Consider the following 230686-nt stretch of genomic DNA (forward strand, 5'->3'; position numbering starts at 1 on the left):
TTGGTTGTCCTTATGAAGGTGAGATTGACCCCAGCCAAGTAGCGTATGTCACCAAGCGATTGATTGAGATCGGTTCAGAGCAAATTGGCATTGCCGATACGATCGGTGTGGGTACACCGCTCAAAGTACAGCGAGCGTTGCAAGCTGCACTCGAGTATGCTGATATCTCTATGCTATCGGGTCATTTTCATGATACTTATGGCCAAGCGCTCAGCAATACTTTGGCTGCATTACAAATGGGTGTCAGTGAGTTTGATACCTCCGTCGCTGGCTTAGGTGGTTGTCCTTATGCCAAAGGCGCAACGGGCAATGTCGCCACCGAAGATGTAGTATATATGCTGCATGGTATGGGGATCAGCACGGGTATCGATTTGGATAAATTAGTCGTGGCGGGCGAACGTATCAGCGAGTTCTTAAGGCGTCCGAATGGCTCAAACGTAGCACGTGCCATCATTAATAAACGCCATTAATAAACGTCAGTCTTAATGAGTATAGTCAATCCACTATAAAAGTATGACAGCGTTAACCTCGCTTGAGGTATTCGATATACATCAACACTCGGTTGCCTTGCCATACTTTCACATTGAATGGACTATGACATCAAAGATGACATCGAAAATAATATGGCTTTAAAAAACAGATCAAAATTCGAAAACTAAATATTAAAATACAAGGAATGGTTATGAGTTTACCTGGATTAAATTTTCAACTTGGCGAAGATATTGACGCGCTACGTGATGTCGTACAGCAGTTTGCGGCAAACGAGATCGCTCCACGTGCTGCTGAGATTGATAGCAGCGATGAATTCCCAATGGATCTGTGGCAAAAGATGGGTGACCTCGGTCTACATGGTATTACTGTTCCTGAAGAATACGGTGGCTCTAATATGGGCTACGTCGCCCATATGGTCGCGATGGAAGAGATTAGCCGAGCTTCGGCATCGGTAGCACTGAGTTATGGCGCACACTCTAATTTGTGTATCAACCAAATCAAACGTAACGGCTCTGAGGCACAAAAGCAGAAATATCTGCCAAAGCTAATCAGCGGTGAATTCATCGGTGCATTGGCAATGAGTGAGACAGGGGCTGGCTCAGACGTCGTTAGTATGAAACTAAAAGCAGAAGAAAAAGACGGCAGCTATATTTTAAACGGTAGCAAAATGTGGATCACCAATGGTCCTGATGCTGACGTGATGGTGGTCTATGCCAAGACCAATCCTGAATTGGGTGCAAAAGGCATGACGGCCTTTATCGTTGAAAAAGGCATGGAAGGTTTCGGCACAGCGCAAAAGCTAGACAAGCTCGGCATGCGTGGTAGCCATACTGGTGAGATGACTTTTAATAATGTAAAAGTACCAAGCGAAAATATCTTGGGTGGTCTTAATGAAGGCGTTAAGGTATTGATGAGTGGCCTAGATTACGAGCGTGCCGTATTGGCCGCAGGTCCTATCGGTATCATGCAAGCGGTGATGGACAATGTCGTGCCTTATATCCATGACCGTAAACAGTTTGGTCAAGCGATCGGTGAGTTTCAGCTTATCCAAGGTAAAGTTGCGGACATGTATACCATACTACAAGCCGGTCGTAGTTTCTTATATACCGTTGGCAAGAATTTGGACATGTTGGACGCGCGCGGTGCTGGTCATAGTCGAGAAGTACGTAAAGATTGCGCCAGTGTGATTCTATGGTGTGCCGAAAAAGCGACGTGGATGGCAGGCGAAGGCATTCAGATATTTGGCGGTAATGGCTACACCAATGAGTATCCACTAGGTCGCTATTGGCGCGATGCTAAGCTGTACGAGATTGGCGCAGGTACCAGTGAAATCCGCCGTATGCTAGTCGGTCGTGAGCTGTTTAACGAGACCAAATAATAAGGTATGGGGGTAATAGCTAGCAATACGTTAGCTATTTTTTGATAATAAAATAAAAAAGCAGCACGCTTAAAACGTGCTGCTTTTTTATGTCGACGTCGAACCGAATTATCTATAAGCGGTTAAGACTTATTGCGATAATCAAAGTATCTTGCCAAACCATTTAGTAATAAATCATCACGTAAGCGCACTGGGCGATTGACATGCTGCGAGATAATGGCTGCATCACCACCTGTCATAATCAATTCAAAATTAGGGTGACGATGGCTAATCTCATTAATCGCGCCGACGATAGAGAGTAAAATACCGCGATGTACCGCGTCTTGAGTGGTTAAGCCTTGACTGACGCTATCAAAAGTACCGTTCGAGATGGTAATCTGCTTAGTACCAGAGAACAGTGACTCACGCTGTAGATAGATGCTAGGGAAAATATAACCGCCCAAATGCTCAGCATGATCAATCAAATCAATAGTCACCGCTGTACCGCAACCAATCACACATTGACGTTTTTTCTTATCGACCGCGCCCAGCATCTGTAGCCAGCGATCACAGCCGAGCTGCTGATCATTGTAAGCACTTTTCATCAGAGTATGTGCTGCATCGACATGGACAAACTCAAACGGAATATTCAAACGACTGAGTGTCTCTGATACTTTGGCATTGAGATTGTCACCCAATACCGATGAGATACCAATAAAGTCAGGCGCATAACGCTCAAAACGATCGGTCAGACCCATAAGTAGTTCGGCAGGCGCTTGCAAATGCTGCTTGGCATCATGTGCGACTATTTGTCCGATATCATCGGTTAGCCAGTATTTTAGGCGGGTATTTCCAAGATCAAGCCAGAGCATAAAAGTCCCTTTATATAGTGCTCGTTAATGATGGGGTTCATCAATATAGTTGTCTAAGCCTAGGGCATGTCCCTAATTCAAACGTTTGCCACTAAATGGGTCAAAAATAGCTAAATCTTTGACAAACGGCGTCAAATAGCTGGTCAATATCTCGATATTGTCTGCACTACTTTCCTTGTTTGCCTGCGATTTATCTCATTTTTATCACCATTTTTAAAATAGGGACACGCCCTAATAAATAACGTCGATGCGTCCAGTAAAAAGCGTAGAAATCTTACCGCTATCTTGGCGCAATTGCAAACAGCCATGTGTGTCGACACCGCAAGCGATTCCCGTCACGACTTTTTCTTCGTTATTATAGTCTTGCGTGACGCGTAAGCGCAGACCTGATAGCGCATCCATCATCGCAAACTGCTCCAAAAACTATCCAAATAATAAGTATGACCCGTTGGCTGCTCTATGCCCAAATGCTCAAAGCGTGTCATCGCCGCCATCAATGCTTTGCACATCTGCTGATAGAGCATTGGTAGGTCTGGTAGGCTCGCAGATCGTGACTCTAAAGGTAGCATCTCATTAATGTCTTGTAAGCTAATCGCTTGGTAACTCATACCCTCAGACGTTTGTGTGGTGAGCTTTGGTGCTGCCTGCACGTTTAAGCCAATGCCTAGCACCACACCGACCAACCTGCTAGCTTTCGTCACTGGCTCTATCAAAATCCCAGCCAGTTTATTAAAGGGTAGGGTACGCTGATTTGCTACATCACTATCCAATACTGAGTCTAATACTGAGCTGTCCGTTATGGATTGTTCTTTAGATAGCTCTTTAGATTGGCTCTGAGCTTGCTGATAAAAACCCAAGTCATTTGCCCATTTCACACCGATTGGTGTCAGTCCCTGCGCTTGCAGTTGCTCGTTCAGCGTTTGAATGACGGGCATTTTTGCCAGTTCAAGACCAATGATGAGCGATAGCAAACCACTAATTGGCATATGTACAGGATGGTATAGCGACAGATAGACATTACCACGCGGTGATTGCCACGAGCGTCCGTGCTGTCCACGACCTGCGCTTTGGGTTTCCGCGGTCAAAACGTGTACGGTGGCGACATCTAACGCCCCGTTTTGCAAGGCTTCTATCAGCTCGCTATTGGTCGAGGCGCTACTAGCCACATGACGGTGATTGAGCTCGGATAAATAGGTAGAAAAACTAGTGAGTGGCGGCATAAGTTTAGTCGATGTGGTTAAAGGAAACTTTGATATACTGAGCGATTGTTGCGGTCAGACAGTACCGAGTAAACAGCATAAAGGTCACGCTGAGATTTGGCAAATACAATTAAGCACGCCTAAGCGCTAGTGAGTACTATAGCGCCAGTCAGTATTATAAAAGGTTCGTTCTATGATGTTATATGTGTGGTTTGTGATTGCAGGCGCGTTTGCTGGTGTCAGCGCGGGCTTGTTTGGCGTCGGCGGTGGCATGATTATCGTGCCTGCATTGGTCTGGATTTTTACCGCTTATGACTTTTCGCCAGAAGTAATCACCCATCTGGCCATTGGTACGTCATTAGCGACCATCGTTGTAACTTCAATCAGCTCACTGACGGCACATAACAAGCGCGGCGGCGTGCGCTGGGAAGTATGGCGCAAGATGGCGCTTGGATTGGTCATCGGTAGTTTGGTCGGTGCGGGTATCGCGGATATGATTGATGGACAAGCACTACAGGCTATCATTGGTTTCGGTGCGCTATTGGTCGCCTTAAAAATGCTGTTCTTTTCAAATAAAGAACAAGTGGGTAAACCGCTACCATCGGCCGGTGTCCAGTTTGGTGCAGGTACTGGCATTGGGATGGCGTCCTCTATTTTTGGCATTGGCGGCGGCAGTTTGACCGTACCGTTTTTGAACTGGGCAGGGCTTCCGATGAAACAGTCGGTCGGCACATCAGCAGCATGCGGTCTACCAATTGCCTTGGCTGGGGCAGCAGGGTTTGCTTGGTTCGGTCAAGACGTGGTCAACCTGCCTGAGGGTACGATAGGGTTTGTCCATGTCACAGGATTTTTGTTTATTTCAGTCGCCAGCTTTGCGATGGCAAAAGTTGGCGCCAAGCTTGCCCATGTCTTACCTGCACTGATGCTTAAGCGCGCATTTGGTATGTTGTTAATATTTGCTGGAGGGCAGTTGTTATTGAGTGGATTAGGTGTTTTATAGCAATAATGAGTTTTTATAAAATTAGTATGCAAACCGTGAGATATTATTAGTATGAAAGCTGCAGAAAAATACCGCCGTGTTTTCGGCTCAATGAATCATCTAAAAGACCAGTTATCATGGACGACGGGTCTCTCTAATATGGTAGAGTTTTTGGCATGGGAGCCGCAGCGTATTTTAGGTATTACTAAAAAGCAATATGTACGCCAAATCATTGAGTGGGCATCTCACCCAGATTTGAAAGGTAAAAATATAGAAGAAATTGAGCAATCAGTCATCAAAAAGCTCAATACAAAAATGAATGAAACTGAGCAGCTAGAGACGTATTCAACGCAAACGATGGGTATCTGTAATGCGAGAGAAGCCGTGCGCCGCGTAACGTTCTTTTCTGAGGATTACCTAAATAAAGAGTTCGATATCTTTTGAGTTTGTGCAGTGATGTTTATCTGAACTTATTTTATCAGCAATTTATTAGCTTTGAGCCGAGTGAATCATGGTCGACACATGGTAATAGCGGTATGTTTGAAAACAGTACAGAGCTAAAAGCAATGTATATGGACAACCTAGCCTATAACCATCAGGCGAATGTGCTGATAGCGAATGAGTTAAAGCTCGCTGGTCGGAAAAACCCAGACCCAATCCTAAAGTATTGTTTGATGTATGAGCACTTATTAGAAAAAGGCTTTATCGAAAAAGGGGCAAAGTTTTTGCTGTTATTTATCGGTGGTGACGCGCTAAAGCAAAACAAGCAAACGCTCGTAGATCGGGAGCTGGCTCTATGTCATAAACGGCCAAGAAAGTATCAGCATTTGCTAAGACCAGAGCTGTTAGAGATAGTCGATCATTTAGAGGTGGCAAGTATCTCTTGGGCAGCCTTTATCGAGTTTAATAATCACTACTTAGCAGAAAATAGCGTCTGCCAAGTGGAGCAAAAACTGTTACGAGGGTTCCATCAAAGCCTTGAATCAAAATCGTTTATGCAGTTAGCAGTTTAACCCTAAAAACCCACTACAATTTCAGGTAGAATAGCCGCCTGTTTTTGCTAAGTTTATTGACTCTTCATGCGTTTAAAATCTCTAAAGCTGGCAGGCTTCAAATCCTTTGCCAATCCAACAACATTTACTTTTCGTCATGGTATCACTGCCATCGTCGGGCCGAACGGCTGTGGCAAATCCAATGTGATTGATGCCATCCGTTGGGTACTGGGCGAAACCTCTGCCAAGCAGTTACGCGGCGGGGCGATGAGCGATGTTATCTTTGCCGGTACGCAGGATAAAACAGCCAAAAGCGTCGCCAGTGTTGAGCTAACCTTTGAGCATACCCAAGATGAGCAGACTGGTATTCGCCACGAGTTTAACTTGTACCAAGAGCTATCGGTTCGCCGTCAGGTAAATAAAGATGGCCGCTCAGATTATTTTATCAATGGTACGCGTTGTCGTCGCCGTGATGTGGTCGATGTGTTTTTAGGTACAGGGCTGGGTGCACGTAGCTATGCAGTGATTGAGCAAGGCATGATTGGGCGCATCGTTGAGTCTAGCCCCGTGCAGCTGCGTGAGTTTATCGAAGAGGCGGCAGGTGTCTCGCGCTATCAGGCTCGCCGTGAAGAAACGCAAAAGAAGTTAGAGAAAACAAAAGACAATTTAGCGCGCCTACACGATATGCAAAGCGAATTACTACGCCAACAGAAAACACTGTCTAAACAGGCAGCGAGCGCGCAGCGTTACGAAGAGTTGGCATTAACACTAGCTGATATCGAGCAGCAGCTCGCTATCCAGCAGCTGTATCAAGCCAAGCAAACGCATCAACAGCAGAAAGTAGCGCATGAGCGTATTGCTGCTGAAGTATCGACACTTCAAGCTGACTACGACACGCTCAAAGCTCAGCAAGATAAGCTCACTGCGCGTATCAATCAAGAGCAATGGCTCAAAGACGATGCCCAAAGCGCTCACTATCAGCAGCAGCTCAGCTATCAGCAAGCGGAACATCAGCTAAGTGATGCCAAGGCACAGCTGACCGCTATTGAACAGCAACTGTCTGGCTTGGCTCAGCAGCGTGACCAATCACTGGCTGATATCGAACGCCTAAAAGCTGAGCAAGCTGAACAGAGTCAAGCGTTAGAAACGTTACGCCCGCAGCTGACTGAGCTAACAGACAAACGTGATAACTATAAGCGCAATGAGCAACCATTACAGCGCGCGTGGCATGAAGCGCAAAACAATCTGTCACGCTTGCAAGATAAAGCCCGTTCGCTTGAGCAGCAGCAAGCCATTAACGCTCAAGCACAGAAACGCCATCAGCAAAGTCATGATAAATGGCAGCGCCGCGAGCAAAACTGGCAAAACCTATGGCTGCAATTACAGCAGTCTATAACGCCATCTGCATCTGACAGTACTGATGTGAGTAAGACGGATGATGAGCAAGATCTCAGTCATGCGCTAGAACAGCAAGTCACTGAGCTAAACACACAGTTGCAGCAGGTTGAGCGTCAACGCGAAGCCGTCGATGAACGCTTGTCCGAGATACAACCGCAAGCGCATAGTTTGCAGCAGAGACTAAACGCACAACAGAGCGAGTTGAGCGACAATGAAAAGCGTCATGCGCTACTGGCAGGCGAATACGATACTCTGCATCAGATATTGCATCCAAAACCTACACAACAGCAATCAGTAAAGTCGAAAGTTACTGCGAAAGATAAGACGGATAACAATGGCATACATCATCAGCCGTTAGCCATTGCAACGCTACGTGAACAGATTGAGCTAAGTGCCAAGGGGCAGGAATATGCGCCGCTACTCGATAGTATCCTAGCATTATGGCTAGATAGCCATGTGCTGGTTGCTAACCAACAAGCTGATCAAACCAAGAAAACAAGCGTTGATAATGATACTGGCATTTCTCAACAAGCGAATAGCTTATGGCAAGCGCTTGAGCATGACGTTGAAGACTTACTGACTTATCAAACGGCAGAAAACGCGACTACCAGCGAAAAAAATAAAACTCTAGTAGAAACGGGTCATAGCTTATGGTTGCCCGCGGCGCAAAGTAATATTAGTAACCAAGAGTTTGTCAGCGAATTGCCAGACAATTTGATTGATAAAGTATTGCCATTATCGCAGTTGATTAAACAGCCTACATTAGCGCTTTGGCAGCAATGTTATATATATACAGCGCAGCTTGAGACCAATAAGCAGCATGAGGTTGATACACTTACCGATGTTCTAAAATTATTACCATCGTCCGCTATCCTACTTACCGCAGATGGTTGGCTGATCAGTCGTCATGGGACGATTAATTTAAGCAAATTCGCTGGTGCACAGGATGATAGCAATAGCCAATTCCTCACGCAGCGTCTGCAACAGCGTACGCGTTTGCAAGCATTAGAAGACTCACTTGATGAGTTTGAAACCAAAATACAAGATCAGCAAAAGTCTATTGCAAAAGACCAGCGCGATTATGATGCACTGTTAGTTAGCTTAGAAGAAACGCGCGCGCAAGCTGAGCAGTTAACCCGTGATAAGCATAAATATCAGCAGCAACTGACGACCGAGCGAGCCAATGCCGAGCGTTTACAAGCGGATAGCCAGCGTCTGAACGCTGATAAAGCAACGCTTGAGCAGGAAAAGCAAGAACTGACGCAAGAGCAACAAACGCTTGAACAAGAACAACAGCATATTGAAAGCGAGATTGCTACGCTAACGCCGCAAATAGCAGAAGCACGAGCGACAACTCAGCAACTGCAAGCTGAGCGCAGTGAGCTAAACCGCGCACGTCAAGCTGATGATGACGCGTGGCAAGCACTGCAGCTGCGTATTCAGCAGTATGAGATGCGCTTGGAGCATAGTGTTAGTAGTCTGGCTCGTACGACTGAGCAACACGACAAGTCGTTAGAGAATGAGCAAAGTTTACAGACGCGTCACGATCAGCAGCAGGCCAAATTGCCAGAGCTACAAGCAGCTTTGCAGTCTGCACAGGTAACGCGCGATGAGCAGCAAGTGCTATTGAACGAGCGCGATACTGCGCTAATGGCATTAAAACAAACGTACGCTGAGCAGCAGACAGCATTTGATACATTGCAAAATACGTTACAAACGCAGCAAAGCGAGCTTGCCCGTCATGCTACTGAGCTGGCACTGAGTGCGGCGCGGTTAGAGGATGCTAGCGCGCATACGCAAAGCGCTCTAGGTGCCTACTATCGTGTAAGTCATAAATATAAAGCGCAAGCAGAGCAACCGCAACAAAGCATGAGCGTCTCAAACTTGCTAGCAGATTTTATCGCTCATGATCGCCGTGTCCGTCCAGACAAAATCGCTGAGCTTGAATATGAGCGCGCCAAGTTGACCCAGCAATTGAGCAAGATTGGGCCAGTCAATTTGGCAGCAGTCGCAGAGTTGGATGAGGTAAACGAACGCCTAGAGCCACTCGCGCAGCAGACAGCAGATATCGCCGCTAGTATGCAGACGTTGACGGAAGCGATTGCTTCTATTGATGAGACGACCAAGACACTGTTTATGCAGACGCTTGATGCGGTCAATAATGAGCTGGCCAATTTATTTGCCAAAGTCTTTGGCGGTGGACAAGCCAGCCTGACGTTGAACACCGACGAGATGCCAGCCAATACGCCAAAGTCAGAGCAGTGGCGGGCAGGGCTTACCTTAATGGCGCAGCCGAAGGGCAAACGTAATAGTCGCTTAGCGGTACTATCGGGCGGTGAAAAACCCTTACCGCGCTGAGCTTGATTTTTGCGATATTTAAGCAGCACCCTGCACCGTTCTGTGTCCTTGACGAGGTCGATGCACCGCTTGATGATGCCAACGTCGCGCGCTTTACTAGTCTCATTCATGAGCTAGCAGACGATTTGCAGTTTATCTTTATCAGTCATAATAAACTGACGATGCAAATTGCTGATGAGCTAAAAGGTATTACCATGCCAAGTGCAGGCATTTCTACACTAGTCAGTGTGTCACTCGATGAAGCTGCGCGTTACGTAGAGAGCTAAGTGTGAAATAGCCGACATTAAAAGTGCTATGAGAATCAGCGCGATGCAAATATAATCAATCAATTGGCATAAATGCAAATAAGCTTGACCTCAGTCCAGCATACTGGTTATAAAGTACACAATGTGGTGACGATATAGGTCAGCCATGCTAGAATATTGCCATTTATGCTCGTTTGTGTATTCCCTTTTGTTATATATACTAGGATGTATTTATCATGACCGTTATTCAGTTTATATTGATTGCCATTGCCGCGTTTATCGTGCTCGCAGGGCTGTTTATGGTCATTCGTAGCTTTAAGCGCCGCGGTGCTACCGAAGCTGCTGCGGTCAATTATGATAAAAATGGTATTCCGATCATACCGCGTCACGAGCGCAACATCGTCGATCAGCCAGACCTTGATGATACGGTTGCAGGCGAGACGAGCATCGGTCCTGACCGTAGTTACTTAGATGCTGTGGTTGAAGAAGAGCCATTGACGCAAGCGCATACCAACGTTGACGCTCAACTAACGGCTGAGCGTGACCATATAGCAACTGACGACCATGACGTCATCGATGAAGCGGACTACGCTCGCTGGCAAGAAGAGCAACGCCGTGCCGATAGTGCTGAGTTTGTCGAAGTTGCCGATCAGATGCATATCGAGCAAGAGCCTGATGCGTTCTCTAGCCTAATGTCAGCGACCGATAGCCTGATGCCAACCATTGATACGGCAGAAGAGCCAAGCTTCGATGATAATAGCCCGATACTGGATCAGCATCTATCAGAGTCAGGCGATGATGCGCAAAACGGCCCATTGATTAATGCCAAAGACAATATCAATATCACCATCTTGCCACACCAATATCGTGACCGCCCAGCGGCGATTATCCGTGGTCGTGATCTGTTAGCGTTGATTGATAAATACGGCCTACGCTATGGCGCGATGAATATGTTCCATCGCTACGAGCAAAAAGACGGCACGGGTATGTTGTGGTTTAGCATGATGGGCATCACTGATAGTGGTATCGCGCCATTTGATCCGCATAGTGTCGCGACCAATACCTATAACGGTGTCGTCGTGTTCTTATCATTGCCGCATCCACAAGCCGTGCGTAGCTTTGATAGCATGATGAGCATTGCTTACATGATGGCAAGCGACCTTGATGCGATTATGCTTGATGAAGAGAACGAACCAATCACGCCTGAATACAAGCAGCAGCTACGTAACCAGGTCCGTGATTATGAGGGCTAGAAGGTTAAAATCTGCTTAATATCAGAAATTATAAAAAGGGCAAATAGCGATTAACGTTATTTGCCTTTTTTAATGGGCTATAGTTTCTGCAAAATGCTAACCATAGTAGACTGATCGAGCCTGACACAGTATCTGATTTATATAGGATTGACTATACCGAGCTTCCTACAAACTTGTTATCATATCGACATCTTGAATTGCAAAAAAGACGCCGACTATGACTGACTCTACCTCATCAAATAATTCTAAAAACCTATCTGCTCAAGTAGAAAACCAAGCACCTGCCACATCTAATACATCCAGTCCGACCGATGGCAGTACGGATAACAGTACAGAGATTATTTCAAAAATGCGTGCGCTTATTGAAGCGATTAAGACGCATAACTATGCCTATTACGTGCTCGACAATCCAATTCTAGAAGACAGCGAATACGACCAATTACGTCGCTCGTTGCTTGAAATCGAAGAAGAATATCCAGATTTGGTACAGCCAGACAGTCCGATCAATCAAGTCGGTGATATGCCGCTATCGGCCTTTACCCAAGTCACGCATGATATTCCGATGCTGTCGCTAGGCAATGTCTTTGAATATGATGATTTGCGCGATTTTATGCGCCGTGTCAATGATCGTCTCAGCGACTCACAGCAAAACCCTGAATACGAGATGGAGCTAAAGCTCGATGGACTGGCCGTCTCACTGAAATATGAGCATGGCAAATTTGTCCAAGCGGTCACGCGAGGTGATGGGCAGACGGGTGAAGATATTACCCAAAATGCCAAAACCATTCGTAACTTGCCACTATGGATAGCTGATGCTGCTGATATTGAGTTGTTAGAAGTGCGCGGTGAAGTATTAATGCCCAAGGCGGGATTTGAGCGTCTCAATCGACTGGCAGAAGAAAACGAAGGTAAAACCTTTGCTAATCCGCGTAATGCCGCTGCTGGTAGCTTACGTCAACTAGATCCAGCCATTGCTGCTAGTCGTCCATTGGCATTCTATGGCTATTCGGTCAATCAAGGTTTGCCAGATACTATCGACACGCAGTCAGGGGCGCTAGCATGGCTTACCGAGCTTGGATTTACGGTCAGCGCCGTAGAAGTGGTGGCAAACCACGCGCCGCGCAGACCTATTATGAGTCAGTGATTGAGAGCCGTGCCAGTTTGCCTTTTGAAATCGATGGCATGGTGATCAAGGTCAATAGCCTTGCTCTACAGCAGCAGCTTGGCTACCTATCACGCGAGCCACGCTGGGCAACGGCCTATAAATTCCCTGCCGAAACGGTAATGACGCGTCTCAACGATATCGAGTGGCAAGTCGGCCGTACGGGTCAAATCACACCAGTCGGTAAGCTTGAACCTGTCAAAGTCGGCGGCGTTACTGTCAGCAATGTCACCTTGCATAACTTTGGCGAGATTCAGCGTTTAGATGTGCGCGCAGGCGACACGGTCAGCGTCCATCGGGCGGGCGATGTCATCCCTAAAGTCACTCGTGTCTGGCACGATCAGCGCCCGGCCAATAGCGAGCCGGTCACACTACCTTCGACTTGTCCTGTCTGCGACTCTCCTGTGGTGCTGCCTGAAGACGAAGCATTGGCGCGCTGTACGGGTGGATTGTTTTGCCCAGCACAGCAGCAAGAAGCACTTATTCACTTTGTCTCACGCCGTGCGATGGATATCGATGGGCTTGGTGCCAGTTGGCTGATTAGCTTCTTTGAGCACGGTCTGGTCAAAACCGTCGCTGATATCTATCAGTTGCATAACCATGCAGATGAGATGGTCACTTTTGAAAAACTGGGTGAAAAATCGGTACAAAATATCATCAACGCTATTGAAGCCAGCAAGCATACGACATTGGCTCGCTTTATCTATGCACTCGGCATCCGCGGTGTCGGTGAAGGTACGGCGCAGAACTTTGCTCAGCAATTTAAGGATCTCGATAGCCTAATGTCGGCCAGTATTGAGACCTTGATAAAAACGCCAGATGTCGGAGAAATAACTGCCGAGCTGACCTACAAATTCTTCCGTGCACCGCATAATATCGAAGTCATCACCGCACTACGTGAAGCTGGCGTGCACTGGGATAAGGTCGAGCAGGTTGCATCAGAAGGTCTACCACTCGATGGGCAAACGTGGGTCATCACGGGTGCGCTTGATAGCATGGCACGTGATGAAGCCAAAGCCAAACTACAAGCGCTGGGTGCAAAAGTCTCGGGCAGCATCTCGGCAAAAACCACAGCGCTACTAGCAGGGGATAAGGCTGGCTCTAAACTGACCAAAGCAGAAAAATTGGGTGTGAAAGTGGTGGGTGAAGATGAGTTTTTAGAGTTGGTTAGGGAGTAAATGATGAATATTGATGAATTAAATGGTCTCGATGAAGTGACTCAAAAAGAAGTTGAGAAGTTACTGAAAATGACGCGTGAGAAGAATGGAGATGAAGAATATATAAGTGCTCAGTTTGAGCTAGAAGACTACATGGATAAGAATAAAAAATATGAATTAGGTGTGAAGTATTTAAAGAATATAAGAGAAGATGATGGTGCTATTTACTATAAAGCATTAATACTTATATTTGCTAATCAATACTTTTTATGAATGATTTAGATGCTTCTTATGACTCTATAGTTGAGTTCTTAGAAGGTAGTGAATATGCTTTTAATGGTGTGAAAGAGGACACTTTTGATAGTATAAGAGGCGATGCTTTTGGGGTTGCAAAAAATATTTTTACCAAGAAAACTATATAAAATCTCTAAATTTATTTAAATTAATTGGAGGTTCTTACTCATATCAGTCCAGTTGCTACGAAAAAATATGTAAATTAAAAATGAATATTGAGACTAAGAAAATAGGAGAGATGAGTAACGATTTGAAAGGCAAGGTAGAGAAAATTATAGACATCTTAAAACTAGATTTTCTTCCTTTATCAGAAGACGAGCAAGCTCCTGAAAGAAAACTGGCACACTATACAAGTACATATACAACCAATAAGCTGCTTTCTAAAGAAAAAAATAAAGACAAGCCAAGCGCTTTTCGTTTAAATACCATCAATAATGTTAATGATCCTAGCGAAGGTAAGTTGCTTACAAACTACCTTGAGTCCGTGAAAGAGAACTCTTTTTATAAGCCTGATTTTGATGAAAGGTTACATGCGTTTATCAGCTGTTTCACTTTCAACCATGACAGTTTAAATCAGTTTCGATTATATGGAAAAGAAGATAACAAAGAAGCTTCTGGTGTTAGCTTGGTTTTTAATAAAGATTTCTTTAAAGAGAATGACTCCCAGTCCTGTATGAACAATATATTTATTAATAGAACGATAAAAAATGTAAAAAATAATTCAGATGAAGGTGATAGTTCAGCTAAGAGAATAGAAAAGCAATCAGTCATGAGATGCGTTTATATTGATCCTACCTCCGACTATATCCATCTAGCTCAACGCAACCGGTTAACATTTTTCCGTGAGTTTGGTCGTGAAAATTTGGAAGGAGGTAGTATCCCTAAAGCTGAAATTGAGTGCATTGAATATGAGAATTATATAGACAAGAAAACCGAAGATTTTAGAGAGGCGTTTATAGAGTTAAAAAGTATTTATAACGATGCTATAGATAAGAAGAAATCTTTAAAAAAACTAAGTAAAGAAGATTCAGATAAAATAGATAGCTTACTGGATATGATAATCTTACCTCTAAAATATCTAGTCAAACATTCAGCTTTTCAAGAAGAGCAAGAATGCCGTATGGTATATATCACCTCACTTGATGACCCTAAAGTTAAAATGGATTTTGGCAAGTTTCTATACGTAGAGTACGAACCAGAGGTAAAAGCGAATTTAGACAAAATTTACATCGCACCAGCTGCAACGCAATATCAGCCTTACTTAGCGAAGCTATTATGTGGTACGAATAGTTTAGGAAAAAAATAAAAATCGAACTCTCAAACAATCCTTACCGCCATACTTCGTAATAAAATAGTAGCGTGTGTCATATAAGTCAAAACACACGCTATTAATCTTTACTCACTCATTTCCCCATGCGCCTTCACATCACCTTTCTTACCATCTGGCTGAATCACGATAGGTAGCACCAGTCCTTTGGCAAAGTCATCAGACAGCACATAATCATAGCGACTGGCAGCGACATCGGGCGTGGTATGAATGATAAGCGTCATTTCATTACCATCGGTTAGCTCGTGTGAGACATAGGTTTCGCTGAGTTGATCTAATGCTTTCGATAGTGCTTCATTACTTGCCATGCTCACCGTCAGATTATGCTGAGCGGTTGCAGCGTCCACTTTGAAGTAATCTGCATAGTCTCGGACATTTTGACTGTCGATGGCAAACGGATACTTATAATTGGTAGGGTCAGCAGGCTTTTCACCGCTATCTACCAGTGACCAGTCGATGGTATCAGCTGCCGATGCAGTTGGATCTGTTGCTGTCTCCGTAGTTTGCTCAGTGGCATCGACAGAGTCGGTAGCGTTATCGCAGCCTGTTAGCGCCCACATGCTTGCCGTTGCAATTACCATCATACTTATCAGACGCTTCGCCATCGAGTTACCCTTTTGATTGTTGGTCATGATTGATTTGCTTTACCTGCTATTTTGACAGCTTTCTTGGTGCTTCTCTAGCGAAATACATCAGATGGTAAGTTTTGATAGAGTCAATCCTCTATAAAAGAATGACAGCGTTAACCTCGCTTAAAGTATCACAGTTACAACTGCACTCGGCTGCCTTGTACTACTTTTAAATTGAATCAACTATATAGTCAAGTCTATATAAATCCACTATAACGTCATCATCGGTAAGCATACTAATGTATAACTTACACTCGGTTTCCTTATCTCGAAATTATATTGAACTGACTATACAGCCGTCTACTTGGAACTGTTTTTTATAGCCATCTTTATACACGTATCAAACTAACACGCATAAAAAAGCAGCCACTATTTAATGACTGCTTATTATCTATTACGACTATTTGTCTATTACGATATGAACTTATCTTTAACTCATTAGATTTGGCAATTTACTTGGTATTCTTTACCGTCAGCCCACTTCATCGCAAAGATACCTTTGTCACCTTTCATGTGCCATGCATAGACGACCTCTGGGTTTGAGTCGTTTACATAGCTTGCGACTTCGCCTTTCACTTTACCATTTAGGATGATTGGCTGCTCAGCCCATTTTACTTTTGGCAAGGTAGCGTTGAGCATCACTTGTTCTTTATTGATAGATTGCTTGGCCATGATTTTGCTGTCATCGGTACAGGTGTATGGTGCTGGTGCCATACGATCATAGGCGGCGGTTACTTTTTCTGGAACTGGTGTATCAGTTGCATCTGGGGTAGTTGGTGCGGTAGTCGCACAAGCGCTCAGTAGGGCAAGGACTGGTAGGGTAGTCGCAATTTTAGTTATCATTTTCATAGTGCTCTCCAAAGCTTTTTACTAATGTCATTTACTTGTTTTTAATGATGCGTTTAGCATATGAGGGTTATAGTAGCGAAAACGAACCATTTCAGTGTTAGAAATTGTTCATTACCTGTTAGCTTCGTTACCCAACCGCTGTCTAATGTAACTTGTAATCTGAGACAGGATGAAAAGTAAGCAGGATTAGCTATGAAGTGCGCGTCTATAAACTTGGTGCATAAAAAAGCGCCTATCAACGAGTGGCTGATAGGCGCTTTTTTGTTTTACTTAACACGCTCTAGATTGAGCATGTATTTTTATACTATGAACATTACTTGCTATGAACACTACTTGGTTTTACGCGGTGGCAGACCAGTATGCTGAGTCTGGAAATTGCCTTTGCTGACTTTTTTCTTACTGTTTTTACCGACAGCGTTTTTACCTGCTGCACCTTTAGCTGACGCATTGCTGTTTGACGAGCCATTACTGCGCTTCACTGAGTCATTGCCAACACGGCTATTCTTTTTGCGCGCTGACTGATAAGTATCTTGCGCCGCATCACGCCCTTCTAAACTGGCGTTAAATGGTGGAATCAAACAACCACGGTTTTTACCAATTAAGTCACTACGACCCATGTCTTGTAGGGCTTTACGTAGTAGTACCCAGTTTTTTGGATCATGATAGCGCAAGAACGCTTTATGCAGTTTGCGCTGCTTGCCAGACTTGACGATATCCATGTCACCTTCATCACGGCTGACCTTATGTAGCGGATCTTTGTGCGTATGATACATGGTAGTCGCGGTCGCCATTGGGCTTGGATAAAACGCCTGTACTTGGTCAGCGCGGTAGCCATTACTTTTGAGCCAAAGCGCAAGGTTCATCATATCTTCATCTTTGGTTCCCGGATGGGCGGCGATGAAGTAAGGAATCAGATATTGCTCTTTACCCGCTTCTTGGCTGAATTGCTCAAACATGGCTTTGAACTGATCATAGCTGCCCATGCCCGGCTTCATCATCTTTGATAGCACGCCTTCTTCAGAGTGCTCAGGCGCAATCTTGAGGTAACCACCGACGTGATGACTGACCAACTCTTTCACATATTCAGGATCTTTTACTGCCAAGTCATAACGCAAGCCTGAAGCAATCAGGATTTTTTCACGCCTTTGATATCACGCGCTTTGCGGTATAGCTTGGTTAAGTTACTGTGATCGGTGATTAGGTTTTCGCAGACGTCAGGATAGACACAAGACGGCTTACGACAGTTCTTCTCAATTGTCTCGTCTTTACAGCTGAGGCGATACATATTGGCTGTTGGGCCACCAAGATCAGATATCACACCAGTAAAGTTCGGTGCAGTATCACGAATCGCTTCTACTTCACGCAAGATTGAATCTTCTGAACGGCTCTGGATAATGCGGCCTTCGTGCTCAGTGATCGAGCAGAAGGTACAACCACCAAAACAGCCGCGCATGATATTGACCGAAAATTTGATCATGTCATAAGCAGGGATACGTGCATCGCCGTAGCTTGGATGCGGCAGGCGTGCATACGGCAAGTCAAACACATAATCCATCTCTTCTGTCGAGAGTGGCACTGGTGGTGGATTGAGCCAAACATCAATAGAGGTATGCGAGTTACCAGCACCGCTGCTATGACGCTGCACGAGCGCACGGGCATTACCTGGATTGGTCTCTAAATGCAGGATACGACTTGCATGAGCATAAAGCACAGGGTCAGATTTGACATGCTCATAATCAGGCAGACGAATCACCGTTTGCTCACGTGGTGGCATCTTGATTTTGTGCTTACGGGCGGTTTTTGGCTTATCAAAGCCGCGCATTTGTACCACTTGCGTCTCTTCGTCGACTTGTTCAGCGTTGATAATTTTATTAGCAACTGGTTCAGCGACAAAACCCTGATATTGCGATGACATAGATGAAGGCATGGCTTGGCCAACAGGCGAGTCCGATGGTTTGTTCTGCTCAATTGAACAGCTATCAACGTCTTCGGTCATCACGTAAGGGTTGATGATTGGATCGACACGGCCAACGGTATCGACATCGTTACTCGCGACCTCAGTCATATCTTCTTGCCAGTGACGACGGGTCGGGGTCAATAAGTAAGCAGTACCACGCAGTTTACTCATTTGCTCAAAGCTATAGCCTTTAGACAGACCATGTACCACATCGACGATCGCACGCTCAGCATTGCCATACAGTAAGACATCAGCACGCGCATCTAGCAAGATACTACGGCGGACTTTATCTGACCAATAATCATAATGAGCGATACGGCGTAGACTGCCTTCGATACCGCCTAAGATAATTGGCACATCAGGATAGGCTTCACGGCAGCGTTGGCTATAGACAATAGCCGCGCGGTCAGGGCGTTTGTTTGCCACGTTGCCCGGAGAGTAAGCATCATCGCTACGGATTTTGCGATCAGCGGTATAGCGGTTGATCATGCTGTCCATGTTGCCCGCGGTCACGCCGTACGCATAGACAGGTTTGCCGAGTTCCATAAAGGCGTCTTTGCTCTTCCAATCTGGCTGAGCGATGATACCAACACGGAAACCTTGTGACTCAAGCAAGCGACCGATAATCGCCATACCAAAGCTTGGATGATCGACATAAGCATCACCTGAGATGATGATGACGTCACAAGCATCCCAGCCTAGATCGTCCATCTCTTTGCGGCTCATCGGTAGATAAGGCGCCGGCTCGTAGCAGCTCGCCCAGTGTTTGTCATAATCATAAAGTGGCTTGGTGCCTTGTTTAAAGGCAGTGCGGGCGATGGTATCGGCAGACATGGGCGGACCTGTTAATTAGAAAAATGGCACTAAAAATACAGCCCTTATTACCCAATGATAATAAAGGCGAATTTAAAAGCGCTCATTTTAACATGAATCGCCTTCACTATGCGACCTATTCTATAAGGGGCGATTGCCGATAAGTTATTGATAGCGTGAGATAAACTGCTCATGCAAAGTAAGCTATCCGCACAGCAAAATAATGGCAAAAACAGTCTAGACAGAACAGTCACATTATCAGTTCAATCAAACTTACTTCCAACAATCATTCTTTATCTTAGTTCAACTTATAGCTACATTCTCGCAAACGTAATTATCAAAATACCGACTTGGCTGATACTGGTCATTTGTTTTCTCATATTTATAAGTTTCTTTAATTTCTAATAATAGGTTTTGGCACAGGTTTTGCTCCACCCTTATTAGGGCTTATTTGTGTGCATTAATGAGTAAAAATAGTGCACCGATAAAATTTGAACGGCTAGATAAGTGTTTGGAGATAAAATGAGAACATCATCTGTTGGACTGGACACGATAAAGACATTATTAAAACTATCGCTAAGTAATAGGCTGGTGCTAAGTACATTATTGTTTGCAACAATGGGTAGCGCCCAAGCTGCTGAGGCCGACACATTGACCGTGGCACAGTTGCTCGAATATCAAAACATCGCTTGGATTATCTGGGGCGGGGTATTGGTGTTCTTTATGCAGGCAGGTTTTGCTCTACTTGAAAGCGGTTCAGTGCGAGCGAAAAACGCGGTAAACGTGATGATGAAAAATTACACTGACATGTGTATTGGCGGTCTGGCGTTCTACTTGGTTGGTTTTGGGCTGATGATGGGTACCAATCACTCCGGATTCGTCGGTACGGATCATTTTATGCCAGTCGCGTTGTCCAATATGGACTGGGCATTGATGTTTTTTCAGATGATGTTTGCAGCGACAGCGGTGACGATTGCTAGTGGTGCAATGGCAGAGCGTGTCTCCTTTATTGGCTATGCGGTTGCCGCCTGTTTAATTTGTTTGTTTATCTATCCTGTGTTTGCCAGCTGGGTATGGGGTGGTTACTTTGGCGGGACGGGCTGGCTAGCTGAGCTTGGCTTTATCGATTTTGCTGGGTCTACCGTCGTGCATTCTATCGGTGGCTGGTTGGCATTGGCAGGTATCTTAGTCATCGGGCCAAGGCTAGGCCGCTTTGCACCTGATGGTACACCAAGACTCATCGCAGGGCATAACATGACGTTGCTGGCGCTTGGCGGATTTATCTTATGGTTTGGTTGGTTCGGCTTCAATGCTGGATCGACATTGTCTATCACTGGCAATATTGGTCTAATTGCAGTCAATACTTTTGTCGCTGCAGTCAGTGCGGTGGTGAGCTATATGCTTATCTCCCGATCGCTCAACAAAGCCATTTTGCTGAGCGATAGTGTCAATGCCAGTTTGATTGGTCTGGTATCGATTACCGCAGGCTGTGCGACCACAACGCCTGTATTTGCCATTATTATCGGTGCGGTCGCTTCCGTGGTGTATATCTTATCATCGCAAGCATTATTAAAATTCAAAGTAGACGATGTGGTCTCGGCAGTGGCAGTACATGGCTTTGGCGGTGCATGGGGTACGCTCGCTGCAGGATTGTTTTATACAGGAGATTTGTTTAACTTATCGCGTCTTGGTGTACAAGCGTTGGGCGTCGGCGTAGCGTTAGGCTGGGGACTGGGATTGGGTCTGGTGATGTATAAGATGATTGATCTAAGCTTTGGGTTAAAAGCAAGCCGCTTACATGAGCAGCGAGGCCTTGATTATACTGAGCATGCAGAGCTTGGTTACCCTGAGTTCCAGAAGCAAATGTTTGATTCCAAGAGTTTAACCGAGCGGCATTTATAGGAGAGAGCTGATGAATATTGATACTCAATCCGTAGACCAAGCCGTGACTGCAATGGCAGAAGTGCTTGCCGATTATCTACATCCTGAAGAGGTGCGACTGCTTAAATCACAGTGGCAGCGATACTCGACTGTCTCTGTAAAAATGATGCAACAGTGCGTCTTGGATGCGACAAGGCGCTATCCTGAGCTGCAAGCTCATAAGTCTGATATTAGGAAAGGATTTTGGGCTACGTTGCAAGCGGACAGTCAGCAGACAGTAGAGGCTGATAATCACAATGGTTATAATAGCCATAATGGCCATAATAAAGCAATCAAAGTGCCAGTTCCTGTCTCTGAGTTGGTTTTGGCGTTTTATACTGTCATAGAAGCGCTGCGTAGCCAGCTATCAGAAACAGAAAGTCGCAATCTATTTCTGACCATGCACCAAACTGTTTCGCAAGAACGCACCTTCAAAGGGCATGGTCTTAACATCAGTCAGTTTTTAGAAGGCAATCGCCCGTCTGTACCTGATAACGAGCACCTATTAAATAATTTGATGCAGCTGGCTTATGTATGCTTATGCGATGTTGCAGGCCCTGTCGAAGCAGATGAGATGATGTTTCGAGCGGCAGAGAAGGCGAAACAAAACTACCCGAAGATATTGGTCGAAAAGTTATTCTAAAATATTAAGTTGGCACGTTATGGTCGGGTACGGAATACCTTTCGATAACGTGCCTTATATAAAGGGACTTTTATAACGTAGCTTTCATGACGTAGTTTCATTATGTAGCTTTCATAACGCACCTTGAAGCTTGATACTAGACGATGAGTAGTCTAATAGTTAACTATTTAATCTAATAACTGAAGCGGGAAAGTAACCACGTCAAAGGCGAGGGCAAAGGGTAGCAATACTAGCTTTTGTGCGCCATTTGGACCGCTACGAGTGACGACATCTTGCTGAGTTTGTGTATAAAAACTCACCGTATATGGTTTAGTCAGTGCGCGATAGTTTGACTGAATTAACCCTAAATTACTAACTTGCGGATAGATAGCGCCTTTGACAGGAACGCTAAAACAAAAGCGCTGAGCATTGATACGTTGATCGCTCGCTGAGGTGCACTCTTTACCATTATTTTGCAAAAAGAACTGATAGTCTGAGCGCCCAAACTCATCTTTTAATTTGGCATAAGACAGTTTCATCTCACCTTGAAAGTACCCATCATTATTGGGTACATGAAAGCTCATGTCGTTATCTACTTGAATGTTTTCTTGCGTGAGATTACTCAGTAAGTTCACCATTTCTGTCCCACCTTGGGTGAGAACGTAGCTGTTCTTCTCTCCTACGATAACCATTGAGGCGTTTGGCATTTTTGGTAACGCCTGCGCAGGACGACCAAAGGCAACAATTTGATCTTCAGACAGTATCTGCTTTGTTGTGTTTGTGGTGACATGTCCGCTATTGTCTAACAATGAGCTGGTCGCACAGCCTGAGCTGGCTAGTACCGTAGCAAACAGAGCACCTGCTATTACCTTTTTTGAATTTAATGGGTTTAACGGTTTTAATGACGATTGATTATTCTTATTATCAGCGTTTGTATGGTCAGTCATGATTAGGCTTCCTTGTCTAAAAAATAGGCTCATGAATCAGTTATTAGAATTTAATTTCCATCGAATATTTGGTGATATCGTACAGGGTTTAGAGGTAATTTAGCTACTTATCATCCATTGTCATATGATAGGTAACTTCAGCTGAGACGGATTAATTATAATTAATCTAGGGTAATTTTAGTTCCACTCTTAGTAAAGTTCATCACAAATTGGCTTTTAAAATTGCGCACATTATTTTCGTAAGTCAGTAAGCTGCGGGTGAACTGATGATAGTCACTCATGTTTTTTGCATTGACCATCAGCATAAAATCAAAATCACCTGATACTTCATAACAGCTCATGATTCGCGATTGCGCATCCATCAAGCGCTCAAACCGATGTTGCATTGAGGTATTAGAGCGCTCCATTTCTATCATCACTACGGCTGTCAGGCCATAACCCACTTTGTCAGGATTGACGATGGCGACTTGTTTGGTAATCACGTCACTATCTATTAGCGCTTGTATGCGCCGCTGCGCCGTCGCAATAGATACGTGCACCCGCTCTGCGACAGTTTTAAGCGGTAATGTCGCATCATCTTGCAGCAAATTTAAAATAGCTTTATCAATATTATCTAAAGTATGGCTCATATCAAGACATCCTTAATAGCGAAGTTTTTTGTATTTTATAAATATTATCACTAAATATTTTAATATAAGAAAATAATGATTTATACGACACCTATTTGAGATATTTATTCATCAATGAACTTATATAGAGATAATATATCAAAGCACCCTAGTAAAATAGACTATATCAATTAGAGTCGCTTCAAAAAAGAGCTACCTATTGGTTTTCTACCATCTATTAATATCTACGGTGCTTATCATGTCTATCTCAATGCTCTCCAATGTATTCGCTAATACGCTAGCAACGACTGCTGCACGTTTGCCACTACCTGCGATTTGGACGACAGGTAGCGCACAACAACGCACTCTGATATTAGGGGTGTCTTTTGCCATATTGTCCAACGTGCTATTTGGCGTCCTCTATGCGTATAGCAGTTTTTTGTCGCCATTATCAGGGACGCAAGTTTTTATTTGGCGTATGCTCGCGATGTGGGCAGCGTTGGTCGGATACTTAATGGTAAGTGGGCGTCTGGGATTGCACATTGATAAGTTAAAACTGCTCAAAGGCGCTAAGCAGTGGGCTTGGTTGCTATTACCTACGCCGATATTTCTCAGCCAGTTTTGGTTATTTATGTGGGCGCCAGTTAATGGCCAAGGTGTGCAAACCGCGATGGGGTACTTCTTATTCCCGTTAATGATGGTAGTGTTTGGTTGTGTCCTCTTTGGCGAAAAACTAAGCCGTTTGCAATGGTTGGCAGTGGCCCTTGCCGCATTAGGCGTGAGTAGTGAAGTTATCCGTACGCAAAGTGTTTCTTGGGCGACGCTATGGGTATGTGGTACGTATCCTGTTTACTATATTTTACGCCGACTGCAGGGAATCGGAGCTGTGACTGGGTTATTGGTTGATTTAACGATATTTGCGCCCTTTGCGCTGGCTTACTTGTTCTTCTTTGCCCCAAGCAGTTTGGCATTGGTTAGTGGCTCGGGTTTCTTTATTATGATGCTAATAGGTTTAGGTGTGCTCAGTGTCTTGGCGATGAAGACCAATATTGATGCCAGTCAAATGCTACCAGTCAATGTCTATGGCATGATGAGCTATCTAGAGCCTGCGTTGCTATTTATTTTGGCAGTAACTGTACTAGGTAACCCATTTGAATCAGCGATGATCTATAGCTATGGTCTGATTTGGTTAGGTATTGCGTGTTTGATTGCTCATGGTGTTAAGCAATTGCGTCAGGCTAGTAGAAAGACAGCATTATCTCTAGAAGAGCAAATGGCATAGTAGAATGGATTGCTAAATGCTTGTATGAGCCGTTATTGGTAGCTAAAGCTAGGCGATAATATTTATAGATATCGTAGATAACAAAAAAGGACGCCTCAGTAAATATTGAGTCGTCCTTTTTTATATAGATTAAATAATACTTAATCTAAATGCTGTTTGAAACCGCGCTGCTTATCACGTTCCCAGTCACGATCTTTTAGCGTTTTACGTTTGTCATGCTGCTTTTTACCCAAGGCTAGGCCAATTTGGCATTTCACCAGTGAGTTTTTCCAGTAGCAAGATAGCGGTACACAAGCGTAGCCTTTCTGGTTGATCGCCCCAGATAACTTTTCGATCTCACGACGGTTCAGCAGCAGTTTACGGGTACGAATACTGTCTGGACTAACGTGCGTTGAGCTCGATAGTAATGGTTGAATGTGCGACCCAAACAAGAAAGCTTCGTTATTGCGGAATATGACGTACGCTTCAGTAATCGTCATTTTTCCTGCACGAATGGCTTTGACTTCCCAACCTTGTAATGCCAGTCCTGCCTCAAAGGTTTCTTCGATAAAATACTCATGACGCGCCTTTTTATTGGCGCAAATCTGATTATCTGGCTTTTTTGATTTTTTTGACATAATTTCTCCATAAGGATGACCTAAGATACAGGCTCCTTATTTAATCAGTCCCACTAATTCCTCATCCTAATCCAATAACTAGTCTTGTTTTTTATTTCAATTATGAGATGGATGAGTCGAACTGCCTATTGTATCAAAGCCTCTGATGAAAAGGTAAATCAGCTGTTAGGACAAATGTAGCAGATAAGTATTAAGTTTGAGCAAAATTTGCTAGCATATGGCCTAATATCACCGATTATATCAGTCATGCTATGAGCCACTCTATTTCTCCCAATTCCTCAAAGCTACATACCAAAATTCTATACCCTGGTACCTTTGATCCGATTACCAACGGTCATGTAGATTTGGTCACACGCGCCGTTAAGCTATTTGATGAGGTCGTTATCGCGGTTGCCTCAGGCCATCATAAAAAACCCTTGTTCAATTTTGAAGAGCGCGTGGCTTTGGTCGAAACCGTATTTGCAGATTTACCGCAGGTATCTGTGATTGGTTTTGAAGGTCTGCTTGTTGATTTCATGCGTGAAAAAAACGCCACGGCAGTTTTGCGTGGCTTGCGTGCAATGTCAGATTTTGAGTATGAGTTTCAGCTAGCCAATATGAATCGTGAGCTTGATGAAAACTTTGAGGCGGTATTCTTGACCCCCTCTCAAAATTACTCCTTTATCTCATCTACAATGATTCGTGAAATTGCCAAGCTCGGCGGTGACGTCAACAAATTCGTTCCTCCCTGCGTTTTGCAAGCATTCGATAAAAAGCTAAATATTAAATAAAAGATGCTGCATTAAAGATATGCTGCTAGCACTTGCTAAAATAGTAAGGAGCAGTCATATAGGAGTAGGGCATGTCCCTATTTTAAAAATAGTGATAAAAATTAGATAAATCGTAGGCAAACAAGAAAAATAGTGCAGATAATATCGAGATATTGACCAGTTATTTGACGCCGTTTGCCAAAGATTTAGCCATTTTTAGCCCATTTAGTGATAAACGTTTGAATTAGGGACAAGCCCTAATACAAGCAAAAATATAAGGAACAGTTCATGGCACTATTAATCACTGATGAGTGCATCAACTGTGATGTGTGCGAGCCTGCTTGCCCCAATGAAGCCATCTCAGAAGGGGATGATATCTATGTCATCGACCCTGATCTATGTACAGAATGTGTCGGACATTTTGACGAGCCGCAATGCGTTGTGATTTGCCCAGTCGACTGTATTCCTCACGATCCCAATCATGTTGAGACTGAAAGCGACCTGCTATCTAAATACAAACGTATTACGGGTCAATAAAGTATTTATAAACGATTGATGGCGTTTGGGTTTACAACGTTTTAGGGACAACACGATGACTATGGAAATAATAACCACGCAAACAACAACCACGCAATCCATCCAAGTCACAAACGACTTTGATCAGCAACACCTTTGGCATCCTTATGCTAGCCTGCCACCCACTTATCCTAATATCGTAATTGATCGTGCCGAAGGTATTTATATCATCACCGAAGATGGCACACACCTGATCGATGGTATGTCATCATGGTGGGCGAGCGTTCATGGTTATAACCATCCAAAACTGAATGAAGCACTAACTAAGCAGTTGGGTAAAATGGCGCATGTCATGTTTGGTGGGTTAACCCATCAGCCAGCGATAGATTTGGGCAAAAAACTGCTCGACATTGTACCTGCTGGACTTGATGCAATTTTTATGCGGACAGTGGTAGTATCGCGGTAGAAGTAGCACTAAAAATGGCGTTGCAGTATCAAGTGGCTGCCAAGCGCCCAAATAAGCAACAATTTGCATCAACCCACTCAGGGTATTACGGAGATACGTGGCATGCGATGAGTGTCTGTGATCCGGTCAATGGTATGCACAGCTTATATGGCAAGCAGTTACCGATGCAGCATTTTGTTCCTGCACCGCCCATTGGCTTTAATCGCGCATTGACAGTAGATGAGCGTGAATCATTAACTCAGTTTTTTGTAGAGCATGGCGAACAGCTGGCGGGTTTTATCATTGAGCCAATTATTCAGGGCGCAGGCGGGATGCGTTTTTATAATCCTGAATATCTACAATTGCTGCGTCAACTGTGTGATGAGCATGATGTACTACTGATTGCGGATGAAATCGCTACTGGGTTTGGGCGTAGTGGTAAATTATTTGCGTGTGAACATGCAGCTATTAGCCCTGATATCATGACCATTGGCAAGGCGCTAACGGGTGGCTATATGACTTTTGCCGCCACGCTATGTACCCGAAAAATTGCCGATACCATTCATAATAGTGACTATCCAGCGCTGATGCATGGCCCAACCTTTATGGGCAATCCACTGGCTTGTGCAGTTGCGTGCGCATCGATTGATTTGATTATGTCTTATGATATTGAAGCGCGTACCGCAAATATGCAACGCATTATGGAGCAACAACTAGCGCCTGCTGCGTTATTAGAAGGTGTTGCCAAGGTACGTTGTTTGGGTGCAGTCGCCGTCATTGAGTTGCATGAAGCGGTCGATATGCCTATATTTCAATCTTTATTGATTGATAACGGTATCTGGGTCAGACCATTTGGTAAGCTGGTGTATATTATGCCACCCTACGTGATTACTGATGATGAGCTGATTACCTTATGCCAATCACTGCTGAGAGTAGTGCGTACGTATTTAGAAAATAGAGGTCAATCATGAGTGTTCTATTTGTTTCTGGTATCGATACCGATATCGGTAAAACTTATGCTACTGGGCTGCTTGCTAAAGCCCTTATGCAGCAAGGCTTAAATGTCATCACTCAGAAGCTAGTACAAACGGGCGTATCGATAAATCCAGATAATGGTGAGATGAATATTGCTGATGATATTATTACGCATCGTCAACTTATGGACATTCCTTTACAGCAATGTGACCTCGATTTTACGACTTGTGCTCATCGTTATAAGAAGCCAGCATCCCCCATCTGGCTACTAAACTATCAGGGGAAACACTTGATCCTGATATGATTACTAACGCTACCAAGCGTTTGCAGGTACAGTATGATGCGGTTCTACTAGAAGGTGCAGGTGGCTTACTTGTGCCAATTACAGAGAATCTACTCACGTTAGACTATATTGCTGAGCAAGGCTATCCAGTTATTTTGGTCACCTCTGGTCGATTGGGCAGCATCAATCATACGTTGCTGAGTTTAGAAGCTATAAAATCGCGTGGATTAATGGTACATAGCGTAATTTATAATCATATTCATGATGATGCTGAACAAACGGATACTGAGATCGCAAATAGTACCATTGATTTCTTGCAAACGTATTTGGCTCATAATTATCCCAAAGCGCATTGGCTACAAATACCGTATCTAAAAGATAATCTGGTCGGTAATATTGAAACACTGCCAGAAAATTTTGTTTAGCCCATTTTTACTGTCCTCAAAAATAAATTCAAAAGACATTCGCAGGCAGTCATAAGTTTGCTATAATAGCGCGCTTGGTAGACTAGGCGATCGCCGCTGCACACTGGCAACAGATGAGCAGGGGAGGAAAGTCCGGGCTACATAGGGCAGCGTGCCAGCTAACGGCTGGGCAGGGTAACTTGACGACCAGTGCAGCAGAGAGTAGACCGCCTTTAGTATCTTAGGGTATTATCGGTAAGGGTGAAAGGGTGTGGTAAGAGCGCACCGCGTGAATGGCAACATCTCACGGCATGGTAAACTCCACGCGTAGCAAGACCAAATAGGCATCGGCATGGCGCGGCCCGCGTTCGATGCGGGTAGGTTGCTTGAGCGTATTAGCGATGATACGCCTAGAGGAATGATCGTCCACGACAGAACCCGGCTTATCGGTTTACCAAACCTTTTTTATTGTTTGATGTAGTAATAGTTGCAATTAATCTGAATTAAATTCGTTTTTTTGCAAAAAATGCTTATTAGGGGTTGACGGCAGTCAGCAGCTTGGGCATAATGTGCAGCCTAAAACGGCGATGTAGCTCAGCTGGTTAGAGCGCATGACTCATAATCGTGAGGTCAAGAGTTCAAGTCTCTTCATCGCCACCATATATAGCAGTACTAAAAAAACCAATCTATCGAGATTGGTTTTTTTTGCCTAGAATAAATGATCTTCTCAAGATTTCCTATCAGTTCTTAATATACTAGACATTCTCTATAAGTATTAAGTTTTTTCATTTCATCTGTAAGTCACATCTCTTCTAACAAAATCGCCTTACTTTGCAGTGGAAAACTGCTAGAATACTCTTTTATGTCTACGCATAAGAGTTAATGTGCTTGGCTATAGGTTTTAGACGGTGGTATTAGCCAAATTGGCTTGTTATAACGGTTAACCTTGAAAGAAGTACAAGCACGTTATCAATTGCATCTGACAATATTTATTTTTTAGTTTTATTATTCTATCACCCTTAATTTAGTAGGCGCTTTGTGACTGCATTAGCCAATATTCGTAACTTTTCAATCATTGCCCACATTGATCATGGTAAGTCGACCCTTGCCGATCGTTTTATTCAGATGTGCGGTGCCTTGCAAGATCGCGAGATGCAGGCGCAGGTACTCGACTCAATGGATATTGAGCGTGAGCGCGGTATCACTATCAAAGCACAGTCAGTAACACTGTTTTATGATCATCCAAATGGTGAGCGCTATCAGCTTAACTTTATTGATACCCCGGGTCACGTCGACTTTTCATATGAAGTGTCGCGTTCATTAGCAGCTTGTGAAGGTGCGCTATTGGTTGTTGATGCCGCTCAAGGCGTAGAAGCGCAGTCAGTAGCCAATTGCTATACAGCCGTTGATCAAGGCTTAGAAGTCATGGCGGTGTTAAATAAGATTGATTTGCCGCAAGTTGAGCCTGAGCGCGTCATTCAAGAAATTGAAGATATTATCGGTATCGATGCCGTTGACGCACCGCGAGTGTCAGCCAAATCTGGTCTTGGTGTTGATAAGCTGCTAGAAGCGCTAGTAGAGTTTATTCCGGCACCAACTGGTGATCGTGAAGCGCCACTCCAAGCACTAATTATTGACTCTTGGTTCGATAATTATTTGGGCGTGGTCTCATTGGTACGGGTGCGTGAAGGTACTATACGTAAAGGTGACAAATTATATATCAAATCGACTCAAGAGGCACATCTGGTTGGCTCGATTGGTGTCTTTACGCCTAAGCCTGTAGATACGGGTGTTTTAGAAGCAGGGGAAGTCGGCTTTGTAATTGCGGGTATTAAGGATATTGCCGGAGCACCAGTAGGCGACACTATCACTCATGCTAAGACCCCTGATGTGGATCGTATCCCAGGCTTTAAACAAGTCACACCACAAGTCTATTCTGGTATGTTCCCAGTGGATTCTAGTGATTTCGAAAAATTCCGTGAAGCTTTGCAAAAACTGCAAATCAACGATGCTTCGCTGTTTTTTGAGCCAGATACGTCGGATGCGCTTGGCTTTGGTTTCCGTTGTGGCTTCTTGGGTATGCTGCATATGGAGATTATCCAAGAGCGTCTAGAGCGTGAATATGATCTGGATTTGATTACTACGGCGCCTTCAGTTATTTACGAAATTGAGAAAAAGAACGGTGATGTAATCTATGTAGATAATCCATCACATCTACCTGAGCCAAACAACATTGAAGAATTCCGTGAGCCAATTGCCCGCTGTCAGATTTTAGTACCGCAAGAATTCTTAGGTAATGTAATGACGCTATGTATTGAGCGTCGCGGCGTTCAGGTTGATATGCGTTTTATGGGTCGACAAGTACAGCTGATATTTGATATTCCAATGGGCGAAGTTGTCATGGATTTCTTTGATCGTCTGAAGTCGGTTTCACGTGGTTTTGCATCGCTAGATTATAACTTTGAACGTTATCAAGCCGATAAGTTGGTGAGAGTTGATGTACTAATCAATGGCGATAAAGTTGATGCCTTAGCGATGATTGTGCACGAAACCCAGTCACGTTATCGTGGTAATGCTCTAGTTACTAAGATGAAAGAGTTGATTCCACGTCAAATGTTTGATGTCGCAATTCAAGCGGCTATTGGTAGCCAAATCATTGGTCGTAGTACGGTAAAAGCCATGCGTAAAGACGTATTAGCAAAATGCTATGGTGGCGATGTGTCACGTAAGAAAAAGCTATTGTCCAAGCAAAAAGCTGGTAAAAAACGTATGAAGCAAGTAGGTAACGTGGAAATTCCACAAGAAGCCTTCTTAGCTGTGTTGCAAGTCGATAGCTAATCGCTAAACGTAACCTAAGATAGTCATTGTAGATAACAGTCAAATGTAGTGAGTCTTATCGTAAAGGTGTTAGATAAGCCGCTTGTTAATAGGCAATTTGGTATGGATTTTGATTTTAATTTAATTTTAGTGCCGTTAACTATAGTCCTAGGTATTGTTTGGCTGTTAGATAAGCTAGCGCTCAAACAGCGCAAAACTCGTGGTCGAGGTCAAGAAGGCTTACTGGTCCGCTGGGCTTATGACTTTTTCCTGTGTTAGCAGTGGTATTGATAGTACGCTCATTTTTAATTGAGCCATTTAATATCCCATCATCGTCTATGGTGCCGACGCTATATACGGGTGACTTTATTGCTGTTAATAAGTATGCATATGGCGTGCGCCTGCCGTTAACCTATAATAAGGTGCTAGATACTGGTGAACCTGAGCATGGTGATGTGGCAGTGTTTCGCTATCCTGAAAACCCGAGCATTTATTATATTAAACGCGTTATCGGTTTGCCTGGTGACACCGTAAGCTATAGTCAAGGCACGTTATCTATCAATGATGTACCTGTTGAGACTAAGTCTGTAGATTTCGCGGCAAATGCTGAATTGACTTCACAGCTATACTTACCAGGCCAGGTTGGTCCAGGTCAAGTACTGACTGAGGAGAGTGCTTCTGCAATGGGCCAGCAAGAAGAAGATGCGGCACAATATTTTGAAGAAGTACAAGGTGACAACAAACACCTCGTGCGCTATTTGGATGGCATGAACAGTTCACAGTACGCGCCATTTTTACAGCAACAATCACCAGAAGTGGTTGAGTCAGAGGGTACTGAGTGGCGCATTAGAGTGCCAGAAGATCAGTATTTTGTGATGGGTGATAACCGAGATCGCAGCGCAGACGGTAGATTTTGGGGCTTCGTTCCGGATGAAAACCTAGCAGGTAAGGCAGTTTATATTTGGATGCATAAACCTCCTGGTCTTAACCTACCAACCTTTGAACGTAATGGTAATATCAATTAAGGCAATGTGATTGCTTAGCGATTGATTTATCTATAATAGTTTTATGCTAATATCATTGCTATCTAATAAATAGCTATTTATTATTTATACACTTGTTCAAAATAGTCGTTTATCTTTAGAAGGATCTTATAATGCAGCAATTATCTGGTTTGGCTACGCAGCGCGGTGCCAGTGTGACAAACATTGTTCTCATTATTATGCTCTTGGGTATTGCGACTAAATTGACAGTAGCTATCGTACCAGCTCAAATTGGTGACTACCAATTGACAAAGCTTTTGAGTGCACAGCTAAAAGAAGCCAATAGTAACAACGAGACAGCTAAGCAATTCGTTGAGCGTGTTGATAAGCAGTTATCAATTAACGCAGATTACGATACTAAAGCCGAAGAGGTATTTACTTTTACCGATAAAAAAACAGGTCAATTGGCTATTCATAAAGAATATGCAATAACTAACAACTTTTTAGCAATGTTGATATTATTAACCGTTTCGAAGGTGACGTCGAAATGGCAACAGCAGAGTAAGTCGCAATAGTACGACATAGCACCTTCATTATTTCATAAGATATATCAAATAATATTATTAAACTAAATCTGTCAAGCAGAAGGGATAACCACAAACCTCGCATGAAACCAACTTTGCACCATTCCCAAGCGGCTTCTACTTCCCAAAAAATAGTACGTCTGTTGACACGCTTGTTGTTAGCTCGGAATTTATTCAGCGGTTAGCAGTATTAACGCGTAAGTTAGGCTATGAGTTCAATGACTTGAGCCTTCCTAAACTTGCGCTAACGCATCGCTCATTTGATAGCAAAAAAACTATGAGCGCCTAGAGTTTTTAGGTGATGCACTGTTAGGGATGATTGTGGGTGAAGCTTTATATCATCGTTATCCTAGTCAAAACGAAGGGCGCTTGACGCGTATGCGTGCAACACTGGTGCGCCAAGAGTCGTTGGTAATTATCGCTCAAAACCTAGAGCTGTCTAACCATCTTATATTAGGAGTAGGTGAGCGCAAAGGTGGGGGTCGCAATCGTGCCTCTATACTGGCGGATGCTGTAGAATCTCTGATTGGTGCTATCTATTTAGACAGTAAAGATATGGATATTACTCGTAAATGTGTTCTCTCTTGGTATGGTGATCTGATTGATAATGTCAATGACCAAAAAGCGCTAAAGGACGCCAAGAGTCGGTTACAAGAGTGGCTACAATCTAAACAATTTGACTTGCCTAATTACGAGCTCATGGAAACGCGTGGTAATGCACCGCATCAAATTTTTGTTGTGCGTTGCCATGTTAATATCAATAACTGCCCTGATATTACTGAATCTGGTGAGAGCCGCCGTATCGCTGAACAGAAAGCAGCAGAGCTTATGATTAACCAATTGCATAAATTGCCAGGATCTGCCAAAAGACGTGTATAGCCGATATTTATTAATGCATTTTTAGATGCATAGTATCGGTTTAGGTTGGTTTATAACTTGGTAAACATACATTAAAACTACCTCACATATTATTTATTTTAAAACTTTAAGTGTTTCTAGCCCGTTTTTAATGGTGACTAAATAAATTTACCATCAAAGACTGTTCGGCTAGACACAAACCCTATAGGATTAACTTATGAGCAATCATACTGATTTGCCATCAAACAATGAAGACAGCACCCAAAATTTGGGTGAAAATACAGATATTGATTTAAGCCAAAATAATATCGAAGTTACTGAAGATACTCATGGTATTGATGCAGAAGGTATTGCATTAGACAATGATATGGCTATTGAAGAATTTTTTGCGCCAAGTGGTAATGCTCGTATGGCTGATGATTTTAGAGCAGGTTATGTGGCCATTGTTGGACGTCCAAATGTGGGCAAGTCAACTTTGATGAATCACTTATTAGGACAAAAGCTGTCTATCACTTCACGCAAACCGCAAACCACCCGTCATCGTATCCATGGCATTTTGTCAAACCATGAAATGCAAGCAGTGTTTGTTGATACACCAGGTATTCACCGCAACGAAGTACGTGCTATCAATGAACGTATGAATAAAGCGGCGGTATCGGCGTTAGTAGATGTAGATTTAGTACTGTTTGTTGTCGATTCAGATCAATGGCGTGACGATGATTTATTGACCTTGCAAAAGCTCGGTGAGACCAATCTAACAGTCGTATTGGTTATTAATAAGTCAGATACTCTAAAAGATAAAGGCAGCGTGCTACCACTTATCGAAACTTTCAACGATAGTTTCGATTTTGCTGATATCGTTCCTGTGTCTGCACTAAAAAATCAAAACTTAGATCGTTTGCAAGAAGTGATTGCCTCGCATTTACCAGTCGCTGCGCCTATTTACGATACAGAGCAAATCACTGATCGCTCTGAGCGATTTTTAGCCAGTGAAATTATTCGCGAAAAAATCATGCGTAGTGCAGGCGATGAAGTACCCTATGATTTAACGGTACAGATTGATGAGTTTAAAGACGAACCTGCACATACTGATCCAAAAACAGGGCGTCCACGCAAAGCTTGTACTTTTATCGATGCAACTATCTATGTTGAGCGTGGTGGTCAAAAAGCCATCGTTATCGGTGACAAAGGCCAGCGTATCAAACAAGTTGGTATGGATGCTCGTAAAGATATGGAGCAGTTGTTTGGTAAAAAAATCATGTTAACTTTGTGGGTCAAAGTGAAACGTGGTTGGTCTGATGATGAGCGTGCGTTGACCAGTTTGGGCTATTGATAGCGGTTAAGAACGAACGCTTCAAAAGCACTGTCTGCCTTTTAACTATTTAGGTAATAACAAATGCGTAATGAAGCGCTCGTCGGGTATTTATTGCATCAGCGTCCTTATCAGGAAAAGCGCGCTTTGTATTATCTTTTTCTCAACAACACGGTGTGATACATGGTGTTGGGAAAAAGGCGCGCCATTATTTATGCCGTTACAGCTTTTTGCTACTGGCAAACGCGATCTAAAAACCTTTAGTCAAATTAATATTGCTTCGCAAGATACAACTCAAGCTGATAGCGTTCAAAAAGACGGTGTTCAAAAAGATAGTAAATCTGCTGTCTTAGAAGCCGTACCTTACGCCAATATCAGCGGTCAACATCAATATGCTGCACTATATATAAATGAGATTCTGTGGCGGCTGTTACCTACTGAAGACCCAATTCCTGTATTGTGGCAGCATTATCAAATCAGTCTACAACAACTCAAACAGCCCTTAAGTAATAGCGAGCTTCGTCTCTGTCTACGTCAGTTTGAGCAGTATCTATTTACCGAGTTAGGATTCACTTTAACGTTAACGCATGACAACGTTGAAGATCCCATCGAGTATGATTGTACTTACCGCTTTTTACCGGATGTAGGTTTGCTCCCTGTATTAGTACATAATGAAGAGTCTGAGCATTTAGCCAGTGAGTCTGGACAGACTGTTTTTAAGGGTGCGGATATCATAGAAATGGCACGTTTAGGTATTACTGAACAGACGCTGAGCCATTGGTCAAAACTACATCGACATCTTATTGATCATTTGCTTGATTATCAGCCGCTACAAAGCCGTCTGTTGTGGCAGCAGCAGCAACGTTATCAATAACTGCATTCTCAAATATTATCGTAGTATCAACTATATAAGTTAGGCTTAATTGCCCAAAGGATTTTTTATGAGTATCTCTATGTCTACCTCATCTGAAAACAATTCAAAAAAACCTTTGTTAGGCGTGAATATTGATCACGTGGCAACATTGCGTCAAGCGCGCGGTGTGAATTATCCGAGTCCTCTAGCTGCTGCATTACTGTGCGAAAAGGCAGGAGCAGATGGTATCACTATACATTTACGTGAAGATCGCCGTCATATACAAGATGCTGATGTTTATGAAATGGCAGGGCAGTTGTCGACGAGAATGAACCTAGAGATGGCAGCAACGGATGAGATGCTTGCAATTGCCTGCGAAGTTAAACCTTTTTGGGTATGTCTAGTACCTGAAAAGCGGGCAGAGTTAACGACAGAAGGTGGTCTTGATGTTGCAGGGCAAGTCACGTCTCTAAAAGAGTATGTTTATAAACTGCAAGATTATAATATTAAGGTTTCTTTGTTTATTGATCCTGATGACAAGCAGATTGCAGCCGCAATAGAATGTGGTGCAGACGCAATAGAATTGCATACTGGTGCTTATGCCGAAGCAGGATTAGCAAATGATACTGCCGCACAGTTGGCTGAGCTTCAAAGAATTGAACAAGCAGTAGCTACAGCACAGAGCCTAGATGATAAATTGCTTATTAACGCAGGTCATGGCTTAACGTGTGACAATGTTAATGCCATTGCAAAGATTGATGGTATATATGAATTAAATATCGGTCATGCACTTATTGCAGATGCGGTGTTTATAGGGTTAGAAAGCGCTGTGACAATGATGAAAGAGGCCATGTATAAATAGGTTTGCATATATGGCTTCTATTACCCATTACATTTCGTAGGGTGGTCTGCATTAAGTTTATGTTTGACGATGCCAGATTGGTTAAAAGAGATTTGGTACATTGACTTGTTATAAGAAGAGGTAGGGCAGTATTTTATATGACCGAAGTGTCCTCGAGGTCTGCCGCTATCGCCCCAAAATTTAGTATAGTGACGCCTACCGCCAACTCTTAATTTCACTGTACTATATCTTAGGTTTAAGGATTGCTGAGTTAATAAGGTATCTACTTGAGAATCAAAATGCTTATTATTGTTTTTATCTACGAATAGCAGAAGCGTCTTATCACTGTTCCTATGGCATTGCTGTGCATCATTTGATAAACAAACTAAGACATCTTGCCGACTTATATAACTTTCGGCCTTTGCTAAAGATAAAGTGTTCTCTAACTGATGCTTGACCCGTTGGGCTTCCATTCGTGCTAAGTGCGTTAAGATGCTTGGCGCTGCAATAGCTGCGATAATTCCCAATACCATTGTCGTCACAGTTAGCTCAACGAGAGTAAAGCCGTTTGATTGCTTAGCACTGAGAATATTATTGTTCTGAAGAGTTGATTTTCTATAACTGACTAACTTCAATAGTTTATTGAATAACCTAGATGCAATAGCTAAGAAATTATCAATTCCATACCCGCCTTTTCTGCAAATAGGTAAACAAAAGGTAAAAATGACTATTCTTTTATAATGGGCCAGTACCTTACTAAGTAAGTTCATAATGCGCTACATCCTATAGCTATTTGTCATTCAAGTAGAAAACAACGTCTCACACATCCTTGTGTTGACTATCTTTCGAGCACACCAATTGTCCAGATTCTTTAAGTTTTTTCTGACTTAACTGTATATAAGACAGATGTAATTGCTAATTACTTGATTTTCAGAAGAATATTGGTTTTTTACAATATATATGTAATATATAGCGACTGTCAAAAAATGTTTCAATTAGTGAAAGAACGATATTAGCAATAGAGAAAAAATTCTAATTGTAATAAAATGCTTCAAGAAAATAGCTATCAATGGACTACTCATCTATCGCAAACTGATGTGTAAAAGATAAGAAGCGTAAGGTGTGTTAGTTCTGGGTAACTTAGACTGTTTACTGTGTTTTAGTTACAACATTATCGTGTAATAATGTGTAGCTCGTTAACGAAAAAAGTTGTAAACTGAATTAATAATCGCTAAGCTACTCCTTAATTGGTTTTGCTTTGTAACTTAAAATGCGTAAGAGATGTCTATCTTAGTACGTCTTGAGAATCGGTTTTGCTTAATGCATCACTAAAATTATCCTTTGGAGGAAGTCCATGAAATTGAATAAAATCGCTCTAGCTCTGTTCGCTGTAACAGCGGCTCCTTTAGCAGCTAATGCTGGTGTTACTATCAGTCCATTATTACTAGGTTATCATTACAGCGAAGGTGCTGATGACGATCAAGCTGACTTGTTAAAAGATTATAGCGGCAATGGTGATAGCTATTACAAAGAAGATGGTCTTTATACTGGTGCAGCACTAGGTATCGAACTTACTCCTTCTACTCAGTTTCAAGTAGAGTACGGCGTGTCAGATACTGACGCTATTCGCCAAGATGGTTCTGATAACTTTGATGCAGAACAAGAAACTATCTCTGGTAACTTCTTAATCGGTACTGAAGAGTTTACTGGTTATACAGATAATGCATTTAAACCTTATGTATTAGTTGGTGCTGGTCAATCTAAACTTGAGATTAAAGACTCATCAGGTGATAAAGTTAGTGGAACTAAAGACACTATCGGTAACCTAGGTTTAGGTGCTATGTATCGCATCAATGACGCGCTAAGCCTACGTGGTGAAGCTCGTGCGATTCATAACTTTGACAACAACTGGTGGGAAGGCATGGCTTTGGCCGGTCTAGAAGTAGTACTAGGTGGCCATCTAGCACCTACAGTAGCAGTACCACCTATGCAAGAGCCAGTAGTTGACAACACTCCAGTAGTTGTTGTTGAAGCTGATCTTGATTCTGACGGTGATGGCGTACCTGATAGCATCGATGCATGCCCAGGCACTCCAATGAACGTTGTAGTTGATGAGCGCGGTTGCCCAGTACCAGTAGACATTACTGACGAACTGAAAATGGAACTACGTGTATTCTTTGATAACGACAAGTCAGCTATCAAAAACCAGTACAAGCCAGAAATCGCTAAAGTAGCAGAGAAGATGCGTGAGTATCCTAACTCTACAGCTCGTGTAGAAGGTCATGCTTCTAAGACTGGTCCTTCAGCACGTTATAACCAACGTCTATCTGAAGCTCGTGCCGTTGCTGTTAAATCTATGCTAACTAACGAATTCGGTATCGCTCCAAACCGTCTATCAACTGTAGGCTATGGTTACAACAACCCAATCGCTTCAAACGACACTGAAGAAGGTCGTGCTATGAACCGTCGTGTTTATGCCATCATCACTGGTGACAAAACAATGACTGTTGAACAAACTAAAGATATGGTTGTTCAGTAAGTATTAGCAAAATAACCGTATAGTTAAATATACAGTTACAAAAAAGCCACCCAATGGGTGGCTTTTTTTATTTATGTATTGAGAAAAGTGAGTTATTACATAAATTTATGAATCAATAATGTTATACTAGCCACCCAAACATTCTGTAAATTAACAGTATGTACAATAGCATAGCAATCTGTATGATGAATTCGTCAGTATAGATATTTGATTGTATTGAACTTTTTTATTTGATAGCATTCTTTTCTGCGTCATCTTAGATTCAATATCTATCTGATTGATGATGAAAGTTTATTCAGCAGCGCTTACTGCTACTGCATTTTTTTAAGACGAAACGAGCATTTTATATGGCGAACGATATCAAACACCTGCGTAACATTGCAATTATTGCCCACGTTGACCACGGTAAGACAACTTTGGTTGATAAGTTATTACATCAGTCTGGTACTTTTGGCGACCGTGCAAACATTGCTGAGCGTGCAATGGACTCAGGTGATATTGAGCAAGAACGTGGTATTACCATTTTGGCTAAAAACACAGCCATCCGCTGGACAGATAAAACTTCAGAAACTGAATACCGTATCAACATTGTTGATACCCCAGGTCACGCCGATTTCGGTGGTGAAGTTGAGCGTGTAATGTCTATGGTTGACTGCGTACTTTTGGTTGTTGACGCTGTTGATGGCCCAATGCCTCAGACTCGTTTTGTGACGCAAAAAGCATTCGAACAAGGTCTAAAGCCGATCGTTGTTATTAACAAAATCGATCGTCCTGGCTCACGTCCTGATTGGGTAATGGATCAAATCTTTGACTTGTTTGACAACCTAGGTGCAAACGATGAGCAGCTTGATTTCCCAGTTGTTTATGCTTCAGCATTGAACGGTATTGCAGGTCTAGAAGCAGATGATTTAGCTGATGACATGACGCCATTGTTCAAAACTATCGTTGACGTTGTTCAGCCTCCACAGGTTGATGCTGACGCTCCGTTCCGTATGCAAATCTCAAGCCTTGATTACAACAGTTTCGTTGGCGTAATTGGTATTGGCCGTATTCAGCGTGGTAAAGTTAAACTTAACACGCCAGTAACTGTCATTGATAAGCATGGCAAAACGCGTAACGGCCGTATCCTAAAAATCATGGGTTACCATGGCCTTGATCGTATTGACGTTGAAGATGCACAAGCAGGTGATATCGTTTGTATTACAGGTATCGATGCGTTAAACATCTCTGATACTATTTGTGATCCTAACAACGTTGAAGCACTACCAGCACTAACGGTAGATCAACCTACAGTATCTATGAACTTCCAAGTAAATAATTCACCATTTGCTGGTCGTGAAGGTAAGTTTGTGACTTCACGTAACATTCGTGAGCGTCTTGAGCGTGAGTTGATTCATAACGTAGCATTGCGTGTAGAAGACACAGAGTCTCCTGACAAATTTAAAGTTTCAGGCCGTGGTGAGCTTCATTTATCAGTACTTATCGAAAACATGCGCCGTGAAGGTTTTGAGCTAGGTGTTTCTGGTCCAGAAGTTATCGTTAAAGAAGTTGATGGTAAGCTACAAGAGCCGTATGAAAACGTTGTCTTCGATATCGAAGAAGAGCATCAAGGTTCTATCATGGAGCAAGTTGGTCTACGCAAAGGCGAGATGACTAACATGGAGCTGGACGGTAAAGGCCGTATGCGTATCGAGGCAACCATACCAGCGCGTGGCTTGATCGGTTTCCGTTCTGAGTTCCTAACCCTGACTTCAGGTAGTGGTATCATGACCTCGAGCTTCTCACATTACGGTCCACAGAAGATCGGTGATGTTGGTGGTCGTTCTAACGGTGTATTGGTTTCTATGGCAAATGGTACTTGCCTAGGTTTTGCTCTATTTAACCTACAGAAACGCGGTAAGTTGTTTGCTGAGCCACAGCTTGAAGTTTATGAAGGTATGATTGTTGGTCTTAACTCTCGTAACGATGATATGACTGTTAACCCAACGACTGCTAAACAGTTAACCAACGTACGTGCTAGTGGTACTGACGAAGCATTGACGTTGACGCCAGCAGTGAAATTCACTCTTGAGCAAGCTCTTGAATTTATTCAAGACGATGAGCTAGTCGAAGTAACGCCAAAAGCGGTACGTATTCGTAAGCGCTACTTGACTGAAAGTGAGCGTAAACGTCACGGCCGTGGTAAAAAGGTGCTTAATATCAATAAGTGAGTTACTTAGTAATTCATAGTATTGATGTTTGACGCAACCACTTAGTGTCAGTAGTTTCTACGGGCAGTGAGTGATTCAAAAATGAGCAGTATAAGGTGAGCTATTAGTGGTTCACTTTATACTGCTTTTTTTATGTTGTAATCTTGGAAAAATACAGACAGAATGAATAGTGGTATTAATGTATTCAATTATTAACATGAAAGCTAGATGTGATACTAACTATATAAATATCTATTGGTTTATAGATAAATTTTGAGGAAAAAACAATGAGTATAGTTTCAGAGTTCAAAGAGTTTGCTGTTAAGGGTAATGTGATGGATTTGGCAGTCGGTGTTATTATCGGCGGGGCTTTTGCTACCATCACAAAATCTTTGGTAGATGATATTATTATGCCTATTGTCGCTTTTATCTTTGGCGGCGAGATTAATTTTGAGAACATGTTCTTAGTTTTAGGCGATACACCTGATGGTATTGCTATGACTTATGATGCGCTCAAAGAGGCAGGTGTACCTGTATTGGCTTACGGTAGTTTTATTACCGTACTTATTAACTTCCTAATCTTAGCTTTCATCATCTTTATGATGGTTAGAGGTGTCAATAAAATGCGCCGTGCTGAAGAGGTAGAGGAAATTATAGAAGAAGCAATAGAAGAGCCATCAGAAGAAGTGAAGTTGCTGCGTGAAATCAGTGCCAAATTAAGTAATACCAGTATTACGAAATAAATTATCGATTCGTTGACAATAAAAAAGGCTAACTTCTCGTTAGCCTTTTTTTCTATAAAGTATTTACTATCATCATTTATAGAATATAGAATATAGAATATAGAATATAGAATATAGAATATAGAATATAGAATATAGAATATAGAATATAGAATATTTTTACTAAAAGAGTGTTTTTATGGAGTGACCACTACATAGTCATTGGTATTAATTAAAATTTCTGACGGTTGATCGACAACGATACGTACCACGTTATTATCAACGACTTGAGATTTGTAATAATTGTCTTCTGCAACTGTGCAGCCTAAACAACGTCCCATCGCATTCCAAGGTTCAACAAATAGTTTCTGTTGTGCTTGATCTGCATTACCACCAATAAGTGAAAAAGGTAGGCTTACGATGTAAGCTGCCGTACCAGCTACAGCATTTACGAGTTGCAATGGTTTGCCAACAATCGTATCGACTACCATCGTCTCGTATGAAGGACCGAAATCAGTTTCATCAATTTCTATAGCTGCAAAAGTAGGCTGAATAGTTGCAGCTAGCAATCCTAGAGTTGCCAATACAGTAAAAAATCTCTGCTTAACTGTGCGTTGAGTTTTTGCTTTAACAGTCATAACGATATCCTGAAACTCATAGTAGTATGATTAATGGCTGCTGCTATCTTCACGCAGGAATCTTGCGGCAACAATAGGTAGGCTAAATATTACAGAAAAATAAATGATACGCACTATTTATGTAAGCGCTAGCACTATTAAAGCAAGATGCGCGCTAATAAGCAACAAAAATGAGAATAATCTAGTTATAGCTTTGGCAGTATTTGATACTTTTAAAAATAGATACTCTGCCCAGATATTAGCTTCATTTAATCTAAATATACCATAAGCAGATAGATATCATTTATTAGCTATTTTAACGGCTGACAATTTGGACAATAAACACTGGCTCTACCAGTAAGCTTGATGTTTTCTAGCGTCGTACTACAATGCAGACAGCTCTCTCCTTGTCTACCATACACATTTAAGGTTTGCTGAAAGTAACCAGTTTGACCACTTGCTACTGTGAAATCCCGTAGTGTCGAACCGCCTAATTTTATCGCTTTCTTTAAAATTTCTTTAATATGACTCACTAAAATGACAATCTGATCGTATGAAATTTGATTGGCTGGTGTAGCAGGGTGGATGCCGGACAAGTACAGACTTTCAGTCGCATAGATATTGCCAACCCCAACCACGACTTCTTGTTCCATGATGACAGATTTAATCGCTCGGGAGATGGGTTTTAGTCGTTTGTTTGCTTTAGTATTATCTGTCGATGACCCATTGCCATCTTGGCTAGATAAATCTATACGCTGGATTAAATTGTACAAATAGTCTGCGGTAAAATCTTTTGAAAGCGGCTCAGGACCTAGATGATCTAGTAGTTTATTGCCGTAATCTTTATGCCATAGTACTGAACCAAAACGTCTCGGATCATAGTAGTGTAGCTGAGACTTTTCATTATCAGCATCATTAAAGATGACAACCAGATGATCATGTTTACGCTTATCAGTACCATAGCTATGTTGCTGTAAGCTACCTGACATTCCTAAGTGAATAAGAAGCTGACGTGGTTCAACTTTGCTGGCTGATATGGGAGCGTTATTCTGTGAATCTACTGGCAGAAAATTAAGAATCAGATACTTTGCTCGGCGCTCGACACTCTCTAATGTGTAATTAGCTAGCTCGTCCAAGTTATCTGGCATCATCCATCGCAGCTTTGGTTGAAATACTTTAACATCAACTACCTGTTGCCCCAACAATGGAGCAAGACTGGCTTTAGTGGTTTCTACTTCAGGTAATTCAGGCATAGTATTTTTTGACAACTCTATTGTGGAATAAACAACGACTGGCTTAAGGTTTTATTTACACGACTGCACGGCGCGCGTGCAAAATACCATGTTGCTGTTCTAATTTTGCGAGCAACTTAGATAGATGCGCTAAGCCTGAGACTTCAATATGGAACTTTAAAAAAGCAATATTGTCGTCATTGCTTAACGTTTGAACTTGGCGAATATTGACATTTTCTTTATCAATTATCTGTGTCAAATCACGTAGCAAACCGCGTCGGTCATATGCTTCGACATGAATATCAACGGGCTGATAACGCCCCGTCTGCACTTGCCAAGCGGCTTCTATCTTGCGCTCAGGGTCACGCTCGACCAGACGTAAGTACTCTGGGCAGCCTCGATTATGTACGCTGACGCCGCGCGATAAAGTGATGTAGCCAGCAATCGGTTCGCCATGCACAGGATGACAACAACCTGCCAAATTGATTTCAATATTATCCAAACCATCGATATGGATTTTATACGCATCGAGCTTACCTGTATCTCGGTTATCTACATGCGGTACAAAGCTCTCTGGTGGAATCTCAGGTTCAAGGTGTAGCTGACGAGAGATATGACTGGTTAACTGATTCAGGCCAATATCACCTGTCACCAGCCCTACAATAATATCATCGGTCGTATTGACATGAAAATGCTGAATATAGTCGTTCAGATCAATACTATTAGGATGAACAGATAGGCGCTCAAGCTCTTTGCTAAGCATTTGGCGACCTATTTCAATATTCTTATCACGGTCTTGCTTATTAAACCATTGACGCAGTTTTGAACGGGCCCGATTGGTATGAATATAACCTAATGATGCTACTAACCAATCACGATTGGGCTCACGCGACGCCTTAGTGATAATCTCAACTTGCTCACCTGTTTTCAACTGATACGTCAGTGGCACATAGCGTTGATTGACGCGGGCCGCCTGCGCGCGGTTGCCAACTTGAGTATGCACATAGTAGGCAAAATCGAGAACGGTCGCGCCTTTTGGTAGCTCAGTAATATCACCATCACGGCTAAAGATATAAATACGTTCTAGCTCATCAAAATCAACGAGTTGCTCTTCTTCGTCAAACTCGATATCGTCTATCTCTTCGCCCGCTACAACAGCTGAGCGTGTCTCATTATTGATAGATAATAATTGGCGTAATGAGCTGATTCTTTGATTCAGATAATTGTCTTTCTTGTTCTTTAGACCTTCTTTGTAATTAACGTGCGCACACATGCCAAGCTCGGCCTCAAAATGCATCTCATGAGTACGAATTTGGACTTCAAGTGATTTATTTTCTGCAATTACAGCAGTATGTAGCGAGCGATAACCATTAGACTTAGGGTTAGTAATATAGTCATCAAACTGTTCAGGAATGTAACGCCATAAGCCGTGTACTAGGCCTAAAACGTGATAACAGTCAGAAGAGCTATTGACCAAGACGCGCAAGGCACGAATGTCATAAAGCTGATCGAAAGATAAGCCTTTGAGCTTCATTTTTCGATAGATAGAGTAGATATGTTTGACGCGCCCAGATACCTCGCCTTCAATACTGGCATCTGCTAGTGATTCATTTAATTTGTCTTGTACGCGCTGAATATAGGACTCGCGTTCGCTACGTTTTTCTGACAGCAGCTTAGCAATTTCTTTATAGCGATCAGGCGCGAGATAACGGAAAGCTAAATCTTCGAGCTCCCATTTTAACTGTGCAATACCTAAACGATGGGCTAATGGCGCATAAATAGTCATGACTTCACGTGCGACACGCGTTTGACGCTCTGGCCTAGAAAAAGTCAATTCACGCATGGCGAACGTACGTTCAGCCAGTTTTATAAGTACCACGCGCACGTCGTTGGTGACAGAGATGAGCATGCTATAAATATTTGATAGCTGATCACGTTGATTATTGACGAAATGATCTTCTAAGCGTTTATTGCTCTCAATAATCTCCGACAGCTTACCCATTGCAAGGGTATCTTTAACAAGCGTCAAAATATCTGGACCAAAGTTTTTTCCACTTCAGCGAGACTAATAATTGATTTGCGCGCACTGCGATACAGCATGGCCGCGACCAATGCGTCTTCATCTTGATAAAGATAGGTCAAAATATCAGTCATACCAATACCGGTCACATAAGCACCTGAACGCTCAGATTCACTGGTATTCATATGACTGCGAATAAACTCGCAAGCTGCACTTAGGTTGGGTACTGACTCTTGTCCAATACGCTTGGCCACATTATCTAGCCAAGTAGGTACGTCGATGTTGGCGTGGTGGTCTAAGTCGACCGCCTCAAGCTCATCGTTTGATAGCGCATTGGTATCATCCAAATACTCGTCTTCAGTGTGAGGGTCATGCAAATGATAAGTGTGTGCAGCTGAGCGATCAAAAGTAGTATGTAGCTTGTGGGTTGCCAACTGGTATTTGATGTCGAGGGGAATTTGGGCATAGCTATTGGCTGACTGGTGAGAGCGTTGGCTCGCCACCAGTTGTGCCGCAAGTGTTGCACTATCGGCCTGAGTGGTCTGTCCATCCACCAGCGGTAATCCTTCACGAATTTTTACCATAGCCGACTCCTCTTAGCTATTTTGAATTGATTATAACCTCATCTACTATGCACACACTCTGAATTAACGATCCATAAAGCGTCAGCTATAAACCAATACAACTGCTAAAAATGTTATTTTTAGCAGCTATAAAATGCGCGTAAAATATATAAAGCTATGAGTGCAAATGCTTGCTATGTAGCGATTGGAAACATCATCAAAAACATAGGAAGATTGTTTACTATTATCTCATTTTAAAGTGACAAATCAAGCGAGCCTCTGTACGGCTGTGGTCAATTACGCTAAATAATGACTATTTATTAGCACAAACTTATCAAAGCTTTGAGTTATCTTAGATAATTGTAATAACGCTTAAATGTCTCTTTAATCAGGTTCAACTATCAGTCATTTCTAGCTATCAATCATTTTTGAAAATTAATAACGTTAAACTGCTACTTTTTCAAAGCGAGCGATAGATTCAACATGACCCGTATGGCAGAACATATCCATCACGCCAGCATGAGTCAGACGATAGCCTTGTTCTAACAATGCTTTTGTATCACGAGCAAGGGTCGCTGGATTACAAGAGACGTAAACAATGCGCTCAGCATTAAATTTTGGCAAATATTGCATAATCTCCCAAGCACCAGAGCGCGGTGGATCAATCAACAGTGCATCAAAGCCTTGGTTGGCCCATGGCTTATCAGTACAGTCTTGAGTCAAATCTTGACTATAAAACTCAGTATTGTTGATACCGTTGCGACGAGCGTTGTCAGCAGCACGTTCGGTCATGGCTTCACTGCCTTCGACACCGACTACTGAGCCTGTCTCGCCAACGAGGCGCGCTAGTGGTAAGCTAAAGTTACCCAAGCCACTGAATAAATCTAATACGCGTTCGCCTGCTTTTAGATCCAACAAGTCACAAGCAAGCTTGGTCATCTGACGGTTCACAGATAGATTTACTTGAGTAAAGTCAGTAGGGATAAATTCAAAAGTCAGATCATACTCTGGCAATTGATAATATAAACGCCCAAATTGCTTGCTCAAATCATCAGCGTCTGTCAAAGCAATACGTTGGATGCTATCAACGCCTTTCGACTGCAAATATAGCTGCCAATTACGCGCCGCGAAAAAGACTTTTAGTTTGTCTATATCAGCGTCTGACAACGGTTCTAAATTACGTACGATGAGCGCAACTGGCTGATTACCATCAGGCAGCTCTGGCAGTTGCTCACCCATTGCAAGCTCAAGCTGGGCAATTTTGTCACGGCTCTCTAAAGTGCTAATAAGCGTTTTGAGGTTTTCAATCTCGAAACCAATACGCGGATCCAAGATATGACATTCATTTAGCTCTGCCAAGAAGTTACTTGAACGCTCGCGGAAGCCGACAAGCGCGGTTTCTTTTTTGACAACATAACGCACGCCCAAACGTGCTTTGGTACGATAACCAAGACGATCGCCGACCACAGGTGGGAGCCAATTGTCAGGTTCCGCGTTGGCTTGGTGCATTAGCATTTCAGCCAGTACTGACTGCTTGAAGTTTATTTGACCATCTGGCTGCCAGTGCTGCAAGTTACAACCGCCGCAGGTACCGAAATGCGGGCAGGGTGGTACAGCACGTTCAGGGTTTGGGTTAGCAGTAATGCTAATGGCATCGCCTTCTTCAAAGCTAGCACGGCTGTTAGTTATTTTTACTAAGGCGCTCTCACCGGGTAGGGCAAAGCTAACAAAGATCTTTTTGCCATGCTTGTCTTCAGCATGACCTTGAGCAACGTCAAAACCATTACCATACACAGCAACACCGCGACCATCATGTGATAAGCCATCTATATTGAATGGAATTGGCTCTGCATCTTTTAGACGACGACGTGTCTTTGATGATGGCTTTGATTTTTTCTTACTCGGCGGAATGACAATCGTTTGGGTGTCGTTTGTTTGAGCTTCATTCGCTTGAGTGTTACTATTTTGCGCTGCCATATCAGATGCTGTAGATGTTTTTGAATCGGTGGGTTGCATAAACCTGCCTTAATAATAAATAACTAGAAGAGGGGAATAAAAAACTACTAATAATGCGAATTCTATAATTCGGGTGCCGATGACCAGTCAGCGATAAACTCTTGATGTCGTGGACTACCGTCAGCTTGGGTATACTTTGCCAGATAATCATAGCTCTGCTGCTGCCAAGCATCAAAATCTTGTGAAGACAACTGTCCTGTTAGACGTAACCAGCGTAAATAAATAAGCCAAGTGTTCATAACATCAGACTCACAGTATATAGATAGGGTCTGCCAGTCACCGCTACTAACAAGCGCGCCGACCATGCTACCATCTACATCAGTTTTACCAGGTAATCCGTACAGACTTGCGACGATATCCATGGCTTCGCGGCGGCTAGCACCGTACTGGCTAAACCGATCCATCAAGTCTAAATGACGCGTATGAAAGCGATTGACATAATTGTCAAAGCGCATGTTTTTAATTCGCTCGCCTTCTTCGAACAGCCATGGCGCTGACAAATCATATTGCATGGCACGATATATCAGTACAGGTATGTCAAAGCCCGAGCCATTCCAGCTAATAAGTTGCGGCAATGTTTCAATGTCGTTAAAGGCTCTAAAGAATTTGGCTAGGATTTCCTTCTCACTAAATTTATCGGCAGTCAAAGAAAATAGCGATAACTTACCATCTTTGATATACAGAGCTGAGATACAGACGATACGCTGTAGTGGCAAGCGCATAAAGTCGTGCCCTGCCTCTTGTGTACGTATCGCTGTCAGCGCGCTTAACGCATCCGCATCGTTAAGATCGGCCAATTGCGGATAGATACGGCGTGCTGCATCGACATCGGCGACAGTCTCGATATCAAAAACCAATATAGGGTCGGATGGTAGCGCTTGTGACATAGATAATCCTGACTATTTATGAGCTTATAGTTAATTCATTATAAAAGAATAACAGCGTTAGCATTGCTTGAAGTATTACATCTGCACTTGGCCGCTTTGCACTTCTTTAAAATTAACGATACTAAATGGTATTGCTTATGCATTAATTAACTTCTGCGCTGTTATCCGTATTGCTATCGTCAACGTTATATAAACCCGTTGATAAATAACGATCGCCACGATCGCAGACAATAAAAGCAATAACAGCATTAGGGTTTGCTTTTGCCACTTGGGTCGCTGCCCATGCAGCTGCGCCCGAAGATACACCAGCAAAGATACCTTCAGTCTTCGCCAATTTACGCATATAGACTTCGGCAATACGCTGATCGATATCCATCACTTCATCAATCAAGTCTGCATCAAAAATACCTGGCATATAAGCCGCTGGCCAACGGCGAATACCAGCAATAGAGGCTTCTTCGTCAGGCTGTAGGCCGATAATTTTGATGTCTGGGTTTTGCTCTTTTAGATAGCGTGATACACCGGTAATCGTACCTGTCGTGCCCATTGAGCTAATAAAGTGCGTAATTTTACGGTCGGTCTGTGCCCATAGCTCAGGGCCTGTAGTCAGGTAATGTGCTTGACTATTGTCATGATTATTAAACTGATCCAATACAATCCCTTTGCCATCTGCTTGCATTTGTAATGCCAAATCGCGCGCAGCTTCCATACCTTCATCTACTTCAATCAGCGTTGCGCCATAAGCAATCATGGCATCTTTACGCTCTTGGGTAGAGTTGGTTGGCATCAGCAACGTTATCGGGTAGCCACGCATCGCAGCGACCATGGCCAATGCAATACCAGTATTGCCACTAGTGGCTTCAATCAACATATCGCCAGGCTTGATATCACCGCGTTGTTCTGCTTGATAAATCATATTAAAAGCAGGACGATCCTTTACAGAGCCCGCTGGATTATTGCCTTCAAGCTTAGCTAATACTGTGGCACCATTGGCAATGTGCTCTTGCTCAGGCAGACGTTGAAGTTTCACCAATGGCGTTTGACCAACGCAATCAGCGAGGGTGGTGATTTGAGTAATAAAGTTAGCATTTGACATGGCCGTAGTGGACATAAAGTATCCTTTTATATTTTTTAGATATGTTTTTAATGGCTTATTTTTGATGGAAGCGCTGTTCTTATTGTTTGATCATAATTTTAGATAGTCGCTGTGTATATAGGTTTACAGTGATAAGCGAGCTAAAAACGAAAGGCATTAGAGTGCGCTCTCATATGTTATGACTATGAGCGATATATTGTGGTAAATAAAAAGTGGCTTTATTATATCATTTTGTTTTCAGCTGCGCTTATCGCATCAAAGATTAATAGTCACTGTATCAGGTCAATGTCAATGTTACGTTGAGGATTGCAAAAGTAGAACTGTTCGCTTAAAGCCATTTTTTCTTTGATACAGAGTGGTTGGTACTCTAATTATAACGTTATTCATCATATGGAATGCCTAACCAGAACTTATAGAATCCTGTTAAGATAATCTTGAACTATTTATCAATTGTCTTATCAAAATTAGTGAACTTATTAATGATTAATAGCTTCATTAAGAGTAGCCCCTTACCCAAATACTCTGATACGACATGCTACAAGTATCACGAATACTGACATTATTACGAAAATTCACGGCAAGAACCTTAGTAGAGAGTAGACCTAGCATGGCATATAAAAAACGTTTCGATACTAGTAGTGCTTATGGTCAGCTGATCATACTGGTGTTTTTGCCTATCTGTGTGTTGGCAGCAGTAGGCGGCATCTTGGTATTTCACGAAACCATGCGTGCAAGTGACTCGGAGCAAGAAGTATTGGCCGAAGCGGTACTTATTCGCTATACACCAGTCATAGCTGAACTGATTCCTGAGCTGCTAGAACAAGAGCGCCAGCAAGTAGGGAGTAGTGCTGAAGGTACTCAGCGAGCGGCGATGACGACGCTAGAAGGTATCCAAGATAAGCTTGGACGTATGCAGTCCGAGCAGCATGTACAGCGTATTGCTATTATTAATGAAGGCAATCAAATACTGGCAACAGTCGGTTATGGCCTCAATGAAGAGTGGCCATTAATCAGTGATTCCGCAAGCTTTTTGTCACAACGACCAACGCCTGTAGGCACGGCGTATGGCAGTGTATTGGGAGAGTTTGAAGGGCAGACGTTGTGGTTACTTGTCGATATGGATAATGAGCCGCTCTACATTGCACGCTACCGTATTGCGATGGCGTTAGTGATTACTGGTTTATTTACTATCCTGATTCTACTACTGAGTTTAAATATCTATTCGAAACGTTGGATTGCCCCCATTTATGAGCTGCGGTTGCAGTTGCAACGTACCCATGTTGATAATTTATACCAACCTGTACCCGTTGAGTCAGATGGCGAGCTGAATTTGTTACAGCAAGATCTAGTCAGAACATTGCGCCGCTTACATAGAAGCTTTCAAGAGCTCAAAGACCATGCCGAGCAAACTGAGGATGATTTACGGTTGGCATTTGATGAGATGGAGATGCAAAACATTTCTATTCGAAATGCACGTGATGCAGCTATTTCAACCAGCCAAGCAAAGTCTGCATTTTTAGCCAATATCAGTCATGAACTGCGTACACCATTGAACAGTATCGATGGTTTTATTAACTTGCTGGCACGTCATGGCGAGCTCAATCCTGAGCAGGACTTGTATGTACAGACCATACGTAAGTCCTCAGCACATTTACTCGCTTTGGTAAATGATGTCTTAGATTTTTCTAAAATTGAGGCAGGCAAGCTAGTACTGGATCGTCATGAATTTGATCTTTATGACACTATTTATGATGTGGTCGATATGCTATCTCCGGTCTCTGCGGAGAAGGGTTTACGCATGGCAGTGCTGTTTTACAATGATGTGCCGATGCGCATCAACGGCGATGCGTTACGTCTTAAGCAAGTATTGACCAATATCGTTGGTAATGCCATTAAATTTACGGATAGTGGTGATGTGGTGGTGCGTGTGAGCTTAGATGACCACCGTGATAACTATCTGATGATTAGCGTGCAAGATAGCGGAAAAGGCATTTCTCTAGCAGATCAAAAAATGCTGTTCCAAAGCTTTAGCCAAGGCGATCCATCAATCACGCGTCAGTATGGCGGTACAGGGTTGGGTCTAGTCATCTCCAAACAGTTAACTCGCTTGATGGGCGGAGATATTGGATTTCATGATAATGCGCAAGAAAATATTGCCAATCAAGGCGCGACATTTTGGTTTCGCATGCCAGCCCATGTCGACGTGCTAGAGGCGGCCACAGGGCAGACGATTGAATTACCAGTATTAGCGCCACTGGCGAGTGAGACCGATGAATTTAATGTGTTGGTTTGGATCAATCATACCGCTTCGATACAAGTGCTCAAAGCCAGCTTGCAGTATTTACCAATTAAGTTGACTCAAGCCAACTCATTACCGGGTGTACTGGAGTCGTTGAAAGAGCACGGTAATTATTGGGATTGGGTCATTGTTGATGATGACACCCAAGACGATATGATGGCGCTCCTCAAGCAAATTCGTCTGCATTATCAAGGCAAGCTTGCTGTATTCGGCTATCAAGTGGCGGCCGATCAAGCGCTACTCAACCGCTATCATGCCAACATACTTTATGAACCATTAGACAAAAGACAGCTGTACGCGATGCTCGATACCCAAAGCCGTAGTACGCCGCAAAGCCTGCAGGAACCACGCTGGAAAGGGGTCACGGTGCTGGCAGTTGATGACCATTTGCCTAATTTACTAGTGCTTGATGCTCTATTGAGTGAGTTAGGGATTCAGGTAGTCACGGCGAGCAGTGGGTTTGATGCTATCGAGATTATCAGTAAACAGCAAACCAAAAACATCAAAACTGCCAAGAGCGATAAGCAAAGCCTATCGAATAAAACGCAACTTTCTAAAGCAGAAACGCGTGATGAGATAAACAAGAAAACAAACAGCGCGCTCTATCATGAGGACACGAGCGCTGATGATAAAGCGGCTACGCAAGACAAAGATAATATTGATTTGATATTTATGGATATTCAAATGCCGCGTATGTCAGGTCATGAGGCGGCTAAGCAGATTCGAAATATCGAAAATGCGGATAGTCGTATCCCTATTATCGCTCTGACAGCTCATGGGTTGGCAGATGAACGTGACAAACTTATAGCCAGCGGTATCAATGACTATGTCGGCAAACCTATTAGTCAACCTCAGTTATTACAGGTGCTACAGAAATGGCTTGGTCGCAAGAGTACCACACCACAATTGACCGCATTGCCCGATACAGATTTGCAGAGCTTTGGCTTACAGCACCCTGATTTGCAGGATGATAATTTGCAGGATGATAATTTACAAGATGCTAATGTACAAGGTGCTAACGTAAAGGGTACCGACCCAGCAGGGGCTGAGTTAACTCCTATTGACTCGCTGCGCGGTTACTCAATTAACGATAATGATTTATCAAATGATTTACTCTCTAACAATGTAAATGGGCAAGAGACTCAAGCCAGCTCAGGTATGTCTTCAGATGACTCAACCGCTACTTATCCAATAATAAGAGGAGACGGGGTAGATCGTAACAGCACTTCTGTCAGTAGCGAGCCAAAAATTACCCGTCCACTATCCCTGAAAAAATCCGTGATGACTATCTGCGCGATAGCCAGCCTCGTGAAGGCTATAGACGAGATACTGCGCGTGATATTCAGCCGCGCTATGAAAGCTTACGTCTACAAAAAGGTCAATCGCCACTACTACAATCAACAACAAAATCTATCGACAACTCTCCAGATAGAAGCATTCAAGACAGTAGTTCTCAAGATGGGACAGCTAACGCTAACTCAGCTTTACACGAGCAAATCAATAATGACCTTAGTAACAACAATATAAGCAAAAGTGATACTTCAAACATTTTAGATTGGCAAGATGCGCTCACTCGTTCAGCGAACAAACCTGAATTGGCGGCCAAGCTGATTATCATGATGATCGATACTATCAATGATGAAAAACAAGCGCTTATTCAGGCATGGGAAGCGCATGACCGCAATATGTTGGCACAAATTGCCCATCGTATATTGGGTGGGAGTCGATATACAGGTGTACCACAACTGCGTCAGGCTAGCCAAGATTTGGAAGATAAGTGCCTGCTGAATGTACAGCATACAACACCTGTGCAATTTGCAATGATTGAGCCATATTATGAGGCATTATTAACGGCGCTAGACAACCTGCAAAAGGTAGATTTATCATCTTATCCGCAGCTTAATTATCATCGCTTAAGCGAAAATGACATGACGTGGAAAATGATATAAGTTGAGGGTAAGGTAAAGCAGATAAAATCATTCAGGTTCAGAAAGCGATAGGTAGTCTTGTTAGATTTGCTTATCGTTATCAACTAAACACTCTATATCTGCTGTATATGAAACTCACTATAGTATCGTGGCAGTCAGTTATTACTACGGTACAACAAAGACAAGCCTGCTAATATTGTGAATATCAGCACCATATTTATTTTATTCATTAATAAGGATTGTTATGAACGCGATTGCAAGTTACCAGTATGAGACCTTACAAGTTAGTATTACAGACAACATACTGACGGTTACCTTAAATCGTCCACATAAAAAAATGCTATGAGCTTTCAGGTAATCAATGAGCTGATTAAGCTGGCAGGTCGTATTAGCAAAGACAGAACCATACGCGCAGTCATTCTAAATGGGGCAGAGGAGACGTTTTGTGCAGGTATTGATTTAGGAGACTTAAATCATCCAAAAAACACAGCATTTGCGCTTTGGGAATTGATTAAACCATGGCAAAGTGCGTTCCAACGAGTATGCTTGGTATGGCGTGATCTGCCAGTACCTGTCATAGCGGTATTGGAAGGGTATTGTATCGGCGCTGGACTACAGTTGGCATTGGCTTGTGACGTACGTGTCAGTCACCCTGACTGTCAACTATCTATTATGGAAGCTAAATGGGGGTTAGTGCCAGACATGGGACTGACCCAGTCAGCATTTGGAGTTCTAAGAGAAGACACTTTAAAAGAGCTCGCCATGAGCGCTCGTATCATCGATGCTAATGAAGGCAAAGAATTAGGCTTGATTAGCCATTGTAGTGAAGCACCTCTTGAACAGGCACAAAAGCTTGCTGCCGAGTTTGCAGAGCGCTCTCCTGATGCGGTGCTAGCAAGCAAACGCGTGATAAATGCGATGTATGATCAACCTGCTAAGACTTTATATAAAGAAAAAGCATGGCAGCTTAAAATGATGCTTGGTCGTAATCGTAAGCTTGCCCTCAGAAAAGCAAAGCAGGCCAGCACCTTTTTTGGCAAACGTCAATTCCGCTAAATTTTTGCTATCAGTAAATTTTCTAGTGTTATTTTCGTTTGATTCATTCTAATAAAAGAAATTGCTACCTAAGAAAACCAGACATATTTTGATAAATTATTTTGACGATCTTTAATTGTTAGCGGTTGTTTCGCCATTATCTTATAGCCATTGAAATGCAAGCAGATAGCACGATATAGCATTGTCTGCTTGCACCGATGTGGGTAAAGATGCACTATTGTTGTTAAAGGTATCTATTTTGATTACTGGATAAGCCAGTAAAATGACGAAAGCCTACCTAACAACACGTGCAAGCAATTAAACGTCGAAAAATAAAATATCAAAAATAATAGCCACTATATAAAACGGTCTAAATATGTCTGCTTCAAAACCCTCCCTTCCAAACAAACCTATCGCTTCTGAGCGAGTGCGCTCTGCTGATTTGCCTGTTGCATGGATTATGATGCTTGGGCTGATGGTTGCGGTGGGCCCATTATCCATTGATATGTATCTGCCAGCGCTACCATCGATGGCCGATGATTTCAGTGTTTCAACGGCCTTTATGGCCAACTCTGTCCCTGCATACTTTTTAGGTTTGGTATTTGGGCAGCTATTTTACGGACCTTTTAGTGATCGTGTTGGCCGTGTCAAACCTTTATATATAGGTATGACGTTATACGTTATCGCTTCTATCCTTTGTGCGACCACTGATAATGAGTACGTACTGTTTGCAGGCCGTACTTTACAAGCGTTGGGCGCGTGCGTCGGTGCAGTAGTTACTCGTGCCGCAATTCGAGATCGCCTCACTGCCAAACAAACGGCGAAAGCTTTTTCCATCATGATTTTAGTAATGGGCTTAGCACCCATATTGGCACCATCGCTTGGCGCGCTATTCTTACAGTTTTTTGATTGGCACTCTATCTTTTGGTTCTTAGCTGCATTTGGCGCTCTAAACTTGCTACTTACTAAGTTTTTCTTTTTGAAACTTTGACAGAAGAAAATCGCAACGTACGCCCTGCAAGAGAAGTGGTCAGTCAATATTGGGACTTATTAAAAGACCCGACTTTTAACTATCCAGCAATTGGTGGTGGATTGTTAATGGGAGCGATGTTTGTCTATATCAGCTCGGCTTCAGAGTTAATTATGGATACCTATGGCGTCTCAGCGACACATTTTGGTTGGTTATTTGGAATGAATGCGGCAGGTTTTGTAGGTTTGACTCAGCTGAACCAGTGGCTTACCAATCGCTTTCGAATACTAAGTATTTTGCGATTTGGGGCGATGATGCAGGTTATCTCTGCGGGTGTGCTATTCGTGATTGGCTTGCTTTTAGGGACGGATGCTTGGCTACCACTAGTGCTGGCTTGTATTTTCTTTTGTATCGCAGGACTGGGTCTGACTCAGCCTAATGCTTCTGCAATTGCGCTTGCTTTTCAGAAACGCCGTGCTGGTATGGCAAGTGCATTACAAGGCTCGCTAATGTTTTCAGTCGGTATCTTTGGCGGTTTATTATTGAACCTGTTTCCAGTCAACCCAGTCCTCAAGGTCGGTATTGCTCTGTTCTCACTAATGAGTTTCGGTTCTTTCCTGATTTGGAAGATTGATCGTAATCTCAATTTGGACGACGCAGAGTAACAGCATCTCTATTTTAAGTTAACTGTATTTAAAAAAAGCATTTATACGTTCACAGCGTATGAGTGCTTTTTTGTACGCTTTATTTATTTTTATTCAAAGCCAAATTAAATTTTATAGGCGTTTTATATGATGGAATTTATTGATTATAAACGAGTATATGTTTTTTATGGTTATATGCAGCCTTTGCTATATATGGCTTACCTTAAATAATGACCAAACATAATTATTGCAATCGTGAAATTAGGCAAGTACTATCTAGCGTAACTTTCTGTAAGTGAATATGTATAGACATTGCTTAACCTTGCTAGATTGTCAATTAATTAAAATGTAAAACAACGTTAGGTTTCAAGGATAGATTATGAAGCAGTTATATCGAGCGTTACCGATTTTGTTGAGTGTTGGCCTATTTGGCTGTGGTAATTCTGCTACTCAAGAAAGTGCAAATACACCAGTAAAGGAAAATACAGATAGCTTTGTGAGTAAGCTACCTGATACAGCGCCAACATTGAAAGTTGCCATGACTGGTGATTTGCCGCCTTTTTCATTCCAGGATGACTATGGCAATATGCAGGGCACTGATGTTGATTCAATTCGTGCTATTGGTGAAGAGCAGGGGTTCAAAGTCGAGTTTTATAAGGAAACTTGGCAAGACATGTTCGATAGCGTCGAAACAGGAAAGCGTGATCTAGCGATTTCTGGTATTTCTTACAAAGACGATCGGGCAGTGAGATATGGTCTATCAACACCATACTTTTTCAACCCAGCTACTATCATGTATTTGGAAGGTAAGTTCGATATAAAAGGCTTAAACGATATAAAAGGTCTAAAAGCAGGTACGTTAGAAGGCTCTAAAGAAGAAGACACGCTAAAAGAGATGGGCAGTTCAGTTGAGCTAATTTCAAGACCTACAGCATTTTTGGCGTATCAGGATTTGGTTCAAGGTAATACGGATGTCTTCTTGTATGATATGCCAGTCTTGCAATATATCGTCAAAGGCTATCCTGAGCATAAAGTGAAAATTGTACCTTATGAAGCTGCAGATGCACCTTCAGCCCAGCAAGTGGTGCTCATGGCAAAAGAAAATACCCAGCTTATCAAAACGGTTAATGAAGGTATTGCCAAACTAAAAGAAAAAGGGACATTTAAAGAAATTGAGGCGCGCTGGTTGGGTGAAGCTGACCCTGCTGAAAAGAGCGACTCTGACACCAATACTAAGCAATTGAACTAAGGAATTCTGAAGATGGCAACCGTACCTAATGTTGACAATAAGCGCTATCAAGGTCTGATTATTTCAATTGCACTATTTTTATCTCTAATCGGTGCTTTGCTGGCGTTTACGTTTTATACCTCAAACTTATTAGAAAGAAACACCGCTTTAATTGACCAAACTAACCAAGTGGCAAACAGTGCACAGGCAGTAATTAAAGATCTTTTCGATTTAGACAGTAGTTATGGTGAGGATACTAACTCTCCACACATACAACGAGTGCTAAGCCGTTTAGAACAAAATACTGCGCTAATCACTAGCTCGATTGCTGCTATTGAGCAAGGCAGTACAATCACAGATGCAGAAGGTAATAGCTATGACTTGCCAAAAATTGATAGTCAAGCACAAACCAATATTGCTGCGGCCAATGAGCAATGGAAAGCGCTAGAGCCTAAGATTCAAACATATCTAAAAGATGCTGATAATATCATGGTAACGTCTGCTGATGAATTGACGCAGGCCGTTGAACAGGCGAAAACATCAAGTTTGTTTATTAACGATTCTTTGGATAATTTGACAAAAGACGTGTTCGATAGTGCACAACGTCAAGCAACTACCATTCGTCTTATTCAGGTACTTGGTGTTGCCGCTATCTTTACCTACTTCCTAATTTTCGTATTCTTCTTTGTACGTCGTCTACGTGAGACGGATGCTGAAGCATCTGCCGCTCGCCAAGAAACGCAAGAGATTATGGAAACGGTAAATACGGGTCTTTTCCTACTGGATAAAGACTTGAATATTGGTCAACAGCATTCTCGCGCGCTGAACAATATCATCGGCTCTGATAGCTTAGCAGGGGAAAACTTTACCAATGTCTTGCGCGGTCGTATCTCTGATAAAGACCTCAAGACCACACAGCAATTCATTGAGCAGCTCTATAACCCTCGCGTTAAAGAAAAGCTGGTAGATTCACTTAACCCATTAAATAAAGTCATGCTGCATAATTTGTCTGAAGACAAAAATCTTGATAACCGCTTCTTAGATTTTAAATTCTCACGTGTTTATGATAATAAAGACATTGCCCGTATTTTGGTCAACGTGAATGATGTATCAGATGCAGTCTACTTAGAACAGCGCCTAGAAAAAGAGCGTTCGCAAAACGATATGCAAATTGAGATGTTAACGACTATCTTGAATGTGAATCCAAAGATTATTAATGAGTTTATTGGTAATACCCAAGCGCATATCGAGAAGATGAATAACATCTTGAAAAATCCTGGTAGCTCACAATACGAGCTTGAAGGTAAATTAAAAGCTATTTATCGTGAAATGCACAGTTTAAAAGGTGAAGCATCAGCACTAAAACTACATAGCTTTACGAAGATTGCTTCTGATGCTGAAGACAAATTGCATGCATTGCAAAACCAAGGTCAGTTATCTGGTAATGACTTCTTACCATTGGCAGTACATTTGGATGACTTGCTCAGCTTATCGAACACGATTGCGACGTTGGGTGAGCGTATCAACCGCTCAGCACCGACAGCAGCTAAGACGTCAACCGTACAAGTACCAGTCGCTACTCAAAATCCAGTAGCAGACCATACAGCTAGCAATGCTGACTTTGATGGTGGGTTAGATATCGACTTAGACAATGAAGCAGATGACGATTTATTGTCTTTTTACAATGAATTTACAAAAGAGATTGCTGCAAGACAGGGCAAGCAAGTACAGCTAAAAAGTACGACGCTAACCCAAACCAGTATTCCAGTGCATCTTGCAAAGCCAATCAAAGAAATCAGTATTCAGTTGCTACGTAATGCGGTAGTACATGGTATTGAGTCACCAAGTGTGCGTCATACTACTGGCAAAACTGACGTTGGGACCATTGATTTGGAAGTGCAGGACAACGGTTCAAACTTTATGTTGGTTGTGCAAGACGACGGACAAGGCATCAACTACGACAGCATCCGTAATAAGCTGATTAAAGAAGGTCGTTTCGGTACGGAAGAGGCAAATCAGCTTAGTAAAGGCGACTTGCTCAAACAGCTGTTCTCTTCTGGATTCTCTACCAAAGAGCACGCAGATGAAGATGGTGGTCGCGGTGTTGGACTTGATATCATCAAAGCAAAAGTAAAAGAGTATGATGGCAAGCTTAACGTAAATAGCGAGCTGGGTCAGATGACACGGTTTGTCATTACTTTACCTAAAGCTTAATCAAAATAGTAATTATATTGTCAGGGACGACAAGCACTTCATTAAAGGTAGTAGATAAGTTATGCATAAGTTAATGATTGTTGATGATTCAAATATTATTAGAAACCGTATTCAGCGCGCATACGATTCAGGAAAGTTCATGTTGGTTGCGACAGCGACCAGCGGTGTTCAAGCCATCGAAAAGTTCAATGTCCATCGTCCTGATGTGATCACCATGGATCTAACCATGCCACAAATGGATGGGCTAGAATGTATTGAAAAAATCATCGCGATTGATCCTGAAGTACGCATTTTAGTGGTATCAGCGTTATCGGATAAAGCCACCGGCATTGAGGCATTATCATTGGGTGCCAGCGGCTTTTTGTGCAAGCCCTTCTCAGAAGAGGAGCTTGTCGAGTCTTTGTATGAGCTGATGCAAGACTAACACCATTCATCGACCAAAGCAGATGTCATTATGAAAGAGCAAAAGCTACAGATTTTTTAAGTATTATTAGTAATTATTTTGACCAGTTTGGTGGAGAAGAGCTTATTGCCGATACCCCTTACTTACTAGAAAACAAACAGCCAAAAGTCCACGATTATACGGGCGTGATTGGTATATCTGGTGGCCAAAAAGGCGTGGTATATTTTTCGGCGACGCGTGACTTGCTGTCTTCAATCTTAGACAGTATGGGCGAAACCGATAAAAGTGAAGAGAACTATGTAGATCTGGCTGGGGAAGTGGCCAATACCATCGCAGGCAATGCACGCAAAGAGTTTGGCTCAGAGTTTCATATCTCTGTACCATTTGTGTTTAAAGGTGCGCCGCAAAGTATTGTGTTGCCGAACGATGAGCGTTCTTTTATCATCCCCATCACTTGGCATTCTCAAGTAGGCGAGATTGTGGTTTGCTTGCAAGATTAATGCTGCCACGTAATACAGATGGATATTAATATATTATGGTTAAAGTAGAAAAATTGGGTGTATTTCTAAGCTCGATCAATGCGTTTTTTGCGCAAATCGATGGCTCGGAAGTGTCAATTGATACCCCTTATTTGAACAACAACAAAAGCGCGATTGGCTTTGATTATAGCGGTGTCATTAAGATATCAGGGCCTTTAGAAGGTTGCGTCTATGTCAGTGCACCAAGCGCGATGTTGCGAGAAGTCATCAAAGTGATGGGCGAGCCTGACTCTTCAATCACTATGATGAAAGATTTGTTGGGTGAAATGGCCAATACAATCTCAGGTAACGCTCGGACAGAGTTTGGTTCAGAGTTTATTATCTCTCCGCCGCACATTGTAGAGAGTGCGCCAAGCGTGTCTTATTTACCTAAAGACCGTCAAAGCTATATCACACCATTTACGTGGCGTGGTTACAAGGCGGTCATCGGTATTTGCATTGCATAAGTTATAGTCAATCCTCTATAAACGAGTGATAACTATAAAAGAGCGACAGCATTAACCTTGCTTGAAAATAGCTATTAAAAAGATAATTATGAAAAAAGCGATGCAAATGTGTCGCTTTTTTTGTTTTATTATCGCCATATTTTGTTTTTATCTTATTGATACGCTACAAACAAACTGCTGGAGATTCTGAGGCGTTATGTGATAAAATACAGCGCAGCTATTTTTTATAATTCACTTTATAGTTTAGATTCGGGCATTTGCTTCAATCTAGCGATAGCTTCTTTTTTAAACCAACCAATGACACACACATCATGGCAAAAAATTGCTGGGTGTTTGGCGACTTGATTAATTTGTGATCTGTTAGTGCTTTACTAATGAAAACTAACCGGTAGCAGATGCGTGTCGCTAAATAGGCTGTTTTTGTGATGTGGAGGCATAACCCAACCAATAGGATATATTCTCATGGCTACAAAGAATCCAACCAAAATCGAAATGCGCGACTTACTACAAGCAGGCGCTCACTTTGGTCACCAAACACGTTTTTGGAACCCAAAAATGGGTCCATACATCTTTGGCGCACGTAACAAAATCCATATCATCAACTTAGAGCACACCGTAAAAGCGTTCAACGAAGCGTTAACTTACGTAAACGGCCTAGCTGCTAAGAAAAACAAAGTATTATTTGTTGGTACTAAACGCGCTGCAAGCGGTATCGTACGTGAGCAAGCAGCTCGCGCTGGTATGCCATACGTTGACCATCGCTGGTTAGGTGGTATGTTGACTAACTGGAAAACTCTACGTCAGTCAATCAACCGTCTAAAAGAGCTAGAAAAGCAAGCAGAAGACGGTACTTTCGCTAAGCTAACTAAGCGTGAAGCGCTAGAGCGTACTCGCGATATGGAAAAACTTGAGCGTTCACTAGGTGGTATCAAAGACATGGGCGGCCTACCTGACGCTATCTTCGTAGTAGACGTAGATCACGAAGCTATCGCTATCAAAGAAGCCAAGAATTTGGGTATCCCAGTTATCGGTATCGTTGATACTAACTCTAGCCCAGACAACGTTGATTACATCATCCCAGCTAACGATGATGCTATCCGTGCTGTGACTTTGTACGTAACTTCTATGGCTGATGCTATCATCGCTGGTAAAGAATACGCACAAACTCAAGCTGGTGGTAAAGCTGAGCAAGCACCTGCTGCAACTGAAGAAGCGCCAGCTGCAGAAGAAGCTGCTGCAACTCCAGCAGAATAAGTATCTAACTTAAAAAGTTTAACTTTGTAAGGATGTCTTGATAGTGTATCTATCAGCATCCATATAATGTTTTGAACAGCGTATAAGCTCATAATAGGCATGATGTAGTTTTACTCGTCATGCCTTGTTATTGAATAAAGCCTTATTAATAACGCCATGCATATAAGCGAGCAGCTATTGGGCGAGTATTATCGCTCCTACTGGTTATATCGCTGTACTGTATAGATGTTATTTGTTTGACATCATTTATGGCTATATTAGTAATCGTTCAAAACGAGCTGTCTGCTAGATTTTAAGTAATACGAAGATATCGAATAGAAATACAGCATTTAGAAATACAGCACTCCTATACATAACTATACTAAGGTGACTCTTATGACAGAAGTAAAAGTATCTGCCAAAATGGTAAAAGAATTGCGTGACCGTACTGGTCTTGGCATGATGGAATGTAAAAAAGCGTTAGAAGAATCAAACGGTGATGTTGAAGTTGCCATTGATAACCTACGTAAATCTGGTCAAGCTAAAGCAGCTAAAAAAGCGGGTAACATCGCAGCTGACGGCGCTATCATCATCGCTCAAGGCGAAAACAAAGCATTCTTGTTAGAAGTTAACTGCCAGACTGATTTCGTTGCAAAAGATGACAGCTTCACTGCATTTGCAGAAAAAGTTGCTAACCTTGCACTAGAAAACAACGTAACTGACGTTGCTGCTATCTCTGAATTGTCTTATGGCGAAGGTCAGACTGTTGAAGAAGCACGTGTATCTCTAGTACAAAAAATCGGTGAAAATATCCAGATTCGCCGTGTTGAAACACTTGAAGGTGCTAACATCGCTGCATACCGTCATGGTCTGCGTATCGGTGTAGTTGTATCTTTTGAAGGTGGCGACGCTGACACTGGTAAAAACCTTGCTATGCATATCGCTGCATTCAACCCTGTTGCTGTAGATGACGAAGATGTTGCTGCTGACGTATTGGCACGCGAAAAGACATCATCGAAGCGAAAGCTCGTGAGTCTGGCAAGCCTGACAACATCGTTGAAAAAATGATCGAAGGTGGCCTACGTAAGTACCTAGACGAAGTAACTTTACTACGTCAGCCATACGTTATGGACAACGACAAGAAAGTTGGCGAAGTCCTAAAAGCTGAAGGCGTAAAAGTACTTGGCTTCAAACGTCTAGAAGTTGGTGAAGGCATCGAGAAGAAGCAAGAAGACTTCGCTGCTGAAGTTGCTGCAACTCAGGCTGCTAACAAGTAAGTATCAAATAGTGTTGGATAAGGCTGTGAGTCCTTAATTGTGGCTCACAGTTTGGCTTTATCACTCTTAATGCATCAAGATATAAAGCATCATGACATAAAGCGTCCAGACATAAAAAAGCCCATTAATTCGTTAATGGGCTTTTTTATGTCTGGCTTTCAGATAACTGGCTTAGCGTAAAGCCGCATAGGCTGAGTTGGCATAGCTGGCACTATTCACATTGCTGCTAGTAGCATAACTTACATTTTGTAAGCCATTACTTGTACTGGTGCTACTAGTTTGATTGTTAGCACTGATACTTGCACCAAACAGTCCTGCATCGTTCTTATACAAGCTATGATAACGGCTCATCACTCTTTGAACATAGTTACGTGTTTCTTTGAATGGAGGGATGCCACCATATTTATCGACATTGCCTTCGCCCGCATTGTAGCCTGCGACAGCATGTTCGACATTGTTATTGAAGCGGCGCATGAGCCACGCGATATATTTGGCTGATCCTTCGATATTATCTGCAGGGTTCCAAGGGTTGCTCACATTGAAGCGGCGCGCAGTTGCTGGCATCAACTGCATCAGACCTTGTGCGCCTACTGGTGAACGTGCATTTGGATTGAAAGCTGATTCAGTATGCATCATCGCTTTCATTAGGGCAGGGTCCACACCGTTGCGCTCAGCGGACGCACGAATGTAGCTGTCGTAAGAGTTGCGACTTCCGCTGTTGCTAGCGGCACTGCTATCATAGCTATCGCTGCTTCCGTCATACATCTTAGAGTCTTTATAATAAGTTACTTTTACTTTTTTCGTGAACTTATCAAAATTTCCACTAGGATTGACGTTGGTCAACAGTACTTGTCCACCTTTGTCTTTGTAGATATACATGTTACCTGCATTGGCAGCGACAGAAAAGGTCGAAAGAGCAATGGCACTTAGTAAAAGGGGAGATAAGCAGCGAGTCATCAAAGTAGCCGTATTTATCATAGTAAAATCACTTTTTATCGAATAACAGCAAATTGTTTTGCCTATATATGCGTTGATTTAGGCGCTTAAGCGGTTACTGATTTTGCAGAATTATTTAGCCCACTGTGAGGACAGCAGCTGAGCAATTATCACTTTCAATAAGGAACCACTTGCAATAGATACAAAAAATAATAGTTGCTTACTATAACATATAATAACTTTTTGGCGCATCAGATTGACAAACTAAGTTGTAAAATCAGATTTCTATTATTAAATAACCTTAGATAAATCAATGTACTAACTTTTCTAAGTGACTTAATGAGCCATTTGCAGTCGGTTTTTTCGTTTATGAATTCAGACAAATAAAGTGTCTCAATTTTTTAAGAAATAATAATGACATTTGAGTAGTCGAGGTAATATTCAATCTGAAATTAATAATAGGTAAGCCTATTAATGGTTAGGTTCTTAAAAATATAAGAATAGTTTAGGTAGGGTTCTAGTGACGACTAGATACCGATAGCACTGATAAAGATAGGCACCCAAACCGCGGTAACCAACCCGTTCACTGCCAAACCAAATGCAGCATAACGTCCTGCTGTATGACTGATCTGCCATGCCTCTACTGTACCAAATGCGTGGGCCGCTAACCCCAGTGCTAGACCTTTAGCACGGTCATCATTGATACCACGGAACAAAAAGCGCGCGACCGTACCACCTATCAATCCTGAAACGATGATAATTAGGTTAGCCATTGCCAGTGGTGCTTTGATTAAATCTGCGACACTCAAGCCAATAGGCGTCGTAACAGAACGGGTAGCGAAAGCCAATAGGGTCTCATGACTGAGCGAAAATAAATAGGCCAGTGACATAGGCAATAATGCGCCAACGACACTAGCAATAGCGACAATTAGAGTGAGTTTTTGACTGGTAAGCCTTTAAAATTCATCGCCGCCAATGGCACAGCCAGAAGTACTGTCACATATCCCAACAGATGGTCAAATACAGGTTTTGCCGCGCTGTAATAGTTGTTGTAATCCCACTGCAGTACAAATAGGAAAACAAGTACTAGGACAAGTGCGGTAATGACCATCGGTAGCCATGATAATTTACGTGCCAATACACGTGCAATTACGTGTGCTGCTAATGTCAATAATATTGCGGCTAGGGTTGCCATAAATACGCTGTCAAAAGTCATAATATTTCTCCGCAGCTCACGGCTGTCCCTTTTGCTCAGTGGTAGTCGTACTATCAGTGTTTGCAGCATGGTTAAGCCAACGATTGGCCAATAATGCCAGTCCCCACAGCGGTATGAGCGTACTAACGATCATCGTTATCATCACACCCAATAGCTCATCTCCTAGAGCAAATAGCAACAAGCCTGCACCAGCAGAAACTGGTAAGAAGGCAAAACCACTATCGACTAGCAATGTATTACTGGCCTGTGTGAGCCAGCTCGGTAACCCCTTGAGCAGTCGCCACGCCATCAAAATGACAAACATCGCAACCAAACCGACAATATTGGCCGCTTTTTCGATGCCTGCCATTTGACAGAGAACAACCGCCGTTTCTCGGACAACGATAACCATGGTCAACGTTAGAATTAACGCAAGCCATAGTGGGAGATGGGGAGAGTGAGCAGGCTTCATAAGCAATTCTGGCCAAGTCAGATATAAATGGATGGTGTACCAAACAAAGTATGTGATCACACCAAGAACACAACGTAGAAAATGATGCTATGCATACTGATAGTAGCAATGATTCACTTTTAAAGTATTAGCGCTATCTATCAATATTTATTGAATGTATAACAGGCGATTATATAGAGAGTGGGGCAACTAATAAAGCCTATGCACCGTGACTGGTCATATCCAAAAAAATAGACGATATCAATGGATATCGTCTATTCTATTTTAACGTACTATATAAGGGTTTGTGATCTAACAGTATGAATCAAACGTTCATTCAACTACTGTCGCAAATGACTCACTTTAACAATAGTTCTTATTTTGCAGAAATGATCATTATTTTTCTGAATCAGCTGTTTCTGAGTGTAATGCATCAAACTCGTCAAATGCTTTTTCCTCAGCCTCTGTCATGGTTGGCTCTTCAACGTCGTCAACCTTCTCAAACTCTTCGAGTACCGGCATCAGTAGTGTTGCTTGTGCAAGCGGCAATACATCGATAGGTTTCAAATTGGCTTGACCCAGTAGCTGTCTTAGACGGTCACTTGGCAAACGAATCGTCAGACATTCACGACCCGTATCGTCATAGCTTTCTTCTTCAATAACACCCAGTTCATATAGAGTGTTTTTGAATTGTCCGGCATCATACGGCAAGGTCAAATCAAACGTCGTCAGTTTACCTGTCAGCAGTTGCTGTACGGCAAGCGTTAGCTCTTCCATGCCTAGGTTCTGTCTAGAAGAGACATAGACGCGGTTTGGCTGACCTTCGCTAGCATAGCCGATATGAGCAGGCTCATCAGTCAAATCAATCTTGTTGTATACATTGAGCACAGGTACATCGTTATCGATTTCTGCCAATACCTCTTTGACCGCCTGAATCTGCTCGTGCATGTCTTCGCTAGAAGAATCAATGACGTGCAATAACAAATCTGCTTCTAGCGTTTCTTCTAGGGTTGCATGAAAAGACTCAACCAGCTCATGCGGCAGATGACGGACAAAACCAACTGTATCGACCAAGACGACACGACCAACCCCCTGCCAGTCTAAACGGCGTAGAGTAGGGTCTAGCGTCGCAAATAGTTTGTCAGCAGCGTAGATATTTTCATCGACCAAACGGTTGAACAAAGTAGATTTGCCCGCATTGGTATAGCCGACCAATGAGATGGTCGGTACGTCTGATTTTTGGCGACGGGCTCGACCTTGCGCACGGGTCTGACGGACTTTTTCTAGCTTGCTCTTTAACTGATTGACGCGAGTCTGTAGTAGACGACGATCGGTCTCAAGCTGGGTCTCACCAGGTCCACGCAGACCAATACCACCTTTTTGACGTTCCAAATGCGTCCAACCACGTACCAGACGCGTTGATAGATGGTTAAGCTGAGCCAACTCTACTTGCAGCTTACCTTCGTAGGTACGAGCACGCTGCGCAAAAATATCCAAAATTAAACCAGTACGATCCAACACGCGGCACTTCACTAGCGCTTCGATATTACGCTCTTGTGATGGCGACAAGCTGTGGTTAAACAGTACGATATCGGCTTCGTATTCGCGCACTAGTTCTGCGATTTCTTCTGCTTTTCCGCTACCAACGAAGTATTTGGCGTCAGGGCGTGAGCGTGATCCAGTGACTAATGCCAAACGATCGGCACCTGCTGAATCAGCCAACAGCTCAAATTCACTAAGATCGTCAGGATCTTGAATTTGGCGGATGTCTAAATGTACTAAAATGGCGCGTTCGCCACCTTCATGTCTTTCAAAATAATCCAAAGAGTATCACCTATTTAATAAAGTAAATGTCTCGCTATAATCAGCTCAATAAGCTTTGACATAGCGTTCATATGATTATCTATATATGGTCTTATCACTTGATATTAAAGCGTATTAGCATAATTAGCGATGGTTTTATGTTACAGCGTTTGCTGAGGATAATTTTTACAAATCTGCTTTATTACCTGTTTGTATAAAAGTCGGCACTCACTGAGTGAACAAGCTATCACTGAGTGTGTGAACTTTGTTATACTGGGCTCGTTTTTTGACTATTAAACACCCGTTATTTAATCATGAGGGCGAAGATGAGCCAAGCTAAATCAAGCTTTTCACTCAGACGACAGTTGAGCCGAGGCCGTCAGGTTGCTGGTATGACCACGACCATGGTCGGCGGCATACGCGCGGCAAAGCGTATTGGTGCATTTAAGCAGCCACCACGCGAAACCCTACCACGTTATATCCAGACATTCTGCCGCAAGATGGCAGGCTCTTTTGGGGTAAAAGTGGTAGAAGTGGAACCTGTAGAGCAGTTCCATGGCTTGTGGGTATCGAATCACGTGTCATGGATGGATATCCCTGTCGTTGGCACTGTGAGCCCAGCGTTCTTTTTATCCAAGGCTGAGATCGGTGAATGGCCTGTATTTGGCAAACTTGCCCATGCCGCAGGGACGCTTTTCATTGAGCGTGGTTCCGGTGATGCAAGCTCAGTATCGGCGCAGATTGCTGACTTTTTAGCCAAAGGATTTTCGATTATTTTCTTCCCTGAGGCGACCACCACCAGTGGTAAAAAGTAAAGCGCATTCATGGAACATTGCTACAAGCAGCCATTGATGCTGATGTGCCTATCAGACCGATCATCATCGCTTATGTCAATAAAGACGGCACACTAAGCGACGCATTGCCATACTATGGTAAGCTGACAATGAAAGAAAGCATGAAGAAAGTGCTTGATAGCAAAAACGTGACCGCTTACGTATTGCCACTCGCGCCTATAGATCCAGAAGGTCGTAATAAAAGCGAGCTGACCAATTTATTGCAAGCACGCATGAACGAAGGATTGGCTGAGCTGCACTCAAGAGTCCTTAGTGCACCAGTTGAAGACTGATTATTTACAGTTGAACTAGTTAGAGTTGAGCTAGTGTAGCTAATCTTAGCCAGTCAATAAAAGGGCGCAAATCGAAACGATTTGCGCCCTTTTTATAAGAGATTTAATATAGCACGCATAATATTATTTATTCAGCAGGCTCTATTAATATCCAATCTTTATAAAAGACCAACTATGGCGATGGATTCGGCTGCTGTGTATGCACCGCTTCAATCGCTTCTAATACATCTGCTGTTAGCTCCACATTGACACTGTCGATGTTTGATTTGAGCTGTTCGGTCGTTGTTGCGCCAATGATGTTGCTGGTGACAAAGTGGCGAGAGTTCACAAAGGCTAACGACATCTGCGCCATGTCCAAACCTGCATCAGCAGCTATCTTGGCATATTGTTCAGTGGCTGATTTGGCCTGCTCATTCACATAACGACCGAAACGATCATACATAGTCAGACGTGCACCAGTTGGACGTTTACCATCAAGATATTTACCAGACAACACACCAAAACCAAGCGGTGAATATGCAAGTAGACCAACGTTTTCACGATGGGCAATCTCTGCCATACCGACTTCGTATAAGCGGTTTAATAGGCTATATGGGTTTTGCACGGTAAGTGGTGGAATTAGACCGTTTTTATCTGCTTCCCATAGGTAGCGCATGAGTCCCCACGCGGTATCATTCGATAAACCATAAGCACGAATACGACCTTTTTTGATCTCATCATTCAGGGCCTGAATAGTCTCTAGAAATGGCGTTAAATCGTCTAATGACTGTGAAGCCATCTCTTCATCATAGCCACGCTGACCAAAAAAGTTGGCTTGACGCTCTGGCCAATGCAGTTGGTAAATATCGATATAGTCTGTTTGCAAGCGGGCAAGATTGCCGTCAATAGCGCTGCTGATATGCTGCGCGTTAAAGCGTGTTTGACCATCGCGCAAAAAATCCATTGGTGATATTTTGCTGGCAAGGATGACTTTGTCACGCTGTTTGGTTTTATCAAACCAAGTACCCATGAATCGTTCGGTATCACCCTGTTTGTCTTTGTCTGGTGGTGATGGGTACATCTCGGCAGTATCCCAAAAGTTCACACCCTCAGAGAGTGCCATGTCCATTTGCTCATGTGCTTGAGCTTTATTATTTTGCTGTCCCCAAGTCATCGTACCTAGACAGATCTTAGATACTTTTTCATCGAGCTGCGGTAGCGTTGTATATTGCATTCGATTGTCCTTTCTCGTTTTTTATTGTGGATTGTGCGTTTGGGCAACTACATAAGTTGTATACCAGTGACGCCAGGTGGTGTGACCTTAAAGATTTTTACTTTAAATAATACGTCTTGCCCAGCCAGAGGATGATTGAAGTCCACTTCGACTTGGTCAACATCAATGGCGCTGATCGTACCGGGCAAGGTGTTTTTACCTTTGTCTTCGAACTCAACCATCATGCCAATTTCTGGATTGTCAGCGACTAGCGCAAACTGAGTACGGCTAAAATGTTGGATGTTTTCAGGATTCCACTCGCCAAAAGCTTGCTCTGGCTCAAGGTGTGCGGTACGAGTGTCACCGGCGCGTAGATTCATCAGTACCTGCTCAAAACCAGGTAACAAGCTTTCATCACCAATGGTCAAAGTCACAGGTGCATCACGATTAAAGGTTGAGTCGATGATAGTGCCGTTTTCTAGTGAAACTTCAAAGTGCAACTTCACAAGGCTACCATGAGCGATACGAGTGTCTTCGTTTGGGTTAATAAATTGAGATTGAGTCATAATAAAAAGCCATCGGTTGCTAGAATAAAAGAATAGAAAATAATGCGTTTGATTACAGTCTCTTTAATTGCAGTATTATAGTGTAAGAAATAATAAGCCATCTAAGGTCAGATGTAAGCGTCAATAATGTAACGCAGATAATGTACTATAATTAGCAATTCTAAAAGATATGAGGTGTCGGTAGTGAATAAACAACAAGGCACTGTCAAAAAATGGCAGGACGATAAAGGGTTTGGCTTTATTGAAACTGAAGCGGGCGAGTCTGTCTTCTTTCATGTAAGTGAGTTTAAGGCTCAGCGCCGTCCTAATATCGGTGAGGCGGTGGTCTTTAGCGTTGGACAAGATGCGGAGGGACGCAAGCGAGCCACGCAAGTACAAGAACTTGGGTTCGTAAAACAAAAAATGGCACAAAAAAATCAGCAGATCCGTCAGCGCAATCAGAAACGTAGCCATCAGGCAGAGTTTGAAGCAGGTCAAAAGAAACGTTCGTTTCTTGGACTGGCTTTTTATGGCGTCTTAGCTTTATTAGCAGCGACAGATAAACTGAGCTGGCTAGTGGTCGGCTGGTACGCCGTGCTAGGGATTATTACTTATGGCATGTATGCCAAAGACAAAGCTGCTGCGCAAAGTGGCGACTGGCGTACGCCTGAGTCTACATTACATATATTAAGCGCGCTTGGCGGTTGGGTAGGTGCGCTATTGGCTCAGACGTATCTGCGTCACAAATCACAAAAACCCGAGTTTCGAGTGACTTATTATTTGACCGTCGTTGTGAACATGGCAGGATTACTGTTTTTATTGGCAGGTGGTGTCTTAGAGACTTTGACTGATTTACTATCAGAGTTGCTATAAATGAGAACTAAGACACACATATGGATAATGTGATTATGAATACGTCAGGCTTCGTTGGTGGCACATTAGTACATACTGAAAAAGGTTTAGTACCAATAGAACAACTAAAAATTGGCGATAAAGTGTTGTCTAAGGCAGCTGATGGCTTAGGTGAGCTAGTTTATAAAGCAGTAACGAATACTATGGTTACTCAAAGCGTGTTGGTGAATTTGTTAGAATTATCGATTGCAATTGATTCTTCATTACCAATGAAGGAACAAATTGAACTTCAGAGGTTAGTCGATGATCAACCTTCAACTCGATTATTGATAACAAAAAACCACCCGCTATGGACTGAAGGCTCAAAGTGGACTCAAGCGAAGGAGGTAAAATCTCAAGATATTTTAATTAACAAAGACTTGATTAAATATTCGGCTGAGTCTGGCAATAATCCCTATGACACTACATCATTAAGACAAATTTATAGAACGGATAGATCCAATATTGGTTTCGTACCAAAATTCGATGAAGACGTTCCTGCTCAATATGGCAGTCTAATTGATTTAACAACAGGCGAGGAGCTTCAGAATAGCGTCACTTATCAAGCAGTGACAGACAAGTTATATGAGCATGATGAGGAGTGGGAGCAACGCCTATTAGAACAAACACCTGAAGACGAACGTGAACATGCTGAGTTCTTTGGCTTCCGCCAAGGCGAATGGAAAGATCCTGATACTATAGATTGGGAAGAGGGCGAAGGTTCTCTTACTATGACGGTATATAACATTGAGGTAGCAGATACTCATACTTACTTTGTCGGTGAGGCTGGTATTTGGGTGCATGAATAGAAATTGTGCAGATAGGTCAAATTAGCATACATATTCAATCGTCAGAAATAGTAAATAAAAAAGGTGGATTACGACTGCGTAACCCACCTTTTTATTTATAAGCTGAACGATATTAATAATAGTATTTAGAATTATTACTGCGGCATTTCACGCTTTTTTCCAAAAATAGCATATCAATGACAATCAATAGTACACCGATAGATATACCGATATCCGCGATATTAAAAATCGGATAATGCCAGACATCAGCATAATGCACATGGATAAAATCAATAACATGACCATGTAGTAAGCGGTCGATTAAATTACCAACTGCACCGCCCAATACTAAGGCTAGACCGAAAGATAACAGCGTGGCTTTGCGCGGTGCTTTAATCAGATAAATGATTAGAAACAACGACATGAGTAAAGCCAGTCCTGAAAAAAACCACTTCTGCCAACCACCAGCATCCGCCAAAAAGCTAAATGCCGCGCCGTAGTTATAAGCCAATGTCCAATTGAGAAATGGCTCAATTACCGGCACTGGATCATGAAAGGTCAGTTTGGTTTCTGCCAACCACTTGGTCCACTGATCGATAATGACAATAACCAATGCCAATATATACCATACAAGCGCACGACTGCCATTGGCCACCAGCTTTGGTGTCCTATTTGTTGACTTGGTCAGGCGACTTCTAGGCGTAGTCGAGCTACCTGTGGTTGCATGAGCAGGCTTAGGCGAATGGTCAATCTCAACCTGCGGCTGCTGGTCACGCTGGCTTTCAGGCGAATCAGTTGGGTTAGGCATAGTGACGCACCTCGCCATCGCCACTAACATTGGTCACGCAGCGCGCGCATAGTTCAGGGTGTGCGCTATCTGTACCGATGTCATCACGAATGTGCCAGCAGCGTACGCACTTAGTACCAGTAGCTGCGCTTACTTGCACCACTAAGTCTACAGCTTCTTCGGTATTGGTGTCGGTCACTTCTTTTGTCTGTGCGATGCTATCAGTAGGTGCTTCGCTCATTGGCTTTAGTGCAGCGTTACTAGTAATTAGTACAAAACGTAGCTCTTCATCAAGCTTAGCTAAGCTCTCATGCATAGCACCGTCAGCGTATAGACTCACGTCGGCAGACAAGTTGGCATTGATGATTTTTTCGCCACGTGCAGTCTCGATATGTTTGTTCACCATGTCTTTGGCGAACATGATGCGCTGCCAGTCATCATTGCTAATAGCACTTAGCTCAAACGCTGGGAACTCGTACCACTCTTGAGTGAATACATAGCCGCCTTTATCCGCCTCACGTTGGTTCAGTACTTCCCATGCCTCTTGCGCCGTGAATGATAAGATCGGTGTGATCCAGCGAATCAGCGCATGAGTAATATGGTAGATAGCCGTCTGTGCAGAGCGACGAGGCTGACCATCTGCCTGCGTGGTGTACTGGCGATCCTTGATAATATCTAGATAGAAGCTACCCAAGTCTTGCGAGCAAAACGCCGTCACGTGCTGAGTGACTTGGTGGAAGTCCATTGCATCATAAGCGCTAATGATTTGCGCTTGTACGGTTTGTGAGCGCTCAATGATGAATTTATCAAGGCTAACCAATTCATTGATATCAATACTGTCGGTCGCTGGATTGAAGTCATCGGTATTGGCAAGCAAGAAACGTAAGGTATTACGGATACGGCGATACATATCGATCGCACCTTTAAAGACCGTCTTACCCGCGCTCATCTCATAACGATAGTCACTTGAGGCAATCCACAGACGCAGCATATCTGCGCCTGTCTTATTGATCTCTTCTTGCGGGGTGATGATGTTGCCCAGTGACTTACTCATCTTGCGACCGTTTTCATCGACCACGAAACCATGGGTCAATACTTGCTTAAACGGTGGGCGCTCATACATTGCTTCTGACGTTAGTAGTGAGGTCTGGAACCAGCCGCGATGTTGGTCAGAGCCTTCTAGATACATATCAGCTGGATTGGTCAATTCATCACGCTGATCAAGTACCGCAAAATGCGTGGTGCCTGAGTCAAACCAAACGTCCAATGTGTCAGTTGCTTTGTCATAGTCAGCGGCTTCACTGCCTAAGAAATCTTCACAGCTAGCATCGAACCACGCTTCTACGCCGCCTTCATTGATTTTTGCGCTGCAGTTTCCATCAGCTCAAGCGTATTTGGATGCAGCTCGCCTGTTTCTTTGTGCGTAAAGAAAGTAATCGGTACGCCCCATGTACGCTGACGTGAGATACACCAATCAGGACGACCCGTCATCATTGATTCGATACGGTTTTGTCCCCACGCTGGCGTCCAGTTGACTGTAGGAATATCAGCAAGCGCGCGAGCACGTAAGCCTTTGGTTTCCATGTTGATAAACCACTGAGGCGTAGCACGGAAAATGATTGGCGACTTATGACGCCAGCAATGCGGATAGCTATGCTCAATTTTGGTATGGCTGATTAAGTGACCGTTCTCATGCAGGGCAGCGATGATTTTTGGATTGGCTTTATAGATGTGCTCGCCTGCAAATACAGCAGCGCTATCTAAATAAACGCCTGTACCGCTTACTGGGTTTTCCACTGGTAAGTTGTATTTTAGACCAACAATATAATCGTCTAAACCGTGACCAGGTGCCGTATGTACCAGACCAGTACCACTATCAGTAGTCACATGATCGCCCAAGATGAGCGGTACTTGACGGTCTTCAATCAGTGGATGCTGGGCATGTAAGCCTTCAAGCTCGCTGCCTGATACAGTTGCTAGGATGCCGTTATTTTCTAGTTTAAGTTCGTTCAACGCAGTTTCGACAAGATCCGCTGCGAGTAACAGGTTGCCTTTTTCGGTAGCGACCACGCTATAGTTATGCTCTGGATGTACTGAGATAGCTTGGTTGGCAGGTAACGTCCATGGCGTGGTGGTCCAAATAACAGCAGCGATGTTGTCTGCGATATCTGCCAATGCGGCTACTTTGTCCGTACCGAGCACATCAAAGCTGACATAGATCGCGTCAGAGACTTTGTCTTGATATTCTACTTCTGCTTCTGCTAGGGCAGAGCTACAGTCCAAGCACCAGTTAACTGGCTTCATACCGCGAGTCACATGACCATTGTCATAGATTTTGGCAAGCGCACGTACGATGTTGGCTTCTTGATGAAAGTTCATGGTCAGATAAGGATTGTCCCAATCACCAAACACACCCAAACGCTTGAAGTCTGCCTTTTGCAGTTCAATCTGAGTACTCGCATATTCTCGGCATAGACCACGGAATTCGGTCGCAGACACTTTTTGACCGACTTTACCGACCTTGGCTTCGACTTTTTGTTCGATTGGCAGACCATGACAATCCCAACCAGGGACATAAGGCGCATCAAATCCTGATAAGGTTTTTGATTTTACAATAATGTCTTTTAGTACTTTATTGACCGCATGACCCAAGTGAATCTGACCGTTGGCGTATGGAGGGCCATCGTGCAAAATATATTTGGTTGCACCAGCACGCGCCTGACGAATTTTACCGTAGACGTCATCCGCTTCCCAAGCAGCCAACCAATCTGGCTCGCGTTTGGCAAGGTTTGCGCGCATCGCAAATGGCGTATCCGCAAGGTTCAGCGTGTCTTTGTAATCTTGGCTTGGTGTGTCAGTGCTTTTATCAGTCATAGAAGGTATCTTTTTAAAAGGTAGGTTTGTGTGTCGGTTCAAAACCGGATACAAGGCTCGATGTTCAATGTAGTTCAATATAGTACTGAGGGTCACGCGGTATTGATAATGCTTAATTACTAATAGTAGGTATATTGCTCATCATAGTCGGTTTATCAACCATCATGTCAATAAATACCCATTGTCGCTCATTAGTCGGTAAATAGTTACGTCAATAATAAATGGTAACGAGACGATTGCAACATAAAATATGCTAGTAAAAATAATTCAAAAAAATATTTAGATCGGCAGCTATTATATGACAAAAAGGGTAGGGTAAAAAGAGCTGTGCGAGGTCGACCCAATTTTGTCCAATATCAATCGTTTATCTGTGTCATATATCCTTAGCAAAGATGCAGCTATAAGCTCCTTAAATGCTTATTTATTGAAACATACAGTACGGCTCAAGTACTAAAAAACAGACGCCAACCATAAGCGCAGTTTCAATGACCATAATGGCTGAATCCCTGTTAGCCCTTGTGTCATCTCGCCATTCTCTAATACCACATAGGACGGTGTGACTTGTCCTTGCCAATCTGCAAAGATATTGCCTTGTTGATCGTTTATGGTGGTGAAGTCAAAATGATGTTGATCGAGGTAGCTGCGTAGCTCTTGGTTTGAGCCTGACTGTACGGCAACAGTGACAACAGGATAGTTATCTGCTGCTAGTTTATTGATGGTTGGCGAAGTAAAACTACAGACTGAACACCACGTACCCCAAAAGTATACCAGCGTAGGCCGCTCGTTACTCATCGCTGCTAGATCGATAGTTTGCCCTTGATAGTCGGTCAGTTGCAACTGAGGATTGGCGGGCATGACAGGCTGTCGCCACCAATTGACCACGCTATAGATCACGACAAACATAAGACCATATAACATTATCGTTTTAAGTATCGAAATGATCTTTCGCTTCGGCTGCTTCTTTGGCTTTATTTCTGTCTTCTCAATATCAGTCGTCATGACGTCCGTTTCTTAGTTTACAAGTTATTTTCAAATGATGGCTTATCGTGATTGCCTATATGGTCATTGCACGAAGAGTAGGCAGTAGATAAAAATAAACGGCTGAAAATCAGCCGTATTATTTATAAAGTCTACTATAAGTGTGCGACGTCAACCTATTATGGCTTTTGTGCTCGGTTTTGTAATGGATCACCAATAAGCACGCTACCTGAATTTTCACGGCGTTCTGCATCACTTAACTTGCTAGCTGGCACTTTGGCCTTGCGCTTCCACTTTAAGCTGAACAAATCATCACGGCGGTCAATCAGGTTATGTACTGAGCCTTCATGACGAACGTGAGTAAGCTTGTCTAAGTTTACATCAGAGAAGAACACCATCTCCGTGTTGGCAGTGGTCTCTGCCATAATCGCATCATGTGGGAATGCAAAATCTGACGGTGAAAAGATCGACGATTGAGCGTACTGAATATCCAAACTCTCAACTTGCGGTAAGTTACCCACTGAACCGCAAATCATCACATAGCATTCGTTTTCGATAGCACGGGCTTGTGCACAGTGGCGGACACGTAGATAGCCGTTTTTGGTGTCGGTCCAGAAGGGCACAAACAAGATATCCATGTCATCAAGTGCCATTAGACGTGCAAGCTCAGGGAACTCAACATCGTAGCAGACCAAGATACCGATACGACCCGCATCTGTATCAAACACTTTGACTTCATCGCCACCTTCGATTACCCAAGCGCTGCGCTCATGCGGGGTAATATGAATTTTGCGTTGCTCTTCAACGGTACCATCGCGGCGGCATAAATAGCTGACGTTATACAAGGTATCGTCTTCATCTAGTAACGGCATCGAACCGGTAATGACGTTGACGTTATAACTGACGGCTAAATGCGAGATTTCGTTTTTGAACCACTCGGTATAACCCGCCAAAAATCGAATGGCAATATTTTGATCGGTTTCTTCGCATAGACCCATCAATGGCGCATTGAAAAACTCTGGTAAGCAGGCAAAGTCTGAGTTGTAGTCAGCCATGATGTCGACAAAGAACTCAACCTGTTGCAGTAATTCTTCAGGTGATTCGACTTCACGCATCTGCCACTGAATACCACCAATACGCACCTCAGACTTGCGAGTATTAGGCTTATAGTCTTTAGGCTCGTAGTAGATATTTGCCCACTCAAGCAAGGTAGCAAAGCCTTTTGACTGCTTATCATCTGGCAGATAAGCGGTCAAGATACGCTTAACGATAAAGCCATTAGACAACTGGAACGACAAAGCTGAATCGTGAATTTCACGGCTTTCAACGGCATCAATATATTCGCCCGGAGTCAGATCTTTGTGGTTATGATAGTTAGGTATACGTCCGCCAGCTAATATAGCGCGGAAATTCAACTGACGACACAACTCTTTGCGAGCGTCATAGAGGCGGCGACCGAGACGGTAGCCGCGATAATCAGGGTCGATGAGCGCATCTAAACCATAGATTGCATCACCTTCTGGATTGTCTCTGATGATTTCTTTTGTCCAATCAAATCATCATAGGTATGCGGGTTTGAAAACTTGGCATAGTCAACGCGCATAGAGAGCACGATACCAATCAGCTGATCGTGATCAAACAAGGCAATCTGACCTTCAGGGAACGCGTCAATCAAAGTATGAATGGTTGTCTTTGACCATGCGCCACCCAAGTTTACATAGACACGATCCATCAAGGCTTTTAATTGTGGGTAATCTTTTTCTTAATCTCAGCAATCGTGAGGTGAAAATCATCTAATTTTTCCATCTTACTCATAAGTTTCCTGTTTTAAATAGCTATTGAATGTAGGGGTATCAAATAATGGGGTCATAGCACATTGATGTGCCGATTTTTGTGCAAAAAAGTAATAAAAACATTCCAATAGGAAGATATTGTCGTTACAATAATTTATTGCCATATTTACAATAGGTTATGTTGATATCTTAGACTGTTTTACTCATTATGTTTGGTGCTTGTTTCGATTAACGTAGAGGGCTAAAGGATAGCGACTGCCACAATCTACATCACTCTATACCTATAGGGTTAGTAAACATCGATAAGCGCACAACTCTGCATTATCATTGTACCTGCGACTTTCTTGTTATTTACTATCTCAATATAGAATCTAAATAATATCTAATCAGCACCTTTTGTTTTGCTTGTTATCATAGCAAGCTGTAACGGTAATAACAGTCTCACGTAGTAAATATTTGCTACGTTTTTGTGAGTCAATTTTTTGGTTCAACTCAGGCATAGTATTGTGTTGCTTGTTTCGTTTAGCCGTATCTCATCGGCTTCTTAGGATTATTTTATTATGCCTTTAAATCATACCAATAGAATCATGAAGTGGGATGACATAGATGACTCCGCTTTGGTTCAGTTGGTTTATGTCAGTACGCTGACTCTTGGCTCGCGTTTGAGCACCTCTATCTTTGATGAAGTAGAAGGTCATGCACGTAACTACAATCAGCAGAATAACATCACAGGCACACTATGCTACGGCAATGGTCATTTTCTGCAATGTATTGAAGGCAAAAAGTCAGACGTATTTAATCTGCAAGAGCGTATCTTTGTCGATAGTCGTCATAAGAATGTAGAAGTGTTGCTATTACAAGTCATCAATCATCGCAGCTTTGCCGACTGGCGTATGCGCTTGCTGTTTTTAGAGCGTTGGTTGTGGTCCCCGCGACCAAGAAACAGGCCGTACAATTATCTCCGTTTTTACCATTTGCGCCGCACGGCTGGTCGTCTGATCGGACTGAGCAGTTTTTGCAAATTATCAAAACTTTCGATAGTCCACCCCATATTAAGGCGGCAGGTATTACTTATAATGCATTGGGTAATATGGTGCGTCATATCGCGGCACCGCATCAGGCGTTTCTGATTATTCAAGGGTTTTTGAGCATACTACTGGTCGTCGCACTGATACTGTTATATTTATAAATCGTAGTTTTTGCGAATTATAAAGTAATAAAAAGACGCTAGCTTCTCGGGTTAGCGTCTTTTTATTTGGGTTAAGCGTTTAGCGTTCACAACCTAATCACATATCAAAAATCTTACCGCGGTTCATAATGTTGTTTGGATCGAATACTTTTTTGACTTCTTTTAAGTACTCAATCTCAGTCTCACTGCGGCTATAGTGCAGATACGGCTTCTTTGTCATACCAACCCCATGCTCAGCAGACACTGAACCACCATATTTCTGCACTGTCTCAAACACATATTTATTGACAATCTGACACTCAGCAAAGAAATCATCTTTGCTCATGTTTTCTGGTTTTAGAATATTGAGATGCAAATTGCCATCACCGATATGACCAAACCAACAGACTTCAAAGTCAGGATAGTTGCTACTGACGATATGATCAATCTCAGTGATAAACTCTGGCACATGACTAATTAGGACAGATACATCGTTTTTATAAGGGGTAAAGACTGAGATGGTCTCAGAGATATACTCACGTAGTTTCCACAGCTCTTCGGCCTGTGCCAAGCTCTGACTCATGACACCATCGACGACCCAACCTTGCTCCATACAATGCTCAAATATGGCCATGGCTTTGTCCATGATTGGCTCATAAGGCGCTTCAAACTCTAATAGCGTATAGAATTTGGTACGTGACTCAAACGGCTCTTGTACTTGACCATGTGCCATCAGCTTATCAATCGCTACATCGTCAAAGAACTCAAAAGCGGTCAAATCAATTTGTGCTTGAAAGGCAGAGAGTACGTTCATTACATCGTTAAAGCTGTCCATGCCAAGCACCATGACGTTTAAGTCTTGGGGCTGACGCTCAAGCTTTATTTGCGCATGAGTGACAAGGCCAAGTGTGCCTTCACTACCGATGAATAATTGGCGCAAGTCATAACCGGTGGCATTCTTTACCATGCCGCGATTCAGTTGTAAGATATCACCTTTACCCGTGACGACAGTCAGACCCATGATCCATTGACGAGTCATACCATAGCGAATGACTTTGATACCGCCTGCGTTGGTGCCGATGTTGCCGCCTATCTGACTAGAGCCTGCTGAGGCAAAGTCGACAGGGTAATATAGGTCTTTTGATTCAGCGAATTCTTGCAACTGCTGGGTGACGACACCGGCTTCGACTTCAACTATTCGATCGGCAGGATAGAACTGTCCAATCTGGTTCATTTTATCCATGCTAACAACGATTTCACCGTTGGCTGCGACAGCACCAGCAGACAGGCCTGTACGACCACCGCTTGGGGTGAGGACGACGTTGTGCTCATTGGCCAGCAGTACGATAGTCTGTACTTGTTCGGTGGTCTTTGGAAAAACGATGGCAGCAGCAGCAGGAGCAAAGTGCTTGGTCCAGTCTTTGCCCCAATGCTCTAAGCTCTCAGCATCGGTTTTGATTTGGGTCGGGTCAAAATCATGGGTATCAGTAAGCGTGCTCAAGATGGTTTGCACGGCATTGGTTTCGGATGTGTTCTGAGCGGTAGTTGGCGTCATGGTCAAATCTCAATATTGGCGTAAGCACGATGCTGGGACTGCTTATTATATAGCGAAATAACTATAAATTCAGTGGTGAGTCAGCTCGTAGAGGTAATAAGTGGATGATAATTTTTACCTATAAGAAGAGGTAAGTAATAAATAATTGATTCGAGCGGTTTCAAACAGAATAATTCACTATAGCATAAAAATTTTTCAGGCTTGATAACCAATAATTCATCTAATCTGCTAACATCGACCTCAAATTTTGTGTAAGATATCGGGACTGTTTTCGTTTCCTCCATCATAGATTATCCAACAGGTAATCTTATAAAACAATTATAGGACAGTTCTCATATGGCGTTATCACTACAAAAAGACAAAATCCGGTTTTTATTGCTTGAAGGTCTACATGACAATGCCCTAAAAGTATTGGAAGGAGCTGGTTACCATAACATCGAGAATATCAGTCACGCCTTAGATCAAGACGAGCTGATCGAAAAGATCAAAGATGCTCACTTTATCGGTATTCGTTCGCGCACTCAGCTGACGCGTGAAGTACTTGAGCACGCACACAAGCTTATCGGCATTGGTTGCTTTTGCATTGGTACTAACCAAGTAGATCTAGACGCCGCTCGTGATCTTGGTATCCCTGTCTTTAACGCGCCATTCTCGAACACCCGTTCGGTAGCTGAGCTAGTATTGGCCGAAGCCATTATGCTGTACCGCGGTATTCCTGAAAAGAATGCAACCGTACATCGCGGCGGCTGGGGCAAGTCTGCGACTAACTCACACGAAGTGCGCGGCAAGACTATCGGTATCGTCGGTTATGGTTCTATCGGCTCGCAGCTGTCTGTCTTGGCAGAAAGCTTTGGTATGAAAGTCATCTATCATGATGCCGTGACCAAGTTGCCACTAGGCAATGCGGTACAAGTTGGTAGCTTAGAAGAGCTATTATCAACGGCTGATATCGTGACATTGCATGTACCTGATGTACCAAGCACTCGCTATATGATGAAAGCTGAGCAGTTCGCTCAGATGAAAGAAGGCAGCTACTTTATCAATGCGGCTCGCGGTACGTGTGTTGAGATTGATGATCTGGCAGATGCGCTTGAGTCTGGTAAAATCTTAGGCGCGGCTATCGATGTGTTCCCAAAAGAGCCAAAATCAGCTGACGAAGAGTTTGAGTCACCACTACGTAAGTTTGATAATGTGATTTTGACGCCGCATATCGGTGGTTCAACACAAGAAGCACAGGCCAATATCGGACTGGAAGTAGCAGATAAGTTTGTTAGATACTCTGACCAAGGTGATACAGCGACTGCGGTGAACTTCCCAGAAGTTTCTATTCCGTTCAAAGAAAACTCGCATCGTCTACTACACATTCACAAAAACGTGCCAGGTGTACTGTCTCAGATTAACCGCCTATTTGCTGAAGCTGGCATTAACATCCTAGCGCAGAGCCTGATGACAGAAGGTGATGTTGGTTATCTAGTGATGGATGTCGATTACAATGATTCGACTGCTGCACTAGATCAGTTAAAAGATGTAGAAGAGACTATCCGCGTACGTATCTTATTTTAATATAGTCAATCCACTATAAAGTTGGATTAACTATATCAGTGCTATTAGTTTTGATAGGTACTGAAGATTTACCATAAAAAAGAGAGGCTCTATTGATTAGAACCTCTCTTTTTTATTTCACTTCTTTTTTATTGTACTAATGCTAAGTTTAGTTGGCTTTAGCGTTGTTTGCAGCTTCTGCTTGTAGACGAGCTTCCGTCTTAGCGGCTTTACGTTTTTCGATTACATCCATCACGTCGCTACCGATATGGGCTTCACCACGCTTTTTCGCCAATTGCATCTGATGCTCACGCTCACGGAAACGGGCTTTTTGCTCGTCGGTTGCCTTGTCGATACAGTGTGGACATGACTCGCCTTTGATATAGGCAGGGCTTTGCATCTCTTCGACAGTGATCGGCATACGGCAAGCAAAACACTGCTCGTAGCTGCCTTTTTCTAAGTTGTGATTGACCGAAACGCGATTATCAAAAACAAAGCAATCGCCTTGCCACATGGAGTCACTAGCAGGGACTTCTTCAAGGTATTTTAGGATGCCACCTTCTAAATGATAGACCTCTTCAAACCCTTGCTCGCGTAAATAGGCAGTAGATTTTTCGCAGCGGATACCACCTGTACAGAACATCGCCACTTTTTTATGCTTGGTTGGATCAAGCTCTTTTGAAACGTATTCTGGAAACTCGCGGAACGTTTCAGTATTTGGATTGACTGCGTTTTGGAAAGTACCAATTTGCACTTCATAGTCGTTACGCGTGTCGATCAAAGTGACTTCAGGATCTGAGATTAACGCGTTCCACTCACTAGGTTTGACATAGCGACCAACGGATTCCAATGGGTCGATATTCTCGACACCCATAGTGACGATTTCTTTTTTCAGCTTCACCTTAGTGCGATAAAAAGGTTGTGCGTCAGTATAGGATTCTTTGAAGGTAAACGTACCAATCGCCTCGATACTACGCAGGTAGTCAAGAACAGTATCGATAGCTTGACGCGTACCAGAAATCGTACCGTTAATGCCTTCGCTTGCAAGCAACAACGTACCTTTCACATCGTTATCGAGCATAGTGTTTAGTATGGGCTCACGATACTGTTCAAAATCAGCAAAGCGTGTGAACTTATATAGTGCAGCAACGACGATATTATTAGTTACACTATCGTATACAGGGGCTGAATTGTTGTCAGTTATCACAGTTTCTTTGTTGGTGCTCATGTCTTTCTCCTGCTGGCTAGGCCGCAAACCTAGTGCGTTGGGTTAACAGTCTGGTTCAAACGAACACGTTATTGTGTCATCCTCGCTTGATGTACTTTGGGTACAATCTGCGCTCGGCTTTCTTATATCGCATTCATTTGAAATAGACTTTGTCAGTTCGAAATGGGTTATAACACTAGTCTAATTGTGGAATTGGCCAATGCGCGCGTAGTGTAGCAAATTTTAGATGGGTTTTGAATATTTTAAAAGTTAATAGCATCGTTAAGCGTATACATAACTCATTAAGTGATCTGCTCTAAGCTGTAATAGCTTTTAGGCGTTTATCCTATGAGTAGGGCTTGCTATAGTAGACATTTATCATTATCTGTTCTGTTTATTTCATGATAAAGGCAACTAATTATATTTATTTTAGCCATCACCATCGAAAATATATTAACAAGATCCATAGTTCCTTATAGAGCTATAAATCGTGCAAAATTTGTGACGAGTAGAAAATAAGAGATTGCATGCCAAAAACAAAACCTAATAAAGTTTTAAACCTAACTTGTCCTCATGAAAGTTGTCATGAGTCGTTTGCTGTCCCTTTAATCGAAAAAGGAATACTATTTTGTCCACATTGTAATCACAGTCTTTTGACGGAGAAACCAGTTGATGTAGATCAAATCAACAAAGTAAGTATCGTTGAAAATAGAAAATCTAAATCATTTTTACATCACTGGCCCTATTTCGCATGGCTGTCGCTATACGCAATTCTTTTAATTATGGCAAAAATATATAGTTGGACGGATATCATGGACTTATATCTGATTGCGATATTTCTTGTAGGTTCCATAATATTTGAGAGGTATAAATCTCATTATAACAGTGTGTTATACCGCCTAAAACATAATGAAGTTGAGTTCAAGGCTGGTGTTGATACCTTATCTAACATTAAAAGGTTTTCTGAAATTAATACTGATTATGTAAATAATGAGGGTGTATTAAACCATAGTAAGTGCCGATTCAATAAAGTAGAAATGCCAGTTCTAAAAAACTGTCCCCATTGTAAGTCGCAAATGGTTGTAAAATTGCAGCAGATGGTTGATTGGCAGAAAAACCTTTACTCTAAATACGATATTTATCGCCCAAAAGGAGTTCCAGATAGTGAGTACTGCAGTGTCACAAGGCGTTATGTATCGAGGGATACCACACTGTCTAATATATTCCTATGCTTAAATTGTCACACTCATTATAGTTGGCTATATATTTCAAATGAGCATTCAACCATAGATGAGGAAGATGCACGACAATTATGCAAAATGTAGGCGTAAAATCCAAGATTTAAAGGTAGCTATCAAATAGACGTTATCGTTCTTCATTATTGTGGAATGTAGAATAGTAAGTCTTGTCCTAATCTACTTTCCGAGCGGTATAAGCAGAGAGGTCGAATATATCGATAAGACCAAAGCCAGCATACCGATCATACTAATAATGAGTGTTAAAGTTGATAAGAGCTTTGATGGGCGTTGTAGTGTAATAGCCGAAAGTGTTAAACACACAACAGGAACTATCGACCACCATTCAATGGTACTAAAAACAAACTTAGTATAAGCTGTTTGTTCTACGCCAAAGCTTATCCAAAGTGAGATAAAACGTTCAATGAATTGTGGTTGTGCTATGAAATAAATGAAGAATGACTGTATTGTGATACAAGTCATGATAAAAATCCAAAAAATTACTTTTTCATAATATGGTTCAGTACTGTTGAGAAGTAATATTAAAGGGTGTAATGCCTTAAATATAAAAAATCCAGCTCAAAGGCTGGATTTTTTATTGCTAAAATAAATAGCTATAGATTTACTTACTCTGGAACCAAGTATCCGCTTTGCTACGGGCACTAGCAATGTCTGAGCTTGATAAGTTCAATGCCAACTGACCAATTTTGCCGCGAGCTTTGTTGCGTACTTTTTCATCTAGCATGCCATCACGGGCGGCCAAGTCATACCATTTATAAGCATCGACCAAATTCTTTTGCTTTTCATCTAACAATGCAAGCGTATAGCTGGCACGGTTATCACCACGCATTGCAGCTTTTTCTAACCACAGACGTGCTTGTTGCAAGTTAGGCTGTACGCCTTCGCCGCGCAAATACATGATGGCAAGATTTAACTGAGCAGGGGCAACGCCTTGCTGAGCGGCTTTGGTGTACCACTGGATTGCTTGTTGGGTATTTTGCGCAATACCTTCACCTTTTGCAAACGCTTGGCCAAATAGAACTGAGCGTGATCGTTACCTTGGGCGGCACGACTAGACAACTCGCTCACAGGCATAAGCTCAAAACGTGAGGTATCAAGCGGTACGTTTGATATTAACTCAGCATTGGCTAAACCAGCACAAGAAAATAATGCAGTAAACAACGCAGCTTTTAATAATTTCATAGCAGCTCCAAAATTAGGCAGTTAATAAGCAAAAAAAATTGTACCGCTAAACATTGTCTCGCTAAAGACAGTCAGACGGCGATAACAATTAGGTGGAATCTTGCGATATGAACTTACCTAATCATTAGCAAAAGGGGTTGTCATCTCTAAATCAGAGATTTCACCCTAACTGATTAGACAAACGGTCGTAATAGTGGGGTGGCTGACAATATTTTGCTAGCTTAACACCCAAACTTACGAAACTCAAATACTAATTACAAGGTCACATAGACGTTTGTACCTGATTGTCCTTAACAAAATCAGACAGTTACTAAAAAATTATATTAAGTTAACAATCCATTAAGGTTAATACTAGCTCGTAAAGCACTGTTTAGCAGTCGATAAAACATCAAGACAGCTGATAATTTAACGGTTATTTTTTGGTCACTCGGTAGATAGCGACGTCTGCTAATAAGTTAGGGGCTTGTCTTATTAAAGCTTTCATTAGCGGTGTGTGACCTTTTTCAGAATCACTAACCGCAAAACGGTTAATAATATGAATATCATGCTGCGCACATAACAGTTCAAAATCTTTAAAGGTACATAGATGAATGTTTGGCGTGTTGTACCATTCGTAAGGTAGCGCTTCAGAGACAGGCATCATACCTTTTAGCCCTAAATGAATGCGGTTTTGCCAATGCGCAAAGTTAGGGAAGGTGATGACTGCTTCACGGGCGACTCTCAGCATATCAAGCAACAACTCATCAGGTGCTTTTACTGCTTGTAGGGCACGTGCCATGACGACCGTGTCAAAGCTGTTATCAGCAAAACGCGCTAGACCATCGTTGAGATCCTGCTCGACAATTGATAAGCCATTACCAATCGCCTCATTGATTTTGTCTTCATCAATCTCTAGTCCGTAACCTGTCACGCCTAGTTTCTGCTGTAAGTGGGCAAGCAGCTCGCCATTGCCACAACCTAAGTCCAATACATGTGCTTGCGGCGCAATCCAGCGCTCTGCCAGTTGGTGATCCATTCTCATGAGCGTTCTCCTGTGGCTGAGCGGCTAGGGGTAATAAATGGCGCAGTCAAAAATCCTTTGACCGCACCCATGTAGCGAGGAATATCAAACAAGAATGAGTCATGTCCGTGCGGCGCGTCAATATTGATATAGCTGACTGGTTTACCAGTGGCCATCAGCGCATCGACAATCTCTTGCGAGCGCTCAGGTGCAAAGCGCCAGTCAGTGGTGAATGAAACGACTAGATACTGGCATTGTGTATGGGCAAAGGCGGTTTTGAGCGCAGAAAGCTCTTGCTGACGATCAGATTCAATATCCTCAATCGTCGTTACCGCATCTTCTAACTCACTCTGTGCATTCGCCTTGCTAGATTCGACTGACGCCGCGATTGATTCTTCTATTTGTACTGCTGACTCTGTAGTATCTTTTGCTACGGTTGATGGGTAGTCGCGTATTGGATAGTCGCGCGTCGGATCAAAGTAATCTAAGGCTTTGGTCATAAGCAGATAGGTATTAGCATCGAAGTTTTCACTAAAGCGCTCGCCTTGATAGCGTAGGTAGCTTTCGACCTGAAACTCGACATCGTAGCCATACATGAATTTGCCAGATTTTAAATCACGGCCAAATTTGGCTTTCATCGCGTCATCAGTTAAATAGGTAATATGCCCAACCATACGCGCCAATATCAATCCGCGACGAGGATAAGTGCCTTCTTGTATATAGCGTCCGTCTTTAAAGTCAGGATCGGATAATATAGATTGGCGCGCCACTTCGTTAAAGGCGATATTTTGAGCAGATAGCTTTGGCGTACTGGCGATGACCACACAGCGCTTTAACCGCTCTGGATAATCAACAGACCATTGTAGCGCTTGCATACCGCCCATTGAGCCGCCGACAATGGCGTGCCAAACGTCGATGCCTAGACGATCTGAGAGCATTGCTTGGGTTTTTACCCAGTCTTTGATAGTGATCAGCGGAAAATCAGGGCCATACACTTGCGGCTCATCGCTGCTATTTGCATCAAGGTTGTCCGAACTAACACTATCCGAATCAACGCTATCTGGATTAATAGTGGTAGGCCCTGTTGAACCAAAACAGCTGCCGATATTGTTGACACAGACCACATAAAACTGATTGGTATCGATGGCTTTGTTCGGACCAATCATATTGTCCCACCAGCCTGCTTTTTTGTCATCAGCACTATGGAAGCCAGCTGCATGATGATTGCCCGACAACGCGTGGCAAATCAGAATTGCATTTGATTTATCGCGATTGAGTGTACCGTAAGTCTCTACCATCAAGTCAAACGAGGGCAGGGTACGGTTGCATTCTAACGTTAAGGGCTCAGCAAAATGAAAATTCTGGGGCGTAACGACACCCACAGACCCTACAGCACTGTCGGTATTGGCTGAGCTACTAGGGTGAGGTTGTGAATTAGGATGCTGGTCACTGGTATTATCAGAGCGTGCGTTCAAAGCTACCTCGCAAGACTACAATCATCAATAAAATAAAAGCAAAATGGCACGTTGCTAACAGGCTATTTTACTTACACGGTTTTTATAAACTGGGCCTGCCTATTGTATGGTGATGCGCGTTGGAGTACAACCTTTGGGCAGACCTTTCGACCGCCATTTCTATAGCAAATAGACCATAGGTGAATAATGAATAAGTGCTAAATATAGTGAATAAGGGAAGAATAAAGGACAACTGCGTATCAAATTGTATAAGGGTGCTTTTGCAATGCGCTATTCATGGATAAAATGCTACACTAATGACGTCTATACTCCATAGTGTCTACACAATCCTGCGTTCTCTCATTGTGATAGTTGTGACATTACTCCCAATAACTTACTGCTGATAAATAGTGCTGCTATGAAACCTGAATTGCCTCCACGTATTGCCGTCCTGTTAGTCAACCTCGGTACACCAGATGAGCCAACGGCACCTGCCGTACGTCGCTATCTCAAACAGTTCTTGTCAGACCCGCGAGTGATTGAGATTCCCAAGTTTTTATGGGCAATCATCTTGAATCTGTTTGTATTGCCCAGTCGTCCTAAGCGTGTGGCAAAAGCTTATGCCAGCATTTGGGAAGGTGACTCGCCGATTCGTAAGATACTCAACAGTCAAGTTGAGCTATTGGAACCACGTCTGGCAAACAGCGTGGCGCCATTTCGTGTCTCTGTGCATTCTGCGATGAGCTATGGCAATCCTGGACTGCCTGATGTTATGGATGCACTACGCGGAGAAGGGGTGGATCACTTTGTCATTCTGCCATTGTTTCCACAGTACTCGGCCTCATCTGGTGGCGCAGTATACGATGCACTGACGAAGTGGACACTCAAGCAGCGTAACCTACCAAACTATACGATTGTCAAAGACTACTTTGCCCATCCGCTATACATTCAAGCATTGGCCAACTCGATTCGCCGCTTCCAAGACAAGCACGGCAAGCCTGAAAAGTTGATGTTTAGTTTTCATGGTATCCCGCAGCCTTATGCTGATAAAGGCGATCCGTATCCTAAACGCTGTAAATGTACCGCTGCACAAGTGGCGCATGAACTTGGCCTGACAGAAGATGAATGGATTATTAGTTTCCAGTCACGCTTTGGTAAGCAAGAGTGGGTCAAGCCGTATACCGATGTGGTGTTGGAAGATTGGGGTCAGTCAGGTGTGCGCTCGGTACAGGTGATTAGTCCGGCGTTCTCGGCAGACTGCCTAGAAACATTAGAAGAGTTGGCCATTGAAAACCGTGACAACTTCCTCAATGCTGGCGGGCAAGAGTATCATTATATCCCTGCACTAAACCTTGATGAAACACATATTGAATTGCTTGAAGCGTTGAGCTTGCCATTGGTAAAAGGTTGGGCTGGCACGCTTGATGGCTGGGTTTAGAGAGTCGAAAGTCGCTGTTTTAGTAAGTTGAATAGTAGAATGAAAAAGCACGCTTAATATAGTTAAGCGTGCTTTTTTGGTTTAGAGGGGTAGGTCAACAATCGTATTAAGTGCTAAAAATCATCATCGTTGCTACGTTCGGCCGCTTCTCTATCAACAATATCCATGGCATCTGGATAATCGCTGTCATCAAGGTTGTCCTGAACCAAAATCTCATCGACACGTGACTCATCGATATTTTGACGATGCGCAGGTGTCAGCCCTTGGGTCGCATCACTACCGACTTCTGAGTTATTAAATCCCGCACTATTATCAATCACATCATCGTTATCAATAGTATGCAGCATAGGATTGTCCAAATCGACCAATTGGTTGTCTTGTTCATCCTGATTATTGTTATTCAAATTATCTGAGTTATCGAAATTGTCATTATTGTTACGACGATTACCGTCAATATGATCCATCTCTTCTGGTAGTGGGTTTTTGAGTTTTCCATGAATAATTCCTTATTGTAGTTATTAAATGTCGCCATCATTACAAGTAAAAATATCGCGCTAGCTTGTTAAAGCATCGCTCATTGCAATATAGATAATATGCTTCTCAGTTTGTACGCTTAATCAACTTTTCACTAGTAGTAAGGTGTGACAGGATGTTCAAAAAATGTAAGACGTTGATTAGAACGCAAAACGACTACTCAAAATGAGCAGCCGTAATTGTTTATGAAATTTCTACTAAGTCTTTGTAAGATAGCAAAGTCGTTAAATAAGAAATCAAACTTATAGTTTTAATTATTGGCGTGGTCGAACTTGTAATTTAACTTCTGTACTAGACATGACTCATAGTTAGCCAGTTTAAATTGCCATAAATAGGTCAAGGCAATACCGTAGATTGCAGTCTCAGCCAGCTCTTCGACAATTTCACCAAATGTATGCGGGAACATAATAGCGTTCTCGCCCATGTACTGAATGACAGCCAGTACAGTAACGCTAAGATAGAGCGAAACTGGCACGTTTTTTAGCACTGCCCATAGGTAATGCCTCGAATAGACCAGCAAACCAAGCGCGACGAGATAGATAACGGTAAGGACGCTGTCCTCCCACCAGTCATAAGATTGACCAAGCATCGAAAAGTCGCTTGGAACCAGTAAGTCTGGTAGATAGTTCAACTCTCGACGAATGACAGAAACAAATATAAGTACGGCTGCCAGCCAAAAGCCTTAATTTGTTTGACATGACTTTTCATAACATATTGTAAAATACGCAACAGGCATGCTATCAAAAGTATAATGCCAGGGACTTCAATGATGCCATCTGAGCTCAAAATAAATGACTCCTGCGTATCAAAAAGAATGTGTTAAAAACAAAAAGTGAGCCCAAAGGCTCACTTTAAAGCGAAAATATCGAATAGTTAGGGTTTAACAGATGCCCTATTATAAACCCCATACTTAGATATTACTGTTATGAAATATTACTAACTGGTCATAAGTGATTGTTAATATAAACAATATATAATGACTTATTGTAGTGTCAGTTATTAAAAGCTGTCATATCTGCAAGGTACATCGATAATCATACCTTACATACTTGATTAAATGGCAGTGAATGATTAATGCGCCTCATCCCAGTTTTGACCACTATCGGTTTCGACTAATAAAGGCACTGCAAAGTCGACATTCCAGCCTTTTTCTACTGCTGTAGTCGTCAATACATCTTGCATAGCATCAGTAATCAGCTGGCTAACTTCGTCTACTTTATCGGCATCCACTTCAAACACCAGTTCATCGTGAACCTGTAGCAGCATTTTGGCTTGCTCCTTTGGCAGCACTTTATCAACGGCAATCATAGCAAGCTTGATTAAATCGGCAGCAGAGCCTTGTAGTGGGGCGTTAATCGCCGCGCGCTCAGCACCTTGCTTGACCATACGATTACTATGATTGATATCAGGCGTATAGAGCTTACGGCCCAATATCGTCTCGACATAGCCTTGTTCATAAGCACTTGCACGCGTATTGATCATATAGTTTTTGACACCCGGATAGCGCTCAAAGTACATATCGATATAGTCTTGTGCTTCGCCGCGACTCATCTGTAGCTGCTTGGCAAGTCCAAAGGCACTCATCCCGTATAGCAAACCAAAGTTGATGGCTTTAGCATTACGACGTTCGGTTGAGGTGACGTCTGCAACATCTTTACCAAGTACTTCGGCAGCGGTAGCCGCGTGAATATCTAACCCTTCGTTAAAGGCATGAGTTAGGTTCTTATCACCTGAGAAATGTGCCATTAAACGCAATTCAATTTGTGAATAATCGGCGGCCAAAATAACGCGACCTTCTGGGGCGATAAAGGCTTGACGAATTAAGCGACCAGTCGCCGTACGAATTGGGATATTTTGCAAGTTAGGATCTGTCGATGACAAACGCCCAGTGCTCGTTAATGCCTGATGGTAACTAGTGTGTACACGATCGGTTTCGCTATCTGCGACATTATCCAGCGCATCAGTATAAGTGCTTTTGAGCTTAGATAATCCACGATACTCTAGCGTAATATCGACCAATGGATGATCGATTTTTGATAGTACCGCCTCACCAGTTGAGTATTGACCAGACTTGGTTTTTTTGCCACCAGCAACGCCTAGCTTTTCAAACAGCATCTCACCAAGCTGCTTAGGAGAGCCTAAGTTAAACTCTTCACCTGCTACTTCATAGGCGCGCTTCTCTAGGGCGATAATTTCTTCATCAAAGCGTTTTGACAGCTCGTTTAAGAAGGAGCGTTTAATCAAAATACCATGCGCTTCCATTTGGCAAAGTATCTCTGCCGTTGGAATCTCTAGCTCGTGTAGCAATTTGGCATTATTGGCATCGTTAGCCAGCTCAACGCTGAACACGTCAAATAATTGATAGGTGATATCGGCATCTTCACACGCATAGTCGCTCGCGATATCGATGGCCACTTGGTCAAAGGTAACTTGCTTAGCGCCTTTACCTGCCACATCTTCAAAGCTGATGGTTTGCGTTTGTAGATAATGACGTGCCAAATCGTCCATACCGTGGCGAGTGGCTGCTGCATTGATGACATAGCTGGCAAGCATGGTGTCCATTGCCCAGTTATTTGGCTGCTCATGTATGGCGCCGACTAGATCGATATCATAGTGAGCGAGGATATGCGCATCGTACTTTAGATGCTGACCGATTTTACCGATATTAGGATTCTCTAGTACAGGTTTTAAGCGAGCTAATACTGTATCACGATCAAGCTGCTTGGCTATCAGCTCATCACCTTCTAGGCTATGCGTAAGCGGAATGTAATAGGCTTCATGTGCTTGCACCGCGAAAGATAAACCAACGATTTGTGCATCACGCCAATGAACGCTAGTGGTTTCGGTATCAATGACAAAATGCCGAGCAGCTTCTAACAATTCGACCAAGCTATCAAACGCTGGCTCGTCGAGTACAGTGTGCCACGCTTTATCATGGTTAGTACTGTCTTTGATGCTGTCGATCTTGGTGGATTGGAGCGATTTTGCCACCTGTGCCTGTGACTCAATATTCGCTTGGCTATCAGCAACACTTTTAGAGCCATTGGCAGGGTGATTTGGATGATCAAGCGATGCCAGCTCATTTCTAAACTCAAGCTCATTATATAAGTCGCGCAATTCATCTATATGCGCACAAGGATCGGTATTGATTTTTAGATCATTCCAATCTTGACCGATGGCTAAGTTAGTGACGATAGTAGCAAGCTTTCTGTTAAAAGGAATATCGTCAGCATGCTCAATCAGACCTTTTGCCCCGCGACCTTTGATAAAGCCAATGTGCTTGAGCATATTTTCGATATCACCATACTCAACGAGCAGGTCTTTAGCAGTCTTTTTACCGATACCAGGTACGCCTTTAATACCATCAGAGGCATCACCCATTAGCGTTAAGAAATCGATCATTTGATTTGGATTGATACCAAACTTATCGATTACTGCTGGCGTATCCGTGACTTTACCTGTAAAGCTGTCTTCTAGTATCACGCAGTCATTGACCAGCTGCATCATGTCTTTATCACCTGTTGAGATGACCACATGATGGCCTTGCTCGACAGCACGATGGGCAAGTGTACCGATGATATCATCTGCTTCTGCACCCTCGATACGCAACAGTGGAATACCTAAGGCGGTGACTAAACGATGAATATAAGGAATTTGCTCTACCAGCTCGACATCGATGGGCGGACGAGCGGCCTTGTAATCAGCAGACATATGATGGCGAAAAGTTGGTGATTTGGTGTCAAAGCAGACAGCCATGTGGGTAGGGTGATAGCGACGCATCAGCTTTAGTAGTGCGTTAAGTGTGCCACGTATCGCATTGGTGATTAAGCCCTGCGAGTTTTGCATAGTTTTTGGCAAGGCGTGATAAGTGCGGAACAGATAATAGGATCCATCAACCAAAATAAAAGGCGGCTGATCTTTGTCTACATGACTGGTATCCATCAGCGCCACGTTAGGCATGCTATCGAAGTTCGGTAATGCTTTGGGGTCAAGCGCTTGGTGAGAGTTGTGGTCGTTATCGGTGGTATTGTCAGCTATGTCATCAGTCATAAAAGTCACTTATCAGCTATTAGATAAAAATATATACGCTTATTATAACGATAAAATCAGCGCGTGCCGAACTGCTTAACCGTTACGAGATGTTGTAGCGATAATCTTTTTCACCAAGATTTCAAACAAAAAAAGAACCCAGACTAACTGGGTTCTTTTATAATTAATATATTTTTCATTATTAGTTGATAATGGATCTCATAATACGTTATCTTACTTCTGAAGAGACTTCGACATCGATGTTACCGCTGGTTGCTTTCGAATATGGGCATACTTCATGCGCTTTTTCGACCAATTTTTGGATCTCGTCAGCAGATAGGTCTGTATTATCAGCGATGACGTGGATTTTTACGGCAAGCTTATATTCATGATTATCACCTTGTAATAGGTCTACAGAGGTCTCAACAGTTGAGCCAAATGTAGCGCTTTCCATTTTTTTGACTACGCCCAAAGCGCCATCAAAACAAGCGCCATAACCCATCGCGAGTAATTGCTCAGGGTTATTACCTTTTTCATTACCGCCTGGTGGTACCATATTGATTTCAAGGTCACTATCGCTTAAGGTTGCTGTACCATGCGGCCGCCAGTAACAGTAGATTTGGTAGAGTATAAAGATTTCATGACACATCCTTTGTTGTGAGTTTTTATGTTTATATTTAAGTGGTAAATCTTAATATGAAACCTAGCATAACAAATCGCTCACGCAGCTCAGTGCATAGAGAGTAAATATATACTGCTAGTTTGTAAATGAGATTTCGGGCTCAGTTTTATTCGTTTTTAGATTTACAATCTTATCGTACAGTTGTCAAAGAGGTACAATAGCGGTAATGAGCCATATATACGTTATCAGTAAGGATAATAGAAATCTAAATCATAAGGACATTGTTCGATGAATAGAGTGGTTGCGATATCTGGTGTTTTCTTCTGGACAATGCTTGCTTTGATAGGCTGCGAAGTAGATGACGGCAGTTATGGTTCTGACAGCGACAATATTACGTTGACGAGCTTTGCCAATAGTTACGATAGTAAGGCCAACGATACCGCTATTGCACGCATCGATGAAACCTATCGTACTGGTGCGCGCGAGATCAAAACAGCCAATCTCATCAACAGTTATAGCAACCAAAGCCTGAATGATTTAGACAGAACCGTACTGGCAGATGATTTCGAGGGTCGACTTGAAAATAAAGACATCGAGGTTAATAATCGGACGGTCAAACGCCCCATATATGAAAAAAACACCAACAATCAGCTAGACTATCAAACTACTTATAAGACGCTCAATTTGTCGGGTTTGCGTGCGAACAGCTATGTTGCTAGTACAAATGTGAACAATAGATACGGTATTATTACCGACTTAAACAACTATTCTAAAATTCCGACCAATGTTGCCTTTCCTGAAGGGTCGGTTTGTTATATCCCTGTGGTAACTAGTGAGCGCTGGTTTTTGGCTTTTAATGATAAAAACAAGACTGGATACGCCTCCATAGAGAGGTGGATTGAAGTGGCCAAAACCCGCTTTAGTGCTGATAGAGATCATAGAACTTCTCAGTTCGGAGTGGGCGTAGGCAATCAGCAGCAAGCCGCGCAAGTCATGTTTTTTGAGTACGATGACCAGCCTGCTTATGAATATAGCGGTGTTGAGTACGGAAAGGACGTCTATGAGGCAAACTATGTCGCCAAAGGTAGCACCGATCCGAACACAGACAGTCGTTTTGACGTAGTCGATTGTACAATTGTTAATGAGGTGGCTGGCGACTTCTTAGCTGAGCAAATCGAACGCTACTATTGAGATAAATTGATGGCTATTAGTCATGCTACTTAAGTATGATGATCGCAATTTAAAAGCCCAAAAACACGCTTCGTTGAAATAACGGGGCGTGTTTTTTATACGCTAATTCTGCACCCTGATGCTAAATCCGCTACAATACGCCCATTATTTATTTTATTTATTTAGAGTCACTTCTAAATCACATAACTGTTGAAGCTGAAAATTATGAGCGTAGATCCAAAGAAATTAAACAAAGAAGTTGCTAAGCGCCGCACCTTGCCATCATCTCGCATCCCGATGCTGGTAAGACCACCATGACCGAAAAACTCCTGTTGTGGGGTCAAGCGATTCAGGTAGTGGGCGAAGTAAAAGGCCGTAAGACAGATCGTCATGCCACCTCAGATTGGATGAGCATGGAACAAGAGCGTGGTATCTCAATCACGACGTCTGTCATGCAGTTTCCGTATAAAGACCATATGGTCAACCTACTAGATACCCCAGGTCACGCCGACTTTAGTGAAGATACCTATCGTACCTTGACCGCAGTGGATAGCGCACTGATGATGGTCGATGGCGCAAAAGGTGTCGAAGAACGAACCATCAAGCTAATGGAAGTTTGTCGCATGCGCGATACGCCAATCATTTCGTTCGTCAACAAGCTCGATCGCCAGATTCGTGAGCCGCTTGAGCTACTAAGTGAAATCGAAGCGGTACTAAAAATTAAATGTATCCCAGTGACTTGGCCTATCGGTATGGGTCAAGACTTCATCGGTGTCTATCATCTGACTGAAAATAAAACTTACTTTTATGAAAAAGGTAATGGCGGCAAGATGACGGTCTCTGAGACCCGAGAAGGCTACGATTATCCAGATATCCGTGAGCGTCTAGGACAGTTGATGTTTGACGCTTTCGAAGAGTCGCTTGAGCTGGTACAGATGGCGTTAGAAGAGTTCAGTGTTGAAGCGTTTTTGGCTGGCGAGATGACGCCAGTATTGTTTGGTACGGCATTGGGTAACTTTGGGGTAAACATGGTACTTGATACCTTAGTCAAGTATGCACCGCCGCCAAAAGCTCATCCAACGACTGAGCGTGAAGTATCAGCCACCGAGACAGATTTTACAGGCTTCGTCTTCAAGATTCAGGCCAATATGGATCCGCGTCACCGTGACCGCATTGCGTTCTTGCGAGTGTGCTCTGGTAAGTACGAGAAGGGCATGAAAATGAAACATGTGCGTCTGGGTAAAGACGTACGTATTGCTGATGCTCTGACCTTTTTAGCAGGTGACCGCGAGGCGCTAGAAGAAGCCTATCCGGGTGATATCATTGGTTTGCATAACCATGGCACCATCTCTATTGGTGACAGTTTCACTGAAGGCGAGGAGTTGAGCTTTACCGGTATTCCGCATTTTGCTCCTGAATTGTTCCGCCGTGTGGTACTAAAAGATCCGCTTAAATCAAAAGCTCTGCAAAAAGGTCTTCAACAATTAAGTGAAGAGGGCGCAACGCAGGTGTTTATGCCGCAGATTAATAATGATTTGGTTTTGGGTGCGGTCGGTGTCCTACAGTTTGAGGTGGTCGCGCATCGTCTCAAAGAAGAGTACAAGGTTCAATGTACCTTTGAGCCAGTATCGATAGCTACGGTACGCTGGATTCATTGCGATGATGAAGTAGCATTGGCAAAGTTCAAGAAAAAGCCCATGACCAGTTATCAATCGATGGTGGTGGTTATCTGACTTATCTTGCGCCATCACGGGTCAACTTACAATTGATGCAAGATCGTTATCCAGAGATCACCTTTAGCAGCACGCGTGAGCATTAAAACGACTGTTATCAAATCAACCGTATCACTGTATTGTTCATTGATTAAGACACGCTAGCCGTGTCTTTTTTATTGTCTGTTATTTATGTGATAAATGCGAGGAGATAAGCATTTAATTGTCAACAGAACCTTAAAAACACAAACAGTGTTCCTACAATACAGTGCAATTGTTACGGTAGAATGATAAACAACATTTTATATTTATAAAAGAGGACATATGCACACTACGACTCAAACTGATGATAAATCTATATCGGCTGATCTATTTTCGATAAAGGTAAGCCAGAGACGTTCAATTGCTATGTTGACTGGCAGCCTATTATTAAGTGCCGTTAGTATGTCGGTAAATGCAGGAAGCTTTCTTAGTAGCACTGAATATCTACCGTATCAACTACCCAGTAATATACAAGAGACATGTGACAAGCGTGATAACTGTCCAGAGATTGAAGTTAAATATCTCAAAAGTAGTCAAAACTGGATAGATGAGATTGCCAATGCCCGTATCGATAACTTAGTCGTCAATAGTCAGATGACAGAGTCAGCACCTATCAAGGGTGAAAGCAGCGAAAAAGAAGTTACGGATGCTCTTGATAGCTTTGTGAGCTCGCAATTCCGAGATATGCCTGATGATGTGTCGTGGGGTTATAATCTGATGGTAACGCCCAATTATCTAGGTCATGTCGATGAGTTTGAACTGTTTGAGATTAGTTCCTATGTCTATACGGGCGGTGCACACGGCATGCCTTATAGCGAGTACCTAGTGTTTGACCCAAGTACCAAAAAGCAAGTCACGCTTGACGATATGCTTATCTCAGGTAAAAAACCTCGTTTTGAGGCGCTTGCCTATGATGCGTATAAAGGATGGGTTAAAACGGTTGCCGAAGATGTGAGCAGTTATGAGAAAAACTGGCCATTTACGTTAAGCGATAATGTGACCTTGACTGATACAGGCGTTAGCATTCGTTACCAGCATTATTCTATCGGTCCATACGCTTACGGTATGCCTGTCCTTAATATACCGTATAGCAAGCTTGATAAAGTTATAAAACCTCGCTTTATACCAAAGTAAATGCTGTATGGTGTTTGAGGAAAGTACTTAATAAACCGTGCTAGGCAAATATTATTAAAAAAATAGCGACAATACTTATCATAAATTGGCAGTAATATTTTAGAGTTATTATTTTTAGCATCATTGGATATTCAATAGAAAAATAAGGAGTTATAACATGACAAACGAGACAGATAGTATGAATACGGCAGCAAGTACAACTTGGCAGCTAAATGCATTGACGGAAGCGTTAGGTGATCTAACACTGACGGTTAGTGATAGCTTATCTATAGGTCGTGGTAGTGATAACGACGTAGTACTAGGTAGCAAGCAGGTCTCTCGCAACCATGCAGTGCTCAGTGTGCTAGATGGTCAGTTGTACGTGAAGGACTTAGACTCTTCTAATGGCACGTTTATCAATGAGCAACGTATTGCAAATAATGAATCTAGTCATCTAAAGGCAGACGATACGCTTGGCTTTGCAAGTTTTAGCTTTCAAGTACAGGAATCTACTGCACCTGTGACGACGTCAGAGAGTAAAACGCTAGCGCCAGTGACCACAGAAGAGCCAGTAGCAGATACACATGAGAATGCTGACACGGCTACTGTGCTAGAAACTCCTGCCAGTGAGCCTGTGACCGAAGAGCAAGTAGTTGAGGAAAGCGTTCTTGAAGAAGATCCAATCAAAGAGCAAACAATTAATGAGCCCGTGATTAAAGAAACTGGTATCGAAGAAATGTTACCTGCTACAGATGATACTGTACCTGTAGAACCTTTATCTGTAGATGCCGGCTCAGATATGACCGAAGACTCAGTAACTTCTACGCATGAAACCGTTGAACCAGTTATTGAAGAGCTAACTACTGAAGAAGCCGTTGCTACAGAGCCAGTTGTCAAAGAAACAGGGATTAATGAAGTACTGTCTGACGCGGAAGCAGCATCGCCTAAGCCAGTAGAAGAAACGCCAGTTGCCACAGAAGGGGTGAATGACACATCTGTACCAACAGCAACCCAAACAGAAGCTGTGTCGTCTACAGAGCCATCACAGGCAGCATCTACTGATAGCGCGCCAGTGGTAGAAAAGCAGCCAGCAGTGCATGAAGAGCCAGCAGTGCATGAAGAGCCAGCAGTGCATGAAGAGCCAGCAGTCCAAGACGAACACGACAAAACAACAAAAACAGAGTTACAAGAAGAAGCTGACCCTGAAGTTTTAAAAGCCAAACAAGCAGCTAGTGCACAGTTTTCAGGCACGGCTAATTTAGGGCAGCCGCGCGATCTTGGTACCGAAGGCAATAATGCGATGGATCAAGAAATCAGCAACCCTGCTCATGCAGGTCATGTAGAGAAAAAGCGAGCGGCGGCTGGTTTATATGGGTATTTGTGACCATTCTAATTATCGGTTTGGCCTTATGGTTGTTTAATATGGGCGGTGCATAATTCAACTCTACACTCGGTCTTTGTCGTGATTTTTGATAGAGAGCCTTATTGTGCTTACCGTTTTTTAAACAAATGACTCATTATAGCGTCGATATTTTAGCGAATATTGGCGCTATATTTTATAGAGCAGCTTATAGTTTTGTTATTGCCTGTAAGGTGCTAAGAGAGCGCTATTATGATGACTTTTGAAGAATACCAAGCTTTTAGAGATAGAGGCTTTAGTCACGCACCGCTAGTAAAAAAGCGTCTGATGGATGCGCAGACTCCCGTATCTGTATTCTCCAAAGTGCGTGATCTAAACGGCTCTGCCTATCTATTTGAGTCTGTAGTAGGTGGTGAGCGTTGGGCACGATATTCGATGATTGGCTTGGGCAGTGATTTGATTTTGCAATATGCAGACGGGAATATGACCGTCAAAAAAACCGACCATATCGATGTCGAGGTAGTCGAGGATCCGTTTGACTATATTCGCAAGCTGATGGCGCAGTATAAGATGCCAACGGTAGAAGATGTCGCTGCGTTACCGAGCTTTAGCGGTGGGTTAGTAGGTTACTTTGGTTATGATATGGTGCGGGTCATTGAGCCGAGTGTGGGCTTGTCCGATGCACCCAACCCCATGACCATGCCAGATATGTGGCTGATGTTATCAATGAGCGTCATCGTCTTTGATACTCTAGAAAACACGCTGTCAATTATTGTCTATGCTGATTGCAATAATGAGGATGGTTACAGTAATGCCATTCGTGAACTAGAAAAAATAGAAGACAAACTGGCAGAAATGCCAAATTTGACTGCACCAGTGATGCCGACACCAAAGTTTGTCTCACAAACAGGTGCAGATAAATACTGCAACGACGTCAATAAAATAAAGGATTATATTGCCGCAGGTGACGTCATGCAGGTAGTGCCAGCGCAGCGATTGACAGCAGACTATACAGGCGACTCTCTAGCCGTCTATCGTGCGCTTCGCTACCTAAACCCATCCCCATATCTGTTTTTGGTGCATGGTTATACACTCGACGATCACAAACGCTTTGATATTATCGGCGCTTCTCCTGAAATTCTATCTCGTATCGAAAATGGAAAAGTGACGGTAAGGCCGCTGGCAGGGACACGGCAACGTGGCCAAGATGAGGCTGAAGACCTCGCGCTTGAGCAAGAGCTGTTAAATGATGAGAAGGAAGCAGCCGAGCATTTAATGCTTATTGATTTGGGTCGCAATGATATTGGCCGTGTTTGCGAGTATGGCAGTGTCAAAGTCACAGAAAAGATGTTTATAGAGCGCTACTCACAAGTGATGCATATCGCATCTAATGTTGAGGGTACGATACGAGCTGACAAAGATGCACTAGATGTATTTTGCGCTACTTTCCCAGCTGGGACGCTATCGGGTGCACCCAAAATCCGCGCTATGCAAATTATCGATGAAATAGAGCCAGTACGCCGTACCGTCTTTGGTGGCGCGGTAGGTTATCTAGGTTGGAATGGTAATATGGACACGGCCATTGCTATCCGTACTGCAGTGATGCGCCGCGGTGAGATACATATTCAAGCCGGAGCAGGGGTCGTTGCTGATTCTATTCCAGAAAAAGAATGGGATGAAACCAATAAAAAAGCATTGGCATTAATAAAAGCGGTAGAAATGGCCTGTAATGGCTTGCGTATTCGCTAATTAAAGAGCTAGTGATATGGCAAAAATAAAGGCTGCAAGTAAAAAGCCAATTTATCGTCATATTTTTATTTATAAAAAAACTAGCTTAATCAGTGACTTAAATATTTATATCAAATTAATTTAAAAAATATGAAAAAGTGCTTGCGCATCTCAAAAAATTTGATAGAATAGCCACCACTTTAAGAGAACAAGCCGACTTAGCTCAGTTGGTAGAGCAACTGACTTGTAATCAGTAGGTCGCCAGTTCGATCCCGGCAGTCGGCACCATCTCTCTTAAAGTAGCTTTTTATGAATTTGCCTTAAATGTAAGTCATTTTTGTTCAAAGCAACCTAAGGTGGGGTTGGGGAGCGGTCAAACCCAGCAGACTGTAAATCTGTCGCGAAAGCTTCGAAGGTTCGAATCCTTCCCCCACCACCATATTTTCTAAAGTTTGTCATAGCGCCAAGCATACTCTCTATATCTCATAACTCTCGATTAGAGTTATCCTGAATAAGAGTAAATGCGGGTGTGGTATAATGGTAACACCTTAGCCTTCCAAGCTAATGACGCGGGTTCGATTCCCGCCACCCGCTCCATATATACACCATCGCAAAGCATAACAATAAATCATCACGAGAGTCAGTAATTATTGCTGCATCGTGATATTTTTTTAGTGCAACTCAAAGGTTTCAATATACGCTCATATAGCTCAGCGGTAGAGCACTCCCTTGGTAAGGGAGAGGTCTCGAGTTCAATTCTCGATATGAGCTCCATTTATTGTTTACACCTTTTATGCTTGTTTTGCTATTTATATAACTTTGCGTCGATATCGAAATTATAGAATATTGAAATATATAACAGTAGTGCGGTAGACAATGATTCAAAGGTGACACTGAGGTGTTGCCTTTTAGTGCTGTCAGTATATTAATAAATATTGGTTTTGATGGTCTTATATAGAGAAGACTAAAACTAATAGGTCAGTATGCAGACATTAATACATTATTTTTTGCATTTTGGTTTTCCTCTTTTTATTGCGATTGCGTTTTTTAGAAAAGAGTGGAAAAAAACATATCTGATTTTGCTTGCGACCATGCTGGTTGATATAGATCATCTGGTAGCAAACCCAATATTTCAGGCAAATAGATGTAGCATTAATTTTCATCCGTTACATACTTATTATGCGATGCTAGTGTATTTTGTTTTACTCTTTCTTCGTAAGCCTCTTAATATCATTGGAATTGGATTGCTGTTCCATATGTTAACGGATTTTACGGATTGTTTGATGATGTCGGTCAGCTAATATCGCGACCTTGCATATCAAGATAATTATACGGTTATAAGAAAGGTTATAATCAATCGAGCTTTATATCTACTAGTTAGAGAGAAGTTGATTTCGATTGAGAGATGTATGACTATTTAAGACAAGTCAGCGTATAATAACGGATACAAGAATTAGTTCGGAGCATTGTTTAAGCAGTGGTTCGTGCGGTTGATAGCTAGGTTTATGATGATTTAATTCTATTATGAGCCATTAAACAGCTTTTTATTGATCATTCACCAAAAAAGAGGAAATACCCATGGCAAAGGCCAAGTTTGAACGTAACAAGCCACACGTCAACGTCGGTACAATCGGACACGTTGACCATGGTAAAACAACCCTTACCGCTGCAATCGCAACCGTAGCTGCAATCACCTCTGGCGGCGAAGCCAAAGACTACGCGTCTATTGACTCAGCACCAGAAGAAAAAGCACGTGGTATCACAATCAACACCTCACACGTAGAATATGACACAGACAGCCGTCACTACGCTCACGTAGATTGCCCAGGTCACGCCGATTATGTTAAAAACATGATCACTGGTGCGGCACAGATGGACGGCGCAATCCTAGTAGTATCTGCAACTGACGGCCCTATGCCACAGACTCGTGAGCACATCTTGCTTTCACGTCAGGTTGGCGTACCGTACATCATCGTATTCATGAACAAATGTGACATGGTAGATGACGAAGAATTGTTAGAGCTAGTAGAAATGGAAGTTCGTGAATTATTGAACGACTATGACTTCCCAGGCGATGACACGCCAATCGTTAAAGGTTCTGCTACTGAAGCCCTAAAAGGCTCACAAGAAAAATACGGCCAACCAGCTGTTGTAGAACTACTAAACGTACTAGACACCTACATCCCAGAGCCAGAGCGTGACATCGACAAAGCATTCCTAATGCCAATCGAAGACGTATTCTCAATCTCAGGTCGTGGTACCGTAGTAACAGGCCGTGTTGAATCTGGTATCGTTAAAGTTGGCGACGAGATCGAAATCGTTGGTATCCGTGACACTCAAAAAACCACATGTACTGGTGTAGAGATGTTCCGTAAACTGCTTGACGAAGGTCGTGCAGGCGAAAACTGTGGCGTACTACTACGTGGTACTAAGCGTGAAGACGTACAACGTGGCCAAGTACTAGCTAAGCCAGGTTCAATCACTCCTCACACCAAGTTTGACGCTGAAGTATATGTATTGTCAAAAGAAGAGGGTGGTCGTCACACACCATTCCTAAACGGCTATCGTCCACAGTTCTACTTCCGTACTACTGACGTAACTGGCGCAATCCAATTACAAGACGGTACTGAAATGGTAATGCCTGGTGATAACGTTGAGATGGGCGTAGAGCTTATCCACCCAATCGCTATGGACAAAGGTCTTCGCTTCGCAATTCGTGAAGGCGGCCGTACTGTAGGCGCTGGTGTTGTTGCTAACGTATTGAACTAAGACTTAAGTCTCAGCAATGAGCTTATGAATTAGTCATAGAAAAGGCCATCCTATTTAGGGTGGCCTTTTTTTGATAAAAAATAAATAATGTAGTTACTTACTCATATAATTTAAGTACAACCAAATGATGAGACTAATTAAATGAAAGGAACGTCATGTTTGTGATAGAAGCATTACCAACGAATGCAGTAGAACACGAAAACGTCATTCAAACTGTTGCCGATATAGAAACGATGGTGCAGCCGGATGATGCTTGGAACCAGAAAACATTGGCTGAATTGCTTGAACAAGACAGTATTCGTCTGCTGATTGCTTACGATCAAGCCAAAGAAGATAGTACTTCTTACCGTGAGATAGTTGGCTATTGCTTATATCAAACAACTTTTGAGCAAGCAGAGGTGTTACGTATCGGAACTGATCCAAAGTACCAACGCCAAGGTATCGCTTCGCAGGTATTGAATAAACTGCATGAGCTGTTACAGATTAATCAGGTAGAGAGTCTTTTGTTAGAAGTACGTGCAGACAATACAGCGGCGATAGCGTTATACGAGCAACAAGCATTTAGCATCATTCATAGACGCAAAGGCTATTATAAAGTGCCACATAAACCAGCAGTCGATGCATTAATCATGCAGCATACTTATATTTAATGAAGTGAGTAAAGCTTAGGGCGTGTCCTCAATTCAAACGAGTGTCCTCTAAATGGGCTAAAAACAGCTAAATTTTGCCAAACATCGTCAAATAGTTGGTCAATATCTCGATATTATCTGCACTATTTTCCTCGTTTGACGGCAATTTATCTCATTTTTATCACCATTTTTAAAATGAGGACACACCCTAATAAAAAATAAGCAGTGATAATAAAAGTGGCTATAACCGCTATGATATAAAAGCAGGGTTAGCTAAGATTTAAACTTTATTGCAAAGGAATTTTCTTTTTACAGACTTCCACATCAAGCTGATAATCACTATCGGCTTTCATTCGACCTAAAATATCCAAGCGTTCGCTCAGTAACTCCACCATTATGCTGATATTGGCTTGCTGTTTTTTAACCTGTTCTAGTTTTTGCTGTGTTAGTACAAGCTGCGAATCAATATCCAAGTGACCATCGTAATAGTCGTTTAAGCTGTTTTTGATTTCGGTAAGCGTAAAGCCAATAGCTTGCGCGCTTTTGATCAGCTCTATGCGTTCGATACATTCTGGATGAAATTCGGTATATAGACGTGAGCCTGCCTGACGCTTGCGAGATTTTAGTAGGCCTAATTGCTCGTAATGGCGAACCGTATCTTTGGTCGTATTGGCTTTTGCTGCTAGCTCTCCAATCAATAGAAACGATGTATCAAGTGCCATAATAACCTCTTATTTTTTCGCTATGACAATCATAACTCTAGTTGCCACGGCGATTCGCTATCTAGTAACGATACCGCTAACGGTTTATGAGAGTGCTTTTGCCATGGCACAGACTGGCTGCCAATCAGGTTGTCTAACTGAGCTAGGAAATCAGCACGCGGTAAAGTAGTCGCACCTAAACTCATTAAATGATCGTTCGGTAGCTGACAGTCAACGAGTGCGACATCACTTTGCTCACACAGGCGCATCAGACCCCAAAACGCTAGCTTTGATGCATTAGATGTTCGATGAAACATTGATTCACCAAAATAGATGCCGTTTATTTTTAACCCGTATAATCCGCCAATCAGTTGACCTGCCTCGTCCCAAATTTCAACGCTATGAGCAAAGCCTTGCGCATGCAATTTGGTATAAGCTTCGATCATCTCATCATGAATCCAAGTATGCTCACCTTCGGGATGATTGTCATTAAGGCCATCACTGCGCGGTAAGCTACAGGCATGTATGACATCGTCAAAAGCTTTATTAAGCGTCAATTGCCAACGTTCGCGATTTGCTTGCTTACGTAGAGACTTACTCGGTTGATAAGCCGAGGGGGCGATCACACAACGCGGCTCGGGACACCACCAAGCAATAGGCTCATCTTCGTTAAACCAAGGAAATAGTCCCTGAGCGTAAGCTGATATCAGCGTTTCAGGTGCTAGGTCACCGCCCATAGCGACGATGCCAATACCATCAGGATCGATAGAAATGGGATCAGGAAAGTCATAACGCCCAAGACTTTTTAAAGTCTCAGGCGTAATGTGTTTATCGTGCTGTTGAGTAAAGTTGCCCATTTAGGCTTCTTTATCTGCAGTTAGTGTTGAATCATAAGTGTGGTCACGAGCGACGGTTTCGCCCAGTGCATCCAAGTACTTTTCAGCATCCAGCGCAGCCATACAGCCTGTACCAGCAGAAGTGATGGCTTGACGGTAAACGTGATCTGCTACGTCACCTGCAGCAAACACACCTTCAATACTGGTCTGAGTAGCATTACCATTCAAACCACTATTAACGATCAGATAGCCATCTTTCATATCCAATTGATCTTTGAACAAGTCAGTGTTTGGCTTATGACCAATAGCGACAAACATACCCATTGTATCTAGTTGTTTGGTGCTGCCATCAATCATAGATTCGATAACGACGCCATTGACGCCCATGTCATCACCGACCACTTCTTTCACTTGATGGTTCCATTCGATTTTGACATTGCCATTTTTGGCTTTTTCAAACAGCTTGTCTTGCAGAATTTTTTCAGAGCGTAAGCTGTCACGGCGATGAACTAAGGTCACTTCAGACGCAATATTAGATAAGTACAAAGCTTCTTCAACCGCTGTATTACCACCACCAATTACCGCAACTTTTTGGTTTTTATAAAAGAAACCATCACAAGTGGCGCAGGCTGATACACCAAGCCCTCTGAATTTAGTCTCTGATTCTAGTCCCAAGTACTGTGCAGAGGCGCCAGTTGAGATAATGAGCGCGTCACAAGTATAGCTACCGTTGTTACCTGTTAATTGAAAAGGACGCTCGTTTAGGTTTACTTCGTTGATATGATCGTAGACCAATTCAGTACCGAAACGTTCCGCATGCGCTTTCATACGTTCCATCAATGCAGGACCTGTCAAATCATGCGCATCGCCTGGCCAGTTGTCGACCTCAGTAGTGGTGGTTAATTGTCCACCGACTTCCATACCAGTAACCATAACTGGCTTAAGGTTAGCGCGTGCTGCATAGACTGCGGCAGAGTAGCCAGCAGGGCCTGAGCCTAAAATAATGAGCTTTTCGTGACGTGGAGCAGTAGTGTCAGTTGCCATGAGTTGTTCCTTGCTAAATATACGAATTAAAAATGTAAGTTATAAATATAATAAAAGAGGAATATCAAAAATGACTACGAATATGCTTCTTCTAATTGCTGTGTGATAATAACATAAGGGCACAGCGCACAAAGTGCAAGTTTGCTAAAACAAACACAGGTATCATTAGAATCAAAGAATAAATAGCTTTGGAATATAAGTGCGAAAACGGAGACTATTTTATAGAATCTAGGCAATACAGTTAGCCATATTTTTCCACTATTGTTTCGCTAACCAGCTGTTTTCTTGGACAAAGTGTTTACTGATTTACTTTCTTACACGCTTTCTTGATAAGACTGTCGCCACTGCACCTATGTATTTGTTATTATAAGAAGTTATGCCAAGTGTAGTAGGAGCCACGCGATAACGGTTGTTGCAGGGTTCTATAATTGGTATATGCCAAACAAACACTTCGCTGGGTACATTTATGTCAACACTTTATGTCAGCATGATTAGGCTTAGTCATGCATTGGCGACCATTTAGTATTAATAACAAGGCAGATCTTACGTGATATCAGCACCGCTTATTGAGTATTTAAAAAGGGAATGTTTACCCTCCTTGGGTTAATACTGGCCGTTTATCTGTTTGTCATTTTGATGACTTATACAGGCAACGATCCTAGCTGGTCGCACATCAGTAGTGATATGACCACGATTAATAATATGGGCGGCGAGGCAGGCGCATGGTTGTCCGATTTGCTTTATAGCTTTTTTGGGTTTGGTGCTTGGTGGTTTTTGGCATTTGTGGTTTACGAATCTATCCTAATTTGGTGGGAAAACAAGCCAACGTTTTGGCTCATGCGATTGGTCGCTTATGTGTTTTTACTATTAAGTGCTAGCGCATTATTTGCACAATTGGTCTCTTTAGTTCAGCAAGTCACGAACCCTGACGCCATCGGTCTCGAAGGTGTCGCTGGTGGTATCATTGGGCTAGAGTTACAGGCGCGTTTGGCACAGCTGCTATCGCAGTGGGGGAGTGTGGTTTTCTTAGCAGTATTCGTTGTGATTACCGCTACGTTTGCCTTTAACATCCATTGGATGACGATATATCAAAAGGTTCGTGCGCTGTCGTGGCTTGGTTCAGGTGTAAAAAGTCAGGATGCTATCGACGCTACTGAACCGAGCATTGCATCACAAGATGATAGCCAAAACTTAGATGAGTCGGTAGATAAAAAGTAGAGCATGAGCAACTGCCACTTGAGTTGCAGTCTGCGGAAAATAATAGCGGTGCTCAAGACGTCAGCAGTAGTGGACGTTTCGGTAGTGTATTGTCAGACTTTTTGGCAACATCAGGATTGGCAGATAGTGTCAAAGCCTCTGTCATCGCAGCAAAAGCAGCGGCGACACTTAATAGCTCAAAAAGTGATCAGGCAAATACCGATACAGAAAAGTTTAAAGCTGCTACTGATAATACAGCCAACAATGCAGTCCAGCCATTAGTTTCAAACTTGACTGCACCTGTTACTCGCAAAGTTGAGCCGAGCTTTGCGTGGAATGATGCCAGTACGGTCGATGACTTACTAGCAAGTGAGCAGATGGCTTACAGTGCTAGCGGCATGAGCAGCTCCGCTATGCCTGTACCCAACTATTCCCAAACGGTCACTAGTACCACGGCATCGTTAGAGAAAGCAGTGCCTGCTACTGTGACCACTACAATGATGGAAGCAGTTACTCAACCAGATATAAATGATAAAGAACCACTAACTCAGCCATCAGTTAATGAGTCAGTGAGTAGTAATTTAGCCAGTCAACCAGTCATTGAACCTGCTGAGTCTAAAATCTCTACGACATATGAGACTGCAGAAGTAGATAAGTTGGCAGAAGCATGGTTGGCAGAGCATGCTGATATACCAGAACCTACAGAATCTATCGTAGAAACGCTAGTAGACTCTAAGCCTGTTCAGGAAACCGTAGCAGCTGAGCCAATAGTACCAGAGAAGACTCTAGAATCTGTCGTAGAAGAGCCTATTAGTTTTGCCCAGGATTTAACCAATCAACTGTCTGATACGCCTGTAGAGCTGCCACAGATTAACAGTGCATCAATAGTCTCTGAGCCTGAAGTCGCTCCGGTAACAGTAGAGACTGAGCCTGCGTTGCCAGATGTGTCAGACATGACACCAACCAATACGCCTCCTGCCAATCCAAAAGCAGCGCCAACGGTGGAAGTGACTAGCCCAGTCTCAAATGTACAGCCTGATCAGAAAGCGCCTGTGCAACCATCTGTTAGTTTTGCTGTTCCAGAGGGCGATAGCAGCAACCATATCACTGATATGATGCCAGATGACGATAGTGATGACGATACTAATGTACCGGTCATGCCGCATATTAGTGATGACGCAGCCTTCAGTCAAAAGTCGCGCTCGATGCAAACGGCAGCTTATCGCAGCAGTCTAACGCCCATTCCAGAAGTCTCTATATTGGATAAGCCCGATCCCGACCGCAAGCCTAGCTATACTGTGGCTGAGCTTGAAAAGCTGTCTGAATTGCTAGAAATTAAGCTACAAGAATTCAATGTAAAGGCCTCTGTGGTTAATGCTATCCCTGGCCCTGTCGTCACCCGTTTCGAAGTAGAGTTGGCTGCTGGTGTGAAGGCTAGTAAAGTCACAGGTATCTCGCGTGATTTAGCGCGCTCACTATCGATGGCTTCTTTGCGTGTGGTAGAAGTGATTCCGGGCAAACCCTACATCGGTATCGAAGTGCCTAACAAGAAACGTGAAATGGTACGCTTGATTGAACTGCTCAATACCGAAACGTTCAAAGACCCTAAAGCGCAGATTAGCATGGCGATGGGTAAAGACATCGGTGGTAACCCAATCATTACTGACCTTGCACGTGCGCCGCATATGCTGGTCGCTGGTACCACAGGCTCTGGTAAATCAGTATTGGTCAACTCGATGCTGTTATCGATGCTACTCAAATATACGCCCAATGAGCTGCGTCTTATCTTGATTGATCCAAAGCAGTTAGAGCTTGCCAATTACAATGATATTCCGCATTTGCTAACGCCAGTAGTCACCGATATGACGGAAGCGGCTAGTAGCTTGTCATGGTGTGTGGCCGAGATGGAACGTCGCTATCAGTTGATGAGTTTGCTAAAGGTTCGTAAGCTCAATGAGTTTAATAAGAAAGTCATCGCGGCGGAGAAATCAGGCAATCCAATGCTCGACCCTCTATGGCGTCCAAATGACAGCGTAAGTATTAGCCAAGCGCCTAAGCTAAAAACACTACCTATGATTGTTATTGTCGCGGATGAGTTTGCCGATATGATTATGCAAGTTGGTAAACAAGCCGAAGAGCTCATCACACGTTTGGCGCAGAAATCGCGTGCTGCAGGTATTCATTTAATGCTAGCGACTCAGCGTCCATCAGTCGATGTCATTACAGGTCTGATTAAAGCCAACATCCCAGTGCGTGCGGCATTACGAGTCAACTCAAAAGTCGATTCACGTACGATTTTGGATAGTGGCGGTGCTGAGGATATGCTAGGTAACGGCGATATGTTGTTCTTAGGGCCAGGGCAAATCGAGCCAGATCGTGTGCATGGTGCTTATGTCAGTGACGAAGAAGTTAACCGTGTCTGTGACGCTTGGCGTGAGCGCGGCGCGCCTGATTATATTGATAATATGGCAGGCAACTTTGAATTGTCTAGCCCAGGCGGTGGTAGTACAGCCAATGCTTCTGGTGAAGATGATGATTTATATAATGATGCCGTGGCCTTTATCATGGAAACACGTAAAGTGTCTGCCTCAAGCATTCAGCGTAAATTCAGCATCGGCTACAACCGTGCAGCGCGTATTGTCGATTCTATGGAAGAAGCTGGATTGGTTAGCTCGATGGGCAAAAGTGGTAAGCGTGAACTATTGATGTAGATAAATACTATCCTTAAAAACTGGTTTTAATTAGTTATCTTTAATTGTTCATATTAGAATAAGTATCAAAAGTATTAACTGCACCTGCTGAATATATAGGAAGGTTTTATGAAGAAATTGGTATCCATTATTATCATTATGTCTTTAGGTATCTACGATATAGCGTTTGCTGATACGTTCCAAAAGCATATGTACTGCTCTAAGCCTAGTAAGCCCTACAATTTTACATCCGAAGCCCAGTACAATAGGTTTGTCGATGACGTTAATAAATATCAAATTTGTATTAACGACTTTGTTGAAGAACAAAACCAGGGAATTAAAAATCATCAAAAATCTATAAACAATGCAATTGAAGAGTGGAATAGGTTTGTTCAGTTCGAATTGAAATAAATTTTTGAATAATAGAAAAGTCGAGCAAAGTTGTTTGACTTTTTTTATGTGTAACTATAATTAAGAATGTAAAATTTAATCTTATTAAACACTATCAAACTAGGGAAGGTTAGTTATGTTTAAAGAATATACTCAGTATGATGGTCTCGCCTTAGCAGCATTGGTCAACTCAGGTGAGGTCAGTGCAAAGGAATTGCTAGACGCTGCTGTCCATCAAGCCAATCAAATCAACCCTAAGCTAAATGCTATCGTGCATCGATTTGATGAGCGTGCTTATAATGCTGCGCAGGCGGGTTTACCTTCAGGTATATTTACTGGCGTGCCGTATTTACTAAAAGATTTGTCATTTAGTTTCGCCGACGAGCCGATTACGATGGGCAGTCGCAGTGTCAATATCATTTCGGAAAAAGACAGCGAAATCGTCAAACGGATGAAGGCGACAGGTGTTAATACCTTTGGCAAGACTAACACGCCTGAGTTTGGTTTGATTATCACCACTGAGCCAAAAGCGCATGGCGCTACTCACAATCCTTTTAAAAAGGCTACAGCTCTGGCGGCTCGTCAGGGGGCAGTGCAGCAGCAGTTGCGAGCGGTATTGTACCGATGGCAGGCGGCGGTGATGGTGGCGGCTCGATACGTTTTCCATCTGCTTGGTGCGGTACGTTTGGGTTAAAGCCAAGCCGCGGACGTAATCCAATGGGCCCTAATCTTGGTGAAGGCTGGGAGGGGGCCGTGGCTGACCATGTGATTACGCGTTCAGTGCGCGATAGTGCGGCGATGCTAGATGCCACTAGCGGAGCAGAGATTGGTGCCCCTTACGTTATAGCTCCGCCAGACGGTACTTTTTGCAAGCGGCAATGCGTGCACCGCGAAAGCTAAAAATTGCTTTGCATCAGCAGCCTTTGATAGCCAATACGACAGTGGACAAAGAGGTGTTGGCGGTACTTGTGCAAACGGCTAAGCAACTAGAGTCTATGGGTCATGAAGTAGTACCAGCCGAGCCAAACATCAATATCGAGCAGTTTTGGCATGACTTTATCGTTGTGGTCTGCGCGCATACGGCTTTTACGATTGATAATATCGAGCGTGAGTTTGGGGCTAACCATATCAAAAACCTAGAGCCACAAACCTACAATATGGCGCTGCTTGGGCGTTCGCTATCAGCGGTTGATTTGGCACACGCCAAACATGGTTGGCATCATAGCCAGTATCAGACAGGTCTATTACTAGAAGACTACGATATGATTTTATGCCCGACTGTGCCCACGCCTGCGGTAAAGCATGGTGTACTACCGCCTAGCCGTATGGATGAGATGATGATGCGTAGCGCCGAGGTGCTTAATAAAGGTTTTAATATGGGTAAATATGCCTTTAGCTCAGGTATGATTGAAAAGCTCAGTGCCCCTGTATTAGGTAAAATGGGTTTTACGTTATTGGGTAATGTTACGGGGTTACCCGCGATGTCAGTACCCGTTGGTATGAGCAAAAAGGGTCTGCCAATTGGTATGCAGTTAATCGGGCGTATGAATGATGAAGCGACATTATTCAGTGTGGCGGGCGAGATGGAGCGTGCAGGTTTATTTACCAAACACGCTTTTGAGAAGTAGGGTTAAACTTTAGTGTTCGCATTAGTCGCATTCAATCAAAGCGATAGATGTCCATACCCAAACTATGATGGGCCATACTTTGATGAACGACAGAGACGCGCTGACCAGTACCTAATGCAAAAAACAGCGGTAGCAAGTGCTCATCACTTGGATGAATGTCCTTGTAGTCTGGGTATTGCTGCCAATCGAGTGCCGTGGGAATGTCTATTTTGAGCTGCTGTAACAACCATTGCTTAAACGTTTTGGCTGCTTGATCGATGCTGTCAGCTTCCCAGCGCAATGCTTGCAAATTGTGCGTAATGTTACCTGAACCAATGACGAGAATTTGCTCATCACGTAGATGTGCCAACTGCGCGCCTAACTGATAGCAGGCGATACTGTCATAATGCTGCGGCAGTGATATCTGTACGATAGGCACATTGGCTTCTGGATACAGATGTCTGAGCGGCGCCCATACACCATGATCACAGGCACGCACTGGATTAACACTACAAGTAATACCACGTGCGGTCAGCTGCTGAGCAAGTGCCTCAGCCAGTGCAGGCTGGCCTGTAGCAGGATACTGAATGTCGTAAAGTTCAGGCGAAAATCCTGAAAAGTCATGCCACGTCTTTGGCTGTGGATTACTGCTAATCTCTAGCTTTGCTGACTGCCAATGCGCTGACATAATGACGATGGCACGTGGCTTAGGTAGGTTTTGACCAATACGTGCCAGTGCGCTGGTCGTCGCAGACTGCTCAATTGCAAGCGTAGGCGCGCCATGCGAGATAAAGAGCGCTGGTAGCTTAGATGTATTCGTCGCTACATCAGACGTATTTTCCATGCGGCAGCCGCTGTGATAGGCGTCTGCACATTATGATGATCATCACGTTGATGAGAGGACTTAGAGGCGTTGGGTGTCGCACGTTTTGGATATTTCATGTTGCATTTATTAGGGCGTGCGTCAGTTTTTCAATCTATTTTAGGGTTGATGTTTTAAATCAAACAAATAGCTTAAGGCGTGTTCCCATTTTTAAAATGAGGACATACCCTAGTATTTTGTTTAATTACCACGGTGATAAGGGTGGTTATTATTGATACTCATCGCGCGATACAATTGCTCCATAAGTACGACGCGTACTAGCGGATGCGGCAATGTCAGTGCTGATAGTGATAATTTTGCATCGGCCTTTGCCAATACTTCTGGCGACACTCCATCTGCACCGCCGATGACCAAGGCGATATCATCGCCTTGTAGCATGCCATCAGAGAGCTTATCAGCCAGTCCTTCGGTCGAAATCATCTTGCCTTTAACATCTAATACCCACAATTGCTCGCGGCTTGATGCATTATGAGCGGCCAGTATGGCCTGACCTTCTTGCTCACGGTACTGTGCCAAATTAGCATCTGAAGGGTTTTTGCCCGCTTGGCTGCCGCAATTTCGACAATTTCTGTGCTTAGCATCGGTTGAATGCGTTTGTAATATTCGTCAAAACCTGTCTGTACCCAGCTAGGCATTTTATTGCCAACGGTCAAAATCCTTACTTTCATAATACTTACCATCTCGATAATTGAATTCAAACTTACTAAGGCGTGTTCTTAATATTTTGTATCGTTCGTTCTTTATTGTCTACAATTTACATCAGAGGGTTAATCGTCTCTGATACGTTGCTACTTGCGCTTTGATCGTCCGCTTGGCTTGGCTTTGGAATGACAGTCAGCTTTGCATCAGACTCAAAAACAATGGCTTCGACATCATCAAAGCTATTAATCCCTTCAGAACGCATGGCACATTCGATTTCTTGACGCGTCAAACGCTCATCGCGCATGGCGTCTGGCAAAAACTGTCCTTGATAAAAAACGATACGCGGCTCTGATAAAATAAAGTTACTAAATTGCGGTGAAATAGCCGCATATTTGGTCACCACAAATTGCAATAGGTACAATACTAAAATAGACGAAACTCCTTCCACAAAGGGGATGTCTTTGAGCAAAATTGTACTGGCACCCAACGAGCCGATCATGACCGTCACGATCCAATCGAAGTTATTGAGCTGTGACGTTGAGCGTTTGCCAGAGACTTTGGTGACTGTCACGATCAACACATAAACCATAACAGTCGTCAAAACAATACGACCAAGCTTGTCTATGTTGTCAAAAAAGATCATGTCCATAATGTTCGCTCCTATTATAAAGGTAAAACAAGTCATCACTAAAATACTACTTACTAGGGCGCGCCTTACTTTGTCTCATTTTTAGTACTATTCTTAAAATAATGACACGCCTTAAACTTAGCCTAACGGATTTTACGCATTAGCAGGGGAAAACTTTGTAGCACCTTGTAGATGATGGTTTGTACTTACGTTGATTTGCGTATAGGGTCTAATAATCGATTGATAGACCATAGACTGATTCGCGCACTGACTAGAGTAAGGACCAGCATCAGCATTAGTGATGAAAGTAGGGGCAGTGGACGCTGCATCGCCATCTCAAACAGTACCTCACGGCTTATCGTATCAAACAGCCAAAACCAGATAGCTGAAAAATAAATGACCGTCAGCATCCAGACAATCACAACCCCACCAAACATCAATTTATTAATCTCATCTCGCGCTAATGCTCGCTTCTGATGTTTGATAAATTTACTGACAGCGATATAGGCCCCTACGATAATAGAAACCACCATGACCAGTTGTGGATTGAGCGCAAGCTTGGTCTGTATCATCATAAATATGGTACTGGCAAGCGTGTATCCAATCGCAAAAAAACCGACATATCGAGCCAGTTTGGGCTGCACTTGTACAAGCGTCTGGGGTTTGTTAAGACTGGTTGTCTGGCGTGACATAAGCTAACCTTTATAAAGGTAAAAAATAGAGTATTGATAATAAGTCGACTTAAAGCATTAATTAAATATCAACGCTGTGCCGTCCAGTCGAGCATGGCATCTAGCACAGGCCTTGCTGCATAAGGATTTAATGCTTGCTCAGTATTGATTATACCGACGACAACGTAATCCTGTCCTGACAGCCCTTTGACGTAACCTGCCATTGAAGTGACGTTATTTAACGTGCCAGTTTTTATCCATGCGCGACCAGTGGCTGCAGATTCAGGCAAGCGATCGCTGTGGGCGGCAATAGTGCCACTAACCCCAGCGACACCTAACGAGTCGACATAGGCTTCAAAATTTGGTCGACTGTAAGCATAAGTCAGTAGCTCGCTTAGGTTGGCGGCGGTGATAGTACACTCGCGGCAAAGTCCTGAGCCATTGGTCAAATGAGGCGGTGGTGTACTGAGATTGGTTTGCCACCATTGATTGATGGTTTGTAAGGCTGCTGGATAGTCTGTCGTAGCAGGTTTACCAAACTGATATAAGCTATCAGACTTTTTGCCATTAGATTTAACAGCCGCTACCTTATTATCCATCTCATTACTAGCTTTGACTTCATGACTGCTTGGACTAATCGCAGTTATGCTAGCAGGTATTGAATGAGTCAGCCTTTCTTTATCGTAAGCGCCTATAGATAACGCCACTTGCTCAGCCATGACATTGTTTGAGAAGTGGTTAATGTCATGAATCTGCTCGGTTAAATTCAACGACGGATAGCTGACCATAGGTAGAGGAGACATCGCGATAGCTGTAAGGCCGTGCGCTCGTTTTGTCGTCTTGGTCATATCGTAAGGGGTTTCTTGCGAGATCACCTGTCCACTCAAAGTATTCCCCAGCGCTTGCCATTTGGCAGCGATGACGTGTACAGCAAACTCTTTGGCATTGGGATATGCCACGTAAAAGACATGCTCGCCGCAGCTCTCTGGCAGACTGGCATTTAATACGAGCCGTGTTTTTTGCCACTGCGGCGCTAGGCTATAGCTGGCTTGCCCACAACTGGCTGCACGAGTATTGATTGTAGCAGGCAGCTGATAGTTGGCTAACCGCGGCTTATAGGTCACACTTGCTTGGCCGTTATCTTGAGGGTAAGTTTTGATACCAATGGTGCTAAAGTTAACCAGAAACCCATCAGGGCTAGCGTTATAGGGGCGTAGCGGTGAGTTATCAAAGGCGGCAGGATCTTTACTAACATTATTAAAAACTGCGCTGTCGATGATGATGTCACCATCGATGTGACGAATACCGGATGCTTGTACTTTATACAGCAACTGCTTCAGACGTTCGTGGGTCATTTTCGGGTCGCCACTTCCTTGAATAATCAAGTCACCATGTAGACGGTTGCCGATGATAAGGCCAGTATGATAAACCCGTGTATGCCACACAAAATCGGCCCCTAAAGTGTCCAAAGCGATAAAGCTAGGCACGAGTTTCATGGTGCTGGCAGGCGTCCGAGGAATATCGGACTGGTGATCGAGCAAAGGCGAAAATGAAATCTTTATAGAGGTTTTATTATTGCTCGCAGTATCTTGTTCTTTGGCGTTCTGATCAAGCGTATGCTGAGGTTCGTCAGGGATCACCGTTGGAATGCTCTCTACGCTCTGATAAGTATAAGGGTCATCGGTATAAGCATGTATCTTTCGCTCGTGCTTCTCAATAGTGCGCTGCTCTATGGTAACTAACGCGCTCTGATGGCTCGGGTCGCTGCTAATTGTATCCGTAGAGGCGTTTGTAACTGGATGCTCAGATACTATAGTAGTTGCAGATTGGCTGTCAGGTTCATCACTATCAATGACTTGAATAGGAGTGGGCAGACGGCTAGCAGCCTTGTCACCCACAGGGGTAATCACGATGCTGATATCCGCTTCTGTCAAGTCGGCACGCGCCAAGGCTTTTTGAATAGCTGCTGGCAACACGGCTTGTGCATGTATCGGTGCGACTATAACTGCTGCCAATAACGCTAACCTAGATAGACGTTTATTAGGCCAGTCTAGCGGTCGCAAATGACGACAAAGCGTGGTGATTTTGGTTGCAGCGGTAGAGTAATGACGGCGTTTAGAAGGGTATCGCATGAGCATCTTTCATCAGGTGGCAAAAACAGCCTATGGTAACATGAGTTGCTGTTTTCGCACACGATGTCAGGAGCACAATTTTAAGGCGTGTCATCAATATGAATAGTAAACTGTAAATAGGCTAAAAATGGCTAAATCTTTGCCAAACTGCGTCAAGTAGTTGGCTAATATCTCGATATTATCTGTACTCCTTTGCTTGTTTGGCTGCTATTTACCTCATTTTTACCACCATTTTCAAAATGAGGGCACGCCCTAGCGATGATAACGACGCCCTTATTTAGATAACTATCTATTGAATTGCGAGCATGACTTGCTGCTAACGCACATGCAAAAAGCCATCGCCGTCATGACCGCATCGTTATAAGCATCATGCGCGCCCAGTTCAGGAATATTGTAATGGGCTAATATGCGATTCAGATGTTGAGCTTGGTTAGAGAGCCCTTGTGTATGTCCGCTGATACGCCGACTGTACAGGTGCCGCAAGTCTATGACTTCGTTTGGTAGCGAGGTTCCCATATAGCGTTTTACCAACGGATTCAAAAAGCCATGTCTAGCTGTGTGCAGAATCCAACGATTGGTCGATTACCTATGAATGGTAGCAGCAGTGCCAACATGTCATCGTAACTCATGCCATGTTCAACATCGGCGGTACGTAGGCCATGGATGACAATAGTGTCGCGGTCTGGCATCACAGGAGGTCTGCAAACCAAATGCATGCCATTACCTGTGTCGATGGTATTACCATTAATATGTATCGCTGCTACAGACAGCAGGTGATGCTTCTTGGGGTTCAATCCTGTCATCTCGCAGTCAATCGCCACCCACTGCTCAGCCGAAGGTGTCGTAAACATTGAGGCCAACTCTGGACGCTGCAATTGCGTCTTTTGCCAAGCGCAAGATAACTGCTGTAACCAGCTCATATTGATTGCTCATCCATCTATGTTGTTTTTGTACTTACAAAATTTCTGTATTTATGAAGCCTCTATATTAAGACTGCCACACTTATGCGATTTCTAGTTGATAGTGTTGACGCAATTGGTTTTTGAAGCTTTTGACTACGGCCAGACACTCTTTGAGTAGGTCACGTTCAAGCGCAGTCAAAGTTGTAGGATCTACTTGCCGTGCATGCTTATCGTCGGTTGAGAGCGCCACAGATAAGCGCTGCGCCATAAAAAACTCTAGCGCTTCAAGCAAAGTATCGGCGCGTTCTTGAGTCATAGCATTAATCTGTACCAAGCCCTTTAAACGCGCCTTGGTACTAGGCACATCGAGCACATTGTTTTCTAATGCTAAGGTACGGATACCATGAACTAAGGGAAAGATACCGGCTTTTTCAGGTCGATATCGGACGATGCTGATTTGCCACCTAGTAAAGGTACAAATTTTTGCCACCATTGATTAACATCGCCAAACTGTAGCGCTGCCCGCGCAAACTGCCTGACAAACATAGGATCTGCTTGTTGATGAGCAAGTTCTAAGTGCTGACGTACTTGTGTGAGCAGTGACTCATCGCCGCAGACGTATTCACCATCTAGTATCGCAGACAAGTAAATACCATGCATCGGGTCAGAGTTCCTAAACCATAGGTTAATTTGTGCAGTGAATTGCTTGAGCGGTTGTCGCCACATAGGATTGGTCATCATGATATTACCATCACACAGTGGGTAGCCAAGCGTTGCTAAATAGCTATTAAAAGTATCAGCGAACTGTGCTAGGTCAGGGTGTGTATAGCCATCACGAATGATGAGCGCATTGTCTTGATCGGTACGCATGATTTGCTCACCGCGCCCTTCTGAACCCATAACGATTAGGCAAGTATTGGCCATCACTTCATCAGGTACGATTAGCTGCCATAGTTTGGTAAATACCTGCGCATTTAGCGTCTGTACCATACGACTGATATTGCCGATTTTGACACCATTATGATGCTGTGCTCGAATATAGCGACCGATCAGCTCAACAGCGGTATCTAGGCTAGATAAGTCCTGTGCTTGCTCGATTTGAATACTAATGAGCTGTGAATGATGGCCAATATGAGCGAGCATATCGCTTTGCCCAAGTACTCCGACGACATCGCCACTCTTATCAATGACTGGCAGTCTATGAATACGATAGCGAGTCATGGTCAGTAGCGCATCGCCAATCTCATCACTGGCTTTGATCGTGCGTAGATTAAAATTGGCATAGCGCTGGCAAGGAGTAGTAGCTGGATCTTGTCTGTCACTCACCGCGCGACAAATATCAGTATCGGTCAGAATCCCTAAGAGTAATCTTGTCTCATGTTGCGCTGTTTGTGAGCCATCTAAATCATCTAGTTGTAAGTCACCTAATTTACTTAGCGGTCTGACCAGCACATGTTTTAATCCAGCTTTGGTCATAATGCGGGCCGCTTCGTACAAGCTATCATCGGCATCGACGATATGCACTGGTAACAGATGAACATCTATCACTGGTTGCAGCATAATTTGCTGTACTTCTTGTTGGTTGGTATAGCTAGCAGGATCTAGCGTTTTATTATGACGTCGTTGGTGCAATGCTTTTAATCGTTCAGGCAGTTTGTCTGATAGCATTTGGCGTACCAGATGATTTTGCGCACTGATTTTATCGATAGCGGTGCCAGCGACTTGGAGCAGTAACGTCTCTTCATTGGCTCGGAATTGATAGGGTTGTATAGACGTACTTTCAGGCTCTAGTTGATTATCCTTGGCAAGTGTTTCAGGCAGGCGGCGACTATCAAACCAATCATTATTGTTCAGACCGTCAGCGTGATTGCTACCTACATAGGACGCGACAAACTCACCATTTAGTGATTGCTCGATTTGCCCTTTGATGACCACATATAGACATTGTAATTCTTCTGCAGGCAAGCTTTCATTTTTGGCAAGATAGCGTATCTGGGTGTTTTTTCTAATGCTTTGACGCTCGGCTAAGCTCAATACATCAAAGGGTGGTTGGCTAAAATCAAGATGGGGCATGGCATCATCCTTGATGGCATATTTTCGGCAGAGACTTTACTATAGCATTAATAAAACAAAAAGCCTCCAATAACCCTATTTATATTGTGGTTATTGGAGGCTTTTTGCTACTGCGACATTTATTCCAGCTACATTAGGTTTTTCTAATTAGCTTTAAGCACCTAATAATTGGCGGATACGACTGATTGCTTCTCGGCTCTCATCGACACTCGCGACCAGAGCGATACGCACATAACCTTGTCCAGGATTATGACCATCAACTTCACGTGACAAATAACGTCCTGCCAATGCATGAATATTGGCTTGCTCATACAGCGCTTTGACAAAGATTTCATCATCACCATCGAACTGCTCAGGCACTTTGACCCAAAAGTAAAACCCAGCATCAGGCATACGTAACTCTAGCAATTCCCCAAGCTCAGACATCCATAGGGCAAACTTTTCTTGGTATAGCGCGCGATTATGAGCGACGTGTTTTTCGTCTTGCCACGCAGCGATAGAGGCGAGCTGATGTGGTATCGGCATCGCACAACCTTGGTAAGTACGATATTGCAAATAAGCCTGCAAAATTTTGGCATCACCAGCCACAAATCCAGAGCGCAAACCCGGTAGGTTTGAACGTTTGGATAGAGAGTGGAACACGATACAGTTTTTGAAATCACGGCGACCAAGAGCCGCACAGGCTTGGAGCAATCCAATCGGTGCTGTATCAAAATACAGCTCGCTATAACACTCGTCACTGGCAATAATAAAACCGTACTGATCTGACAGACGAATAAGGTATTCCCAGTCATCCATTGTCATGACGGCGCCTGTTGGATTGTTTGGACTACAGACAAACAATAGCTGCGTACGCATCCAAACGTCTTTTGGCACCGCGCGATAGTCACCTTTATAGCCATTATCTGATGTACAAGGGACAAAGTAAGGCGTTGCCTGTGCCAGTATCGCTGCGCCTTCATATATCTGATAAAACGGGTTGGGCATGATAACCGTAGGCGATGTATCAGACGCTAAAGAATTGCTCTCTTTGTCAGCTACATCATGATCAACGACCGCTTGTACAAAGCTAAAAATCGCTTCACGTGTGCCCATTACTGGTAATACTTGAGTATTGGCATCAACGTGATTTAGAAAAAACCGTTTCTCTAACCAGTGGGCGATGGTTTGGCGCAGCTCAAACATACCGTTTGTAGTCGGATAACGACTTATTTTGTCCAAGTTTTCGCGTAGGACGTCCAGCACAAATGCAGGGGGCTCATGTTTTGGCTCACCGATACCGAGCTTTATTTCACTGTAACCGTTGGCAGGCTTGCTATCGGCAAGTAATGTTGCCATCTTGGCGAATGGATAAGGATGGAGATGCTTTAAGTTGTGATTCATAAGTGTGATAACTATAATAGACAATTAATAATAAAGTTATAAAGAAAATTTACATTAGAGCAGTGTAGCACTTCTCTAATTTTTTGTCCTTTTCTTCTTATATCGTGAATAGGCATTTACCAAACGTAAGCTATTCATTGTATGACTACCAAATAGGTAGTCGCTCAAAAGTCTTTTGAACCTTTCATAATTTATAATCTATAACAATATAAAAAATGACTACATCACAAAAGTGGTAGATCGTTTTAAGGATAGTTTGATATGTCTAGTGTGCTAAATAATGATGATCTCATCGCTAAAGATATCAATAATGAAAAACTTGATAACAGTGTGCAGCGTTCTAACCTGTATAAGCTGCTAAAAGAGCGTGAACAGAGCTGGTGGCAAGCGCGCCAACAACTGATCGAACGTCAAGAAAAGAAAATGTTTTGGTATGGTGAAAACAGCCTCATTATGTGGCTGTTGTGGCAATTGGTCGGCTACGTGGTAGTGGCAATGGCCTTGATGCTGCTCAATAATATATTTGGTATCTCATTACCGCTATGGCAGTACGTTTCTTTGTTTGTAATACAGACCATATTTTTTGTCAGCGCACTTGCTGCTAAAGGCCAATTGGAAAACAAACTCCAGCGCAAAATAGACAACGACGAGCTAATGCGCGAAGAGGCGCTCAATGAGATGATTATTCTGGCAGAGGATAGCCTGTATCCTGATGTACATGCCAAGTCGCCTATCTCTTTGGAAGCGTTAGATGATTATCTAGACGGACATTTTCACCTAGCAAGCTTGCAGTGTTTGCTACAAAAAGAAGTCGATGCTGGACGATTAATCATGGAGCAGCAGCCACCTGAAGTAGGTGTTTTGCCGCCAGAGCTTGCTGACGATGAATTGAACGAACATGCCAGCGAGATAACCTATAGAAGTACGTTATAAAACGTACTTCTATGATGACTATCAGACTACTTTTACTAGTTAATATTCAAAATAATGGCTAACCAAAACTATCTAGCCGTATCAAAAATATATTACGCTATTATGCTCTTTCTGAACAGTAAGACTGGCTAATAGCGCTGCCTTTAATGCTTCAAGTCTATCAGGTGATAGTGGCTTATCGTTTTGATCACTGATATAAAACATATCCTCCGCACGCTCACCTAGAGTGGTAATACGCGCAGCATGTACTTCGATTTGCTCTTGCAAAAATACTTGCCCAACTCGCGCCAATAGCCCTGGCTGATCAAGCGTTTCTAAGCTCATGATGTGCTGATCTGATGCTTCATTGAATTCAAAGTTAATCACCGTTTTTACTTCAAAGTGTCTTAACTGACGTGGCATACGCTTGTTCGTCAGTTTAAGCACGGTAGGGTCTTTGAACGAGTCGATTAAGCGTTGTTTTAGCTCTTGTTGACTCTCCTCATCGACCAGTAATGTGCCACTAGGATCTAGCAATACATAAGAATCCAAAGCAAAGTCACGGGTCGCTGTGATAATACGTGCATCTAAAACGTCGAGATTCATCTGATCAAATACTGCCATGGTAACGGCAAATAGGTTCATCTGATCTTGGGTATAAACAAAGACCTGTACCGCATCAAGTGCCAATTCGCGATGTTCTCGCAAAACGACCAAGGGCGGACTGTCAGCGTTAGAGGCCAATCCAATCGGTGGGTGATTCAAAATAGCTTCGGTATGCCATAAGATATCTTCTGCAATTTCTCGCAAGAAATACTCATCGCCCAAGTCATCCCATAGACGCAATACTTCATCGCGGTTCATATGCTGGTTATTGACATTATCCAGCATCGTCAACGCTTGCTTACGTGTGGCACTAATCATATCTTGACGATTGGTGGGCGCATCGATATCAGCGCGCAAGATACGCCGAGTTTGTGAGTATAGCTGTTTCATGAGGGTTGCCCGCCAGCTATTCCATAGCTGTGGGTTGGTCGCATTCATATCAGCCACTGTCAGTACATACAGATGGTTTAGATGAGTCACGTTACCGATGAGATCAGAGAAAATAGTGACTACTTCAGGGTCTGAGATATCTTTTTTCTGTGCAGTAATCGACATAAGAAGGTGATAGCGCGTGAGCCAGCCTACTAAGTTCGCATCCGCCAAGCTCATACCATGCGATAAACAAAACTCAATCGATTCAGTTTGACCAAGCTCACTATGGTCACCGCCACGGCCTTTAGCAATATCATGGAACATCGCTGCCAGTACCAAAATCTCTTTACGCTCGATACGCTGAAAGATAGAGCTGACTAGCGGAAAATCTTCTTGAAAGGTCGGATCTGTAAATCGGTGCAAAATTCTAATCAAAAACAAGGTATGCGCATCTACTGTATAACGATGGAACAAGTCATATTGCATGAGGCCAGTGACTTGCGCAAAAGCAGGAATATAGTTACCTAATACTCCATAGCGATTCATGGTACGTAGACGATGGAATAGGTAGTTTTGTTCTTTTAGATTCGATAAAAACAACGCTTTGTGAGTAGGGTTGTCTCTATATATCTGATCGATGCCTCGCGCGGCAATTTTGAGTGCGCGTAAGGTGTGGGTGCGAACTTTATCGATGCCATGCTGACCCATCAATAAAAACATTTCTAAGATAGACTCAGGGTGCTGTGCAAAAACTCGATGATGCGCGATGGCAATCTGGTTGCCAATACGGTTGAACCGTGCATTTATAGGCTGTTTTTTTGGACGTTCATCGTCAGGCAGCTGCGGCTCTATGATCGTTTCATAATAATGATTGGTCAGCATCTCAGACAGTGTTGATATCTGCATCGCACAGCGATAATAGTCACGCATAAACCGTTCGACCGCAGCATTAGGCTGGTCATCAGGCTGGGTCTCGTAGCCCATTAGCTGAGCAATCTCACGCTGATAGTCGAACAACAGCTTGTTTTCATTACGGCCCGTCAGTACATGCAAGTAATGACGAATCTGCCATAAATACCCTTCGGCAAAGCTCAACTCATCAAACTCTTTTTCAGTCAAAAAGTTCTGTTGCACCAAATCATATAGCTTGCTCACGCGAAAATAACGCTTGGTGACCCAGCCGATGATATGGATATCACGTAGCCCGCCCGGTGCTGTTTTGATATTGGGTTCAAGATTGTACTCGGTTGCATTGTGCTGCAAATAACGCGCTTTGGATTCTTCCATTTTTACATCAAAAAAGGCGCGAGGAGACCACTGTTTATTGACGATTTGAGCGGGCATGTCTTGCAATGTTTCATTGCCGATTAGGAGTCGAGCCTCTAGCTGAGCACTAGCAATCGTATGATCAAGCGCGGCCTCTAGCGCATCATTGACACTACGTACGGAGAGCGCAGGCTCTAGTCCTATGTCCCATAGTAGAGCGACTAGTTTGTCAATTTTACTACTAGCATCAGTACCTATTTCACCAGGAGACAGAAGCAAAATATCAATGTCTGAGTAGAGCGATAGCTCACCGCGCCCGTAGCCACCAGTCGCGAAAAATGCCAAATCAGTCTTATCTAACTCAAACCATTTAAACAAGGCAATCAATAGGCTGTCGATAGCGCAAGCACGTGCTGCAACCAGCTGACGAATATTGGTGCCACGTTCTAGTGAGCGGCTGATATCGTCGTTGATCTGGGCCAACCATTCAGGAATGCCAAGTAGATTCTTGTCTGTCACATTTTTGGCTGACAGTGGGGATGAGTCTGTCGCCACCTCACTTGGTAGTATCGGTAAAGGCGTCAAATCAACAGAGGCGATATCACAATTAAACATGAGTGTTATCCAGTTAAGAGTTTAGAAATAGAACGTTTGAGCTGAGCGCTATTGGGCATCTAATGTACTGATGGCTAATAAAAGTCACGAATAGCATATATCAATATAGGTGCTGATAAATATATCAATAGAAGTTATCAGGTCATCTGAGTATAAAGACAAAGCGCCTATAAGCACAATACTCAATATGCCCTAATTAAAGACCAAAAAAAGACCGCCTAAGCGATCTTTGATTGTACTACTGCGTCAAAAAACTTAAATCTTCTTCGGGGCGAGTGGTAAACACTTCACAACCATTGTCTGTTACGACCATGGTGTGCTCCCATTGAGCAGACAGTTTGCGATCTTTAGTAATCGCCGTCCACTCATCAGGCAAAATCTTAGTCTGCCACGTGCCTTGGTTAATCATAGGCTCGATGGTAAACGTCATACCTGTTTTTAGCTCAAAACCAGTGCCTTTTTTGCCATAGTGCATGACTTGTGGCTCGTGGTGGAATTCATCACTGATACCATGACCACAGAACTCGCGAACGATACTAAAACGCTCAGGCTCGACAACGGCCTGAATAGCCGCGCCGACATCACCTAGGCGAGCACCGTTTTTGACCACGCTCATACCCGCGTAAAGGGCGTCTTGTGCCACTTTGCAAATACGCTGTGCCATGATAGAGCCGTTGCCGACGATCCACATTTTTGAGGTATCGCCATAGTAACCGTCTTTGATAACAGTCACATCGATGTTGATAATATCCCCATCTTTTAGCAGCTTGCTTTCAGTTGGGATACCGTGACAGACAACATGGTTGACTGAGGTACAGATAGATTTTGGAAAACCATTATAGTTAAGTGGGGCAGGGATAGCCTGCTGCACATTAACAATGTAGTCATGGGCGATCTGATTGAGTGCTTCGGTACTGACGCCCACTTTGACATGCTCGTCGAGCATGACAAGGACATCACTAGCGAGTTTACCGGCCACACGCATTTTTTCTATGGCTTCTGGAGACTGGATAAGGGATTTTTTAGTCATCATCGTATATCTTATAATTATGGGTTCATTGTAGATAGATTATACCATAAACGTACTAGTGACACTTTTACGTTAAGTGATAGTGTACCTATCATTATCATTGAAAATAATTGCTTTACAGCTTGGTAAGGGCTTATATGACTCATTAGTCAGACTAATATATTCATATTTTGACAAATTAGTTGAATGTTGCAGGATATATAAGTAATGTAATTTTGCCTGCTAACGGAATTAGCAGCAATTTTTACTGTAGTTGTGCAGTAAAAATAACCAAATCAATGATAACAAGGATGTTGTTATGACGCTTTCTTTGTACATTCGTGCAGCTCTCACACCAAAGCCATTGTTACCAATACTGGGTTCAATCAGTGCGGGTGTGCTTCTAATGACCATGCAAACCACTTCTGCTCAAGCTGCAGGACAATACTATAATTGTGCCAATGCTAACGGTTGCAAGTTGGTGGACAGTAAATATTTCACTTCTAGTTACACTAAAACTCAATATCCGGTCGTCTTAGCACACGGGCTTGGCGGCTTCACAACGCTATTTGGAGTCATTGACTATTTTAACGGTATTCCAGAAGACTTGATGAAAGGTGGCTCAGAGGTATATACCACCAAAACGTCAGCGGTCAATAACAGCGAAGTTCGAGGTGAGCAACTGCTACAACAGGTCAAGACCATTGCCGCCATTTCAGGTGAGTCTAAAGTCAACTTATTTGGACACAGTCAGGGCGGTATAGATATTCGTTATGTCGCTGGCGTCGCGCCAAAGTACGTGGCCTCAGTAACTGCGGTATCAAGCCCAGAGCAAGGATCAAAAACCGCTGATTTTGTTAAAGATGTCCTTGAGCCAAATAATACTTCTGGACAGCCATCTAATGTCACCACCCAGCTAGTATCAGGCGTGTTTAATCTGATTGGTGGCTTTACAGATATTGGTTCTGGTATCAGTTTCAATCAAATTCAACAACAAGATGGCTGGCAAGCGCTCGTGGCTCTATCGACCGATGGTGCTGCTAAGTTCAATGCCAAATTTCCTGCAGCAATGCCAAAAAACTATTGTGGTCAACCGACTAGTACGGCGGTCAATGGCATCAAGTACTATTCGTTTAGCGGCGTCGGGCAAATAACGAGCGCACTTGATCCTAGCGATTACCTATTAGCCGCAACGGGCGTACCGTTTGCAGGTGAGTCTAACGATGGATTGGTATCTGCTTGCTCAAGTCGTCTTGGCTATGTGATTCGTGATAATTATAGAATGAACCATTTGGATTCCGCTGATCAAGTCTTGGGTCTGACGGCATGGGGAGAGTCTGAGCCAAAATCTATCTACCGTACTCAGGTAAACCGTCTGAAAAATGCCAACCTATAAGCTGAACTACAAAACAAAAATGCTCATTGATTGAGAAATATCGTTTATGTCAAATAGCCACCGTCCAGCCTATGTCACAGTTGCTATCATCGCCGTGGTTATCATTACCACAGCGGCGGTTATTTTGTGGTTCAAGCCTAGTAACGATATAAATTCAGCTTCAATCAAACCGTCCGTCTCTAATAATGAGACTAACGAATCAGTGACAACTGAGCTGGCTGCGGGACAAGTCGTGAAAGCTACAACGCCACCCAGCCAGTCTCACTTTGTCACAGGATTAGAAAATTTACCACGCTCATTAAAGGGCACCCAAATTGATGGTGAAATCATCATCGATGAAAATAAACAGTTGGTCGTTACTGAGGGTCTGCGGCGTTTGTTTGATTATTTTTTATCCGCCCTAGGTGAGGAAGAGGAAGCGGTTATATTTGCCCGTGTGGAGAGTTATATTCGCCATCACACACCAGAGCCTGCCGCTAGCCAAGCGGTCACTATTTTTAATCAATATGTTGCTTACCTTAAAGCACTTCCTGAGATAGAGAAGCGCTACGGCAATCTGCAATTACAGGCGACCAAAAGTGGCGAGCTGGATTTGAACGCAGTTGCCCAGCAAAAACAAGACATCGCTAATCTACGTCAGCAGTACTTTGATAAGCCAACCATCACAGCATTTTTTGGTGCAGAGGATGATTACGATAACTATAGTATAGAAATGGTCAGAATTGACCAAAATAAGCAGATGTCTGACGCACAGAAACAAGCTGCCCGTCAGGACTATATTAGTCGATTGCCAGAGAATGCTACTAAAGCCAATATCATGCAACAAGCCAATATTAGCGAGTTGATGACTCGCACTGAACAGATGAAAGATCGCGGTGCTACGCCCGAGGAATTATATAATATGCGCCGAGAGCTAGTGGGCGCACCGGCAGCAGAAAGACTGGCACAAGTAGATCAAGAAGACGCTAATTTTGACCAACGCTTCACCCAGTATGAAACTCAAAAGAATCGCTTATTAAGCCAAGATGTCGATGCCGCCCAAGCGCAGATTCAGATAAATCAGCTTGAACAGCAACTATTTAATGACACTGAGCGTAAGCGTTTAGATGGTTATGCGGCATTGCAACGACAGCAAGCTGTGAATAATCCATAATTACCGTCACTAGCTATCGTCAATAGTTACCGTCACTAGCTATCATCAATAACCATCAATAGTCATCGTTGATAGGGATGGGCAAAGTGAGCAAGATTATAGTTAGCAGCTCATTTAGGTACTGGCAAGAGCAAGTAGCTAGATACTTGCAAAGTAGTACAAAATGCATTCCGAATAACTACTCAGTTTATGATGACACCTCCCTGTGAGCCATGCACAATATTGTCATTGTTTAGAGCATTAAATAAAACAATAAATGAATCATAATAAGTCTGAGCTTTTACTATGTTTATTAGAGCTAATGGCTCAAGTAGATAGGATGTCTAGTAAAAGTATCGGATGCAATACAGCGAGGAGTTGATATGAAAAACATGAGTAAAGTAATGATGGCCGCGACATTGGCAGTTGGTACACTTGCTGCGGGTTGTCAGACGACGAATTTGCCTGCGCCAGTTAACCAACCAATCACTGCAGATGTCTTGCAAGCACACAACTGGCAGCTTGTTGATGCCAAACGTAGCAATGGTGATAAAGTAACGCAGCTATTTTTTGACCCAGCCAAGCCGTTAACGTTGAATTTTATGAATGATAACGGTAGAGATTACGTGGCATTTATGAATACCTGTAATAACATGGGCGCTGGATATAGCGTTGCAAATGGTGAAGTCGAGATTAAAAACGGCATCAGTACTATGATGGCATGTCCTGAACCGCAAGCTAGCTTTGATACTGCTGCCTTAGCTACTGTAAAAGGTAAATATAGCCTTAGTAAGAATGCCAACAATGTGCCTATTTTGACCATTAAAAATGATGCTCAAGTCGCTTATTTTAAAGCCGTTGCGAATTAGCTTAATAATTGAGTAAACAGTTTGACTGGTTCGTAAACTTAAACAATTGTAACTACTTTTCTAGAGTTGCTCGTCTGAAGTTACTTATTTAAAGTTACTTATTTAAAGCTACTCTTCTTGAAACGCAACATGCCTCGCTATCAAGTGGGGCATTTTTTTATCCAAAGTTTGACTCAGTTTAGGCTACACTAGAGCCATAACCCTATAATACCTTTGATATCGTAAGATATTATCTATGGCGTTGAGTCTGCAACAGTGACGATAGTTTTTTAATTATTCACAATACTTTTATCATTAGGATCTATTGGATACCGCGCTATGTTTGAAACCATAAAAGTCATTACTACGATAGCTATAGTTACCGTCCTCACTGGCTGTCAGACATTACCTAATACTTCAGTAAAAAAGCCAACCAGTACAGTCGAGACCAATCCGCTGACTGCACGTATGCCAGCGATTGATCGCCGAGGATACATTGCCTATGTAGAAGAGCAGGGCGCAGGTACGGCAAAAGTATCGACCCTCTATAGCATTCGTCCTGACGGTAGCGCTCGTCAGCTAATTGATCAGCTTAATGGCTATATCTATGCGCCAGCATGGTCGGCAGACGGACAACTGCTTGCCTATAGCAAACAAGCCCCGCGTGAGCATCCCAAAATTTATATTTATGATCGTAGTAGCAATACGCGCAATCTAGTGGTGAATGCTGAAGGCAGTAATATGTCAGCGTCATTTTCACCCGATGGTCAAGATTTGCTTTATAGCTCTACGGTCGGTGGTAATGCTGATATCTATAAAATGCGTCTGAGTGATGGCAGTACCCAGCAGTTAACGACCCTGCCGAGTACAGAGGTACAGCCAAGTTATGCTGCTGATGGCAAGAGCTTTGTCTATACCAGTGATAAAGTCCGTGCTGGACGACCGCAAATTTATCGTTATGACTTCGCTACGGGCAATGCGACAGCTGTATCAACAAATGGGTATGTGGCCAGTCCTCAGCTTAGCTTAGATGGTCAGCGTATGGCTTATCTAAATGGTCGCAAGGCGGCTGTCATGACCTTGACGACGGGACAGGTGGTCAACTTAGCAGAAACAGGGCTTGATGAACCCGCACGTCTATCTCCCTCTGGTAATTATGCTGTCTATCCAACTCGCCGCTTGAGTGTGGGCGGGCAAGTAGCAGGACAAAGTAATGGTAGTCTAGTCATCCATTCGCTGTCAGGCAATACCAGCTATGCCATTAGTGGACAAAATGGTGGAGTCGTGCGCTCACCGATGTGGAGTCGTTAACGTATTAAACGCATATTGAAATTCTAATACTTAATTCAAAAATAAGATAAATCTGAGGATAAAAAAGTATGGCGCACAAAAAGAAGAATGTCCGCAAAAAACTTTGCCCTGTCTGCGAGCGCGAATTTAGTTGGACTAAGAAGCTTGATAAAAACTGGGAGAGCATGGTCTATTGCTCAGACCAATGTCGCCGTGTTAAAAAGTACGAAGGACTGGATCATCAAAAGTAAGATGTCACCACAATACAAGTAGTTAGAAGTAGATGGGAGCAAATAATGGCACATAAAAAGTAAACCTACCGCAAAAAACTTGCCCCGTCTGCCAGCGCCCATTTACGTGGCGTAAGAAGTGGGAGAAAGACTGGGAGCAGGTGATCTATTGTTCTGAGCGGTGTCGTCGGAGTAAATCAAAAAATGACTAGATCAACATAAAGTTCAGACTATCCATTGATAAGCTGAACTTTATTTTTGCACTTTTATTTTTGACAGTTACTGGCGATCAAAAATTACCGTTTCACCATCGTCATTTTGTACTTCCATCTGATCTTCATAGCCGTTGAAGGTGAGTGTGTCACCTGCGACTTTAACATTCATCTGATAAAAAATGATAAATCATCACCACCAGTACTAGTATACAGTGACTGTCCAAGGGTAAATAGACCATTGTTACCTAGAGTATAGAGATTCCAGTCCATACCAGAGAGTGGTACAGTACTGTATTCATAAGGCAACTCTTTATCGACTTCGATATGGAAAAAAGTCTGATTGTCTAAAAGGCCAAACAGTACTAGCTCATCATTAATCTGACCTGCTCGCGCCTTCCAAATACCTAGCTCATTCTCAGACTTGGCTTTTGAAAAGGTATATAGTTCATTGCTTTCTATAACCTTATCATCGTCTCCATCAACACCTAGTGTCAATATATCATCAGTAATTTGTACGGTTCTTAGCACGTCATCTGATAAGCCAGCGCTGCCATTATTATCAAAAACGACATCGCCAATTTCTAATTCATTATTTGCTTTTAGCGAGTATTCGCCCCACTCAATGCCATTATCCGAGCCTCTTGAGGAAGTAGGGCCTGTGACTTGGGTTTGTACGTAGGTGCTGTCGTCTAAAAAGGATAGAGTCACTAGCTCTTCGTTACCAAGATCCATTCGCCACAGTCCTGATAGCATTTTGGAGTCTACAACGGTACTAGACCCGTTTCTTGAGAACATAAACTTCTCGTTATCGTCTATTACCCCGTTTTGATTGTTATCAACCTCAATGGTAAGATCGGTGTCACCAGTCACACGCGCGTAACGGGTACGCGATTCTGATAATCCAACTCCATCATTGTCGTCATAAAACTGTGTGGTTGTTAACGCTTTAGTCGTAGTGTTGATAGCATAAGTACCCCATTCCATGCCATTTTCGGGATTGCTGGTTAAACCAGTGTCATCCACTTGCACATAGATATAAGTATTGTTTTCTAAGAAAGCCACTCCGACTAGTTCATCTTCATCGGCATTATCAAAGCTCCAAGATCCTAAGATGCCTTCAGGTTTGACCTCTGAGAATCTGTAGATTTCATTACTATCAATGATACCATTGTCGTTTTCATCGACTTCGAGGATAAGCTTGCCATTCACTACTTTAGCAGAGGGATTGGGAGCGTCTGATAATCCAGCGTTACCGTTCTTGTCAAAAATAGGTGTAGCGGTGAGTTTACCTGTTTTACTATCAATGCTATACGTTCCTGACTCCATACCATTTTCAGGGTCACTCTTTGAGCGACTGGCATTGACTTGAGTCTGTACATAATTACCGTCATCTGTAAAGACAATCACTGATAAGTCGTTACCAGCATCGTCGCTACTCCACATTCCAACGATTTCGGTATCGATATCCGGCTGATCAGGTTGTGTGATATCTGGTTGATCAGGCGGCGATGTTGGTGATTCATCAGAATCAGAGTCTTCACCACATCCTTGTAAAATGAGTGCAGTTGTTATGGCTAATAGTGCTAGTTTAAATGATTTCATTTTTATCGCTCCTTGATTTAAAAGATAAAATCTTACTTAGCTCAAATATCAGTGCCCCACACCCCTTATTATTATATTTTAAATAAAGAATATATAAATTGTTATTTACGAATATATCAAACATTTTTTGGTTAATCCAATCCAAAAAGTATTTTTTAAATGAGTAAAATAGGAAAGTTGGTTATCAAAGGAGTGGGACACGAAAGAAAAAGGGAATTATTAAAACTAAATTGGTTAGCGAAATCCTACAAGTAGGACTGATTGAGAGAGCTTTCTGTTTTGGATATTCATAGGTGTGAGATAGTGAGTGGTAATAATATATATTTAGAAGGTATAAAATATACACAATAAAATACCATCACTTTTTCTACTACATTTTTTATGGCATGAAATAGATAGAGGAGATGGTATATTTAAATTCTATAGCTACATGTATGAGACCATCCCAGATTCTGTGTAACTGCCATTTAGATTAAATGCTTACTGATACGGTCATCAAACATAATCATAAAACGATTCAGAGCAGACGTCCAGTTACGGATTGGCATCGACCACTTTTTAGACGCCTGCTGGGTGGCTAAGTACACCACTTTGAATGCTGCCTGATCAGATGGGAACACCTTACGCTTATTCACTGCCGTCCGAATCACACTGTTTAGCGACTCTATCGCATTGGTGGTATAAATCACTTTTCTGATGTCTTTAGGATACTCGAAGAACACCGTTAAGCCCTCCCAGTTATTACGCCAAGACTTGATGACATGCGGATACTCTTTGCCCCATACCTCATTAAAATGCTCAAGGTTGGCCTCTGCTATCTCAAGCGTATCAGCGCCGTAAATGGCCTTTAAATCAACCGCTACGGCCTTTTTATCCGTCCATGGTACAAACTTCATTGAATAGCGCACCATGTGTACGATACACAGCTGAACCTGTGCCTTTGGATAGACGGTGTTAATGGCATCAGGGAAGCCCTTTAAGCCATCGACACAGGCAATGAGGATGTCTTGTACGCCACGGTTTTGAAGCTCGGTAAGAACACCTAGCCAGAACTTAGCGCCTTCATTCTCTGAGAGCCACATACCAAGCAGCTCTTTTTACCGTTAAGGTTAACGCCTAGGGCTAAGTAAATGGCTTTGTTGATGATCTGCTTGTCTTGACGTATCTTCACGACGATGCAGTCTAGATAGACGATAGGATAAACACTGCTCAGCGGCCGGTTCTGCCAAGCGGTGATGTCCTCTAATATGTTATCGGTGACTCTTGAGACAAGAGAGCTTGAGATGTCGACATCGTAGAGCTCTTTAATGCTCTCTACGATCTCAGTGGTGGTTTGACCCTTGGCGTATGAGCGAGGATAAGCAAGTGTGTGGGGCTCACTTGCCCGAAGCGCAAGACGGAAGGCTATGCCTGTAATGACGATATGATTTTATCATCGAGACCTGAGATACGGGTTTGATGCTTACTAACGAGTACAGGCTCAAAGCTGCCACAGCGGTCTCTTGGGGTAGATATCTCAAGATCGCCTGTGTCACTGCGGACTCTCTTTTTAGTGTGCCCATTGCGCTTGTTTGGTTTATCTGCCTTTTCATGCTTGGGGTAGCCGAGATGGTCTTCCATCTCAGCCTCTAAGGCAGTATCGATAAAGGATTGCATGAGCTGCTTTTGGAAGTCTTTGATGTTATCAAAGCTTTTCATGCTACCAGCCATTTGCTCGGCCAGTTTTTTAATGTCAGATTGAGTAGTCATTGCTTATTCTCCTGTTAATGGATTATAAGCAGTTACACAGTTTTTAGGAAACTCCCACATGTATTTTTCAGAAAATCATTGCATAATAAATCATCTAGTTTTATAGATTCGAATTTAACCGCTTCTCAGCCGTTTTCATGTCCCAGTCTTTACGCGACATATAATTCTCTAACTGATCGCAGCTTGTCTTACCGACATTGAAATGTTTACTCTTTGAATGCAAATAAGAGAAACTATGGCTTACTTAGCATCTCTTTTAGCAAAAATATTCGCAACCAACGCGCCACTAAAGTTATGCCAGACACTAAATATCGCACTAGGTAAGGCCGCGACAGGATTGAAATAAGTTGCCGCAAGGGCAGCGCCCAGACCAGAGTTTTGCATGCCTACCTCTACCATAATGGCGCGGCGTTGTTTCTCCGTAAAGCCGGACAAACGAGCGATTACATATCCTAAGGTATAACCCATCATATTATGTAAGGCAACCACGATAAAGACGATTGCACCACTGTCTAAGATAGTCGCTTTAGATACTGCCACCACTGCCGCTATAATAGTAGAGATACCCAATACCGACACCATCGGTAATACCTCGGTGACGAACTCGATCTTTTTACCCAGAAACTTATGAAAGATAACACCCAGTAATATGGGCAAGATAACGATTTTCGTAATGGTCATCATCATACTGGCTAGGTCGATGTCGATCAGCTGACCAGCAAACACATTTAATAGAATCGGGGTCAGAAAAGGCGCAAGCAGGGTAGAGATAGAGGTAATCGCCACACTCAACGCCACATCACCTTTGGCTAAGAACGTAATGACGTTACTAGATGTACCGCCAGGGCAACAGCCAACTAAGATAACGCCGACTGCGATTAAAGGATCGAGGTTGAAAATGACCGTTAATAGGTAAGCGATCAAAGGCATGAGCGTGAACTGTGCCAATAGGCCAACCAGTACAGGTTTAGGACGTTTAACAATTTCCAGAAAATCTTCCGTTTTGAGTGTCATGCCCATCCCAAACATAATAATGCCAAGTATGGGAACGATTAAAAAAGCCAACGAGGCAAAAAATTCAGGAAAGATAAATCCCAAAACAGCACTGACCAATGCCCAGATTGCAAAGGTTTTGCCAATCCAACTAGAAAGTAATGCAATCTGATTCATAGCTTGTCTCAAAATAATAAAGTAAACAATAATCTAGCATGGTTATCGCTAGTGAATGATAAAAGTATTTTGCTATGAACGTAGCGATAAGTTTGCTGATAACAAATAAAGGATGCGCCATAAAAAATGGCTTACCCATATTAAATAAGTAAGCCAAAAAATAACTATCAGGTTTCTATAACTTTATTAGCCAATCGACTATAAATTTGGATTTAACCACTTCTCAGCTGTTTTCATATCCCAGCCTTTACGCTCAGCATAACTCTCTAACTGATCACGACTGATTTTTCCGACGTTGAAGTATTCACTGTCAGGATGCGAGTAATAGAATCCGCTGACCGATGACGCAGGCCACATCGCATAGCTTTCGGTTAGCGTTGTACCAATTGCATCTACCGTACCGAGCCAGTCAAACAATTTACCTTTTTCCGTATGCTCAGGGCAAGCAGGGTAGCCAGGTGCAGGGCGGATACCGACGTATTTTTCTTTAATCATCTCATCATTGGTAAGTGATTCGGTTGGTTGGTAGCCCCAGTACTCTTTACGTATTAGCTCATGTAAATGTTCGGCAAATGCTTCAGCTAAGCGGTCAGACAGCGCCTGTACCATAATGGCATTATAGTCATCGCCTGCTGCTTTGTATTGCTCAGCCAGTGCTTCTGTACCGACGATAGAAACAGTAAAGCCGCCCAAGTGATCAGTGTGGGTGTCTGATGGTGAGATAAAGTCTGCCAAGCTAAAGTTAGGCTTGCCGCTTGCCTTGTCGCTTTGCTGACGTAAGTGCTCAAACTGGTAGGTCGGTTTACCACCATTTTGTGGGTCATTGTCATATACAGTGACGGTATCTGCGCCAGTACGGCGCGCTGGCATCAGTTTAAACACACCTTTCGCTACGATTGATTTTTCATCAATCATCTTTTGTAGTAGCTCTTCTGCATTTTCAAACAAATCGCGAGCCGCTTCACCAACCACATCATCTTGCAATATTTTCGGGTATTTACCGGTCAGACCCCAAGAGATGAAGAATGGTGTCCAGTCAATATAAGGCAGCAGATTCGCGATTGGATAGTCATCCAATATCACTTGTCCTAGTTTATTTGGCACTGGTGGCACATAGGTTTCCCAATCATACTGAAAGCCAATCTTGACTGATTCGGCATAGGTGACTTTGGCAGCTTTTGGTTGACGCTTAGCCAGACGCTCACGCACTTTGACATACTCTTCGCGTGTCTCATCGATGAGCGCTTGACGGTGTTCTTTTGATAGTAATTTGGTCACCACACCGACTGAGCGCGAAGCATCCGATACATAGATGACGCCATCGTTTTGATATTGCGGCTCGACCTTGACGGCAGTATGCGCTTTCGAGGTCGTCGCACCGCCAATCATCAATGGTAGTGTCATGCCGCGCTCTTGCATTTGCTTGGCGACATAGACCATCTCATCAAGACTTGGGGTAATCAGACCAGACAGACCGATGATATCGACTTTTTCTGCGATGGCAGTATCGAGGATTTTTCACATGGCACCATGACGCCCAAATCGACGATATCATAGCCATTACAGCCAAGCACCACGCCGACGATGTTTTTGCCGATATCATGCACGTCGCCTTTGACAGTTGCCATTAGGATTTTACCTTTGACCTCGCCTTCGACCTTTTCCGCTTCGATATACGGGTTTAGCCACGCGACGGATTGCTTCATCACGCGGGCAGATTTTACGACTTGCGGTAGGAACATTTTACCAGCACCGAATAGGTCACCGACGATATTCATACCGTCCATGAGCGGCCCTTCGATGACTTCTAGCGGTTTAGGGTACTTCTCCCATGCTTCTTTGGTATCCGCTTCGATAAAGGTCGTCACGCCTTTGACCAGTGCGTGGGCGATGCGTTCTTCTACCGTGCCTTCGCGCCAGCTCATATCGACAGTACTGTCTTTTTCTTGCCGCCATCTTGGTAGTTTTCAGCGACGGTCATTAGACGTTCAGTGGCATCTTGACCAGTTTCACCTTGATTGCGGTTGAGCATGACGTCTTCAATAGCGTCACGGGCTTCCTTTGGAATATCATCGTACAGCTCAAGCATGGCTGGGTTGACGATACCCATGGTCAGGCCGTTTTTGATCGCGTGGTATAAGAATACGGAGTTGATCGCTTCACGGATTGGATTACCACGGAAACTAAACGAGACATTGGATACGCCGCCCGAAACCATCGCATTCGGCAGGTTTTCCGTAATCCAGCGCGTGGCATTGATAAAGTCAGCGCCATAGTTGTTGTGCTCGGTGATACCTGTGGCGACGGCAAAGATATTTGGGTCAAAGATAATGTCCTCGCTAGGAAGCCCACTTCGTTGACCAGTACGTCATAGCTGCGTTTAGATATTTCAATCTTGCGCTCGTAAGTGTCAGCCTGTCCGTCTTCATCAAATGCCATAACGATAATCGCGGCACCATAACGCATACATAATTTAGCACGTTCAACGAACTCAGCGTGACCTTCTTTTAATGAGATAGAGTTGACGACAGATTTGCCCTGCGTACGTTTAAGGCCTTCTTCGATGATGTCCCATTTAGACGAGTCAATCATCAGTGGGACACGGCTGATATCTGGTTCGCCTGAGACCAAGTTGACGAAATGAATCATCGCTTGCTTGGAGTCAAGCATGCCTTCGTCCATATTGATATCGACGATTTGCGCGCCGCCCTCGACCTGATCGCGAGCGACATCGAGTGCTTCGGTATAGGCTTCGGTTTTAATCAAACGTAGGAATTTTTTAGAGCCTGTAACGTTGGTACGCTCACCGACATTGACAAACAGACTATCAGAATTGATGGTAAATGGTTCAAGACCTGATAGTCGGCAGGCAGGGGCTATCTCAGGAATAACACGCGGTGGATAGTTTGCCACGACTTTAGCGATTTGACGGATATGCTCAGGCGTCGTACCACAGCAGCCACCGACAATGTTTAAGATACCTGCTTTGGCAAACCCTTCGAGTAGGGCAGCGGTTTCTTCAGCAGTTTCATCATACTCACCAAACTCATTGGGCAGACCAGCGTTTGGATGCGCAGAGACAAAAGTATCAGCGATGTTTGACAATGTCTGAATATGGGGACGCAGCGCATCAGCACCTAGCGCACAGTTAAAGCCAACAGACAATGGCTTGGCATGGCGAATCGAGTTATAAAACGCCTCGGCCGTTTGACCAGATAGCGTACGACCTGACGCATCGGTAATCGTACCTGAAATCATAATTGGCAGCTCAAAGCCAATATCGTCGAACACACCAGTGATCGCAAATATCGCGGCTTTGGCATTTAGCGTATCAAAGATTGTCTCAATCAAAATGATATCGACGCCGCCTTCTATCAGGCACAAGGTCGCTTCACGGTAGTTGAGTACCAACTCATCAAAGGTGATATTACGAAATGCAGGATCATTGACATCAGGCGATAGCGAGCACGTACGTGACGTCGGTCCCACAACACCCGCAACGAAGCGCGGTTTCTCAGGCGTTTTTGCGGTAAATTCATCCGCCGCTTCTCGAGCAATCTTGGCCGCTGTCCTATTTAGTTCTGGCACTAGATACTGCATGTCATAGTCAGCCATCGACAGACGCGTACCGTTAAAGGTATTGGTCTCGATGATATCAGCGCCCGCTAGCAGATGATCGTGATGAATGTCTTTAATCATGTTCGGCTGAGTCAGTACCAGCAGATCGTTATTGCCGCGTACATCTTGGTCGATAGCAGCAAAACGCTCACCACGATAATCCGCTTCTTCTAGTTTATAGGTCTGAATCTGCGTACCCATCGCACCGTCTAACATCAAAATGCGTGATGCCATCTGCTCAGTGATACGGGAACGAGCGGTTAGCTGCTGCTCTTTAAATGGAAATACAGCGGGCGGCGTTAATATAAAGTCATTAGCGGATGAGGAACTAGAGGCGGTATCGGTATGAGAATCGGTTGGTGAGGTCGTCGTTGGAATCATAGGTGTGCTGCTTATATCGTAATTATTAAAAAAGAAGGAATAACAAACCAGTAGCGTGCAGAGTCTCACGAAGAGGACCGTAAATTTGCATTATTTTAGCATGAAAAGTTTGCTACATAGGGATACTGCATATTCCTCTTTGGCAATAGATAAATAAGAGGAGAGCTAAGTAACAGAGTAAGATATCAGAGTCTATTTCATAAAGTAGATACGCACAAATGAATATCATTTCGCTAAGGGCTTACATAAAGCTTTTCTTTTGCAAATGAAAGCCAACGGGAATGCTCAGAAGTCAGACAGAGTTTACACCCGTACTACAAAAAATTGCGCAAAGGCAGGTTGATAAAGATTGCTTACATGTTAATTTAATTTCAGAAATACAAGGTCTTAGTAAGTCCTACTTATAAATATAGGCTCATTTATTAGCAATAACTTGTATCAAAAGTATCGGTATTAGCAGTGCAGTACAGTGAGCAAATGGCATTAGCAGGCAGGATGATCTGTAAGACAGTAATATCATAGTTGAAACAATACCAACGTCAAAGAAATTCAAATCATTAAGGAAAATGTTATGAAACTTACTAAAATTGCCACCATCGGTACATTGGCTATCTCAATTGCAGGTCTAAGTGCTTGTAATAATATGATGCCAGCAAAGACGGGCGATATGAAAGCACCAATGCATAGTCAGAGTATGGCTAAGATGAATGTTGTACAAATTGCCCAAAGCAATCCTGATTTTTCAGTATTGGTAGAAGCGGTACAAGCAGCAGGTCTAGTCGATATGTTGTCTGATCCTAACGCCCACTATACGGTGTTTGCACCGACCAATGCTGCCTTTATGCAAGCATTGCAAGAAACAGGTATGACCAAAGCACAGCTATTTGCTAATAAGCCATTATTAACCAAAGTATTGGGTTATCACGTAGTCGCTGGTGATATGGCGATGTATGCCAAAGATGTGAAGCCTGGTAACGTAATGACCGCTAGCAAAGACACGTTGATGGTAACTAAAGAAGGCAAATTGATGGATGAAAATGGTCGCACAACGAATATCGTGAAGACTGATATCGCTGCCAACAATGGCGTCGTTCATGTAATCGATAGAGTATTGTTGCCTAAATAAGTATTAACTGAGGCATACCCACTGTATTTATTATAAGACTAAGCAGCCATTGTTTGTGATGATTTCATTATCAGACAATGGCTGTTTTAGACTTTAGAGCTTTATCTATATAAGTTTCTGTTTAGGTTTAAATTTTAAAACAGACATCTAAAAGTAGTTAATCCAAATCATTTTTCTTAAAAATCGCAATAACTGATATACAAGCAAACAATGCCATATACGTGATTGATACAGTGTTGCTACTTAAGTAAATACCATTTGAAAATTAAACAGTTAGACTGAGAACTATCAATATAACGGACTAAATAGTATGACTGAGTAATTGATACATTTATCAATCATTGGTCACCATTATATTTATCGAAAGTTATTAATTTAAATAAATCCCTTAATCAATTATTTATCCAAAAAGGAATTACCTATGTTAAAGAAGAATTTGTTATCTATCGCAGTTGTAACCGCAGCCATGTCACTAGCAGCGTGTAACGATACTGAGACTGTTGCAGAGCCAACTGAACCAGAAGCCACTGAAGAAATGGCAGTTGAGCCAGTTGCTGAGACAGAAGCTGTTGAAGCTGAGCCAATGGCCGAAATGGATATGGAAGCGACTCAAACTATCGCTGAAATTGCAGCAGAAAATGAAAACCTAACTATCTTAACCGCTGCGCTACAGGCTGCTGGTCTTGATACTATGCTAATGGAAGAAACTAAGCATACTGTATTTGCACCAACTGATGATGCATTTGCGCCAGTACTAGAAAAACTAGGCGTGACTAAAGAAGAGTTGTTGGCCAATACAGATTTGCTAAAAACGGTTCTTCCTTACCATGTACTAGCAATGGAAGTTAAAGCGGCTGATATCCCATACGGTACTGAGATTGAAACGGCGAATGGTAAAACCATCACTATCAGTGAAGACAATATAATTACTGATGCTACTGGTAACACAGCAAATATTACTGGTACAGATATCATGGCAACCAATGGTGTGGTTCACACTATCGATGCAGTATTAATGCCTGAATAAGCTGTCTATTAACGCGTAGATTCGTAATCTACAAGTTATTTAAAGAAAGCCTAGCCATCGTGCTAGGTTTTTTATGTCTATGAATTAAGAATAGGGGAACTGTGGTTTACCTATACTGGTACGACGACTTAATTAATATAAAGTAGTTTAATGCTAAAGCGAGCTCTATAAAGAAGACAGGCAAAATACAAAATAACAGTCAGATGTTATTTCGAATACAGATTAATTTTGAGAATAAAAGGGCAGTTTTAAGGTATTAAATCAGTTCTTATGAACGTGGGCTTTGATGTTTTTTCGGTAAGCTATTCTGTAGTGGTGTGGAAAACTATCCAAACAAAAAAGCCCGAGACTATAGTCTCGGGCTTTTTATTTATTCAATAAGATTAAGGAGTAATCCTATTAAATCGATTTACACTTTATCTTTACGTAATGGATCAGCGTTCATGCTTTTTTGCTGTGCTAGATGACGCTCTTCCCAATACGGTGCGTTTTTGATACCGAATTTAGCAGGGTCAAAGCTATAGCGAGTGACGCCAGCTTTACGCTGAGCTTCATAGTCTTTAAGCATAGTAAGTGTTGGACGAGCCACGATGAAGATGACAAGAATACCAACAATGTTAAGCCAAGCCATAAGACCAACACCGATATCACCGATTGCCCAGATATAACCAGCTGAGTTTAGACCACCATAAGCAACCATCGCCATGATAAGAATTTTCACTAGGAATAGACCAGTTCTGTTCGCACTACGACCAAGGAAGCGTGTTAAGTAAGCGACGTTTACTTCAGCGATGTAGTAGTAAGCCAGAATTGTCGTAAAGGCAAAGAAGAATACAGCGATTGCGATAAAGACATTACCAAACGTACCGTATACAGATTCCATTGCCATTTGCGTGAAAGCAGGAGCATTGATTTCAGTAGCAGCGGCGACGTTCTGTACGATGAACTGACCATCTGGTAGCGTACCTTGAATGTTATACATACCAGTAGACAAGATCATGAATGCAGTAGCAGAACATACTAGTAATGTATCAACATATACTGAGAATGCCTGAACTAAACCCTGCTGTGATGGATGCTCAACTTCAGCAGCAGCAGCAGCGTGAGGACCTGTACCCTGACCAGCTTCGTTAGAGTAGATACCACGTTTCACACCCCAACCGATAGCAGCACCAAAACCTGCTTGTGCAGTGAATGCATCACCAACGATCATACCAAATACATCTGGAATCAAGCTGAAGTTGCTGAACATGATGATTAGCGCTAGGGCAATATAACCTAATGCCATAAAAGGTACTGCAAACTCAGTAAAGGTTGCAATACGCTTAATACCACCAAAGATGATGATACCTAGCACGACTAAGATGATAGCCAAGCCGACCAAACGCATAGAGCCAACTTCTAGGCCTGCAACGTTCATGATCGTACCTTCGCCCATTACCTGTGCAAATGCACTGATAACACCGTTCGCCTGTACACCAGGTAAGAACATACCACATGATAAAATAGAAGCGATTGCGAAAAGGATACCGTACCACTTTTGACCAAGGGCACGTTCAAAGTAATAAGCTGGGCCACCGCGATATTCGCCAGTTACCACATCTTTTTCTTTATAAATCTGAGCAAGAGTAGATTCGACATAGGCTGTAGATGCGCCTAGGAAGGCTACGATCCACATCCAGAAAACGGCACCTGGGCCACCGAAGCCGATAGCAGCAGCTACCCCAGCGATGTTACCCATACCCACACGACCGGCGAGTGAGACGGCAAGTGCCTGAAATGATGAGATACCCTGTGCACTAGATTTACCAGTGAATAGGAGTTTGATCATCTCACCGAATAGACGTACTTGTACAAAGCGCGTCATAATGGAATAGAACAGACCGGCACCCAAGCAGAGATAAATCAGCGCTGGGCTCCAAATAATTCCATTTACTAAGTTAACTAAACCTTCCATATTTATGTTCCTAGTACTGTCTCAAGGTGGCACTGTTTGCTAGGAGTAAACTAACTGGTTAACTTACTTATTTAAGTTAAGCAGTTAAAGTCTCTGCATCGACTTATTTGTTGTCTAAGTCTCATGTGCTTGGCCACCAAGAATGGACTGTAGTTGTCTGTATTTACCCGCGTATCTCGTCAGTAATACGGACTATTTGCATAGCGCTTATCACTGACAATATAAATATCAGCTGCGTTTACTATTATTCTACAACCTCAACTACTGCGGTCTTCTATCATCATGTTATACGTCAGATGAGTCATAAGTTGACCGGCGGATAAAACAGGCGGTTATATAATTAAATATCCATCACCATGATGGCATTCAACTTACTATGAGCTGTCTTGAGTAAATACATGATTGGTATGGCGAATTGATAGTATTAAGCGATAATTTGACAGTTAATTGATGTTTTTATTAAGAAATTAACAACTCGCTAATACTAATCAAACTATAAGTCCACTACCAAATGTATTCAAACCGTACGGCTACGTAACTGCAATTTGCCATATTTTTGTACTAATTACTAGAAATTTCTTTGTAGACGGTAGATATATTCGTATTTTATGTCGTAGATACATTAGCAAGATTTGGATAATATATAAATAATTGTTTGTACTTTCATAACATTTAGTCTGATTGCGCCAGACTGCTAGATTTTTGCTCTATATCTATCATGATAAAAACGCGTTATCGTTAACGCTATGCGGTTGTGTTTTGGTAACGGTCAATTGTAAAAAGCCGTATATAACGCCATCATTAGGACAACTTCTTTTGATATCATGCTGATAGAGTGATGCGCAGATATACAATATATAGAGCGCATGACTGCCGTATGAATACCAAGAAAACTTAAAAATATTAAAAACGTGGTACTGGATATTTGTTATTTATCATTATTAGGAGAATCAACAATGACGCGTAAATCTATTATGAAGCCGATGTTGCTAGCCGCTTTATTGACAACCTCTACAGTCGGTCTAAGTGGCTGTGGCTATAACAACCTGCAAGCACAAGATGAGCAGGTCACTGCTTCATGGTCAGAAGTGGTCAACCAGTATCAGCGTCGTTCTGATTTGGTGCCAAACTTAGTCAAAGTCGTACAGCAATACGCCGAGCAAGAGCAAGAAGTCTTCACCCAAGTGGCAGAAGCTCGCTCACGTGCGGGCGGTATCACGGTAACGCCAGAAGTACTCAATGATCCAGAAGCGATGGAGCGTTATGCAGCAGCGCAAGAGCAGATGACAGGGGCATTGTCACGTTTGATGGCAGTGTCTGAGCGTTATCCAGATCTAAAATCAGATGCACTGTTTCAGGACCTGCAAGCGCAGTTAGAAGGTACTGAGAACCGTATTGCTGTGGCTCGTAACCGTTATATACAAGAAGTGCAGGGATACAATACAACGGTGCGTCAGTTCCCAACCAATATCACTGCAAAAGTATTTGGTATGGATACTAAGCCCAACTTTAGTGTGGCTAATGAGGAAGCGATTTCAACCGCACCAAGTGTTGATTTTGGCGACTCTACAGAAAAGTCTGCTGAATAAAATTTAGAATTAATGTGACAATAGCAATAGAGCGGCATAGGCAGCTCTGTTTATTTAGCTAATGGTTCAATGATGATTAGTTAGAGTCTATCAATTGGTAAAGATGTTATCTGAGGTGGTATAGATTAGATGAATAATTCAAAAGCAATCTTATCAGCATTACTGTTTACGTTAGGTGTCGTCAGCGTGCCTGCATTGCACGCTGCACCCAATGATACAGCGGTGGCGACAGATAGCACCTCGAATCTGCAAAACCGTAGTGTCGAAGAGTTGGTGGCCGTTGCTAAAGCAGGAGAGTCTAACGAAGCAATCAATGATGCTGTATTAAATAATGATGCCATCAATGGGGTAGTGCTCGGCAACGACGCTATCAATCAAAACGCAGATAACCAAAGCACAGCAAATGATACAACCAATGCTCAAACAACCGCTCAGCCACCTGTAGGCTCCAGTGCCGAGGGTGTTGACGCTGACAAGTTGATACTTAATGAACCAGTCGTTGATCAGGCCAATATTTTAAATCCTCAAGAGAAGCTACGTCTAGAGGCGCAGCTTAGAAGTATTTATCAGCAGGGATTAGCACAAGCAGCGGTGGTTATCGTACCAACTACCAATGGCGTACCAATATTTGATTATGCCTTGCAAGTTGCTGAGAAGTGGGAACTGGGTGATGAAGCTATCGATGATGGCCTGCTGATTGTCGTTGCTGTCAATGACCGTGATATGTATATTCTAACGGGTTATGGACTAGAAGGCGTCTTGCCCGATGCGGCGGTTAACCGTGTCATTCGCGAAGATATCACACCGTTATTTAAGCAAAATAACTATGGTGCGGGGATAATCGCTGGCGTTGAAGCGCTCAAAACACGCCTAACTGCTGATCCTGAAGTCTTAGCCCGTGCTGATGCACAAGCCGCAGAACGTACTGCTCAGCAAAGCTCAGACGAGCTGCCATCACCTATTTTCTTATTTATCATGGCGATGATTTTTGGTAGCTTTATTACTAATATATTGGGCCGAGTATTTGGTTCTATCATTACCGCTGGTGGGTTTTTTGCAGGTTCGATGGCTTTAGGCGGCGGTTTCTTTATGACGCTGATTATGGCGATATTCATCTGGATGTTTTTGATCTCACGCGGTGGTGGCGGTGGAAAAGGCGGCGGCGGTAAAAATGGGCGCAGAGGCGGCATGATTTTCTTACCCGGTATGGGCGGCGGTAGTGGAGGCGGCTTTGGCGGTGGTGGTTTCGGAGGCGGCGGCTTTGGCGGTGGCGGCGGTGGTTTCGGCGGCGGCGGTGCAGGTGGCTCGTGGTAAGTATTCCACACACGCAAACAAAATAAACTCTACATAACCATCGAAAACGACGTACTTGAGGAAATAATATAATGGTAGAAGACAACGCTTCAAACCCCAGTTTTGCCCGCTGGTGGCGTCAAGTTTTGTTCGTCCCTTTATTACATAGTAAGTGGCTAACAACAGAATCTAAGGCGCGTCTAACAGATGCTGTGACACGAGCCGAGCGTGGGCATCGTGGTGAGGTGTTCTTAATTGTAGAAAACCATCTGCCTATCCAAGAAGCTTATCGCATGAACTGCCGTGAGCGTGCGATTGATTTGTTTAGCGAATATCGCGTCTGGGACACGGAAGAAAATACGGGCGTCTTGATCTATGTCAATGTATGCGAGCGTAAACTAGAGATTGTCGCAGACCGAGGTATCAGCGCTCATGTGAGTCCAACAGTATGGAATGCAATGTGCGAAAAGGCAGTATCTGGTATTGCTACTCAAAAGACAGAAGAGAGCTTGGCTGAATTGTTGGATGAAGTGGGGCAGGTATTACGTCAGTATTATCATTTAGAGCATGATCCAGAAGGCAATGAGCTGTCCGATACAGTGGTATTTTTAAAGTAGTTTGCGCCTTATATGGTTGTATTAAGAAGGTTGCTTTTATAAGTAGCTTATCTATACGGTCAAAGGGGTTTGTTTTAGGCGATATGCTTTTAGTGTTAAAATAACTCTTCTGGGACAGATAATGCCTTATATACAGTTTGATTATCCTACTGTGCAACATTTACTAGGGCTCGTCTCGATAACACCATTATTGGAAGACTATGATTGAATTAATAAAGAAACTACCGAAAGCTGAACTTCATCTACATATCGAAGGTTCGTTAGAGCCTGAGCTGATGTTTAGACTGGCCAAAAAGAACAACGTAGAGATACCTTATAAAGATATTGAAAATGTACGCAGTGCTTATAACTTCACCAATCTACAGACCTTTTTAGATATTTACTATGCGGGTGCAAACGTCCTGCTTACAAAGGATGATTTCTATGATTTGACATGGGAATATATTCTTAGATGTGTTGAAGATAACGTCATCCACACAGAGATATTCTTTGATCCGCAGACGCATACCGAACGCGGTGTACCTTTTGAAGCGGTCATCACAGGTATCAAAGAAGCACTTGCAGATGCTAAAGCAAAATACGGTATCACGTCATGTATCATCATGTGTTTCTTGCGTCATTTATCGCAAGAAGAAGCGTTCAAGACATTAGAACAAGCACTAGATTATAAAGACGACATTATCGGTGTTGGCCTTGATTCATCAGAGTTGGGTAACCCACCATCGAAATTTAAAGAAGTCTTCCAAAAAGCCAAAGAAGAAGGCTTTAAGTTGGTTGCTCATGCAGGCGAAGAAGCAGACTTCTCGTACATCTACGAAGCGTTAGATTTATTGAATATTAATAGAATCGATCATGGTGTGCAGTCTATAAAAAGCCCAGAATTGATGCAAAGACTCAAAGATGAGCAGATGCCACTGACGGTTTGCCCGAACTCAAATATCGAGCTAAAAGTCTTTGAGACTTATAAAGAGCACAATATTAAAGAGCTTTTAGATTACGGTCTAAATATCAGCGTTAACTCAGATGACCCTGCGTATTTCAAAGGCTACGTGAATCAAAACTTTATCAATCTATATGAGAATCTGCCGATTACGGAAGACGATGTCATCACCTTGGTAAAGAACTCATTTAAATCGGCATTTATCAGTGATGAATTGAAAGAAGCTTACTTGGCGAGAGTTGATCTTGCATTGAAATAATTTTAACGAGCTTGTTTTTAGTAGCAGAGGCTTAACGGTTTATATGAATCGTTAAGCTTTTTTATTGTCTGTCATTCAGTAATATCTATGAGTAGTAGCAATTATAAAGCCGTAATCTCTTCTATAAGCAGCGGCAAAACGATTCCTGCTTTTTCTGCTAATGTGATATCGACGATGGTATTTGGCGTTGGGTCAGGGTTTATCTCAATAATTTGCGCGCCGTTTTGTTTGGCTAGCTGTGATAATCCAGCAGCCGGATAAACCAAGCTTGAGGTACCGATACTGATAAACACTTCGCAATTAGCCGCAGCATCTTCGGCAGCCTGCCAGGCCTGTACAGGTAGAGCTTCGCCAAACCAAACAATATCTGGTCTGATGTAACCGTCACAATGCGGACAGTTAGGCAGTGTTTCATCAAAGTTCATGGTGCCTTGATTGTCGTACGACGCTCTCGATTGATCTTGATAGGGTGTCTCACACTGACCACAGCGGTTACGCCACAGATGACCATGCAGGTGAGTCACTGCGCTACCAGCTTGCTCGTGCAAATCATCGACATTTTGGGTGATGAGTATCACTTGCTGATCGGAGGTTTGCGCATGATACTGCCACTGAGCCAACGCATGATGGGCAGGATTTGGTGCTTTGTCTGCGACCATTTGCCGACGCCACTGATACCATGACCACACCAGCTTTGGATCACGAGTGAACGCTTCAGGGGTGGCCAAGTCTTCGACACCGTAATTATCCCACAGTCCTGTTTGCTTATCTCGAAATGTTGGGATGCCACTTTCTGCTGAAATGCCAGCCCCAGTCAAAATGCAAATACGCTGTTTCGATGACAACAGTTGTGCTGCAAGTTTTACTTCTGCTATTAACGCTGGTAATAATTCTGCTAACATGAGCCAACCCTTGCTAATAATGGATATTTTTACTTATGATAGACGGAATTTGGTGGCTTGTCATATTGTTCGCTGTCATCGCAGCTTTATGGTTCGTGGCAAAATCGCGCGGCGCAAAAGCAGGCGAAAAGCATGGCGGCATAAAATCAAAGAATGCAACACCGAATGATGCGCTGCAAAAAACATCAGCGATATTAAAACAGCATTTTGCTGATTATCGAGTCACACGTAAGGCAAATCATTTGCTCGTTAGCAAACAAGATAAAAAAATTGCGATGATTACGATTGATAAAAAAATTGCTGAAGGTCAGCGCCGTTTGGGTGATGTGCCAGTGATTAATTATCACCATATACCTAGCCGTGCTCAGCTAACAGCTAACTTACAAGATGCAGAGTAAGTTATATATAGATGAGAGCACTAGAAATATATAAGCACAGAAAAACCGCAAACATTTTGAAGTGTAGGTTTAATAAGTATAGGAAGTTTAAGATAGTACTAAGGGAAGGGTAGAGCGAAATTGTAAACAGTATGATTGGTGCGCTCGGCGGGAATCGAACCCACGACCCTCGGCTTCGGAGGCTAGAACCACCATATTTCATTAAGTTATATTAATGTATAACAACCTACCATACTATACAAATAAAGAGGTGTAAAGGATTTATCGGTGTGACGTTTAGCGTCTTTTAAAGAATTTTATAGCAACATGAATATCAATTTTGGTCACTAGTTAAGTATAGAATTCAATCATTTTTTATGGTTTTAATGTACGTATTTTATACTTAAATTTTTCAGAAATTACTGATTAAGCGAATTATTAACTCATCAAAGTAATATCGGAATAAATTACTGTAGAAATGGGGTGCTATAATTTCGAAAAAATAGTCAGGCATTTCAGCCGTAGTTTAGATCTTAACGATTTTTCGAATGCATTGAAGAAACGGTTCTGGACTACACTTGCAAATACTCCGATATTGAGTTTTTGACAACAACGTTTTGAGTTTATCTTCTTTTGATTTACCTTGTTAAGCCATCAATAATCTTACAGTAACCTCAAAAAATACTCATCTTTGATAGTGATACCAACCGTACCTTTATGTGCATTAGCGATAGCCTGCACGATAGATAATCCCAACCCTGTACCTGCATACTTATGGCTAGTTTTATCATGACGATAAAATCGCTCGAATAATTTATCGGCTTGACTCTGATCTAACGGTTTGTCTAAACGATTGGTTATCGTTAGTCTCAACCATGGCTGCTTTGAGGGTCGAACCTCGTCTTCTGCTACATTAAGTGAGGTGGTTGAGGTGAAGACGGTAGCGGATATCATGATAGTACTATCACTAGCTGCGTAATAAATGGCATTTGACATCAGGTTGGCAAACAGCCGTTGCAATAAGCCTTCATCACCTAATACTCTTTCGAACTTACCTGATTTCTCAAAAGTTATCCCTCGATCTTCTGCAATCATTTCATAGTAATCAACGAGCTTTGTGATTAAGCTGTCTGTATCCACGTGACTGATTTGCGAGTCACTTAATCCTTTTGGGTTTTTGCCAGTAGCAGCATATTGTTAATCATGGCGGATAACTGCTCTAACGTATCATGCTGATGATGTAGCTGCTCGATATATTCGTCGCCTTCTCTTGGCTTAGTTAACATGACCTGCGTTTGTGTACTCAGCGTCGCTATTGGCGTACGTAGCTCATGGGCAATATTGTCTGAAAACCGAGACAAAGACTCAAAGTTACTTTCAAGCTTGACCATCATTGAATTGTAAGATTCTGCTAGTGGCCTCAGTTCTAACGGCATATCGTCAACCGCAACTCTTTCGTCTAACCTTTGGAGGTTTATGCCTTTCATTTTTGTACGATAGTGGACAAAGGCGCAAACCCCCAATACACACTTAATGCCGCTACTGAAACCAACAACAAGGTGATGGCTGTGAGTATCAAGCTCAGCTGGCGATTAAACTGGATAAGATATTGATGATGCACATTGGTAGGTAGGGCGATAAACGCCAAAATCTCTTGATTTGGAATAATAATGGCTCGGTAATGCCTATTGTTTATCTTGATCATAAACTGCTGATCGTGATGTTCCTGCCATAGTGATAACAAGCTAAAATCGGCTGGCAAACTATGAATGAAATTACTGGGGTCACTGGATAATAACTTACCTTTTTATCTGCTACTAAGGTTTTTAAATCATAATCCAGCCAAGAGGAATGCAAGTGATTGTCATCAATGAGTGATTGGGACTTTGACACTGTGAATGGTTCTATGGGCTCGTTAACACTAACCATGCGTTTACGCAGATTAAAAGCTGCATGGGTGATAATCTCTGAGTCCATTTGCTCAAAGTGTCCACTCACAGAGCGCTGCACCCACGCATAGATGATGACCTGAGAGATAATAACGAAGACTGTCAATAAGGAAATCGTTCGCCATAGCAGTGACCAGCGCCGGTTTCTGAGTGTATGGTTCATGCTATTTAGAATCGTCTCCGTCCGCATCAATTTGGACCTCAGTAGCCAGCGCCTCTAAGCGATAGCCCATTCCACGCACAGTATGAATGAGCTTTGCCTCATGACCATCGTCTATTTTTATACGCAGACGCCTTATCGCCACATCAATCACATTGGTATCGTTATCAAAATTCACATCCCATACTTGGGAGGCGATCACGGTGCGTGGTAGCACTTCACCTCGGCGCTCTAATAAAAACTGTAGTAAGGAAAATTCTTTTGCCGTGAGCTTAATAGGCTTGCCGCCTCTATGTACAGTGCGCTTGGCAATATCCATCTTGAGATCCGCTATTTGCAGAATCGTACTTTGATAATCGGCTTGATTGGCGCGTCGTAATAGACTTTTTATTCTGACTATCAGTTCTGCAAACGCAAAAGGTTTGGTCAAATAATCATCACCCCCAATCTCAATCCCTTTTATTTTATCGCTTAAGTCATCTTTTGCCGTTAGAAAGAGTACAGGCGTTTGCTTACCCGCTGCTCGGTAATTGCGAACCAGCTCAAAGCCGCTAACATCAGGCAGCATCACATCCATTAGGATCACGCTAAACTCTTCTGTCATCAATGCATGATAGCCATCTAGACCGGTTAGGTGATGATCAACAATAAATCCAGCTTCGGTTAAGCCTTTTTTATATACTCGCCTAGTTTCAACTCATCTTCTACCAGTAGTATTTTCATAGTAACCCCTCAACACGATTATGATTATTTGACATCCTAATCAATATAGATGACAAAAACGTTTTGTAACTGACAAAAATGTCATGTGCTCGTAATCAGATTGTCAGTCTTCTTTTGCTAATCTATATGAATGAAACATAGTTGCTCGTTCCTAATATCTAGCTACTACGAATTATTTTCACAGGTAATCAATTTAAACGCCTAATAACTTACAAAAGAGGTTTTATATGAAAATTCACGGTTCATTCAAAAAAGTAGTATTGCTATCGGTATCTGTACTTATAGGTATTACTACTGCTAATGCGCATACTACTGATCTAAGTACTTCAATCATCAATAACTGCGACGCTGTTACTGACTTTGCAAAAAACTTGGATCATAACGATGCTCAGCTTTCTAGCGCCCAAATGAAAAGCTATATCGATGCTAGAGTGGCTTGTGAGATTGAACACAAAGATCAACATCTACAGTCTGAAAAATACTTTATTAACAAATATGGTAGCGATAAGTAATATCAGCTCTGATGTCATACTAAAGGATTGATGACAATATTAAAAACCATAAATAGCAAGATGACAGAATTGTAATCTTGCTGTCATCTCTCTGTCAGAATCAATAAAGTATGCTTTAAAGTAACTTAATATTTTAAAGTTTTTCGACTTCATACCAAATAAAATAAGGATTTACCATGTCACTATTCAAATCAATACCACTGTCTAAATCAATCGTAGCAACTGCTATAGCCTTAGTTGTTTCAACATCTGCTTTGGCACATGACCCAAAAATGCATGCTGAAAAAGATCAGATGAATTGTGAAAAAATGGAAAAGCACATGCAAATGATGGGCAAAATGGATCATAGTAAAATGGATATGAAGGATCCTGCTATGAAAGCTATGATGACCAACATGGGAAAAATGAAAGCGATGTACCAAAAGCACTGTGTTACTAGTAAAAGTGATTCTTAGACATTGATCGTAGAAATTCAATATTATTGTTAGATGGTTTTGTCGAGCAGTAATTGGGTATTAACAAAAATGGATTTTTAGGACAAACCTATGAAGTTTTTACTAGGAATACTGCTTACTGTTTTTGTCGCTATTGTGGGCATTTTTATTGTGGTGACCAGTGGCGTGATAAATATCGGTGCTGATCAAGCCCATAGTCCGCTGGTTTACAATTTTTTAGAAACGGCACGTACGCGTTCAATAGCAAATGCTAGTAAGGACATTGCGGTTCCAAACCTAGAAAAGACAGAAATGATCAGCTCGGGCGGGGCAGACTATAAAGATATGTGTGCAGGCTGTCACTTATCTCCTGGGGTAGAAAGTACTGATTTTAGTGCAAGTTTATATCCAAAGCCGCCCAATTTTACCAATACTGAATTGGTGGAACGCTATAAAACAGATGCCGGTGCTCAGCAAGCCTTTTGGGCCATTAAACACGGTATTATGGCATCAGGTATGCCCGCATGGGGCGCTTCGCACGATGATGATAGAATGTGGGCAATGGTCGCTTTTATCAGATCGTTACCTGAATTGAATGAAAACCAGTACACCATGCTAACCACTAGGATAGACGATGATATGTTGGGCATGTCATTTGATGGTGAGATGGATATGTCAGGTGATGGATCCGGAATGCAACATTGATTTTTCGTAAAAGATGCAGTGCTTAATAGTGCTGCCTTTTGCGATTTGAGTTTTAAGCTTTACCAGTACTACTTTGGTCAGTGTTACGGCTTTAATTTTTATAAATGTGATCGTCAGATAGACGCTCAGGAGTGGTTTTATGAGACGCTATACCAATAGATTTATTAATGAACATAATCTGATATCTGGCCGTGTGCTCTCAGCGATTGTGGTATTGCCATTATCGTTAACGATAGCCGCTTGTAGTCAACCTAACGCGACTACTGCTGACTCAAAACCAGCGACTGAGCCAACTACCGCTACGCAAAAAACCGCGCTAATAGAGCAACCACAAGCCGAAATAATACCTGTCAGTGCTCATTCAGATACCCAATCAACTATTTTGCGAAATGTGTCAGCCACCGTCTATAAAGATGCCAATTGTGGTTGCTGTAAAGAGTGGGTCGGCCACGCAGAAGACAATGGGTTAAGCGCAGCTACCCATGATGTTGCCGACGTGTCTTTGTTTAAAGATCGTTATGGCGTACCACAGCAAATGCGCTCTTGCCATACTACCGTTACTACCGATGGCTTTGTCTTTGAAGGCCATGTCCCTGCCAAATATATGGCACAGTTTCTAAAGAATCCGCCAAGTGATGCGATTGGCCTTGCCGTACCTGGCATGCCAGTTGGTAGCCCTGGTATGGAATATCAAGATAAATTTATGCCGTATAAAGTGATGCAGCTTAACAAAGACGGCTCAACAGCCATTTATGCAACCATTGACTCACCGCAGCAGCAAATCTAGTTTGATTAAAGCATTACATAGCTCATTCTGTTCTATTAATGAGCCAACAGTTATATGAACTCAACTCCCATTTCACGGATTAAGTTAGGTAAATTATTATGAACAAGAATATGTTCAATCGCAGGCGCTTCTTAACAGGGTCTTCTACTTTGTTAGGGGCATCCATGCTATCTACGCTGCCGTCTATTGCCAATAGTGCGCTAGGAAAAGGTCAACAAAACGTAGCCGTCAACAGTGATAAAGCTGACCATATCGTACCCATTCTAACCGGTACAGAGTTTGACCTGTATGTCAGCAAGAAGCCCGTTACTGTCAATGGCAAGTCGAGTATGGCAACCCTCATCAATGACTCACTGCCAGCGCCAACGCTAAAGATGCAAGAAGGCGATACCGTGACCATCCGTGTCCATAACCAGATGAATGAGTCGACCTCTATTCACTGGCATGGCTTGCTCGTCCCATTTGAAATGGATGGTGTGCCAGGTATCAGCTTTGATGGTATTCCTGCGAAGAGTACCTTTACCTATAAATTCAAACTCATTCAATCAGGTACATATTGGTATCACTCCCATACTGGCTTTCAAGAGCAAACTGGAATGCGCGGGGCTATCGTCATTGAGCCTAAAGGCCGCGAACGCTATCCAGTCGCCGAAGATCACGTGATTTTATTGAGTGATTGGACACACCGCGATCCGCATAACTTGCTAAAGCTATTAAAGCAGCGCGCTGACTTTGATAACTACCATTTGCCAGATTTTAAAAAGCTATTGTCTGATATTGCCGCAACAGATCTAGAAGCCGCTTATGACAAGCGCAAAATGTGGAATAAGATGCGCATGATGCCGACGGATTTCACCGATCTGTCTGGTGAGAAGACATTCACTTACCTTATGAATGGTAAAACTACCGCAGCCAATTGGACACAGCTAGTGAAAGCGGGACAGCCCGTCAAACTACGCTTTATCAATGGCTCAGCACAGACGATATTCGATGTGCGTATACCGGGTCTGGAAATGACCGTCGTCTCAACGGATGGCAATGATGTCGCGCCCGTTGCGATTGATGACTTCCGTATTGGGGTGGCTGAGACTTATGATGTCATCGTCACGCCGACCAAAGATGCACATACCATATTTGCCCAAAACATTGATCGTTCAGGCTATGTCGCGACCACGCTTGCGACCAAAAAAGGCGCTCGTGCTGCAATACCTGCTATGGATAAGATCGAATGGCTGACCATGGCTGATATGATGGGGGCTATGGGTGACAAAGGCTACAAAGCACGGCATGCTAAGACCGAGTACGACTTTAAATCTGATATGCGCGTCGACAGTCCACGTATGAACCTCGATGATCCTGGTATTAACCTGCGTGATATTAATAGAAAGGTTTTGACTTATGATCAATTGCGCTCCGTGGATGAGCAAGTATTGGCAGAGCAGCGCAAGCCTACTAGAGAGATCGAATTACATTTGACTGGCAATATGGAACGCTATATCTGGGCGCTAGATGGTGTCATGTTTAAGGATGCAACGCCTGTTAATATTAAACCTAACGAGCGTGTACGCATTACCTTAGTCAATGACACCATGATGAATCACCCTATGCACTTACATGGTATGTGGAGTGATTTGCGAACCCCATCTGGAGACTTTCAGGTACGTAAACATACGATTGTGGTTCAGCCAGCGCAAAAGATTAGCTTCGACGTGACGGGTGAAGTTGGACGATGGGCGTGGCATTGCCACCTGCTTTATCACATGGAAGCCGGTATGTTCAGAGAAGTTGCCGTCGTTTAACAAACCTTCGAATATGAGGCTTATTATGAAAATATCTAAGAAAAATCTGCCATTCATTGGTTTGTCATCGCTAGTCTTGCTCACCTCATCGTTTGCAACGGCTGCTGATATGTCTGGCATGGACCACAGCGGTATGGATATGTCAGATATGGATCATAGCGGCATGGATATGTCAGATATGGATATGTCTGGTATGGATCACAGCGGCATGGATATGTCGGGCGATATGTCTGATATGGATCACAGCGGTATGGATATGTCAGGCGATATGTCTGATATGGATCACAGCGGCATGGATATGTCGGGCGATATGTCTGATATGGATCACAGCGGTATGGATATGTCAGGCGATATGTCTGATATGGATCACAGCGGCATGGATATGTCGGGCGATATGTCTGGTATGGATCATAGTGGCATGGATATGTCGGGCGATATGTCTGGCATGGATCATAGCGGCATGGATATGTCGGGCGATATGTCTGGTATGGATCACAGTGGCATGGACATGTCAGGTGATATGTCTGGTATGGATCACAGTGGCATGGATATGTCAGGCATGGACCATGGCAGTATGGACATGTCTGGTATGCAAGGTGGGCAGCCACCAGCCGATGCTCGCAGTCCAGACTATTCAAATGGGGTTCCCTACGGACAGTATGGTAAGCCAATGATGATGGGCAGCATGCCATTATGGGGAGTGTCAGTAGACGACTTGGGCTATCAGTTCGATGAAGACCAAATCAACTTCGAGGCGACGGGTTGGTATGGTACTGACAGTAATCGTATAAGACTACGTACCGAGGGTAGTGCTCAGACTAAAGATGATAAAGAAATAGATAGCTTAAGCTCGCTTGCTTATTGGAAACCACTGAGCATTTTCTGGAATGGGGAAGCTGGTGTCGCTTACGATACTGAAAATGATAACGCTGCCCTTATGGCAGGCATTGTCGGTACCGCACCGTATTTCATTGAAACAGATGCGAGAGCCTACTTATATACCGATGGTCAACTTCGCCTTGATTTAGGCGCAGAGTATGAATGGCGTTTAGATCAGCATTGGGTAGTCATACCAGAGGTGGGATTGACTGCCTTTAGTAAAGATGACCATGATAATGGCATTACCAAAGGCTTTAATGAGATGGAAGCTGAGGTTAGGCTGACTTACGAGACGTTCAGTCGCCAACTAGCCCCTTATGTGGGCGTGAGTTATGAGACAGCGCTTGGCAAGGCTCGTGGTCAACGACGTCAAGAAAATGAATCGGTTGATAGCAGTAGTTTGACTGCGGGGTCAAATTCTGGTTCTAATTTTATTAAAATAATAGGGGATATACTATGAATACTTCAGATCAAAACAACATGGATCATCAACAGGCCATGAACCCTTACGTAAAGTTCACCCTGATGATTGTGACGTCTACGATTGTGATGTACATCATGATGTATTTCAATACTTATGAATGGGATCATATTTATTTTAGTGAAACCCGAGCTTATATGGCGCTCTACATGGGTGCCGGTATGGCAGTGGTCATGTTGGCATTTATGACCAATATGTATAAGAAGACCAAGGTCAATTTGATGATCTATGGCCTGAGTGTATTGATGTTTGCTGTCGGTATCTGGGGCGTCAGATCACAAGCAACGGTCGACCAAGTCGATTGGATGCAAGCGATGATACCGCATCACTCGATTGCCATTCTCACTAGTAGTCGCGCTGATATTGAAGATCCGCGTGTACAAAAGCTTGCTGACGATATTATAAAAGCGCAAAAGCGTGAGATCGCTGAGATGAAGCAATTGATTGATGAGCTTGAATAACGATCTATACTGATAGACCATTATTTTAAACAAATAAAATAATGGTCTATCAAATGATAGACGTAAGCATATAGGTCTTTTTATTCAAAGCTACTTTCACTGCAGAATCAAAACATTGCTCATGAAAAAGCAATAAAAGGCTGAGTATGCATGGTTCACTTTCCCCACTGGCCTTTTGGCTGCTGCAATTGTTGTCTCTTTTAGTGCTTACTCCTATATTAAAATCTCTAACGCTTACCCGTCAGCTGGCGGTGCTGCGACGTACTTGCATCAAGTATATAGAGACTGTTTGACGACCAGTTTTAATGCTCTGCTGATGTAATTTTATATAATTATTGCGCAGAGCTTTCTGGTTCGGATGTTCGGGTCATATACCATACCGTTGTTTGGTGGTGACGAAAGCGGTGTATAGCATCTACCAAGGAGAGTCAAGATGAACGAATTGAATTCAAAAGCGAATACTTTAAGAATTGGTCCTGTGGGCAACAGCGTTTCTCTGTTTCTGCTCATCAGCTATCTCTTGTGCATAGTCTTTGGCCTACTCGCACCTGAGCAGATAAGCATGCATGAGGCTTGGGCACCGCTGCTACCTGGTTTTGAATGGTTGACATGGTCAGGTTTCCTAATTGGATTTGTCGAATCCTATCTTTATGGTTGGTATTTTGCGATTGTGTTTGTACCGCTATATCGCTGGTTTGCTAAAGCAGGATGAGTCTAGCGTAGCCATTGAATCTTCGGCTCAGATAGGTCAACTATGCTGAGAACGACGGACAGTGCGCCAATCTTGGGTGGGATCAAAAGCTGGTGACTTAAACCTAAACTATCATTGCAATCAATAACTGGAACATAGTCATGAAACACGATACGACAAAAAATACTTCGGATAGCGAAGACCATGATTGCTGTGACGGTACAGCTAATACAGGCATAGAATCCAATAAAGATACCACTTACGATAAGGTACCAACTGGTTACAGTGGAACCATTTATACCTGTCCGATGCATCCAGAGGTGAGAGACGTTACAGATAGCGGCTGTCCCATATGCAAAATGTCTCTTAAACCTGACGACACTGTTGCCGAGATGGTAGCAATGAAAGATGACCATGCAAGCTGCCATAGTCCGTCGAATACCGATGCCCATCCTACTAAAGAGAGTAAATACGACAAAGTACCGGAAAATTATAGCGGTACCGTTTATACCTGCCCTATGCATCCCGAAGTGAGAGATGTGGAAAAAAGCGATTGCCCAATATGCGGTATGTTTCTCAAACCTGAGAACGAGGTTACTGATTCAAATGATAATGAAGACAGTCATGCACACCGTCATGGAAAGGATACTGACCGTACTAAGGTAAAATCTGTAAAAGGCGGCAAGTACGATAAGGTGCCAGCTGGCTACAGCGGAACCGTTTATACCTGTCCTATGCATCCCGAAGTCAGAGATATTGAGAATAGTGGTTGTCCCATATGTGGCATGGCACTTGAATCAGAGACTGTTACTATTGGTGACGAGGATACCTCAGAGCTCGATGACATGACTCGGCGTTTTTGGATTTGTACCGTGCTGACCGTTCCTTTATTTTTATACGCAATGAGCGATATGGTAGGTATAAATTTAGACAGCTTCATTCAAGGCGGTCAGGGCGATATCGCTGGGCAGATTGCTCAGTGGATACAGTTGGCGCTTGCGGTACCAGTGGTGCTATGGGGAGCAGCACCTTTCTTCGTGCGAGGTTGGCAATCCATAAAAAGTCGCAACCTAAATATGTTTACCCTAATTGCGATAGGTGTAGGTACAGCATTTGGTTTCAGTCTGATAGCAACCTTTATTCCGGGCATTTTCCCAGACAGTTTTAGGGATGCATCCGGTCGAGTCGGTGTTTATTATGAAGCAGCAGCGGTTATCACGACATTGGTACTACTAGGTCAGGTTCTAGAGCTTAAAGCCCGAAGCCAGACTTCTGGCGCAATTCGTGCTCTTCTTGAGTTGGCACCACCAAATGCAAGGCGGGTAGATGAGCAAGGCGTTGAAACAGAAGTCTCCCTTGACGAAGTTATCAGTGGCGACAAATTACGGGTTAAGCCAGGAGAGAAACTCCCTGTAGATGGTATTGTGCTTGAAGGCAGCAGCAGTATCGATGAGTCGATGGTAACGGGGGAACCTATTCCGGTTTCTAAAGCAAAAGGCGATACGGTTACTGGTGGCACAGTAAACGGCACGGGAACCCTACTGGTTGAAGCGGTTGACGTGGGTGATGACACGGTACTGTCCAAGATCGTCAAAATGGTTGCTGAAGCCCAGCGCAGTCGCGCACCAATACAGAAGCTGGTGGATAAGGTGGCTGGATGGTTTGTGCCAATTGTCCTTATCTGCTCTATCATAACTTTTATCGTCTGGGCTATTTTCGGACCTGCGCCTGCCATGGCCTTTGCACTGGTCAACGCTATTGCAGTGTTAATCATCGCTTGCCCTTGTGCTTTAGGACTCGCCACGCCTATGTCGATTATGGTCGGTACTGGCAAGGGTGCTCAGAATGGCGTGCTTATCAAAAACGCTGAAGCGTTAGAGAGCATGGAAAAAGTCGATACCATCGTTGTCGATAAAACGGGAACATTAACCGCAGGCAAACCAGAGCTCACTGCTATCGAAGCACTTGGTGGATTAGATGAAAATGAACTGCTTATACTTGTCGCTGCGGTAGAGACTGCCAGCGAGCATCCTTTGGCAGAAGCTATCGTTAAAGCTGCGCAGGAAAAATCTCTTGATATTGCTAAAGCCAGTGATTTCAGCTCAACCACTGGCGAAGGCGCGCAGGCACTGGTCAATGGCAAGCAAGTCGCTGTAGGCAACTCAAAATTTATGCAACGTCTTGATAGCTTTGACAGTGCGCTTTCAGAACGTGCTGATAAGCGCAGAAAAGACGGCGAAACGGTAATGTTTGTAGCAGTAAACGGCCAAGCTGCTGGTTTAATATCAGTCGCTGATCCGATCAAGCCGAGTACCAGCGAAGCGATATCTTTACTGCATCAGGCTGGACTAAAAGTGGTCATGCTAACAGGTGACAACGAAATAACCGCTAGGGCCGTTGCCAGTAAGTTAAATATTGATGAGGTACATGCTGACGTCTCTCCAGAAGACAAAAACCGTATTATCAAAGAGCTACAAAATAGCGGCAAGGTCGTGGCTATGGCGGGTGACGGTATTAACGATGCTCCCGCTCTTGCACAGGCTAACGTTGGCATTGCCATGGGCACAGGAACAGATGTGGCTATGGAAAGTGCTGGCATCACGCTAGTGAAGGGTGATCTGATGGGAATTGTCAGAGCCCATAAACTGAGTCATTCTACGATGCGAAATATCAGACAAAACCTGTTTTTTGCGTTTATCTACAATGCGCTTGGTATACCGCTTGCGGCAGGCGTTTTGTATCCATTCTTTGGGCTGTTGCTCAGTCCAATGATAGCGGCCGCTGCGATGAGTCTGTCTTCAGTATCTGTCATTGGCAATGCGCTGAGATTGCGTCGCTTGAAACTGTAATTTTGGTACGGTAGAGCAGTTTCTAAAGCACACATACTGGTCTTATCAAGACTTTAAAATATAAGGATCACGTTATGGGCAGTTTTTCTATTACACATTGGCTGATTTTATTGGTTGTGGTGGTGGTCGTATTTGGCACCGCTAAGCTTAAAAATGCGGGCAAAGATTTAGGCGGTGCAGTAAAAGGTTTTAAAGAAGCAGTCAAAGATGAAGAAACCTCACATGCTCGCAATAATCGTTCACTTGACCATGAAAGTAGTACGCCAGTTTCAAAAAATGGTTCAAATACGCAGGTAGGGGCTCAGGCTGATGATACAGAAATCAGTCCTGTCACCACTGATGATCAGCACAAAGCATGAAGCGCGCCGCTTATAAATAGCAGCACTAAATAGTCTTTTAATATATGTGACTGTTATGTTTGATATCGGGTTTTCCGAGTTACTCTTGTTTGGCATCATTGCTTTAATCGTATTGGGCCCAGAGAAACTGCCGCAGGCTGCGCGTACGGCTGGGCAATGGTATGCCAAACTGCGCCGTACAGTATCCACTCTACAGTCTGAAATAGAAGCTGAGCTAGATCTGGCTGAAACGCGCCAACAAATACAAAGTGAGCTTGTAAAAATCCGTCAGACTGAGTCAGATATGAAGCGTGAACTAGCAGAGATGCGCGGTAGTATGCAAAAGTTTGAAGACTCGCAGAATCAAAGCTTAGATACTTCATATCAGCCAATGTCTTCTCATCAGCAAGATCATCAGCCAAATACTTCCTCTTCTTCATCTATAGAGAAGGTGGATGAATGAGCTTATTTAAACGCCAAAAAATCGACAAAAAAAGTTAGCGAATACAAATACTAAAGTTCCAGACACTGCCCATAGTGATGAGGCTGATAATGTGCTGAATGCGCTCAGTGATATGCCTATTACTGAACATTTGATTGAACTACGCAAGCATCTCATCAAAATATGCGTAGCCGTTTTGATTGTTTTCTTAGCATTGGTAGGATTTTCACGCGAGCTCTATAATCTTTTATCAGACCCATTGGTAGCGCAGTTGCCAGCTAATTCGACTATGATTGCCACCGACATCACGTCAAACTTTATGGCACCCATTCGCTTAACGATTTTTGTCGCCGCATTTTTAGCGATGCCTTATATTCTGTATCAAATTTGGTCGTTTGTCGCCGCTGGCTTATATAAGAAAGAGAAGAAAATTGCTATTCCTGTGCTGTTATCTTCGATATTTTTATTCTATACGGGTGTTGCTTTTGCCTACTTTGTCGTGCTCAAAGGTGTATTGAAATTTTTTATCCTATTCGCGCCGCAGAACGTTATACCGATGACCGATATTGACAGTTATCTGAGCTTTGCCCTCAAGTTGTTTATGGTGTTTGGACTGACTTTTGAAATTCCAGTGGTTACCTTACTACTGATAATGGTTGGAATCGTTTCTACTAAGAGTTTAGAAGACAAGCGCCGTTATATCATTGTCGGCTGCTTTGCGGTTTCAGCGGTAGTAACACCGCCTGATGGCATATCCATGCTCTTGCTAGCGATTCCTATGTGGCTATTGTTTGAGTTGGGTTTATTCTTAGCAAAAATGTTAATCAAAGAGGAATGAAGCACCGCTTTAGACTCAGGAAGTGAGACATTAAAAAGCAACTAGCATCATCGTAAAAACGCCAAATACCCCTTTTGTTTTTTGCTGTTTACTAGAGTATGTCAGCGTAAGCACTCTACTTAACGACGAGGTTTAAATGGAACACTTAACCAGCAACAACGAAGAAACTAATGACGGTCTTGCAAATCAACTGAATCAAGAGTGCTATTGCATTACCCTCGATCGTAAAGCGCTCAATACAAGCCTTCAAGATCAATTAATGGAAACTAAAAGCAATCCAATAGGAGCGAATGAGCTTAATAAACTTTTTCAGCAACACCAGTGTTCGTCCCCAAAACAGAGATAGCGACGATGGAGCGGATCGTTGACGCTATCGAGTTGGCTGCCAAGCTGCCATCGTATCAAGCGCAAGCGATGTCGTGGGCACCCAAAATCGCTGCTTTTGACCCAGGTCCAATAGGGGCTCTGATGGGCTATGATTTTCACTTGGGTCGTGATAGCCCTCAGCTCATCGAAGTCAATACCAATGCTGGTGGCGCATTTCTGAATGTGTTGCTCGCTCGCGCACAAAAACGCTGTTGTAATGCCTCACAGCAAAGCGCTGCAACGACTCAAATGCTAGATACATTTGAGGAGTCAGTGTTTACTATGTTCAAACAGGAATGGCAACGACAGTCTGCTGTTGCTATGCCCAACCGAATAGCCATCGTGGATAATGATCCTAAGAGTCAGTTCATGTTTTTGGAGTTCCAGTTAGCACGTCAACTGCTCCAAGCTAGAGGCATTGACACTGTGATACTAGATCCCTCTGAACTCGACTATGTCGATGGCAAGCTGACAGCGCATGGTAAGCCCATTGATATGATCTATAATCGGTTGGTCGACTTCGCATTTGAGGAGCCTGACCATGCACTGCTTAAGCATGCGTATCTAGAAGGTGCTGTGGTAGTAACGCCTAATCCTCATGTCCATGCTATGTTGGCTAATAAGCACAATCTGACCTTGCTATCCGATCCGCAGACATTGCGCGCTTGGGGACTGAATGATGCAGCAGCAGAATGTCTCGAAAAGTCTGTGCCAAGGACTAAGCTCGTATCAAGAGACGAGGCAGCAGCGTTGTGGCGTACTCGGCGACAGCTGTTTTTAAGCCAGTTGCTGGTCATGGAAGCAAAGGGGTCTATCGCGGTAGCAAGCTAACTCGACGCGTTTTTGAGAACATTCTTGATGAGGATTATATCGCACAGACCTTTGTTCCTGCAGGAGAGCGATCAATAAAAATTGATGACACTGTAACAACGAGAAAGGTGGATATACGTCTTTATACGTATGACGGACAACTGCTACTACCTGCGGCGCGTGTGTATCAAGGTCAGACAACTAATTTCCGTACACCAGGAGGTGGGTTTGCGCCCATCTTTCAGGTGTAATGAGCTAAATAGCACCAACTGCTCTTAATGCTAACCTCTATTAATTGGATATCTGCCAACCTAGGAACATCCACTTGACAGTATAGATTAACAGTATCGGAATGACCACCCACTGAACGAGCGGCAACGCACCTATGCTTAATAACGGAACATCAGGCATCAGCCCACTATAATTCCACCTTTGGCCAGCGCCAGTTGCCCAGTATTCAAAGAGTATTGTCATAGTTAGGCCAACGCCAAGGTATATCGATAAAGTCGACAGACGCCACGGCTTTGCAATCCAGAACCAGTCTTTTACAAACAATGCCGCAAGCACGTAAGCGCCAAAAGCAATATTGGCATCACCGACGGTCGCACGTGTACAAAGCCAGACTACGTCCCAGTGACTCGCTTCGGCCATGCCGGAGAAGAAAGGTACCTGTGCCATCTCCCAAAAAAATGGAGAAAGAAACTTACGCTCCATACCATCAGGGCAAGCACTGCTGATGTCGCTGCTCGGCGGGATAGGCTTACAAGAGTCATCATTCCTCCAAAAATAGCCATAGCAATAAATACAATTTCATGTTTACTCGATCGTCGTTACCAGACCGAAACGCCGCTTACTGGCGTCTCTTAACGGCAGATTAGTATGTTGCCTGCTGCGCGTGTTTATCAAGGTCAGGTGACTAACTTCCATACGCCAGGTGGTGGATTCGTGCTTGTCTTTCAGGTGTGAAGGTATACCTCAGATCGTGTATGATACTCTTAGGACAATTTTTAAAACACCCTCTTAGTTCGGAAAAAGCGATGAGTCAAACCGTTATCCATTATTTTCTACATTTTGGCATGCCGTTGATTATCGCTTATATGTTTTTTCGTAGTGACTATAAGCGAGTTTATTTGATCCTAATAGCAACCATGCTAGTTGATTTAGATCATCTGCTAGCGACACCTATCTTTTCGCCCAATCGTTGTAGTATTAATTTCCATCCGCTACATACTTATTATGCGATGGCAGTATATGCGGGCATGTTGTTTTTACCAAAGCCCTATAAGATAATTGGTTTAGGGTTATTACTGCATATGTTGACTGATTTAAATGACTGTATAATGACCTATATTAATTGTCCACAGTGTTTGAGTCAGGCTCCTGCCCGTGAGTTGGTAGCGTGGTTAGGCAGAGCTATTAAGTTTTAATACGGTTGTGAATACATCCCTTTGTATCTCTCTCATAAATCATCTCTTTAATGACTCCTAGAAGTAGATATATCGCTATCCAATCCTGAATAAGTCCTCGCATTAGATCGCTTGTGTTCCAATTCGAGGATTAAGGTTGTCTAGCTTGTTACTCTAAGCTTAGTGAGATAGCTCTGTTTCTAATCAGGCATAGCGGAAAGAACTAACCGCTACTTCTTTAGTTTAGTATGACTATTCAATGTGCCACGTGTTGTATCAAGCAGATCGGCGACGTTATTTAATAAAATGTAATCTTTTGGGGTTTTTGATTCCCTATTGAATATTTCACTCCATATCTGACTTTTATACTCTTGCATTATTGTTTTAAGGCTTGGATACATAAGCCCAGGTTTAGCTAACGAGAGTATTGATATTGCTCGGATAAAGTCCATGTATATAAAGTCAATCACATCCTGATCAAATTCTTTCTTAACTTGTTTCTTATGCTCAGGCTTAGAGTCTTTTTAGAGGTTTTATAACTTAAGAAAATAGTATTGTTGTTATTAATATCTTTGAGGTTAAATACAGGTGAAAAACAACCACCAATGAGTAAATACTCATTCACATCCTTATTTACTAACGATACATTATGAATAGGTAAACTGTTATAACAATCAAACTTAGTCTGCATAGATTTAATATAGGCTTCTTGACCACCACTTAAGTAGGCTTTCACTATTAGCTTAGTTAGTTGGCTAGCCAACGGATGAAGACTAATTTTAGTGCTACTATTAATGCTGATAGACTTTGCTGACAGATTCATGGCTTGTGATCTCCTAAATTAATTCTTTGCCCTATCATAATGAAAGCGTAATGACAGAAAATTTGTAAAGTTCTAACGGTCCATTGCTTGATTGGGAGATTTGATTTCTCTCTATTATTAAGCCTAGTCTGCTCAGTTTGGCTAGATAGTGATAATTCAGCACGGATCTGCTTTTTGTATATCTTGCCGTTTAATTTATCAGCTACATTGCACTTTTTTATTTGAGATGAGGCAAGTAATTTCATCACAGGCTTCCATTGCTCTTTATCATCATCGCTAGCTTGTGCATAATGGTATATTTTTAAATTAATATTTTTTTAAAGACTAGTTGTCCTAATACTTGTATATAGCTATATAGATCTAATGCTTGATCAAAACTAATATGATTTTTATGGTATTGGGAGTTCATAAGCGTATGCGCTATAAACTGAAGCATAGATTCTCGTCTTTTTCTATCTTATATAAGTCACGAAATTTATTGGTCATCTGCATGAGTATGTTGTTATCTTCGACATACCTGTCGAATACCGGTAATAAGCTCATATTATCATCAGGCGCGAATAATCTTGAATTACCATGTATGGTTTTAAAAGAAGGGTGATCTTGCAACTGCTGAGCGTTATTAAGCCATATTTCAAAAGTATTTTGATCAAGCTTATAAATATCCATTTTTTCCTTGAAATCTTCTTCCTTATCATGTACCTCAAGAGTCTGACGGACTTCATCGAATGAATATCTTTTTGGCTTTGTAGATGTTTTATCTTCTGTCTTTAGTAGTTCACTATGTTTTGGTTTAGGCAGTGGTTTAAGTTTGAGCTTGTTAAGCAAATAATAATTAATTGCAGTAGGTGTAGCACCTAACAGCTTTTCCCTACGTCTAGGAACGCTTAGTAATTTATAGTGTCTAGCCGTCAACTGGTAATCCATGTGCCAAAGTAGCAATCCAATCTGAATGTCAGTCAAATGCACATAAGAGTCAAAAGTAGTGCTAGGACTGGCATGTCCAGCTACTCCAGCTAAGGCATATATTTTTTGTATTGTAGGGATGTCTCAATATAAGCCAATATTTTACAAGACTTGTCTTCGTCATAAGGTAATAAGTCTTTTAAAGTTTGAGAGCATTGATGCCCATTAAAAGCATTAGCTTTATCATACAAAAATGACATTAATTGAAAATTAGTTAAGAAGCTATGTCTTAAATGATGGGTCGTGAGATGAGAAAGTCCTGTTGTAGTTTTAATTAACTGAGATATGGTTTTTGACAAATCACTGGCACGATAAGCCATACCAGCTTGATTAGCGATTAAGGTATCCCCTTTACTTTTACCACGCCTAAGCTCGACTCTCTTGAAAAACGACATTTCTGAATTTGTTAAAAGTTGTTCTAACAATGTCCGTCTTAAGGCAGAACCCGTTTTATTATTACCATATTTATTATTACGCACTTCTAGATAAGCTGAAGTTATAGCCACATCTTTTAATCTAATCTTAACTATTTCACCTATCCTGAGTCCACAGCGCTGCCCTAAAATCAAAGCGAGCTTCACCGCTTCTATTTCATCCTTAGTCATTTCAAGATTGTCAGCATTATTAAGAATAGCCTGAAACATGGTTTCTGAAAGATAGCCTGTCCTATGATGCGCTCGCTTGGTAGATGAAAAAGGTGCAATAGGTTCAATGCCATGATGATTAACTAAATATGCATGTATCTCATCAATATTAGTGGCAATAGCATTTTGAGCGTCTTTAGACTTACCAAGTTCGATAAGTTCGCTATAAAGTTGAATATAATCCTCTTCAGTATGATCCTCAAATGCAACACCTTGAGTTAATGATAACCAGCGATTCGTAATACCACCGCTATGAGTCCGCATGCTGCTTACCTTTTACTAGTCACTGTTTTCGTCAGTAACCAACCTACGATTGCAAGCTCACTCAAAGGAGCGTCGTTCGTTAATAAACGTTCATATAGCTGCTTGAGACCAATTGTGAATCTAGCCATTGAGGTTTTTTCATCTTTAGTCGTTTTCAATAGCTTTGCAATCTCAACGGTAATGGTAGGATTGCCTTTTTTAGGTTCCACTGCGACATCTTTGTGACACTCAATGTTAATAGCTATCTTAGTAGTGGGCTTATGAGATATGCTAAAGATTAAAGACTGCCAGTTAGCTATTGACAGGCCATATGTCGTCTCCAAACCAAGTAGTAGATACCAAGTATGTTCTGGCAGATCTAAAAATAGATAATCTTCTAAAACATAGACCGCACCTATCAAAAACTCTTCTAAAGTCATAGATAGGTGATTTTGGCTAAGAGATTTTGTCATCTTTAACATTTGATAAAGATTTTGAACATCAGTACTAGACTTTAATTTTCTAGTTTCATTCCCTTTGACATAGAGCTTGATCAAATAGCTCGTTAATGGCGATAAAAAGACTTTTACCTCATGCACCGCTTTTGAATTGCTATAAGTATTAGTATGATAGCTATCGTCGTCAATAATGAGAGTTACTACAGGCAGTTCAAATATGCTTTCTATAGTTAATGATTTGTCACTGATGCGAGATATAATCGTTTGCAATACTGGCTTTCTCAATATAGCACTGTGGAAAATCAGTGATAGCATCAAATCTGTGATAGTAATCTCGTAAGCTTTGCTAGCTATACTATCCATCCAATATAAATAAAAATCTAATATTTGCTTTTTTTCAGAAAAGGTCACTTTATTTCTAAAGGACTTTGGACGGTATGAGGTAACGATAAGCTTTGGAAAGCCAATAGCAATGTCCTTATCTTCAATATAGTTTTGACAGCAGTTTACTGCTTCGTTATATCCTTCTACATAACTAAGATAGCCCTGAAAGTGTTTGTTTTCTGATAATCTCTTATCAAGCTGCTCCCACATAGCATTAAATATTGTTTGAGGATCACTTGAGGCAATAATTTGGTCAAAATCTATAGACTCTTTGACCAGTCGTTTGGATAAGTTTTTACGCTTCGAGGTTTCCTTATGTCTATTTTCTGAACGCTGGTCAATAGCTGATTTACGCTGAGCCATTATCTAGTCTCCAAACTTATGACTTTAAAGCCGTTATATTTAATTATTCCATTAAGCTCATCAGAGAATCGGCGCAACTCGCTCCTTCTAAGTCCACTGTGCTTATCGTAGTAGTCAAAACCAAGCTCATCAGCGTGACCCATCCAAGCGCCAATTACATCGTGACCGAAGCTATTAGATAATGATGAGTTAGGCTTAGCAGAAAAGATTCCAACTTCTAGGCTTTTATAAGATCGTATAAAGTGACGATGCCAGTTTGATGGGAGATCTAAAATTTTAGACAGTCTTCCGTGAATAAATGTTTTGGTAAGACTAACTTCAGTAATAGTGTTAGTTTTTTCATCCAGCTTTAGATAAGTAATAAGGCCAATATTACTGTCAAGAATATCTGAGTAAATATCACCTAGACTATTACCCAGACTATTTAAAATAAAGGCATTACTCTTTAAATACTTGATGTACTGCTCAATCTGTTGATTTGCTATATCAGGTAGATAAATATATCTGCCTCGAGTATGTTGACGGTTTTCCTTGTCGCTAATAAAATATTTTTTAGTTCTAACATCTATATCTACAAGCCTACCAAAAGGTTCACGTACGGGACGATAACCGCTTGAGACCGAGAGCAGAACATATAAATAATCAGTAAAAATATTATGTAGGTCAACTATAGATCTAGGATTGAGAGTTTTTTTATCCCAAAGGGCAGAATTGATCTGAGTGATTAAATCGCTAACTATAGATGTTAAGCGGCTTTCTCTTATGGCTAAAACACTACCTATTTGTTTATCCCAATATCCTGTAACTCTTTCGTCAGGTAATTCAAAAAATTGATATTCTTCATTACATTTGGATTCATCGCTGACTGTATTAAATGCTATATCATACAAATGCTCATTAAAATCATATTGGCATAAGAATAAATCTAGCTGGCTAACATTAAAGTAAGGAAGTGCTGAAGAATGGTGTATTGGTTTGCTAATTAGAACATTAACTAAAGCTTGATCTCGACCACTCTGTATGAGGTAGTGTTCTAAATAGTTCTTAACTTTATTAAAAGTTAATCTAGTTTTGCTCTTCTTATTTATAGCCTTTAGAGCCTCACTGGCCTTTTGTTTGACCTCCTCCAAAACCTTTGTGCTTATGTTACGTAAAAGATGAGAATATATATTGCCAACTGCAATAGGGTAGAAAAGATTGAGAGTAGATGTATTATCTGCGCATAGTTTAGAATCCCAGTTTTCTTGAACTTTACTACGAGTAGGTGCAAACTCTAGTGGATACCGATAGCATAAATAACTCTCCCTAAAATCTTCTGAGATAAGTAGTTCAGATCTACCTGTCAATAAAATTATTAGTAGATATAAAGAAGTTTGATGGTCTAGATCATATTCAATGTTTAAAGTACCTTGTTCATCATTGTTGTCAGCATTTATACTTCTGATATCTAAACTCATCAGACTATTGAGTAAATATGTGACTAAAATCTGTACTTCATCAGCATGTGCAACATTTACATCAGTTACCTGACTTAAAGTCCGTTGATGTCTACAGTTAACTTGTTGTTCAGCTCTGATTTTATCTAGATAGTAGTTTGTAGGTTGCTCGAAATTAACCTGCTCAAACGATTGCTCTTCATCGTCTTGGCGTTCTTGGTCTTCAAATCCATTTGCTTCGCTAGCATTTTCTGATATGTAGGTGAGATCGCTAACAGTATTGCCAGTGATATCATCTTTATCCTGTAAGATACTTATAATCTTATGAGTCTCAGTCGTCACGCGAGTAATGCCGGAGTCATTTTTGAAATAGTTTTCGATTGGTAAGATATATTCGTAAAGGTATTTAGCTATACGTTCATTGATTTCAAATTGAGCTTCAACAGATGATAGAGATGTCTCTTTACTTAATAATCTATTCTTGTACTTCTGTATTTCAAAATCAAAAGTTAGGGGCCGCTTATCAAGCCATCTAGTGTAGCTATCGTTTTGTTGAGCATTAATAAGAAACTCCTCAATATCCTTTAGGCTTTTCAATTCTGTTACATCAGGTAAAAACGGAACTAAAAATTCACGAGTTTTGTTCGTTAAAAATCTGCATTCATCGAGCGTAGTTTCAATTCGACTATCATAGTCAGTTAACTCAACCATCCTTAAACATAGAAAAAAGTAGACAGCACGGATAGTATTTATTTTAGACGAGTCTGCTCGATGGATTAAAAAGGTAATTAGATAGAGATCTTTTAAATGCAGATGAGGCTTTCTAATATTTTCTAAAAATACTTTATGAGCAATTCCATTTTCGTATATCTGTAATTCATGCGTCTTCGTCAAATTACTATTCACATCTAATGTTTTTATCCATTCAGACAATGTTCGATACTCATCTTTCAATTCTGATCTAAATTGCTCAGGTAAGGTATCTTTTAAAAATTTTAGCTCGATAAGTAATATTTCAAGATCATTGCCATTAGCGAAATCAAGGAGATTTAGCTTCAACCAATCCTTAATATTTGTAGAGTTACTATCTTTATTAGCCATTATGCTGCTACCGTTACAAGTCATTCAAATAACTGTAGCTTCATTAATGTAAAGCATCCAGCATTAAAATCGAAAAAAGACATCTATTTGGATGTCTTTTTGTTAAACATAGGTATTTTCATGGATTTTGTATTATACCTCGCTCTATCAGTAGCTTATCTAAAGCACTCCCATCCTGACGAGTTAGATTGGGCACATAACGTGAATACACTGTGAATAACATTGTAGTGCTGCTATGACCCATTTGCGCAGCAATCCATTCAGGAGACTCGCCTGCAGCAAGCCAAAGAGTGGCAGCCGCATGTCTACTTTGATAGGGATTACGTATATCAAGCTCCAGATATCGCAATAACGGATACCAAACTCTCTTTGTCACATTGCGATGACTCAAAGGAGTACCTGCTTTTGTACTAAACACAAACTCACTTCGATGTTTAGTGAAGCTCTGCTGCTCAATCAATGCATCGTAAACCAGTTGATTCATGTGGATAATACGATTAGAGCCGGAAGTTTTAGTGTCACCTATAACACCTCCAACAATTGCTTGATCAATAACGATTTGTCTACGTTCAAAGTCAATATTTTTCCACGGTAAACCGTCAATTTCACCTGTACGCATGCCTGTAAAAAACCGTACTGTGAAATATGGCTTATAGTCTACTCTGACGTTGTCAATGATGAGCATGACTTCCTCTAAGGTAAAAGGACTAACATTACTTTTAGGTACACTTAGTGGCTTTATATTCTTCCAAGGGTTCTCAAAATCAAAACGCTCAGATGCTTCGGTAATCACCATACGTAATGGGGTCATAATGTGATTGATTCGAGATGCTGATAAAAGCCGTCCATTATTTCCCTCCTTGACTAGATTACCCCGAAAAGCCATTATTTTAGCTTTGTTGATGGTATTTAGTGGCACATTGCCAAAATGGGGAAGTAGATAAATCTTAAGTATGTTTTCTACATTAGTTATCTGAGAGCACCGCCATTCCGGTTTTTTTTCCTCTAACCAAACTCTGCTAAAGCAATCAAATCCTGAGCTTGAGTCCTTATGGCTATTCGTTGATCTCATGAGCTCTAAGCTTTGAAACTGCTCAAGCTTTTTACTCTGTGGAAAATAGTTTTCATATCGAAAACTACCTAATTGAATCTCTGCTTGCATTTTACTAACGAAATTTTCTAGACGCTTTCGATTAGGCTTAGTGTCTGCCAGTAAGGTTTGCTCTCTACAACGTTGGCCTATGTATCGAAAATCTACATATAGGTTGCCATTACGGCTATTGATACTCGCCATGATTACGCTCCCGCTGCAAATGGAATGTTATCGTCGTAGCCTGTCAGCATTAACTCTTCAATCTTTTGCCATATGAAAAGAATTTTTCTACCTCCAAATGGTTTGATGTAATGAACGCCCTCAATGAATACCGCATCCTTAAGTTGATTGCGTATTGTCTTGCTGTCATATTTAATACGTTGTGACAGCTCTTCGGTTGTTAAATAGGTATAACTCATAGTAAAATCCTTACTAAAGATTAAAGTGTTATTATCTAATAGCTTTATGACCTGCTATAGAACATAATTTACACTAAAAATCATCTTTTGCAAGACATTTTTATCTACAGTAGGTTATTTTATTATGGGGGAGGTTATGGTGAAATGTAATTTATCTAGAATTATGGGCGAAAAAAGACTTAAGATTGCCGATGTGTCTAGAGATACAGATGTCAACAGAGGCACAATCACACGTATGTATAACGAAGAAGCGACCAGAGTGGATCTAGAGGTAGTAGAAAAGCTATGCTTATATTTGGATATTGAAGTGGGCGACCTTTATGAGCTAGTTAAGGAAGAAGAATAAACTTTCCTCCTTTTAAAATTCAAGATAGTGCTGCGCTTATCAGTTATTACACCAAATAATACGCAGCAATATAGTTTCTCAAATGAGTTAAATGTTCTATTAAGTAATAAAAAGCTCTATAGAAGGTCATTTTGATTTGCATCAGCTCAAAATGTATGTATAATTCAATCTGTAGGAAGTCATTACGACTAACAGAAAGAAATATTAATCTACAGGAGGTTATACATGAACACATTTATTAAGTCACCGCATGCTTCAATCTGGTTAAGCGCCGAAGCGATATCGCTATCTACCAAGCTTATGGTAAACCTGCAAATACAACAGGGCTCGCAGTTAGCAAGAATGCTAGGCGTTAACCCCCTTTTCTACAATGATGAAGCGGTTAGGATATGGGTTCAACGTGAGCTCAATGAGGGGTTAGCGCTAAATCATTATGCATTAACGAATCTTGAGACCAAATTTTTGGACATTATGAATCACTACGATATTCCTTATTCGTTGTGATCAACGTTAACTATTTGGTTTGGAGATAACCATGAGCTTAAAACTTATTTTTAGCGCCAATGCAGATCAGTCCGACATACAACTATGTGAAGACTATTGGGCATACGGGCATGATGGACGGTATGTAGAGCATATAGAAACGCTCTGTAGACAGTATAGTGTTGATTATCATATTTTGTTTGGTGTATTAGCGGAGTGCCAAGCTTACTTAGATGATGTGCACTGTGAGTACTGTGGACGGCCTTATCAACTTGATGTACCAGCGGATATACCTTATATCAGAAAACAATCATCTTGGTTCTGCGAATCATGTATTAGTTTTTCTGGCGGGCAGCTTACAGTTGGCAGGTAACAATTTGAAATGTACTTGATAACCAGATTGCTAATGCTCTCTGGTTTTTTTGCAAATGTGATTTATTTATAGATATATCGAAACGAGGGGAAGAGTTGAGGCTTGCTCTGATTAATGATTAAGCTTTACTAGATGTTTTAGATTCATTTCTAACTGTTCACGAACTAAGGCAACAGGTATGTGCCACAATTCAGATAACTGCTTAGTAGCAATATCACTATCCCATGGCATTAGAGACTTTCTATTAAACTTTGCAAACGGGCCATCCGTTTCAGTAAGAATCCGATCTTTTGGCATCATTGATACCAAAGCTTGCCCTTTTTAGTATTAAGCATTGCAGGACCAACGGTGAACCAACAACCCATATTAATCGCTCTTTTAAGCTGTCCTTGAGTACCTGTAAACCAGTGAAGTAAAGGAATGCCATCAATGCTTTTTAACTCATCTAGAACTTCAGAGGCACTCTTTATACTATGAATACTCATAATCCGACCACCAGAATTGTGCGAACTCTTTAGGATATGGCGAAAAACTTTCAACTGAATGTCCCAATGCTTTTTGAAGTTAGTTCCTCCATCAAGACCAATCTCACCGATATACTTAGCTTCAGGTAGTAGAGCATCGAAAAGCTCAATTTCGTGTGCTCGATGATGAGCAAGTTGGGATGTAGCCCCAAAGCTGTTCTAATACGAGAACTGCCATGTGCTAATAATTTGGTTCCTTCCCATGCTTTGGGAGTCGTAGTTACTGATAATAAATATATGCCTTTATCGTCACATTCTTTAGCTACTTCAAATGGGTTTTGATATAGATCCAAATGACAATGCATATCTATCTTCATAAAATACCTTCTGATTCGAAATATAGCTTAACTTCATTAAGACCTTGAGTAAACACAGTCTTATAATCTGCTAGCTCGTTTTCAGGTAAAGGCCCACTATTTAGAACCCAAGTGCTAATATTCTTACGCTCTTTTTGTGCTACAGCAATTAACATCGCCATAACATCATCCCGATGGTCAGGATCAGATAGTGCATTAGTAAGTGTTTTAAAATAAGTTATATTTTCTTGAATACCTCCTGTGTGCAGAGATGCTTTACGAATAATACAAGGCACACAAGTTCCACACTGTTGATTCTTACGTTTCCAATGGCTACAAGAGACTGTTTTATTTACTAAGTTTGCAAGTAGCGTTCTATCTTGACATTCCAAAACCATTTGACCCTTAGTTTTGAACTGATAGGGGTTAATGATAGTACATTCAATACCAACTTGATCAAAAATACTCTGAATACTTTTAATAAAGTGAGGATGGGTTGTTCTTGTACTTAACGTACCAATACGTCTAGGTGTAAGAGGCGCATTTAGGGAAATAAATCCATTTTCAGGTACGTATAAATCGACATTCTGTAAACTGTTACTTTGCTGTATAGCGCTTGCCCCTACAACTGCAAAAGCTAGAAAATTGATACTGCGAGTACGCATCGTGATATCGGTGATACCCATTGCCTTATGAGGATCTGCGTTTACTTCGAAACGAGAATATTCACCTGATAAAACTTGATCGATTTCTTTTGAAAAGCACTATCACCCTTGTATGCATGACTAATCAATAGAGGTTTATACCCATTATCTAATAAATCTATGGCACCTATTGTTGAGTCTAGTCCTCCTGAAAACAGGCTCACACAATTAAGATTATCAAGTTGGGTGAGTTTAAATCTTTTATCTTGGGGGATAAGGGGAGGCGCAAAACCTCCTTCTGTGAATTCTAAATTCCACATGTCGCCGCTTAAAAAGTGTAAAGCTTTCTCTAGTTGTGATTGCAAAGCAATCCAACAATCTGGTTCACACAATGGGATTTTTAGTGAAAGCTGTCGTGTCCAGCCATCTGGGCTTTCTGAACGCAATACAAAAGTATCAGCTGCCGTAACCGCTAAAGCGATAGATAAGAAATCGATTGCTTTAGAATTGACTTCAACGCCTAAACGCTGAATTTTCTCTGTTATTGGATTACCTATAACACTTATATCACCCCGAGACTTTCCATCTATGCCATATAATTGAACAGGAATTAAGGACTCATTTGCTTGGGGAGTTGTTGACAATCATGATGAAATACCAATTCAGTCATGCGTAATTCTCCCATTCTATCCATACATCAATAATTGTTTGTCTTTGAATTTCTTTAACTTGAACTTGTGTTAATGTACTAATATTATTAGAAAGCCTTTCTGCCATGTGCTCATTTACTATTACATCAATTAATGAATATAAAGAGTTTTCTATGTGAATTGCTTGTTTAGGCGTTTCAGCTTTGTCAAATGCACCCCAGAATCCATCATTAATTGTACAAAAATAACTCTACATAGGTAATTTATCATTGTATTGGTAATAATCTCAGCTGTGACGTTTTGAGAATCGAATATTTCTATGCCTTCTAACGCTTCGGCTAAGGATAGATTCATAGCAGCTCTTATTTTTTCTGAATCACCATCTTCAGTTGCAAGAGACTGCGTTATCCTAGATATTGCAATGTCAACAGGTAGACCGTTCAGACTATCTAAATTGATAGCTGAAGTACCGGTACCACTACCACTAGTTAGCAAACCAAATAGTTGTGAACCTACACTGGTCGCACTACCCATGCGTCTTACTGCTGCTGCACTTCCTCCACTGGAAATTTTTGCATAATGCCCAACAGCTTTTCTTAAATCGGAACTACTACCGTTTGATACTGCTCTACCTAAAGACTCTCTGAAAGAAGCATAGCGACGATTTCCTGAATTTGGTAAAGCTTGCTCAGGTGTGTCATCAGCCCAAGGTGGTATTAAAGGAGACTTTCCTCCTGGTCCTGGGCTAGATTGCGAAGTTCCCATTACTGCTCCTTAGACCACGATGATTGATTTAAAACGCGCTTCAACCATACAGGCTGTTCATTGAGGCTACCTAAGTACCTGACTAATATATTTGCTGAAGCTTCAGAGTGTTCTGCAAGAATATAAGCACCAGCAAAACCTATTGGCTTATTTGCCCAATCTGATACTGTCCTAAGATGACTAATGAGACCTTCCATAATAGGGACTTCTTCTTCTAGCACTATTGTTTGCATAAGTCTTTTTGCTGTCTGTGATGCCTCATTTTGCGTAACTATAAGCGCATCTAAAATATCTCTACCTGCTGGAGATATACCTGTGATGTATGTACCTATAGGTATAGTTTCTCTAGATAAATATATTGCAGGTCTTAAATCAGTGTTAGATAGTTTAGGTTCAAGCTGTGCCCAGTCTTTTATAAAAGCTGTTGTTGTTGGATTATCAGTCCATGATTTAGGGAGATCAGCATCTTTACCGGACTCCAAACTTGAAATGAAACTAGGTTTTCCCCGTTCTTTATCAATACAGTTATAAAAGTCTTTTGTAGCTTGTGCTCCAGCGCATCGTTCAAATACTACTAGTTTAGTTATAAGTGCTTCATCTATTGGCATATTGCGACGCGCAGCGGTCTTAGAACGCATTTTTATTACGTTTAAAAGTCTTTTCACGGTTCTAGGGTTTCCATGAATAATTGGTGAATTAGCTAATATTGGAGCGATACGGTCTGCTCGTTCAAATGATTTTGCTAATTCGTTATCCTCAGTAAATCCGAGCAGAGCTAACGCATCATTTCTAGTGATAGGGTCATCTTTCCAAGACTGTTGTAGAGCAGCTTCTAATCCCTGTCTAAGGTTATTTAGTTTAGTAGAGTCAATTCCAGCTTCAATTGCATATAGCATAAATAAGTAGGAACGAATTTCTCTCACACCAGCTTTGGGTACGCGGATAGGCACTTGAATGAGTTTGTCGATGTAATCAAGCTGGTGTCTATCTGTGCTACCTTTAAAATGCTCAGCAACTGAAGATTTAATCATTTCTTCATCAGCAGCAATTATAAAAGCTGTGTTTTTAAGAAATAAAAATAATCGAATCGCTTCAAGTGTATGAATAGCATTAACAGGTAGACAGCGATCTAAATTATCAATAATAATTACGACTGGCTTATCTAGCTCTTCTAGTATTTCTTCATACTCTGTTCTAAAAGCGTGAATTTGCTCAGGAGGGTTTCGGACTCTTTGGGTTTTATCGTTTTATCAAACTCATTCTTCACATCTCCTACTAAAGCACGACCTGCTACATACTCACTTTCACTTTGAACCCCGTTAGTTGCTTCACCAATAGTACTAACACTTCGGGCAATAAGTCCTCCAGTTGGAACACCGAAAGCTAGTGCGGCTCCTTCAGCAAGCAAACCCAAAGTTCGGAAACCATTAACTCTGTTCAATAACCCTTTACTTTTTTTAAATAAAGTTTCATCTTCTTTAGATGCTTTCAATAGTTCAGTTGCTATCACTTCTAAAAGAGAGGCTCTTGCATCATCAAAACCTTGATAAAGCCATGCATCAAAATTTATTACGATATAGTCCTGCTCGTCGTCTTCTAGTTTAGTTTCAATAAGCTTGAGAAGCGAAGACTTGCCTGCTCCCCAGTTACCAAAAATTCCAATTGAAATAGGTAGCATATTTTTAGCAGATAAAATATCGACCGCAAGATCCGATACTTCACCAAAATTAAGATAATCTTCACTTGATTCAACGTCAGACCACATAATTTCATCTCATTTATATAATTTCATAAACAATAATTATAAACTATTGTGCATATATAAACTTGAATGGATATGGTAGTTTTTGAGTATTGTTAGATGTTTTTTAGTTTTGATTTAGCTAGATGCGACAGTACTTGATGTATGAGATTGCTTGTACCTATCAATTTTTGTGGAGTGTTGGTATATTTGAATTCAAATAGTAATTTGCAAGTCATGAAATATTTCCTAGCTTTTTTCAACTATCATATTGGACGAATCATTTTCTATGAATCAGAATGTAACATCCATTAATTTTTCAAGAGCTGGTGATATTTTTCACTATCGCTGGGCTGTCAAAAGATGCTTAAAGTTATTAGATTTCGATACTGATTTAACTCATATTACGATAGAAGGCTCTGACGATTATAATCAAGGTGGTGAAAATGTTGTTGATTTAGCCGAGTATAGGGAGTCAGCTAATGGTGAAAAGTCGGTAGAATACTTTCAGCTAAAACATTCTACGGTTAGAGCCGATGAAGACTTTAAGATATCTGACCTCAAAGACACTATCATTGGATTTTCTCAAGGTGAACCGCCCCGACTTTATCGGAGAGTGATTTACTTGAGTCAGGCAGCGATGCCTGACAGGGTTAAATTATCATAATACCGCTTTTCAAATTCAAAAGGTGACACATAACCAATCGTGCTATGCAGTCGTGTTTTGTTAAACCAATCGACCCATTCAAGGGTTGCTAGTTCAACATCGTTCACACCAGACCAGCTCTCTTTCAAATAATGAATGACCTCAGACTTATAAAGCCCGTTGACCGTCTCAGCCAGTGCATTGTCGTATGAATCACCTGTAGTGCCAACAGAGGCAATCACACCGCAGTCAGCCATTTTATCAGTATAGCGAATGGATAAATACTGAACCCCTCGATCACTGTGATGAATCACATCTTTGGGATAGTTTCTATCTGCTATTGCTTGATTTAACGCCGCCATCACCATATCTGTGTTCATACGATTAGATACTTTCCAGCCCACAATAGCGCGAGCAAACACATCAATAATAAAAGCGGTATACACCCAGCCGCTTATCGTCTTGATATAAGTAAAGTCTGCCACCCAGAGCTGGTTAGGGCGATGAGCGCTAAAGTTACGATTAACCAAGTCATCAGCACGCTTTTGATCATCACGGCTGTGAGTTGTTATTTTACCCTTACCGCGCCAGACACCTTGTAGGCCATGCTGTCTCATTAAACGCTCTATGGTACAACGAGCAACCTTTAACCCGTCAGCTTTCATCTGCTGCCATACTTTACGCGCACCGTAACGGCATTTGCTGTCCTGCCAGATACGTTTAATCTCGCTGATGTAAAAGTCGTCATGTTGACTGCGCAATGAGCGTTTTTCAGGGTAGCTCTCCAAGTCTTTAGCACGGTGATAGGTTGATGGGGCAATCGGTAATACTCTACAGATCAGCTCGACCCCATAATTATTCTTATGATCGTCGATGAATTGAATCATGATTTTAGTCAGCGGTCGAGCTCCGCCTGGGCGAAAAAGCGGCAGCCTTACGTATGATCTCATTGGCTTGCTTGAGCTCTCTGCATTCGCGTTCAAGCTCCTTGATGCGCTCTTTATCACTTTGCGCTTGCACCGATGCAGGAATAGTTTGATCTATGTGCTTTTTATGCCACGACCGCAGGGTTTCAGGCGTACAGCCAATCTTAGGGGCAATGGCTTGAATCGCTGACCATGTGGAGGGATAGTCGCCCAACGCTTCTATCAGCATGCGAACGGCGCGTTCTTTAATCTCAGGAGTGTAGGTTTGTTTTTCATTGTCGTATTCTCTCAGAATGTTGAGTCTCCGACAATCCCGGGGCGGTTCAGTGTGTTTACAAAGCAAATATTGGAGCGAAGACAAACCAAGTCATAATGACGATTATATGAGGAATGGTAATCAGGCATTAGCGTCTCTAGATTTATTAACTCTCATATGTAAGCAAATGAATGTAGAAATTGCTATTCAATTGAATATCAAAAGAACATATAAAGACTCATATAATAGTTGGAGCAAGGACGATGACATTGGATATATCCCACCCTATAGCAAAAACCTTCCTCTTATCTGCAGATGGAAAGCTTAGAGACGCAACAAAGGGTTATCAACTTAGGTAAGCATTTAATTGATAATTTTAAAAACGATGAAGTTGACGAAATAACAGCATGGATGTGTAACTATATCGCTGAAAAAATATTATTAGTTGAACAAACTAATAATGAGGATACTAAGCAAGAGTGCTTTGACACTATACTTAAGCTTTGGGAAAGACATTCTTCATTTCCTGATGGCAAACGTCCATTTGAAAATCTTGAGCCCGTTTTAGAAACATTAAATTCGCTAAACCCTGGCAATCAAAATAATAGATACTTACCTAATCCATTTGCCCAATTCTCTTCAGATAAAGATGACACTGATTTGAATAGTTGGCTTAAGATGACGAAGGTTTTAGATAAGAATGCACGTATTCTTATCTATTTTTGTATTAATCAAGCTATCAAAGAAACTATAGATGAAGATACCAAGAATTGGCTCACTGAAATAAGCCAGCTTTTAGAAGACCCTGTTATCAAATTTAAGTTTCTTTATCCAGATGAAGATGAGTCGATAACAAACCAAGATAAAATAGAGTCTTTGAGAGGTAAGCTTGCAACTATGGAAGAGTTCAAATCATTAAGTGAAAGTATTATGGGGCTATTGAGGATGAAATATCTGACTTGGAAAAGAACCAATCAGTCACGAACCTTTGAAATTGTAGGCCATACCATTTTGTATTCAAACTAAAAAATGATTACGGATGAACTGATAGGACGTTTTTATTTTTTATCTCGAACTGAGTTTGATTCTTAAATTTTAAGCTACTGAACTTGTCAATAAGCATAAATTATAGGGCTCCGTTACCACAACCAACTTTCAACAATCTTGGTCACAAAATGGTCACCGTTTGGTCACCGAGCACTTGGTCACCGATTTTTAAAAGGTAGAGTACATGCATGCAAACTTATCGTGATTATATTATTAGAGAGTGGACAGCCTCTTAAGAGTTGATGAATATATAACCACTAACCCTTATAAATAAATACTTCAAAGAAATTTTCAGACATAAAAAAGCCTCAAACAATATAATGCTTGAGGTAACATTTGAACAAAACTTAAGCTATAAATAGTGGTGCGCTCGGCGGGAATCGAACCCACGACCCTCGGCTTCGGAGACCGATACTCTATCCAACTGAGCTACGAGCGCATATGATAACGATATGTCTGACTGTCACGCTTAGATGCGTATGATAATTAGCATAAGGTGTCTAGAAATAAAGACCGCTTAGTCTAACAAATAAAAGCATAAAGCCAATAAATGACAGTCGCGATTGAGGTTTTTTAAGAAAAAACAGCCAAGTCATTAAACAAGCATGGCAATTTACCTGCCTTTTCCCTTATAATGTTGGGGAGAATTCATATTTATAATCACCGATTGCAAGTGCGCTGGCACGCGGGATGGCTGTCTGCTATTGAAGACTTAGAGGTCGTCAAAGAAGGACAGACAGAATGTCCGAGCCGTGCTAGTCCTTGTATACGTAATAAGAGAACGTGACGAATGAGAAAAGTAGTTATGTTATCGGCAGCTGCCATTCTAGGAATCGCTAGTATCGCGGTGAGCCAAGCTGAAGATGTTGTAGACACTCCTGTAACTGCGTCAGACGTAGCAGAAGGCCAAGAGGTCGTAGAAGCTGCTCCTGAAACGCTAAGTGACGATACCCAAGCTGCTGCAGATACGACAGATGGTGCTGCGTCGACTGACGAAGCCGCTCCAGCAGAAGGCGAAGAAACTGCCGCTGCAGCGCCTGCCGCTGATGAAGAGCCAATTCCACAAGATACGCCGCAAGTACAGAAGCTAATTGCTTTGTATCCTAATCTGATTGCGCGTATCCAGCCTGTTGCCAATATCTGTTTTGAAGACGGTGAAGCTTGTGATGTAACGGCACGCTCATCTGGCCCAGCTGCTGGCGACGGTCCTCGTGACGGTAAAGCGGTATATAACGCCGTATGTCATACTTGTCATACAGCAGGCTTGCTAGGCTCTCCTATCTTTGGTGATGCTGGCGCTTGGGGTCCACGTATCGCAAAAGGTAAAGATACGCTATATACCCATGCTATCAATGGTTTCAATGCGATGCCTGCTAAAGGTGGCGCGGATATTCCTGATGAAGAAGTTCAAAATGCCGTAGATTATATGATCGCAGAAGCAAGCTAATCTTTGTTGATTACCTTCCAAGCTTTTACGATAGTTATCTATAAAGCGCCTATTTCAGTGATGAGATAGGCGCTTTTTCATGATGAATATTATTAATATGGTACTTCGAATATAAGGTAGTTGAAATTCGTTATGAGTAGCCTCATTTTATGAGATTAGTTCGTTTATTACCGTACATTGTCACCTTTAGATAGTAGAGTGTGTTGAACATTCTTATACGGCTTTTGCCTATATGATAATGATAGTCGAATGTTCAACACGGCCTATTATTCTAAAATCGCATTTTATATAAATTGATAACAAATAAAGAGGTCTTCATGTCTGATGCACCAGCACTCTCCATAAAAAACCTATCCAAGACCTATGACAATGGGTTTTCGGCATTAAAAGGGGTTGATTTAACCGTACCACAAGGTGGGTTCTTTGCATTACTTGGGCCAAACGGCGCAGGTAAATCTACTATGATTGGCATTATTAGCTCGTTGTTTAAGCCAACCACTGGTAGCGTCCATATTTTCGGCACAGACCTATTAGAAAACCCTTCAATTGCCAAGCAATATCTTGGCGTTGTACCGCAAGAATTTAACTTTAATATGTTCGAAAAAGTCGAAGATATCCTGATTACGCAAGCGGGTTATTTTGGTATTCCGGCAAAAGAAGCCAAACCACGCGCAAAGAGACTATTAACCGCGCTAGGACTATGGGATAAACGCGACAGTAAATCACGTGAACTATCTGGTGGTATGAAACGCCGCTTGATGATTGCCCGTGCCTTAATTCACAAACCAAAACTATTGATTCTAGATGAGCCAACGGCGGGTGTCGATATCGAGCTTCGCCGCTCGATGTGGGAGTTTATGCAGCAGATTAATATCGAAGAAAACACCACTATTATTCTGACGACTCATTATCTCGAAGAAGCTGAACAATTATGTAAACGCATTGCGATCTTGGATCATGGTGAGATTCGAATCAATACAGAAATGAAGGAGCTACTGGCGCAGTTGTCGGTAGAGACGTTTGTATTTGATTTGGATACGCCGCTCACTGAGCAGTTGGCTTTGACGGGAGTGACAGGGGTCTCGCAGCCAGATGAGCAAACGCTAGAAGTTACCTTGACAGAAGGTGAGTCACTAAACGGTGTCTTTGATCAGTTGTCTGATAAAGGTATTAGTGTGGCGAGTATGCGCAATAAAGCCAACCGACTAGAAGAGTTATTTATGCGCTTGGTAGACAAAAACATTCAAAGTGCAGATAGCATGAAGGAGGCGGGGTTATGAGTCAGGAACTAATCGATCATAATAAAACAATGTCATTGAGTAAAAAGTGGATTGCGTTTCGTACTATTTGGTTCAAAGAAGTGCGCCGTATTTTACGTATCTGGCCGCAGACATTACTACCACCAGTTATCACGATGAGCTTGTATTTTGTCATTTTTGGTAAGATGATTGGTTCGCGTGTGGGTGAGATGGGCGGCGTGCCTTACATGCAGTTTATCGTGCCTGGTTTGATCATGATGTCGATCATTACCAACAGTTACTCTAACGTCGTCTCAAGCTTCTTTAGTGCCAAGTTCACGTCTAGTATCGAAGAGCTTTTGGTCTCGCCAGTATCCAAGCATGCTATTTTGATGGGTTATATCAGTGGTGGTATCTTCCGTGGACTGGCTATCGGTGTGATTGTCTCGATAGTGGCGCTGTTCTTTACTGATCTTGGTATCGAGCATTTATTTGTGACTATATTTACGGTACTTGGCACGTCTATCTTGTTTTCGTTAGGTGGTTTTATCAATGCGGTATTTGCACGCTCGTTTGATGATATCTCTATCATTCCAAGCTTTGTATTGACCCCGCTGACCTATTTGGGCGGCGTATTTTATTCGATGGAAAACTTATCACCATTTTGGCAAAATATCTCGCTACTGAATCCTATCGTCTATATGGTCAACTCATTCCGTTACGGTATTCTTGGCTACTCTGATGTCAATGTTTGGTATTCGATGGCGGCTATTTTTGTGTTCTGTGCGATATTTTATACCATCGCCTATCGCTTGCTAAGTAACGGATCGCGCGTGCGTTTATAGTGTGTATTATTCGCTAAGCATATTATTATTTAGAGCAAATTTTAAACGGTTTAACATTAGGAAGACAGATGAGTATTCACGGTATCTTGGGCGAGCAAACCACAGACTATCCAACTGAGTATAGCCCAGAGACGCTATATCCGATTGCGCGTAGCATGGGACGTGATGCGATTGGTTGGCAAGACGATAAACTAACCGTCGGTGTCGATTGGTGGCAGGCTTTTGAGATATCTTGGTTAAATCCGCAAGGTATCTCGCAAGTGGCTATCGCGCGCTTTAGCATTCCTGCTAGCTCACCGTTTATCGTAGAATCAAAATCGCTTAAGCTGTATTTGAATAGCATCAATTTTACCGAGTTTGCCAGTTGGAATGACGTACAAGCGTTGATTGCGAAAGACTTGTCAGCTTGTTTGCAAACAGATGTACAGGTAGCGTTATTTCGCTTAAATGATGATCTAGATGGTAACGGAACAGCGTTATTGATCGCTCAGCCTGAGGGTGTTTGTATTGATGAGGCATTGGCAGATAGCACGGATAAAATTGCTTTAACTGAACATCCTGATGCGTCATTGCTGAGTGAAAACGAAGTAGGGGCTAGCGATGAAAGCGTGGCAAGTGATGGTACGCAGCCCTATACCTTTTATTCCAATCTACTGCGTAGCAATTGCCCAGTGACCAATCAACCAGATTGGGGTACTTTGGCCGTATCGATTACTACTGATAAGCCTTTTAATAATGCAAATATGCTGCGTTATATATTGAGCTTCCGTCAGCACAATGGCTTCCATGAGCAGTGTGTCGAGCAGATATTTGCTGATTTGAGTCAATACTATCAGCCAAGTGAGCTAATGGTACGGGCGTGGTATACGCGCCGCGGTGGTATCGATATCAATCCATGCCGTGTTAGTGATATCAGTCTATTGCCTAAGCCAAGCCGCCTAATCCGCCAGTAAGTTCTCGCTCAAAATACAATGTTCATAAGAATACAATGTTAAATAGTTTTTAAGCCAACAAAAAAGCGCCTATCTCACATGATGAGATAGGCGCTTTCTGTTATATAGTCTTTAATTACAAGACTATTTACCGCTTACTTTTGCCATGACTTCTTCACGGCTCAGCATTTGCTTTTCAGCTTCACGGCGATTGACGTACTCGTATTTGTCTTCAGCTAAGTTACGATCAGACACGACGATACGATGCGGAATACCAATCAACTCAAGATCAGCAAACTTAACGCCTGGTCGCTCGTTACGATCGTCCAGTAGTACATTGATGCCTTGAGCTTTCAACTCTTCATACAGGGCGGTTGCCGTCTGCATGACCGTCTCTTCTTTAGACTTCATCGGGATGATGGCGACTTCAAAAGGAGAGATCGAATCATCAACCGTTGGCGTTTTTGGCCACATGATGCCGTTTTCATCATTGTTCTGCTCGATAGCAGCGGCAATGATACGGCTAACGCCAATACCATAACAGCCCATCATCAAGGTAACAGGTTTGCCATCTTCGCCAGAAACCGTACAGTTCATCGCTTGTGAGTACTTATCGCCCAACTGGAAGATATGACCGACTTCGATACCGCGTTTGATTTTTAGGCTGCCTTTACCATCAGGAGACGGGTCACCTTCTTGTACATTGCGCACATCAACGATGCGAGTAATGCGAGTATCACGTGCCCAGTTCATACCGATAGTATGTTTGTTCACTTCGTTCGCACCGCAGACAAAATCTGACAACGCAGCTGCCGAACGATCAACGAATACAGGCATATCTAAATTAACACCGATATAGCCTTTGTGTAGGCCTGCCGCTTTTAGCTCTTCGTCAGATGCTAACGTCAATGGTACATTTGCTTCTTCGATTTTCTCAGCCTTGATAGTGTTGAGCTGGTGGTCGCCGCGCAATACGATAGCAATCAGTTGTGGCTCATCATTCTCAGTATGACCATGAACGATCAAGGTTTTAACCGTCGTTTCTAACGGGATGTCTAAGTGTTCAGCAACCATTTTGCAGCTGGTCATGCCTTCGGTTAGAACGTCTTCACGCTCCATTTTTGGTGGTTGACGCTCAGCGGTGCTGACAGACTCTGCTAGCTCTACGTTGGCTGCATAGTCAGATGAGTCCGAAAACGCAATATCGTCTTCGCCGCTATCTGCCAATACATGGAACTCATGTGAAGCAAAACCACCGATAGAGCCTGTATCTGCTTGTACCGCACGGAAATCTAAGCCCAAGCGGGTAAAGATGCGTGTATAAGCGTCATACATATCATGGTAAGTCTTGGCCAATGAGGCTTGATCCACATGGAAAGAGTAAGCATCTTTCATGGTGAATTCACGTGCTCGCATCACACCGAAGCGTGGACGAATCTCGTCACGGAATTTACCTTGAATCTGAAAGAAAGTAATCGGTAGTTGTTTATAACTACGTAGCTCGCCTTGTGCTAGATTGGTGATGACTTCTTCGTGCGTTGGACCAAGCACAAAGTCGCGATCATGACGGTCTTTGAAGCGCAATAGCTCAGGACCATAATCATCAAAACGTCCGGTCGTCTGCCAAAGTTCAGCAGGCTGAGTCATCGGCATTAGCACTTCTTGTGCACCAACGTTTTGCATCTCTTCACGAACAATACGTTCGACCTTTTGTAAGACGCGCAGACCCATAGGCAACCAAATATACAATCCAGAAGCAATCTTGCGGATAAGACCAGCACGCACCATCAATTGGCTTGAGGCAATGTCGGCGTCACTTGGGGTTTCTTTTAGTGTGGCAAATAAAAATTGACTGGCTTTCATAAATAAAGCGTAACCTTATCAACGATAAAAAAATAAGAAATAGTAGGATGTTGAGCGTATGGCTAATCGTTTCATTGCCGCCGCAAGCTTACCTTTATCACTTAGCAATAATCTAGGGTATTTCCTAGTTACCAATCTGCTTATATACAAAGCACATCAGTAAAAACCACTCTCAGAAAAGAGAGGCAAATTTGATTTGATGTATCAATATGCCAAAAACGCAATATATTCAGGTCAAAACCCTGATAAATGCTTCAAGACTGACATTTTATTCATACAATCTGACTATGTTAGGTAAAGTTCGCCTAAGACGCAATGACTTTTTGTCTTTTCAGACCGAACGTGACACAAAGGCTTCAATAAGGGATAAATAATTGAGCTATTCATATGATTTTATAGCGAAAGCATTGCTTATTTTGGTGACAGTTTATTGAGGTGGTTGCGTAGAGGTTTATGCATAAAGTTATGTAGAGGAATGGTAGCCATTACTTGAATTTACTGCACAATAGTCGCATTTATAGACTAAGCATCTGTTCCGTTTTTACAACGCTTTTAGCCTTACCAAACGATGCAACATTATAAAGGTAGCTTCTATGGATAATCCTGATATGAACAACGCTAAAGCGACTCAAAAGCCTGAGAAACGTCCTATTGTGACAATGTCGTGGGTGATATTACTCATTGGCTTAGTAGCGATTGTCTTTGCTATTTATAGCGCGCAAAACAAACCAGAAGAAGCGCCGATAGAAACTATTACTCGCGAAGGGGTGGTTACGCAAATTCAGCAGTTAAATCGCTTACATACCGTCGCATTTAGTGTCGATACAGTGATTACGAGCGAGCGACCTGGGAGCTGGATGAAACTGTGGCAGGATGAGCAAAAGGCATTGTTTATCGCTCATGGTCGCGTAGAAGCAGGCGTTGATTTGAGTGCACTGACACCTGAGATGGTACAAGTAGTGCAACCTGCTCAAGCTAATGCAGACGAAGAGCAAGTAGCTAATGCCAACTCACCAGCTGCCACTATGCCGCAAATCAATATTACTTTGCCGCCTACAGAGATATTTTCAGTATATCTGGATGATATTGAGATTTATGACTGGCAGACAGGGGCTTTTGGCATGATGCAAGTTGACCCTAAGATATTGGCACAGGCACAGACCATGGCAAAAAAGAAGTGCTTGAACGTGCCTGCCGAGGTGATGTCATGAATATGGCATTGCAAAATGCGCAAACCCAGTTGGAGCAGCTGTTTGCACTCACGGGAGCGGTAGTGACGGTTACTAATCAGGGTGCAGGCGCATGTCAATTGCCAGTCACTACTAATAGCTAGTCTGCTGGTTGTTTTCTAAAATTAAGCCTATTTTTAAACTCAGCAATAGCCAGCTTGCGCGCCGATTTATGCTCGACCATTGGCGCAGGATAGTCGACATCGGCAAACTTACCACCTTTTGCCAATTCCTTACGCATCTTATCTTCGTTATGTAAGATGCTATTAGGAATGTCTTTTAACTCTGGTAGCCAAGTCTTAATAAACAGAGCTTTAGAATCGTGTGTATTGGCTTGGCTAAAGGGGTTCATAATACGGAAGTAGGGCGCTGAGTCCGTACCTGTCGACGCGCTCCATTGCCAGCCGCCGTTATTGGATGCAAAATCGCCATCTATCAGCTGCTGCATAAAGTAGCGTTCACCCAAGCGCCAATCAATCAGCAAGTCTTTGGTCAAAAACATCGCTGTTACCATTCGCAATCGATTGTGCATAAACCCTGTCGCATTTAGGCAATGCATTGCTGCATCTACGAGCGGAACGCCTGTCATGCCTGTGCACCATGTCTCAAAATCATCATTGTCATATGACCAATGAACCTTAGTGTCAGTATCTTCTTTATAAGCCTTATGACGGATCAGGTTTGGTTTTTCTACTAGCACATGACGATAAAAGTCTCGCCACGCAAGCTCACTTATCCAGCGATTGACGTCTTCATTATCACCGTCATTACCGTGTAGCTTTTCTTGTGCTTTGCTCGCCTGTAGATAGCAGAGTCTAGGGCTGATAGAGCCTATAGTGAGATAAGCCGATAGCTGACTGGTTGCATGCAGATGGGGGACATCACGGCTCACATCATAATTATTGATATCATCATCGACGAATGCCTCTAGACGCTGGCAAGCGGCAGATTCACCTGCAGGATAGGCGTCTCTTGCGCGGTCAAGCTGAGCTATCATATCGATATGCTGCAATGACTCGTTCTTTTCTAATGTCTGCTGGTAGTCACTGAGCATCTTCTCACTTAGTGATTTGATCTTGTCGATTGTATTGGCAAACGTTTGCGATGATGGTAGTTTGATTTTATAATCGCTATCCACTGCGGGTGCTTCATGCATTTGAATGGTGCTGACGTCCAATGTATGTCGCCATTTTTTATAAAACGGCGTAAAAACCTTATACATACTATCGCCATCATTGGTAGTGATAGTTTTTGGTGGCAAAATGCATTGGTCATGCCAGCGGACGAACTCGATACCGTCTTTTGCAAGTTGTTTGCTTAACTGCTCATCACGATCAATCTCATTGCCTTCGTACTCGTGATTGGCCATGATGCAGCTGATTTCATTGTCATTGCATAAGGTCGTGAGCGCATCTATACAGTCAGCAAAGCTTGAGCAGAGCTGTACTGTTAAAGTGATATTCAATTGCGATTGTAATTCCTTCGCTAGAATAGGTAGCGTGCGAGCAATGTGATCAACTTGTACAAGGGAGGTATCGTGTGCTTGCCACTGCTCAGGTGTCAAAAAGAATACGGCAGACACTGAGGCGTTGTCTTCATTGGCACGTTCGCAAAGCGCTGCTAAAGCAGTATTGTCATGGATACGTAGGTCACGACGAAACCACATCAAGTAATGCGGTGGATTTTTGCTAGTAGCATTGTCGTCAGTATCAGTAGCGGCTGTCTGTGCAGTCTTAGACATCAAAGTATCCCTATATTAATCAATCGCAATCATAAACAAAACTAAGGATAAAAGTATGCTAGGATAAGTTTTTGGATGCAATGGCTTTGCCGTTTGGTTAACAAAATCTCATCACATCTAACGATTTATCTTTGGCTTGAACCTATCTGATGCCGCTATAATCGGTGTCATATTCAGTACCATGAAACGCAAGGTCACAAAATGCACGTTAAGTTTTGCGGGTTTACTCCAGCTTGGTGATATACAGACTGCGGCACAGCTAGGTGCAGATGCAGTGGGTTTGGTGTTTTATCCACCAAGTCCACGTGCGGTCACAATAGCGCAGGCGCAAACCCTGAGCGCTGCCGTACCTGCTTTTGTCAGCGTGGTGGCGTTGGTGGTCAATATGTCTGAAGATGAGCTGAGCAAATTAGCAAACAACGTTGCTTTTGATGTTATCCAGTTCCATGGTGATGAAACGCCTGAGCAATGCCAACAGTTGGCAGGTATGGTCAATAAACGCTGGATTAAAGCATTGCGTATCAACACAGAGCAAGACACCCTCGATAGTGTTCGCGCTCAGATTAACCAATTTGCTAAAGCAGGTGCCAGTAGTATTTTACTAGATGCTTATCATCAGCATAAGTATGGTGGTACAGGCGCACGTTTTGACTGGAGTCTCATTCCGCACGATAGCGCGCTGCCAATCGTTTTGGCTGGTGGACTTGATGCCGACAATGTTGCCGCGACATTAGATTTGCCGATTTATGGTGTCGATGTGAGCGGTGGTATTGAGGTTAATAAAGGTAAAAAGACGCTGCCAAAATGCGTGCCTTTATGAAAGCGGTCAAGCGTGATCGATGGCAAAACGCTACGGTCACTGGCGCCATCTAAGTGGGTTTGTATCAAGCTATTCGCTATACGTAATCTGCTTAGTTGATCGTTATTCCGATTTTTCTGTTTAAATCTGATTAGATTATTATCCCTTTTATTATTTTCCCTCTATTTATCTAAAGTTATTTAAAAAATACCACTTATTACAGTAGGAATTATCATGAGTCATGTCGAGAACAAAGATTTATCTGCTACCGCACAATCTGTCAATACTTTTACCAATCCTGAAAATGTACAGGACTTTAACCAGTATCCTGATGCGCGCGGTCATTTCGGTGTACATGGGGGCGTTTCGTCTCTGAGACGCTAATGGCTGCTCTAGAAGAGCTAGAAACGCTTTATACCAAAGTAAAAGCAGACCCGGCATTCTGGGAAGAGTATCACAACGACTTGGTCAATTACGTCGGTCGTCCAACACCGCTATATCATGCCAAGCGTCTAAGTGATGAGATTGGCGGTGCGCAAATTTATTTTAAGCGTGAAGACCTCAACCACACTGGCGCGCATAAAGTAAATAACACTATTGGTCAGGCATTGCTTGCCAAGATGTGTGGCAAAAAACGCATCATCGCTGAGACGGGCGCAGGACAGCATGGTGTCGCGACGGCAACGATTGCGGCACGCTTAGGCCTAGAATGTATCGTCTATATGGGTGCTGACGATGTCGAGCGTCAAAAGATGAACGTCTATCGTATGCGTTTGCTTGGTGCGACAGTTGTGCCAGTAACCTCTGGCTCACGTACGCTCAAAGACGCAATGAACGAAGCCATGCGTGACTGGGTAACCAATGTCGATAGCACGTATTATATTATCGGTACGGTGGCAGGACCGCATCCTTATCCGCTATTGGTTCGTGATTTCCAAGCGATCATTGGTAAAGAAGCACGCATTCAGCATTTAGAAAAAACAGGCAAAATGCCAGATGCCTTGGTTGCATGTGTCGGTGGCGGCTCAAATGCGATAGGTTTGTTCTTTGACTTCTTAAACGATACTGAAGTGAAGATGTATGGTGTCGAGGCAACAGGTGACGGTATCGAAACAGGTCGCCATTCAGCGCCACTAGCAGCTGGTCGTATCGGTGTACTGCACGGTAACCGTACTTACCTCATGGCAGATGATGATGGTCAGATTCAAGAGACGCATTCTATCTCAGCAGGTCTTGATTATCCTGGTGTTGGCCCTGAGCACAGCTTCTTAAAAGACATGAAGCGCGTTGAGTATGTCGGCTGTACGGATAAAGAGGCGCTAGAAGGCTTCCATGAGGCAACTCGCAAAGAAGGGATCATTCCTGCGCTTGAGACTGCTCATGCCGTCGCTTATGCATTGAAACTGGCTAAAACCATGACACCTGATCAGACGATCATCGTCAACATGTCAGGTCGCGGTGACAAGGATCTGCATTCAGTGATGAAGGCAGAAGGGATTGAGATGTAGAAGGAATAGAGTGGTTTAGATGGTTGTATAAGAAAGTTTAGCAGCGTATTAACTCGATTAGGTATCATAAATCTCAATACGCTAATTGATAACTATTTTTTAATTATCGATAGTATGCCTTCATGAATTTTAACCGCTTAATACCTAGTAAGCCTAGCCAGTTGGGCAAGTATCCAGACCAAGCAGTACTAACAGCGCCAGTCACAATAAGTGTGGGTGTGCCTACTGAAAGTGTCAGTTTTTGGCAGAGCTATATTCTCTACTTAATGATGTTTGTAATAATACAAGTTACTATTATTTTATTTTTTATGAGTTGGTGGGCTAGTTTTGAGACAATGAGTCTATATGAATCAATACAAGACATTAAGGTTGTATGGATAATGTGTTGTTTAGGTTTGTTTTTACTATCTTACTGGATATATAGGATCACTAAGAATTCCGCTGTGCCAAATTCATGGATTGCTAAAAAATGGACTTGGAAGCATATCCCCATACTTATAATCGATAAAGACAATATCCAATTGACGTCTCAGTTTTATATAGCTAATAAAAATTTTCAGCACGATAAAGTCATAAATTATGATGACGTTAAAGCATTTTATCTTAACCGAATTCAAGGAAGCACTATTGGTTTTTGGATAGATTACACAGAAATATATAGTAGAAAGATGAAAAACCGAGGGAACAGGGTGCAAGGTCTAATATTTAATAAAAATATTCCACTGTGCGAGAGGTACAATGTTTTAAACGGTCTATACTACATAGAGCAGCGTGAAATTCTAAATATTATGAATACTTTTCATAAGCAAAGAACTGATGATATTAAATATTTGTCGCAAGATAACCATGATAATTTAATGGATATTGGCTGGTAAGAATACACTTATATAAGCTAAAAATTTATTTAACAAAATTATAAGAGATCACTATGACCCGAATTGAAAGTACCTTTGAAACCTTAAAATCACAAAATAAAAAAGCCCTGATTCCTTATGTTATGGCAGGCGATCCTAATCCGACCACTACAGTAGGTCTGTTGCACGACTTAGTGAAACATGGCGCCGATATGATCGAAGTCGGTCTACCATTCTCTGACCCAATGGCCGACGGCCCAACTGTAGCCTTGGCTGGCGAGCGTGCATTAGCAGCAGGTACGAGTACTCGTGATGCATTAAAGATGGTTGCAGAGTTCCGTCAAACAGATACGCAAACGCCAATTATCTTGATGGGCTATCTTAATCCTGTTGAAATCATCGGCTATGACAACTTTGTGGCGCTATGTGAGCAGTCAGGCGTTGATGGTTTATTGATGGTAGATTTGCCACCAGCAGAAGCGGGTAGCTTCACTCAGCATTTAACTGATCATTCGATGAATGAGATTTTCTTACTATCACCAACGACGTTGCCCGAGCGCCGTGAGCAAGTATTGACTCATTGTGGTGGCTATATTTATTATGTATCACTAAAAGGTGTGACTGGTTCAGCTACGCTAGATACTGACGATGTAGCGACCCAAGTACAAGCAATCAAAGCGGAAACAGACCTGCCAGTATGCGTCGGCTTTGGTATCCGTGATGGTGCCTCTGCTAAGGCGATCGGTACTCATGCGGATGGTGTTATCGTCGGTAGTGCCTTGGTACAGAATTTTGCCGATATTGATGCCAACGATGCCGCCGCGGTTGCAAATGCACAGCAGAACATCATGGCAAAAATGGATGAGCTACGTGAAGCGTTAGACAGCTTAAGTGCTTAATAGCTATTGCTTTCATATTGTTGTTACTTGAAGAAGTAGTTATTTGAAGAAGCAGTTATTTGAAATGGCAAAGTCAAATTGCAGCTATTGTTTATCTAAAGACTTTACTCAAATGCTTTACGTGAAGACAATACTAAATGACTTTGCTAAAATTAGTTTACGAGTGTAAACTAACATCACTATTATATGGTGTCTGGTAGCAGTGATTTATTTGTCATTTTGATTGGCAAATACATTATCTATCAACAAGCGCATAATCAAATGACCGACATACGAGATTTATTTATCAGTATGTCGCATGACTGCTCATGTTATGACTGTATTAGACGCTTTGTTTAGATAACCATTAAACTCTCAATGACAAGCGAATGAGCAAACTTGTCAATAAGCCTTTTATGATGGCAAATAATATGACTGATACAATAACAAAACCCGATAACAATACTGCTAAAGCCGCGCCAAACAGCAATACGGATAGGCAGTCATGGTTTAATCGTCCTATCCCAGGTATCAAGCAGCATTTGACTGCGCCACTGTCCGCGGTAGAGACTGAACCATCAACCAAGTGTAGTAATTGTCATTCGATGATTACCAACACAGCGCTGATTTTTAACTGTTATGTGTGCCCGCATTGTGATCATCATTTACCGATGAGTGCTCGTGAGCGTTTGAACTGGCTGCTTGATCAAGTAGACGGCGAGACAGGACAAGAATTTACGGCAAAAGATCCATTGAGCTTTGTGGATAGTAAGCCATATCCTGCGCGTATGAGTGAAGCACAAGAAAAAACAGGTGAGTCTGAGGCGTTGGTTGCTATGTATGGCAAACTGCGTAACCTTGATATCGTTGCCTGTGCTTTTGATTTCCGCTTTATGGGCGGGTCAATGGGTTCAGTTGTTGGCGATCGTTTCGTTCAAGCAGCTGAAAAAGCGCTAGAGCAAAAAATACCTTTGGTTTGCTTTGCCGCTTCTGGCGGTGCACGTATGCAAGAAGGCCTGCTATCGTTGATGCAAATGGCACGCACGGCAGCAGCGATTGAGCGTCTAAGAATCGCTGGGATTCCTTATATTGTGGTATTGACCAATCCGGTGTACGGCGGTGTAACTGCATCACTGGCGATGCTGGGTGATATCCATCTAGCAGAACCAAAAGCGATGATCGGTTTCGCTGGTAAGCGTGTGATTGAGCAGACTGTACGTGAGACGTTAGAAGAGCCATTCCAGCGCGCTGAGTTCTTATTAGAGCATGGTGTGGTGGATGAAGTGGTACATCGTCATCAGCTAATCGATACGATCTATCGTCTACTTGCAAAACTGTGCCGCGTACCAAATGTAGATGCTCAGTAAAATGAGATGCTCAATAAGGTAAATGACTCAGTATAATGAATCATTTATTGAGTGCACAAAGACTTAGCTGCGTGCTAACATCTACTGCATATGCAAGACCCTCTAATAGCATTTATCGTCATTGCACGGTAAGTGCTATTTTTGGTTTTAGCTAACACATATATTTTTATCTCTTATTAAATTTTATATAGGTTCTATTCATGTCTGACCTTTTAGCCTCTGACCTTCACAGCCCCAACGCCCATAGTCCTAATGAAAGTGCTAGCCTAACTGAATGGCTCGATTATATGCAGCAGATTCATGTGTCTGCAATCGATATGGGATTGTCACGTGTATTGCCTGTTGCAGAAGCGTTAGGCGTGGTGCAATCAGCCAAAGATGACGCTTATGTATTTACTGTAGCAGGTACCAATGGCAAAGGCTCGACAACCGCTGTCATCACCGAAATGTGTAAAGCCGCAGGTTATAAGACGGCACTATATCAGTCGCCACATCTTAGCGCCTTCAATGAGCGTGTACGTATCAATGGCGAGATGGTCAGCGATCAGACGCTGATTGAGGCTTTTAGCAAAGTAGAAGCAGCACGCTTACAGTGCGAGTTGACGTTGTCGTTCTTTGAGATGACCACACTAGCAGCGCTATTGATATTTGCTGAAGCAGACTGTGACGTGTGGGTATTAGAAGTAGGGTTAGGCGGCCGCCTAGATGTGGTCAATATTATTGATCCTGACATGGCAGTTATTACCAATATCGGTATCGATCACGTTGACTGGTTGGGTGACAATGTCGAGGATATTGGTCGCGAAAAAGCAGGTATCTTGCGCAAAGGCATTCCTCTGATTTATGGTGCTACTGAGATGCCATCCAGCGTGCAACAATCTATCGATACCCAGCAGGCAACTTGTTATCAGATTGGACAAGATTTTAGCTACCGCGTTATTGATTTAACGACTTGGCAATACAGTAATGCAGCGGTTACCTTGCAGTTACCACGTCCTGCGTTATCGTTAACTAACACGGCCAATGCACTATCAGCCGTATTAGCAAGTCCATTAGATGTCGGTATCAAGGCCATTGAGCAAGCACTACAAACTGTCAAACTGGCAGGTCGTTTCGATTATCGTGAGAACCATAGCCGCCATTGGTTATTTGATGTGGCGCATAATGAGCAAGGCGTTGAGTTCTTATTAGCGCAGCTATTACCATTTTGGCAGCAGCATGTAGCCAAGCAAAGTAATCAAGATAGCTCAGCGGATCTCCCTACACCAAAGATAAAAATGCTATTTTCTATGTTAGGTGATAAAGATATCGATAAGGTTGTGCAGCGCTTAACCCAAGCAGGCTTACCGATTAGTGATTGGTTTGTCGCTGAGATTGATTATCCTCGTGCCGCGACTACTGAGCATTTGCAAGCTGTTTTGGCCAAATACGTCGATAGCACCAATATATATGCGTTCGATGGTTTGCATACAGCGACCCATGCAGTGATAGAGGCGAGCCAACCGCAAGACCTTATCGTCGTATGTGGCTCGTTTCATACGATCGGGGAAGCGTTAAGTGCCCTTAGCGTATGATAATTTAAGTTAAAGTAGTGCCTGTTTAATGTTAATCTTAGTCGTAGCTTGATAGCAGACAGCATGAAAAATATGCTTTATAATCAAAATGATTTGCCAGCCCAGTAGAAGATGGTCGGCACAAATTTTCAACCCTGATGGCATTAACTGACAGTAACTGGCGGTAAGAGATCATGATTAAAGCGATTGGATATACTGCTTTGAGATAGTCGCTACGCCGCTCAATCAACCTTATTACCAACTAAGAGACGTAAACGGATGAACTTTTCGAGACAAGCCTTATTGGGCATTGGGATGATTATCGGCGGTAGCGTGATGCTATACGCCATGGTGCAACAGATTGGCGATAGCGACCAACCAGAGCCGATGTCAGCGATGGTCGACAAACTAAGCTCGGAGCAAGAGTCTCCGCAGCCGCTTACGACTGATATCGAAACAGAAAAACGTATCCTTGCGCAAAAGCAAAAGAACGTGCAGCCCGCGTTGCAGAGCAAGAAAAACGTGCAAAGAGTTTCTGACAGAGCAGGAAGTTGCTGAAGCAGAAGCGTTGGCAAAGGCACGTGCTGAGAGCCAGCAATATGTTGATAATAGTGCGCCAGCTATTGATGACACCAGCAGTACAGAGTCTACAAAAGATGTTACTACAGATCTGACCGTTCAGCCTCGTACTGAGAGTCAGTCTGCTACTGATACTACAAAGTCTAGCGAAGCCGAGAAGCAAAAAGCGGTTCAAGAGCAACAAGAAGCCCAAAGGCAAGCAGCCGCCAAAAAACTTGCCGAGAGCAAAAAACAAGCGGAGGCAGAGAAACTAGCCGAAGCAAAAAAGCAGGGGAAGCCCAAGCAGCGGCTGAGAGAAAAAGAGAAGCAGCTGAAGCGGCAAAAAACGAGCCACCAAAATCGCCTTCTGAATATCAGATTAAGAAAGGTGACGGACTCATTAAACTGGCAAGACAATACAATATGCCTGTAGAAGTATTGGCTCAAGCCAACAACCTATCACCATCAGCAGCGCTACAACTGGGTCAGAGCATCACCATTCCATCGAGCAAACAGGTACAACGTCTAGAACGTGAAGCGGCTGTCGCTGAACAAGCGCGTGAGAAGAAGCGCCAACAAGAAGAAGCGCTGGCGAAGAAATCTGCCGATGCAAAACGTGAAGCGCAGCAAAAACTGAGTGAAGCGCGTAAAGAGGTCAAAGAAACAGACGCTAAGGGTAGCTTTGGGGTGCAAGTGGCTCTAGCAAATGACCAAGCCAAAGCGGATGAGTTAGCGAAAAAGTTCCGAGCAGCAGGTTATCAAGTCAAGACCAGTGCAACCAGTCGAGGTGTCCGTGTCGTGGTTGGGCCTGAACGTGGCAAAGTCGCAGCATTGGCACTAAAAGATAAAATCAATAGTGACCCTAAAGTAAATACGACCAGCGCTTGGGTGCTTTACTGGCGTTAAGCTAGAGCGTTTCTAAGGGTCTTGATTCGGCTTTTATTTACTTTATATAAAAACACGACAAATACTGTCGTGTTTTTTGTTTTATAGATTGCTGATTTGCGCCGCCTTAGTTAAGATGAGCGCCATTTTTATAATCCGTTGTTGTATAACCTGTCAGCCTATATAGGTTGCCTTGTCGTGATCGGCGCATTATTCATTGCTATCAATAATGACAATTAGCCCATCACTCTCATATTGTATAAGGTAGAACCATGTCGTTTGGTGTTATATTTTTAATATTGGCTGTTGGTTTTTGGGGCTGATTACGTTACCGAAGCTGCTACCAACACTACTGACGAAGCGCCCCGTCGTTGAGCCAGATCCAAAACCTGTGCGCGGTGATGAGTTGGCTATTTGGCCATTTGCGCCGATGCCAATCATGACCGATACGGAAGTGATATTTTTTAATAAGTTAAAAAATGCGCTGCCGGAGTACCACATATTTGTTCAAGTACAGCTGTCACGGATCATTGAGGCCAATAGTAGTGAGACATCAGAGCGTAGCTTTTGGTTCAATCGTATTTGCCGCCAGAGTGTTGACTATGTGATTGTGGATGTCGATGCTCAGACCACATTGGTCGCTATCGAGCTTGATGACTGGACGCATAGTAGCAAAGCCCGCCAAAAAGCGGATGATAAAAAGGATAAGGCGCTTGCCAGTGCAGGTATTGCGATGGTACGCTTTCATGCCGAGCGTATGCCGAGTGCCGATATGCTTAGATATGAGCTAATGCAAGTGATTGAGAGCTATTAAGCATTCTGTGAAAGCTGTCCAGTTGTTAAGACCAGAATATTATCGAAGGGATTTTATTTTAAGAGTTTAGGTTAGCTAAATTTATTCATCGAGTTGGACTGACTGTCTTGGGTAAATAACGATTGGTCGGTTACCTTCAAAATATAAACCTGTCTTAGGTAGCTCGTTATCTGACCAAACTATCGGTTGCTGATGACCATCATAAGTATTTCGCTCATCATAAAAGTTGCGCTTGGTGAACCATTCAATATAATGCGCGGCTCGCAAAGCTGTAGTGTCAATCGTTGCAAGACCTGCCATATCTCTCTTATCACACCACTCATGTATTGGAAAACTCGGCGTTAGCCAATATGGCCAGTCATCATCACCGCAATCAGTTGTATTAATCGGTAAAAAGAATCGCCCTTTGATCACGCCATAACGCTTATCGATTTTTACCTGTCCATGATTTTCTGTATCTACCCACACCGCTCGAAACTGCTTGGTTTGCATGTGTGTCATTTTGCGCTGTAGATTATCATTGGAATTAATCCCAACCCAGTTCACAGGCTCAAAAGGTGCCGACCCCATAAAAAACTTAATGGCCAGCTCCCAATGTTCAACCAGCTGTTCTGTATGGTTATACAAAATCAAATCAAGCTCACCAGTTGTCTGCTTGCCATTATAGAGCTGCACATTGCTAGCCAGTGTCTCATAAGGATGCAGATTACGCGCAAACCCATCCTCTAACCAAAACGATAGTAGTCCCTCAAAGTGAAAGCCCAATCGATTGGGACTAGGGCGTTTGAGTAAATAGCGGGTCAGCTCTTGATAGGCATTGGTGGTATCTAGCTCTGTGAGTCTTAGCTCATATGCCTCAAACTGCGCTTGCCAAAAGCTCGCACTATGTACGTCAACCGTATGGGTGTTTTGATGCGGTGCAAAGTCTAGCCACTGCGTCAAAACATTGGGGCAAGCCAGTACATAAGCCAAATCACGCACATAAGGTCGGCGGTAACGTTCCCAAGGAGCTTTATCTATGAGGCAGTTAGATATGAGCTGATTGACAGGTTCAGACATAGGGTAAACCAGTGTAAAGATGTAGCATTTACCCTAACGGCTCGCTCTATAAAAGTCTAGTTATGGTGAGTATCCGCTAGGGTAGTGCTCAGTTTTTTAGCGTTAAAATATGACATTAATGTGATAAATATGGATGCTGATATCAGGCGGTGATAGTAAGTAAGGTAATAGAATACTGAGTATTGTCTTGATTATTGGTAATAACCATTTCGATGGATTTCTAGGTGCGTTATGCGGTGGCTGTTGTTCTAGATTAAGTGGGGTGTGATCTTTCTGGGTCATTGTCTAGCTCCATATTTACCGTAACTTGATTGCTACGGCTTATGGTTGCTATTTTATGAAGTAAGGTCATTCGATAGTGAACCGCCCCGGGATTGTCGGAGACTCAATTTTCTGAGAGAATATGACAATGAAAACACGAAATTATACCCCTGAAATGAAAGAGAGCGCCGTCCGTATGCTGATTGCAGCTAAAGACGATTACCCATCCACCTGGTCAGCCATCAAAGCCATAGCGCCAAAGATAGGTAGCACGCCTGAGACCCTACGATCATGGCATAAAAAGCACATTGATAAAACCATTCCTGCAAACATTCAAGCTCAAAGCCAAGCGGAGCGTATCAAAGAGCTTGAACGTGAGAACAGAGAGTTAAAGCAAGCCAATGAGATTATAAAGAAAGCTGCAGCTTTTTTCGCCCAGGCGGAGCTCGACCGCAAACCCAAGTAATGGTTGATTTTATTGAAGATCATAAACAACAATATGGAGTCGAGCCAATCTGTAGAGTATTACCGATTGCTCCATCCACATACTATCGTGCTAAAGAACTAGAAGAAAATCCTGAAAAGCGTTCACAGCGTAGTCAGCATGACGATTTCTACCTTAATGAGATTAAACGTATCTGGAAGAACAGCAAATGCCGATACGGTGCTCGTAAAGTTTGGCAACAGTTGAAAGCAGAGGGTATACATCCTGCACGCTGCACTATAGAGCGGTTAATGCGTCAGCATGGTATGCATGGTATGCAAGGTGTTTGGCGAGGTAAAGGTAAGATAACGACTAAGTCTCGTGATGATCAAAAGCGTGCTGATGATTTAGTTAATCGTAACTTTAACGCCCATCGCCCTAACCAACTATGGGTAGCTGATTTTACCTATATAAAGACATTGAATGGTTGGGTATATACTGCTTTTATCATTGATGTGTTTGCTCGCGCTATCGTTGGTTGGAAAGTATCAGATCGTATGAACACGGATATGGTGATGGCAGCGTTAAATCAAGCCATTGCAGACAGAAATAACCCAAAAAATGTGATTCATCATAGTGATCGCGGCGTTCAGTACTTATCCATTCGCTATATTGATAAGATGGCTGATTCTGGCGTTATTGCATCTGTTGGTACAACCGGTGATTCATACGATAATGCATTGGCTGAAACGGTTAACGGGCTTTATAAAACAGAGGTGATTGAATATTTAAAACAGCAGTGGCGGGATGCGTGTGATGTTGAATTAGCAACCCTTGAATGGGTCGATTGGTTTAACAAAACTCGCATTCATAGTACGATTGGTTATGTGTCGCCTTTTGAGTTTGAGAGACGATACTATGATAGTCTTACTGAGTCAGACAAAGCTGCCTGACTCAAGCAATCCACTCTCCGATATAGTCGGGGCGGTTCATTCAATTCCTTATCAGCATTTACTATTTGGTTTGCTAACTCAGCTTCCTTCTTTTCTAACTGCTCTTCCAACTCAGCAATTTTATCATCTTTCTTTATTAACTGCTGCTGAGTATCAGGCTTATCTATCAACTTATTTAAGCTATCTTTCCCAATTCTAATATCATCTATCTCTAGAACATAGTCTGCTCTATCTATAAAAAAGATGAGTAAGGAATGCCTGCTTCCATAATAGAGATTTTCTGATTATAGTAGTCATTCATTTCTTTCGCAGTAAACTTAAAATAGAGCTTTTCTTCAGGGAATTCTGTAATTTGCAGATTAGCTTGTTCAGCCCCAGGTTTTGCTAATAAACTTAGAATGTGTTCATTATCTATTAGTATATAAGCACCGTTTAGAAAGCCGTTTTCAAGCTCAGTTTCAAAATCTATTTTGTCTATTTCACCTTGAGTAGCTGTTGTTATTTCATGAATGAATTTACCCTTATACCAAATCGCTAACTTTAGTTTATCCTCTCTGACCAAGTCTTTTACTAAAGTAATAGCGTTTTTCTTACTAACCTCTCCGAGATTATAAAGCTTCATATATGTGATCATCTCATCGATGCTTAAGTATTCTTTAAAATCGAAGATGTTCATGTAGGTATTGCCTTATAGTTTATTTCGTAGATATAAATAGATACTGTTATTAATATATTTAGGGGCTGTAGTAGATAAGCACTATGCTAGACTACTTTTATGAAGATAACCCGTTGTAAAATCAGCAAAAAAGTATAGCGACGACTGTTAGAGTTTTTTACGGCTGAAGTAACCGCTAGAACGGCCGCAGATTTACTCAATATTCAGCCTAAAACTGCTGCACTTTTTTACCATAAAATAAGACTCGTTATAGAGTATTATTTATCTCTTGAAGCAGATGACATCTTTGACGGTGAAGTCGAATTAGATGAAAGTTACTTCGGCGGTGTACGTAAAGGCAAAAGAGGCCGAGGTGCTGCTGGTAAGACAGCGGTGTTTGGCATCCTAAAACGAAATGGTAAGGTTTATACCATTGTCGTAGCAGACACCAAACAAACCACGCTAATGCCCGTTGTCAAGCGTAAAATCAAGCCTGACAGCTTTTTTATACTGACAGCTATCGAAGTTACAATGCACTGGATGTGAATGACTTTAAACATTTCAGAGTCAATCACTCTAAAGAGTTTACTTGCGGTAAAAACAATCATATCAATGGTATTGAGAACTTTTGGAATCAGTCTAAACGGACACTCAGAAAATATAATGGAATCGATAAGAAGAACTTCCATTTATTTTTAAAAGAGTGCGAGTTTAGATTTAACTACGGGTCACCATCTAATCAGCTTAAAACGCTGAGAAAATGGTGTGATATTTAATCCTTATCTACTACAGCCCCTTAATTTAATACTCATCAAGGTCATTGGCCAATGCGACTTTGCCATCGTAATGTGATACAACCTCAGTATAAGCGGTTTCGATGGGCGCGCCATAATGGAGAACATGGGTCAACACCAACAGACCTGGCTTGGTCTGATTGGCGATTTTGGCCAAATCCGTTGTCAAAGTGTGGGACAGTTGATGGTAGTTTTGCCAGTTTTTATCTAGCGCGCTCCAGCCTTCATGACTGATCACTTCATGAATCAAAATATCCGCGTTTTTGGCATTTTTGATCAAGTTCTTGTTATAGGTGGTGTCACCTGAGATGACGATGGTTTTATTAGGGGTGGTGATTCTGTAGCCATAAGCTGGCTCGATATCGCCATAAGCTGGCTCGATATCGCCATGACTCACGGTGAACGCTTCTACCGTGACATCGTTATCATTAAAAATAACGCCGTCTTTAGATATTTCAGTCACATCAACTTTATACATATCGGCGTCGCGTATAGGCGTATTGCCATTAAGACGTAGGGAGATGTCCATTTTTTGCATGTCATAGTAGCCGTTGGTCATACTCTGAAGCCCTGTTGGCCCATAAGCATGCAGCTGCTTGTCGCGTCGCCACCAGTAAGTTGCCGCCAACTCTGGATAGTCCAACGTATGATCGCTATGCAAATGAGTCAAAAATACATTTTTGATCTTTATTGGGTTTAATTCAGGCGCATCCATTGTTTTCCACGCTTGAATGGCGCGTTGCACCGTGCCGTGACCCAAGTCAAATAGATAGGCTTCACCATTATGAATCACCGCGACGCCTGAACCTGCACGTTCGGCATTGGGCACTGGTGTACCTGTACCTAGCATAATCACCCGTGTTTCTGCGTTCGCTGCGATTGTCGATAAGACAGCAGCAGTAAACAATGATATCCATGTCATCGGTGTTTTGATTTTCATGTTTGATCCTCCTTGATCCTCCTTGATCATCTATAAGCCGTGATATGGATTAAACCTTACACGCGGCGCTGGCTTCTTGTGCTTTTTCATATACCGCTTGTGGGTCGAGGCCGAGTGCTGCAACATTGTTTAGATATTTTTGCGTACCTGCCTCTAAAGGCCCTTTCCATTGCGGGTCATTTAAAGGATCAAGGATATCAATCATGGTATCGCCTTTGGCTTTGGCTTCGGCCATATATTTGGCATCTTCAGCATCGAACACTTTACCAGCGCTTGCGGCCATGGCTTTGCCCGAGTTATCATCGATGACTTTTTTGAGGTCATCAGGCAGGCTATCGTACTTGTCTTTATTCATCGTGACCATGATAGCCGAGCTATAAAACGGGATGTTGGTATGGGTATTGGTCAGCTCGATCAAGCGAAAAGAGCCGGTGGCATCCCATGGTAGGCTTACCCCATCTAATACGCCGCGCTGCAGCGAAGTATATATGTCGGTAGCTGGTAGGCCGACTGGTGTGCCGCCTGCAGATTCAATGATGTCGCCTGCGATCGCTGATGGTCGGCGCATACGCAGGCCCTTTAAATCATCTGGTGTACGAATAGCTTTATCAACTGTATGCATCCCACCAGGGCCCGTACCCATCATAAATAATAAATGGGTATCGTCGTACTCACTGGAGATTACGCCATCATCATAAAGCGTCTGTAAGATGCAGTTCATTTGTGTGGCGGAGTTAGATAGACCGGGAAGTTCAGCGACTTGGGTCAAGGGGAAGCGCCCGTTGGTGTAGCCTTGCAACTGAGAGCCGATATCGACCGTGCCTTTGGCGGTGGCATCATAGGTGGCGTCGGGTTTACTTAGGGTGGCAGAGGGATATATCTCAACTTTGAGGCGGCCATCAGACTCAGCTTCAACTTTACGCGCCCAAGGCTCAAAGATCTCGGTATGCGTTGCTGCTGTTGCAGGCCAAAAGTGCGAGAAGCGTAGGGTAGTGACCGCATCGTTGTTCGCTGTGGTGGACTCATTTGACTGTGAACACCCTGTTAAGGCCAGCACAGCTGCCAATGTGATGCTCAGAGGGGTTAGGCTCAAAGGTAGTATCTTTCTCATCATAAAATCCCTTTTTTGATGCTGTATTATAAAATATTTGTTCTAAATAAGAACTATTGTTCGCATAGTGAATTTAAAATACCTTTTTTTGAGCGTTTTGTCAATTGATCCGATGGCGGTTATGCATCACGCTGACTCATTTTTTAAAGTGATATTTTCAATGGCTTGTAATATCGTGTCGCATTGTCTTTGCGCCGCGCCGCAATAGCTAAGTGGTGACAAAATAATTATCAGCTCATGATCCTCGCTCAGCTCGATAGAATGCTCTGCTAGCAAGGCCTGAAACGTGGTGACAAACCCTTGATGTTTGCTATGCGCTTCTTCACTCGCTTGCTCTATCAAAGGATAGATAGCGTCTTCGTTATGTGCAAAGTATTCCTTTAAGCTTTTGCTCAAATAAGCATCGCTATTCAAATCAAGGTTGGCAGACATACGCTCAGGGTACACTTGTAGCCCTTGTAATAAGGTCTTTAAGTACGATACGCCGCCTGCTACTAGCGCCATGCCTTCAGTTAAAGGCACCCAGCTGGCATGCCATTGTCCCAGTGCGCGCTCAAAGGGCTGGGCGGTAGTATTACTAATGACGCTTAAGTGCCCATGCATTCTGAGCGCGGCGGTCTTAATCAAAGCGCACAGTACTGGGTTGCGTTTGTGCGGCATAGATGAAGAGCCGCCCATGCCCTCGATAGGAGGTTCAGCCACTTCACCCAACTCAGATTGAGACATCAAGGCAATGTCATCGACAATATTTTCTATCGTGCCTGCACAAGCATCCAATAGGGAAGCAATTGCATGGATAGGCTGTCTATTGGTATGCCAAGGGAGGAGCGGCGCTGAGAGCCCAAGCGACGCTGCCACTTGTTGCGGCAAATTATGGTCTTCATTGTCTTCGTGACTTACTCCAACAGGGCCGCCCCATTGTAAGTAAAACCCCGACTGAATTAATTGCGACAAATCAGGTATGATGGCGATCAGTGGAGCGGCCCACTGGGCGACTTTTGTGCCAAAAGTAATCGGTAGGGCTTGCTGCATTAAAGTTCTACCTGCCATAGGTGACGAGCGATGCGCTTTAATCAGTACCGAGCAAGCGGTGAGTATCTCCTCCAAATCTTGCGTGATATGCTCAAGTGAGGGCTTGAGCATCATCATCATGGCAGTATCAATCACATCTTGACTGGTCAGTGTTTGATGAAAAAAGGCCTTACGTCTGATGGTAGCAAAGACTTTGCTTGCGCCACAAAAGGGATAGCTGCGTTACCACCTAAATAAGTCTGGGCTCCAATAGCATCAATATCAAACAATTCTATATCCAATGCGTGTTTAGATTGTTGAAACGTGTTTTTTGGGATAAGCTGATTCTGCTCCCTATGTTCTAAAACGGCTAACTCAAAATCTATCATTGCTTCAATGAAAGCCCGATCAGAAAGTGCCTCGGCAATGCCAAGATGTACAAAAGGCTGATTGATTAATCGATTGATTTTCATTTAGAATCCCTAACTTTGGTAAGTATAAAAAATATTTCTATGACACAAGATAAGAAAATACCCTTTGATAGTCCAGATTTTGTGACATCTCTTGCAGGCGGCTTGAGCGTTCTGCGTGCGTTTGATGACAACCATTCTACGATGACGCTGAGTGAGGTCGCCGAATGTACCGATATGGACAGAGCAAAGGCTCGGCGCTATCTGCTGACGCTGCACGCTTTGGGGTATGTCCATAAGGATAAGCGCCAATTTAAACTCTCTCCCAAGACACTCAGCATTGGATCCAGTTATTTAAGCAGTGCGCATCATCACGATATTGTGCAATTCTATCTAGAACGTGTGACCGAAAAAACGGGTGAGTCTTGTTCATTTGCCGTACTAGATGATGACGAAGTGGTGTATATCGCACGATCTGCGGCCAAGCATCGTCTGTTGTCAATCGCGCTCTCTATCGGTACTCGGCTGCCTGTTGCTTACACCTCTATGGGCCGTGCTATCTTGGCCAATCTACCCAAGAATGAGCGGGACGACTATATCAATAAAATAGAGCTAAACGCGTATACGCCCTTTAGTATCACTGATCGTGAACAATTCAAAAAAATGTTAAGCGACGCTTGTGATGAGCAATACGTGGTTGTCGATCAAGAGCTGGACACCGGTTTACGCTCCCTTGCGATACCTATCTATAAATCAAACAATGAGCTGATCGGTGCTATCAACATCAGTACCAATGCCATGCGCGTATCAAAAGAGATGCTCATCGAAGAGTTTTTGCCCATCTTGCGTGATTGTGCTGAAAAAATCCAAACTTATTATATTTGAGACAGTGATCTCAATATGAAAACGATTCAATGACTGATATCAATATCAAGGCTGCCAACGCTTTATAGAGTTGGCAGCCTTTTTATTAGGTTGAGCCTAGCTTATAGTCAAAGCATTTATAAATGGGTACGGTGTTAACCTCGCTTGCTTTACAACGGTACTATCTGCACTCGGTTGCCTTGTACTCACTTTAAACTGCTTCGACTATATATCGCGATAATAAGTATACGAGTTCGAGCCCAATGTCGGCTGGTATATAGTGAGTTCACTTTAGATTGAATCAACTATAAACAGTCTCAGTATGATGCAGAAACCATTGACAGAAGAAGAATAAAAGTGTAATTTAATTCACTATACGAACATTAATTCTATTATAGAACAAATGCAACCGTATCGATAGATTGTTTAACGATAAAAGTTTGGCCACACAAATACGGAAATTTACTGTTTTTTACTTCAAACCATGAGCCTATGAGACAACATTCATTGAGCATATATTGGATCTGGGGTACTTGAACGATCAAAAAGGGATTTTATGATGAGAAAGATACTGCCTTTGAGCCTGACACTTGCCGCTTTAATCGGCTTGACGGCCTGCTCACCATCGAACGAGGCCACGACAAATGCTAAGACAAGTAACGATACAGTCACCACATTACGCTTGTCACATTTATGGCCAGCGACATCTGCCGCGCATACAGAGGTGATAGAGCCTTGGGCAAAAAAGATCGAGGCAGACTCGAACGGCCGCTTAAAAATTGAAATATATCCCTCTGCCACTCTAAGCAAACCTGATGCTACTTATGAGGCTACCGCCAAAGGTACGATCGATATTGGCACACAGCTGCAAGGCTATACCAATGGCCGCTTCCCCTTGACGCAAGTGGCAGAGCTGCCGGGCTTGTCCAGCTCAGCCACGCAAATGAACTGCATGCTACAGACGCTTTATGATGATGGCGTAATCTCCAGTGAGTACGACGATACCCATTTATTATTTATGATGGGTACGGGCCCTGGTGGGATGCATACAGTTGATAAAGCTATTCGTACACCAGATGATTTAAAGGGCCTGCGTATGCGCCGACCATCAGCGATTGCAGGGGATATCATTGAGTCAGCAGGCGGTACGCCCGTCGGTCTGCCCGCCCCAGATTTGTATACCTCTTTGCAGCGCGGCGTTTTAGATGGGGTAAGCCTGACGTGGGATGCAATGGGATCGTTTAGGTTGATTGAGCTGACCAATACCCATACCAACATCCCGTTTTATAGCTCTGCCATGATGGTTACGATGAATCAAGACAAGTACGATAGCCTGCCTGATGATCTCAAAAAAGTCATCGATGATAACTCGGGTAAAGCCATGGCGGCGAGCGCTGGTAAAGTCTTTGATGCTCAGGATGCTAAATATATGGCTGAAGCCAAAGCCAAAGGCGACACCATGATCGACATCCCCGATCCCTTAAACGATCCGCAATGGAAAGGTCCACTAGAAGTAGGTACTAAAAAGTATCTAAACGATGTCGCTGCTTTGGGCTTAGATTCTCAAATGGTCTACCAAAAGGCGCAAGAAGCCAGTGCGGCTTGTAAAGTGTAGTCTATCAACACTTTTGAACCAGGTGTAATGGACATTTTTCATGCTGGCGTAGGTTCTAAAGCTATATACTGTCTGTATTTGCAAGGAATCAACGCCATGAATCAAAAAACTGCCCTTTTTGTCGTGATAAACACACTAAAAAGAATGGACGTAAGCTAGGCAAACAACAGTACCAATGTCTCTCTTGCAAGCGGCAGTTTTTGGGCGGTATAAGACTCAATAACGAAGCACTTTGGACGGAATATACGCAAGGTAAACAGACGTACAAACAACTGGCTGACAAATACCACTGCAGTCTTAAAACCATTCAAAGACGCTTAGACAACGTCAGTCTTGAATTTCAGATTAAACGGCCTAAGTGCGTTAACATTATTATGGACACCACTTACTTCGGTCGCCAGTTTGGTCTGATGGTATTCATGGACAATACCACTAGAGCCGTTCTTCATTACGCGGTAGTGAGTCACGAAACTAATGGTGCCTACAAGCAAGGGACGGACTACTTAAAGTCGTCAGGTATTGATATACAAAGCATCACCTGTGATGGCAGACGAGGACTTAGGACGCTATTTACGAGCATTCCTTGTCAGATGTGTCAGTTCCATCAACTGCAAATAGTGACCCGTTATCTGACTCGTCGCCCTAAGAACATTGCCAGTATTGAGCTTCGTGGGCTCACTTTAAACTTAACTGGGCTTGATAAAGCCGACTTCATTAAGCGCTTAGATCACTGGTATTTAACTCATGAAGACTATCTGAATGAATGTAGTATTAACACTGATACTGGTAGAACATGGTACACACATAGACGTCTCAGAAGTGCTTATCGTAGTCTCAGAACCAATAGTGATTGGCTATTCACTTATCAAGAATATGAGCAGTTAGACATACCAAATACGACCAATACGCTTGAAGGTTTATTCAGTGAGTTAAAGCGACAATTGCACAGTCATCATGGCTTAAATGAGAACCGTAGGTAACCCTCCCAAACCTAAGACACCTAATAAATAGAATTAAGCCGCTTGATTGAGTTTCTGTATTGGCGTAAAGCCGCCATTGCCCATATGTGGGCGCTCATTATTGTAGTGATATAACCAAGCCTCTGCTTGTGTGCGTACTTGATCAAGAGTATCAAACAGCTCCTGATTTAACCAATCATAGCGCATCGTTCTATTAAAGCGCTCCACATAAGCATTTTGCTGTGGATTGCCAGGCTCAATGTAACTAATCGTGATGACTTTCTGCTCAGCCCAGTCTTTAAGTGCATTACTGATATACTCAGGGCCATTGTCACATCTTATCTGCACAGGTCTACCTCGGCACTCAATTAACTGGTTCAAGCTACGTATAACCCTCCCAGCTGGTAGCGAGAAGTCAATCTCTACTGTCAGTGCTTCACGGTTATAGTCATCAATCACATTAAACAGTCGAAAGCCACGACCATCTGTTAAGCTATCATGCATAAAGTCCATGCTCCAGCTTTGATTGATCTTATCAGGTACTGCCAGTGGTACAGGCTTATTGCGCTTTATACGGCGCTTGGGTTTGATTCTAAGATTCAATTCAAGCTCACAGTAGGTGCGATACACGCGCTTATGGTTGTATGGCAGCCCCATGACATTGCGCAGGGTTAAGAAGCACAATCCAAAGCCCCAGTTCTTATTCTCATCAGTCAGTTTTATAAGTAGGTCAGCTATTTGCTTATTCTCATCGGTTGCTACGGACTGGTGATAGTAGCAGGTGACGCTGATGTTAAAAATACGACAAGCGAGACGTATGCTAATGCTACGCGCGTCAATGTAGTGACAAGCGAGCTGTCTGCGCCTTTGGGGCGCTACCACTTTTTGTCATAGCGTCCTGTAGGATGTCGGACTTTAGGCATTCATCGGCATACATCTTCTTAAGGCGGACATTTTCAGTCTCAAGCGCTTTGAGACGAGCAATCAAAGAGGCGTCCATGCCGCCATACTTTGAGCGCCAGTTATAAAAGGTGCTCTGGCTGATGTTATGCTCTCGGCAAAGCTCGACGATAGGAACGCCTTGTTCGGCTTGTTTGAGGATGTTAACGATTTGGTTGTCGCTAAAGCGTGTCTTTTTCATAGGATTCTCCTGCTGGTTTATTTTAGCAGTTATTCTCTATTTTTAAGTGTTCTTATTTTTCGGGGGATTACCCGTAAGTTACGGTTTATTAAAGACTTTCTACTATCAAAGTCACTCAAATAGAATGAATTTTGTCCATTACGCCATGAACCATAAAAAAAGACCCTAATAGGGTCTTTTTTAAGGTGTTATTTAAAGGTAATACGCTCTAAATATCCAGTACCAGCTGAGCGCTTTTTGCTCGTGAACAGCATGGGGTAAACTGGTCGTTTTTCGCCTGTTCTTCTTCGGTGAGAAACACGTCTTTATGATCTGGCACACCGTCTAGCACACGAGTCAAACACGTGCCGCACATACCCGATTCGCAAGAAAAAGGAATTTCAATATCGAATGCTTCTAAGGCTTCAATGACCGTTTTGTCCGCGGGTACATTGATGATTTGTCCTGTGCTACTAATCTGCACATCAAAGCTATCATCATCGGCCGTGCTGATCGGCGTGGCTGAAAAATACTCGCGATGTAATTGTGCAGCAGGCCAATCTTGTGCTTTTGCGGTCTCAAGAACGTGTTCCATAAAACCACCAGGGCCACACACGTATACATGCGTGTCAGAGTAAGGCGTGGCAAGGACGCTTGCTGCATCCAGCTTTTGCGTGATATCCCCATCATCGAAGTGAAAATGTACCCGATCAGCAAAAGCCGATGCCTGAATACGCTGCATAAAAGCGGTTTTTTCTGGGCTGCGCGTGCAGTAATGCAGCTCAAAGTCTGCGTTAGTATGGGCCAGTCGCTCTGCCATACACAAGATTGGCGTGATGCCGATGCCACCTGCAAATAGTAAACTGCGCTTGGCGTCATGAGCCAGTGGAAAAAGGTTTTTGGGTTCGCTAATCTCTATGCGGTCGCCGATATTTATTTGCTGGTGCATGGCTACCGATCCGCCACGTGAAGCGGGGTCTTTGAGTACCGCTATTTGGTAACGATGTTTTTCGTGGGGGTGATTGCATAGCGAGTATTGGCGCGTGATGCCGTTAGGTATTTTGACATCAACATGGGCGCCCGCACTAAAAGGGGGTAGCGCTTTATTACTTGCGCTTGCTAGCTCAAAAAGACAGATATCATCAGCGATCACTTCTTTTGACTTTACCAAAACTTCCATCATGATAGGTATCCTTAATCCACTAAATACCATGTCAGCATACTTAGCAAATTATTTATTAAATTGTCATTTGATAATGGTATTAACCTCAGCGTTTATAAATTGACGTTCTCTATCATTTGGTTTTCTTCTTTGATGAGCGTGTCTAAGATACGCCGTGACTTGACGCCACCGGTATCAATATTCAGTTTTAGTAGTTTGCGATCAGGATATGTCAACAAGTTGAGCTGCTGACGTTCTAGCATCTCCAAATCCTCGCTAAAGATCTGATGCTGTCCTTGACGAATCTGCTCTGTCAGCTCGGTATCCTCAGGTTTGAAGTTACGCGCCATGCCCCAAAAATACCAAATAGAGGTTTCAGTCTCAGGGGTGATAAAATCGACGACGATGCTGCCTGCCTTGTGCTCAGGATCCGCGTCGTGACCACCTTTTCCAGCATGGGCAACCCCAACTTCAATCATGACGTGACTGGGCGGGCTAAACTTACATATTTGCCATCTGTCTACCGGTACATCATCAGCCAGTTGATTGGCGCGCAGGGCAGCTTGCCAAAAGGCGGAGCAATGATGTTTTCTATAAAGCGGCTGGTGATAACCATGTCGTCTTCGGAGGTGGTATGGACAGGAGTTTCGTCGATTTCTTCTTGTCCGATACTGCTGGCATGGACATAGGTCTCATGGGTGAGGTCCATCAGATTGTCGATCATGAGGCGATAATCACAGTTAATGTGGAACAGCCCGCCGCCATACGCCCACTCAGGATTGTTTGCCCATTCTAATTCTGGAATGTTGGATTCATCGGCAAGCTCGGCATCACCCGTCCACACCCACACGAAGCCATGACGCTCGATGACAGGGTAGCTGCGGTTGCAAGGAAAGCCTCTGACTCGTTGGCCTGGCATAGCTGCAGTTTTTCCGTCGCCACCCATCTTTAAGCCGTGATAGCCACACACCAGTAGGCCATCTTCTACATAACCTAGTGATAAAGGCGCGCCTCGATGCGGACAAAAGTCTTCGACAGCGGCGACCCCTGTGGCGCTTTGATAAAAGACAATGTTTTCGCCGCATATGGTGCGTCCTAGCGGCTTTTCTTGAAATTCATCTGGTGTACAGGCAACGTACCAGCAGTTTTTTGGAAACATAACAAGCTCCTTTTGTTTGTAAAAATTCATATAACTGGATCCAATTTAGCATAAAAATAGCTTTTGTCTACTAAAATTTTGGTAAATTGGATCCAATAAGTCAATATTATCTATTTCTTTGTGCAAATTTTATACAGATCAACAATAATGTATTTATTCTTATTGCTAGGTATTACTTTGCCTTCGTCATTCTTATCGAAAGTATGTCTGAGCAGACACAACCAATAAAAAATAGGATGGTTGGTCTATGATTGGCGCACACTGTTTATGCTGCTAGCGTGCTATGCTGATGCTGAGCTAAATGATGTCGATTTTGATGTTGGTCTTGATGGCAGGCTCGTTTGGTCTTTTAAAAATGTGAATGGATGGTGAGGTTTGAATGAGTGAAGCGGGACAACGCGTGATCAGTGCACTACGGCAAATGATTCTCTCTGGTGAATTGGTAGCTGGAGAGCGTATTGCTGAAATACCGACAGCTGAACGTCTGGGCGTGTCTCGTACACCGATACGTATCGCGTTTGGTGCGCTTGCGCAAGAAGGGCTATTGATTAAAATCAAGAATCGCGGCTATCGCGTGCGCGAAGTGACGCCCGAAGAAATCAATGGCGCGGTTGAAGTTAGAGGCGTGTTAGAAGGCTTGGCTGCACGGCAGGCTGCGGAAAGAGGACTGACGGCAGAACACCGTCAAAGCATGGTGACATGTCTGGTAAAAGGGGATGCATTGTTTGCCAAAGGGTATGTGACCGAAGAAGATCTTGAAATCTATCATGAGATTAACCAACGCTTTCATGCGTTAATCATTGCAGCCAGCCACAACCCTGCCATCGATATTGCAAAGACGCGCAGTGAGCACCTGCCTTTTGCCTCCGTCAGCTCGTTGGCGATTGATCGTAATAACTTGGCAGGCGAGTATCGGCGGTTTAATTTTGCCCATATGCAGCATCACGCGGTTTTTGATGCAATCAGTCATGGTCAAGGAGCCAGAGCTGAAGGGATCATGAGAGAGCATGCCAATGCCACCTTGCGTTATGCACAGATATTCAACTCTGAACTAAAGGATCCCGATACGATACGGGTGATTGGCTTTGATGTCAGTAATGACTAGTTGCTATTCACTTCACCTATTTACGATCAAACTATATATGAACAAAAAGACCCAACCGGGTCTTTTTTATTTTTGGGTAAATCATTCGTCATGTTTCTGAGATTTGCCGCGATAAAAGAAATGTGAAATAGGAGGTTCAATTGAAGATAATACGGAATAACTCAATTGACAAGCGAAAAAAAGGGTGTAATTTAATTCATTATACGAACAATAATTCTTATATAGAACAATATTGGTAATCATCAATATTGGCTTGTAAGGATATAACGTACTCACATAGCGTATTCATATCGTCTCTAGGGAGAGAGCAGCATGGCCGCAGTCTATATTTGTCATCCAAAACGTTCAGCAGTGGGTCGCTACGGCGGCGCTCTGGCAGATATTCGCCCTGACGATCTGTTAGCGCAAGTCATCAAGGCGGTAATCGATGATGCGCCTGACTTTGATCACAGCGCGATTGAAGATGCCTTTATGGGCTGTGCCAACCAAAGCGGCGAAGACAACCGCAACGTGGCGCGTATGAGTGTGCTGCTATCAGGTCTACCAGAGACCGTCCCTGCCAATACCATCAATCGGTTGTGCGGCTCAGGTCTGGATGCGGTCGGCACTGCGTTTCGCGCGATTGCCAGCGGCGAGATGGATCTGGTGCTGGCAGGTGGCGTTGAGTCCATGACGCGCGCGCCCTTTGTTATGGGTAAGCCCGAAAAAGCCTACGGCCGCAGCCAAACCTTGCAAGACACGACCATGGGCTGGCGCTTTATCAACAAAAAGCTAGATGCGCTCTATGGTACAGAAGCCATGCCGCAAACCGCGGAAAATCTAGCCAAACAATACAATATCTCACGTGCCGATCAAGACAGCTTCGCGCTATGGTCGCAGCAAAAAGCCGCGGCTGCACAAGACAATGGACAACTGGCGGCTGAAATCACTCCTATCACTATCGAGAGATACAAGAAGGACGCACTCATCGTTGATACAGATGAGCATCCACGTCCAGACACAACCATAGAAGCCTTAGAAAAACTGCGCCCTATCTATAAGGACGGCACGGTGACGGCTGGTAATGCCTCAGGTATCAATGATGGCGCGGCGGCTATGCTGATTGCCAGCGAAGCGGCCGTTGAAAAGTACGGTCTAACCCCAGTGGCAAAAATCGAAGGGATGGCAACGGCAGGTGTGTTGCCAGAAATTATGGGTATAGGCCCCGTACCAGCGACCCAAAAGCTGTTAAAGAAACTCAATTTGACGCTAGATGATATGGATATTATTGAGCTAAATGAAGCGTTTTCTGCACAAGCGTTGGCTTGCTCACGCGCCCTTGGGCTGGATGACCGTGATCCACGTATCAATCCTAGAGGCGGCTCAATTGCCTTGGGTCATCCGCTAGGCGCATCAGGTGCGCGTATCTTGATTTCAGCGGTTCACGAATTACAACGTACCGATGCACAGCGCGCGCTATGCACCATGTGTATTGGCGTGGGGCAGGGTATCGCGCTCATCGTTTCACGAGTAGGAGAAGAATGATGGCGTTTTTAAAAACAGAAGCGAATTTGATTGCTTACCAAGACAGTGGTGAGACTTATTTACCTGCACTCTTTATGGCGCATCCACTCGGTATGAGCCGTGATGTGTGGGATACCGTGTGCGATCAACTGCATGGACATTATCGCTGTGTGCGCTGGGATCTTCCCGGTCACGGTAGTAGCGGCGCGGCTACAAAAGGGCTGAGTGCCGAGCAGTTGGCGTTGGATGTCGTAGCGTTGGCGGATCACTTACATATTGAAGGTTTCAGTTTTATTGGTACATCAATCGGCGGCGTGATTGGTCAGTCATTATGCCAAATAGCCGCTGAGCGTTTAGATCAGGTATGGCTGACCAATACTGGTGCGGTCATTGGTACTGCGGCGGCATGGGCTGAACGTGCGGCTAACGTGCGCCAGTTGGGCTTGGGCGAGATGGCAGCCATCATTGTGCCGCGCTGGTTCGCACCCGCTTATATCCAGAAAAATCCTGAAGTCTCACAAGGCTGGCAAGTGCAGCTGTCACGCACGGATGATGAAAGCTATGCCAAGCTGTGTGAGGTATTGGCGCAAGTGGATAACCGTGGGAAACTTGCAGATTATCCCAGTCAGGTATCGCTTATCGCAGGTGCAGAGGATATCTCTACACCGATTACGGCACTAGAAACCCTACAAGCTGAATTTTCTGATGCAAGCCTAAGCGTCTTTGATGGCGTGGGGCATGTCCCATCTATTGAAGCGACCGATAATTTGGTGGCGCATATTCAGAATGATGCGAGCCGCGCCACAGTTGGTGAGACAGGCATTAGCTACGAGCAAGGTCTGACACAGCGCAAGCATATTTTAGGCACGGCTCATGTCGAGAGCGCGTCCAAAAACGCCACGACATTAGACACCCCATTTCAGCAGTTTATCACCCGTAACGCATGGGGCGAGCTGTGGGGTGACCTAGTCTCACCGTGCAGCAGCGAAGCATGATTACCACGAGCATATTAGCTGCGCTTGGTCGCGACGGCGAGCTGGGTCTGCATCTGCGTACGGCTAAACGCTTGGGCATCTCTGAAGATCAATTGCGTCAAGTATTGATGCATGTTTCTATCTATGCTGGCGTGCCAGCGGCCAACCATGCGTTTTCTTTGGCCAAAGACAATGGTTGGGGCAATCCAATCAATTAATATTCAAAACCATAAGCACTGATTATCAATAAGGTTTGCGTTATAGCAATGGAGAATACCGTAATGAGTCATAAATACCCTTCTTTTCTTCCACGTGATCGGTCTTGGCAGCCTGCACAGTATACGCCTGGCTACAAAACCTCGGTGGCGCGTTCACCCAGTCAGGCGTTAGTCAGTATCCAAAGAGCCAGTGACTCAGAGCGTAGTGGTCCTGTATTTGACGGTTTAGAGATTGGTCAATATGACAATGATTTGCTGATCAACTTTCGCACAGAGGGAACGCAGGCGGGTCTACCCATTGGTGAGCGCATCATCATGCATGGCCGCGTCATTGATCAGTTTGGTAAGCCTGTGCCCAATACCTTGGTTGAGATGTGGCAAGCAAATGCTGGTGGCCGCTATCGTCACAAAAAGACAATTATCTGGCGCCACTTGATCCGGAACTTTGGTGGTGTGGGTCGCTGTATCACCGATGCTAAGGGACGCTATCGGTTTCGTACCGTACGTCCGGGGCCTTATCCGTGGCCAAATGGTGTTAATACATGGCGTCCAGCACACATCCACGTATCAGTGATGGGACCTTCTATTTCGACGCGCTTGATTACGCAATTGTACTTCGAAGGGGATCCGCTCATTCCGCTATGTCCGATTGTACAGGTATTAAAAGACCCAGAGGCGGTTGAAACAATGATTGCCCGCTTAGATATGACTATGAGCAAGCCAATGGATTGTTTGGCCTATCGTTTTGACATTGTGGTGCGCGGTGCATTACAAACGTATTTTGAGGAGTAGATCATGTATAGCCAATACAAATTACAAGATGATATCGGTTTGCTGCGTGAGACGGCGTCACAAACGGCAGGGCCTTTTGTGCATATCGGTTTGGCATTAGAAATAGCAGGTTTTGAATCTCGTTCAGATGAAATTTGGCAAGATTTGGCCAAAGAAGGTGCTAAAGGTGAGCATATCGAGTTAGTGGGTCATGTATACGATGGTAATGGTGAAGCGGTTCATGATGCCCTGATTGAAATATGGCAAGCGGACAGCAGTGGTAACTATGTTGCCAATTTTGACAACAAACAACCTTTTAGTGGATTTGGGCGTAGTGCTTGTGCCTTAGATGGCGATTTTCATTTCCATACGGTAAAACCAGGACAGGTAGATTTTTATGGTAAGCCTATGGCGCCGCACGTCAACCTTGCCATTTTTGCTCGTGGCATCAACTTGCATCTACAAACCCGTGCCTATTTCGATGACGAACCAGAAGCGAATACCGAGTGTCCTATATTAAATAGTGTGCCTTCAGCAGAACGTCGTAAAACGCTGATTGCCAAAAAAGAGCAAAGCGATGGTAAGCCCCGCTATCGATTTGATATTTATTTACAAGGCGATAATGAGACTGTTTTCTTTGATTTTTAGCGAATTATTCTGTAATACCAATAGATTAATACATAGGCATTTTTAGACCGTTAGTATTTTTTATTCAACGTCTTTAGGCAAAGTGGAATTTGCCAAATAACAAGTGAGAGGGATTTCATGAAACAGAAAACACAAGTTGCGATTGTTGGTGCAGGCCCATCTGGATTACTGCTTGGGCAATTACTGACGAAAGCGGGTATCGACAATGTCATTTTAGAGCGCAAAACGGGCGAGTATGTCCTAAGTCGTATTCGCGCAGGCGTTTTAGAGCAGGGTACGGTCAACCTGATCCGCGAGTCAGGGGCCGGAGCGCGCATGGATAAAGAAGGATTGGTTCATACTGGTACGGATTTTAGTTTTCAGGGCGAGCACTACCACATCGACATAGAAAAACACAGTGGCGGCAAGCATGTCGTTGTGTATGGGCAGACTGAGGTAACGCGCGACTTGATGGAAGCACGTGAAAAAGTCGGTGGCACAACGGTTTATGAAGCAGAAAACGTCGAGCTCCATGATATTGAATCAGACAATCCTTACGTGACCTATCAGCATAATGGCGAATCGTTCCATTTGGACTGTGATTACATCGCTGGCTGTGATGGCTTTCATGGTATCTCACGTAAATCCATCCCCTCTAACGAACTAGAAGAATATGAAAAAGTCTATCCGTTTGGTTGGCTTGGGCTCATGAGTGACACTCCACCTGTGAATGATGAGTTGGTTTATTGTGCCCATGAGCGCGGTTTTGCGCTATGTTCGATGCGCTCGCCAACCCGTAGCCGCTACTATATCCAAGTACCAGACACAGATAAGATCGAAAACTGGAACGAAGAGAAATTTTGGGCTGAGCTCAAACGCCGTATTCCGTCTGAGATGGCAGAACGATTGGTAACTGGGCCTGCTATTGAGATGAGTATTGCTCCACTGCGCTCTTATGTCTGCGAAACCATGCAATATGGCAAAGTGTTCCTATTAGGAGATGCCGCACACATCGTTCCACCAACGGGTGCTAAGGGTTTGAACCTTGCTGCAAGCGACGTAGAAACAGCCTTTCGTTTATTCGTAAAAATCTACGAGGAGCAACGTACTGACCTGATTCCTCGTTATCAAGAAATCTGTTTGGCACGTGCTTGGAAAGCGGTTCGTTTTTCGTGGTGGATGACGATGCTATTACACCGTTTTCAGAGTGCAGGTCGTTTTGATTTTCGAGTACAGCAGGCTGAGTTTGATTACTTTATTCATTCAGATGCTGGCAAAGCCACGATAGCTGAAAACTACGTCGGCTTACCGTTTGAGGCATTGGAGTAAATAGCTGCGTTTCAATTATTTATATCTGGCGACTTAACTCTTTTATATAGGATGATTCAATGTTAAATAAAGTGACGGAATCTGCTATCGATGCCATGAGCCATATCAATGATGGCGCAACCATTTTGATAGGTGGCTTTGGTTTGGCAGGTCAACCAGCAGAACTGATTGACGCACTGATTGAACGCAATGCTAAGGATTTAACCATCGTTAGCAATAATGCAGGCAATGGCGAGACGGGATTGGCACTGTTACTAAAGTCAGGTTGCGTGCGCAAGATTATTTGCTCGTTTCCGCGTCAGCATGACTCGTATATCTTTGATGATCTTTACCGCGCAGGAAAAATTGAGTTAGAAGTGGTACCGCAAGGCACGCTAGCGGCGCGTATGCAAGCAGGTGGTAGTGGTCTTGGTGCCATTTATACCCCAACGGCCTACGGCACACTGCTTGCGGAAGGCAAGGAAACCCGCAAGATTGACGGCAAAAACTACGTATTGGAATATCCTATTAAAGCTGATTTTGCCTTGATTAAAGCCTTTAAAGGCGATCGCTGGGGCAATCTGACGTATCGCAAAGCTGCGCGTAATTTTGGTCCGATTATGGCGGCAGCCTCCCACCATACTATCGCTCAAGTCAGCGAAGTGGTTGAGCTCGGAGTACTCGATCCAGAACACATTATCACCCCAGGTATTTTTGTCCACGAAGTCGTCTGTATTGAAGGAGAGGCATCATGAGTGATTACACCTCACGTTCAGTCGAAGAGATTGCCAAGCGCGTTGCCCAAGATATCGAAGAGGGCATGTATGTCAATCTAGGCATCGGACAGCCAACCCGAGTCGCTGATTTTCTTCCAAAAGACAAAGACATTTTTTGCACAGTGAGAACGGTGTGCTAGGTATGGGACCAGCGCCTGAGGAAGCGGATAGAGATGGCGACTTGATCAATGCCGGTAAACAATATATCACCTTACTCAAAGGTGGTAGTTATTTTCACCATGGTGACTCGTTTGCCATGATCCGTGGAGGGCACATTGACCTATGTGTTCTTGGGGCATTTGAAGTGGCTGAAAATGGCGATATTGCCAACTGGTTTTTGGGTCGTCCAAAAGACATTCCAGCCGTTGGCGGTGCCATGGATTTGGCAGTTGGTGCTAAAAAGTGTACGTCATCATGGATCATGTTAGCAAAAATGGTGATCCTAAAATTGTCGAAAATCTAAAGCTACCTATCACTGGCGAAAAATGTGTTAATCGAATTTATACGGATCTTGCGGTGATTGATATCACTGAGCAAGGGTTGATGGTTCGTGACATGGTCGATGGACTAACCTTTGATGAGTTGCAAGCAAAAACAGGTGCCGCATTGCAACAACCATAATTTAGATAAACGCTTAGTGTTCCATCATACGTAAAGTTCTTAACCATCAAGAAGGGATTTCATGATGAAAAAAATTGTCTATAGCAGTCATGCAGACTGTTTGGCCGCTTATACATAATGAGTCGACTCATTATGTATCTGCCTTTGGTAACGCGGTAGGTGCAACATGACCCTACTAATCAAGCTCAGCGTCCTCATCTCTAGATTGTGTCAGCTTATCGGCGGTATCAGTCTTATCATTATTGTTCTCACCACCATGCTAGACGTCGTCGCCCGTTACATCTTTAAACTTACTGGCGGTGAGTTTGGCTTTACCGTCAAAGGCAGTGTAGAGGTCGTCTCCTACTTTATGCTCTTTGCACTACTGGCTGCCTTTGCCGCTTTTGTCGAACGCTCACAAATCATCGTAGATGTCTTTACCCAGAAAATGCCCCAGTCTATCAAAGGCTACATGATGGGCGTCTTTATGCTTGGCTTCTTTGCCATCGGCATCGTCTTTGCATGGGGACTCTATGAGAGCGCCATCGACGCCATGGAGTTTGGCAAAGTCACCCAAGATCTTCGTATCTCCATGATGCCAATCTACCTGATCAGTGCCTTGTTAAGTGCTTTTCTAGCCATACGCTCACTGATCGAATCCATCAACATCTTTAAAACAGGCGAGTTCTTTGACGCCGAGGAGACAGGCGCATGAGTCCAGAAATTATTGGAGCTATCGGCTTAATCGTCATGATTCTGCTTGTTGTCCTGCGAGTTCCAGTGGCGCTTGCCATGTTAGGTGTGGGATTGGTTGGTTTTGGTGCGGTCACCGCGCCTAGTGGTGCTCTGCAAATGCTAAAAGACATCCCAGTCGATGTCTTAGCAAAGTATGATTTTAGTGCCATTCCTTTATTTATTCTGATGGGCGTGTTTGCGACTCACTCGGGTATGGCAGGTAAACTCTTTGAAGCCACCCGAACCATATTTGGCGGGGTAAGGGGCAGTCTTGGTATTGCAGGCATTGGTTCATCCGGTATCTTTGCCTCTATCTCAGGCTCGTCGCTTGCCACTGCCTCTACCATGACCAAAGTCGCGCTACCGCAAATGGAGAAGTACGGCTATCAACCAGGCTTTGCCTGCGGTATCTTAGCCGCTGGCGGTACGCTTGGTATTATGATTCCGCCCAGTATCGCTCTACTGGTCTATGCGATCTTAACCCAGCAGTCAGTAGGTGATATGTTCATCGCTGGTTTCTTACCGGGTATGCTTGGCATGGTGATGTACTCAATCACCGTCATGGTGATGGTACGCTGGAAACCGCATCTGGCAAAGCGCGGTGAGAAAACGTCTTGGAAAGCCAAACTACTGTCACTGACTGGTCTGATACCGTTTAGCTTCATCTTTATTGTGATTATTGCTGGTATCTTCTTTGGGTTATTCACCCCAGCAGAAGGCGCCGCAGTAGGGGCCTTTGTCTCTTGGGCTTATGCCTTTGCTAAAGGCATGCGTCTAGATGGTCTCAAGCAGTCATTGATTGAGACGCTAGCGCTCTCTGCCGTGGTGTTCTTTATGCTACTGGGTGCAGAGGCATTGGGATACTTTATTTCAGTCTCACGCTTGTCTTATACGCTGGCGTCTTGGATTGGAGGCTTAGCGGTCAGTCCAATGATTGTGCTGATCTGTATTCTATTCATGTACTTCCTATTGGGACTGTTCATGGATGCCTTAGCGATGCTGGTAATCACGATACCTGTGGTATATCCAATCATTTTAGCGCTAGGGTTTGATCCTGTCTGGTTTGGCATTATTGCAGTATTGACGGTGGAGCTTGGTTTGATTACGCCGCCGATGGGGATGAATATCTTTGTGATTAAGGCGATGGCACCGCACATTAAGCTGAGCGATATGTTCCGCGGAGTGGCACCATTTATTGTCTCTGATGTGATTCGTTTGGTTATCTTGGTGATGTTCCCTGCCATCTCTCTTGTGCTGTTGAATTAACGCCTTATTGATAGGACTGAGTACGATGCAATGGTCTTCGCTCAGTCCCTTATCTCTATTTTTTCGCCATGCCGCCTCAATGACGGCATGGTTTTTTTGTATTTTAAGCTCATGTTGATAGTCAAAGGTTCCAGTAACTTGATTTATAACATAAGGGGAATAAATTTATGCTGACCTCACTGTAACTATTGCTGTTTGATACGTTTTTATCCTATAAATATACAGTTTATTATCAACTAGATTTATTAAAAATATTAACTGTCATAGATATTCATAAGAACTATTATAGTGTGTATTCTGACTCAATGATAATTAAATCCCTGTAAATCGCTTTTTTGGTAATAAA

At 42.9% G+C, this 230686-nt stretch carries 178 protein-coding genes, 6 tRNA genes, 1 other RNA gene, 32 pseudogenes and 2 other annotated features (1 of these 219 cut by a window edge); of the genes and pseudogenes, 129 read left to right on the top strand and 88 right to left on the bottom strand.

The genetic code is table 11. The features are described 5' to 3' along the window. Together ACOBWA_RS02100 and ACOBWA_RS02105 are read left to right on the top strand one after the other, a co-directional pair. Positions 1–470: pseudogene (locus ACOBWA_RS02100) on the top strand (hydroxymethylglutaryl-CoA lyase); it begins 447 nt to the left of the window's first position. Positions 471–682: 212 nt separating this feature from the next. Next, positions 683–1870, top strand: coding sequence for an isovaleryl-CoA dehydrogenase (locus tag ACOBWA_RS02105; protein WP_420230094.1), 1188 nt, complete (start codon positions 683–685; stop codon positions 1868–1870). Between the two features lie 122 nt (positions 1871–1992). Here ACOBWA_RS02105 and ACOBWA_RS02110 read toward each other — a convergent pair whose 3' ends face one another. The 3 genes from ACOBWA_RS02110 to ACOBWA_RS02120 all read right to left on the bottom strand — a co-directional run bounded on the left by ACOBWA_RS02110 (position 1993) and on the right by ACOBWA_RS02120 (position 3941). Next, on the bottom strand, positions 1993–2721 hold the full coding sequence (locus tag ACOBWA_RS02110; protein WP_201570291.1) for a pantothenate kinase: 729 nt from the start codon (positions 2719–2721) through the stop codon (positions 1993–1995). A gap of 231 nt (positions 2722–2952) precedes the next feature. After that, positions 2953–3141 carry a hypothetical protein gene (locus tag ACOBWA_RS02115; protein WP_420230095.1) on the bottom strand — a complete coding sequence of 63 codons (189 nt, stop codon included), beginning with the start codon at positions 3139–3141 and terminating at the stop codon, positions 2953–2955. Then, the gene (locus ACOBWA_RS02120; RefSeq protein WP_420230096.1) at positions 3123–3941 is read right to left on the bottom strand and encodes a biotin--[acetyl-CoA-carboxylase] ligase; all 819 of its coding nucleotides are present in this window, start codon (positions 3939–3941) and stop codon (positions 3123–3125) included. The genes ACOBWA_RS02115 and ACOBWA_RS02120 overlap by 19 nt, the downstream gene beginning before the upstream one ends. Before the next feature lie 175 nt (positions 3942–4116). Here ACOBWA_RS02120 and ACOBWA_RS02125 point away from each other — a divergent pair, with 175 nt between their 5' ends. The 9 genes and pseudogenes from ACOBWA_RS02125 to ACOBWA_RS02165 all read left to right on the top strand — a co-directional run bounded on the left by ACOBWA_RS02125 (position 4117) and on the right by ACOBWA_RS02165 (position 15064). Further along, on the top strand, positions 4117–4920 hold the full coding sequence (locus ACOBWA_RS02125) for a sulfite exporter TauE/SafE family protein (RefSeq protein ID WP_420230700.1): 804 nt from the start codon (positions 4117–4119) through the stop codon (positions 4918–4920). Between the two features lie 51 nt (positions 4921–4971). Next, positions 4972–5343 carry a hypothetical protein gene (locus ACOBWA_RS02130; protein ID WP_420230097.1) on the top strand — a complete coding sequence of 124 codons (372 nt, stop codon included), beginning with the start codon at positions 4972–4974 and terminating at the stop codon, positions 5341–5343. Beyond that, on the top strand, positions 5340–5912 hold the full coding sequence (locus ACOBWA_RS02135; protein WP_420230098.1) for a hypothetical protein: 573 nt from the start codon (positions 5340–5342) through the stop codon (positions 5910–5912). The genes ACOBWA_RS02130 and ACOBWA_RS02135 overlap by 4 nt, the downstream gene beginning before the upstream one ends. A gap of 66 nt (positions 5913–5978) precedes the next feature. Further along, a pseudogene (locus ACOBWA_RS02140) lies at positions 5979–9913 on the top strand (AAA family ATPase). 215 nt (positions 9914–10128) lie between these two features. After that, entirely contained in the window at positions 10129–11145 is a 1017-nt protein-coding gene (locus tag ACOBWA_RS02145; protein ID WP_296209630.1) for a cell division protein ZipA C-terminal FtsZ-binding domain-containing protein, read from the top strand. Positions 11146–11362: 217 nt separating this feature from the next. Continuing rightward, a pseudogene (ligA, locus tag ACOBWA_RS02150) lies at positions 11363–13485 on the top strand (NAD-dependent DNA ligase LigA). Between the two features lie 3 nt (positions 13486–13488). Then, positions 13489–13737, top strand: a complete 249-nt coding sequence (locus ACOBWA_RS02155; RefSeq protein ID WP_420230099.1) for a hypothetical protein — start codon at positions 13489–13491, stop codon at positions 13735–13737. Then, positions 13734–13886, top strand: coding sequence for a hypothetical protein (locus ACOBWA_RS02160; protein ID WP_420230100.1), 153 nt, complete (start codon positions 13734–13736; stop codon positions 13884–13886). The genes ACOBWA_RS02155 and ACOBWA_RS02160 overlap by 4 nt, the downstream gene beginning before the upstream one ends. Positions 13887–13966: 80 nt before the next feature. Next, positions 13967–15064, top strand: coding sequence for a hypothetical protein (locus ACOBWA_RS02165; protein WP_420230101.1), 1098 nt, complete (start codon positions 13967–13969; stop codon positions 15062–15064). Between the two features lie 89 nt (positions 15065–15153). Here ACOBWA_RS02165 and ACOBWA_RS02170 read toward each other — a convergent pair whose 3' ends face one another. The 3 genes and pseudogenes from ACOBWA_RS02170 to ACOBWA_RS02180 form a co-directional block, all read right to left on the bottom strand. After that, positions 15154–15717 (bottom strand): hypothetical protein, encoded by a 564-nt coding sequence (locus ACOBWA_RS02170; protein ID WP_420230102.1) that lies wholly within the window; start codon positions 15715–15717, stop codon positions 15154–15156. A gap of 435 nt (positions 15718–16152) precedes the next feature. Continuing rightward, positions 16153–16563 (bottom strand): hypothetical protein, encoded by a 411-nt coding sequence (locus ACOBWA_RS02175; protein ID WP_134292608.1) that lies wholly within the window; start codon positions 16561–16563, stop codon positions 16153–16155. Between the two features lie 329 nt (positions 16564–16892). Beyond that, positions 16893–19354 (bottom strand): annotated as a pseudogene (locus tag ACOBWA_RS02180) (YgiQ family radical SAM protein). A gap of 597 nt (positions 19355–19951) precedes the next feature. Between ACOBWA_RS02180 and ACOBWA_RS02185 the strand changes: the two are divergent. Continuing rightward, positions 19952–21235 carry an ammonium transporter gene (locus ACOBWA_RS02185; RefSeq protein WP_420230701.1) on the top strand — a complete coding sequence of 428 codons (1284 nt, stop codon included), beginning with the start codon at positions 19952–19954 and terminating at the stop codon, positions 21233–21235. 10 nt (positions 21236–21245) lie between these two features. Then, positions 21246–21896 carry a hypothetical protein gene (locus tag ACOBWA_RS02190; protein WP_420230103.1) on the top strand — a complete coding sequence of 217 codons (651 nt, stop codon included), beginning with the start codon at positions 21246–21248 and terminating at the stop codon, positions 21894–21896. Positions 21897–22063: 167 nt separating this feature from the next. Here ACOBWA_RS02190 and ACOBWA_RS02195 read toward each other — a convergent pair whose 3' ends face one another. Both ACOBWA_RS02195 and ACOBWA_RS02200 read right to left on the bottom strand, forming a co-directional pair. Next, positions 22064–22822 (bottom strand): hypothetical protein, encoded by a 759-nt coding sequence (locus ACOBWA_RS02195; protein ID WP_420230104.1) that lies wholly within the window; start codon positions 22820–22822, stop codon positions 22064–22066. A 161-nt stretch (positions 22823–22983) separates the two neighbouring features. After that, positions 22984–23451: an Lrp/AsnC family transcriptional regulator gene (locus ACOBWA_RS02200; RefSeq protein WP_101204277.1), complete on the bottom strand. Its 468-nt coding sequence runs from the start codon at positions 23449–23451 to the stop codon at positions 22984–22986. Between the two features lie 238 nt (positions 23452–23689). On the opposite strand from ACOBWA_RS02200, the gene rarD reads away from it, so the two are divergent. Beyond that, on the top strand, positions 23690–24712 hold the full coding sequence (gene rarD / locus ACOBWA_RS02205; protein WP_420230105.1) for an EamA family transporter RarD: 1023 nt from the start codon (positions 23690–23692) through the stop codon (positions 24710–24712). A gap of 140 nt (positions 24713–24852) precedes the next feature. Here the strand turns inward: rarD and smpB are convergent, their stop codons facing one another. Further along, a complete protein-coding gene (gene smpB / locus ACOBWA_RS02210; RefSeq protein WP_420230106.1) occupies positions 24853–25329 on the bottom strand; it encodes an SsrA-binding protein SmpB in 477 nt (158 codons plus the stop codon). 251 nt (positions 25330–25580) lie between these two features. On the opposite strand from smpB, the gene coaD reads away from it, so the two are divergent. The 13 genes and pseudogenes from coaD (at position 25581) to ACOBWA_RS02275 (ending at position 36970) form a co-directional block, all read left to right on the top strand. Further along, on the top strand, positions 25581–26099 hold the full coding sequence (coaD, locus tag ACOBWA_RS02215) for a pantetheine-phosphate adenylyltransferase (RefSeq protein ID WP_102078894.1): 519 nt from the start codon (positions 25581–25583) through the stop codon (positions 26097–26099). Positions 26100–26366: 267 nt separating this feature from the next. Then, positions 26367–26615 (top strand): YfhL family 4Fe-4S dicluster ferredoxin, encoded by a 249-nt coding sequence (locus ACOBWA_RS02220; RefSeq protein ID WP_021814308.1) that lies wholly within the window; start codon positions 26367–26369, stop codon positions 26613–26615. A gap of 61 nt (positions 26616–26676) precedes the next feature. Further along, a pseudogene (gene bioA / locus ACOBWA_RS02225) lies at positions 26677–28010 on the top strand (adenosylmethionine--8-amino-7-oxononanoate transaminase). Then, positions 28007–28722 (top strand): annotated as a pseudogene (gene bioD / locus ACOBWA_RS02230) (dethiobiotin synthase). The pseudogenes bioA and bioD overlap by 4 nt, the downstream one beginning before the upstream one ends. Before the next feature lie 74 nt (positions 28723–28796). Continuing rightward, an RNA gene (rnpB, locus tag ACOBWA_RS02235) (RNase P RNA component class A) lies at positions 28797–29163 on the top strand. Between the two features lie 121 nt (positions 29164–29284). Beyond that, positions 29285–29361, top strand: a tRNA-Met gene (locus ACOBWA_RS02240). 378 nt (positions 29362–29739) lie between these two features. Then, positions 29740–31539, top strand: a complete 1800-nt coding sequence (gene lepA, locus ACOBWA_RS02245; RefSeq protein WP_101204270.1) for a translation elongation factor 4 — start codon at positions 29740–29742, stop codon at positions 31537–31539. A gap of 260 nt (positions 31540–31799) precedes the next feature. Continuing rightward, complete coding sequence (gene lepB / locus ACOBWA_RS02250) at positions 31800–32543, top strand: signal peptidase I (protein ID WP_420230702.1); 744 nt, start codon at positions 31800–31802, stop codon at positions 32541–32543. Between the two features lie 131 nt (positions 32544–32674). Further along, positions 32675–33076 carry a DUF4845 domain-containing protein gene (locus ACOBWA_RS02255; protein ID WP_420230107.1) on the top strand — a complete coding sequence of 134 codons (402 nt, stop codon included), beginning with the start codon at positions 32675–32677 and terminating at the stop codon, positions 33074–33076. A 92-nt stretch (positions 33077–33168) separates the two neighbouring features. After that, positions 33169–33964: pseudogene (gene rnc, locus ACOBWA_RS02260) on the top strand (ribonuclease III). A 346-nt stretch (positions 33965–34310) separates the two neighbouring features. Then, a complete protein-coding gene (gene era, locus ACOBWA_RS02265) occupies positions 34311–35276 on the top strand; it encodes a GTPase Era (RefSeq protein WP_057762330.1) in 966 nt (321 codons plus the stop codon). A gap of 63 nt (positions 35277–35339) precedes the next feature. Next, positions 35340–36129: pseudogene (gene recO, locus ACOBWA_RS02270) on the top strand (DNA repair protein RecO). A gap of 67 nt (positions 36130–36196) precedes the next feature. Further along, on the top strand, positions 36197–36970 hold the full coding sequence (locus ACOBWA_RS02275) for a pyridoxine 5'-phosphate synthase (RefSeq protein WP_228706785.1): 774 nt from the start codon (positions 36197–36199) through the stop codon (positions 36968–36970). Positions 36971–36990: 20 nt separating this feature from the next. Here ACOBWA_RS02275 and ACOBWA_RS02280 read toward each other — a convergent pair whose 3' ends face one another. Further along, positions 36991–37719, bottom strand: coding sequence for a GspH/FimT family pseudopilin (locus ACOBWA_RS02280; protein ID WP_420230108.1), 729 nt, complete (start codon positions 37717–37719; stop codon positions 36991–36993). Positions 37720–38303: 584 nt separating this feature from the next. Between ACOBWA_RS02280 and ACOBWA_RS02285 the strand changes: the two genes are divergently transcribed. The 3 genes from ACOBWA_RS02285 to mscL all read left to right on the top strand — a co-directional run bounded on the left by ACOBWA_RS02285 (position 38304) and on the right by mscL (position 42420). Further along, on the top strand, positions 38304–39488 hold the full coding sequence (locus ACOBWA_RS02285; protein ID WP_420230109.1) for an OmpA family protein: 1185 nt from the start codon (positions 38304–38306) through the stop codon (positions 39486–39488). Positions 39489–39835: 347 nt separating this feature from the next. Beyond that, a complete protein-coding gene (gene typA, locus ACOBWA_RS02290) occupies positions 39836–41698 on the top strand; it encodes a translational GTPase TypA (protein ID WP_420230110.1) in 1863 nt (620 codons plus the stop codon). A 266-nt stretch (positions 41699–41964) separates the two neighbouring features. Continuing rightward, positions 41965–42420: a large conductance mechanosensitive channel protein MscL gene (mscL, locus tag ACOBWA_RS02295; protein ID WP_420230111.1), complete on the top strand. Its 456-nt coding sequence runs from the start codon at positions 41965–41967 to the stop codon at positions 42418–42420. Positions 42421–42596: 176 nt separating this feature from the next. On the opposite strand, the gene ACOBWA_RS02300 is transcribed toward mscL, so the two are convergent. From ACOBWA_RS02300 to cysM, 6 genes and pseudogenes are all read right to left on the bottom strand, one after another. Continuing rightward, positions 42597–43037: a hypothetical protein gene (locus ACOBWA_RS02300; protein WP_420230112.1), complete on the bottom strand. Its 441-nt coding sequence runs from the start codon at positions 43035–43037 to the stop codon at positions 42597–42599. 290 nt (positions 43038–43327) lie between these two features. After that, the gene (gene mutM / locus ACOBWA_RS02305; RefSeq protein ID WP_420230703.1) at positions 43328–44269 is read right to left on the bottom strand and encodes a bifunctional DNA-formamidopyrimidine glycosylase/DNA-(apurinic or apyrimidinic site) lyase; all 942 of its coding nucleotides are present in this window, start codon (positions 44267–44269) and stop codon (positions 43328–43330) included. A 55-nt stretch (positions 44270–44324) separates the two neighbouring features. Then, positions 44325–46852 (bottom strand): annotated as a pseudogene (locus ACOBWA_RS02310) (RelA/SpoT family protein). A gap of 423 nt (positions 46853–47275) precedes the next feature. Further along, positions 47276–48847, bottom strand: a complete 1572-nt coding sequence (gene rlmD, locus ACOBWA_RS02315) for a 23S rRNA (uracil(1939)-C(5))-methyltransferase RlmD (protein WP_420230113.1) — start codon at positions 48845–48847, stop codon at positions 47276–47278. Between the two features lie 62 nt (positions 48848–48909). Then, on the bottom strand, positions 48910–49734 hold the full coding sequence (locus ACOBWA_RS02320) for a 3'-5' exonuclease (protein WP_057758412.1): 825 nt from the start codon (positions 49732–49734) through the stop codon (positions 48910–48912). A 142-nt stretch (positions 49735–49876) separates the two neighbouring features. Continuing rightward, the gene (gene cysM, locus ACOBWA_RS02325) at positions 49877–50845 is read right to left on the bottom strand and encodes a cysteine synthase CysM (protein WP_420230114.1); all 969 of its coding nucleotides are present in this window, start codon (positions 50843–50845) and stop codon (positions 49877–49879) included. A 592-nt stretch (positions 50846–51437) separates the two neighbouring features. Here cysM and ACOBWA_RS02330 point away from each other — a divergent pair. From ACOBWA_RS02330 to tsf, 11 genes and pseudogenes are all read left to right on the top strand, one after another. Continuing rightward, positions 51438–54656: an ATP-binding protein gene (locus ACOBWA_RS02330; RefSeq protein ID WP_420230115.1), complete on the top strand. Its 3219-nt coding sequence runs from the start codon at positions 51438–51440 to the stop codon at positions 54654–54656. Between the two features lie 89 nt (positions 54657–54745). After that, positions 54746–55078, top strand: a complete 333-nt coding sequence (locus ACOBWA_RS02335; protein WP_420230116.1) for an Hpt domain-containing protein — start codon at positions 54746–54748, stop codon at positions 55076–55078. A 223-nt stretch (positions 55079–55301) separates the two neighbouring features. Next, positions 55302–56113 (top strand): annotated as a pseudogene (locus tag ACOBWA_RS02340) (crotonase/enoyl-CoA hydratase family protein). A 355-nt stretch (positions 56114–56468) separates the two neighbouring features. Further along, positions 56469–57727: pseudogene (locus ACOBWA_RS02345) on the top strand (multidrug effflux MFS transporter). 358 nt (positions 57728–58085) lie between these two features. Beyond that, complete coding sequence (locus tag ACOBWA_RS02350) at positions 58086–58955, top strand: transporter substrate-binding domain-containing protein (RefSeq protein WP_290175554.1); 870 nt, start codon at positions 58086–58088, stop codon at positions 58953–58955. A 12-nt stretch (positions 58956–58967) separates the two neighbouring features. Further along, a complete protein-coding gene (locus ACOBWA_RS02355) occupies positions 58968–61148 on the top strand; it encodes an ATP-binding protein (protein WP_420230117.1) in 2181 nt (726 codons plus the stop codon). A 61-nt stretch (positions 61149–61209) separates the two neighbouring features. Then, positions 61210–61572 (top strand): response regulator, encoded by a 363-nt coding sequence (locus ACOBWA_RS02360; RefSeq protein ID WP_057758425.1) that lies wholly within the window; start codon positions 61210–61212, stop codon positions 61570–61572. A gap of 164 nt (positions 61573–61736) precedes the next feature. Beyond that, positions 61737–62051 carry a chemotaxis protein CheX gene (locus tag ACOBWA_RS02365; RefSeq protein WP_420230118.1) on the top strand — a complete coding sequence of 105 codons (315 nt, stop codon included), beginning with the start codon at positions 61737–61739 and terminating at the stop codon, positions 62049–62051. Between the two features lie 35 nt (positions 62052–62086). Further along, positions 62087–62536, top strand: coding sequence for a chemotaxis protein CheX (locus ACOBWA_RS02370; protein ID WP_102091536.1), 450 nt, complete (start codon positions 62087–62089; stop codon positions 62534–62536). Between the two features lie 462 nt (positions 62537–62998). After that, the gene (gene rpsB / locus ACOBWA_RS02375; protein ID WP_057758431.1) at positions 62999–63790 is read left to right on the top strand and encodes a 30S ribosomal protein S2; all 792 of its coding nucleotides are present in this window, start codon (positions 62999–63001) and stop codon (positions 63788–63790) included. A gap of 375 nt (positions 63791–64165) precedes the next feature. After that, positions 64166–65046 (top strand): annotated as a pseudogene (gene tsf, locus ACOBWA_RS02380) (translation elongation factor Ts). Positions 65047–65217: 171 nt separating this feature from the next. Here the strand turns inward: tsf and ACOBWA_RS02385 are convergent. The 4 genes and pseudogenes from ACOBWA_RS02385 to hflX form a co-directional block, all read right to left on the bottom strand. Beyond that, positions 65218–66024: a lytic transglycosylase domain-containing protein gene (locus tag ACOBWA_RS02385; protein WP_420230119.1), complete on the bottom strand. Its 807-nt coding sequence runs from the start codon at positions 66022–66024 to the stop codon at positions 65218–65220. A gap of 485 nt (positions 66025–66509) precedes the next feature. Continuing rightward, positions 66510–67198: pseudogene (locus ACOBWA_RS02390) on the bottom strand (LrgB family protein). A 16-nt stretch (positions 67199–67214) separates the two neighbouring features. Continuing rightward, positions 67215–67649 (bottom strand): hypothetical protein, encoded by a 435-nt coding sequence (locus ACOBWA_RS02395; RefSeq protein ID WP_057758440.1) that lies wholly within the window; start codon positions 67647–67649, stop codon positions 67215–67217. A gap of 375 nt (positions 67650–68024) precedes the next feature. Then, positions 68025–69452: a ribosome rescue GTPase HflX gene (gene hflX, locus ACOBWA_RS02400; RefSeq protein ID WP_420230120.1), complete on the bottom strand. Its 1428-nt coding sequence runs from the start codon at positions 69450–69452 to the stop codon at positions 68025–68027. Between the two features lie 305 nt (positions 69453–69757). Between hflX and ACOBWA_RS02405 the strand changes: the two are divergent. Continuing rightward, positions 69758–70557 (top strand): annotated as a pseudogene (locus ACOBWA_RS02405) (lysophospholipid acyltransferase family protein). A gap of 172 nt (positions 70558–70729) precedes the next feature. Here ACOBWA_RS02405 and ACOBWA_RS02410 read toward each other — a convergent pair. Further along, positions 70730–71770 carry an aldo/keto reductase gene (locus ACOBWA_RS02410; RefSeq protein ID WP_238051668.1) on the bottom strand — a complete coding sequence of 347 codons (1041 nt, stop codon included), beginning with the start codon at positions 71768–71770 and terminating at the stop codon, positions 70730–70732. 47 nt (positions 71771–71817) lie between these two features. Next, a complete protein-coding gene (locus tag ACOBWA_RS02415; protein WP_420230121.1) occupies positions 71818–72315 on the bottom strand; it encodes an FKBP-type peptidyl-prolyl cis-trans isomerase in 498 nt (165 codons plus the stop codon). 183 nt (positions 72316–72498) lie between these two features. Here ACOBWA_RS02415 and ACOBWA_RS02420 point away from each other — a divergent pair, with 183 nt between their 5' ends. Further along, a complete protein-coding gene (locus ACOBWA_RS02420) occupies positions 72499–73167 on the top strand; it encodes a DUF1294 domain-containing protein (protein ID WP_420230122.1) in 669 nt (222 codons plus the stop codon). A gap of 20 nt (positions 73168–73187) precedes the next feature. Then, on the top strand, positions 73188–73994 hold the full coding sequence (locus tag ACOBWA_RS02425; RefSeq protein ID WP_227543694.1) for a Hint domain-containing protein: 807 nt from the start codon (positions 73188–73190) through the stop codon (positions 73992–73994). A 112-nt stretch (positions 73995–74106) separates the two neighbouring features. Here ACOBWA_RS02425 and lspA read toward each other — a convergent pair whose 3' ends face one another. From lspA to ACOBWA_RS02450, 5 genes and pseudogenes are all read right to left on the bottom strand, one after another. Then, positions 74107–74781 (bottom strand): signal peptidase II, encoded by a 675-nt coding sequence (gene lspA / locus ACOBWA_RS02430; protein ID WP_420230123.1) that lies wholly within the window; start codon positions 74779–74781, stop codon positions 74107–74109. Further along, a pseudogene (ileS, locus tag ACOBWA_RS02435) lies at positions 74774–77634 on the bottom strand (isoleucine--tRNA ligase). Before ileS ends, lspA begins: the two are co-directional and overlap by 8 nt. 450 nt (positions 77635–78084) lie before the next feature. After that, entirely contained in the window at positions 78085–78633 is a 549-nt protein-coding gene (locus tag ACOBWA_RS02440) for a protein disulfide oxidoreductase (RefSeq protein ID WP_420230124.1), read from the bottom strand. Positions 78634–78791: 158 nt separating this feature from the next. Next, positions 78792–80027, bottom strand: coding sequence for a carbon-nitrogen hydrolase family protein (locus tag ACOBWA_RS02445; protein WP_420230125.1), 1236 nt, complete (start codon positions 80025–80027; stop codon positions 78792–78794). Positions 80028–80107: 80 nt separating this feature from the next. After that, a complete protein-coding gene (locus ACOBWA_RS02450; protein ID WP_420230126.1) occupies positions 80108–80344 on the bottom strand; it encodes a hypothetical protein in 237 nt (78 codons plus the stop codon). A gap of 621 nt (positions 80345–80965) precedes the next feature. On the opposite strand from ACOBWA_RS02450, the gene ACOBWA_RS02455 reads away from it, so the two are divergent. Further along, positions 80966–81535 carry a BLUF domain-containing protein gene (locus ACOBWA_RS02455; RefSeq protein WP_420230127.1) on the top strand — a complete coding sequence of 190 codons (570 nt, stop codon included), beginning with the start codon at positions 80966–80968 and terminating at the stop codon, positions 81533–81535. Positions 81536–81691: 156 nt separating this feature from the next. Here ACOBWA_RS02455 and ACOBWA_RS02460 read toward each other — a convergent pair whose 3' ends face one another. Further along, a complete protein-coding gene (locus ACOBWA_RS02460; protein WP_420230128.1) occupies positions 81692–83128 on the bottom strand; it encodes an FAD-binding oxidoreductase in 1437 nt (478 codons plus the stop codon). A 336-nt stretch (positions 83129–83464) separates the two neighbouring features. Here ACOBWA_RS02460 and serA point away from each other — a divergent pair, with 336 nt between their 5' ends. Beyond that, entirely contained in the window at positions 83465–84691 is a 1227-nt protein-coding gene (serA, locus tag ACOBWA_RS02465; protein WP_057758460.1) for a phosphoglycerate dehydrogenase, read from the top strand. A 148-nt stretch (positions 84692–84839) separates the two neighbouring features. Here serA and ACOBWA_RS02470 read toward each other — a convergent pair whose 3' ends face one another. After that, positions 84840–85898, bottom strand: a complete 1059-nt coding sequence (locus ACOBWA_RS02470; protein ID WP_420230129.1) for a rhodanese-related sulfurtransferase — start codon at positions 85896–85898, stop codon at positions 84840–84842. Positions 85899–86404: 506 nt separating this feature from the next. On the opposite strand from ACOBWA_RS02470, the gene ACOBWA_RS02475 reads away from it, so the two are divergent. Then, positions 86405–87202, top strand: a complete 798-nt coding sequence (locus ACOBWA_RS02475; RefSeq protein ID WP_420230130.1) for a hypothetical protein — start codon at positions 86405–86407, stop codon at positions 87200–87202. Between the two features lie 532 nt (positions 87203–87734). Here ACOBWA_RS02475 and ACOBWA_RS02480 read toward each other — a convergent pair. The 3 genes and pseudogenes from ACOBWA_RS02480 to metX form a co-directional block, all read right to left on the bottom strand. Next, positions 87735–88315 (bottom strand): annotated as a pseudogene (locus ACOBWA_RS02480) (tetratricopeptide repeat protein). 412 nt (positions 88316–88727) lie between these two features. Beyond that, positions 88728–89336, bottom strand: a complete 609-nt coding sequence (gene metW, locus ACOBWA_RS02485) for a methionine biosynthesis protein MetW (RefSeq protein ID WP_057758464.1) — start codon at positions 89334–89336, stop codon at positions 88728–88730. Further along, positions 89333–90697 (bottom strand): homoserine O-acetyltransferase MetX, encoded by a 1365-nt coding sequence (gene metX, locus ACOBWA_RS02490; protein ID WP_420230704.1) that lies wholly within the window; start codon positions 90695–90697, stop codon positions 89333–89335. Before metX ends, metW begins: the two co-directional genes overlap by 4 nt. A gap of 490 nt (positions 90698–91187) precedes the next feature. Between metX and hemH the strand changes: the two genes are divergently transcribed. Continuing rightward, positions 91188–92207 (top strand): ferrochelatase, encoded by a 1020-nt coding sequence (hemH, locus tag ACOBWA_RS02495; RefSeq protein ID WP_420230131.1) that lies wholly within the window; start codon positions 91188–91190, stop codon positions 92205–92207. A gap of 113 nt (positions 92208–92320) precedes the next feature. Here hemH and ACOBWA_RS02500 read toward each other — a convergent pair whose 3' ends face one another. The 4 genes and pseudogenes from ACOBWA_RS02500 to ACOBWA_RS02515 all read right to left on the bottom strand — a co-directional run bounded on the left by ACOBWA_RS02500 (position 92321) and on the right by ACOBWA_RS02515 (position 97412). Next, positions 92321–92671, bottom strand: coding sequence for a hypothetical protein (locus ACOBWA_RS02500; RefSeq protein WP_420230132.1), 351 nt, complete (start codon positions 92669–92671; stop codon positions 92321–92323). A 320-nt stretch (positions 92672–92991) separates the two neighbouring features. After that, positions 92992–93330 carry a hypothetical protein gene (locus ACOBWA_RS02505; RefSeq protein ID WP_420230133.1) on the bottom strand — a complete coding sequence of 113 codons (339 nt, stop codon included), beginning with the start codon at positions 93328–93330 and terminating at the stop codon, positions 92992–92994. A 482-nt stretch (positions 93331–93812) separates the two neighbouring features. Continuing rightward, complete coding sequence (gene polA / locus ACOBWA_RS02510) at positions 93813–96791, bottom strand: DNA polymerase I (RefSeq protein WP_420230134.1); 2979 nt, start codon at positions 96789–96791, stop codon at positions 93813–93815. A gap of 208 nt (positions 96792–96999) precedes the next feature. Beyond that, a pseudogene (locus ACOBWA_RS02515) lies at positions 97000–97412 on the bottom strand (Ohr family peroxiredoxin). 268 nt (positions 97413–97680) lie between these two features. Between ACOBWA_RS02515 and ACOBWA_RS02520 the strand changes: the two are divergent. The 12 genes and pseudogenes from ACOBWA_RS02520 to rimI all read left to right on the top strand — a co-directional run bounded on the left by ACOBWA_RS02520 (position 97681) and on the right by rimI (position 107936). Further along, positions 97681–98583 carry a hypothetical protein gene (locus tag ACOBWA_RS02520; RefSeq protein WP_420230135.1) on the top strand — a complete coding sequence of 301 codons (903 nt, stop codon included), beginning with the start codon at positions 97681–97683 and terminating at the stop codon, positions 98581–98583. Between the two features lie 204 nt (positions 98584–98787). Continuing rightward, positions 98788–100381 (top strand): annotated as a pseudogene (locus ACOBWA_RS02525) (peptide chain release factor 3). Between the two features lie 217 nt (positions 100382–100598). Beyond that, the gene (locus ACOBWA_RS02530; RefSeq protein WP_201571533.1) at positions 100599–101450 is read left to right on the top strand and encodes an RsiV family protein; all 852 of its coding nucleotides are present in this window, start codon (positions 100599–100601) and stop codon (positions 101448–101450) included. 157 nt (positions 101451–101607) lie between these two features. Beyond that, on the top strand, positions 101608–102813 hold the full coding sequence (locus tag ACOBWA_RS02535; protein WP_420230136.1) for an FHA domain-containing protein: 1206 nt from the start codon (positions 101608–101610) through the stop codon (positions 102811–102813). A 228-nt stretch (positions 102814–103041) separates the two neighbouring features. Then, positions 103042–104538, top strand: coding sequence for an anthranilate synthase component I (gene trpE / locus ACOBWA_RS02540; RefSeq protein ID WP_420230137.1), 1497 nt, complete (start codon positions 103042–103044; stop codon positions 104536–104538). Between the two features lie 191 nt (positions 104539–104729). Continuing rightward, positions 104730–104805: transfer RNA gene (locus ACOBWA_RS02545), tRNA-Thr, on the top strand. 67 nt (positions 104806–104872) lie between these two features. Then, positions 104873–104956: transfer RNA gene (locus ACOBWA_RS02550), tRNA-Tyr, on the top strand. Positions 104957–105040: 84 nt separating this feature from the next. After that, positions 105041–105114, top strand: a tRNA-Gly gene (locus ACOBWA_RS02555). A 102-nt stretch (positions 105115–105216) separates the two neighbouring features. Next, positions 105217–105291 (top strand) — tRNA-Thr (locus ACOBWA_RS02560). 209 nt (positions 105292–105500) lie between these two features. Further along, the gene (locus tag ACOBWA_RS02565; protein ID WP_420230138.1) at positions 105501–105818 is read left to right on the top strand and encodes a DUF6122 family protein; all 318 of its coding nucleotides are present in this window, start codon (positions 105501–105503) and stop codon (positions 105816–105818) included. Positions 105819–106095: 277 nt separating this feature from the next. Continuing rightward, the gene (gene tuf, locus ACOBWA_RS02570; protein ID WP_114701991.1) at positions 106096–107286 is read left to right on the top strand and encodes an elongation factor Tu; all 1191 of its coding nucleotides are present in this window, start codon (positions 106096–106098) and stop codon (positions 107284–107286) included. 155 nt (positions 107287–107441) lie between these two features. After that, positions 107442–107936, top strand: coding sequence for a ribosomal protein S18-alanine N-acetyltransferase (gene rimI, locus ACOBWA_RS02575; protein ID WP_420230139.1), 495 nt, complete (start codon positions 107442–107444; stop codon positions 107934–107936). Between the two features lie 266 nt (positions 107937–108202). Here the strand turns inward: rimI and ACOBWA_RS02580 are convergent, their stop codons facing one another. The 3 genes from ACOBWA_RS02580 to trxB are packed head-to-tail and all read right to left on the bottom strand — an operon-like array spanning position 108203 to position 110496. Then, positions 108203–108637: a MerR family transcriptional regulator gene (locus ACOBWA_RS02580; protein ID WP_101204974.1), complete on the bottom strand. Its 435-nt coding sequence runs from the start codon at positions 108635–108637 to the stop codon at positions 108203–108205. A 29-nt stretch (positions 108638–108666) separates the two neighbouring features. Further along, positions 108667–109473, bottom strand: coding sequence for a leucyl/phenylalanyl-tRNA--protein transferase (gene aat / locus ACOBWA_RS02585; protein ID WP_420230140.1), 807 nt, complete (start codon positions 109471–109473; stop codon positions 108667–108669). Continuing rightward, positions 109474–110496, bottom strand: a complete 1023-nt coding sequence (gene trxB, locus ACOBWA_RS02590; protein WP_296211177.1) for a thioredoxin-disulfide reductase — start codon at positions 110494–110496, stop codon at positions 109474–109476. It lies immediately after the preceding gene. Positions 110497–111081: 585 nt separating this feature from the next. Here trxB and ACOBWA_RS02595 point away from each other — a divergent pair. The 5 genes and pseudogenes from ACOBWA_RS02595 (at position 111082) to ACOBWA_RS02615 (ending at position 116401) form a co-directional block, all read left to right on the top strand. After that, positions 111082–111714, top strand: a complete 633-nt coding sequence (locus ACOBWA_RS02595; RefSeq protein ID WP_420230141.1) for a DNA translocase FtsK 4TM domain-containing protein — start codon at positions 111082–111084, stop codon at positions 111712–111714. A gap of 1175 nt (positions 111715–112889) precedes the next feature. After that, positions 112890–114404 (top strand): annotated as a pseudogene (locus ACOBWA_RS02600) (DNA translocase FtsK); the annotation flags it as partial. A 108-nt stretch (positions 114405–114512) separates the two neighbouring features. Then, a complete protein-coding gene (locus ACOBWA_RS02605) occupies positions 114513–114794 on the top strand; it encodes a hypothetical protein (RefSeq protein ID WP_102091108.1) in 282 nt (93 codons plus the stop codon). 115 nt (positions 114795–114909) lie between these two features. Next, positions 114910–115673: pseudogene (locus ACOBWA_RS02610) on the top strand (amidase family protein). Beyond that, positions 115652–116401, top strand: coding sequence for an amidase family protein (locus ACOBWA_RS02615; RefSeq protein WP_420230142.1), 750 nt, complete (start codon positions 115652–115654; stop codon positions 116399–116401). Before ACOBWA_RS02610 ends, ACOBWA_RS02615 begins: the two are co-directional and overlap by 22 nt. A gap of 31 nt (positions 116402–116432) precedes the next feature. Here the strand turns inward: ACOBWA_RS02615 and ACOBWA_RS02620 are convergent, their stop codons facing one another. The 9 genes and pseudogenes from ACOBWA_RS02620 to dapC all read right to left on the bottom strand — a co-directional run bounded on the left by ACOBWA_RS02620 (position 116433) and on the right by dapC (position 125694). Beyond that, positions 116433–117224, bottom strand: a complete 792-nt coding sequence (locus ACOBWA_RS02620; RefSeq protein ID WP_420230143.1) for a DODA-type extradiol aromatic ring-opening family dioxygenase — start codon at positions 117222–117224, stop codon at positions 116433–116435. Between the two features lie 219 nt (positions 117225–117443). Then, positions 117444–117931 (bottom strand): annotated as a pseudogene (gene rlmH / locus ACOBWA_RS02625) (23S rRNA (pseudouridine(1915)-N(3))-methyltransferase RlmH). Positions 117932–118017: 86 nt separating this feature from the next. After that, positions 118018–118554: a DUF421 domain-containing protein gene (locus ACOBWA_RS02630; protein ID WP_341610574.1), complete on the bottom strand. Its 537-nt coding sequence runs from the start codon at positions 118552–118554 to the stop codon at positions 118018–118020. A gap of 185 nt (positions 118555–118739) precedes the next feature. Beyond that, the gene (locus ACOBWA_RS02635; RefSeq protein ID WP_057758504.1) at positions 118740–119225 is read right to left on the bottom strand and encodes an ABZJ_00895 family protein; all 486 of its coding nucleotides are present in this window, start codon (positions 119223–119225) and stop codon (positions 118740–118742) included. Between the two features lie 68 nt (positions 119226–119293). Then, a complete protein-coding gene (locus ACOBWA_RS02640; protein ID WP_420230144.1) occupies positions 119294–121336 on the bottom strand; it encodes a D-alanyl-D-alanine carboxypeptidase/D-alanyl-D-alanine-endopeptidase in 2043 nt (680 codons plus the stop codon). Between the two features lie 285 nt (positions 121337–121621). Continuing rightward, positions 121622–122256 (bottom strand): annotated as a pseudogene (locus ACOBWA_RS02645) (3'-5' exonuclease). A gap of 82 nt (positions 122257–122338) precedes the next feature. Next, positions 122339–122731, bottom strand: coding sequence for a putative nucleotidyltransferase substrate binding domain-containing protein (locus ACOBWA_RS02650; RefSeq protein ID WP_420230145.1), 393 nt, complete (start codon positions 122729–122731; stop codon positions 122339–122341). Beyond that, positions 122647–124311, bottom strand: coding sequence for a DUF294 nucleotidyltransferase-like domain-containing protein (locus ACOBWA_RS02655; protein WP_420230146.1), 1665 nt, complete (start codon positions 124309–124311; stop codon positions 122647–122649). The genes ACOBWA_RS02650 and ACOBWA_RS02655 overlap by 85 nt, the downstream gene beginning before the upstream one ends. Positions 124312–124464: 153 nt before the next feature. Next, the gene (gene dapC, locus ACOBWA_RS02660) at positions 124465–125694 is read right to left on the bottom strand and encodes a succinyldiaminopimelate transaminase (protein WP_420230147.1); all 1230 of its coding nucleotides are present in this window, start codon (positions 125692–125694) and stop codon (positions 124465–124467) included. A gap of 261 nt (positions 125695–125955) precedes the next feature. Between dapC and ACOBWA_RS02665 the strand changes: the two genes are divergently transcribed. Next, positions 125956–126627, top strand: coding sequence for a hypothetical protein (locus ACOBWA_RS02665; protein ID WP_420230148.1), 672 nt, complete (start codon positions 125956–125958; stop codon positions 126625–126627). 81 nt (positions 126628–126708) lie between these two features. On the opposite strand, the gene glnD is transcribed toward ACOBWA_RS02665, so the two are convergent. Both glnD and map read right to left on the bottom strand, forming a co-directional pair. After that, entirely contained in the window at positions 126709–129465 is a 2757-nt protein-coding gene (gene glnD, locus ACOBWA_RS02670) for a [protein-PII] uridylyltransferase (protein ID WP_420230149.1), read from the bottom strand. 238 nt (positions 129466–129703) lie between these two features. After that, complete coding sequence (gene map / locus ACOBWA_RS02675; RefSeq protein ID WP_371548431.1) at positions 129704–130495, bottom strand: type I methionyl aminopeptidase; 792 nt, start codon at positions 130493–130495, stop codon at positions 129704–129706. Between the two features lie 298 nt (positions 130496–130793). Here map and ACOBWA_RS02680 point away from each other — a divergent pair, with 298 nt between their 5' ends. The 6 genes and pseudogenes from ACOBWA_RS02680 to ACOBWA_RS02705 all read left to right on the top strand — a co-directional run. Further along, the gene (locus ACOBWA_RS02680; RefSeq protein WP_101204960.1) at positions 130794–131870 is read left to right on the top strand and encodes an esterase/lipase family protein; all 1077 of its coding nucleotides are present in this window, start codon (positions 130794–130796) and stop codon (positions 131868–131870) included. A 46-nt stretch (positions 131871–131916) separates the two neighbouring features. Further along, positions 131917–133023, top strand: coding sequence for a lipase secretion chaperone (locus tag ACOBWA_RS02685; protein ID WP_101204959.1), 1107 nt, complete (start codon positions 131917–131919; stop codon positions 133021–133023). A gap of 362 nt (positions 133024–133385) precedes the next feature. Beyond that, positions 133386–133871, top strand: coding sequence for an META domain-containing protein (locus ACOBWA_RS02690; RefSeq protein WP_101204958.1), 486 nt, complete (start codon positions 133386–133388; stop codon positions 133869–133871). A 318-nt stretch (positions 133872–134189) separates the two neighbouring features. Beyond that, the gene (locus tag ACOBWA_RS02695) at positions 134190–135161 is read left to right on the top strand and encodes a PD40 domain-containing protein (protein WP_101204957.1); all 972 of its coding nucleotides are present in this window, start codon (positions 134190–134192) and stop codon (positions 135159–135161) included. 68 nt (positions 135162–135229) lie between these two features. Further along, positions 135230–135391 (top strand): DUF2256 domain-containing protein, encoded by a 162-nt coding sequence (locus ACOBWA_RS02700; protein ID WP_082624551.1) that lies wholly within the window; start codon positions 135230–135232, stop codon positions 135389–135391. Between the two features lie 56 nt (positions 135392–135447). After that, positions 135448–135582: pseudogene (locus tag ACOBWA_RS02705) on the top strand (DUF2256 domain-containing protein); the annotation flags it as partial. 168 nt (positions 135583–135750) lie between these two features. Here ACOBWA_RS02705 and ACOBWA_RS02710 read toward each other — a convergent pair. The 4 genes and pseudogenes from ACOBWA_RS02710 to metH all read right to left on the bottom strand — a co-directional run bounded on the left by ACOBWA_RS02710 (position 135751) and on the right by metH (position 143958). Then, the gene (locus ACOBWA_RS02710; RefSeq protein WP_420230150.1) at positions 135751–137187 is read right to left on the bottom strand and encodes a hypothetical protein; all 1437 of its coding nucleotides are present in this window, start codon (positions 137185–137187) and stop codon (positions 135751–135753) included. 467 nt (positions 137188–137654) lie between these two features. Next, positions 137655–138936 (bottom strand): annotated as a pseudogene (locus ACOBWA_RS02715) (IS256 family transposase). A 240-nt stretch (positions 138937–139176) separates the two neighbouring features. Next, the gene (locus ACOBWA_RS02720; protein WP_420230151.1) at positions 139177–140106 is read right to left on the bottom strand and encodes a bile acid:sodium symporter family protein; all 930 of its coding nucleotides are present in this window, start codon (positions 140104–140106) and stop codon (positions 139177–139179) included. 198 nt (positions 140107–140304) lie between these two features. Next, positions 140305–143958 (bottom strand): annotated as a pseudogene (gene metH / locus ACOBWA_RS02725) (methionine synthase). Positions 143959–144676: 718 nt separating this feature from the next. On the opposite strand from metH, the gene ACOBWA_RS02730 reads away from it, so the two are divergent. Both ACOBWA_RS02730 and ACOBWA_RS02735 read left to right on the top strand, forming a co-directional pair. Beyond that, a complete protein-coding gene (locus tag ACOBWA_RS02730) occupies positions 144677–145231 on the top strand; it encodes a fasciclin domain-containing protein (RefSeq protein ID WP_057758533.1) in 555 nt (184 codons plus the stop codon). Between the two features lie 421 nt (positions 145232–145652). Then, positions 145653–146258 (top strand): fasciclin domain-containing protein, encoded by a 606-nt coding sequence (locus tag ACOBWA_RS02735; RefSeq protein ID WP_101204951.1) that lies wholly within the window; start codon positions 145653–145655, stop codon positions 146256–146258. A 409-nt stretch (positions 146259–146667) separates the two neighbouring features. On the opposite strand, the gene ACOBWA_RS02740 is transcribed toward ACOBWA_RS02735, so the two are convergent. Further along, entirely contained in the window at positions 146668–148215 is a 1548-nt protein-coding gene (locus tag ACOBWA_RS02740; RefSeq protein WP_179799634.1) for an alanine/glycine:cation symporter family protein, read from the bottom strand. 956 nt (positions 148216–149171) lie between these two features. On the opposite strand from ACOBWA_RS02740, the gene ACOBWA_RS02745 reads away from it, so the two are divergent. From ACOBWA_RS02745 to ACOBWA_RS02760, 4 genes are all read left to right on the top strand, one after another. Then, positions 149172–149804, top strand: coding sequence for a LemA family protein (locus ACOBWA_RS02745; RefSeq protein ID WP_057758539.1), 633 nt, complete (start codon positions 149172–149174; stop codon positions 149802–149804). 129 nt (positions 149805–149933) lie between these two features. Further along, entirely contained in the window at positions 149934–151118 is a 1185-nt protein-coding gene (locus ACOBWA_RS02750; protein WP_420230152.1) for a TPM domain-containing protein, read from the top strand. Positions 151119–151189: 71 nt separating this feature from the next. Then, on the top strand, positions 151190–151714 hold the full coding sequence (locus tag ACOBWA_RS02755; RefSeq protein ID WP_101204947.1) for a TPM domain-containing protein: 525 nt from the start codon (positions 151190–151192) through the stop codon (positions 151712–151714). Between the two features lie 200 nt (positions 151715–151914). Continuing rightward, positions 151915–152913 carry an adenosine deaminase gene (locus ACOBWA_RS02760; RefSeq protein ID WP_420230153.1) on the top strand — a complete coding sequence of 333 codons (999 nt, stop codon included), beginning with the start codon at positions 151915–151917 and terminating at the stop codon, positions 152911–152913. Between the two features lie 101 nt (positions 152914–153014). On the opposite strand, the gene ACOBWA_RS02765 is transcribed toward ACOBWA_RS02760, so the two are convergent. Further along, a complete protein-coding gene (locus tag ACOBWA_RS02765) occupies positions 153015–153815 on the bottom strand; it encodes an SIR2 family NAD-dependent protein deacylase (protein ID WP_420230154.1) in 801 nt (266 codons plus the stop codon). Between the two features lie 35 nt (positions 153816–153850). On the opposite strand from ACOBWA_RS02765, the gene ACOBWA_RS02770 reads away from it, so the two are divergent. After that, the gene (locus ACOBWA_RS02770) at positions 153851–154213 is read left to right on the top strand and encodes a hypothetical protein (protein WP_420230155.1); all 363 of its coding nucleotides are present in this window, start codon (positions 153851–153853) and stop codon (positions 154211–154213) included. A 625-nt stretch (positions 154214–154838) separates the two neighbouring features. Here ACOBWA_RS02770 and ACOBWA_RS02775 read toward each other — a convergent pair. Together ACOBWA_RS02775 and ACOBWA_RS02780 are read right to left on the bottom strand one after the other, a co-directional pair. Further along, positions 154839–156304 (bottom strand): annotated as a pseudogene (locus ACOBWA_RS02775) (ATP-binding protein). Position 156305: 1 nt separating this feature from the next. Then, a pseudogene (locus ACOBWA_RS02780) lies at positions 156306–157024 on the bottom strand (heavy metal response regulator transcription factor). A 227-nt stretch (positions 157025–157251) separates the two neighbouring features. On the opposite strand from ACOBWA_RS02780, the gene ACOBWA_RS02785 reads away from it, so the two are divergent. The 14 genes from ACOBWA_RS02785 (at position 157252) to ACOBWA_RS02850 (ending at position 169667) form a co-directional block, all read left to right on the top strand. Then, positions 157252–157536, top strand: a complete 285-nt coding sequence (locus ACOBWA_RS02785; RefSeq protein ID WP_102093213.1) for a hypothetical protein — start codon at positions 157252–157254, stop codon at positions 157534–157536. Between the two features lie 176 nt (positions 157537–157712). Further along, positions 157713–157991, top strand: coding sequence for a hypothetical protein (locus ACOBWA_RS02790; RefSeq protein WP_197102714.1), 279 nt, complete (start codon positions 157713–157715; stop codon positions 157989–157991). 90 nt (positions 157992–158081) lie between these two features. Next, positions 158082–158675 (top strand): c-type cytochrome, encoded by a 594-nt coding sequence (locus tag ACOBWA_RS02795; protein ID WP_197102716.1) that lies wholly within the window; start codon positions 158082–158084, stop codon positions 158673–158675. 139 nt (positions 158676–158814) lie between these two features. Further along, positions 158815–159462 carry a DUF411 domain-containing protein gene (locus tag ACOBWA_RS02800; RefSeq protein ID WP_420230156.1) on the top strand — a complete coding sequence of 216 codons (648 nt, stop codon included), beginning with the start codon at positions 158815–158817 and terminating at the stop codon, positions 159460–159462. Positions 159463–159560: 98 nt separating this feature from the next. Next, positions 159561–161261 carry a copper resistance system multicopper oxidase gene (locus ACOBWA_RS02805; protein ID WP_420230157.1) on the top strand — a complete coding sequence of 567 codons (1701 nt, stop codon included), beginning with the start codon at positions 159561–159563 and terminating at the stop codon, positions 161259–161261. A 25-nt stretch (positions 161262–161286) separates the two neighbouring features. Continuing rightward, entirely contained in the window at positions 161287–162600 is a 1314-nt protein-coding gene (locus ACOBWA_RS02810) for a copper resistance protein B (protein ID WP_420230158.1), read from the top strand. Continuing rightward, on the top strand, positions 162597–163082 hold the full coding sequence (locus tag ACOBWA_RS02815; RefSeq protein WP_420230159.1) for a DUF305 domain-containing protein: 486 nt from the start codon (positions 162597–162599) through the stop codon (positions 163080–163082). The genes ACOBWA_RS02810 and ACOBWA_RS02815 overlap by 4 nt, the downstream gene beginning before the upstream one ends. A 433-nt stretch (positions 163083–163515) precedes the next feature. Next, positions 163516–163794 (top strand): DUF5676 family membrane protein, encoded by a 279-nt coding sequence (locus ACOBWA_RS02820; protein ID WP_201589850.1) that lies wholly within the window; start codon positions 163516–163518, stop codon positions 163792–163794. A gap of 140 nt (positions 163795–163934) precedes the next feature. Continuing rightward, complete coding sequence (locus ACOBWA_RS02825; RefSeq protein ID WP_420230160.1) at positions 163935–166622, top strand: copper-transporting P-type ATPase; 2688 nt, start codon at positions 163935–163937, stop codon at positions 166620–166622. 74 nt (positions 166623–166696) lie between these two features. Further along, the gene (gene tatA, locus ACOBWA_RS02830; protein WP_420230161.1) at positions 166697–166981 is read left to right on the top strand and encodes a Sec-independent protein translocase subunit TatA; all 285 of its coding nucleotides are present in this window, start codon (positions 166697–166699) and stop codon (positions 166979–166981) included. Positions 166982–167036: 55 nt separating this feature from the next. Beyond that, positions 167037–167423: a Sec-independent protein translocase protein TatB gene (gene tatB, locus ACOBWA_RS02835; RefSeq protein ID WP_201569659.1), complete on the top strand. Its 387-nt coding sequence runs from the start codon at positions 167037–167039 to the stop codon at positions 167421–167423. A gap of 112 nt (positions 167424–167535) precedes the next feature. Beyond that, complete coding sequence (tatC, locus tag ACOBWA_RS02840) at positions 167536–168240, top strand: twin-arginine translocase subunit TatC (protein ID WP_420230705.1); 705 nt, start codon at positions 167536–167538, stop codon at positions 168238–168240. Positions 168241–168561: 321 nt separating this feature from the next. Beyond that, the gene (locus ACOBWA_RS02845; RefSeq protein WP_420230162.1) at positions 168562–169437 is read left to right on the top strand and encodes a hypothetical protein; all 876 of its coding nucleotides are present in this window, start codon (positions 168562–168564) and stop codon (positions 169435–169437) included. Between the two features lie 107 nt (positions 169438–169544). After that, complete coding sequence (locus ACOBWA_RS02850; protein ID WP_420230163.1) at positions 169545–169667, top strand: hypothetical protein; 123 nt, start codon at positions 169545–169547, stop codon at positions 169665–169667. A gap of 40 nt (positions 169668–169707) precedes the next feature. Here the strand turns inward: ACOBWA_RS02850 and ACOBWA_RS02855 are convergent, their stop codons facing one another. After that, positions 169708–170094, bottom strand: coding sequence for a hypothetical protein (locus ACOBWA_RS02855; RefSeq protein WP_420230164.1), 387 nt, complete (start codon positions 170092–170094; stop codon positions 169708–169710). Positions 170095–170453: 359 nt separating this feature from the next. On the opposite strand from ACOBWA_RS02855, the gene ACOBWA_RS02860 reads away from it, so the two are divergent. Continuing rightward, positions 170454–170843 carry a DUF6122 family protein gene (locus ACOBWA_RS02860; protein ID WP_025652669.1) on the top strand — a complete coding sequence of 130 codons (390 nt, stop codon included), beginning with the start codon at positions 170454–170456 and terminating at the stop codon, positions 170841–170843. A 445-nt stretch (positions 170844–171288) separates the two neighbouring features. Here ACOBWA_RS02860 and ACOBWA_RS02865 read toward each other — a convergent pair whose 3' ends face one another. The 7 genes from ACOBWA_RS02865 to ACOBWA_RS02895 form a co-directional block, all read right to left on the bottom strand. Continuing rightward, positions 171289–171645, bottom strand: coding sequence for a hypothetical protein (locus ACOBWA_RS02865; protein ID WP_420230165.1), 357 nt, complete (start codon positions 171643–171645; stop codon positions 171289–171291). Between the two features lie 420 nt (positions 171646–172065). Further along, a complete protein-coding gene (locus tag ACOBWA_RS02870; protein WP_420230166.1) occupies positions 172066–172608 on the bottom strand; it encodes a hypothetical protein in 543 nt (180 codons plus the stop codon). Positions 172609–172661: 53 nt separating this feature from the next. Further along, entirely contained in the window at positions 172662–173519 is an 858-nt protein-coding gene (locus ACOBWA_RS02875) for a tyrosine-type recombinase/integrase (protein ID WP_420230167.1), read from the bottom strand. A gap of 5 nt (positions 173520–173524) precedes the next feature. Then, positions 173525–174703, bottom strand: coding sequence for a hypothetical protein (locus ACOBWA_RS02880; RefSeq protein WP_420230168.1), 1179 nt, complete (start codon positions 174701–174703; stop codon positions 173525–173527). Beyond that, on the bottom strand, positions 174703–177240 hold the full coding sequence (locus tag ACOBWA_RS02885; protein ID WP_420230169.1) for a hypothetical protein: 2538 nt from the start codon (positions 177238–177240) through the stop codon (positions 174703–174705). Before ACOBWA_RS02885 ends, ACOBWA_RS02880 begins: the two co-directional genes overlap by 1 nt. A 118-nt stretch (positions 177241–177358) precedes the next feature. Continuing rightward, positions 177359–178534 (bottom strand): Arm DNA-binding domain-containing protein, encoded by a 1176-nt coding sequence (locus ACOBWA_RS02890; protein ID WP_420230170.1) that lies wholly within the window; start codon positions 178532–178534, stop codon positions 177359–177361. 2 nt (positions 178535–178536) lie between these two features. Next, positions 178537–178752 carry a hypothetical protein gene (locus tag ACOBWA_RS02895; protein ID WP_021813684.1) on the bottom strand — a complete coding sequence of 72 codons (216 nt, stop codon included), beginning with the start codon at positions 178750–178752 and terminating at the stop codon, positions 178537–178539. Positions 178753–178945: 193 nt separating this feature from the next. On the opposite strand from ACOBWA_RS02895, the gene ACOBWA_RS02900 reads away from it, so the two are divergent. From ACOBWA_RS02900 to ACOBWA_RS02910, 3 genes are all read left to right on the top strand, one after another. Beyond that, positions 178946–179098: a helix-turn-helix domain-containing protein gene (locus ACOBWA_RS02900; RefSeq protein WP_244656560.1), complete on the top strand. Its 153-nt coding sequence runs from the start codon at positions 178946–178948 to the stop codon at positions 179096–179098. Positions 179099–179323: 225 nt separating this feature from the next. Then, entirely contained in the window at positions 179324–179602 is a 279-nt protein-coding gene (locus ACOBWA_RS02905) for a hypothetical protein (protein WP_057758591.1), read from the top strand. Between the two features lie 31 nt (positions 179603–179633). Beyond that, entirely contained in the window at positions 179634–179954 is a 321-nt protein-coding gene (locus ACOBWA_RS02910) for a hypothetical protein (RefSeq protein WP_057758593.1), read from the top strand. A 111-nt stretch (positions 179955–180065) separates the two neighbouring features. Here the strand turns inward: ACOBWA_RS02910 and ACOBWA_RS02915 are convergent, their stop codons facing one another. From ACOBWA_RS02915 to ACOBWA_RS02950, 8 genes are all read right to left on the bottom strand, one after another. After that, on the bottom strand, positions 180066–180254 hold the full coding sequence (locus ACOBWA_RS02915) for a TatD family hydrolase (protein WP_420230171.1): 189 nt from the start codon (positions 180252–180254) through the stop codon (positions 180066–180068). Beyond that, positions 180251–180589 (bottom strand): TatD family hydrolase, encoded by a 339-nt coding sequence (locus tag ACOBWA_RS02920; RefSeq protein WP_420230706.1) that lies wholly within the window; start codon positions 180587–180589, stop codon positions 180251–180253. The genes ACOBWA_RS02915 and ACOBWA_RS02920 overlap by 4 nt, the downstream gene beginning before the upstream one ends. Continuing rightward, entirely contained in the window at positions 180490–180795 is a 306-nt protein-coding gene (locus ACOBWA_RS02925) for a TatD family hydrolase (RefSeq protein WP_420230172.1), read from the bottom strand. Before ACOBWA_RS02925 ends, ACOBWA_RS02920 begins: the two co-directional genes overlap by 100 nt. After that, positions 180792–181460: a 7-cyano-7-deazaguanine synthase gene (locus ACOBWA_RS02930; protein WP_420230173.1), complete on the bottom strand. Its 669-nt coding sequence runs from the start codon at positions 181458–181460 to the stop codon at positions 180792–180794. Before ACOBWA_RS02930 ends, ACOBWA_RS02925 begins: the two co-directional genes overlap by 4 nt. Positions 181461–181480: 20 nt before the next feature. Further along, a complete protein-coding gene (locus ACOBWA_RS02935) occupies positions 181481–182062 on the bottom strand; it encodes a hypothetical protein (protein ID WP_420230174.1) in 582 nt (193 codons plus the stop codon). A gap of 177 nt (positions 182063–182239) precedes the next feature. After that, positions 182240–182833: a hypothetical protein gene (locus tag ACOBWA_RS02940; protein ID WP_420230175.1), complete on the bottom strand. Its 594-nt coding sequence runs from the start codon at positions 182831–182833 to the stop codon at positions 182240–182242. Next, a complete protein-coding gene (locus tag ACOBWA_RS02945) occupies positions 182833–184041 on the bottom strand; it encodes a KAP family P-loop NTPase fold protein (RefSeq protein WP_420230707.1) in 1209 nt (402 codons plus the stop codon). Before ACOBWA_RS02945 ends, ACOBWA_RS02940 begins: the two co-directional genes overlap by 1 nt. Continuing rightward, positions 184005–184598 carry a KAP family P-loop NTPase fold protein gene (locus ACOBWA_RS02950; RefSeq protein WP_420230176.1) on the bottom strand — a complete coding sequence of 198 codons (594 nt, stop codon included), beginning with the start codon at positions 184596–184598 and terminating at the stop codon, positions 184005–184007. Before ACOBWA_RS02950 ends, ACOBWA_RS02945 begins: the two co-directional genes overlap by 37 nt. 265 nt (positions 184599–184863) lie before the next feature. Here ACOBWA_RS02950 and ACOBWA_RS02955 point away from each other — a divergent pair, with 265 nt between their 5' ends. Next, a complete protein-coding gene (locus ACOBWA_RS02955) occupies positions 184864–185241 on the top strand; it encodes a hypothetical protein (RefSeq protein ID WP_420230177.1) in 378 nt (125 codons plus the stop codon). On the opposite strand, the gene ACOBWA_RS02960 is transcribed toward ACOBWA_RS02955, so the two are convergent. Next, positions 185205–186375 (bottom strand): IS3 family transposase gene (locus ACOBWA_RS02960; protein WP_420230178.1). Its coding sequence is split into 2 segments (ribosomal slippage): positions 185205–186144 and positions 186143–186375, totalling 1173 coding nucleotides; the frame shifts between segments, so codons are not numbered across the junction. The genes ACOBWA_RS02955 and ACOBWA_RS02960 overlap by 37 nt on opposite strands. Beyond that, positions 186033–186148: a sequence feature (AL1L pseudoknot), on the bottom strand. It overlaps the preceding gene by 116 nt. Before the next feature lie 342 nt (positions 186376–186717). On the opposite strand from ACOBWA_RS02960, the gene ACOBWA_RS02965 reads away from it, so the two are divergent. Next, on the top strand, positions 186718–187428 hold the full coding sequence (locus tag ACOBWA_RS02965; protein ID WP_420230179.1) for a hypothetical protein: 711 nt from the start codon (positions 186718–186720) through the stop codon (positions 187426–187428). Positions 187429–187811: 383 nt separating this feature from the next. Here ACOBWA_RS02965 and ACOBWA_RS02970 read toward each other — a convergent pair. Beyond that, a tRNA-Arg gene (locus tag ACOBWA_RS02970) sits at positions 187812–187888 on the bottom strand. Positions 187889–188239: 351 nt separating this feature from the next. Between ACOBWA_RS02970 and ACOBWA_RS02975 the strand changes: the two genes are divergently transcribed. The 4 genes from ACOBWA_RS02975 (at position 188240) to queF (ending at position 191932) form a co-directional block, all read left to right on the top strand. Then, positions 188240–188896, top strand: a complete 657-nt coding sequence (locus ACOBWA_RS02975; protein ID WP_420230180.1) for a c-type cytochrome — start codon at positions 188240–188242, stop codon at positions 188894–188896. A gap of 317 nt (positions 188897–189213) precedes the next feature. Further along, complete coding sequence (locus ACOBWA_RS02980; protein ID WP_101204942.1) at positions 189214–190176, top strand: ABC transporter ATP-binding protein; 963 nt, start codon at positions 189214–189216, stop codon at positions 190174–190176. 29 nt (positions 190177–190205) lie between these two features. After that, positions 190206–190979 carry an ABC transporter permease gene (locus ACOBWA_RS02985; protein WP_102091147.1) on the top strand — a complete coding sequence of 258 codons (774 nt, stop codon included), beginning with the start codon at positions 190206–190208 and terminating at the stop codon, positions 190977–190979. A 68-nt stretch (positions 190980–191047) separates the two neighbouring features. Next, complete coding sequence (queF, locus tag ACOBWA_RS02990) at positions 191048–191932, top strand: NADPH-dependent 7-cyano-7-deazaguanine reductase QueF (protein WP_420230181.1); 885 nt, start codon at positions 191048–191050, stop codon at positions 191930–191932. Positions 191933–192055: 123 nt separating this feature from the next. Here the strand turns inward: queF and ACOBWA_RS02995 are convergent, their stop codons facing one another. Next, a complete protein-coding gene (locus tag ACOBWA_RS02995) occupies positions 192056–193774 on the bottom strand; it encodes a proline--tRNA ligase (RefSeq protein WP_420230182.1) in 1719 nt (572 codons plus the stop codon). A 593-nt stretch (positions 193775–194367) separates the two neighbouring features. On the opposite strand from ACOBWA_RS02995, the gene ACOBWA_RS03000 reads away from it, so the two are divergent. Both ACOBWA_RS03000 and ACOBWA_RS03005 read left to right on the top strand, forming a co-directional pair. After that, complete coding sequence (locus tag ACOBWA_RS03000) at positions 194368–194985, top strand: DUF4230 domain-containing protein (RefSeq protein ID WP_420230183.1); 618 nt, start codon at positions 194368–194370, stop codon at positions 194983–194985. After that, entirely contained in the window at positions 194982–195107 is a 126-nt protein-coding gene (locus ACOBWA_RS03005; protein WP_420230184.1) for a hypothetical protein, read from the top strand. The genes ACOBWA_RS03000 and ACOBWA_RS03005 overlap by 4 nt, the downstream gene beginning before the upstream one ends. Here ACOBWA_RS03005 and ACOBWA_RS03010 read toward each other — a convergent pair. Then, the gene (locus ACOBWA_RS03010; RefSeq protein ID WP_420230185.1) at positions 195104–196744 is read right to left on the bottom strand and encodes a cryptochrome/photolyase family protein; all 1641 of its coding nucleotides are present in this window, start codon (positions 196742–196744) and stop codon (positions 195104–195106) included. The genes ACOBWA_RS03005 and ACOBWA_RS03010 overlap by 4 nt on opposite strands. 136 nt (positions 196745–196880) lie before the next feature. Between ACOBWA_RS03010 and ACOBWA_RS03015 the strand changes: the two genes are divergently transcribed. The 8 genes and pseudogenes from ACOBWA_RS03015 to ACOBWA_RS03050 all read left to right on the top strand — a co-directional run bounded on the left by ACOBWA_RS03015 (position 196881) and on the right by ACOBWA_RS03050 (position 205960). Beyond that, the gene (locus ACOBWA_RS03015; protein ID WP_420230186.1) at positions 196881–197564 is read left to right on the top strand and encodes a phosphoribosylanthranilate isomerase; all 684 of its coding nucleotides are present in this window, start codon (positions 196881–196883) and stop codon (positions 197562–197564) included. Positions 197565–197777: 213 nt separating this feature from the next. After that, positions 197778–199051, top strand: a pseudogene (gene trpB, locus ACOBWA_RS03020) (tryptophan synthase subunit beta). A gap of 122 nt (positions 199052–199173) precedes the next feature. Further along, complete coding sequence (locus ACOBWA_RS03025) at positions 199174–199926, top strand: hypothetical protein (protein ID WP_420230187.1); 753 nt, start codon at positions 199174–199176, stop codon at positions 199924–199926. Positions 199927–199979: 53 nt separating this feature from the next. Next, the gene (gene trpA / locus ACOBWA_RS03030) at positions 199980–200804 is read left to right on the top strand and encodes a tryptophan synthase subunit alpha (RefSeq protein ID WP_191114779.1); all 825 of its coding nucleotides are present in this window, start codon (positions 199980–199982) and stop codon (positions 200802–200804) included. Between the two features lie 398 nt (positions 200805–201202). After that, entirely contained in the window at positions 201203–202150 is a 948-nt protein-coding gene (gene accD, locus ACOBWA_RS03035) for an acetyl-CoA carboxylase, carboxyltransferase subunit beta (protein WP_193834230.1), read from the top strand. A gap of 200 nt (positions 202151–202350) precedes the next feature. Beyond that, positions 202351–203724: a bifunctional tetrahydrofolate synthase/dihydrofolate synthase gene (gene folC / locus ACOBWA_RS03040; protein ID WP_420230188.1), complete on the top strand. Its 1374-nt coding sequence runs from the start codon at positions 202351–202353 to the stop codon at positions 203722–203724. Between the two features lie 258 nt (positions 203725–203982). Next, positions 203983–205167 (top strand): annotated as a pseudogene (locus tag ACOBWA_RS03045) (LysM peptidoglycan-binding domain-containing protein). Between the two features lie 292 nt (positions 205168–205459). After that, positions 205460–205960, top strand: a complete 501-nt coding sequence (locus ACOBWA_RS03050; protein WP_420230189.1) for a DUF2726 domain-containing protein — start codon at positions 205460–205462, stop codon at positions 205958–205960. An 81-nt stretch (positions 205961–206041) separates the two neighbouring features. Here the strand turns inward: ACOBWA_RS03050 and ACOBWA_RS03055 are convergent, their stop codons facing one another. Beyond that, a complete protein-coding gene (locus ACOBWA_RS03055) occupies positions 206042–207019 on the bottom strand; it encodes a DUF1853 family protein (RefSeq protein ID WP_420230190.1) in 978 nt (325 codons plus the stop codon). A 102-nt stretch (positions 207020–207121) separates the two neighbouring features. Next, positions 207122–207301, bottom strand: coding sequence for a hypothetical protein (locus tag ACOBWA_RS03060; RefSeq protein ID WP_420230191.1), 180 nt, complete (start codon positions 207299–207301; stop codon positions 207122–207124). A 127-nt stretch (positions 207302–207428) separates the two neighbouring features. On the opposite strand from ACOBWA_RS03060, the gene ACOBWA_RS03065 reads away from it, so the two are divergent. Then, positions 207429–208657, top strand: a protein-coding gene (locus ACOBWA_RS03065) for an IS3 family transposase (RefSeq protein WP_420230192.1) whose coding sequence is annotated in 2 segments (ribosomal slippage) — positions 207429–207705 and positions 207705–208657 — 1230 coding nt in all. Because the reading frame shifts where the segments join, the coding sequence is not laid out codon by codon here. After that, positions 207704–207820: a sequence feature (AL1L pseudoknot), on the top strand. (Overlaps the previous gene by 117 nt.) 232 nt (positions 208658–208889) lie before the next feature. Here ACOBWA_RS03065 and ACOBWA_RS03070 read toward each other — a convergent pair. Continuing rightward, positions 208890–209333, bottom strand: a complete 444-nt coding sequence (locus ACOBWA_RS03070; RefSeq protein ID WP_420230193.1) for a hypothetical protein — start codon at positions 209331–209333, stop codon at positions 208890–208892. Positions 209334–209477: 144 nt separating this feature from the next. Here ACOBWA_RS03070 and ACOBWA_RS03075 point away from each other — a divergent pair. Next, positions 209478–210088, top strand: a pseudogene (locus tag ACOBWA_RS03075) (IS1595 family transposase). A 25-nt stretch (positions 210089–210113) separates the two neighbouring features. Here ACOBWA_RS03075 and ACOBWA_RS03080 read toward each other — a convergent pair. The 4 genes from ACOBWA_RS03080 to ACOBWA_RS03095 form a co-directional block, all read right to left on the bottom strand. Beyond that, positions 210114–211046: an MBL fold metallo-hydrolase gene (locus ACOBWA_RS03080; RefSeq protein WP_420230194.1), complete on the bottom strand. Its 933-nt coding sequence runs from the start codon at positions 211044–211046 to the stop codon at positions 210114–210116. Positions 211047–211095: 49 nt separating this feature from the next. After that, on the bottom strand, positions 211096–212139 hold the full coding sequence (locus ACOBWA_RS03085) for a TRAP transporter substrate-binding protein (protein ID WP_420230195.1): 1044 nt from the start codon (positions 212137–212139) through the stop codon (positions 211096–211098). 144 nt (positions 212140–212283) lie between these two features. Continuing rightward, complete coding sequence (locus ACOBWA_RS03090; protein ID WP_420230196.1) at positions 212284–213324, bottom strand: lyase family protein; 1041 nt, start codon at positions 213322–213324, stop codon at positions 212284–212286. 11 nt (positions 213325–213335) lie between these two features. Continuing rightward, a complete protein-coding gene (locus ACOBWA_RS03095) occupies positions 213336–213641 on the bottom strand; it encodes a hypothetical protein (RefSeq protein WP_420230197.1) in 306 nt (101 codons plus the stop codon). A gap of 39 nt (positions 213642–213680) precedes the next feature. Here ACOBWA_RS03095 and ACOBWA_RS03100 point away from each other — a divergent pair, with 39 nt between their 5' ends. From ACOBWA_RS03100 to ACOBWA_RS03110, 3 genes are all read left to right on the top strand, one after another. Then, on the top strand, positions 213681–214463 hold the full coding sequence (locus ACOBWA_RS03100) for an IclR family transcriptional regulator domain-containing protein (RefSeq protein ID WP_102090538.1): 783 nt from the start codon (positions 213681–213683) through the stop codon (positions 214461–214463). Between the two features lie 538 nt (positions 214464–215001). Beyond that, on the top strand, positions 215002–216057 hold the full coding sequence (gene dctP, locus ACOBWA_RS03105) for a TRAP transporter substrate-binding protein DctP (RefSeq protein WP_420230708.1): 1056 nt from the start codon (positions 215002–215004) through the stop codon (positions 216055–216057). Between the two features lie 68 nt (positions 216058–216125). Continuing rightward, complete coding sequence (locus ACOBWA_RS03110) at positions 216126–217037, top strand: IS256 family transposase, variant Zn-binding type (RefSeq protein WP_420230709.1); 912 nt, start codon at positions 216126–216128, stop codon at positions 217035–217037. 33 nt (positions 217038–217070) lie between these two features. Here ACOBWA_RS03110 and ACOBWA_RS03115 read toward each other — a convergent pair. From ACOBWA_RS03115 to ACOBWA_RS03125, 3 genes and pseudogenes are all read right to left on the bottom strand, one after another. Then, positions 217071–218157 (bottom strand): IS3 family transposase gene (locus tag ACOBWA_RS03115; protein ID WP_420229285.1). Its coding sequence is split into 2 segments (ribosomal slippage): positions 217071–217905 and positions 217904–218157, totalling 1089 coding nucleotides; the frame shifts between segments, so codons are not numbered across the junction. Between the two features lie 208 nt (positions 218158–218365). Further along, positions 218366–219319 carry a PDR/VanB family oxidoreductase gene (locus ACOBWA_RS03120; protein WP_102090535.1) on the bottom strand — a complete coding sequence of 318 codons (954 nt, stop codon included), beginning with the start codon at positions 219317–219319 and terminating at the stop codon, positions 218366–218368. A 92-nt stretch (positions 219320–219411) separates the two neighbouring features. Further along, a pseudogene (locus ACOBWA_RS03125) lies at positions 219412–220457 on the bottom strand (Rieske 2Fe-2S domain-containing protein). A gap of 379 nt (positions 220458–220836) precedes the next feature. Between ACOBWA_RS03125 and ACOBWA_RS03130 the strand changes: the two are divergent. The 11 genes and pseudogenes from ACOBWA_RS03130 to ACOBWA_RS03180 all read left to right on the top strand — a co-directional run bounded on the left by ACOBWA_RS03130 (position 220837) and on the right by ACOBWA_RS03180 (position 230340). Continuing rightward, positions 220837–221562 (top strand): GntR family transcriptional regulator, encoded by a 726-nt coding sequence (locus tag ACOBWA_RS03130; RefSeq protein ID WP_102090533.1) that lies wholly within the window; start codon positions 220837–220839, stop codon positions 221560–221562. A gap of 312 nt (positions 221563–221874) precedes the next feature. Next, a complete protein-coding gene (pcaF, locus tag ACOBWA_RS03135; protein WP_420230198.1) occupies positions 221875–223086 on the top strand; it encodes a 3-oxoadipyl-CoA thiolase in 1212 nt (403 codons plus the stop codon). Then, entirely contained in the window at positions 223083–224060 is a 978-nt protein-coding gene (locus ACOBWA_RS03140) for an alpha/beta fold hydrolase (protein WP_420230199.1), read from the top strand. The genes pcaF and ACOBWA_RS03140 overlap by 4 nt, the downstream gene beginning before the upstream one ends. Beyond that, positions 224057–224257, top strand: a complete 201-nt coding sequence (locus tag ACOBWA_RS03145; RefSeq protein WP_420230200.1) for a carboxymuconolactone decarboxylase family protein — start codon at positions 224057–224059, stop codon at positions 224255–224257. The genes ACOBWA_RS03140 and ACOBWA_RS03145 overlap by 4 nt, the downstream gene beginning before the upstream one ends. Positions 224258–224320: 63 nt before the next feature. Further along, positions 224321–225049: a protocatechuate 3,4-dioxygenase subunit beta gene (gene pcaH / locus ACOBWA_RS03150; RefSeq protein ID WP_420230201.1), complete on the top strand. Its 729-nt coding sequence runs from the start codon at positions 224321–224323 to the stop codon at positions 225047–225049. Between the two features lie 3 nt (positions 225050–225052). After that, positions 225053–225676: a protocatechuate 3,4-dioxygenase subunit alpha gene (gene pcaG, locus ACOBWA_RS03155; RefSeq protein ID WP_420230202.1), complete on the top strand. Its 624-nt coding sequence runs from the start codon at positions 225053–225055 to the stop codon at positions 225674–225676. 117 nt (positions 225677–225793) lie between these two features. Then, positions 225794–226984, top strand: coding sequence for a 4-hydroxybenzoate 3-monooxygenase (gene pobA, locus ACOBWA_RS03160; RefSeq protein ID WP_420230203.1), 1191 nt, complete (start codon positions 225794–225796; stop codon positions 226982–226984). 59 nt (positions 226985–227043) lie between these two features. Further along, the gene (locus ACOBWA_RS03165; protein ID WP_102090527.1) at positions 227044–227718 is read left to right on the top strand and encodes a 3-oxoacid CoA-transferase subunit A; all 675 of its coding nucleotides are present in this window, start codon (positions 227044–227046) and stop codon (positions 227716–227718) included. Further along, positions 227715–228360, top strand: a pseudogene (locus tag ACOBWA_RS03170) (3-oxoacid CoA-transferase subunit B). Before ACOBWA_RS03165 ends, ACOBWA_RS03170 begins: the two are co-directional and overlap by 4 nt. A gap of 166 nt (positions 228361–228526) precedes the next feature. Then, positions 228527–229054 (top strand): TRAP transporter small permease, encoded by a 528-nt coding sequence (locus tag ACOBWA_RS03175; protein ID WP_420230204.1) that lies wholly within the window; start codon positions 228527–228529, stop codon positions 229052–229054. After that, a complete protein-coding gene (locus ACOBWA_RS03180; RefSeq protein WP_420230205.1) occupies positions 229051–230340 on the top strand; it encodes a TRAP transporter large permease in 1290 nt (429 codons plus the stop codon). Before ACOBWA_RS03175 ends, ACOBWA_RS03180 begins: the two co-directional genes overlap by 4 nt. Positions 230341–230686 lie beyond the last annotated feature (346 nt).

The sequence above is a fragment of the Psychrobacter sp. ER1 genome (assembly GCF_048631835.1).
Taxonomy (GTDB): domain Bacteria; phylum Pseudomonadota; class Gammaproteobacteria; order Pseudomonadales; family Moraxellaceae; genus Psychrobacter.

What these genes read in the sequence shown, in the direction of transcription:
- ACOBWA_RS02105 (WP_420230094.1), top strand. Translation starts at nt 683, where the DNA reads ATGAGTTTACCTGGATTAAATTTTCAACTTGGCGAAGATATTGACGCG.
- ACOBWA_RS02110 (WP_201570291.1), bottom strand. Translation starts at nt 2,721, where the DNA reads ATGCTCTGGCTTGATCTTGGAAATACCCGCCTAAAATACTGGCTAACC.
- ACOBWA_RS02120 (WP_420230096.1), bottom strand. Translation starts at nt 3,941, where the DNA reads ATGCCGCCACTCACTAGTTTTTCTACCTATTTATCCGAGCTCAATCAC.
- ACOBWA_RS02125 (WP_420230700.1), top strand. Translation starts at nt 4,117, where the DNA reads ATGTTATATGTGTGGTTTGTGATTGCAGGCGCGTTTGCTGGTGTCAGC.
- ACOBWA_RS02130 (WP_420230097.1), top strand. Translation starts at nt 4,972, where the DNA reads ATGAAAGCTGCAGAAAAATACCGCCGTGTTTTCGGCTCAATGAATCAT.
- ACOBWA_RS02145 (WP_296209630.1), top strand. Translation starts at nt 10,129, where the DNA reads ATGACCGTTATTCAGTTTATATTGATTGCCATTGCCGCGTTTATCGTG.
- ACOBWA_RS02155 (WP_420230099.1), top strand. Translation starts at nt 13,489, where the DNA reads ATGAATATTGATGAATTAAATGGTCTCGATGAAGTGACTCAAAAAGAA.
- ACOBWA_RS02160 (WP_420230100.1), top strand. Translation starts at nt 13,734, where the DNA reads ATGAATGATTTAGATGCTTCTTATGACTCTATAGTTGAGTTCTTAGAA.
- ACOBWA_RS02165 (WP_420230101.1), top strand. Translation starts at nt 13,967, where the DNA reads ATGAATATTGAGACTAAGAAAATAGGAGAGATGAGTAACGATTTGAAA.
- ACOBWA_RS02170 (WP_420230102.1), bottom strand. Translation starts at nt 15,717, where the DNA reads ATGACCAACAATCAAAAGGGTAACTCGATGGCGAAGCGTCTGATAAGT.
- ACOBWA_RS02175 (WP_134292608.1), bottom strand. Translation starts at nt 16,563, where the DNA reads ATGAAAATGATAACTAAAATTGCGACTACCCTACCAGTCCTTGCCCTA.
- ACOBWA_RS02185 (WP_420230701.1), top strand. Translation starts at nt 19,952, where the DNA reads ATGGGTAGCGCCCAAGCTGCTGAGGCCGACACATTGACCGTGGCACAG.
- ACOBWA_RS02190 (WP_420230103.1), top strand. Translation starts at nt 21,246, where the DNA reads ATGAATATTGATACTCAATCCGTAGACCAAGCCGTGACTGCAATGGCA.
- ACOBWA_RS02195 (WP_420230104.1), bottom strand. Translation starts at nt 22,822, where the DNA reads ATGACTGACCATACAAACGCTGATAATAAGAATAATCAATCGTCATTA.
- ACOBWA_RS02200 (WP_101204277.1), bottom strand. Translation starts at nt 23,451, where the DNA reads ATGAGCCATACTTTAGATAATATTGATAAAGCTATTTTAAATTTGCTG.
- rarD (WP_420230105.1), top strand. Translation starts at nt 23,690, where the DNA reads ATGTCTATCTCAATGCTCTCCAATGTATTCGCTAATACGCTAGCAACG.
- smpB (WP_420230106.1), bottom strand. Translation starts at nt 25,329, where the DNA reads ATGTCAAAAAAATCAAAAAAGCCAGATAATCAGATTTGCGCCAATAAA.
- coaD (WP_102078894.1), top strand. Translation starts at nt 25,581, where the DNA reads ATGAGCCACTCTATTTCTCCCAATTCCTCAAAGCTACATACCAAAATT.
- ACOBWA_RS02220 (WP_021814308.1), top strand. Translation starts at nt 26,367, where the DNA reads ATGGCACTATTAATCACTGATGAGTGCATCAACTGTGATGTGTGCGAG.
- ACOBWA_RS02255 (WP_420230107.1), top strand. Translation starts at nt 32,675, where the DNA reads ATGCAGCAATTATCTGGTTTGGCTACGCAGCGCGGTGCCAGTGTGACA.
- era (WP_057762330.1), top strand. Translation starts at nt 34,311, where the DNA reads ATGGCTATTGAAGAATTTTTTGCGCCAAGTGGTAATGCTCGTATGGCT.
- ACOBWA_RS02275 (WP_228706785.1), top strand. Translation starts at nt 36,197, where the DNA reads ATGAGTATCTCTATGTCTACCTCATCTGAAAACAATTCAAAAAAACCT.
- ACOBWA_RS02280 (WP_420230108.1), bottom strand. Translation starts at nt 37,719, where the DNA reads ATGAACTTACTTAGTAAGGTACTGGCCCATTATAAAAGAATAGTCATT.
- ACOBWA_RS02285 (WP_420230109.1), top strand. Translation starts at nt 38,304, where the DNA reads ATGAAATTGAATAAAATCGCTCTAGCTCTGTTCGCTGTAACAGCGGCT.
- typA (WP_420230110.1), top strand. Translation starts at nt 39,836, where the DNA reads ATGGCGAACGATATCAAACACCTGCGTAACATTGCAATTATTGCCCAC.
- mscL (WP_420230111.1), top strand. Translation starts at nt 41,965, where the DNA reads ATGAGTATAGTTTCAGAGTTCAAAGAGTTTGCTGTTAAGGGTAATGTG.
- ACOBWA_RS02300 (WP_420230112.1), bottom strand. Translation starts at nt 43,037, where the DNA reads ATGACTGTTAAAGCAAAAACTCAACGCACAGTTAAGCAGAGATTTTTT.
- mutM (WP_420230703.1), bottom strand. Translation starts at nt 44,269, where the DNA reads ATGCCTGAATTACCTGAAGTAGAAACCACTAAAGCCAGTCTTGCTCCA.
- rlmD (WP_420230113.1), bottom strand. Translation starts at nt 48,847, where the DNA reads ATGCAACCCACCGATTCAAAAACATCTACAGCATCTGATATGGCAGCG.
- ACOBWA_RS02320 (WP_057758412.1), bottom strand. Translation starts at nt 49,734, where the DNA reads ATGTCACAAGCGCTACCATCCGACCCTATATTGGTTTTTGATATCGAG.
- cysM (WP_420230114.1), bottom strand. Translation starts at nt 50,845, where the DNA reads ATGTCCACTACGGCCATGTCAAATGCTAACTTTATTACTCAAATCACC.
- ACOBWA_RS02330 (WP_420230115.1), top strand. Translation starts at nt 51,438, where the DNA reads ATGGCATATAAAAAACGTTTCGATACTAGTAGTGCTTATGGTCAGCTG.
- ACOBWA_RS02335 (WP_420230116.1), top strand. Translation starts at nt 54,746, where the DNA reads ATGATGATCGATACTATCAATGATGAAAAACAAGCGCTTATTCAGGCA.
- ACOBWA_RS02350 (WP_290175554.1), top strand. Translation starts at nt 58,086, where the DNA reads ATGAAGCAGTTATATCGAGCGTTACCGATTTTGTTGAGTGTTGGCCTA.
- ACOBWA_RS02355 (WP_420230117.1), top strand. Translation starts at nt 58,968, where the DNA reads ATGGCAACCGTACCTAATGTTGACAATAAGCGCTATCAAGGTCTGATT.
- ACOBWA_RS02360 (WP_057758425.1), top strand. Translation starts at nt 61,210, where the DNA reads ATGCATAAGTTAATGATTGTTGATGATTCAAATATTATTAGAAACCGT.
- ACOBWA_RS02370 (WP_102091536.1), top strand. Translation starts at nt 62,087, where the DNA reads ATGGTTAAAGTAGAAAAATTGGGTGTATTTCTAAGCTCGATCAATGCG.
- rpsB (WP_057758431.1), top strand. Translation starts at nt 62,999, where the DNA reads ATGGCTACAAAGAATCCAACCAAAATCGAAATGCGCGACTTACTACAA.
- ACOBWA_RS02385 (WP_420230119.1), bottom strand. Translation starts at nt 66,024, where the DNA reads ATGATAAATACGGCTACTTTGATGACTCGCTGCTTATCTCCCCTTTTA.
- ACOBWA_RS02395 (WP_057758440.1), bottom strand. Translation starts at nt 67,649, where the DNA reads ATGAAGCCTGCTCACTCTCCCCATCTCCCACTATGGCTTGCGTTAATT.
- ACOBWA_RS02410 (WP_238051668.1), bottom strand. Translation starts at nt 71,770, where the DNA reads ATGCAATATACAACGCTACCGCAGCTCGATGAAAAAGTATCTAAGATC.
- ACOBWA_RS02415 (WP_420230121.1), bottom strand. Translation starts at nt 72,315, where the DNA reads ATGACTCAATCTCAATTTATTAACCCAAACGAAGACACTCGTATCGCT.
- ACOBWA_RS02425 (WP_227543694.1), top strand. Translation starts at nt 73,188, where the DNA reads ATGGATAATGTGATTATGAATACGTCAGGCTTCGTTGGTGGCACATTA.
- lspA (WP_420230123.1), bottom strand. Translation starts at nt 74,781, where the DNA reads ATGCCTAACCCAACTGATTCGCCTGAAAGCCAGCGTGACCAGCAGCCG.
- ACOBWA_RS02440 (WP_420230124.1), bottom strand. Translation starts at nt 78,633, where the DNA reads ATGACGACTGATATTGAGAAGACAGAAATAAAGCCAAAGAAGCAGCCG.
- ACOBWA_RS02450 (WP_420230126.1), bottom strand. Translation starts at nt 80,344, where the DNA reads ATGGATCGTGTCTATGTAAACTTGGGTGGCGCATGGTCAAAGACAACC.
- ACOBWA_RS02455 (WP_420230127.1), top strand. Translation starts at nt 80,966, where the DNA reads ATGCCTTTAAATCATACCAATAGAATCATGAAGTGGGATGACATAGAT.
- ACOBWA_RS02460 (WP_420230128.1), bottom strand. Translation starts at nt 83,128, where the DNA reads ATGACGCCAACTACCGCTCAGAACACATCCGAAACCAATGCCGTGCAA.
- serA (WP_057758460.1), top strand. Translation starts at nt 83,465, where the DNA reads ATGGCGTTATCACTACAAAAAGACAAAATCCGGTTTTTATTGCTTGAA.
- ACOBWA_RS02470 (WP_420230129.1), bottom strand. Translation starts at nt 85,898, where the DNA reads ATGAGCACCAACAAAGAAACTGTGATAACTGACAACAATTCAGCCCCT.
- ACOBWA_RS02475 (WP_420230130.1), top strand. Translation starts at nt 86,405, where the DNA reads ATGCCAAAAACAAAACCTAATAAAGTTTTAAACCTAACTTGTCCTCAT.
- metW (WP_057758464.1), bottom strand. Translation starts at nt 89,336, where the DNA reads ATGAGAATGGATCACCAACTGGCAGAGCGCTGGATTGCGCCGCAAGCA.
- hemH (WP_420230131.1), top strand. Translation starts at nt 91,188, where the DNA reads ATGAAACCTGAATTGCCTCCACGTATTGCCGTCCTGTTAGTCAACCTC.
- ACOBWA_RS02500 (WP_420230132.1), bottom strand. Translation starts at nt 92,671, where the DNA reads ATGGATCATATTGACGGTAATCGTCGTAACAATAATGACAATTTCGAT.
- ACOBWA_RS02505 (WP_420230133.1), bottom strand. Translation starts at nt 93,330, where the DNA reads ATGCTTGGTCAATCTTATGACTGGTGGGAGGACAGCGTCCTTACCGTT.
- polA (WP_420230134.1), bottom strand. Translation starts at nt 96,791, where the DNA reads ATGACTGATGACATAGCTGACAATACCACCGATAACGACCACAACTCT.
- ACOBWA_RS02520 (WP_420230135.1), top strand. Translation starts at nt 97,681, where the DNA reads ATGAATAGAGTGGTTGCGATATCTGGTGTTTTCTTCTGGACAATGCTT.
- ACOBWA_RS02530 (WP_201571533.1), top strand. Translation starts at nt 100,599, where the DNA reads ATGCACACTACGACTCAAACTGATGATAAATCTATATCGGCTGATCTA.
- ACOBWA_RS02535 (WP_420230136.1), top strand. Translation starts at nt 101,608, where the DNA reads ATGACAAACGAGACAGATAGTATGAATACGGCAGCAAGTACAACTTGG.
- trpE (WP_420230137.1), top strand. Translation starts at nt 103,042, where the DNA reads ATGATGACTTTTGAAGAATACCAAGCTTTTAGAGATAGAGGCTTTAGT.
- ACOBWA_RS02565 (WP_420230138.1), top strand. Translation starts at nt 105,501, where the DNA reads ATGCAGACATTAATACATTATTTTTTGCATTTTGGTTTTCCTCTTTTT.
- tuf (WP_114701991.1), top strand. Translation starts at nt 106,096, where the DNA reads ATGGCAAAGGCCAAGTTTGAACGTAACAAGCCACACGTCAACGTCGGT.
- rimI (WP_420230139.1), top strand. Translation starts at nt 107,442, where the DNA reads ATGTTTGTGATAGAAGCATTACCAACGAATGCAGTAGAACACGAAAAC.
- ACOBWA_RS02580 (WP_101204974.1), bottom strand. Translation starts at nt 108,637, where the DNA reads ATGGCACTTGATACATCGTTTCTATTGATTGGAGAGCTAGCAGCAAAA.
- aat (WP_420230140.1), bottom strand. Translation starts at nt 109,473, where the DNA reads ATGGGCAACTTTACTCAACAGCACGATAAACACATTACGCCTGAGACT.
- trxB (WP_296211177.1), bottom strand. Translation starts at nt 110,496, where the DNA reads ATGGCAACTGACACTACTGCTCCACGTCACGAAAAGCTCATTATTTTA.
- ACOBWA_RS02595 (WP_420230141.1), top strand. Translation starts at nt 111,082, where the DNA reads ATGTTTACCCTCCTTGGGTTAATACTGGCCGTTTATCTGTTTGTCATT.
- ACOBWA_RS02605 (WP_102091108.1), top strand. Translation starts at nt 114,513, where the DNA reads ATGAAGAAATTGGTATCCATTATTATCATTATGTCTTTAGGTATCTAC.
- ACOBWA_RS02615 (WP_420230142.1), top strand. Translation starts at nt 115,652, where the DNA reads ATGCGTGCACCGCGAAAGCTAAAAATTGCTTTGCATCAGCAGCCTTTG.
- ACOBWA_RS02620 (WP_420230143.1), bottom strand. Translation starts at nt 117,224, where the DNA reads ATGGAAAATACGTCTGATGTAGCGACGAATACATCTAAGCTACCAGCG.
- ACOBWA_RS02630 (WP_341610574.1), bottom strand. Translation starts at nt 118,554, where the DNA reads ATGGACATGATCTTTTTTGACAACATAGACAAGCTTGGTCGTATTGTT.
- ACOBWA_RS02635 (WP_057758504.1), bottom strand. Translation starts at nt 119,225, where the DNA reads ATGTCACGCCAGACAACCAGTCTTAACAAACCCCAGACGCTTGTACAA.
- ACOBWA_RS02640 (WP_420230144.1), bottom strand. Translation starts at nt 121,336, where the DNA reads ATGCGATACCCTTCTAAACGCCGTCATTACTCTACCGCTGCAACCAAA.
- ACOBWA_RS02650 (WP_420230145.1), bottom strand. Translation starts at nt 122,731, where the DNA reads ATGGTGGCAAAAATTTGTACCTTTACTAGGTGGCAAATCAGCATCGTC.
- ACOBWA_RS02655 (WP_420230146.1), bottom strand. Translation starts at nt 124,311, where the DNA reads ATGCCCCATCTTGATTTTAGCCAACCACCCTTTGATGTATTGAGCTTA.
- dapC (WP_420230147.1), bottom strand. Translation starts at nt 125,694, where the DNA reads ATGAATCACAACTTAAAGCATCTCCATCCTTATCCATTCGCCAAGATG.
- ACOBWA_RS02665 (WP_420230148.1), top strand. Translation starts at nt 125,956, where the DNA reads ATGTCTAGTGTGCTAAATAATGATGATCTCATCGCTAAAGATATCAAT.
- glnD (WP_420230149.1), bottom strand. Translation starts at nt 129,465, where the DNA reads ATGTTTAATTGTGATATCGCCTCTGTTGATTTGACGCCTTTACCGATA.
- map (WP_371548431.1), bottom strand. Translation starts at nt 130,495, where the DNA reads ATGACTAAAAAATCCCTTATCCAGTCTCCAGAAGCCATAGAAAAAATG.
- ACOBWA_RS02680 (WP_101204960.1), top strand. Translation starts at nt 130,794, where the DNA reads ATGACGCTTTCTTTGTACATTCGTGCAGCTCTCACACCAAAGCCATTG.
- ACOBWA_RS02685 (WP_101204959.1), top strand. Translation starts at nt 131,917, where the DNA reads ATGTCAAATAGCCACCGTCCAGCCTATGTCACAGTTGCTATCATCGCC.
- ACOBWA_RS02690 (WP_101204958.1), top strand. Translation starts at nt 133,386, where the DNA reads ATGAAAAACATGAGTAAAGTAATGATGGCCGCGACATTGGCAGTTGGT.
- ACOBWA_RS02695 (WP_101204957.1), top strand. Translation starts at nt 134,190, where the DNA reads ATGTTTGAAACCATAAAAGTCATTACTACGATAGCTATAGTTACCGTC.
- ACOBWA_RS02700 (WP_082624551.1), top strand. Translation starts at nt 135,230, where the DNA reads ATGGCGCACAAAAAGAAGAATGTCCGCAAAAAACTTTGCCCTGTCTGC.
- ACOBWA_RS02710 (WP_420230150.1), bottom strand. Translation starts at nt 137,187, where the DNA reads ATGAAATCATTTAAACTAGCACTATTAGCCATAACAACTGCACTCATT.
- ACOBWA_RS02720 (WP_420230151.1), bottom strand. Translation starts at nt 140,106, where the DNA reads ATGAATCAGATTGCATTACTTTCTAGTTGGATTGGCAAAACCTTTGCA.
- ACOBWA_RS02730 (WP_057758533.1), top strand. Translation starts at nt 144,677, where the DNA reads ATGAAACTTACTAAAATTGCCACCATCGGTACATTGGCTATCTCAATT.
- ACOBWA_RS02735 (WP_101204951.1), top strand. Translation starts at nt 145,653, where the DNA reads ATGTTAAAGAAGAATTTGTTATCTATCGCAGTTGTAACCGCAGCCATG.
- ACOBWA_RS02740 (WP_179799634.1), bottom strand. Translation starts at nt 148,215, where the DNA reads ATGGAAGGTTTAGTTAACTTAGTAAATGGAATTATTTGGAGCCCAGCG.
- ACOBWA_RS02745 (WP_057758539.1), top strand. Translation starts at nt 149,172, where the DNA reads ATGACGCGTAAATCTATTATGAAGCCGATGTTGCTAGCCGCTTTATTG.
- ACOBWA_RS02750 (WP_420230152.1), top strand. Translation starts at nt 149,934, where the DNA reads ATGAATAATTCAAAAGCAATCTTATCAGCATTACTGTTTACGTTAGGT.
- ACOBWA_RS02755 (WP_101204947.1), top strand. Translation starts at nt 151,190, where the DNA reads ATGGTAGAAGACAACGCTTCAAACCCCAGTTTTGCCCGCTGGTGGCGT.
- ACOBWA_RS02760 (WP_420230153.1), top strand. Translation starts at nt 151,915, where the DNA reads ATGATTGAATTAATAAAGAAACTACCGAAAGCTGAACTTCATCTACAT.
- ACOBWA_RS02765 (WP_420230154.1), bottom strand. Translation starts at nt 153,815, where the DNA reads ATGTTAGCAGAATTATTACCAGCGTTAATAGCAGAAGTAAAACTTGCA.
- ACOBWA_RS02770 (WP_420230155.1), top strand. Translation starts at nt 153,851, where the DNA reads ATGATAGACGGAATTTGGTGGCTTGTCATATTGTTCGCTGTCATCGCA.
- ACOBWA_RS02785 (WP_102093213.1), top strand. Translation starts at nt 157,252, where the DNA reads ATGAAAATTCACGGTTCATTCAAAAAAGTAGTATTGCTATCGGTATCT.
- ACOBWA_RS02790 (WP_197102714.1), top strand. Translation starts at nt 157,713, where the DNA reads ATGTCACTATTCAAATCAATACCACTGTCTAAATCAATCGTAGCAACT.
- ACOBWA_RS02795 (WP_197102716.1), top strand. Translation starts at nt 158,082, where the DNA reads ATGAAGTTTTTACTAGGAATACTGCTTACTGTTTTTGTCGCTATTGTG.
- ACOBWA_RS02800 (WP_420230156.1), top strand. Translation starts at nt 158,815, where the DNA reads ATGAGACGCTATACCAATAGATTTATTAATGAACATAATCTGATATCT.
- ACOBWA_RS02805 (WP_420230157.1), top strand. Translation starts at nt 159,561, where the DNA reads ATGAACAAGAATATGTTCAATCGCAGGCGCTTCTTAACAGGGTCTTCT.
- ACOBWA_RS02810 (WP_420230158.1), top strand. Translation starts at nt 161,287, where the DNA reads ATGAAAATATCTAAGAAAAATCTGCCATTCATTGGTTTGTCATCGCTA.
- ACOBWA_RS02815 (WP_420230159.1), top strand. Translation starts at nt 162,597, where the DNA reads ATGAATACTTCAGATCAAAACAACATGGATCATCAACAGGCCATGAAC.
- ACOBWA_RS02820 (WP_201589850.1), top strand. Translation starts at nt 163,516, where the DNA reads ATGAACGAATTGAATTCAAAAGCGAATACTTTAAGAATTGGTCCTGTG.
- ACOBWA_RS02825 (WP_420230160.1), top strand. Translation starts at nt 163,935, where the DNA reads ATGAAACACGATACGACAAAAAATACTTCGGATAGCGAAGACCATGAT.
- tatA (WP_420230161.1), top strand. Translation starts at nt 166,697, where the DNA reads ATGGGCAGTTTTTCTATTACACATTGGCTGATTTTATTGGTTGTGGTG.
- tatB (WP_201569659.1), top strand. Translation starts at nt 167,037, where the DNA reads ATGTTTGATATCGGGTTTTCCGAGTTACTCTTGTTTGGCATCATTGCT.
- tatC (WP_420230705.1), top strand. Translation starts at nt 167,536, where the DNA reads ATGCCTATTACTGAACATTTGATTGAACTACGCAAGCATCTCATCAAA.
- ACOBWA_RS02855 (WP_420230164.1), bottom strand. Translation starts at nt 170,094, where the DNA reads ATGGCACAGGTACCTTTCTTCTCCGGCATGGCCGAAGCGAGTCACTGG.
- ACOBWA_RS02860 (WP_025652669.1), top strand. Translation starts at nt 170,454, where the DNA reads ATGAGTCAAACCGTTATCCATTATTTTCTACATTTTGGCATGCCGTTG.
- ACOBWA_RS02865 (WP_420230165.1), bottom strand. Translation starts at nt 171,645, where the DNA reads ATGAATCTGTCAGCAAAGTCTATCAGCATTAATAGTAGCACTAAAATT.
- ACOBWA_RS02875 (WP_420230167.1), bottom strand. Translation starts at nt 173,519, where the DNA reads ATGCGGACTCATAGCGGTGGTATTACGAATCGCTGGTTATCATTAACT.
- ACOBWA_RS02880 (WP_420230168.1), bottom strand. Translation starts at nt 174,703, where the DNA reads ATGGCTCAGCGTAAATCAGCTATTGACCAGCGTTCAGAAAATAGACAT.
- ACOBWA_RS02885 (WP_420230169.1), bottom strand. Translation starts at nt 177,240, where the DNA reads ATGGCTAATAAAGATAGTAACTCTACAAATATTAAGGATTGGTTGAAG.
- ACOBWA_RS02890 (WP_420230170.1), bottom strand. Translation starts at nt 178,534, where the DNA reads ATGGCGAGTATCAATAGCCGTAATGGCAACCTATATGTAGATTTTCGA.
- ACOBWA_RS02895 (WP_021813684.1), bottom strand. Translation starts at nt 178,752, where the DNA reads ATGAGTTATACCTATTTAACAACCGAAGAGCTGTCACAACGTATTAAA.
- ACOBWA_RS02905 (WP_057758591.1), top strand. Translation starts at nt 179,324, where the DNA reads ATGAACACATTTATTAAGTCACCGCATGCTTCAATCTGGTTAAGCGCC.
- ACOBWA_RS02910 (WP_057758593.1), top strand. Translation starts at nt 179,634, where the DNA reads ATGAGCTTAAAACTTATTTTTAGCGCCAATGCAGATCAGTCCGACATA.
- ACOBWA_RS02915 (WP_420230171.1), bottom strand. Translation starts at nt 180,254, where the DNA reads ATGATGCCAAAAGATCGGATTCTTACTGAAACGGATGGCCCGTTTGCA.
- ACOBWA_RS02925 (WP_420230172.1), bottom strand. Translation starts at nt 180,795, where the DNA reads ATGAAGATAGATATGCATTGTCATTTGGATCTATATCAAAACCCATTT.
- ACOBWA_RS02930 (WP_420230173.1), bottom strand. Translation starts at nt 181,460, where the DNA reads ATGGGTATCACCGATATCACGATGCGTACTCGCAGTATCAATTTTCTA.
- ACOBWA_RS02940 (WP_420230175.1), bottom strand. Translation starts at nt 182,833, where the DNA reads ATGGGAACTTCGCAATCTAGCCCAGGACCAGGAGGAAAGTCTCCTTTA.
- ACOBWA_RS02950 (WP_420230176.1), bottom strand. Translation starts at nt 184,598, where the DNA reads ATGTGGTCTGACGTTGAATCAAGTGAAGATTATCTTAATTTTGGTGAA.
- ACOBWA_RS02955 (WP_420230177.1), top strand. Translation starts at nt 184,864, where the DNA reads ATGAATCAGAATGTAACATCCATTAATTTTTCAAGAGCTGGTGATATT.
- ACOBWA_RS02965 (WP_420230179.1), top strand. Translation starts at nt 186,718, where the DNA reads ATGGAAAGCTTAGAGACGCAACAAAGGGTTATCAACTTAGGTAAGCAT.
- ACOBWA_RS02975 (WP_420230180.1), top strand. Translation starts at nt 188,240, where the DNA reads ATGAGAAAAGTAGTTATGTTATCGGCAGCTGCCATTCTAGGAATCGCT.
- ACOBWA_RS02980 (WP_101204942.1), top strand. Translation starts at nt 189,214, where the DNA reads ATGTCTGATGCACCAGCACTCTCCATAAAAAACCTATCCAAGACCTAT.
- ACOBWA_RS02985 (WP_102091147.1), top strand. Translation starts at nt 190,206, where the DNA reads ATGTCATTGAGTAAAAAGTGGATTGCGTTTCGTACTATTTGGTTCAAA.
- queF (WP_420230181.1), top strand. Translation starts at nt 191,048, where the DNA reads ATGAGTATTCACGGTATCTTGGGCGAGCAAACCACAGACTATCCAACT.
- ACOBWA_RS02995 (WP_420230182.1), bottom strand. Translation starts at nt 193,774, where the DNA reads ATGAAAGCCAGTCAATTTTTATTTGCCACACTAAAAGAAACCCCAAGT.
- ACOBWA_RS03000 (WP_420230183.1), top strand. Translation starts at nt 194,368, where the DNA reads ATGGATAATCCTGATATGAACAACGCTAAAGCGACTCAAAAGCCTGAG.
- ACOBWA_RS03005 (WP_420230184.1), top strand. Translation starts at nt 194,982, where the DNA reads ATGAATATGGCATTGCAAAATGCGCAAACCCAGTTGGAGCAGCTGTTT.
- ACOBWA_RS03010 (WP_420230185.1), bottom strand. Translation starts at nt 196,744, where the DNA reads ATGTCTAAGACTGCACAGACAGCCGCTACTGATACTGACGACAATGCT.
- ACOBWA_RS03025 (WP_420230187.1), top strand. Translation starts at nt 199,174, where the DNA reads ATGAATTTTAACCGCTTAATACCTAGTAAGCCTAGCCAGTTGGGCAAG.
- trpA (WP_191114779.1), top strand. Translation starts at nt 199,980, where the DNA reads ATGACCCGAATTGAAAGTACCTTTGAAACCTTAAAATCACAAAATAAA.
- accD (WP_193834230.1), top strand. Translation starts at nt 201,203, where the DNA reads ATGGCAAATAATATGACTGATACAATAACAAAACCCGATAACAATACT.
- folC (WP_420230188.1), top strand. Translation starts at nt 202,351, where the DNA reads ATGTCTGACCTTTTAGCCTCTGACCTTCACAGCCCCAACGCCCATAGT.
- ACOBWA_RS03055 (WP_420230190.1), bottom strand. Translation starts at nt 207,019, where the DNA reads ATGTCTGAACCTGTCAATCAGCTCATATCTAACTGCCTCATAGATAAA.
- ACOBWA_RS03060 (WP_420230191.1), bottom strand. Translation starts at nt 207,301, where the DNA reads ATGACCCAGAAAGATCACACCCCACTTAATCTAGAACAACAGCCACCG.
- ACOBWA_RS03070 (WP_420230193.1), bottom strand. Translation starts at nt 209,333, where the DNA reads ATGAACATCTTCGATTTTAAAGAATACTTAAGCATCGATGAGATGATC.
- ACOBWA_RS03080 (WP_420230194.1), bottom strand. Translation starts at nt 211,046, where the DNA reads ATGAAAATCAAAACACCGATGACATGGATATCATTGTTTACTGCTGCT.
- ACOBWA_RS03095 (WP_420230197.1), bottom strand. Translation starts at nt 213,641, where the DNA reads ATGAAAATCAATCGATTAATCAATCAGCCTTTTGTACATCTTGGCATT.
- ACOBWA_RS03100 (WP_102090538.1), top strand. Translation starts at nt 213,681, where the DNA reads ATGACACAAGATAAGAAAATACCCTTTGATAGTCCAGATTTTGTGACA.
- dctP (WP_420230708.1), top strand. Translation starts at nt 215,002, where the DNA reads ATGAGAAAGATACTGCCTTTGAGCCTGACACTTGCCGCTTTAATCGGC.
- ACOBWA_RS03120 (WP_102090535.1), bottom strand. Translation starts at nt 219,319, where the DNA reads ATGATGGAAGTTTTGGTAAAGTCAAAAGAAGTGATCGCTGATGATATC.
- ACOBWA_RS03130 (WP_102090533.1), top strand. Translation starts at nt 220,837, where the DNA reads ATGAGTGAAGCGGGACAACGCGTGATCAGTGCACTACGGCAAATGATT.
- pcaF (WP_420230198.1), top strand. Translation starts at nt 221,875, where the DNA reads ATGGCCGCAGTCTATATTTGTCATCCAAAACGTTCAGCAGTGGGTCGC.
- ACOBWA_RS03140 (WP_420230199.1), top strand. Translation starts at nt 223,083, where the DNA reads ATGATGGCGTTTTTAAAAACAGAAGCGAATTTGATTGCTTACCAAGAC.
- ACOBWA_RS03145 (WP_420230200.1), top strand. Translation starts at nt 224,057, where the DNA reads ATGATTACCACGAGCATATTAGCTGCGCTTGGTCGCGACGGCGAGCTG.
- pcaH (WP_420230201.1), top strand. Translation starts at nt 224,321, where the DNA reads ATGAGTCATAAATACCCTTCTTTTCTTCCACGTGATCGGTCTTGGCAG.
- pcaG (WP_420230202.1), top strand. Translation starts at nt 225,053, where the DNA reads ATGTATAGCCAATACAAATTACAAGATGATATCGGTTTGCTGCGTGAG.
- pobA (WP_420230203.1), top strand. Translation starts at nt 225,794, where the DNA reads ATGAAACAGAAAACACAAGTTGCGATTGTTGGTGCAGGCCCATCTGGA.
- ACOBWA_RS03165 (WP_102090527.1), top strand. Translation starts at nt 227,044, where the DNA reads ATGTTAAATAAAGTGACGGAATCTGCTATCGATGCCATGAGCCATATC.
- ACOBWA_RS03175 (WP_420230204.1), top strand. Translation starts at nt 228,527, where the DNA reads ATGACCCTACTAATCAAGCTCAGCGTCCTCATCTCTAGATTGTGTCAG.
- ACOBWA_RS03180 (WP_420230205.1), top strand. Translation starts at nt 229,051, where the DNA reads ATGAGTCCAGAAATTATTGGAGCTATCGGCTTAATCGTCATGATTCTG.